Annotated in this window: 192 protein-coding genes, 1 pseudogene and 2 riboswitches (1 of these 195 cut by a window edge); of the genes and pseudogenes, 70 read left to right on the plus strand and 123 right to left on the minus strand. The window is 68.2% G+C overall.

Annotation, left to right across the window (positions count from 1 at the left end):
• Positions 1-159: 159 nt before the first annotated feature.
• On the minus strand, positions 160-2,154 hold the full coding sequence (locus FHY09_RS12565) for a TonB-dependent receptor domain-containing protein (protein WP_166927235.1): 1,995 nt from the start codon (positions 2,152-2,154) through the stop codon (positions 160-162).
• 222 nt (positions 2,155-2,376) lie between these two features.
• Positions 2,377-2,607: riboswitch (cobalamin riboswitch) on the plus strand.
• A gap of 213 nt (positions 2,608-2,820) precedes the next feature.
• Between FHY09_RS12565 and metE the strand changes: the two genes are divergently transcribed.
• Both metE and FHY09_RS12575 read left to right on the plus strand, forming a co-directional pair.
• Complete coding sequence (gene metE, locus FHY09_RS12570) at positions 2,821-5,118, plus strand: 5-methyltetrahydropteroyltriglutamate--homocysteine S-methyltransferase (protein WP_166927236.1); 2,298 nt, start codon at positions 2,821-2,823, stop codon at positions 5,116-5,118.
• Between the two features lie 85 nt (positions 5,119-5,203).
• Positions 5,204-5,830 (plus strand): nicotinamidase, encoded by a 627-nt coding sequence (locus FHY09_RS12575; RefSeq protein ID WP_166927237.1) that lies wholly within the window; start codon positions 5,204-5,206, stop codon positions 5,828-5,830.
• 25 nt (positions 5,831-5,855) lie between these two features.
• Here FHY09_RS12575 and purU read toward each other — a convergent pair whose 3' ends face one another.
• Together purU and FHY09_RS12585 are read right to left on the minus strand one after the other, a co-directional pair.
• Entirely contained in the window at positions 5,856-6,707 is an 852-nt protein-coding gene (gene purU, locus FHY09_RS12580; RefSeq protein ID WP_166927238.1) for a formyltetrahydrofolate deformylase, read from the minus strand.
• Between the two features lie 79 nt (positions 6,708-6,786).
• Entirely contained in the window at positions 6,787-7,053 is a 267-nt protein-coding gene (locus FHY09_RS12585; protein WP_166927239.1) for a DUF2798 domain-containing protein, read from the minus strand.
• A gap of 124 nt (positions 7,054-7,177) precedes the next feature.
• Between FHY09_RS12585 and FHY09_RS12590 the strand changes: the two genes are divergently transcribed.
• The gene (locus tag FHY09_RS12590) at positions 7,178-8,098 is read left to right on the plus strand and encodes a LysR family transcriptional regulator (RefSeq protein ID WP_166927240.1); all 921 of its coding nucleotides are present in this window, start codon (positions 7,178-7,180) and stop codon (positions 8,096-8,098) included.
• Positions 8,099-8,101: 3 nt separating this feature from the next.
• Here the strand turns inward: FHY09_RS12590 and FHY09_RS12595 are convergent, their stop codons facing one another.
• The 9 genes from FHY09_RS12595 to FHY09_RS12635 form a co-directional block, all read right to left on the minus strand.
• Positions 8,102-8,491 carry a helix-turn-helix domain-containing protein gene (locus FHY09_RS12595; protein ID WP_166927241.1) on the minus strand — a complete coding sequence of 130 codons (390 nt, stop codon included), beginning with the start codon at positions 8,489-8,491 and terminating at the stop codon, positions 8,102-8,104.
• A 394-nt stretch (positions 8,492-8,885) separates the two neighbouring features.
• Complete coding sequence (locus tag FHY09_RS12600) at positions 8,886-9,797, minus strand: hypothetical protein (protein WP_166927242.1); 912 nt, start codon at positions 9,795-9,797, stop codon at positions 8,886-8,888.
• Between the two features lie 132 nt (positions 9,798-9,929).
• The gene (locus FHY09_RS12605; RefSeq protein WP_166927243.1) at positions 9,930-11,036 is read right to left on the minus strand and encodes an NADH:flavin oxidoreductase/NADH oxidase; all 1,107 of its coding nucleotides are present in this window, start codon (positions 11,034-11,036) and stop codon (positions 9,930-9,932) included.
• A gap of 136 nt (positions 11,037-11,172) precedes the next feature.
• Complete coding sequence (locus tag FHY09_RS12610; protein ID WP_166927244.1) at positions 11,173-11,979, minus strand: NAD-dependent protein deacetylase; 807 nt, start codon at positions 11,977-11,979, stop codon at positions 11,173-11,175.
• Positions 11,980-12,022: 43 nt separating this feature from the next.
• Positions 12,023-12,448, minus strand: a complete 426-nt coding sequence (locus tag FHY09_RS12615) for an acyl-CoA thioesterase (RefSeq protein ID WP_166927245.1) — start codon at positions 12,446-12,448, stop codon at positions 12,023-12,025.
• 223 nt (positions 12,449-12,671) lie between these two features.
• Entirely contained in the window at positions 12,672-13,691 is a 1,020-nt protein-coding gene (locus FHY09_RS12620; RefSeq protein WP_166927246.1) for a ribonucleotide-diphosphate reductase subunit beta, read from the minus strand.
• Positions 13,692-13,779: 88 nt separating this feature from the next.
• Positions 13,780-16,182 carry a ribonucleoside-diphosphate reductase subunit alpha gene (locus FHY09_RS12625; RefSeq protein WP_166927247.1) on the minus strand — a complete coding sequence of 801 codons (2,403 nt, stop codon included), beginning with the start codon at positions 16,180-16,182 and terminating at the stop codon, positions 13,780-13,782.
• 613 nt (positions 16,183-16,795) lie between these two features.
• Positions 16,796-17,881, minus strand: coding sequence for a cell division protein ZapE (gene zapE, locus FHY09_RS12630; RefSeq protein WP_456362818.1), 1,086 nt, complete (start codon positions 17,879-17,881; stop codon positions 16,796-16,798).
• Positions 17,882-17,892: 11 nt separating this feature from the next.
• Entirely contained in the window at positions 17,893-18,564 is a 672-nt protein-coding gene (locus tag FHY09_RS12635) for an alpha/beta fold hydrolase (RefSeq protein ID WP_166927249.1), read from the minus strand.
• A 45-nt stretch (positions 18,565-18,609) separates the two neighbouring features.
• Here FHY09_RS12635 and FHY09_RS12640 point away from each other — a divergent pair, with 45 nt between their 5' ends.
• The gene (locus FHY09_RS12640) at positions 18,610-19,461 is read left to right on the plus strand and encodes an EamA/RhaT family transporter (protein WP_166927250.1); all 852 of its coding nucleotides are present in this window, start codon (positions 18,610-18,612) and stop codon (positions 19,459-19,461) included.
• A gap of 9 nt (positions 19,462-19,470) precedes the next feature.
• On the opposite strand, the gene FHY09_RS12645 is transcribed toward FHY09_RS12640, so the two are convergent.
• From FHY09_RS12645 to FHY09_RS12665, 5 genes are all read right to left on the minus strand, one after another.
• Positions 19,471-20,931, minus strand: coding sequence for an ExeM/NucH family extracellular endonuclease (locus FHY09_RS12645; protein WP_166927251.1), 1,461 nt, complete (start codon positions 20,929-20,931; stop codon positions 19,471-19,473).
• A 167-nt stretch (positions 20,932-21,098) separates the two neighbouring features.
• Complete coding sequence (locus FHY09_RS12650) at positions 21,099-21,701, minus strand: hypothetical protein (protein WP_166927252.1); 603 nt, start codon at positions 21,699-21,701, stop codon at positions 21,099-21,101.
• Complete coding sequence (locus FHY09_RS12655) at positions 21,698-23,425, minus strand: zinc-dependent metalloprotease family protein (RefSeq protein ID WP_166927253.1); 1,728 nt, start codon at positions 23,423-23,425, stop codon at positions 21,698-21,700. Before FHY09_RS12655 ends, FHY09_RS12650 begins: the two co-directional genes overlap by 4 nt.
• A 127-nt stretch (positions 23,426-23,552) precedes the next feature.
• A complete protein-coding gene (locus tag FHY09_RS12660; protein WP_166927254.1) occupies positions 23,553-24,071 on the minus strand; it encodes a c-type cytochrome in 519 nt (172 codons plus the stop codon).
• Positions 24,072-24,219: 148 nt separating this feature from the next.
• Positions 24,220-24,840: a TetR/AcrR family transcriptional regulator gene (locus FHY09_RS12665; RefSeq protein WP_166927255.1), complete on the minus strand. Its 621-nt coding sequence runs from the start codon at positions 24,838-24,840 to the stop codon at positions 24,220-24,222.
• 140 nt (positions 24,841-24,980) lie between these two features.
• Between FHY09_RS12665 and FHY09_RS12670 the strand changes: the two genes are divergently transcribed.
• Genes FHY09_RS12670 through FHY09_RS12680 form a run of 3 tightly spaced genes read left to right on the plus strand, consistent with a single transcriptional unit; the run spans position 24,981 to position 29,788 of the window.
• Positions 24,981-26,144: an isovaleryl-CoA dehydrogenase gene (locus FHY09_RS12670; RefSeq protein WP_166927256.1), complete on the plus strand. Its 1,164-nt coding sequence runs from the start codon at positions 24,981-24,983 to the stop codon at positions 26,142-26,144.
• Positions 26,145-26,153: 9 nt separating this feature from the next.
• A complete protein-coding gene (locus tag FHY09_RS12675; RefSeq protein ID WP_166927257.1) occupies positions 26,154-27,764 on the plus strand; it encodes a carboxyl transferase domain-containing protein in 1,611 nt (536 codons plus the stop codon).
• An 8-nt stretch (positions 27,765-27,772) separates the two neighbouring features.
• Positions 27,773-29,788, plus strand: coding sequence for an acetyl-CoA carboxylase biotin carboxylase subunit (locus tag FHY09_RS12680; RefSeq protein ID WP_166927258.1), 2,016 nt, complete (start codon positions 27,773-27,775; stop codon positions 29,786-29,788).
• Positions 29,789-29,843: 55 nt separating this feature from the next.
• On the opposite strand, the gene FHY09_RS12685 is transcribed toward FHY09_RS12680, so the two are convergent.
• Positions 29,844-31,016, minus strand: a complete 1,173-nt coding sequence (locus FHY09_RS12685) for a putative peptide maturation dehydrogenase (protein ID WP_166927259.1) — start codon at positions 31,014-31,016, stop codon at positions 29,844-29,846.
• Positions 31,017-31,197: 181 nt separating this feature from the next.
• Here FHY09_RS12685 and FHY09_RS12690 point away from each other — a divergent pair, with 181 nt between their 5' ends.
• Positions 31,198-31,488: an NHLP-related RiPP peptide gene (locus FHY09_RS12690; protein ID WP_166927260.1), complete on the plus strand. Its 291-nt coding sequence runs from the start codon at positions 31,198-31,200 to the stop codon at positions 31,486-31,488.
• 22 nt (positions 31,489-31,510) lie between these two features.
• Here FHY09_RS12690 and FHY09_RS12695 read toward each other — a convergent pair whose 3' ends face one another.
• The 4 genes from FHY09_RS12695 to aceB form a co-directional block, all read right to left on the minus strand.
• The gene (locus FHY09_RS12695; RefSeq protein ID WP_166927261.1) at positions 31,511-34,003 is read right to left on the minus strand and encodes a putative peptide modification system cyclase; all 2,493 of its coding nucleotides are present in this window, start codon (positions 34,001-34,003) and stop codon (positions 31,511-31,513) included.
• 12 nt (positions 34,004-34,015) lie between these two features.
• Positions 34,016-35,056: a GGDEF domain-containing protein gene (locus FHY09_RS12700; RefSeq protein ID WP_166927262.1), complete on the minus strand. Its 1,041-nt coding sequence runs from the start codon at positions 35,054-35,056 to the stop codon at positions 34,016-34,018.
• A 178-nt stretch (positions 35,057-35,234) separates the two neighbouring features.
• On the minus strand, positions 35,235-36,527 hold the full coding sequence (gene aceA / locus FHY09_RS12705; protein ID WP_166927263.1) for an isocitrate lyase: 1,293 nt from the start codon (positions 36,525-36,527) through the stop codon (positions 35,235-35,237).
• A gap of 53 nt (positions 36,528-36,580) precedes the next feature.
• Positions 36,581-38,209: a malate synthase A gene (gene aceB, locus FHY09_RS12710; protein WP_166927264.1), complete on the minus strand. Its 1,629-nt coding sequence runs from the start codon at positions 38,207-38,209 to the stop codon at positions 36,581-36,583.
• Between the two features lie 107 nt (positions 38,210-38,316).
• On the opposite strand from aceB, the gene FHY09_RS12715 reads away from it, so the two are divergent.
• Positions 38,317-39,282: a LysR family transcriptional regulator gene (locus FHY09_RS12715; protein WP_166927265.1), complete on the plus strand. Its 966-nt coding sequence runs from the start codon at positions 38,317-38,319 to the stop codon at positions 39,280-39,282.
• Between the two features lie 38 nt (positions 39,283-39,320).
• Positions 39,321-40,238 (plus strand): LysR substrate-binding domain-containing protein, encoded by a 918-nt coding sequence (locus tag FHY09_RS12720; protein ID WP_166927266.1) that lies wholly within the window; start codon positions 39,321-39,323, stop codon positions 40,236-40,238.
• Positions 40,239-40,241: 3 nt separating this feature from the next.
• On the opposite strand, the gene FHY09_RS12725 is transcribed toward FHY09_RS12720, so the two are convergent.
• The 6 genes from FHY09_RS12725 to arfB all read right to left on the minus strand — a co-directional run bounded on the left by FHY09_RS12725 (position 40,242) and on the right by arfB (position 45,770).
• Positions 40,242-40,382: a hypothetical protein gene (locus FHY09_RS12725; RefSeq protein WP_166927267.1), complete on the minus strand. Its 141-nt coding sequence runs from the start codon at positions 40,380-40,382 to the stop codon at positions 40,242-40,244.
• 54 nt (positions 40,383-40,436) lie between these two features.
• Positions 40,437-41,696, minus strand: a complete 1,260-nt coding sequence (locus tag FHY09_RS12730) for an MFS transporter (protein WP_456362809.1) — start codon at positions 41,694-41,696, stop codon at positions 40,437-40,439.
• 155 nt (positions 41,697-41,851) lie between these two features.
• Positions 41,852-42,298, minus strand: coding sequence for a type II 3-dehydroquinate dehydratase (locus FHY09_RS12735; protein ID WP_166927268.1), 447 nt, complete (start codon positions 42,296-42,298; stop codon positions 41,852-41,854).
• A gap of 149 nt (positions 42,299-42,447) precedes the next feature.
• The gene (gene dcp, locus FHY09_RS12740; protein ID WP_166927269.1) at positions 42,448-44,619 is read right to left on the minus strand and encodes a peptidyl-dipeptidase Dcp; all 2,172 of its coding nucleotides are present in this window, start codon (positions 44,617-44,619) and stop codon (positions 42,448-42,450) included.
• Positions 44,620-44,732: 113 nt separating this feature from the next.
• On the minus strand, positions 44,733-45,335 hold the full coding sequence (locus tag FHY09_RS12745; RefSeq protein ID WP_456362810.1) for a lysophospholipid acyltransferase family protein: 603 nt from the start codon (positions 45,333-45,335) through the stop codon (positions 44,733-44,735).
• A gap of 3 nt (positions 45,336-45,338) precedes the next feature.
• On the minus strand, positions 45,339-45,770 hold the full coding sequence (gene arfB / locus FHY09_RS12750) for an alternative ribosome rescue aminoacyl-tRNA hydrolase ArfB (protein WP_166927443.1): 432 nt from the start codon (positions 45,768-45,770) through the stop codon (positions 45,339-45,341).
• A gap of 100 nt (positions 45,771-45,870) precedes the next feature.
• Between arfB and FHY09_RS12755 the strand changes: the two genes are divergently transcribed.
• On the plus strand, positions 45,871-46,419 hold the full coding sequence (locus FHY09_RS12755) for a DUF2059 domain-containing protein (protein WP_456362811.1): 549 nt from the start codon (positions 45,871-45,873) through the stop codon (positions 46,417-46,419).
• 120 nt (positions 46,420-46,539) lie between these two features.
• Here the strand turns inward: FHY09_RS12755 and FHY09_RS12760 are convergent, their stop codons facing one another.
• From FHY09_RS12760 to oleC, 6 genes are all read right to left on the minus strand, one after another.
• Positions 46,540-47,283, minus strand: coding sequence for a pseudouridine synthase (locus FHY09_RS12760; protein ID WP_166927271.1), 744 nt, complete (start codon positions 47,281-47,283; stop codon positions 46,540-46,542).
• Positions 47,280-48,935 (minus strand): ubiquinone biosynthesis regulatory protein kinase UbiB, encoded by a 1,656-nt coding sequence (ubiB, locus tag FHY09_RS12765; protein WP_166927272.1) that lies wholly within the window; start codon positions 48,933-48,935, stop codon positions 47,280-47,282. The genes FHY09_RS12760 and ubiB overlap by 4 nt, the downstream gene beginning before the upstream one ends.
• Positions 48,932-49,567 (minus strand): SCP2 sterol-binding domain-containing protein, encoded by a 636-nt coding sequence (locus tag FHY09_RS12770; protein ID WP_166927273.1) that lies wholly within the window; start codon positions 49,565-49,567, stop codon positions 48,932-48,934. Before FHY09_RS12770 ends, ubiB begins: the two co-directional genes overlap by 4 nt.
• A 163-nt stretch (positions 49,568-49,730) precedes the next feature.
• A complete protein-coding gene (locus tag FHY09_RS12775; RefSeq protein WP_166927274.1) occupies positions 49,731-49,886 on the minus strand; it encodes a DUF1328 domain-containing protein in 156 nt (51 codons plus the stop codon).
• 61 nt (positions 49,887-49,947) lie between these two features.
• Positions 49,948-50,958 (minus strand): 2-alkyl-3-oxoalkanoate reductase, encoded by a 1,011-nt coding sequence (oleD, locus tag FHY09_RS12780; protein ID WP_166927275.1) that lies wholly within the window; start codon positions 50,956-50,958, stop codon positions 49,948-49,950.
• On the minus strand, positions 50,955-52,613 hold the full coding sequence (gene oleC, locus FHY09_RS12785) for an olefin beta-lactone synthetase (RefSeq protein ID WP_166927276.1): 1,659 nt from the start codon (positions 52,611-52,613) through the stop codon (positions 50,955-50,957). The genes oleD and oleC overlap by 4 nt, the downstream gene beginning before the upstream one ends.
• A 100-nt stretch (positions 52,614-52,713) precedes the next feature.
• Here oleC and FHY09_RS12790 point away from each other — a divergent pair, with 100 nt between their 5' ends.
• Entirely contained in the window at positions 52,714-53,067 is a 354-nt protein-coding gene (locus tag FHY09_RS12790; RefSeq protein WP_166927277.1) for a YkgJ family cysteine cluster protein, read from the plus strand.
• Positions 53,068-53,095: 28 nt separating this feature from the next.
• Here FHY09_RS12790 and FHY09_RS12795 read toward each other — a convergent pair whose 3' ends face one another.
• The 4 genes from FHY09_RS12795 to FHY09_RS12810 all read right to left on the minus strand — a co-directional run bounded on the left by FHY09_RS12795 (position 53,096) and on the right by FHY09_RS12810 (position 58,455).
• Positions 53,096-53,989 (minus strand): alpha/beta fold hydrolase, encoded by an 894-nt coding sequence (locus FHY09_RS12795; RefSeq protein WP_166927278.1) that lies wholly within the window; start codon positions 53,987-53,989, stop codon positions 53,096-53,098.
• 63 nt (positions 53,990-54,052) lie between these two features.
• The gene (locus FHY09_RS12800) at positions 54,053-55,069 is read right to left on the minus strand and encodes a 3-oxoacyl-ACP synthase III (RefSeq protein WP_166927279.1); all 1,017 of its coding nucleotides are present in this window, start codon (positions 55,067-55,069) and stop codon (positions 54,053-54,055) included.
• A 101-nt stretch (positions 55,070-55,170) separates the two neighbouring features.
• Positions 55,171-55,488 (minus strand): DUF4156 domain-containing protein, encoded by a 318-nt coding sequence (locus tag FHY09_RS12805; protein ID WP_166927280.1) that lies wholly within the window; start codon positions 55,486-55,488, stop codon positions 55,171-55,173.
• A 123-nt stretch (positions 55,489-55,611) separates the two neighbouring features.
• Positions 55,612-58,455: a M16 family metallopeptidase gene (locus tag FHY09_RS12810; RefSeq protein WP_166927281.1), complete on the minus strand. Its 2,844-nt coding sequence runs from the start codon at positions 58,453-58,455 to the stop codon at positions 55,612-55,614.
• A 390-nt stretch (positions 58,456-58,845) separates the two neighbouring features.
• Here FHY09_RS12810 and FHY09_RS12815 point away from each other — a divergent pair, with 390 nt between their 5' ends.
• Together FHY09_RS12815 and FHY09_RS12820 are read left to right on the plus strand one after the other, a co-directional pair.
• Entirely contained in the window at positions 58,846-59,307 is a 462-nt protein-coding gene (locus FHY09_RS12815; RefSeq protein ID WP_166927282.1) for an XAC0231 family protein, read from the plus strand.
• 130 nt (positions 59,308-59,437) lie between these two features.
• A complete protein-coding gene (locus tag FHY09_RS12820) occupies positions 59,438-59,917 on the plus strand; it encodes a tRNA (cytidine(34)-2'-O)-methyltransferase (protein WP_166927283.1) in 480 nt (159 codons plus the stop codon).
• 18 nt (positions 59,918-59,935) lie between these two features.
• On the opposite strand, the gene FHY09_RS12825 is transcribed toward FHY09_RS12820, so the two are convergent.
• Entirely contained in the window at positions 59,936-61,099 is a 1,164-nt protein-coding gene (locus FHY09_RS12825) for an acyl-CoA dehydrogenase family protein (protein WP_166927284.1), read from the minus strand.
• Between the two features lie 314 nt (positions 61,100-61,413).
• Here FHY09_RS12825 and FHY09_RS12830 point away from each other — a divergent pair, with 314 nt between their 5' ends.
• A complete protein-coding gene (locus FHY09_RS12830; RefSeq protein WP_166927285.1) occupies positions 61,414-63,090 on the plus strand; it encodes an electron transfer flavoprotein-ubiquinone oxidoreductase in 1,677 nt (558 codons plus the stop codon).
• Positions 63,091-63,100: 10 nt separating this feature from the next.
• Positions 63,101-63,508, plus strand: coding sequence for a c-type cytochrome (locus FHY09_RS12835; RefSeq protein WP_208407849.1), 408 nt, complete (start codon positions 63,101-63,103; stop codon positions 63,506-63,508).
• Positions 63,509-63,519: 11 nt separating this feature from the next.
• Here the strand turns inward: FHY09_RS12835 and FHY09_RS12840 are convergent, their stop codons facing one another.
• Positions 63,520-66,747 (minus strand): response regulator, encoded by a 3,228-nt coding sequence (locus FHY09_RS12840; RefSeq protein WP_166927286.1) that lies wholly within the window; start codon positions 66,745-66,747, stop codon positions 63,520-63,522.
• A gap of 77 nt (positions 66,748-66,824) precedes the next feature.
• Here FHY09_RS12840 and FHY09_RS12845 point away from each other — a divergent pair, with 77 nt between their 5' ends.
• On the plus strand, positions 66,825-67,463 hold the full coding sequence (locus tag FHY09_RS12845; RefSeq protein WP_166927287.1) for a response regulator transcription factor: 639 nt from the start codon (positions 66,825-66,827) through the stop codon (positions 67,461-67,463).
• Positions 67,464-67,505: 42 nt separating this feature from the next.
• Here the strand turns inward: FHY09_RS12845 and FHY09_RS12850 are convergent, their stop codons facing one another.
• Together FHY09_RS12850 and FHY09_RS12855 are read right to left on the minus strand one after the other, a co-directional pair.
• Positions 67,506-72,248 carry an ATP-dependent helicase gene (locus FHY09_RS12850; RefSeq protein WP_166927288.1) on the minus strand — a complete coding sequence of 1,581 codons (4,743 nt, stop codon included), beginning with the start codon at positions 72,246-72,248 and terminating at the stop codon, positions 67,506-67,508.
• Between the two features lie 59 nt (positions 72,249-72,307).
• Positions 72,308-72,769 carry a methyltransferase family protein gene (locus FHY09_RS12855; RefSeq protein WP_166927289.1) on the minus strand — a complete coding sequence of 154 codons (462 nt, stop codon included), beginning with the start codon at positions 72,767-72,769 and terminating at the stop codon, positions 72,308-72,310.
• Positions 72,770-72,856: 87 nt separating this feature from the next.
• On the opposite strand from FHY09_RS12855, the gene FHY09_RS12860 reads away from it, so the two are divergent.
• The 3 genes from FHY09_RS12860 to pnuC all read left to right on the plus strand — a co-directional run bounded on the left by FHY09_RS12860 (position 72,857) and on the right by pnuC (position 76,937).
• Positions 72,857-73,987 carry a phosphotransferase gene (locus FHY09_RS12860; RefSeq protein ID WP_166927290.1) on the plus strand — a complete coding sequence of 377 codons (1,131 nt, stop codon included), beginning with the start codon at positions 72,857-72,859 and terminating at the stop codon, positions 73,985-73,987.
• 39 nt (positions 73,988-74,026) lie between these two features.
• Positions 74,027-74,122, plus strand: a riboswitch (TPP riboswitch).
• Positions 74,123-74,193: 71 nt separating this feature from the next.
• Complete coding sequence (locus FHY09_RS12865; protein WP_166927291.1) at positions 74,194-76,365, plus strand: TonB-dependent siderophore receptor; 2,172 nt, start codon at positions 74,194-74,196, stop codon at positions 76,363-76,365.
• A complete protein-coding gene (pnuC, locus tag FHY09_RS12870) occupies positions 76,362-76,937 on the plus strand; it encodes a nicotinamide riboside transporter PnuC (protein ID WP_208407851.1) in 576 nt (191 codons plus the stop codon). Before FHY09_RS12865 ends, pnuC begins: the two co-directional genes overlap by 4 nt.
• A gap of 11 nt (positions 76,938-76,948) precedes the next feature.
• Here the strand turns inward: pnuC and FHY09_RS12875 are convergent, their stop codons facing one another.
• Positions 76,949-77,428 (minus strand): hypothetical protein, encoded by a 480-nt coding sequence (locus tag FHY09_RS12875; protein WP_166927292.1) that lies wholly within the window; start codon positions 77,426-77,428, stop codon positions 76,949-76,951.
• Between the two features lie 10 nt (positions 77,429-77,438).
• Entirely contained in the window at positions 77,439-77,921 is a 483-nt protein-coding gene (locus FHY09_RS12880; RefSeq protein ID WP_166927293.1) for a hypothetical protein, read from the minus strand.
• A gap of 250 nt (positions 77,922-78,171) precedes the next feature.
• Between FHY09_RS12880 and FHY09_RS12885 the strand changes: the two genes are divergently transcribed.
• Positions 78,172-79,368, plus strand: a complete 1,197-nt coding sequence (locus FHY09_RS12885) for a serine hydrolase domain-containing protein (RefSeq protein WP_166927294.1) — start codon at positions 78,172-78,174, stop codon at positions 79,366-79,368.
• 62 nt (positions 79,369-79,430) lie between these two features.
• On the opposite strand, the gene FHY09_RS12890 is transcribed toward FHY09_RS12885, so the two are convergent.
• Positions 79,431-79,853 (minus strand): nucleotide triphosphate diphosphatase NUDT15, encoded by a 423-nt coding sequence (locus FHY09_RS12890; RefSeq protein ID WP_166927295.1) that lies wholly within the window; start codon positions 79,851-79,853, stop codon positions 79,431-79,433.
• 231 nt (positions 79,854-80,084) lie between these two features.
• Between FHY09_RS12890 and FHY09_RS12895 the strand changes: the two genes are divergently transcribed.
• Positions 80,085-80,720: a response regulator transcription factor gene (locus FHY09_RS12895; RefSeq protein ID WP_166927296.1), complete on the plus strand. Its 636-nt coding sequence runs from the start codon at positions 80,085-80,087 to the stop codon at positions 80,718-80,720.
• 23 nt (positions 80,721-80,743) lie between these two features.
• Here the strand turns inward: FHY09_RS12895 and FHY09_RS12900 are convergent, their stop codons facing one another.
• The 4 genes from FHY09_RS12900 to FHY09_RS12915 form a co-directional block, all read right to left on the minus strand.
• Positions 80,744-81,412: a response regulator transcription factor gene (locus FHY09_RS12900; protein ID WP_208407854.1), complete on the minus strand. Its 669-nt coding sequence runs from the start codon at positions 81,410-81,412 to the stop codon at positions 80,744-80,746.
• Between the two features lie 131 nt (positions 81,413-81,543).
• Positions 81,544-83,967, minus strand: a complete 2,424-nt coding sequence (locus tag FHY09_RS12905; protein ID WP_166927297.1) for an ATP-binding protein — start codon at positions 83,965-83,967, stop codon at positions 81,544-81,546.
• Positions 83,968-84,105: 138 nt separating this feature from the next.
• The gene (locus FHY09_RS12910) at positions 84,106-84,360 is read right to left on the minus strand and encodes a hypothetical protein (protein ID WP_166927298.1); all 255 of its coding nucleotides are present in this window, start codon (positions 84,358-84,360) and stop codon (positions 84,106-84,108) included.
• A 110-nt stretch (positions 84,361-84,470) separates the two neighbouring features.
• On the minus strand, positions 84,471-84,878 hold the full coding sequence (locus FHY09_RS12915; RefSeq protein WP_166927234.1) for an autotransporter outer membrane beta-barrel domain-containing protein: 408 nt from the start codon (positions 84,876-84,878) through the stop codon (positions 84,471-84,473).
• Between the two features lie 251 nt (positions 84,879-85,129).
• On the opposite strand from FHY09_RS12915, the gene FHY09_RS12920 reads away from it, so the two are divergent.
• Entirely contained in the window at positions 85,130-85,894 is a 765-nt protein-coding gene (locus FHY09_RS12920; protein ID WP_166927447.1) for an EAL domain-containing protein, read from the plus strand.
• Positions 85,895-86,119: 225 nt separating this feature from the next.
• On the opposite strand, the pseudogene FHY09_RS12925 reads toward FHY09_RS12920, so the two are convergent.
• A pseudogene (locus tag FHY09_RS12925) lies at positions 86,120-86,517 on the minus strand (transposase); the annotation flags it as partial.
• Between the two features lie 293 nt (positions 86,518-86,810).
• On the opposite strand from FHY09_RS12925, the gene FHY09_RS12930 reads away from it, so the two are divergent.
• Positions 86,811-87,386 carry an OmpO family porin gene (locus FHY09_RS12930; RefSeq protein WP_166927299.1) on the plus strand — a complete coding sequence of 192 codons (576 nt, stop codon included), beginning with the start codon at positions 86,811-86,813 and terminating at the stop codon, positions 87,384-87,386.
• 335 nt (positions 87,387-87,721) lie between these two features.
• Here FHY09_RS12930 and FHY09_RS12935 read toward each other — a convergent pair whose 3' ends face one another.
• From FHY09_RS12935 to FHY09_RS12955, 5 genes are all read right to left on the minus strand, one after another.
• A complete protein-coding gene (locus FHY09_RS12935) occupies positions 87,722-88,747 on the minus strand; it encodes an NAD(P)H-dependent glycerol-3-phosphate dehydrogenase (protein WP_166927300.1) in 1,026 nt (341 codons plus the stop codon).
• A gap of 20 nt (positions 88,748-88,767) precedes the next feature.
• Entirely contained in the window at positions 88,768-89,286 is a 519-nt protein-coding gene (gene secB, locus FHY09_RS12940) for a protein-export chaperone SecB (RefSeq protein WP_166927301.1), read from the minus strand.
• A gap of 104 nt (positions 89,287-89,390) precedes the next feature.
• Complete coding sequence (locus FHY09_RS12945) at positions 89,391-89,828, minus strand: rhodanese-like domain-containing protein (RefSeq protein ID WP_166927448.1); 438 nt, start codon at positions 89,826-89,828, stop codon at positions 89,391-89,393.
• 103 nt (positions 89,829-89,931) lie between these two features.
• Positions 89,932-90,321: a hypothetical protein gene (locus FHY09_RS12950; protein ID WP_456362812.1), complete on the minus strand. Its 390-nt coding sequence runs from the start codon at positions 90,319-90,321 to the stop codon at positions 89,932-89,934.
• 145 nt (positions 90,322-90,466) lie between these two features.
• Positions 90,467-90,934, minus strand: coding sequence for a YiiD C-terminal domain-containing protein (locus tag FHY09_RS12955; RefSeq protein WP_166927302.1), 468 nt, complete (start codon positions 90,932-90,934; stop codon positions 90,467-90,469).
• Positions 90,935-90,972: 38 nt separating this feature from the next.
• On the opposite strand from FHY09_RS12955, the gene FHY09_RS12960 reads away from it, so the two are divergent.
• From FHY09_RS12960 to FHY09_RS12970, 3 genes are all read left to right on the plus strand, one after another.
• Positions 90,973-91,758, plus strand: a complete 786-nt coding sequence (locus FHY09_RS12960) for a uroporphyrinogen-III synthase (protein ID WP_166927303.1) — start codon at positions 90,973-90,975, stop codon at positions 91,756-91,758.
• Between the two features lie 118 nt (positions 91,759-91,876).
• The gene (locus FHY09_RS12965) at positions 91,877-92,902 is read left to right on the plus strand and encodes a uroporphyrinogen-III C-methyltransferase (protein WP_166927304.1); all 1,026 of its coding nucleotides are present in this window, start codon (positions 91,877-91,879) and stop codon (positions 92,900-92,902) included.
• Positions 92,902-94,236, plus strand: a complete 1,335-nt coding sequence (locus FHY09_RS12970) for a heme biosynthesis HemY N-terminal domain-containing protein (protein ID WP_166927305.1) — start codon at positions 92,902-92,904, stop codon at positions 94,234-94,236. The genes FHY09_RS12965 and FHY09_RS12970 overlap by 1 nt, the downstream gene beginning before the upstream one ends.
• Before the next feature lie 48 nt (positions 94,237-94,284).
• Here FHY09_RS12970 and FHY09_RS12975 read toward each other — a convergent pair whose 3' ends face one another.
• Complete coding sequence (locus FHY09_RS12975; RefSeq protein ID WP_208407868.1) at positions 94,285-95,580, minus strand: acetyl-CoA C-acetyltransferase; 1,296 nt, start codon at positions 95,578-95,580, stop codon at positions 94,285-94,287.
• 93 nt (positions 95,581-95,673) lie between these two features.
• Between FHY09_RS12975 and FHY09_RS12980 the strand changes: the two genes are divergently transcribed.
• Positions 95,674-96,561, plus strand: a complete 888-nt coding sequence (locus FHY09_RS12980; RefSeq protein ID WP_166927307.1) for a hypothetical protein — start codon at positions 95,674-95,676, stop codon at positions 96,559-96,561.
• 61 nt (positions 96,562-96,622) lie between these two features.
• On the opposite strand, the gene FHY09_RS12985 is transcribed toward FHY09_RS12980, so the two are convergent.
• The 14 genes from FHY09_RS12985 to glnA form a co-directional block, all read right to left on the minus strand.
• Positions 96,623-97,270: a superoxide dismutase family protein gene (locus FHY09_RS12985; protein WP_166927308.1), complete on the minus strand. Its 648-nt coding sequence runs from the start codon at positions 97,268-97,270 to the stop codon at positions 96,623-96,625.
• A gap of 46 nt (positions 97,271-97,316) precedes the next feature.
• On the minus strand, positions 97,317-97,883 hold the full coding sequence (locus FHY09_RS12990) for a superoxide dismutase family protein (protein ID WP_166927309.1): 567 nt from the start codon (positions 97,881-97,883) through the stop codon (positions 97,317-97,319).
• Positions 97,884-97,955: 72 nt separating this feature from the next.
• On the minus strand, positions 97,956-99,413 hold the full coding sequence (ntrC, locus tag FHY09_RS12995; RefSeq protein ID WP_166927310.1) for a nitrogen regulation protein NR(I): 1,458 nt from the start codon (positions 99,411-99,413) through the stop codon (positions 97,956-97,958).
• Positions 99,406-100,467: an ATP-binding protein gene (locus tag FHY09_RS13000; protein WP_166927311.1), complete on the minus strand. Its 1,062-nt coding sequence runs from the start codon at positions 100,465-100,467 to the stop codon at positions 99,406-99,408. Before FHY09_RS13000 ends, ntrC begins: the two co-directional genes overlap by 8 nt.
• 57 nt (positions 100,468-100,524) lie before the next feature.
• On the minus strand, positions 100,525-100,860 hold the full coding sequence (locus FHY09_RS13005; RefSeq protein WP_166927312.1) for a hypothetical protein: 336 nt from the start codon (positions 100,858-100,860) through the stop codon (positions 100,525-100,527).
• Positions 100,857-101,978 carry a metallophosphoesterase gene (locus FHY09_RS13010; RefSeq protein WP_456362813.1) on the minus strand — a complete coding sequence of 374 codons (1,122 nt, stop codon included), beginning with the start codon at positions 101,976-101,978 and terminating at the stop codon, positions 100,857-100,859. Before FHY09_RS13010 ends, FHY09_RS13005 begins: the two co-directional genes overlap by 4 nt.
• Positions 101,979-102,348: 370 nt before the next feature.
• Positions 102,349-102,480 (minus strand): hypothetical protein, encoded by a 132-nt coding sequence (locus FHY09_RS16440; RefSeq protein ID WP_456362814.1) that lies wholly within the window; start codon positions 102,478-102,480, stop codon positions 102,349-102,351.
• Between the two features lie 380 nt (positions 102,481-102,860).
• The gene (locus FHY09_RS13015) at positions 102,861-103,382 is read right to left on the minus strand and encodes a hypothetical protein (protein ID WP_166927314.1); all 522 of its coding nucleotides are present in this window, start codon (positions 103,380-103,382) and stop codon (positions 102,861-102,863) included.
• 183 nt (positions 103,383-103,565) lie between these two features.
• Entirely contained in the window at positions 103,566-105,656 is a 2,091-nt protein-coding gene (locus tag FHY09_RS13020) for an ATP-binding protein (protein WP_166927315.1), read from the minus strand.
• Entirely contained in the window at positions 105,640-107,136 is a 1,497-nt protein-coding gene (locus FHY09_RS13025) for an ATPase domain-containing protein (protein ID WP_166927316.1), read from the minus strand. Before FHY09_RS13025 ends, FHY09_RS13020 begins: the two co-directional genes overlap by 17 nt.
• Positions 107,137-107,272: 136 nt before the next feature.
• On the minus strand, positions 107,273-108,025 hold the full coding sequence (locus FHY09_RS13030) for an N-acetylmuramoyl-L-alanine amidase (RefSeq protein WP_166927317.1): 753 nt from the start codon (positions 108,023-108,025) through the stop codon (positions 107,273-107,275).
• A gap of 57 nt (positions 108,026-108,082) precedes the next feature.
• Positions 108,083-109,516, minus strand: a complete 1,434-nt coding sequence (locus FHY09_RS13035) for an ammonium transporter (RefSeq protein ID WP_166927318.1) — start codon at positions 109,514-109,516, stop codon at positions 108,083-108,085.
• 20 nt (positions 109,517-109,536) lie between these two features.
• On the minus strand, positions 109,537-109,875 hold the full coding sequence (locus FHY09_RS13040; protein ID WP_166927319.1) for a P-II family nitrogen regulator: 339 nt from the start codon (positions 109,873-109,875) through the stop codon (positions 109,537-109,539).
• A gap of 309 nt (positions 109,876-110,184) precedes the next feature.
• A complete protein-coding gene (gene glnA / locus FHY09_RS13045) occupies positions 110,185-111,594 on the minus strand; it encodes a type I glutamate--ammonia ligase (protein WP_166927320.1) in 1,410 nt (469 codons plus the stop codon).
• A 223-nt stretch (positions 111,595-111,817) separates the two neighbouring features.
• Between glnA and FHY09_RS13050 the strand changes: the two genes are divergently transcribed.
• On the plus strand, positions 111,818-112,612 hold the full coding sequence (locus FHY09_RS13050) for an undecaprenyl-diphosphate phosphatase (protein WP_166927321.1): 795 nt from the start codon (positions 111,818-111,820) through the stop codon (positions 112,610-112,612).
• A 73-nt stretch (positions 112,613-112,685) separates the two neighbouring features.
• Entirely contained in the window at positions 112,686-113,507 is an 822-nt protein-coding gene (locus FHY09_RS13055) for an META and DUF4377 domain-containing protein (RefSeq protein ID WP_166927322.1), read from the plus strand.
• A 30-nt stretch (positions 113,508-113,537) separates the two neighbouring features.
• Here the strand turns inward: FHY09_RS13055 and FHY09_RS13060 are convergent, their stop codons facing one another.
• From FHY09_RS13060 to FHY09_RS13100, 9 genes are all read right to left on the minus strand, one after another.
• Positions 113,538-114,149 (minus strand): YbhB/YbcL family Raf kinase inhibitor-like protein, encoded by a 612-nt coding sequence (locus tag FHY09_RS13060; RefSeq protein WP_166927323.1) that lies wholly within the window; start codon positions 114,147-114,149, stop codon positions 113,538-113,540.
• 10 nt (positions 114,150-114,159) lie between these two features.
• The gene (locus FHY09_RS13065) at positions 114,160-116,238 is read right to left on the minus strand and encodes a tetratricopeptide repeat protein (RefSeq protein ID WP_166927324.1); all 2,079 of its coding nucleotides are present in this window, start codon (positions 116,236-116,238) and stop codon (positions 114,160-114,162) included.
• Between the two features lie 57 nt (positions 116,239-116,295).
• Complete coding sequence (locus tag FHY09_RS13070; RefSeq protein WP_166927450.1) at positions 116,296-117,291, minus strand: alpha/beta fold hydrolase; 996 nt, start codon at positions 117,289-117,291, stop codon at positions 116,296-116,298.
• Between the two features lie 57 nt (positions 117,292-117,348).
• On the minus strand, positions 117,349-118,140 hold the full coding sequence (locus FHY09_RS13075; RefSeq protein WP_166927325.1) for a lysophospholipid acyltransferase family protein: 792 nt from the start codon (positions 118,138-118,140) through the stop codon (positions 117,349-117,351).
• A 136-nt stretch (positions 118,141-118,276) separates the two neighbouring features.
• On the minus strand, positions 118,277-118,711 hold the full coding sequence (locus FHY09_RS13080) for a hotdog fold thioesterase (RefSeq protein WP_166927326.1): 435 nt from the start codon (positions 118,709-118,711) through the stop codon (positions 118,277-118,279).
• Positions 118,712-118,730: 19 nt separating this feature from the next.
• On the minus strand, positions 118,731-120,791 hold the full coding sequence (locus FHY09_RS13085; RefSeq protein WP_166927327.1) for a phospholipase D family protein: 2,061 nt from the start codon (positions 120,789-120,791) through the stop codon (positions 118,731-118,733).
• Positions 120,788-121,285 (minus strand): YceI family protein, encoded by a 498-nt coding sequence (locus FHY09_RS13090; protein WP_166927451.1) that lies wholly within the window; start codon positions 121,283-121,285, stop codon positions 120,788-120,790. The genes FHY09_RS13085 and FHY09_RS13090 overlap by 4 nt, the downstream gene beginning before the upstream one ends.
• A 142-nt stretch (positions 121,286-121,427) precedes the next feature.
• Positions 121,428-121,904 carry a SixA phosphatase family protein gene (locus FHY09_RS13095; protein WP_166927328.1) on the minus strand — a complete coding sequence of 159 codons (477 nt, stop codon included), beginning with the start codon at positions 121,902-121,904 and terminating at the stop codon, positions 121,428-121,430.
• A gap of 34 nt (positions 121,905-121,938) precedes the next feature.
• Positions 121,939-122,571, minus strand: coding sequence for a ParA family protein (locus tag FHY09_RS13100; protein WP_166927329.1), 633 nt, complete (start codon positions 122,569-122,571; stop codon positions 121,939-121,941).
• A 128-nt stretch (positions 122,572-122,699) separates the two neighbouring features.
• Here FHY09_RS13100 and FHY09_RS13105 point away from each other — a divergent pair, with 128 nt between their 5' ends.
• Positions 122,700-124,184: an AAA family ATPase gene (locus FHY09_RS13105; RefSeq protein WP_166927330.1), complete on the plus strand. Its 1,485-nt coding sequence runs from the start codon at positions 122,700-122,702 to the stop codon at positions 124,182-124,184.
• Positions 124,185-124,643: 459 nt separating this feature from the next.
• On the opposite strand, the gene FHY09_RS13110 is transcribed toward FHY09_RS13105, so the two are convergent.
• A complete protein-coding gene (locus tag FHY09_RS13110; protein ID WP_166927331.1) occupies positions 124,644-125,555 on the minus strand; it encodes an AEC family transporter in 912 nt (303 codons plus the stop codon).
• 48 nt (positions 125,556-125,603) lie between these two features.
• Positions 125,604-126,239, minus strand: coding sequence for a tetratricopeptide repeat protein (locus FHY09_RS13115; protein ID WP_166927332.1), 636 nt, complete (start codon positions 126,237-126,239; stop codon positions 125,604-125,606).
• 163 nt (positions 126,240-126,402) lie between these two features.
• Between FHY09_RS13115 and FHY09_RS13120 the strand changes: the two genes are divergently transcribed.
• Entirely contained in the window at positions 126,403-130,092 is a 3,690-nt protein-coding gene (locus FHY09_RS13120; RefSeq protein ID WP_166927333.1) for an indolepyruvate ferredoxin oxidoreductase family protein, read from the plus strand.
• Positions 130,093-130,309: 217 nt separating this feature from the next.
• Here FHY09_RS13120 and FHY09_RS13125 read toward each other — a convergent pair whose 3' ends face one another.
• Entirely contained in the window at positions 130,310-130,927 is a 618-nt protein-coding gene (locus tag FHY09_RS13125; protein ID WP_166927334.1) for a DUF938 domain-containing protein, read from the minus strand.
• Positions 130,928-131,054: 127 nt separating this feature from the next.
• On the opposite strand from FHY09_RS13125, the gene FHY09_RS13130 reads away from it, so the two are divergent.
• From FHY09_RS13130 to FHY09_RS13170, 9 genes are read left to right on the plus strand one after another with little or no spacing between them, the layout of a single operon-like run.
• Positions 131,055-132,686 carry a TldD/PmbA family protein gene (locus FHY09_RS13130; protein WP_166927335.1) on the plus strand — a complete coding sequence of 544 codons (1,632 nt, stop codon included), beginning with the start codon at positions 131,055-131,057 and terminating at the stop codon, positions 132,684-132,686.
• A 33-nt stretch (positions 132,687-132,719) separates the two neighbouring features.
• Positions 132,720-134,354, plus strand: a complete 1,635-nt coding sequence (locus FHY09_RS13135; protein WP_166927336.1) for a TldD/PmbA family protein — start codon at positions 132,720-132,722, stop codon at positions 134,352-134,354.
• A gap of 21 nt (positions 134,355-134,375) precedes the next feature.
• Entirely contained in the window at positions 134,376-135,710 is a 1,335-nt protein-coding gene (locus FHY09_RS13140) for a TldD/PmbA family protein (protein ID WP_166927337.1), read from the plus strand.
• Positions 135,710-136,417, plus strand: coding sequence for a DUF4159 domain-containing protein (locus tag FHY09_RS13145; protein ID WP_166927338.1), 708 nt, complete (start codon positions 135,710-135,712; stop codon positions 136,415-136,417). The genes FHY09_RS13140 and FHY09_RS13145 overlap by 1 nt, the downstream gene beginning before the upstream one ends.
• A 16-nt stretch (positions 136,418-136,433) precedes the next feature.
• A complete protein-coding gene (locus FHY09_RS13150) occupies positions 136,434-137,417 on the plus strand; it encodes an AAA family ATPase (protein ID WP_166927339.1) in 984 nt (327 codons plus the stop codon).
• A 7-nt stretch (positions 137,418-137,424) separates the two neighbouring features.
• Positions 137,425-138,321, plus strand: coding sequence for a DUF58 domain-containing protein (locus FHY09_RS13155; protein ID WP_166927340.1), 897 nt, complete (start codon positions 137,425-137,427; stop codon positions 138,319-138,321).
• Positions 138,318-139,442: a BatA domain-containing protein gene (locus FHY09_RS13160; RefSeq protein ID WP_166927341.1), complete on the plus strand. Its 1,125-nt coding sequence runs from the start codon at positions 138,318-138,320 to the stop codon at positions 139,440-139,442. Before FHY09_RS13155 ends, FHY09_RS13160 begins: the two co-directional genes overlap by 4 nt.
• Positions 139,439-141,637: a hypothetical protein gene (locus FHY09_RS13165; RefSeq protein WP_166927342.1), complete on the plus strand. Its 2,199-nt coding sequence runs from the start codon at positions 139,439-139,441 to the stop codon at positions 141,635-141,637. Before FHY09_RS13160 ends, FHY09_RS13165 begins: the two co-directional genes overlap by 4 nt.
• Positions 141,634-143,451, plus strand: coding sequence for a hypothetical protein (locus FHY09_RS13170; RefSeq protein ID WP_166927343.1), 1,818 nt, complete (start codon positions 141,634-141,636; stop codon positions 143,449-143,451). The genes FHY09_RS13165 and FHY09_RS13170 overlap by 4 nt, the downstream gene beginning before the upstream one ends.
• 28 nt (positions 143,452-143,479) lie before the next feature.
• Here the strand turns inward: FHY09_RS13170 and FHY09_RS13175 are convergent, their stop codons facing one another.
• A complete protein-coding gene (locus tag FHY09_RS13175; RefSeq protein ID WP_166927452.1) occupies positions 143,480-143,851 on the minus strand; it encodes a hypothetical protein in 372 nt (123 codons plus the stop codon).
• A 203-nt stretch (positions 143,852-144,054) separates the two neighbouring features.
• Here FHY09_RS13175 and FHY09_RS13180 point away from each other — a divergent pair, with 203 nt between their 5' ends.
• The 3 genes from FHY09_RS13180 to FHY09_RS13190 all read left to right on the plus strand — a co-directional run bounded on the left by FHY09_RS13180 (position 144,055) and on the right by FHY09_RS13190 (position 148,024).
• Entirely contained in the window at positions 144,055-146,544 is a 2,490-nt protein-coding gene (locus FHY09_RS13180; RefSeq protein WP_166927344.1) for a DEAD/DEAH box helicase, read from the plus strand.
• The gene (locus FHY09_RS13185) at positions 146,541-147,599 is read left to right on the plus strand and encodes a ribonuclease H-like domain-containing protein (protein WP_166927345.1); all 1,059 of its coding nucleotides are present in this window, start codon (positions 146,541-146,543) and stop codon (positions 147,597-147,599) included. Before FHY09_RS13180 ends, FHY09_RS13185 begins: the two co-directional genes overlap by 4 nt.
• A gap of 101 nt (positions 147,600-147,700) precedes the next feature.
• The gene (locus FHY09_RS13190; protein ID WP_166927346.1) at positions 147,701-148,024 is read left to right on the plus strand and encodes an I78 family peptidase inhibitor; all 324 of its coding nucleotides are present in this window, start codon (positions 147,701-147,703) and stop codon (positions 148,022-148,024) included.
• A 48-nt stretch (positions 148,025-148,072) separates the two neighbouring features.
• Here FHY09_RS13190 and FHY09_RS13195 read toward each other — a convergent pair whose 3' ends face one another.
• The 4 genes from FHY09_RS13195 to FHY09_RS13210 all read right to left on the minus strand — a co-directional run bounded on the left by FHY09_RS13195 (position 148,073) and on the right by FHY09_RS13210 (position 152,990).
• Complete coding sequence (locus tag FHY09_RS13195; RefSeq protein ID WP_166927347.1) at positions 148,073-149,899, minus strand: M56 family metallopeptidase; 1,827 nt, start codon at positions 149,897-149,899, stop codon at positions 148,073-148,075.
• A 3-nt stretch (positions 149,900-149,902) separates the two neighbouring features.
• Positions 149,903-150,289, minus strand: coding sequence for a BlaI/MecI/CopY family transcriptional regulator (locus tag FHY09_RS13200; protein WP_166927348.1), 387 nt, complete (start codon positions 150,287-150,289; stop codon positions 149,903-149,905).
• Between the two features lie 88 nt (positions 150,290-150,377).
• Positions 150,378-151,739 carry a chloride channel protein gene (locus FHY09_RS13205; protein WP_456362815.1) on the minus strand — a complete coding sequence of 454 codons (1,362 nt, stop codon included), beginning with the start codon at positions 151,737-151,739 and terminating at the stop codon, positions 150,378-150,380.
• Between the two features lie 93 nt (positions 151,740-151,832).
• A complete protein-coding gene (locus tag FHY09_RS13210; protein WP_166927349.1) occupies positions 151,833-152,990 on the minus strand; it encodes an SDR family oxidoreductase in 1,158 nt (385 codons plus the stop codon).
• A gap of 210 nt (positions 152,991-153,200) precedes the next feature.
• Here FHY09_RS13210 and FHY09_RS13215 point away from each other — a divergent pair, with 210 nt between their 5' ends.
• The gene (locus FHY09_RS13215; RefSeq protein WP_166927350.1) at positions 153,201-153,557 is read left to right on the plus strand and encodes a hypothetical protein; all 357 of its coding nucleotides are present in this window, start codon (positions 153,201-153,203) and stop codon (positions 153,555-153,557) included.
• Here the strand turns inward: FHY09_RS13215 and FHY09_RS13220 are convergent.
• Positions 153,535-154,605 (minus strand): DNA topoisomerase IB, encoded by a 1,071-nt coding sequence (locus tag FHY09_RS13220; protein WP_166927351.1) that lies wholly within the window; start codon positions 154,603-154,605, stop codon positions 153,535-153,537. The two genes, FHY09_RS13215 and FHY09_RS13220, sit on opposite strands and share 23 nt — an antisense overlap.
• Before the next feature lie 118 nt (positions 154,606-154,723).
• On the opposite strand from FHY09_RS13220, the gene FHY09_RS13225 reads away from it, so the two are divergent.
• The 3 genes from FHY09_RS13225 to FHY09_RS13235 all read left to right on the plus strand — a co-directional run bounded on the left by FHY09_RS13225 (position 154,724) and on the right by FHY09_RS13235 (position 161,425).
• Positions 154,724-155,119 carry an I78 family peptidase inhibitor gene (locus FHY09_RS13225; protein ID WP_166927352.1) on the plus strand — a complete coding sequence of 132 codons (396 nt, stop codon included), beginning with the start codon at positions 154,724-154,726 and terminating at the stop codon, positions 155,117-155,119.
• Between the two features lie 340 nt (positions 155,120-155,459).
• Positions 155,460-159,914: a glutamate synthase large subunit gene (gltB, locus tag FHY09_RS13230; RefSeq protein ID WP_166927353.1), complete on the plus strand. Its 4,455-nt coding sequence runs from the start codon at positions 155,460-155,462 to the stop codon at positions 159,912-159,914.
• A gap of 65 nt (positions 159,915-159,979) precedes the next feature.
• On the plus strand, positions 159,980-161,425 hold the full coding sequence (locus FHY09_RS13235; protein WP_166927354.1) for an FAD-dependent oxidoreductase: 1,446 nt from the start codon (positions 159,980-159,982) through the stop codon (positions 161,423-161,425).
• A gap of 1 nt (position 161,426) precedes the next feature.
• Here FHY09_RS13235 and FHY09_RS13240 read toward each other — a convergent pair whose 3' ends face one another.
• Positions 161,427-164,243 (minus strand): ATP-binding protein, encoded by a 2,817-nt coding sequence (locus FHY09_RS13240; protein ID WP_166927355.1) that lies wholly within the window; start codon positions 164,241-164,243, stop codon positions 161,427-161,429.
• A 146-nt stretch (positions 164,244-164,389) separates the two neighbouring features.
• Here FHY09_RS13240 and FHY09_RS13245 point away from each other — a divergent pair, with 146 nt between their 5' ends.
• The gene (locus FHY09_RS13245; RefSeq protein ID WP_166927356.1) at positions 164,390-165,256 is read left to right on the plus strand and encodes a methylglyoxal synthase; all 867 of its coding nucleotides are present in this window, start codon (positions 164,390-164,392) and stop codon (positions 165,254-165,256) included.
• Between the two features lie 12 nt (positions 165,257-165,268).
• Here FHY09_RS13245 and FHY09_RS13250 read toward each other — a convergent pair whose 3' ends face one another.
• The 3 genes from FHY09_RS13250 to ttcA are packed head-to-tail and all read right to left on the minus strand — an operon-like array spanning position 165,269 to position 167,924.
• On the minus strand, positions 165,269-166,048 hold the full coding sequence (locus FHY09_RS13250) for a YgjP family zinc-dependent metalloprotease (protein ID WP_166927357.1): 780 nt from the start codon (positions 166,046-166,048) through the stop codon (positions 165,269-165,271).
• Between the two features lie 59 nt (positions 166,049-166,107).
• On the minus strand, positions 166,108-167,013 hold the full coding sequence (locus tag FHY09_RS13255) for a recombination-associated protein RdgC (protein WP_166927358.1): 906 nt from the start codon (positions 167,011-167,013) through the stop codon (positions 166,108-166,110).
• A complete protein-coding gene (gene ttcA, locus FHY09_RS13260; protein WP_166927359.1) occupies positions 166,995-167,924 on the minus strand; it encodes a tRNA 2-thiocytidine(32) synthetase TtcA in 930 nt (309 codons plus the stop codon). Before ttcA ends, FHY09_RS13255 begins: the two co-directional genes overlap by 19 nt.
• A gap of 68 nt (positions 167,925-167,992) precedes the next feature.
• Here ttcA and FHY09_RS13265 point away from each other — a divergent pair, with 68 nt between their 5' ends.
• Positions 167,993-168,211 carry a DUF465 domain-containing protein gene (locus FHY09_RS13265; RefSeq protein ID WP_166927360.1) on the plus strand — a complete coding sequence of 73 codons (219 nt, stop codon included), beginning with the start codon at positions 167,993-167,995 and terminating at the stop codon, positions 168,209-168,211.
• A gap of 75 nt (positions 168,212-168,286) precedes the next feature.
• Here FHY09_RS13265 and plsB read toward each other — a convergent pair whose 3' ends face one another.
• Entirely contained in the window at positions 168,287-170,923 is a 2,637-nt protein-coding gene (gene plsB, locus FHY09_RS13270) for a glycerol-3-phosphate 1-O-acyltransferase PlsB (RefSeq protein ID WP_166927361.1), read from the minus strand.
• Entirely contained in the window at positions 170,923-171,873 is a 951-nt protein-coding gene (locus FHY09_RS13275) for a hypothetical protein (RefSeq protein ID WP_166927362.1), read from the minus strand. The genes plsB and FHY09_RS13275 overlap by 1 nt, the downstream gene beginning before the upstream one ends.
• Before the next feature lie 273 nt (positions 171,874-172,146).
• Between FHY09_RS13275 and FHY09_RS13280 the strand changes: the two genes are divergently transcribed.
• Positions 172,147-172,986: a serine protease gene (locus FHY09_RS13280; protein WP_166927363.1), complete on the plus strand. Its 840-nt coding sequence runs from the start codon at positions 172,147-172,149 to the stop codon at positions 172,984-172,986.
• Positions 172,987-173,026: 40 nt separating this feature from the next.
• Here the strand turns inward: FHY09_RS13280 and pyrF are convergent, their stop codons facing one another.
• Together pyrF and FHY09_RS13290 are read right to left on the minus strand one after the other, a co-directional pair.
• Entirely contained in the window at positions 173,027-173,746 is a 720-nt protein-coding gene (pyrF, locus tag FHY09_RS13285; RefSeq protein WP_166927364.1) for an orotidine-5'-phosphate decarboxylase, read from the minus strand.
• Positions 173,743-174,648, minus strand: a complete 906-nt coding sequence (locus tag FHY09_RS13290) for a 5'-nucleotidase, lipoprotein e(P4) family (RefSeq protein WP_166927365.1) — start codon at positions 174,646-174,648, stop codon at positions 173,743-173,745. The genes pyrF and FHY09_RS13290 overlap by 4 nt, the downstream gene beginning before the upstream one ends.
• A gap of 103 nt (positions 174,649-174,751) precedes the next feature.
• On the opposite strand from FHY09_RS13290, the gene FHY09_RS13295 reads away from it, so the two are divergent.
• Complete coding sequence (locus FHY09_RS13295; protein ID WP_166927366.1) at positions 174,752-175,402, plus strand: DUF480 domain-containing protein; 651 nt, start codon at positions 174,752-174,754, stop codon at positions 175,400-175,402.
• 54 nt (positions 175,403-175,456) lie between these two features.
• On the opposite strand, the gene FHY09_RS13300 is transcribed toward FHY09_RS13295, so the two are convergent.
• A complete protein-coding gene (locus tag FHY09_RS13300) occupies positions 175,457-175,987 on the minus strand; it encodes a GNAT family N-acetyltransferase (RefSeq protein WP_166927367.1) in 531 nt (176 codons plus the stop codon).
• An 8-nt stretch (positions 175,988-175,995) separates the two neighbouring features.
• On the minus strand, positions 175,996-177,972 hold the full coding sequence (locus FHY09_RS13305) for a UvrD-helicase domain-containing protein (protein WP_166927368.1): 1,977 nt from the start codon (positions 177,970-177,972) through the stop codon (positions 175,996-175,998).
• A 129-nt stretch (positions 177,973-178,101) separates the two neighbouring features.
• Between FHY09_RS13305 and FHY09_RS13310 the strand changes: the two genes are divergently transcribed.
• Both FHY09_RS13310 and FHY09_RS13315 read left to right on the plus strand, forming a co-directional pair.
• Complete coding sequence (locus tag FHY09_RS13310; protein ID WP_166927369.1) at positions 178,102-178,824, plus strand: hypothetical protein; 723 nt, start codon at positions 178,102-178,104, stop codon at positions 178,822-178,824.
• A gap of 27 nt (positions 178,825-178,851) precedes the next feature.
• Positions 178,852-179,448 carry a thymidine kinase gene (locus tag FHY09_RS13315; protein WP_166927370.1) on the plus strand — a complete coding sequence of 199 codons (597 nt, stop codon included), beginning with the start codon at positions 178,852-178,854 and terminating at the stop codon, positions 179,446-179,448.
• Positions 179,449-179,499: 51 nt separating this feature from the next.
• Here FHY09_RS13315 and FHY09_RS13320 read toward each other — a convergent pair whose 3' ends face one another.
• From FHY09_RS13320 to FHY09_RS13330, 3 genes are all read right to left on the minus strand, one after another.
• On the minus strand, positions 179,500-181,110 hold the full coding sequence (locus FHY09_RS13320) for a glucan biosynthesis protein D (protein ID WP_166927371.1): 1,611 nt from the start codon (positions 181,108-181,110) through the stop codon (positions 179,500-179,502).
• Positions 181,111-181,235: 125 nt separating this feature from the next.
• The gene (gene mutM / locus FHY09_RS13325) at positions 181,236-182,048 is read right to left on the minus strand and encodes a bifunctional DNA-formamidopyrimidine glycosylase/DNA-(apurinic or apyrimidinic site) lyase (protein WP_166927372.1); all 813 of its coding nucleotides are present in this window, start codon (positions 182,046-182,048) and stop codon (positions 181,236-181,238) included.
• 55 nt (positions 182,049-182,103) lie between these two features.
• On the minus strand, positions 182,104-182,451 hold the full coding sequence (locus FHY09_RS13330) for a CREC-EF hand family protein (protein WP_166927373.1): 348 nt from the start codon (positions 182,449-182,451) through the stop codon (positions 182,104-182,106).
• Positions 182,452-182,589: 138 nt separating this feature from the next.
• Here FHY09_RS13330 and FHY09_RS13335 point away from each other — a divergent pair, with 138 nt between their 5' ends.
• Entirely contained in the window at positions 182,590-183,405 is an 816-nt protein-coding gene (locus FHY09_RS13335) for an ATP-binding cassette domain-containing protein (protein WP_208407860.1), read from the plus strand.
• Between the two features lie 51 nt (positions 183,406-183,456).
• On the opposite strand, the gene FHY09_RS13340 is transcribed toward FHY09_RS13335, so the two are convergent.
• Both FHY09_RS13340 and FHY09_RS13345 read right to left on the minus strand, forming a co-directional pair.
• Positions 183,457-184,659: a DUF4785 domain-containing protein gene (locus FHY09_RS13340; protein ID WP_166927374.1), complete on the minus strand. Its 1,203-nt coding sequence runs from the start codon at positions 184,657-184,659 to the stop codon at positions 183,457-183,459.
• 11 nt (positions 184,660-184,670) lie between these two features.
• On the minus strand, positions 184,671-185,549 hold the full coding sequence (locus FHY09_RS13345; RefSeq protein WP_166927375.1) for a DUF7379 domain-containing protein: 879 nt from the start codon (positions 185,547-185,549) through the stop codon (positions 184,671-184,673).
• 233 nt (positions 185,550-185,782) lie between these two features.
• Here FHY09_RS13345 and FHY09_RS13350 point away from each other — a divergent pair, with 233 nt between their 5' ends.
• Both FHY09_RS13350 and FHY09_RS13355 read left to right on the plus strand, forming a co-directional pair.
• On the plus strand, positions 185,783-186,628 hold the full coding sequence (locus FHY09_RS13350; protein ID WP_166927376.1) for an acid phosphatase: 846 nt from the start codon (positions 185,783-185,785) through the stop codon (positions 186,626-186,628).
• A gap of 119 nt (positions 186,629-186,747) precedes the next feature.
• Positions 186,748-187,521 carry a phosphatase PAP2 family protein gene (locus FHY09_RS13355; RefSeq protein WP_166927377.1) on the plus strand — a complete coding sequence of 258 codons (774 nt, stop codon included), beginning with the start codon at positions 186,748-186,750 and terminating at the stop codon, positions 187,519-187,521.
• A 49-nt stretch (positions 187,522-187,570) separates the two neighbouring features.
• Here FHY09_RS13355 and FHY09_RS13360 read toward each other — a convergent pair whose 3' ends face one another.
• Positions 187,571-189,838 (minus strand): TonB-dependent receptor domain-containing protein, encoded by a 2,268-nt coding sequence (locus FHY09_RS13360; protein ID WP_166927378.1) that lies wholly within the window; start codon positions 189,836-189,838, stop codon positions 187,571-187,573.
• Positions 189,839-189,979: 141 nt separating this feature from the next.
• Here FHY09_RS13360 and FHY09_RS13365 point away from each other — a divergent pair, with 141 nt between their 5' ends.
• Both FHY09_RS13365 and FHY09_RS13370 read left to right on the plus strand, forming a co-directional pair.
• On the plus strand, positions 189,980-190,999 hold the full coding sequence (locus FHY09_RS13365) for a TIGR00266 family protein (protein ID WP_166927379.1): 1,020 nt from the start codon (positions 189,980-189,982) through the stop codon (positions 190,997-190,999).
• Positions 191,000-191,085: 86 nt separating this feature from the next.
• Complete coding sequence (locus tag FHY09_RS13370; protein WP_166927380.1) at positions 191,086-192,084, plus strand: patatin-like phospholipase family protein; 999 nt, start codon at positions 191,086-191,088, stop codon at positions 192,082-192,084.
• A gap of 18 nt (positions 192,085-192,102) precedes the next feature.
• On the opposite strand, the gene FHY09_RS13375 is transcribed toward FHY09_RS13370, so the two are convergent.
• The 5 genes from FHY09_RS13375 to FHY09_RS13395 all read right to left on the minus strand — a co-directional run bounded on the left by FHY09_RS13375 (position 192,103) and on the right by FHY09_RS13395 (position 198,310).
• Positions 192,103-193,467 (minus strand): XVIPCD domain-containing protein, encoded by a 1,365-nt coding sequence (locus FHY09_RS13375; RefSeq protein WP_456362816.1) that lies wholly within the window; start codon positions 193,465-193,467, stop codon positions 192,103-192,105.
• On the minus strand, positions 193,464-194,345 hold the full coding sequence (locus tag FHY09_RS13380; protein ID WP_456362817.1) for a hypothetical protein: 882 nt from the start codon (positions 194,343-194,345) through the stop codon (positions 193,464-193,466). The genes FHY09_RS13375 and FHY09_RS13380 overlap by 4 nt, the downstream gene beginning before the upstream one ends.
• A 220-nt stretch (positions 194,346-194,565) precedes the next feature.
• Entirely contained in the window at positions 194,566-195,450 is an 885-nt protein-coding gene (locus FHY09_RS13385) for a hypothetical protein (RefSeq protein ID WP_166927381.1), read from the minus strand.
• Positions 195,451-195,712: 262 nt separating this feature from the next.
• A complete protein-coding gene (locus FHY09_RS13390) occupies positions 195,713-197,722 on the minus strand; it encodes an ATP-binding domain-containing protein (RefSeq protein ID WP_166927382.1) in 2,010 nt (669 codons plus the stop codon).
• 102 nt (positions 197,723-197,824) lie between these two features.
• Positions 197,825-198,310, minus strand: a complete 486-nt coding sequence (locus FHY09_RS13395) for an Lrp/AsnC family transcriptional regulator (protein WP_166927383.1) — start codon at positions 198,308-198,310, stop codon at positions 197,825-197,827.
• 123 nt (positions 198,311-198,433) lie between these two features.
• Between FHY09_RS13395 and phhA the strand changes: the two genes are divergently transcribed.
• The gene (gene phhA / locus FHY09_RS13400; protein WP_166927384.1) at positions 198,434-199,327 is read left to right on the plus strand and encodes a phenylalanine 4-monooxygenase; all 894 of its coding nucleotides are present in this window, start codon (positions 198,434-198,436) and stop codon (positions 199,325-199,327) included.
• Between the two features lie 109 nt (positions 199,328-199,436).
• Complete coding sequence (locus FHY09_RS13405; RefSeq protein WP_166927385.1) at positions 199,437-200,216, plus strand: DUF7946 domain-containing protein; 780 nt, start codon at positions 199,437-199,439, stop codon at positions 200,214-200,216.
• A gap of 36 nt (positions 200,217-200,252) precedes the next feature.
• Here FHY09_RS13405 and FHY09_RS13410 read toward each other — a convergent pair whose 3' ends face one another.
• The 9 genes from FHY09_RS13410 to FHY09_RS13450 all read right to left on the minus strand — a co-directional run bounded on the left by FHY09_RS13410 (position 200,253) and on the right by FHY09_RS13450 (position 209,759).
• A complete protein-coding gene (locus tag FHY09_RS13410; protein WP_166927386.1) occupies positions 200,253-201,368 on the minus strand; it encodes a GDSL-type esterase/lipase family protein in 1,116 nt (371 codons plus the stop codon).
• Between the two features lie 51 nt (positions 201,369-201,419).
• A complete protein-coding gene (kduD, locus tag FHY09_RS13415; RefSeq protein WP_166927387.1) occupies positions 201,420-202,175 on the minus strand; it encodes a 2-dehydro-3-deoxy-D-gluconate 5-dehydrogenase KduD in 756 nt (251 codons plus the stop codon).
• 117 nt (positions 202,176-202,292) lie between these two features.
• Positions 202,293-203,141 (minus strand): 5-dehydro-4-deoxy-D-glucuronate isomerase, encoded by an 849-nt coding sequence (gene kduI / locus FHY09_RS13420; RefSeq protein ID WP_166927388.1) that lies wholly within the window; start codon positions 203,139-203,141, stop codon positions 202,293-202,295.
• Between the two features lie 147 nt (positions 203,142-203,288).
• Positions 203,289-204,350: a LacI family DNA-binding transcriptional regulator gene (locus FHY09_RS13425; RefSeq protein WP_166927389.1), complete on the minus strand. Its 1,062-nt coding sequence runs from the start codon at positions 204,348-204,350 to the stop codon at positions 203,289-203,291.
• Positions 204,351-204,388: 38 nt separating this feature from the next.
• Entirely contained in the window at positions 204,389-205,975 is a 1,587-nt protein-coding gene (locus FHY09_RS13430; protein ID WP_166927390.1) for a family 43 glycosylhydrolase, read from the minus strand.
• Between the two features lie 91 nt (positions 205,976-206,066).
• Complete coding sequence (locus FHY09_RS13435) at positions 206,067-207,350, minus strand: TRAP transporter large permease (protein ID WP_166927391.1); 1,284 nt, start codon at positions 207,348-207,350, stop codon at positions 206,067-206,069.
• Positions 207,351-207,352: 2 nt separating this feature from the next.
• Positions 207,353-207,895 (minus strand): TRAP transporter small permease, encoded by a 543-nt coding sequence (locus FHY09_RS13440; protein ID WP_166927392.1) that lies wholly within the window; start codon positions 207,893-207,895, stop codon positions 207,353-207,355.
• A gap of 10 nt (positions 207,896-207,905) precedes the next feature.
• The gene (locus tag FHY09_RS13445; RefSeq protein ID WP_166927393.1) at positions 207,906-208,910 is read right to left on the minus strand and encodes a TRAP transporter substrate-binding protein; all 1,005 of its coding nucleotides are present in this window, start codon (positions 208,908-208,910) and stop codon (positions 207,906-207,908) included.
• Positions 208,911-208,946: 36 nt separating this feature from the next.
• Positions 208,947-209,759 (minus strand): FAA hydrolase family protein, encoded by an 813-nt coding sequence (locus FHY09_RS13450; protein WP_166927456.1) that lies wholly within the window; start codon positions 209,757-209,759, stop codon positions 208,947-208,949.
• Between the two features lie 178 nt (positions 209,760-209,937).
• Here FHY09_RS13450 and FHY09_RS13455 point away from each other — a divergent pair, with 178 nt between their 5' ends.
• The 4 genes from FHY09_RS13455 to FHY09_RS13470 all read left to right on the plus strand — a co-directional run bounded on the left by FHY09_RS13455 (position 209,938) and on the right by FHY09_RS13470 (position 214,186).
• The gene (locus FHY09_RS13455) at positions 209,938-210,936 is read left to right on the plus strand and encodes an alpha/beta hydrolase (protein ID WP_166927394.1); all 999 of its coding nucleotides are present in this window, start codon (positions 209,938-209,940) and stop codon (positions 210,934-210,936) included.
• Positions 210,933-212,561 (plus strand): carboxylesterase/lipase family protein, encoded by a 1,629-nt coding sequence (locus FHY09_RS13460; protein ID WP_166927395.1) that lies wholly within the window; start codon positions 210,933-210,935, stop codon positions 212,559-212,561. The genes FHY09_RS13455 and FHY09_RS13460 overlap by 4 nt, the downstream gene beginning before the upstream one ends.
• Before the next feature lie 29 nt (positions 212,562-212,590).
• Entirely contained in the window at positions 212,591-213,466 is an 876-nt protein-coding gene (locus FHY09_RS13465) for a rhamnogalacturonan acetylesterase (RefSeq protein WP_166927396.1), read from the plus strand.
• Between the two features lie 132 nt (positions 213,467-213,598).
• Positions 213,599-214,186 carry a cysteine dioxygenase gene (locus tag FHY09_RS13470; RefSeq protein WP_166927397.1) on the plus strand — a complete coding sequence of 196 codons (588 nt, stop codon included), beginning with the start codon at positions 213,599-213,601 and terminating at the stop codon, positions 214,184-214,186.
• A gap of 65 nt (positions 214,187-214,251) precedes the next feature.
• Here FHY09_RS13470 and FHY09_RS13475 read toward each other — a convergent pair whose 3' ends face one another.
• Both FHY09_RS13475 and FHY09_RS13480 read right to left on the minus strand, forming a co-directional pair.
• On the minus strand, positions 214,252-218,067 hold the full coding sequence (locus FHY09_RS13475; RefSeq protein ID WP_166927398.1) for a LamG domain-containing protein: 3,816 nt from the start codon (positions 218,065-218,067) through the stop codon (positions 214,252-214,254).
• Positions 218,068-218,548: 481 nt separating this feature from the next.
• Positions 218,549-221,323 (minus strand): TonB-dependent receptor, encoded by a 2,775-nt coding sequence (locus FHY09_RS13480; RefSeq protein WP_166927399.1) that lies wholly within the window; start codon positions 221,321-221,323, stop codon positions 218,549-218,551.
• Positions 221,324-221,609: 286 nt separating this feature from the next.
• Here FHY09_RS13480 and FHY09_RS13485 point away from each other — a divergent pair, with 286 nt between their 5' ends.
• From FHY09_RS13485 to FHY09_RS13500, 4 genes are all read left to right on the plus strand, one after another.
• On the plus strand, positions 221,610-222,629 hold the full coding sequence (locus FHY09_RS13485; protein ID WP_166927400.1) for a sugar kinase: 1,020 nt from the start codon (positions 221,610-221,612) through the stop codon (positions 222,627-222,629).
• Positions 222,616-223,254, plus strand: coding sequence for a bifunctional 4-hydroxy-2-oxoglutarate aldolase/2-dehydro-3-deoxy-phosphogluconate aldolase (gene eda, locus FHY09_RS13490; protein WP_166927401.1), 639 nt, complete (start codon positions 222,616-222,618; stop codon positions 223,252-223,254). Before FHY09_RS13485 ends, eda begins: the two co-directional genes overlap by 14 nt.
• A 28-nt stretch (positions 223,255-223,282) precedes the next feature.
• Complete coding sequence (locus FHY09_RS13495; RefSeq protein WP_166927402.1) at positions 223,283-223,678, plus strand: hypothetical protein; 396 nt, start codon at positions 223,283-223,285, stop codon at positions 223,676-223,678.
• A gap of 118 nt (positions 223,679-223,796) precedes the next feature.
• Complete coding sequence (locus tag FHY09_RS13500) at positions 223,797-226,619, plus strand: TonB-dependent receptor (RefSeq protein ID WP_166927403.1); 2,823 nt, start codon at positions 223,797-223,799, stop codon at positions 226,617-226,619.
• A gap of 50 nt (positions 226,620-226,669) precedes the next feature.
• Here FHY09_RS13500 and ku read toward each other — a convergent pair whose 3' ends face one another.
• A complete protein-coding gene (ku, locus tag FHY09_RS13505) occupies positions 226,670-227,638 on the minus strand; it encodes a non-homologous end joining protein Ku (protein ID WP_166927404.1) in 969 nt (322 codons plus the stop codon).
• Between the two features lie 80 nt (positions 227,639-227,718).
• Positions 227,719-228,114, minus strand: a complete 396-nt coding sequence (locus FHY09_RS13510; protein ID WP_166927405.1) for a hypothetical protein — start codon at positions 228,112-228,114, stop codon at positions 227,719-227,721.
• A 189-nt stretch (positions 228,115-228,303) separates the two neighbouring features.
• Here FHY09_RS13510 and FHY09_RS13515 point away from each other — a divergent pair, with 189 nt between their 5' ends.
• Positions 228,304-228,615 carry a hypothetical protein gene (locus FHY09_RS13515; RefSeq protein WP_166927406.1) on the plus strand — a complete coding sequence of 104 codons (312 nt, stop codon included), beginning with the start codon at positions 228,304-228,306 and terminating at the stop codon, positions 228,613-228,615.
• 61 nt (positions 228,616-228,676) lie between these two features.
• Here FHY09_RS13515 and FHY09_RS13520 read toward each other — a convergent pair whose 3' ends face one another.
• Positions 228,677-230,686: the 3' portion of a TonB-dependent receptor gene (locus FHY09_RS13520; RefSeq protein ID WP_166927407.1), read on the minus strand. 108 nt of this gene lie beyond the right edge of the window; the window shows 2,010 of its 2,118 coding nt (coding positions 109-2,118); the start codon falls outside the window, past its right edge — the gene reads right to left on this strand; its stop codon occupies positions 228,677-228,679.

The following is a 230,686-nucleotide window of genomic DNA, read 5'->3' on the forward strand; positions in this document are numbered from 1 at the left end:
GGTTGGGTGGGGGCGTTGAGCGCCATGGATGGCGCGAAGCGAGGCCCGCAGGAGCGGCTCTTGCCGTCCCCCACCCAACCCCACCGCCCGGCCCAGCCCAGCCCGACTACGCCAGCACACCGCCCCAGCGCCACCACGGAGGGGCCCAGCCGTTCGCCGTCAGAACCGCGCCGTCGCCCCCACGAAGAACGTCCGCGCCCCGCCATCGTAATTGTTGCCCTCCTCCAGCGTGGACACATCACCCACATTGCGGACGCCCGCGCGCAGGGTCAGGTGTTCGTTCACATCAAAGCCCGTCACCACATCCCACGTCGTGTAGGCCTTCGCGAACGTCGCCGTGCTGGTGGAAACCAGCTGCTCACCGACGTGCTGCGCGCTGAGATACAGCGACCAATCGTCGGTCACCTGCCAATCCAGCGACATGCTCGCCGTCAGCTCGGGCACCACCAGCAGGTTCGCCCCGGTCGTGCGGTTCTTCGATTCCAACATGCGCGTCGCGTTGAGCCGCCAGTGCAGCCGCTCGTGCAACGGCACCTCCACGCTCGCTTCCACGCCGCGCGTGCGCGCTTCCTGGATGTTCTGCGCGACCGTCCACCAGAAGCCGTTGACGAGACTGGAATCAAAGCCCGGGAGGTCACGCAGCGGCACCTGCTCGATCTTGTCATCGAAGTCGGTCAGGAAGTAAGTGGCCGAGAGCGACCAGCCATCGCGGTCGAAGCCCGCACCGATCTCGTAGTTTGTGCTGGTTTCCGGCGCCAGGTTGGGGTTGCCCGCCATGTAACAGCCCCGCGTGCCGTCGGCATTCACGAGCTGGGTGCTCCACCCCTCCACGGTCAGCGCCCGGCAGCCATTGCCGCCAGACTGCGTGGCCGCACCGGCCGTGCCCTGCTTCAGGTTGGGCGCACGGAACCCCTTGGACACACCGCCGCGCAGCGTCCAGTCCTGGCTGGGATGCCACACGCCGTACAGGCGTGGGCTGAGGTTGTCATCGTAGTTGTCCGTGTTGTCCCAACGCAGGCCGACAGTCAGAGTGAAACGCTCATGCAGCGCGATGTGGTCCTCGGCGAACAGGGCCCAGGCATCGGCCTGGTTTTCCGGACTGATCCGCCCGCTGCCCGTCCAGGTCACCGGCACGGTGCCGATGGTGTCGCGGTTCTCAAGTGATTCGCGCTTCCACTGCCCGCCCACGTTGAGGCTGTGCGGTACCCCCCAGTCGAAGCCGGTGCTGAAGGCGGTATCGAGGACGGTTTCCTCCGAGCGGTTGCCCACGGTGCTGCCCCGGTCCTCATAGGTGGTGCGCACCAGCGTGGACTTCGATGTACTCCCCGCTCCGTAACGACCGTCATGACTGAGCACGTAGCCGGTCTGCACGAGCTTGGACACGCCCCATGCGCTCACCGCGCCCGCGCCCCGGTTGCGCTGCTGCCCGCGTGAGGCTTCCAGGCCCAGGGTGTGGTCGTCGTCGAGCCGCCACTTGAGCAGCACGTTGCCGTTCTGCGCCTGATTGCCCGGGGTCTGCCGCGCGCCGGTGTCCGATTCGCGATCGGTCACGTTGGCGCCCACGCGCAGGCCCAGATCGGCCGTCAGCGGGCCACTGAACACCGCGCCCACCTGCGTGGTGTCACCGCGCGTGGCCGAATCGGGCACGCTCTGGTTGAGCGTGACCGAACCGCCCCACTCGCGCGCGATGCCCCGGGTGATGATGTTGATGACCCCGCCCATTGCATCGGAGCCGTACAGCGAGGACATCGGACCGCGCACCACCTCGATGCGTTCGATCATGTCCGGCGTCAGCCAGTTGAGATCCTGCGGCCCCAGGTCATCGCGGTAGTTGATGCCGGCCGAGCTGCCCTGCCGACGGCCATCGATGAGGATGAGCGTGTACTGCTCGGGCAGGCCGCGCAGGCGGATCTTCGATTGCGCCCCCGACAGCGCATAACCCCCGCTGACCCCGGGCAGCGTGCTGAGCAGCTGGGCGAGGCTGCTGACCGGCTTGCGCTCGATTTCCTCCCGGCTGATCACGCTGATGCTCGCCGGTGCATCCTTGATCCACTGCTGCGCACCGGTGGCGGTGACCACCACGGTGTCCATCTGCCGCGGGGCGGCCGTGTCGGCAATGGCATCGGCATGGGCCCCCGCGGCCAACGAGGTCATGACGGCGGCAGCCAGCGCGGCCACGCGGGAACGGGACGAAATCTGGGGGAAAACACAGGCGCGCATCGCGCAGAACTCCTTGTACACGAGTCCACTGGCGACGGCTGGGACGAATCAGAGGGGAGAAAACCCGCGCATCATAAACGTAATGATTCTCATTTGCTAACACTTGCAGCGCGACATGTTGCCGCAGCGTGCTTGACCGACCGCAGCAGAGCGCCTACGGTAGGCACCGCCGACGGTGTTCATCTCTTCATGCGAATGAAAGGATGGAATTAAACGGGAATCCGGTGACCGCGCACCCGCGTGCATTCCGGAGCTGCCCCGCAGCGGTGAATGGAAACGACCTCCGTCAACAGCACTGGGCTGCGGCCTGGGAAGCGACGGACAGTAGGCCGGGCCGCAATGCCCACGTCCAGCAGCCCGAATACCGGCCCCGGCCGGAGGACCTGCACGTCCTCCGATTCGACCTGGAATCTCCGCGGGGAGATCGCCGGGACCATGCTGTCCTGCTGGTGCAGGCGCCTGGTCGCGCGCCTGTCCGTGGCATTCCGGTTCGCCCGCGGGGGCGAAGGTCGCTGGCAGGGCGGACGTGCGCCGGTGATGGCGCGCGCTGTGCTGCGGTTCCTTCGTTCCTCATGCCGACCTGCAATGAGGAAACGCTTCATGACCATTGTCACCAACCTGGGATTCCCGCGCATCGGCGCAAAGCGCGAACTGAAGTGGGCACTGGAACGCTACTGGGCCGGGCAGGACGATGCGGCCAGCCTGCTCGCCACCGCCGCCGCCCTGCGCGCACGCCACTGGAAACTGCAGATCGCCGCCGGTGTCGAAGTTCCGCCCAGCAACGACTTCAGCCTGTACGACCACGTACTGGACACCGCCTGCCTGTTCGATGCCATCCCCGCGCGCTACCGCACGCTTGCCGAACGCGAGCCGCTGGCCGCGTACTTCGCCATGGCACGCGGACTGCAGCGCGATGGACTGGACCTGCACGCGCTGGAAATGACCAAGTGGTTCGATACGAACTACCACTACCTCGTGCCCGAACTGCACGCCGGCCAGCACTTCGCGCTGCGCGGCGACAAACCGGTCAACGAGTTCCTGGAAGCCCGGGCGCTGGGCATCACCACGCGGCCGGTGCTGCTCGGACCGGTGAGTTTCCTGCGCCTGTCCAAGACCACCGATGGCTCCTCGGCGCTGGACCTGCTGGATGCACTGCTGCCGGCCTACGCCGAGCTGCTCGCGCGCCTGGCGCAGGCCGGCGCGGACTGGGTGCAGATCGATGAGCCCGTGCTGGCGCTCGACCTCGATGACGCCACGCGCAACGCCTACGCGCACGCCTACGCCGTGCTGGCCCGCACGCTGCGTCCCAGCGTGCTGCTGACCACCGGCTTCGGTGCGCTGGAGGACAACCTCACCCTCGCCGCGAACCTTCCGGTCGATGGCCTGCACGTGGACCTGGTGCGTGCGCCCGAGCAGCTCGATGCGGTGCTGCAGGCGTTGCCGCCGGGCCGGGTGCTGTCTGCCGGGCTGGTGGACGGTCGCAACATCTGGCGCACGCACCTGGACAACGCACTCGTGCTTGCGCGCTACGCGCAGACCGACCGCGGCGCGGACCTGCTGTGGCTGGCGCCGTCCTGCTCGCTGCTGCACAGCCCAGTGGACCTTTCCCTGGAAAAGAAGCTCGATGCCGAACTGCGCAGCTGGCTGGCCTTCGCGCGGCAGAAGCTTGAGGAGCTGCGGGTGCTGGCCGACGCACTCGACGGTGTACCTGCCGCCGCGGACGCCTTGCAGCTCAACCGCGAGGCACTGGAAGCCCGCCGGCGTTCGCCGCGCGTGCATGCCCCGGCCGTGGCGCAGCGCCTGTCCGCCCTGACCGCCGGCGATGCGGTACGGGCCTCGGGGCATGCCGCGCGCCGCGCCGCGCAGCACGCCGCGCTGCAGCTTCCGCTGTTGCCGACCACCACGATCGGCTCGTTTCCACAGACGGCCGACGTCCGCGAAGCCCGTGCCCGTCATCGCGCCGGCAAGCTGGCCACGGACGCGTACGATGCCTTCCTCGCGCAGCAGATCGCACACTGCGTGCAGCTGCAGGAAACCCTCGGGCTGGATGTGCTGGTGCACGGCGAGTTCGAGCGCAATGACATGGTGGAGTATTTCGGCGAGCAGCTGGACGGCTTTGCGTTCACCGGCAACGGCTGGGTGCAGAGCTATGGCTCGCGCTGCGTGAAACCGCCGGTGATCTTCGGCGACGTGAGCCGCCCCGCGCCCATGACCGTGCGCTGGACCCGGCATGCGCAATCGCTCACGCGGCGGCCGATGAAAGGCATGCTCACCGGCCCGGTGACCGTGCTGCAGTGGTCGTTCGTGCGCGACGACCAGCCGCGCGCGCTGACCTGCCGGCAGATCGCGCTGGCCCTGCGCGATGAAGTGCAGGACCTGGAGGCGGCGGGCATCGGGGTGATCCAGGTGGACGAGCCGGCCATCCGCGAGGGTCTGCCGCTGCGGCGCGCACAGTGGCAGGCCTACCTGGACTGGGCCGTGGATGCCTTCCGCATCACCACCAGCGGCGTGCGCGATGCCACCCAGATCCATACCCACATGTGCTATTCGGAGTTCAACGACATCATTCAATCGGTGGCCGCGATGGACGCCGACGTCATCTCCATCGAGACCTCGCGCTCGCGCATGGAACTGCTGGAGGCGTTCGTGAAGTTCGAGTATCCCAACGAGATCGGGCCAGGGGTGTATGACATCCACGCACCGCGCGTACCGGACAAGGCCGAGATGGTGACACTGCTGCGCAAGGCCCTGCAGGTACTGCGCCCGGAACAGGTGTGGGTGAATCCGGACTGCGGCCTCAAGACCCGCGGCTGGGAGGAGACCCGCGCGGCGCTGGAGGTGCTGGTGGCCGCTGCGGCGCAGCTGCGCGCCGAACACCGCGACGCACAGGTGGCCTGACCGCTGCGGTGCAGGCCGGCCATGCCGGTGATTGAGCCGGCAGGGGCGTCCAGCTAGTCTGGACGCCCTTGCTGTGGAGGCTTCGATGACTGCCCTGCCCGCCCACGTGGCCCTGATCGTGGTGGACCTGCAACCGGACTTCATGCCCGGCGGCGCGCTGCCCTGTGCCGACGGCGATGCCCTCGTCGAACCGATCGCTGCCCTGCTTGCCGCACGCACCTACCGCACCGTGGTGGCGACCCAGGACTGGCACCCACCGCGGCACGTCTCCTTCGCCAGCGAACACCCGGGCAAGCTGCCCTTCGAACCGATCCTGCTGCACGGCCAACCGCAGACACTGTGGCCGGACCACTGCGTGCAGGGATCGAGCGGTGCCGCGCTGCATGCCGGCGTGGACTGGAACGCGGCGGATGTGATCCTGCGCAAGGGGACCCGGCCGGATGTGGACTCCTACAGCGCGTTCCGCGAGAACCACGGCCCGGGCGGCGTGCGGCCGGCGACCGGACTTGCGGGCTGGCTGCGCGAGCGCGGCATCGGCGAGTTGCATGTGTGCGGCCTGGCACGCGACTACTGCGTGCTGTGGACGGCGCAGGATGCGGCCCAGGCCGGCTTCGCGGTGGGCTTCCACTGGCACCTGACGCGGCCGGTCAGCGCAGGCAATGACGATGCCACGCGGCAGGCGCTGGCCACCGCAGGCATCGCGATCCTCTGAGGGCGCCGCCAGGTGCCGTGCAGCGCTACCGGAACACCACCGTGCGGTGTCCGTTGAGCAGGATGCGATGCTCCACGTGGCGACGCACCGCACGGGCCAGCACCTGCGATTCGGTATCGCTGCCCAGGCGCACCAGCTCGCGCGGGGTCATCGCATGGTCCACGCGGGCCACGTCCTGTTCGATGATCGGCCCTTCGTCCAGGTCCTCGGTCACGTAATGCGCGGTGGCGCCGATGATCTTGACCCCGCGCGCGTGGGCCTGGTGGTACGGCTGTGCACCCTTGAAGCTGGGCAGGAAGCTGTGGTGGATGTTGATCGCACGGCCCGCCAGCGCCCGGCAGAGCATGGGCGAGAGGATCTGCATGTAGCGCGCCAGCACCACCAGATCGACGCGTTCGCGGTCCACCAGATCGATGATCTGCTGCTCCTGCACCGCCCGCGTCTGCGGCTGTACCGGCAGATGATGGAACGCGACGCCGTAGGATGCCGCCAGCGGTGCGAAGTCGGCATGGTTGGAGGCCACCGCCGCGATATCCACCTTCAGCTGGCCGCTGTGCGCGCGGAACAGCAGATCGTTGAGGCAATGCCCCTGGCGGCTGACCAGCACCAGCAGGCGTGCCCGGCGGCGGCCATCATGCAGCTGCCAGTCCATGGCGAACGCATCGGCAAGTGCGGCCATGGCCGCGTGCACGGTCTCCAGCGCAAGGGCCGCATCGCGGTCGAAGTGCACGCGCAGGAAGAACCGGCCGCTTTCCTCGTCGCCGAACTGCTGGGCGTCGAGGATGTTGCAGCCGTGCTCGTACAGCAGTCCGGACACGCGGTACACGATCCCGGTGCGGTCGGGGCAGGACAGGGTGAGGATGGAATCGGGGCGCATCCGGCCGAGTGTAGTGGAGCCTGCCGCAGCGCGGTACCGGCCGTGTCATCTGAAACCGAGCACGCGCCTGATGCTGTCATCAGCCCGGCGGATGCACCGTCAGTGCGACCAGCCGCACCACCAGCGGACGCACGATCAGCACACAGCAGAAGGCCACCGGCATGGCCAGCAGATAGGCGTTCAGCACGCGCGGCAGATACCCTTCGCCCAGCCCGCCGTGGGAAGCGGTGATGACCAGGCACATCAGCATCGCCATGATGCCGGCCATGAAGAAGGCGAAGACATAGGGCGTGGCGCCGTGGCCGAACTTCCAACGGGCACGTGCAAGGGAGGCGGTGGGGGTCATCAGCGGGCACTCATGCAATGGACAGCGCCACAGCATGCCTGCAGCCCCTTGCCGACACAGCCGGCCAGCGCTTGGCGCAGACCGAAGCAGAACTTCATCGCAGGCCGTGGCACTCTGTGCGGCCATGAATCTCCTGCTGCTCATCCGTACCTTCATCCGCACCGCCGAAGCCGGCAGCATGGCCGCGGCCGCGCGCACGCTGGGCGTCAGCGCGACGGCGGTGGGGCAGAACATCAGCCGGCTGGAAGCGCATCTCGGGGTGCGTCTGTTCAACCGCAGCCCGCGCGCACTGTCGCTCAGCGAGGCCGGCGCGGCGTACCTGGCGCGGGTGCAGCGCATCGAAGCGGACCTGGCCCAGGCACAGGCTGCGGTCAACCCGGGGGACCGGGAACCGGAAGGGCTGCTGCGCATCGGCTGCAGCCGTGCCTTCGGGCGCCACGTGCTCGCGCCGCTGCTGCCTTCCCTGCAGCGTCGTTACCCGCAACTGGCGCTGGAACTACGTTTGTCCGACCACGCGGTGCGCCATGCGGAGGACGCGGTGGATGTCAGCCTGCGGATCGATGCGCAGCTGCTCGACGGGCTGGTCGCGCGGCCGCTGGCCCGCATTCCGTTCGTGTTCTGCGCCGCACCCTCCTACCTCGAACAGGCCGGCACGCCCCGTTCGCCGGAGGAGCTGGCAACCCATCGTGCGCTGCTGTTCCGCTTCCCCGCCGATGGCCGGCCACTGCGCTGGGGCGTGGTCGGCGAGGCGGGGCGTATCGAAGCACGCATGCAGCCGGGGATGATCTGCGATGACATCGATGCGCTGGCCGAACTTGCCGCTGCCGGGGGCGGCATCACCCGGCTGGCCGCGTTCGTGGCCGAACCGTACCTGCGCGATGGCCGGCTCCAGGCGATCCTTGCCGATGATCCGCGCTGGCGCCCGGAGCCGATGGACGTGTTCTTCTGCGTGAGTGACCGGCGTGACTTCACCGCCCGGATCCGCGCGCTGTTCGAGCACCTGCAGGCCGCGTTGCCTGCGGCATGGCGGCCACTGATGGCGTGAGGCTCAGTGCGCTGCTGCGCGGGCGTCCTCAGGGCGCTGTACGGTGACACGCAGGTGCATGCCCAGGGTCTGCGTGACGCGCATGATGGTCGCCAGCCGGGGCGGCCGCCGGCCCATCAGCTCACGACGCAGCATCCTGCAGGAAATGCCGCTGCGCTCGGAGAAGGCGCGCACGCCGTGTGCATGGACGACGGCACCCAGTGCTCTGGCAATGACCCGCGCGTCGCCCTCGCTTTCGATGATGCAGGCTTGCAGCAAGGCGGCCAGCGCGGCGGGATGGCGCACGCGCGGTGCCAGCTGGGCCAGCTCGCTCAAGGGGGAATGCGAAGGGCTGTCGCCGTATGTCGCCGGTGACAGCGAGGGGATGGGGTCCAGCGTAGCGTTGTCGGACATGGGGCCTCGCAGCGTGAGGACCACCTGCGCTGATGCGCGAGGTGGCGGACGGTGCGGGTAGCAGTACCGGCAAGTCTGGACCCAGTTCAACCGGCGGATCAGGGATCCCCACGCACCGTCCGCCATGGAAACGGCAGGACAACGCATTCTCTGCCGTGCCCGAGGGCACGAACAGAGAGGGTACCGACATTGATCAGGACTGCTATCCCGGCTGGGCCGACCGGCACCAGCGAAGCCATGGTGCGCAACGCGCTGCACCCGCGTCCATGAGAAAAACTGCGTGTTTGCAGTCGCGGACGGGAACGCGATGCCGGACACTGCGACCGTGGCGAAGGCGACATCCGCCGCACTGCCAAGCGGATCGGACGTGGCCCGTTTCGGCGCAACGCCTGTTTCAGCGAACCGGGTCCACTTCCGGGACTGCTCCGCCCTGCGTCCGGGCGTTTCTCCAGGCCTCCGCCAACGCCTGCCCCTCACCCTGCCACCCGACAACCGTGCTGACCCGCTGCGTGCCGTGCATGAGGTGGAAGACCGGCGTCTCGTAGGCATCCAGTGCGTCCCACCCCACGGCACTGGCCTGGAAGGCCATCGGCAGATCCGGATGCTGCGAATTCCACGCGCGGACTTCCGGCTCGCCACTCCATCGTGTCTCCCGCTGCACGACCAGCTGCAGACGGCCGCGAAGCTCGCCCCATGCCTCGTCGGTTGCCATGGCCTGCACGGCGCGCCGGGAGAACCCGCACAAGGGATGCACCATGGCGACGACGTGCCACCCGTCAGGCGGGCGCCACGGCACCCATTGCAGTCGGCCTTCGGCCACCGGGAGCAGAAGCCCCGGCGTCTGGAGCTGCAGATCCAGGATCCCGGGCAGCAGAGGGACATGCAGCGAACTGCGCTTGGCAACCTCGCGCGCCTGGTCGAAATCGCGCGTGGCGATCAACAGGTCCAACAGCGCCCGGTCAGCGCTAGTGTCAGCGGGAAAGGCGCGCTGCATGGCCGGGTGCAGGCAGCGCACGCGTGCCAGCCATTGCGCATCCATGACATAGCGGGCGATGTGGGCGGTGGCTGCGAAGTGTTGCTTCAGTTCAACCGGCGCGGGCACGTGGCAGTCATCCGGCAGCGCGTCCGCAGGCAGGCGTGCCTGATAGGCAGCGAGCAGGGCCGCGACCCGCTCCTGCGGGCGTGCGGATGCCCTCCCCCGCTCGATCTGTTCGACCTGCGCGCTCGATGGCAGGGTGACCGCCCCGGCGTGTACCGCCAGTGCGGCAATGGCGAGCAACGCGGCAGCCAGGCATCGACGGAACACGGCGTCACTCCGGTGGAAACGCACCTCAAGGTGCGGCTCCAACGTCGATCAGCCGATGCAGCGCGTCAAGGACAGAGGACCGGGATGCACCGAATCTGACAAGCCAGCTCCCGGCGCACCTGGCCGACGCGCTCAGCGCGTCTCGAACACGCCGCGTGCTTCGCGCGGTTCACAGCGCAGGTACTGCGGGGCGGGCACCACGCTGTCACCCAGCGCAGCGGCGGCGTGCCACGGCCAGCGCGGGTCGTACAGGATGCCGCGGGCGAGTGCGATGGCGTCGGCATGGTTGTGGCGCAGGATGGATTCGGCCTGGTCCGGCTCGGTGATCAGGCCCACGGCGATCACCGGCATGCGGGCCTGCACCTTGGCCTTGATCGCCGCGGCGAACGGCACCTGGTAGCCGGGCCCGATCTCGATCTTCTGGCGCTCGTCCAGCCCGCCGCTGGACACATGCAGGAAATCGCAGCCACGCGATTCCAGCACCAGCGCCAGCGTCTCGCTCTGGGCGATGTCCCAGCCGCCGGGCACCCAGTCACTGGCGGAGATGCGCACCCCCACCGCGACCGACGGCGACACCGCTGCACGCACCGCGTCGTACACCTCGATCAGCAGGCGCAGACGGTTCGGCAGGGCGCCACCGTAGCCATCGGTGCGCTGGTTGCTCAGCGGGGAGAGGAACTGGTGCAGCAGGTAACCGTGCGCTGCGTGGATCTCGATCAGCTGCAGGCCCAGTCGCTCGGCGCGGCGCGCGCTGTCTGCGAACGCCTGCACGATACCGGCGATCTCTGCGTCCTCCAGCGCATGCGGGGGCGGGTTAGCAGCATGGAACGGTTTGGCCGACGGGGCGACCGGCAACCAGCCATCGGCATGGTCGGCCGGCAACTGCTTGCCGCCCTCCCACGGACGCGCGGTGGAGGCCTTGCGCCCGGCGTGACCGAGCTGGATGCCGATGGGCATCGAGGACCAACGGCGAACGGAGTGCAGCACCGTGGCGAGCGCCGCTTCGGTGTCGTCGTCCCACAGGCCCAGGTCGGCGTGGCTGATGCGGCCGCGCGGCTCGACGGCGGTCGCCTCCAGGATCAGCAACCCCGCACCGGACTGCGCCAGCGTGCCCAGGTGGATGGTGTGCCAGTCGGTGGCACGGCCGTTCTCGGCGGAGTACTGGCACATCGGCGCGATCACGACGCGGTTGGGCAGGGTCAGGGGACCAAAGGTCACGGACGAAAACAGCTGGCTCACGGCGGGCAGGGTCTGTGGAAGAAACGAGACCGCTATTGCACCTCTGCTGGCCGCGCAGATCAACCGCTGTGTTCCGTGAAGCCGTGGGATGCAGAGTCCTGTGCCGGCACCGCCCGTCCCGCGCACGGCGCGGGATTCAGTCTTCCAGCCAGGGGCGCAAGGCCTCGGCACAGTCACGCTCGTCCTTGAACTGGAACAGGTCATCGGCACGCGTACGCCCCCGGTTCAATGCCGCCACGGGCAGTCCGGCCTTGGCGGCCGCCTGCACGAAACGGAATCCGGAATAAACCATCAACGAGGAGCCGACCACCAGCACCGCATCGGCGCGCTGCAGATGCGCATGCACGGTGTCCACGCGGTCGCGCGGCACGTTCTCGCCGAAGAACACCACGTCCGGTTTGAGCAGGCCGCCGCAGTGCTCGCAATCAGGCACCACGAAGGCCGAAAAGTCCGTTTCCAGGTCGGCATCACCGTCCGGTGCGATGCCCGCCTCGAGCGCGTCCCAGCCCGGGTTGGCGTGCAGCAGCCGCTGCTGCAGGCGTTCGCGCTCGCTGCGGCGCTCGCAGCCCATGCAGCGCACCGTGTCCAGGCGCCCATGCAGGTCGATCACGCGCGTGCTGCCGGCGCGCTGGTGCAGCACGTCCACGTTCTGGGTCAGCAGCACCTCGATCCTGCCACTGGCTTCCAGCGCGGCCAGGGCGTGGTGGGTGGCGTTGGGTACGGCATGGCCGAAGCGCGGCCAGCCGACGAGGCTGCGCGCCCAGTAGCGCTGGCGCGTGGAGGCTTCGCCCATGAACGCCTGGAAGGTCACCGGCGGCGTGCGTTTCCACTGGCCGTCGGCATCGCGGTAATCGGGAATTCCCGAAGCGGTACTGCAGCCTGCGCCGGTAAGGACGAACAGGCGGCGGGCGCGTGCGATGAAGTCGGTCAGTGGCTCGGTCATGGCTACTCAGATGAGGGCCCGCAGGCACCCCTGCAAGGGTGGGTCAGGCAGGCGTGGGGGTGCCGGGCAGCCGCGGCACGCTGGTGGGCTGGCCGTCCTCGCCCAGGGCGATCATCACGAAGTGGCCGCGCGTGCACAGCTTGCGCTCGCCGCTGTGCAGGTCTTCGGCGATCAATTCCACTTCCACCTTCATCGAGCTGCGGCCGACCTCGACGATCCGGCCGATGGTTTCAACCATCTCACCGACGCGGATCGGCAGTTTGAAATCGACCTGGTCGCTGCGCGCGGTCACCACCGTGCGGCGGGAATAGCGGGCAGCGGCGAGAAAGGCGGCCTTGTCCATCCAGGCCAGTGCCTGGCCACCGAACAGCGTGCCCATGTGGTTGGTGTGGTTTGGAAAGACGATCTCGGCCATGCGCACTTCGGTGAGCGGCAGGATCTCGGGCGTGATCTCGGGCGTGGGAAGCATGGGGGTGCCGTGGGCGGTGGGGAGTGAACGCGATTCTACGGCAGCGGGCGTGGCGGTCAGCGAAGGGCGGAGCGTTCTTTCCCGCCACTGCCACCACCAACGCCAACCCCGCCCCGGGAAACATCCTGCCCCACCCGCCCAACGCCAGGCGCCCCGCTGTGACCTGATGAAACAAGAACCCCGGCCGGAGCCGGGGTCTGTGCGACGCGCTGACCGCGAAGGATCAGAAGTTCATGTCGAAGGCCACTTCGCCCTTCACGCCCACCTGGTAGGCCGAAGAACGGCGCTCGAAGAAGTTGGTCAGCTCCTGCACGTCCTGCAGTTCCATGAAGGAAAGCGGATTGCGCACGTTGTACTTCTTCTCCATGCCCAGCCGATGGAAATGGTTGTCGGCGCAGTGCTGCAGGTACTGGCGCATGTCACGCGTGGAAATGCCCGCCACGCCACCGGACAGCACGTCCTCTGCGAACTGCACCTCGCACTCGATCGCCTCTTCCAGCATGGCATAGACCTGCTGCTTCATCTCATCGTCGAACAGGTCCGGCTCTTCATCGCGGATCACGTCCACGCACTCGAAGGCGAACTCCATGTGCGCGCTCTCATCACGGAACACCCAGTTGGTGCCCGAGGCCAAGCCGTTGAGCAGGCCGCGCGAACGGAAGTAGTACACATAGGCGAACGCAGCGAAGAAGAACAGGCCTTCAATGCATGCAGCGAAGCAGATCTGGTTGAGCAGGAACTGCCGGCGCTGATCACGCGTTTCGATCCGGCGCAGATCCTGGATGGAATCGATCCACTTGAAGCAGAAGTCGGCCTTCTTCTTGATCGAGTCGATGTTCTCCACCGCGTCGAACGCCTTGGCGCGCTCGTCCGGATCCGGCAGGTAGTTGTCGAGCAGGGTCAGGTAGAACTGCACGTGCAGCGCCTCTTCGTACAGCTGGCGCGAGAGGTACATGCGGGCTTCGGGCGCGTTCAAATGCTGGTAGAGGTTCAGCACCAGGTTGTTGGACACGATCGAATCGCCGGTGGCGAAGAACGCGACCAGGCGATGGATCAGATGGCGGTCGGCCGGCGACATCTTGCTGTGCAGGTCGCTGATGTCGATCTGGAAGTTGATCTCTTCCACGGTCCAGGTGTTCTTGATCGCGTTCCGGTACATCTCGTAGAACTGCGAATAGCGCATCGGACGCAGGGTCAGTTCAAAGCCCGGGTCGAGCAGCATCTGGTTCGGTTTATCGGCCATCGGTGTTTCCTTGGTTCTACGGTTGAAGCAGCCGGGCAGGGCCCGGCGCTACAGTGCGGCCATGCCGTCCAGGACGGCACGGTGCGTGTTACTGGCAGGCTTCGCAGCTTTCCGGGTTTTCCAGCGAGCAGGCGATCGCCTCGTCCGGGGTGAACACCTTGGCCGGTGCCGCCTGGTGCACGGTGGTCTTGGCGATCTTGGTCGCCGGACGCGAGCGCAGGTAGTAGGTGGTCTTGATGCCCTGCTTCCAGGCGTACATGTACATGGAGGACATCGCACCGATGCTCGGGCTTTCCATGAACAGGTTGAGCGAAGCGGACTGGTCGATGAACGCGCCACGATCGGCCGCCATGTCGATCAGCGAACGCATCGGCAGTTCCCAGGCGGTGCGATAGATGTGGCGCAGCGTTTCCGGGATCTGCACGATGCCCTGGATGGAACCGTCGGCCAGCTTGATCGCATCGCGCATTTCCGGCGTCCAGTGGCCCAGCTTCTTCAGCTCGTTCACCAGGTACCTGTTGATCTGCAGGAAATCGCCGGACAGCGTTTCACGCTTGAACAGGTTGGAGACCTGCGGCTCGACGCACTCGTAGCAGCCGGCGATCGAGGCGATGGTGGCGGTCGGCGCGATGGCGATCATCAGCGAGTTGCGCAGGCCATGTTCCTTGATCCGCTCACGCAGGGCATCCCAGCGCGCGGTGTCTTCGGGCACCACGTTCCAGGCGTCGAACTGCAGTTCGCCACTGGCCGCGCGGGTGTCGGCGAAAGACGGATGGCGACCGCGTTCCTGGGCCAGCTCCACCGAGGTTTCCAGCGCGTGGAAATAGATGGTCTCGGCGATCTTCTTCGACAGCGCGCGGGCTTCGGCACTGTCGAAGGCCAGGCGCTTGCGGAAGAACACATCCTGCAGGCCCATGCAGCCCAGGCCGACCGGACGCCAGCGCAGGTTGCCACGACGCGCCGACTCGATCGGGTAGAAGTTCAGGTCGATCACGCGGTCGAGCTGGCGGATCGCCAGGCGCACGGTGTCGGCCAGCTTCTCGTAGTCGAACTCGCCGTGGCTGTCGAAGTGGTTGCCCAGGTTAATCGAGCCCAGGTTGCACACCGCGGTCTCTTCGGCCGAGGTGACTTCCAGGATTTCGGTGCACAGGTTGGACAGATGGATCACGTTGCCCGGGCGCAGGGTCTGGTTGCTGGCGCGGTTGCACTTGTCCTTGAAGGTCATCCAGCCGTTGCCGGTCTCGGCCAGGGTGCGCATCATCCGCGAGTACAGCTTGCGCGCGGAGATGGTGCGGCTGGCCTTGCCCTGCGCTTCGGCCTGGGTGTAGGCCGCTTCGAAGGCCTCGCCGAACAGATCGGTGAACTCCGGCACCACGCGCGGATCGAACAGCGACCATTCCTGGTCGGCCTCGACGCGCTTCATGAACAGGTCCGGGATCCAGTTGGCCAGGTTGAGGTTGTGCGCACGGCGCGATTCGTCGCCGGTGTTGTCACGCAGTTCGAGGAAGTCCTCGATGTCGGCGTGCCAGCTTTCCAGGTACACGCAGGCCGCGCCCTTGCGCTTGCCGCCCTGGTTCACCGCTGCGACCGACGAATCCATGGTCTTCAGCCACGGCACGATGCCGTTGGAGTGACCGTTGGTGGACTTGATCAGCGAGCCGCGCGAACGCACCCGGGTGTAGCTCACGCCGATGCCGCCGCTGAACTTGGACAGCTGGGCGATGTCGCCGTACTTGGAATAGATCGATTCCAGCGAGTCCTGCGGGGAATCAAGCAGGAAGCACGAGGACAGCTGCTCGTGGGTGGTGCCGGAGTTGAACAGCGTCGGCGAGGACGGCAGGTAATCCAGGCTGCCCATGCGCTTGTACAGCGCCAGCGCCTCGGGCACGTCCTCGCTCAGTGCGCTGGCGATGCGCAGGAAGAACTGCTGCGGGGTCTCGATGACCTTGCGGCTGTGCGGGTGGCGCAGCAGGTAGCGGTCGTACAGCGTGCGCAGGCCGAAGTAATCGAAGTTCTGGTCCAGCATCGGTTCGATCGCATCGTTGAGCTTGCGCGCGTTGGTCTGCACGAAGTTCAGCAGGCGGTCGTTGATCAGGCCCACTTCGTGGCCACGGCCGACGGACTGGGAGAAGGCGTGGATCTCCTGGTTGGACACTTCCTTGGCGATGAAGTTGGCCAGCAGGCGGGCGGCCAGGCGGCCGTACTCGGGCTCTTCACCGATCAGCAGCGCCGCGGTGCGGATGGACAGTTCGTCCAGTTCCTGGGTGGTGGCGCCGTTGTACAGGCCCGAAATGGTCCGCGTGGCCACGCGCATCGGATCCACCGCGTGCAGGCCTTCGGCAGAACGCTGCACGGCGCGCACGATCTTGTTCAGGTCCACCAGTTCGGTCGAGCCGTTGCGCTTGGTCACGCTCATGGCGTTGGCGGTCGGCGGCGACGTCAGCAGGAACTCGCTTTCCTTGTCGATGGTGGCGCTGTTTTCGGTGGTCACGGCGATGGTCCTCTGGGCGTGAGATGGGATGCACGGCGCGCCTGGCAGGCACATGCCGGTGCGGATCCGTCAGGATGGGCTGGGGGTGTCGCACAGGACGCGACAGTGACGGGAAATCCGCTCACCGCACCCTGCACGAACCGTCACCCGACCGAGAATCACGCAGCCAGCGCCGCACAGTGTGCAGATGCGGCTGTCGGCAGTCGGAAGGGCGCCCGTGAATACCGTTGCAGGACGATGCCGGAGCCCCGTCAGCAGGGCCGGCCTTTCCCGTCCGGACCGGCGGCCCCTTGGGGTCGTCGGCACCGACGGCCACAAGATAGTGGGGGTAGGAGGGGTCGTCAACGCCAAATGTAGGGATTTGGCCCAATCCCTTGTGGCGCAACGATCACCGGTTTCTGGCGTTCGCGCCACCGCTGACACCCGTCGGAAACGGGTGCGCAGTCAAGGGACAGACGGCATTTTTTTTGCGACAGCGTCCGTCGATTTCTGCAACAACGTACCCTCACGCGCCCTCCACAAAGCTGGCTGCGCACGCGACGGGATGACCTGGGGATCAAGGCGCAATCGGGCCCTGTGAGCCTGGTGCGTGAGGATCCCCTGCAGCCGGCCTTCAGGCCTTGTGCGCGGTGCTGAGGTAGTCGGCGCTCTGCATTTCGATCAGGCGCGAGGCAGTGCGCTCGAAGGCGCCCTGCAGGCGCTCGCCGCTGTACAGCTCGACCGGCGAGGTCGCGGCGGTGCAGACCAGGTTGACGTGGCGGTCGTACAGTTCGTCGATGAGGTTCACGAAACGGCGCGCGGCGTCCTCGTTGTTGCGGTCGAACGCCGGAATGTCCCCCAGCAGCACGGTGTTGAACTCCTGCGCGATCTCGATGTAATCCGAGGGCCCGCGCGGCCCCTCGCACAGCGCCGGGAAATCGAACCACGCGATGCTCTTGCCTCGGCCACGCACCGGGATCTTGCGTCCTTCGATCTCGATGTTGCCCGGCTGCGCGGCTTCGCCGCCGCTCAGGTCAGCCCAGCGCGTGCCCAGCCAGGCATCGCTGTCGGCCTGCAGCGGCGCACGGTAGACCGGCGAACGGGTCAGTGCACGCATGCGGTAGTCCTCGGTACCCTCGGCATACAGTTCCACGCAGAAGCGCTGCAGCAGGCCGATGGCGGGCAGGAAACTGTCGCGCTGCAGGCCGTTGAGGTAGAGGTTTTCCACCGCTGTGTTGGAGGTGGTCACCAGCGTCACGCCCTCGGCGAACAACCGCTCCAGCAGCCGCGCCAGCAGCATCGCATCGCCGATGTCGGTGACGAAGAACTCGTCCAGCACCAGCACCCGCAGCTTGCTGCGCCATTCCTGCGCGATCTTCGCCAGCGGGTCGCTCTGCCCCTGGTGCGCGCGCAGGCGCTCGTGGATGCCGCGCATGAAGCGGTGGAAATGCGTGCGGTATTTCTGCTCCAGCGGCAGCCCGTCGTAGAACAGGTCCACCAGGAACGTCTTGCCGCGGCCCACGCCGCCCCAGAAGTACAGGCCCTTGACCACCTGCGGCTTGCTGAAGAACGAGGACAACCGGTCCAGCCAACCGTCATCGCCATCTTCCAGCAGCGCCACATGGATGCGGTCCAGCTCGGCCAGTGCCGCGTGCTGGGCCACGTCGTTCTGCCAGTCACCGCGCGCCACGCCCTCCGCATACCGCTGCGAAGGCTTCATCGCTGTTTCATTCATGCCGCCGGTTCCGCGCCGGGCAACCACCGTTTCACGCCATGGGTCACAGCGCCGCGCAGGTCGATCAGCTTGCGGTGGAAGAAGTGGCTGGTGTCGGGCATGCGCACCAGTTCGTGCGGCGCCTCGACACCGTCCAGCCAGTCGAACACCGCCTGCGGATCCACGATCTCGTCCTGCTCGCCCTGGATCACCAGCCAGTGCGCCGGCGGGGCGATGCCGCTGAAGTCCCAGCGACCGGCCGGCGGCGCGATGGAGATCAACGCCTGCGGCTGGATGTCAGCGGCCGCCTTGAGCGAAACGAAGGCGCCGAAGCTGAAGCCGGCAAGCCACAACCGGTCATCCGGGCGGTGCGCGCGGACCCAGGCGACCACCGCTTTGAGGTCGTCCTGCTCGCCCACGCCACTGTCGAACGCACCGGCCGATCCGCCGACGCTGCGGAAGTTGAACCGCACCGTGGTGATGCCCAGCTCGCGCAGGGCGGTGGCGGCCATGGTGACCACTTTGTTGTGCATCGTGCCGCCCTCGGTGGAGAGCGGATGGCAGACGATGGCGGTGACCGGCTGGGCGGGCACCTCCGGCTTGGGCAGATCGACCGCGACATCCAGCGGTCCGACAGGACCATCGATGGCCAGCGTGGCCGACTGCGAGGGGAAGGGTGGATTGCGCATGGCAACATGATAGCGTCCCCTGCCCTCCCTCTGCTCCCCGGCCCCATGTCCTATCTGGTTTTCGCGGTGATCTGCAGTGTCCTGGTCTCGGTGCTGCTCAAGCTGGCCCGGCGCCACGCCCTGGAGGTGGGGCAGATGGTCACCTGGAACTATCTGGTTGCCGCAAGCCTGTGTACGCTGCTGCTGAAGCCGCCGCTGGCCTCGCTGCAGCAGCCGCACGCGCCGTGGGCCGCGCTTCTCGCGCTGGCGGTGATCCTGCCCACGATCTTCCTGGTGCTGGGCCGCGCCATCGCCGTGGCCGGCATCGTGCGCAGCGATGTGGCGCAACGGCTGTCGCTGCTGCTTTCGCTGCTCGCCGCGTTCGCGCTGTTCGGCGAACAGGCCGGCCCGCTGCGTCTGGGGGGGCTGGGGCTCGGGCTGCTGGCCATCGTGGCCATCACCGCACGCAGTGGCCCACAGCCGCAGGTACGGGGCAGCTGGCGCTGGCTGCTGGGGGTGTGGGTGGGTTTTGCGCTGGTGGACGTGCTGCTCAAGCAGGTCGCGCTGTCCGGCACGCCGTCGATGGCCGCGCTGCTGGTGAGTTTCAGCATCGCCTTCGTGCTGATGCTGGCGCTGCAGGTCAGTCGCCATGCCTTGGGGAAGACGCGCCTGGACGCGCGCAACGTGGGCGCCGGTGCCCTGCTGGGACTGCTCAACTTCGGCAACATCTTCTTCTACGTGCGCGCCCACCAGCAGTTGTCCGGCAGCCCCGCCACCGTGTTCGCCGGCATGAACATCGGCGTGGTGGTGCTGGGCGCGCTGGTCGGCCTGCTGGTGTTCGGTGAGCGCATCAGTGCCTGGAACCGGGTCGGCCTCGGGCTGGCGATCATCGCCATCGGGATGATCGCCGCTGGATGAGGCGTCGCCTCAGCGTGCGAAACCCAGCAGCAGCGGATCATGGTCGCTGCTGCGCCAGGGGCCTTCCACGTTCGCCTTCTGGTAGCCGCTGGCATCCTGCTCATCGGCATTGGCATGCCATTCGGCAGCGCCCTGCAGCCGTGCCGCCATGCCGGCGTTGAGCAGCGCGTGGTCCAGCCTGCCGGTGTAACCGTTGTAGACGTAGCTGTAGGGGTGCTGCACCTTGGCGACCGCGAACGCATCCTGCCAGCCGGCGCCGTGCAGCGCGCGGATCGGGTCTTCCATCGCATAGGCGTTGAAATCGCCCAGCAGCACGGCGTCCGGCGTGCCGGTGCCGGTCGGATCGCCCTGCATCCACGCCTCGAGCTGGCGTGCCGAGGCGACGCGGGTGGCGTTCCAGCAGGACTGCCCATCGTTCTGGTCGGCATCGGCGCCGCTGGCGTCGCGGCACCCCTTGGACTTGAAGTGATTGGCCACCACCACGAACGGCCTGCCACCACCGGCCGGGGTGAACGCCTGCGCCAGCGGCACCCGGCTGTGCTCGGTGAACGTGCCGCCCTGCAGCGTGGCCGGCTCACCCAAGGGGCTTACACGGCTGCTGCGGTAGATGATGCCGACGCGGATGGGATTGTCGCCCGGACCGTTGCCGGCCTCCACGAACCGCCAGTCCCCCGCACTGCCCTGCACGCCATTGAGGGCGGCGACCAGGGTGGCGATGGCCGAGTCCGGCCCGTAGCCATCGTTTTCCAGCTCCATCAGCGCTGCCACGTCCGCCTGCAGCGGCATGATCGTGGCCAGCAGCTTCTTCAGCTGCGCCTGGTGTTCGCCCAGCGTACGTGCACCGCGCAGGGTCGGGAAGCCGCTGCCCCGGCCATCGCCGTTGAAGAAGTTCTCCAGGTTGAACGCTGCGATCTTCAGCGCGCCCGGCACCTGCGGCGCCTGCGGGCGCTGCAGCGGCGGGAGTTCCAGCGCCCGCCCCAGGTGCAGGGTCGGGCGGCCCTGTCCATCCACGTGGACACGACCTTCGACGTTCCGCAGCGACATGCCCGTGCGCAGTACTCCGCCGGCCGCCAGATAGGGCACGGTCTGCGGATCACGCGCCGCGCTGCCATCATCGAGCACCAGCCGTCGGCGCTGATTGTCGGCCAGCACCCGCGCCATGTCGGGGGTGCCCGGCGCGGCCACTTCGGTGGGCTGCCACAGCCGTCCCCCGAAGGCGACCGTCAACTGGCCTGCCCGCTCCAGCCCGTCGGTGCCCACCAGGGTCAGGGGCGCGGCGATGCGGACGTACCGTCCGTCCAGCACGCGCCAATTCTCCGGCGCCTGGGCGAGCGTGATCGTTGCCCCCGGTCCGGGCGTGGACAGGCGCGCGGTGTCGGCTGCCGGTGCGGACTGCGGCACGGCCTGGGCAAATGCAGTGGGAATGGCCAGGGCCAACGCCAGGGCAAGGGCAAGGGAACGACGGCGCATCGACGACAACTCCGGATCAGCAAGCGGGAACGCGGAAGCGGCCGGGGCCGGCGCCCGCGAAGGGTGGCGACACTCTACCCATAAACCGCCGGAGTCGGACGCTGCGCGGCATGAAATGCCGCCTTCGGCACGGCCGGCGTGGTCCGGGGACGGGACGCTGCACCGCCTCACGGGTGCTGCAGCCCGTCCTCGTCCAGGTGGGCCGGCGCATCGCCGGCGTTCTCCATCCAGCCGGCACCGTCCAGCGCTTCGAACACCTTCTGGCCCTGGACGGCATCGAAGCTGCCCGCCACGTAGCGGCCATCGGAGGACAGGCTCAGTCCGAAGGCGTGCTCGCGCCCGTCCATGTCCCACCAGCTCCCGGTCAGTCGGCGGACGTCCTCGATGCGCTGTTCGGCCTCGACCAGCGCCGGCCGCAGCGCGCCCGTTCCTGTGGCGTCGATCTCCAAGCGACTGCCGATCTGCAGCGCGTTCAGCGCAGCAATGTCGACGTGGATGAACTGACGACCGTCGTCCAGTTGCGCTTCGCGCAGCCACGGGAACGCAGCGGCCGTGGCCTTGCGGCTGCCTGCGGTGAACGGCACGGGCGGCCTGCCCGTCTCCCGTCGTGGTTCCGCTGGCGGCCTGCGGCCGGGAACGGACAGCGGGCTCGCGCCACCGCTGTCCTGCAGCGCGGGCGGGTCCGTGGGGCGGTTGCCAGTGGCGAGCCAGAGCAGCATCGCCACGGTCAGCACGCTGCCGCTCCACAGCGCGATCCGCCACGCCTTCACCGGTAGCCCGCCACGGCAGCGGAGAACGCATTCATGACGGCCACGCCATCCACTTCGCCTGCGTTGCGCATCGGCAGCCCCTCTGCGCTGAAACGCAGCGGCGTGCCGTAGTACGGCTGCGCGTTGCCGGCCATGATGTTCGCCACCGGGCCACTGCCGTGGCCGAGCCCGAGGTTGTGCCCCAGTTCGTGGCGCATGACGGTGATCCCGCAGTCCAGGCTGCCGGTGGCGACCATGTTGAAGGCCGAGGCGCGTACCCAGGCCAGGCCGCACCCTGATTCGGTGCCTTCGTAGTAGATGCCATCGGCCTTCACTTCATCGCGCCATTGCTGCGCCAGCGGCGCGTCCCGCAATGCGGAAACGGCGTGGTTGAGCGTCGTCCAGCTCGAGGGCGCGTCGTATTCCCGCAGCCCGACCACGCGATAGCGGAAGTCCGCGCCTGAGTTTTCCAGGGCTTCGTTGGTCAACGCCATGGCCTGGACCAGGCGTGCGCGCGCCGCGCTCGCCCCCAGACGGCCCGCCGATGCCTTCGAATACAACGACAGGATGTCGATGGTGCGGGTCTGGCGATGCCATTGGCCGTCCTCTCCTACCGCGAACGCGACCTGCTCGCCGGCATCGACCCGTTCGGAAAGGCCTCGCGCCACGACGGTGATGCTGCGGTCATCGGCGGCATCGAGCAGCACCCGGGCTCCGCCCTGGGCCGCTGGCAGCACCAGCTGCTGCGGGCCATCGCCACGGGAGGCAACCACATGTGTCACCGGGACATCGGCGCTTGCCAGCCGGCCTTCGGGCAGCGTGCCCAACGGCACGCGGCGCGTCGGGTATCGCGTCAGGTGCCATGCACGCGTGTCGGCGGTGTACATGAACTCGTATTCGTCGCCGCGGGCGAGCTCAGTGGGGGCGGGCCGGGCGAAGTGTTCGGCCGTGATCGTGGCCGGGAAGGTTGCCGTGCTGCGCAGGACGAACCGGTCACGGTCACCTGCCATTGCCGGAAGGGTCTGGGTGGCACGCCAGTGGCCATCGCGCAGGTCGACCCGGGTACGCGGCGAGGTGGGCTCCTGCAGCGCGACCGCGGCCGACTGGGTGCGTTCAGGCGCGTTGACCAGCAGCCACCGGCCGAGCGCCTTGATGAAGCGGAACACATAGGTGTCGCCGCCGCGCACCTGCAGCGTGCCCGGGTACACCACCTGGTCCGTGAGGACCTGCGCCGTCGCGGCAGCCATGCTCTGCACGGCGAGCAGCGCGCCCTCCGGCCCGTCTTCCGGCAGGCCGATACGCGGCGCATGGTGGCTGTCGTCCAGATACAGGTAAGCGAGCGTCTGCGCCTGTACCGGCAGGCGATATTCCGGTCCAGGAACCACCTCGATCCTGTTCGCCGGTATCCATCTCGCCAACGCGCTGTTCCAGGTGAACTGCAGGGTCGTGCCCCGGGTCAGCGCGATCTGCGCGATGCCGAACAGCGTGGCCTGCGCATCGACCTGGCTGGCATAGGACGCCGCACTGTGGATCTGGACCACATCACCCTGCCGCGGCGCGGTCGGCAGGCGGATATCGGCGACCCAATCGCCATCGGCGGTGTTGAACACAACGCGGTCGAAGCCGCTGGGAATCTGTCCACTGCCTCCATTGAGGCGCGGGCTGGTCACCCGTTCGGCGGCGTGCACGGAGACGGCACAGGACAGGCAGAACGTGGTGAGCAGTGCACAGCAGGTACGTGTCATGGGATCCATCATCGGGAGAACCTCCAACCAGACCGGGCGAAGGTCCAGCCTGGTCCTGCCCGGTTCCCATGACCATGATGATCATTGCAAACACACTGCGCGCCGAGACACGCGGCCGGGCGCGACCTTACTTGAGGTTTCCGATCATCCAGTCCACGGTGGCGTGGATCTGCGCTTCGGTCAGCGCCGGATTGCCCCCCTTGGGCGGCATGATGCCGCCGTCGGGGCCGGTGTAGCCCTCGATGGCGTGCTTGTAGAGGGTGTCCTTGCCCTGTGCGATGCGCGCATCCCAGTGCGCATGGTCCAGTGTCGGGGCCAGACCAACGCCGGTGGTGTGGCAGGCGGTACACAACTGTTCGTAGATCACCTTGCCATCGGTGGTGCCGCCGTAGGCGACCTGCGAGGCGGCCTTGGCCAGCGCGGCGGCCTGGGCGGCGGCCTGCGCCGCCACGCCCGTGCCACCGGCATACACCGCCCCCAGTGGCGCGATGCGCTGCTCGGTGCGCAGCGCGGCCGAGGGTGGGACGTCCGGCGGAATGCGCGTATGCAGCCAGGCCGCGAGGGCGATAAGCCCCAGGGTGACCACGGCCAGGCCGCCGATCACCATGGAAAAGCGTTTCAGGAACTCAAGGTCGTGATTACGCACTCTGGGTTACCCCTGGCTGATAGTCGATGGACCACGGCTGAGCGGTTGCACCTGCCCGGCGAGTATAGAACGCGCCCTGCCGACCACAAGCGCGCAGTGCAGCATGAGGAGCCATGCCACGCTGCCCCTGCACGTCCGTTGCTGGAATTCAGTGCGCGGGCGGGCGGGCGCCGGCGGCCTGCAGGCAGAAGGCGCTGATGGACGCGGCCAGTGCCTGCTGGTCGCGCTGGGCCTGCCGGCTCGGCGCGGTGGGACCGACCAGCGCTTCGGTGAACGCCCCTACGATGCAGGCGGCCGTCACCTCCGCGTCCTGCGGGGGAAACGCGCCGGAGGCGATCCCTGCTTCCACCAGCTGGCGGAAGATCGCACCGAAGCGTCGCCGACCGCGGATACGCTCGGCCTCCACCTCCGGATCCACCGGCTCGGCGATGAACGCGTAGGCCAGCCCAGGCCCGGCGAGGGCGCGGCGCACAAAGGTGGTGATGGCTGCCTCCAGCCGCTGTGGGACAGGGGCATCACCGGCTGCCAGCGCCTGGAGGATCTCCACCTCGCGCGTCACCGCCGCGCTCAGTACCTCCACGAACAGCTCCGCCTTCGAGGGGAAATGCCGGTAGATCAGTCCGGTGGACACGCCCGCCTGGGCGGCCACCGCGGTCACCGGGGCACTGCGGTAGCCCCCGGCGGCCACCAGTTCGCGGGTGGCCAGCAGGATGCGTTCGCGGGCGCCGGCCAGGCGTTCTTCCATCAACGGCGAGCGTTTGTAGGCCATGGAGTGATTCCAGGTTCAATAGTTGAATCATAGTTCACTTTTTGACCGAACCGGGCTAGGCTGGGGTCATCGCCTGCGCGGACGGACGTTCGCATCCCCCTCCGGCGCGTCCCTCATCCGTTGTCACTGGAGTCGCCCGCATGCACGTTCCGTCCCTCAATTTCGATCTCGGTGAAGACCTCGACATGCTGCGCGAAAGCGTCGCGCAGTTCGCCGCCGCCGAGATCGCCCCGCTGGCCGCCGAGTGCGACGAGACCAACCAGTTCCCGCTCGCGCTGTGGCGCCGGCTGGGCGAGCAGGGCCTGCTCGGCATGACGGTGGAAGAGCAGTACGGTGGCACCGGCATGGGCTACCTGGCGCATGTGCTGGCCATGGAGGAGATTTCGCGTGCCTCCGGTGGCATCGGGCTGTCCTACGGCGCGCACTCCAACCTGTGCGTGAACCAGCTGCGCAAGAACGGCAGCGAGGAACAGAAGCAGCGGTTCCTGCCCGGCCTGTGCAGCGGCGAGCTGATTGGTGCGCTGGCCATGAGCGAGCCCGGCGCCGGCTCGGACGTGGTGTCGATGAAGCTGCGCGCGGAAAAGCGCGGCGACCGCTATGTGCTCAACGGCAACAAGATGTGGATCACCAACGGGCCCGATGCGGACGTGCTGGTGGTGTATGCCAAGACCGATCCGGACGCCGGCGCCAAGGGCATCACCGCCTTCCTGGTGGAAAAGGGCATGAAGGGCTTTTCCACCGCGCAGAAGCTGGACAAGCTGGGCATGCGTTCTTCGCCCACCTGCGAGCTGGTGTTCCAGGACTGCGAGATTCCCGAGGAGAACGTGCTGGGCAGCGTCGGCAGCGGCGTACGCGTGCTGATGTCCGGCCTGGACTACGAACGCGTGGTGCTTTCCGGCGGGCCGCTGGGCCTGATGGCCGCGGCGATGGACGTGGTGATGCCGTACGTGCACGAGCGCCACCAGTTCGGTGAGCCGATCGGCAGCTTCCAGCTCATCCAGGCCAAGATCGCCGACATGTACGTGGGCCTGGGCGCCTGCCGTGCGTATGTGTATGCCGTGGCGCGCGCCTGTGACCAGGGCCGGACCACGCGCCAGGATGCGGCCGGTGCCATCCTGTATTCGGCCGAGAAGGCGACCTGGCTGACCGGCCAGGCGATCCAGATCCTCGGCGGCAACGGTTACATCAACGAGTACCCGACCGGGCGCCTGTGGCGCGATGCCAAGCTGTACGAAATCGGTGCCGGCACCTCGGAGATCCGCCGGATGCTGATCGGCCGCGAACTGTTCCAGCGCACGCTGTAAGGGCCTTCCATGAGCACACTGAGCACCCAGCTGCAGGCGAGCAGCGAGACCTTCCAGGCCAACCGCAGCGCCCTGCAGGCGGTGGTCGATGACCTGCACGCCACGCTTGCACGTGTCGCACTGGGCGGCAGCGAGGCCGCTCGCCAGAAGCACACCGCGCGCGGCAAGCTGCTGGTGCGTGACCGCATCGATGCACTGCTCGACCCGGGCAGTGCGTTCCTGGAAATCGCCCCGTTGGCCGCCCATGGCCTGTATGACGACGCCGTGCCCTGTGCCGGCGTGGTGGCGGGCATCGGGCGGGTGAGCGGCGTGGAGTGCGTGATCGTGGCCAACGATGCCACCGTCAAGGGCGGCACCTACTACCCCATGACGGTGAAAAAGCACCTGCGCGCGCAGGAGATCGCCGAGCAGAACCACCTGCCGTGCATCTACCTGGTGGATTCCGGCGGCGCATTCCTGCCGCTGCAGGACGAAGTGTTCCCGGACCGGGATCATTTCGGGCGCATTTTCTACAACCAGGCCAACCTGTCCGCGCAGGGCATTCCACAGATCGCCTGCGTGATGGGCAGCTGCACCGCCGGCGGCGCCTACGTGCCGGCCATGAGCGATGAAACCGTGATCGTGCGTGGGCAGGGCACCATCTTCCTCGGCGGTCCGCCGCTGGTGAAGGCGGCCACCGGTGAAGTGGTGAGCGCCGAAGACCTGGGCGGTGCCGATGTGCACACGCGGCTTTCCGGCGTGGCCGACCACATGGCGGACGATGATCTGCAGGCGCTGGCCCGCGTGCGTGCGATCATCGCCCGGCTCAACTGGCGCAAGCCCGTGCCGGCGATGGCCCTGCAGCCGCCGGAAGAACCGCTGTATCCGGCCGAAGAACTCTACGGCGTGATTCCCGCCGATACCCGCAAGCCCTTCGATGTGCGCGAGGTCATCGCGCGCCTGGTCGACGGCTCGCGCCTGGATGAATTCAAGCCGCGTTACGGCAGCACGCTGGTGACCGGCTTCGCCCACCTCCATGGCTATCCGGTGGGCATCATCGCCAACAACGGCATCCTGTTCTCCGAGTCCGCGCTGAAGGGCGCGCACTTCATCGAACTGTGCACCCAGCGCAACATCCCGCTGGTGTTCCTGCAGAACATCACCGGCTTCATGGTGGGCCGCAAGTATGAGCAGGGGGGCATCGCCAAGGACGGTGCCAAGCTGGTGATGGCGGTGGCCTGCGCGAAAGTACCCAAGTTCACCGTGGTGATCGGCGGCTCGTTCGGGGCGGGCAACTACGGCATGTGTGGCCGCGCCTACTCACCGAATTTCCTGTGGATGTGGCCCAACGCGCGGATCGGCGTGATGGGCGGGGAGCAGGCGGCCAGCGTGCTGGCCACGGTCCGGCGCGATGGCATCCAGGCCAAGGGCGAGGACTGGACGGCCGAGGACGAGGACGCCTTCAAGGCCCCCATCCGCGACCAGTTCGAGCGGCAGGGACATCCCTACTACGCCAGCGCACGGTTGTGGGATGACGGCATCATCGATCCGGCCGACACCCGTCGCGTGCTGGCCCTGGCGCTGTCGGCCAGCCTCAACGCCCCGGCCCGCGAGACACGCTTCGGCGTGTTCCGCATGTGACCTGCGCCATGACCGAGCCTGTATCCATGAAGCCTGCCGCACCGTTCACCAAAGTCCTGATCGCCAACCGGGGCGAGATCGCCTGCCGCGTCATCGCCACCTGCCGCCGCCTGGGCATCGCCACGGTGGCCGTGTATTCCGATGCGGACCGCACTGCCCGTCACGTGCGCCTGGCCGACGAGGCCATCCACATCGGGCCGGCCGCAGCGCGTGAAAGCTACCTGCGTGGCGACGCGTTGCTGGACGCGGCGCGCCGCACCGGGGCGCAGGCCATCCATCCCGGCTACGGATTCCTGTCCGAAAATGCCGGCTTCGCCGAGGCGTGCGCCGCCGCCGGCGTGGTCTTCATCGGGCCGCCGGCCAGCGCCATCCGCGCGATGGGAGACAAGAGCGCGGCCAAGGCGCTCATGCAGCAGGCAGGCGTGCCGCTCACGCCCGGTTACCACGGTGACGAGCAGGCGCCGGTGTTCCTGCACGCGCAGGCCGATGCCATCGGCTACCCGGTGCTGATCAAGGCCAGCGCCGGCGGCGGTGGCAAGGGCATGCGCAAGGTCGAGCGCAGCGAGGCGTTTCTCGACGCCCTGGCCAGCTGCCAGCGCGAGGCTGGCGCCGCCTTCGGCAACGATCATGTGCTGGTGGAGAAGTACGTCGAGCGCCCGCGGCATATCGAAATCCAGGTGTTCGGTGACAGCCACGGCAACGTGGTGCACCTGTTCGAGCGCGACTGTTCGGTGCAGCGGCGCCACCAGAAGGTGCTGGAAGAGGCGCCGGCGCCGGGCATGAGCGCCGATCGCCGTGCAGCGATGGGGGCCGCAGCGGTGGATGCCGCGCGTGCGGTGGGCTACGTCGGCGCGGGCACGGTCGAGTTCATCGCCGGCCCGGACGGCGATTTCTATTTCATGGAAATGAACACCCGGCTGCAGGTGGAACACCCGGTCACCGAATACATCACCGGCACCGACCTGGTGGAATGGCAGCTGCGCGTGGCGGCTGGACAGCCCCTGCCCCGCCGCCAGGACGAACTGGCGATCACCGGTCACGCCCTCGAAGCACGGCTGTACGCCGAGGATGCGGACCGTGGATTCCTGCCGTCCACCGGCACGCTGCGCCGCCTGCGCCTGCCGCAGCCATCGGCCCACGTGCGCGTGGATACGGGCGTCGAGGAGGGCGACAGCATCACGCCTTACTACGATCCCATGATCGCCAAGCTGATCGTGTGGGACGTGGACCGCGACACCGCGCTGCGCCGCATGCGCCAAGCATTGGCCGACTGCCAGGTGGTTGGCGTGACCACCAACGCCGCGTTCCTGCGCCGGTTGGTGCAGACCGGTTCGTTCGCACAGGCACGGCTGGATACCGCGCTGATCGAACGCGAGCAGGCGGCGCTGGCACCCGCCCCGGAGGTCGATGCATCGCTGTGGACGCTCGCGGCCATCGCGGCCTTTGAACATTCGGCGCCGGCACCGGGCTTCGCAGGCGATCCGCATTCGCCGTGGCAGCAGCAGGACGGCTGGCGCCTGGGCGCCGCGGCGCCCCGCGTGCTGGTGCTGCAGCAGGGGGAACACCGGCAGTGCCTGAAGGTGTGGCCACAGGCCGGTGGCTGGCGCGTGCAGTGCGATGGCGCTGCACCGGTGTCCGTGCCCGGCACGTTCGAGGGCAGCGCCCTGACGGCGCAGGTGGACGGCGAGCGCCGGACCGTGCACACGCTGCGCGATGATGCGCAGCTGTATCTGTTCGCACGCGATGGGCAGCATCGTTTCGCGCTGCAGGATCCGCTGGGCGGGTCGGCGGCTTCGGCGGTTGACGCCGGCAGCCTGCTCGCGCCCATGCCCGGCCGGATCATCGCCACGCTGGTGCCGGCCGGTACCCAGGTCAAGCGCGGTACACCGCTGGTGGTCCTGGAAGCGATGAAGATGGAACACACCCTGCAGGCGCCGGCCGATGGCACGGTGAAGGGCTACCGCGCGAAGGCGGGCGAGCAGGTCGGGGACGGAGCGGTGCTGGTGGATTTCGACGCCGGCTGAGGGATGCGCCGGCGGGCCGTGCCGCCCTGCGCGGTCCGGCCCGCGCCGCCTGCATTCAACCGGATGCGGTGCCCGCCGGCCACACCCGTCCAGCGGGATCCATCTCCGCCATGGCCTGCACGGCCGAGCGCCACCCGAACCCACAGACGGCCAGCACGCCGTTTTCGATGGGATCCAGTGACAGCAGGGATTCCAGTTGTGCTTCGTTGATCGCGGCGGTCACGAAGGCACCGAGCCCCAGGCCGGTCGCGGCGCTGTAGATCGCCTGTGAGATGTGCCCCGCATCGAGTGTCACCGCGCGGTAGGCTTTGGCGTGGTTTCTGTATTTCCAGAAGTTCCGCTCGAAATGGCAGACAAGCGCGATCTGCACATGCGCCGAGGCAAACCAGTCCTGCCCGGCGACCAGCGTCAGCATCCATGCGGGAAGGTCGGTCGGCTGGTGCGCGGTGCGCGCCAGCTCATGCGCGACCGGGTGGTAGTGGTACAGGCCCGGCGCCACGCCGTCGACATGGCGCACGATGACATACGCCTCGATGGGATGCAGGCTTCCGCCGGACGGCACGTTCTTCTTGAGGAACCGCGCGCCCGGTCCGGTTTCCACTACCGCGTGGGCCTTCAGGACCTGGTGCAGGATGTGGGCGAGTGAGCCCAGGGGCAGCGCGCGCGAGGCATCGTAGTTCCGGCAGGTCACCCGACGCGCCAGCACCGCGTCTTCCGGCCCGCCTGGCGCAACGGGCAGCGTGATCGCACCCGCCTGGCGGACGGGCGCCTCGGGCGGCGGCGGACCCAGCGCACGGACGAGGTCGGCGGCGGTGATCAGCTGCTTTTCGACCATCTCACCGGCACCGTCGACCTCTGCCCAGCGGGAGTGGCGGTGATGGATCGCAGACAGTGACCACCAGTGGCCCTGGCGCACCCGCTGGTCGGCATCGCGATACCGCGCCGGCTCGCCCGTGCGGGCGATGAGCAGCCCCTTCTCGATCAGTTCGACAACCAGCGCCCGGGCCTGCGGTGCGCCGGGCAGCGGCTGCCATGCCTCGCCGTTACATTGCAGCAGCAGCGCAGCGGCGTCGGCGCCGAGCACGATGGCGTCATCCAGATGCGCCGCGCGCGCGATCACCCGTGTCTCATGGGCCAGGCCCGTGCCCCCGGCCAGTACCCCTGCAAGGGAGAAGACGGGTGTCTCTTCGGGCAACAGGGCCAGGGCGTGGCAGCGCCGGAAATGCATGGCAGGCAGTCATCGTCGGCCGGTATGGCCACTGCACGCATTATGCCGGGCCCGCGCGCCCGGCCAAGCGCGCGCCGCAACGGCGCGATTCAAGGCGCTGCCGCGTGCGCCGCTAATGAACGTGTAGCTGTGGCAGCGCTGCTGCGGGGCTACGTGTCCTCCCCATCCCTGGATCCCGATGATGTCGAACGAAAAGAAACCCTTGTCGGCCACCGACGCTGCCAAGCTGTTGGACCTGCTCACCACCGACGCGGCCTTCCGCGCCGCCTTCCAGGCCGACCCGCCCAGGGCCCTGCTGCAGGTCAGCGCAGAGGCGGCCGCGGCGGCGCAGGACTGCGAGATGCCCGGTGAGCTCGCTTCGATCGAAGCGCTCAGCGCCGCACGCGCCCAGCTGACCCAGCACTTCACGGAGAACGCCACTTTCAGCGTGCCGCACTGCTTCATTTCCGGCGATCCCTCGCCCCGGCCGTAAGGCCATGCTGCACGTCCGCCGCTCACTCCGGGGCGGCGGCACAGCGTCGATCCGCCAGCGAGGCGCTGTCGCGGACATTCAGCGACTGCAGCACCGCAGAGCCGGAGAACTCGGCATAGGCCAGGCCCCGGTGGGCGTGCAACCAATCGGTCTGGCGCTGTGCGGCAATCCGGTCGCCCAGGTCCGCGTGCACCTTCGCAAGCACGCTGTGCACCTGGAAAAGCTCGGTCCCGTTGACCATCGCCTCGAGCTGGAGCCGTGCCGCTGCGGGATCGCCGGATAGTCGACGCTGGTTCGCCACCACCAGCGCGGTCATTTCCAGCGCCTTCTGATCGGCCAACCCCGTGGCCAGGGTTTCCATGCGCGGAATTACGCGGGATACCGCTTCATGCAGTCCCATCCGCTGGGCTGCGTATGCGGCGGCGGCAGCAAAGAACAGCCGTCCGCCCCGGTCGGCGGCACCGGCGTCGGTCGCGGAGGCAAGCAGGGACGACACGGTAGCCCGCACGTAGGCGGGATCCGGGCACTGCCCGGCCGCCGCATGCGCCGCCAGGTCCACCGCCGACAGAAGCTGGCAGACGAAGTCGCTTTGCCTGCAGTGACTGGCCGCCGCCGAGGCGGCGCGGACGGCCTCGTCATGGCGCCCTTCATCTACCGCCAGCGTGACACCTTCCAGCCATCCCGCCGGGCCGTCCGCAGGCAGCGAAGCCAGCGTACGGCGGGCAGCCGCCCTGTCCCCGGAGGCCGCCAGCGCGGCCGCCAGATGGCGGGTGGAGGGGTCCTTGCCCGTGGCGAGCGCCTTGCGCTGGGTTTCCACGGCGGCCAGGAGCTCGCCCCGTGCCAGCTGGATCCGCCCCAGCAGTTGGAGCGTGACGGGCCGGAGCGGATTCTGCGCGACGTCGGCCCGCAGCACCGCGCTCCGTGCTTCCTCATAGCGGCCAAGGGCGAAGGCGGCCAAGGCATGGTTCACGTTGGCACCGTGATGGTCCGGGTACAGCTCGGCAAGCGTCTGCCATGCACCCAGGGCGGCCGTTTCCGAATCGGAGAACATCTCCAGCCGCCACGCTTCCAGGTACAGCCGTTCGCGCGTCGTCAGCCTGTTCTTCAATCCCTCGACTTTCACCAGCACGGCACGCGCCTGGTCGCGTTGCCCACGGCTGACGAGCACACGCATGCGGGCCATCCAGGCCATGGCGAAACCGGGGTCGATGTCGGTTGCGATGGTGTAGAACTTCATCGACTCGTCGACCCTGCCCGCGCCGTAGGCCGATTGGCCTTTTGCATACGCGTTGAGTGCGTCCAGGTCGCCGGTGGCCACCTTTGGCAGCGGTTCCGATGCCTTCCTCACTTCCACCAGTGCTTCACCCAGGCGCTCGCGCAGGTCCGCGGCGACCTCGTCGGTGGAAGACAGGGCCGAACCGTAGCCTCGCCCGTCGGCGTGGACGGTATAGACCGATTGCCCGCCCAACGGATCCACCACCTCCACCGACACCCGGAGCAGGCCGTGCACTTCACGCACCGACGGCACGAGCACGGCACGCGCACCATCGCGGGCCGCGATCCGTATGGCCAGGGATCGGTCGATCACTGCGCTCTCGGGAAGCAGCATCCTGGTGAGGGTGTCGCGGGCCTTCAGGTCACTGAGCACATTGACGTGGCGGGACTGTTCCAGCGTGATGCGCAGTGCCTGCTCCAACCCTTCGTCCAGGAGCGGGTTGTCCGTCAGGTTCTGCGCATCGGCCAGCACCACCCAGTCCCGCTCCACGAAGGCGATCGCCGGCTGCGGCCGCAGCAGGAACCACAGGCCCACCATCAGCACGATCGCGACCATCGCTTCGGCGGCCACGGCCATGGGACGGCGCCAGAACGGCACATCGCGCATCGCCTTGGCGGTCTGCCGTGGCCGTCTCGCCGCCGGCATCGTGGCCGCCTGCACGCCAAGCACGCCCATGGATTGCGCCACGCCCTTGAAACGCCAGCGGCCGAAGGATCTCCATTTCAGGTTGTCGCCTACCGGTCCCAGGTCCGCAGCGGCGCGGCGCAGCATCGATTCGGCGGTCGAGGAGACCAGGATCTGGCCGGGCCGCGCCATCTGCATCAGGCGCGCGGCCATGGGCTTGGCCAGCCCTTCCACTTCCACCTGCTTGGACCCCAGCGCCACGGCCTCGGGGCTGTTGTTCCACAGGATCACTTCACCGACATGCAGCCCCGCGCGGGCGTGCAGGACGACGCCGTTCCCGGCCCCCAGCACCTGCAGCCCCTGCTGGTAGTCGAGCGCGAAGCCGAGGGCATCGATGGGCCGCTCGAACAGCAGGAACAGGCCATCGGACCGGTCGATCTGCTGGCCATGCCAGCGCTGCTGCAGGGCCAGCACGAGGCGGTCATGCTGCTGGAAGAGCGCCGCCGCCGCCGCATCGCCGATGCGCTCCACCAGCAGGGTGGAATCGCAGAGATCGGTGAACAACAGTGCCCGCAGCAGCGGTACGTGCGTGGACGACTCCCTGTCGACGGTCATGGCCGGTGGGGTCTACAAGGGATCGAGGGCATCGTGCGACCAGCGCAGGCGGGCACCGCCTTCGCGCTTGGCCTGGTACAGCGCGCGGTCGGCGCGCGCATACCATTCGCTCCAGTCGCCCTGTGGCTCGAGAAGGTGCGCGCCGATGCTGAGATGGCACACGTGCGGCGTGCCGTGGCTGCGCTCGAGCAGGCCGTTGACCGCGCTGAGCACGAACTCGCCGGCGTGCTGGACCATCTCCGGCGTGGCCCGGCGCAGCAGCAGGCAGAACTCATCACCGCCCAGGCGGCAGGCAAGGTCCTGCGCGCCGGCCATGGAACGCAGGATGTTGGCCACGCTCTGCAGCACGCGATCGCCGGCCTGGTGTCCATGGCGGTCATTGATCAGCTTGAAGGCATCGCAATCGATCAGGAGCAGGCCTTCGGGCAGCGTGCCTTCCTGGACGCGCGCCTCCTTGAGGTACAACGCCAGGCCGCGGCGGTTGTCCAGGCCGGTCAGTTCATCGGTGCGCACCAGCTCACGGGTATGGCTGAGCTGGTGGGTGGTGACGTAGAGGTTGTCGAGCGCCGTCTCCAGATCATGGTTGCGCCGGCGCAGCTGGCTGATGAGTACCTGTTCGTTGCTGACCACGCGCATGATCGTGCGGCGCAGGAAATAGGCCACCAGGCCCGGATCGCTTTCCACCAGTCGATGGAAGTCCGCGTGCTCGAGCTCCAGCACTTCGGTCGCGCGCGTGGCGCGGGCATCGGCGCTGCGCAGGTGGTCGCCGATCAGCAGGCCCAGCTCACCGAAGAACTCATGGGCGCCAAGCCGTTTCATCACCAGGTCTTCGCCGAAATCCAGTTCCACCTCGCCGCTGGCGATCACATACATGCTGTTGCCACGGTGACCGCGGTGGAACAGGTACTCGCCTTCGGCAAGCATCCGGCGGCGTGCGAAACCGGCGAACAGGGCGGCCTCGGCCTGGCCCAGCACAGCGTGCACGATCTCGGCCATCGCCGTTGAGGCAATGCTCCGCTCCTGCACTGTGGCGATTGCGCCCTCGCCGTTCATGTCCCCTGTCCTGTCTGGAAATCCCCTCTCCGCGCCCGCGAGCATAGCATCGGTTTGAAGCGTGCGCTGCGTCTCACTTTGGAGGGGCAGCTGAATGGGCAGATCGGCCTCGTCCGCTGCAAACGGCCTTGACGCGGGACCGGCGACGGGCGGTCAACGCCCATCGCCGCTGGCTCCATCAGGCCGCCTGGCCTGCGTTGAATTGCGCTTCTTCGGTGGATCCGGCGAGTGCGGTGGTCGACGACTCGCCGTTCTGGATCGCCTGGGTCACCGCATCGAAGTAACCGGTGCCTACTTCACGCTGGTGCTTGACCGCCGTGAAGCCGCGCTCGGCCGCCGCGAACTCCGCTTCCTGCAGCTCCACGAACGCGCTCATCTGCCGGCGTGCGTAACCGTGGGCGAGATCAAACATGCCGTAGTTCAGCGCATGGAAACCGGCCAGGGTGATGAACTGGAATTTGTAGCCGTAGCGGGCGATTTCCTTCTGGAATCCGGCGATCGTCGCATCGTCCAGGTTCTTCTTCCAGTTGAAGCTGGGCGAGCAGTTGTAGGCCAGCAGCTTGCCCGGGTACCGGGCATGGATGGCCTCGGCGAAGGCCTTGGCGAAGGCCAGGTCCGGCTTGCCGGTCTCGCACCACACCAGGTCGGCGTAGGGCGCATAGGCCAGGCCACGGCTGATGGCCTGGTCCAGCCCGTTGCGGGTCTTGTAGAAGCCCTCGACCGTGCGCTCGCCGGTGACGAAGGCCTGGTCGTTGCTGTCGATGTCACTGGTCAGCAGATCCGCCGCTTCGGCATCGGTGCGCGCCACCAGCAGGGTCGGCACGCCCAGCACATCGGCGGCCAAGCGCGCCGCGTTGAGTTTTTCGATGGCCTCGCGGGTGGGCACCAGCACTTTGCCGCCCATGTGCCCGCACTTCTTCACCGCCGCCAGCTGATCCTCGAAGTGCACGCCGGCGGCCCCGGCTTCGATCATCGCCTTCATCAGCTCAAATGCGTTCAGCACCCCGCCGAACCCGGCCTCGGCGTCGGCCACGATGGGTTGCAGGAAATCGATCGCGTCGTTGCCTTCGGCGTGGTGCAGCTGGTCTGCACGCAGCAGGGTGTTGTTGATGCGCTTGACCACCGCCGGTACCGAATCGGCCGGGTACAGGGACTGGTCGGGATACATCTGGCCGGCGAGGTTCGCGTCGGCCGCGACCTGCCAGCCGGACAGATAGATTGCGTTGAGGCCGGCCTTGACCTGCTGCATGGCCTGGTTGCCGGTAAGCGCGCCCAGGGCGTTGACGAACTCCTTCTCGTGCAGGTAATTCCAGAGCTTCTCCGCGCCCAGACGGGCCAGCGAGTGCTCCACGCGCACGGTGCCGCGCAGGCGCACGACGTGGGCGGCGCTGTAGTTGCGCTTGATGCCTTTCCAGCGTGGATCGGTGTCCCATTCGTGTTGGATCTGTTCGGCGGTGGGCAGCGTGCTCATGGCGTTCTCCAGGGAATGCAGGGTGGGCGATGGGGTGCAGGCAGGGCCCGGCGCTACAGGCGCGCGTAGGCAGGCAGGGTCAAAAACTCGGTCAGCTCCTGCGCGCGGCTCAGCTCAGCCAACACCGCGATGGCCTCGTCGATGCGCGCACCGCCGGGAAGTGCAGCGCGCTCGCCCAACCGCGCTGGAAGCTGCGCGAGCGTGGTCTCCAGCAGGTCCAGCTCGATGGCGGTGCCGTCGTCGAGCTGTTGCCCCGGGGTATGCAGCCACTGCCACAGCTGGCTGCGGCTGATCTCGGCGGTGGCCGCGTCCTCCATCAGGTGGTGGATCGGCACGCAGCCGTTGCCGTCCAGCCACGCGGCCAGGTAGCGCACGCAGACTTCGACATTGCCTTCGAAGCCGGCGCGGGTGATCGTGCCCGCCGGACGCGCGATCAGTTCATCGCGCCCCACGCGCACATCCTGGCGCAGCACGTGGTGCTGGTTCGCCCCGGGCATGTGCTCATCGAAGATCGCCATCGCCACCGGGATCAGCGCAGGGTGCGCCACCCAGGTGCCGTCGTGGCCGGCCGTCACTTCGCGCAGCTTGTCCGCACGCACCCGCGCCATGGCCTGCTCGTTGGCCGCCGCATCGGTGCTGATCGGAATCTGCGCGGCCATGCCGCCCATCGCGTGCGCGCCCCGCCGGTGGCAGGTCTTGATCAGCAGCTCCGAGTAGGCCTTCAGGAAGGGCTGGGTCATGGTCACCTGGCCGCGTTCGGGCAGCACCTTGTCGGCGTGCCGGCGGAAGGTTTTCAGGTACGAGAAAATGTAGTCCCAGCGGCCGCAGTTGAGCCCGACGACACGCTCGCGCAGCGCGTGCAGGATCTCGTCCATCTCGAACACCGCCGGCAGCGTTTCAATCAGCACGGTGACCTTGATCTGCCCCTGGGGCAGGCCGAGCATGCCTTCGATGTGCGACAGCGCGCTTTCCCATAGCGCGGCTTCCTCCATGCTCTGCAGTTTCGGCAGGTAGAGGTAGGGCCCGCGGTCGATGGCCTGCAGCGCGCGGGCATTGTGGAAGGCGAACACGGCCGCATCGAACAGGCCACCGGCCAGCGCCTGGCCATCCACGTACACGTGCTTCTCATCCAGGTGCCAACCGCGTGGACGCACGATCAGCACCGCCTGCTCCGGCTGCGGGCGCAGTGCGTAGTGCTTTTGCGGCCGCCCGTTGGCCGCCGTCACGGTGAAGGTCAGGTCGCCGCGCACGGCGTGGATCAGCGTGCGCTGGCCGGCCAGCAGGTTGTGCCAGGTCGGCGAGGTGGAATCCTCGAAATCGGCCATGAACACCTTGGCGCCCGAGTTCAGCGCGTTGATGACCATCTTGGGGTCCGTGGGCCCGGTGATCTCCACGCGCCGGTCCTGCAGCGCAGCCGGCAGCGGCGCGACCTTCCAGTCGCCGGTGCGGATCGCGGCGGTGTCGTCACGGAAGTCCGGCAGCTCACCCTGGTCGAACCGTACCTGCCGCTGCCGTCGTGCCTGCAGCCGGGCCTGGCGCTCCGGCTCGATGGCGCGGTGCAGGGACACCAGCAGGGCCAGCAGCGGTGCGGGCAGCAGGGTGGCCTGGTCGGCCACCTGCAGGGCCAGGGTGATCCCGGGCGTGGCTTTGGGGGGAGGCAGGACGGAGGCGGCGGCAGGCATCGGGGGGCTCCAGCAAGGGACAGAGCCCCACCCTCCTTCGACCCCATCCATTTCTCAAAGCAGATATTGCAATGCATTTCATAAGTTCTGCTTATACTCTTGACCTCATGACCACGCGCCCGCCTGCAAGTCCTCGTTTTTCCTACAAATCAGATCGGCTCAAGCCGCTCCGTGCGTTCTGCCAGACGGTACGTCTTGGCTCGATTTCGCGTGCCGCCGAGGCCCTGTTCGTCAGCCAGCCGGCGGTCAGCCAGCAGGTCCAGGCGCTGGAGCGCGAGCTGGGCGTGGTGCTGTTCGAGCGCAGCGGTCGGCGCCTGGTGCCCAGCCGGGAGGGCCAACTGTTGTTCGAGATGGCCCAGCCGCTGGTGGAAAGCCTGGATGGCCTGGAAGCCACCTTCCGCGACCGGGTGCAGGGGCTGGAGGCCGGTGAGCTCAACATCGCCGCCAACAGTTCCACCATCCTGTACCTGCTGCCGCGCATCGTGGAGCGGTTCCGCCAGCTGCATCCTGAGGTGCGCCTGACGCTGCACAACGCGATCAGCGCCGATGGCACCGACCTGCTGCGCAACGATGCGGCCGATCTGGCGGTCGGCTCGATGACCGACGTACCCGCCGACCTCACCTACGCGCCGGCCTACCGTTTCGAGCAGGTGCTCATCACCCCGCACGACCATCCGCTGGCGCGCGGCGAACTGAGCCTGGACGCCATCTCGCGGCAGCCCCTCATCCTGCCCCCGAAACGGCAGATCACCTACCGCCTGGTGGACCAGGTGTTCCAGCGCGCACGCCTGCCCTACACGGTGGCACTGGAGGTGGGCGGCTGGGAGGTGATCAAGCAGTACGTGGCAATGGGCATGGGCATCTCCATCGTGCCGTCGCTGTGCCTGAACGACGCCGACCGCGGCCGGCTGGCGGCACGCGCCATGCGGGCCTGGTTCCCCGAGCGCAGCTACGGGGTGATCGTGCGCCGGGGCAAGGCACTCTCCGCGCAGGCCCGCGCCTTCGTGGACATGATCCAGCCGGACCTGTTCTCGCCCCGCGATTACGACCAGAGCGGGCACTCCGAGCGCTAGGGTCCTGCTCGGCCGCCGCACGCGCTCATAATGCGGGCATGTCGCTCGAACTCCGCCACCTCCGCTATTTCCTCGCCGTGGCCGATACGCTGCATTTCGGCCAGGCCGCCGAGCGCCTCGGCATGTCCCAGCCGCCGCTCAGCCAGCAGATCCGCCAGCTCGAACAGCTCCTGGGTGCGCAGTTGTTCGTGCGCAGCCATCGCCGGGTGCAGCTCACCGAAGCGGGCGAGCGGCTGCAGCAGCGCGCGCGCTCGATCCTGCAGCAGATCGACGGTGCGGTGGAGGAAGTGCAGCGCGTCCAGCGCGGCGAAGTGGGCGAGCTGCATATCGGCCTGACCCGCGCCACGCCGCTGGTACCGCAGATTCCGCAGGCGATCTTCGGTTACCGCGAACGCTACCCGCAGGTGCGCCTGCAGCTGCGCGAGATGAACACCCTGCAGCAGATCGACGCCCTGCTGGAAAAGCGCCTGGACGTGGGCATCATCCGCCGCCGCACCCTGCCGCCGGAACTTGTCGCGCGCACGCTGTTCACCGATCCGCTGGCGCTGGTGCTGCACCGCGGCCACCCGGCACTGCGCGGGCAGGATCCGGGCACCGCGGTGCTGGCGCTGGAGCAGTTCGCGCACGAACCGTTCGTCGGCTTCCACCGCAGCGTGGGGGCCGGCATCCATGACCAGATGATCGCCCTGTGCGCGGCCGCCGGCTTCACCCCACGCATCGTGCAGGAGGCCGGTGAGGCGTCCACGCTGATCAGTCTGGCCGCCGCGGGGCTGGGCGCTGCGATCCTGCCGGCCTCGTGTGACCACATCCAGGTGGACGGCGCATGCTTCGTGACCCTGTCCGACCGGGGCGCACACTCGGAAGTCCAGCTGGCCTGGCGCGCGGAAGGGGTGACCCCGCTGATCCGCCACTTCACTGCCCTGCTGATCACAGGCTTCGGGCGATCGCCAGGCTGAGGCTCAGCGCTGCGGGCGATCAACGCGCCCGGCGTACCAGACCCGCTTGACCACCCAGGTCACGGCAGCCACGACTGCCAGCAGCGCGCCCAGAGCGATCACGCCGAACAGCAGCAACATCGTCGTAGAAAGCAGGCTTCCCATGAGGCATCGTCCTTGAAGCGGGGCAGGCCTGCGAGCCTACCATGCACCTTCCGCTCACGACTGGCGCTGCATCGCCGGGTGCCGCCACAGCCGCCCGGCGATGGCCGCACCGAGCAGGGTCAGCGCACCGGTGGCGAGGCACACGCCGGTCCAGTCCCAGGCGGTATAGGCCAATCCACCCAGCGCACCGAGTACGCTTGAGCCCAGGTAGTAGGCGAACAGGTACAGCGCGGAGGCTTCGGCGCGGCTGCTGCCGGCGCGGCTGCCCACCCAGCTGCTTGCCACCGAATGCCCGCCGAAGAACCCGAAGGTGACCAGCGCGATGCCGATCGCCATGGCGCCCAGCCACGGCAGGGCCAGCAGCACGATGCCGGCGGCGATCAACGCGTAGCAGACCGACAGCACGCGCCCGCGCCCGTGCCGCAGGGCCTGCTGTCCCATCCAGGCCGAGCTGAAGGTGCCCACCAGGTACACGCTGAAGATGAGACCGACGACGGTCTGGCTGAGGCGGTAGGGCGCGGCCAGCAGGTGATAGCCCAGGTAGTTGTAGAGGGTGACGAACACGCCCATGAGCAGGAAGGCGGTGGCGAACAGCCACGGCAGTCCGGGATCGGCGAACAGCTGCCGCCAGCGCGCCGGGAGTTCACGCAGGCCCCCGCGCCGGCTGCGGAAGTGCCGCGACGGCGGCAGCTGCATCCACAGCAGCAGCGTGCTGGCCACCGCGATCAGCGACACCACGCCGATGCCCCAGCGCCAGCCCCAATGGTCGGCGACGATGCCCGCGATCAGCCGCCCGCTCATGCCTCCCACGGCATTGCCGCCGATGTACAGCCCCATCGCCAGGCCCATCGCGCGGCTGTCCATTTCCTCCACCAGGTAGGTCATCGCCACCGCCGGCACACCGCTGAGGGTCACCCCGAGCAGCGCACGCAGCAGCAGCAGCGTGGTCCAGTCGCTCACCAGCGCGCTGGCCGCGGACAGCACGGTGGAGGCCAGCAGCGCCGTGATCATGACGTTGCGGCGACCCACCCGATCGGAGAGCAGCCCGGCCACCAGCATCATCACCGCCAGCAGGCCCGTGCTCAGCGAAAGGGCCAGCGCACTGTTGGCCGCCGATACGCCGAAGTGGCGGCTGAACTCCGGCAGCAGCGGCTGCACGGTGTAGAGCAGGCCGAAGGTGGAGAACCCGGCAAGAAACAGCGCGATGGCCGTACGCCGGAACGCGGGAGTGCCCTGTTCAATATGGGTGGGCGCGCCCATGGCGCGTGCCTGCCCGCCCGGTTCATTGTCCAGCGTGACGGTGGTGCCGTTCATCGAAACAGGACCGCGGTGCGCGCGGTCATCACTCAGTGGGGAGGCCTCCAGCGTAGGCGCGGCAGGCAAGTCGATCCATAACCTGACCGAACCGGATTGATATCTCCTGCGACTGGATGACCCCGGCATCCGCACGCCGGCCGCGCCTCACGTGCTCACGTGCCCACGTGCACGCGTGCGCCCTGCTCGGCCAGGCCGAGGTGATCGAGCGCGATATCCAGCGCCAGCACATAGCTCTGCGCCCCGTACCCGGACGCCACCCCCAGACGTTGGCCGACGCCTGCCGGCAGCCAGGGTTCCTGCACCACGCCTTCGGCGTGCACCTCCACATAGGCGTTGTGCAGGTGGGGCAGAAGGTCATGCAGGCGGGCACTGTGCGCGCAGGCCCCCGGGTCCAGCAGGGTCACCTCGCCGCGGGCATGGTCGGCCACGCGCAGTGCATCGAGAAGTTCCTGCTCCGAGCCGCAGGCCCGGATGGCCACGCTGGTGCCCGCATCGATCGCGCGATGGACAAGGGATTTCAGTACCGGCCCCGGCAGCGGCGAGGCGGTCCGGATCAGCGCGCCGGTGGCACCGGGGCCGCGGATGATGAAGATCGACATGAGGGTCAACGGAGGCAAGCGCCCTGCGGCGCGGTAGCGCTACGATGCGCGCGGTGCGCGTAAAGCCGCCATGCGCAACAGGGCGGGACGACGTAAAGACTGCGTCGTCCCGCCACGGTCTCCCCCCACCGGCCGGGGCCGGCCCGGCCTTACTTCAGGCCACGGAACTCCAGCAGCGGCTCCACCGAGGGGTCCTTGCCGCGGAAATCGCGGTAGAGCTGGCTCAGCTCCACGCTGTTGCCGCGCGAGAGCACCTTGTCGCGGAACTGCTGGCCATTGGCCGCGGTGAGCCCGCCGTTCTCGGTGAACCACTGGAACGCGTCGTGGTCCAGCACCTCGGCCCAGAAATAGGCGTAGTAACCGGCCGAGTACCCACCGCCCCAGATGTGGTCGAAGTAGGTGGTGCGGTAACGCGGCGGTACCTGCGGCAGGTCCACCTTGTACTTCTTCAGTGCGGCGGCCTCGAAGGCGTCCACGTCCTGCAGCGGGGCGTCAGCCTTCTGCGTGTGCCAGGCCAGGTCGAGCAGCGCGGCCGAAAGGTACTCGGTGGTCGCATAGCCCTGGTTGAAACTGCGTGCCTTGAGGATCTTGTCGACCAGTTCCTGCGGCATCGGTTCGCCGGTCTTGTAGTTCTTGGCGTAGTTGGCGAAGACCTTCGGATCCAGCGCCCAGTGCTCGTTGAACTGCGAAGGGAACTCGACGAAATCGCGGGAGGTGGCGGTGCCGGCGATCGAGGGATACTTCACGTTGGAGAACATGCCGTGCAGCGCGTGGCCGAACTCATGGAACAGCGTGGTCACATCATCAAAGCTCAGCAACGCGGGCTGGCCGGCGGCAGGCTTGGTGAAGTTGGCCACGTTGTACACCACCGGCTTGGCCCCGGTGAGTCCGTCCTGTTCGACGAACACGTCCATCCAGGCGCCGCCGGACTTGCTGTCACGCTTGAAGTAGTCGGTGTAGAACAGCGCCAGCGAGGTGCCGTCCTTGTCGAACACCTCGTACACCTTCATGTCCGCATGGTAGGTCGGGATGTCGGTGCGCTGCTTGAAGGTGATGCCGTACAGCTGCGTGGCGGCATAGAAGACGCCGTTCTGCAGCACGTTGTCGAGCTCGAAATAGGGCTTGATCTGCGCTTCGTCAAGATCGTACTTCGCCTTGCGCACCTGCTCGGCGTAGAAGTCCCAATCCGAAGCGGCCACCTTGAAACCGCCGGTCTTCGACGCTGCGCTCTGTGCGTCGATGACCTTCTGGATCTCGCCCGCTTCGGCGCGCGCCTTGGCGGTGGCCGCCGGCACCGTGTCGGTGAGCAGCTTGAGCGCGGCAGCCGGGGTCTTGGCCATCTGGTCGCCCAGGTTGTAGTCGGCGTAGGTCTCGAAACCGAGCAGCCTGGCCTTCTGCGCGCGCAGCTGCGCCAGGCGCTGCACGGTCTGCCGGGTATCGTTGGCATCGCCCCTCTCGGCACGCGTTTCCGATGCCTTCAGTACCGCTGCACGCTGCTCGCGGTCGCTCAACGAACCGAGCACCGGCTGCTGCGTGGTGTTCTGCAACGGCAGCAGGAACTTGCCATCGAGCTTGCGCGCCGTGGCGTCGGCCGCCGCAGTGGCGATGGCATCTTCGCTCAGCCCGGCCAGCTTCGCCTTGTCATCCACCACCACCGCACCGGCGGCGGTCGCCGCGACCAGGCGGGTGTGGAACTGCGTGGCCAGCGTGGTCTCCTCGACGTTGAGCTTGCGCAGGCTGGCCTTGTCGGCATCGTCGAGCTGTGCGCCGGCACGGACCAGGCCATCGTAGTAGTGTTCGACCAGGCGCTTCTGCACCGGGTCCAGCTGCAGTGTTTCGCGCTGGTCGTACAGCGTCTTGACCCGGGCGAACAGCTTCGGATCCAGATTGATCTCATCCTGGTGCGCGGCCAGCTTCGGGGCCACTTCTTCCTGGATGGCCTGGCGTGCTTCGTTGGTATCGGCCTGGACCAGGCCGAAGAAGATGCGCGAGACACGGCCCAGCGTTTCGCCACTGCGCTCCAGCGCCAGGATGGTGTTGTCGAAGGTCGGCGGTTCGGTGCTGCCGGTGATGCGCTGCACTTCTTCCAGGTGCTGGCGCATGCCCTCGTTGAAGGCGGGCAGGTAGTCGCTGTCCTTGATGCGGTCGAACGGCGGCGCCTGGAACGGCAGGCTGCTGGCGGTCAGCAACGGATTGGTGGATGCATCCGCCGGCTGCGGGGCCGGCGTCGGGGAGGCTTCGGACACGGGGGTGGACTCCTTGCCGGAACAGGCCGCCAGCGCAAGGCTGATGGCGGCGGCCAGAATGACGGTACGCGACATTGATCGGGCTCCTGGGGGGCAACCTGACGTGGTTGCCAGCCCGTCACCCTACTCCGCCTGCGGCGCCCCGGCATGTGCTGTTCGTGGCGCCTGCGCTGCCGCGCCTTGGCCGCTCAGACCGTGCCGCGGGTCTTGCCGACCCAGGGTCGGTACCATTCACGGATCGCCGCCATGTCAGCCGCGTCATTGCCGGTCGCCTGGAACAGGGGACCGAAGCCGATCGTCTTGTCCGGGTAATGGAAGTAGGCGGCCAGGATCGGCACATCCGCCATCCGCGCGATTTTCAGGAAGCCCGCCTTCCAGTGCGTGACCTTCTTGCGCGTGCCTTCCGGGGTGATCGCATACCACATGCGGTCGGAGCGGCGGATCACCGCGACGGCCTGCTCCACCGTACCCTGCGGCGAGCTGCGGTCCAAGGGGATCACGCCGAGCTTGCGCAGCAGCGGACCCAATGGCCACCAGAACAGCGAGGCCTTGCCCAGCACGCGCACGTCCAGGCCCAGCGCCAGCTTCACCGCCATGCCCCAGTACCCGTCCCAGTTGGAGGAATGCGGGGCGATGATCATCACCAGCTTGGGAACGTCGGGCAGCGTGCCCACCACTTTCCACCCGCGCAGGCGCAGTACGCTGCGCGCCAGCCAGCGCAGGAAGCCGTTCGGTCTGGTCTGCGGCATGTTCGGCGGCACCGCCGGCAGCAGTGATGAAGGTTGGTTCAAGGCTTACTCCCAGTTGCGGGTGGTGCGACCGCGCTTGACCTGCGCGCGGCCCTTCTTGGCGTCGAGTCGACGCAGCGTCGACCCGTAGGTGGGCTTGGTGGCTTTGCGCGGCTTGGGCACGCTCAGCCCGGCACGGATGAACTCGGCCAGGCGTTCGCGCGCATCCTCGCGGTTGCGGTCCTGGGTGCGGAAGCGCTGCGCGTCGATCACCAGCACGCCCTCACCGGTCACGCGGCGGTCGCGTCGCGCAAGCAGCCGTGCCCGCAACGGCTCGGGCAGCGACGGCGAGCCGGCGAGATCGAACCGCAGTTCCACCGCCGTGGAGACCTTGTTGACGTTCTGCCCGCCGGCGCCACTGGCGCGCACGAACCGCTCGACGAGCTCGTCGTCGGGGATCGTCAGCTGCGGCGAAACAGTCACTGGTCCATTGCCCATGGGCGCATTGTAGCCGCAGCAGGTGAGCATGCGGTTGCCAACAAGGGGGCTTCAACCGCGATCAGGGGGGCAACACGCCGCCTTCGCCCGTAACGGCGCTATGCTGCGTCAAACACCTACAGGACGTCCCCGCATGATCCGCTTCCCTGCCCGCCTTCGCCGCACCGCTCTGCTGCTCGTTCTTGCCGTGGCCAGCGCCCCGGCGTGGGCTGCACCGCCGACCGACGGCGACATCAACCGGCTGCTGTCCGCTTCGCGTGCGCAGGCGATGCTGGATTCCATGTTGCCGCAGATCGAGCAGATGCAGCGCCAGCAGTTCGAACAGGCCGCGCGCGATCGCCAGCTCACGCCACAGCAGCAGGAACAGCTCAAGCGGATCCAGGCGCGTACCCAGCAGACCCTGCGCCAGGCGCTGTCATGGCAGCAGCTGCGTCCGATGTACGTGGACCTGTACAAGCAGACCTTCAGCAAGGAAGACGTGCTGGCGATGGCCGAATTCTACGAGAGCTCGGCCGGGCAGAGCCTGCTGGACAAGACGCCGGCACTGATGCAGAACGTGATGGTGGCGATCCAGACACGCATGCAGCCGCTGTTCGCGGACCTGCAGAAGGACCTGGAGACGATCGTCAACGAGCCGGCCGCGAAGTAACGGCGACCGAGCGGCTGGCCCCGCGTGGTGGGCCCACTTACCTGGGCTGGCCGGGCGCTGGGAACCCGTGGGCGGCGGCAGAAGCGGTGTCCTGCTGGCCTCGCTTCGCGCCAAGGGGCGTCATGCAATGGTCCAGCCGAACAGGTCCAGGGCTTTCTGGAAGCCGGCATCCACCGGGGCGCGGACGTCCACGAGCGCACCCTGCGGATGCGGAAAGCGCAGGCGCTCGGCATGCAGCAGCATGCGGTGCACGCCCTGCATGCGGAAGGTGCGGTTGTGCCGGCCATCGCCGTGGCTGGTGTCGCCGATCATGTGGTGCGAGAGATGCTTGAGGTGGCGGCGGATCTGCCGGAAGCGCCCGGTCTGCGGCTGGCAACGCAGCAGGGCGTAGCGTGAGGTGGCGAAGTCCCCGCTGGGGACCTGCAGTTCGCCGCGTTCCAGGCACTGGAAATCAGTGACCGCAGGTTTCTTGACCGGCTTGCCCGGGCCACCGTCCAGATCATGTTCGACGCGCCAGGTGTCTTCCGCCGGCCAGCCACGGCAGACCGTCAGGTAGTCCTTGTCCACCTCGCCGGCCATCAACGCCTTGCCCAGCGTGCTTGCCGTTTCGCGGTCGAAGGCCAGCAGCAGGCAGCCGCTGGTGGCGCGGTCCAGGCGGTGGACGAGGAAGATCGGCCGACCCAGCTGATCGCGCAGCCGGTCGGCCAGGAAATCATCCTCGCCGCGCGCCAGCTTGCTGTCATGGACCATCAGCCCTGCCGGCTTGTTCACCACCGCCAGCCAGTCGTCCAGGTGCAGCAGCTGCAGGGGTTCGTGCACGACGGCGGTGGCGTCGTCCTCTACCTGCGCGGCAGCGGTGCTCATTTCCACCACGCACGCACCAGGGCGAACACGCCCACCGTGCCGGAAATCCAGGCCCACACCGGCGCATCACCGAAATACCAGCCAGGCGGCTGCAGCACGTACATCAGCGCGGCGATGGCCAGCAGGCCGACGCCGGTGATCGCGCCCACGGCATGGCGCTGCAGGCGCTGCACGCTGCCTTCCAGCGCGACCAGGTCACGCGAGCGCATCGACAGTTCGTGCCGGCCTTCCACCTGCTGGCTCAGCCATGCATGCACCAGGCGCGGCATGTCCGGGGCCTGGGTCATGATCTCCGGCACGCGCTTGCCGATCTCGCGCAGCACCCGGCGCGGGCTGTAGCGCTCGCGCAGGATCTTCGCCAGCACCGGGCGTGCCACGGCCCAGATGTCGATGTCCGGATCCAGCTGGCGGCCGACGCCTTCGATGTTGAGCAGGGTCTTCTGCAGCAGGATCAGCTGTGGCTGCAGCACCAGCTGGTAGCGCTGCGCCACGCGGAACAGCTTCATCAGCACTTCGGCCAGCGAGATCTGCGACAGCGGGCGGGTGAAGTACGGCTCGCACACCGAACGCACGGCCGCTTCCAGTTCGTCCACGCGCACGTGGTCGGGCATCCAGCGGGCCTGCACGTGCAGTTCGGCGATGCGGCGGTAATCGCGGTTGAAGATGGCCATGAAATTCTCGGCCAGGTAGTACTGATCTTCCTGCGAGAGCTGGCCCATGATGCCGAAGTCCAGCGCGATGAAACGCGGGTTGCTCCGGCGCAGCGGATCGGCGTCCACCCAGATGTTGCCGGCATGCGCATCGGCGTGGAAGAAGTTGTCCCGGAACACCTGCGTGTAGAACAGCCGCACGCCCTTGGCGGCCAGCGCCACACGGTCGATGCCTGCACGGTCCAGGGCCACGATGTCATCGGACGGAATGCCCCACACCCGCTCCAGCGTCAGCGCGCGCTCGGCGGTGTGGCTCCAGATCACTTCAGGCACGTAGAGGTCGTCGGAGTTCTCCCAGAACCGCCGCAGCACGCTGGCGTTGGCACCTTCGCGCTGCAAGTCGAGCTCGGCGGCCAGGGTGTTCTCGATCTCGGCCACCACCTCGCGCGGTCGGATCTTGTCGGCACGCGGGTGGGTGCGTTCGACCAGCGTGGCCAGCGAGTTCAGCAGTGCGATGTCGGCGACGATCTGCTTTTCGATGTCCGGCCGCAGCACCTTGACCACCACCTGCCGCCCGCCGACCAGCGTGGCCGCATGCACCTGGGCGATCGATGCCGAGGCCAGTGGTTCGGTCTCGAAGCTGGCGAACGCCTCGCTGACCGGCAGGCCCAGCGCGGACTCCACGATCAGGCGCGCCGCCTGCCCGTCGAAGGGTTTGACACGGTCCTGCAGCAGGGTCAGCTCGACCGCCACGTCCGGCGGCACCAGATCGCGCCGGGTCGAAAGGATCTGCCCGAACTTGACGAAGATCGGTCCCAGGTCCTGCAGCGCCAGCCGCAGCCGGGCGCCGCGGGACTGGGCCGCGATGGCCGCCGAGGCACGCGGGACGAACGGCTTGGCCAGGCGCAGCCAGCGCTCGGCCGGCGTGCCCTGCAGCAGGTCATCCAGGCGGTAACGGAGAATGATGCGACCGATGCGGGCGGCCCGCAGCAGCGCCTTCATGCGGCACCCCGCAGGCGCTGCACGCGGGCGACCAGGCGCTCGACATCATCGCGCAGCACGTCCACGTCATCGTGGAAGGCCTCCAGTTCGGCGCGCGACACCACGTCGCGGGACTCTTCGGTGATGAACTCGGCGGCACTGTGCGCCAGGTCACCGGCGCCACGGCGCGCGGTCTGCAGCGCCGCACGCAGCGCATGCGCGATCTGTACACCCAGCACCTCGCCGAAGACCCGCACGAACGGCAGCTGCCAGTCCGGATCGAATCCCTTGGCCAGCTGCTGCAGCCGGCGCGCCAGTTCGGCATCGCCTGCCACCCGCACGCGGCCTGCCGCCGCATCAGCCTGGCGCCGCGCGGCGGCGAGCATCGGGAGCTGCGCCAGTACACCGGCGAGCGTGCTGCGCACGGCCAGGTCGGCTTCGCGGTGGTCCACCGGCCCCACCTCCAGCTGCTGCCCGTGCACGCTGATGCGCATGGCCAAGGCCGGCGCCTCCAGCGTGAGGTCGATATGCCGGCCATCCAGCGCGGTCAGCGCCTGGCGCGTATCGGGATCGAGTGCGAGCGCGCGGTTGAGCGCGGTCTGCAGGGCACGGCCGGCAACCGGCTTGAGCGATTTGAGCAGGGAAAGAGCCATGCGCCGCATTCTACCGGCTACGGTGCGGTGATGACCGGCCATCGCGGCACCGACGCGGTGCCCGGCACGCTGTGGACAGTGCGCCGGGCAAAAAGAAAGCCGGGCAACACGTGCCCGGCTTTGCTGGTGCAGTCGTGCCGGACGGGCCGGCCACTGCGATGCGTCAGGCGCGCTTGCGGAACATCGAGATCACCGCCAGCACCAGGAACACCACGAACAGGATCCATGCGATGTTGGTGGCAGCACCGGCGATACCCGAGAAACCGAGCACGGCAGCGATGATGGCGATGACGAAAAAGATGATTGCATAGTGCAGCATGGCGATCCTCGCGGAAGTGGGGCCGGGTTGGCGTGGGGCCATACTCCCGCGTGGCCGGTGTTCAGGAAGTGATGGCCGGCTCGAGAACGGATGAATCCTTCAGCCGGGTGAGGCCCTCGTCAATGGAGATCTGCGGCACGTAGCCAAAATCGCGGCGTGCGGGCGCCATGCTGTACCAGTGCGGCGTGCACAGTTGTTCGGCGAGGAAACGGGTCAACGGGGGCTCGCCCGGAAGGCGCAGCAGCGGCCACAGGCGCTCGCTGACGGCGCCGATGCGATAGGCCATGGCGAAGCTGATGTGCCTGCGCACCGGCGGCGCACCGACGGCCGCCAGCAGCTTGTTGAGCAGCTCACGCATCGGCAGCGGCTCGCCGTTGGAGATGAAATAGGCCTTGCCCGCACACGCCGCGCCAGGTGACAGCGCCTCCAGCGCGAGAAAGTGCGCGAGCGCGGCGTTGTCGATGTAGGTGGTGTCGACGAGGTTGGTTCCATCCCCCACCAGGCGCAGGCGACCGGCGCGCGAACGTTGCGCCAGCCGCGGCACGAGCTGCTGGTCACCCGGTCCCCAGATCAGCCGGGGGCGCAGTGCGATGGTGGCCAGGGTGGCATCGTTGGCCGCCAGCACGCGCTGCTCGGCGATGGCCTTGGTCGCCGCGTAGGGCGCCTGGAAATCCTCGCCGTAGGGCACCTCGTCCGCGCCGAGGCCTTCCACCGGATGGGTGGCGCGGTGGGTCACGCTGGGCGTGGAGGTGTAGACCAGTTTCGAAACCCCATGCGCGCGGCACGCAGCGAGCACGTTGTCCGTACCCACCACGTTGGCCAGGTGGTAGCTCTCGTAGCTGCCCCAGGCACCGGCCTTGGCTGCGTTGTGCAGCACCGCGTCCATGCCGCTGACCGCATGCAGCACGGCCTGGGCGTCGGCGAGGTCGCCCTGGATCTGGCCCACGCCCATCGCCTGCAGCGCCGCGTAATGCCCACGGTTGAAGCTGAGCACCTGGTGCCCACGCTCCACCAGGCCGGCACACAGCGCCTGTCCGAGGAAGCCTCCGCCCCCGGTCACGAGGATCTTCATGCGTGTTTCTCCAGTTCCAGCGCCGCCCACGCCGCCAGCTTCTCGCGGCCGATCTTGGCATTGTGCCGGATGTCCACGGGAAAGCCGGGGTGCACCAGGACGTGCTCCAGCCCGGCAGCGGGCGCATGCTCGCGCGCATGCGCGCGCAGCGTATCCAGCAACGCCGGCACGCTGCCGTGGCCACGTGCCGGTTCGACGCACAGCACCGGCACCTGCCGGCCGGGCGTACCCACACCCACCAGGGCCGAGCGCGCAACGCCGGGCACGGTGTTGAACACCGGCTCGAGCTGCTCGGTGTAGAGCGGACCGTGCGCGGTTTCCACGCGCTGGGTCTTGCGCCCGCAGAACCACAGGCGGCCCTGCGCATCGAAATAACCCACATCGCCCATGCGGTGCACGGTGCGCGTGCTGCCATCGGCCAGGCGTTCGGTGATCTTGGCGGCCGCGGTGGCCTGCGGCCGGTTGAAATAGGTATCCGTGGCGGTGGGTCCGGCCACGGTGATCTCGCCGATCTGGCCTTGCTCGAGCTCGCGTGCCTGGGACCAGTCCGCCAGCGGGCCATCGTCGATGGCGATGATGCGCACCTCGTTGGGCACCACCACGGTGCCCACGCAGGTCCCGGCACCGGCCTCGGTCGCCGCGCGCGTCTGCTCCAGCATGCGCCCTTCGATCACCGCCACCGGCAGGCATTCGGTTGCCCCGTAGGGGGTCCAGAACTGTGCGTCCGCCGGCAGCAGGCGGCGGATCTTCGCCACCACGTCCGGCGGCACCGGCGCCCCGGCCGAGGTCACGCGCATCACCCCCGGCAACGGTTGGCCATGCTCGGCCAGCACGCGCATCAGCGCCGGCGAGCCGAACAGCTGGGTCACGCCGAAGCGCCGGATCGCATCCAGCAACCGCCGCGGATCGGCCTGCGCCGGCCGCGTCGGGTCCATGTCCGGGATCACCGAGGTCAGGCCCAGCGCGGGATCGAACAGCGCGAACGGCGGGAAGGTGGGCAGGTCCACGCCGCCGGGCTGCATGCCGAAGGCGGTGCCGAGCAGGTCGATCTGGCCGACGAAGTGGCGGTGGCGGTAGACCACGCCCTTGGGCACGCCGGTGGAGCCGCTGGTGAACAGGATCGCGGCCATGTCCTCACCCCCGGTGTCGGCGAGCATCGGCCCGGTACCCGCACCGGCACGCTCCAGCGCCGCCAGCGTGGTGCCGCCCCAGCCCAGCCGACGCCCGACGGTCACCTGCCGCGTGGCACTGCCTGCCCAGCGCAGCGCCAGACGGGCCACGTGGGCCAGCGGAATGCCGATGAATGCCTGCGGCTGCGCTTCATCCAGGCACTGTTTCAACGCGCGCTTGTCGATGCCCGGGTCCACCAGCACCGGCACGGCGCCGATCTTGAACAACGCGAACATCAGCAGGAAGAACTCCGGCGAGGGCCGGACCATCACCACGGTACGCACGCCGCGGCCGATGCCGTAGGCCGACAGGCCGGCGGCCATGCAATCGCTGCGGGCATCGAGCTGGCGGTAATCGAGGGTGACATCGTAGGCGGCCAGGCCGTTGCCGGGATGGCGGCGGCCGGGGCAGCGGATGGCGATCTGGTCGGGGCGTTCGCGGGCCAGTCCGGGCAGCCGCGCGGCGATATTGCAGGGTCCGTTCATGCGTTCATTGTCGCCGCTTACGGAATTTCTTGCGCGCCGGGCTGCTTCGTGGAAAATCCGCACCTTCGTTCCAGTTCAAGTCCGCCCGAGGCGGCATCCCATGCAACACCCCTGCATGACCTGCGGCGCCTGCTGCACCCAGTACCGCGTCGCCTTTCACTGGATGGAATCGGACGAATTCACCCCCGGTGGCGTACCGCACCCGCTCACCGAAGTCCTTGATCCGCACCGCCTGTGCATGCGCGGCACGCATTCGGCGCCGGTACGCTGCGTCGCGCTGGATGCGCAGATCGGCGTGTACTCCCGCTGCACCATCCACCCCAACCGGCCCAGTGTCTGCCGCGAGGTGGATGCCTCATGGGAGCATGGCCGGCACAGCCCGCAGTGCGAGAAGGCGCGCATCGCCTACGGCCTGGACCCGCTGACCCCGGCGGACTGGCCCGCCCGGGGCTAGCGGTCTGCCTGGAGAGCGCGACGTCCGGTCAACGGATCGGGTTCGCGTCCAGGAACGCGCGGATCTGCGGCACCAGCACCTCGTGCTTGTCTTCCAGCACATAGTGGCCGGCATCTTCGAACGCGTGCACCTGCGCGGCCGGCAGCGCCGCGCGGAACCCGGCCAGGAAGTGGTGGTCGAACACGAAGTCGCGCAGGCCCCAGCCGATGAACGCCGGTCGGTCGGCGAAGGACGGCAGCGCCTTGCCCGCGCGTTCCAGCAGCGGCCAGGCGGCATCGGCCGGGCTCAGCGGAATGTCCTGCATGAAGCGGATGGTGCTGATCCGGTTGTCCCAGCTGTCATAGGGGGCCACGTAGGCACGGCGCACCTCGGCGGGCATGGCGCGGGCCACGCCGAAGCGCGAGGCCCCGGCCGAGAACGCGTTGAAGCGCCGGATGATCCACTCGCCCACCTTCCAGTGGCGCCCCAGCGCGATCTGCCACGGCATCTTCTTCGCCGCCGGCATCGGGAAGGCCGCGGTGTTGAGCACCACCAGGCGCTTGACCTGCTGGTGGTGCGACAGCGCCCAGCCGAAGCCGATCATGCCGCCCCAGTCATGCACTGCCAGCGTGACCGGGCCGGTGATGCCCAGATGGTTGAGCAGCGCGTCCAGATCCTCCACGCGCGATTGCAGCGTATAGGCGTAGCGGTCATCGGCCGGCTTGTCCGACAGCCCCATGCCGATGTGATCCGGCACGATGCAGCGATAACGGTCCGACAGCCCGGCCACGAGCGTGCGCCAGTAATAGCTCCACGACGGATTGCCATGGACCATCAGCACCACCTCGCCGTCGCGCGGGCCTTCGTCGATGTAGTTCATCGACACGCCGGGGCGCACATCGAGACGGTGGGTGATGGACGGGTAGCCGGGGAGTTCGCGCATGCGGTGCACCTGTGAAAAAGGGTCGGCAAGACCGACCCTCTGGAGTTCATCTGACGAAGCGGCTTACCAGACCACTTCGGCCATGGAGCAGTTCAGTCCCGAGCCGATGCCCAGCAGCGCGATCCGGTCGCCCTTCTTGAGCTTGCCGAGCTGCTTGAGCTTGCTCAGCACGATCGGCACCGAGGCCGGCCCGATGTTGCCGTGCTCGCCGAAGATGGTCATCACCTTCTTCGGATCGATGCCGAAGTTCTTGATGAACGCTGCGGTGTGCGGCTGGCTCACCTGGTGGATCACGAACTGGTCCAGTTCTTCCACCGCCCAGCCCAGCGCCACCCTGGCGGCGGTGAAGGTCTTCTGCGCGAGCTTGATGCCCTCGATCAGCAGCTGCCGGGTGTCGGTGACCATGCGGTCCAGGTTGCCCAGGCACAGCTGGTTCCATTCGGTGGCCGAACGGGTGACGCCGCCCTTGTAGCGGGGCGCGTCGGGCACCAGCTCGGTACGCGCCATCACCATGGCCGCCGCACCCGAACCGGTGGTCAGCGCTGCCAGTTCGTTGCGGAAATCATCGGCGGTGACGTCGGGCGCGGTCATGCGCTCCAGGGTTTTCTCGTAGACCAGGTTGGCGGTCTCCCCGTCCACCACCAGGGCGTAGTCAAGCTCACCGCGTTCGATCATGCGCGCGGCGATGTCCATGCCGTTGATGAAGGCCAGGCACGCGTTGGCGACGTCGAAGGTCACGCACTCCTCGCCCACCCCCAGGTTGCCCGAGACGATGCTGGCGGTGGAGGGTTCGAGATAATCGCGGCTGACGGAGGTGTTGATCACCAGGCCGATGCGATCGGCGCCGATGCCCGCATCCTCCAGCGCCTTGCGGGCGGCCATCGTGGCCGCGTCCGAGGCGAGCGTGCCGGGCTCCCAGAGGCGACGCGCGTGGATGCCGGCGATATCGCCGAGCACGTCGGTGCGGATGCCCAGGCGATCCAGCGTCGGCTGCAGGCGTTGATTGATTTCCAGTGTCGTCAGCGTGTGGGGCGCGTCGACATGCGCCAGGCCGGCGATCGAGACATTCGTGAAGAGCATCGAAGTAGCGCCAAGGCTCAGGCAAAAAGGGGCATCATTCTATAACCCCGGCGCCTGCACCGCACCTTTATCGATTCAGCTGCCTGCACAGGGCGCGCAGGTCAGCGCGGCGGGCACTGGAAGGCGGCGAAGCGCTGGCTGCCATCGGCCGGCGGCGCGGCGGCCTGCAGCGCATTGGCATTGGCGCTGGGCGCTTCATTGCGGGCCAGTGTTTCCAGCTCTTCCTGCACGCGCAGCGGGTTGCGGTTGTAGAAGCCCACCTTGTTCTTGACCGTCACCACCACCTCGCCGCGGGACTGGCAACCGGCCGGCACCGGACCGGCGGCAAGCACGCGCACGGTCTTGCCCGCCGGTTCGATCGGCACCCAGGTGCAGGCGGTGGCGCTGAGGATCAGGGCGGACAGCAGGATCAGGCGCATGGGCGGGTACCGGAAGGGGATGGGAGGATTGTGCCTGAACAGGCTGAATCGGGGGTGGCTGGTTGGCTTGCCGCGCCGGGGCGATGGGCCCCCGGCGCGGCGCGGCCGCGCTGCGGGGTGCGATTACTTCACCGGATTACCGTCGGCGTCGATGACGGTGACCTCGCCCAGCTTCAACGCGCGCACGGCGGCCTCGGTCTGCTTCAGGTCACCCACCACCACCCAGGTCAGCGCGTCCGGGTTGATGCGGCCGGCGGCCTCCTGCACCTGTGCCGGGGTCATCGCCTCGATCTCGGCCTTGCGCTTGAACACGTAGTCGTCCGGCCGCTTGAACTGCACCAGCCCGCCGATGGTGGCCAGCACCGCGTCGGCCGTCTCGTAGGCGCCGGGCAGGCTGAGCGTCTGGATGTTGCGGATGCGGTTCACTTCGGCGTCGGTCGCCGGCTTGGCGCCGCTGGCGAACTCGGCGATCTCCTTGCGCATCTCCTCGATGGCCGGACCGGTCTTGTCGATCTGCACCGGCGCCATCGCCATCCACGGGCGCTGGCCCACGGTGCTGCTGGCGCTGCTGCGTGCGCCGTAGGACCAGTGCTTGTTCTCGCGCAGGTTCATGTTCAGGCGCGAGGTGAAGTCGCCGCCCAGTACGCCATTGGCGATGTCGAAGCGGGTCGAGCCCGCATCCACCGACGAGGGCACCACCTGCCCGGCGAACAGGTTCGCCTGCACCGCACCGGGCTGGTCGATCAGGTAGACACGCGGCGCCTGGGGCAGGGCCACGGGAGTCGCCGCCTTCACCGTCGGTGCCGGGCCGTCACTCGTCCAGTCGCCCAGGTGACGCTCGAGCAGCGGCAGGAGTTGCTTGAGCGTGGTATCGCCAACCACGATCAGCGTGCCCGCTTCCGGACGCAGCCAGTCGCGGTGGAAGTCCACCAGCTCCTCGCGGGTCAGCTGCGCGATGGCCGCTTCGTCGCCGCTGCCGGTGAAGGGAATCGCATACGGATGGCCCTTGCCGTACAGCAGTGGCGGCAGCACGCGCATCGCCGAGGCGCTCGGGTTGGCTTTCTCCTGGGCGATGCCGGCGATCCAGCTGGCCTTGACCCGGTCGATCTCGGCCTGGTCGAAGCGGGGCGCGCGCAGCAGGTCGGCGTACAGCGCCAGCGACGGGTCCAGGTTCTCCTTCAACGCGGAAAGGTCCACGCTGCTGAAGTCCAGCCCGGCGGACGCATCCAGGTTGGCCCCGAGGGCGTCGGCGGCATCGGAGAACGCCAGCGAACCGCGTTCGCCCGCGCCTTCGGTCATCAGGCTCATGGTGAAGTTGGCGGTGCCCGGCTTGCGGCCCTGGTCGGCGCTGAAACCGCCCGGGAACTGGTAGCTGAACTGCACCACCGGAATCTCGTGGCGCTCGGCCAGGATCACCCGCGTCCCGTTCTTCAGCGTGGCCCGCTGCAGCGCCGGGAACTTCAGCTCCGGGAAGCGCTGGGTCTGCGGCACGCCGGTGCTGCGGTCGACCTGCGCCGGCAACGTGCGGAACTTCGCATCCACGGCCGGCACCTCGAAGGGCTTCGGCGCAACCGAGGGCTCTTCTTCCAGCGCCACGCGCGCGCCGGGTTCGACCACCAGCGTATGGCTGCCCACGCCGAGCCAGCGGCTGCCGACACGGCGCAGGTCATCCGCACTGGCCTTCTCGATGGTCGCCAGTGACTGGCGGAAGCAGCCCGGGTCGCCGGTGTAGACCGCGCACTCGGCCAACGCATCGGCCTTGCCACCGAAGCCACCGATGCGCTCGATGCCGCGGATGAAACCGGCGCGGAAGGCCGTCTTGGCACGTGCGAGCTCTTCGGCGGTGGGGCCGTCCCTGAGCAGGCGTTCGATCTCTTCGTCGATGATCGCCTCCACCTTGGCCGGATCCTCGCCCTGCTTGACGGTGGCCATCACGATGAACTTGGAGCCGAGCTGCGAGCCGAGCGCACCGGCGGTCACGTTGTCCACCCGCTTCTCTTCATGTTCCAGGCGCTTGCCCAGGCGCGAGGACTTGGCGCCGCCCAGCACCTGCGCCAGCAACTGCAGCTGGTCGATGTCGGTAGTGCCGAGCTGGGCCACATTCCATGCCCGGTAGATGCGCGCCTGCGGCACCTTGTCGGTCATCACTTCGCGGGTGTCAGCATCGCGGTGGGCCACGTCCACGCGGGGCTGCGCCATCGACGGGCCGGCCGGGATGCTGCCGAAATAACGCGTGGCCTTTTCCTTGGCGGTGGCCACGTCGATGTCACCGGCCAGCACCAGCACCGCGTTGTTGGGGCCGTACCAGGTGCGGAACCAGGTTTTCACGTCATCCAGCGAGGCCGCGTTGAGGTCGTTCATAGAGCCGATGACGCTGTGGTGGTACGGGTGCCCGGCCGGGTACAGCGCGCGGTTGAGCTTGGTCCACACCTGGCCGTAGGGCTGGTTCTCGCCCTGGCGCTTCTCGTTCTGCACCACGCCGCGCTGCTCGTCCAGCGCCGCCTGGTCGATCGCACCGAGCAGGTGCCCCATGCGGTCCGATTCCATCCACAGCGCCATGTCCAGCGCGGTGGTGGGCACGTTCTCGAAATAATTGGTGCGGTCGGTGTTGGTGGTGCCGTTCTGGCCGGTGGCACCGACCTGCTTGAAGGGTTCGAAATACTCGCCGTCGTGGTTTTCGCTGCTCTGGAACATCAGGTGTTCGAACAGGTGGGCAAACCCGGTGCGCCCGGCCGGTTCGTCCTTGCTGCCCACGTGGTACCAGACGTTGACGGCGACGATGGGGGCCTTGCGATCGGTGTGCACGATCACGCGCAGGCCATTGGGCAGGGTGAACTGCTCGAACGGAATGTCCACGCTGGCCACCGCAGCCGGCTTGGCCAGCAGCGGCGCGGGCGCCAGTCCGCCGATAGCGACGGTAAGCGCTACAGCGAGCAGCGCAGTGCGCGGACGCAGGCGAGCGGTCATTCCGGATCCTTGGGTGAGTAGTTGAGGCAGCGATCCTAGCGCGCTGCCTTCACGCGCGCACCGGTCGACGGTCATGCCCCTGTCAGGAAGGCCCCGCCCGGGTCGCGGGTCACAGCAGCGGCACCCGATCGTCTCCTTCCTCGAGCCACCGGGGCTGCAGGTGGACAGATGTCCGGACAGCGGACACGGTGGAGCAGCGCAAGTAATTGAATCGACAACTAAAAAAACCTGGCACGGCGATTGCTCCAGTTCTGGTCGAGGCAACTTGCCCAAGGACTTTATGAACACAGGATTAATGGATTGCTCTACGCACCGATTGTTCTTGCACCATCTGATTAGGTGTACTACCTTACTACCACACCACTCATCGACCACACCAAGGAACCTGCCGTGAACACCAGCACCCTCGCTCTCGCCATCGCCCTGATCGCCGGTTCCGTCGTCGGGACCCCGGCCCAGGCGGCCGAAACCGTCACGACGCTGGCAGCCGTGCAGGTCCGCCCCGCTGCCGACCAGATCGCCCAGCAGCGCCTGGAGCAGACCAGCGGCATTGCCACCCTGGCCGCCGTCGAGGTCCGCCCGAGCGCCGAACAACGGGCCGAGCGTGAGGGTCCGGCCGTTGCCATGGCGATCACGACGCTCGCCGCCGTGCAGGTCCGCCCGAGCCTGGAGCAGCGCGTCGCGCTGATGGCCGAACAGCAGGCCGGGCAGTACGCCACCGTGCTTGCCGCTGCCGCCACCACCCTGGCGCAGGATGTGATCGTCAACCTGCCGGTCGTGCAGGTGCGGCCTTCGGCTTCGGAGCTGCAGGCACTGGCCGTCGACACCGCGATGGTCCTGGTCCGCCCGTGAGCGAAGGTCCGTCATGTCGCCGATGATTCCCGCCTGCGCACGCATGCCCTGCCACTGACACCGGGCCCGTTCCACGTTGCAGGGCCCGGCGTCCCACGCCAGAACGTTTGCGGCGCTTTACACTGCGCCGATGAGCCAGGTCCCCACGTTCCACGTCATTCTGTTCCAGCCTGAAATTCCCCCCAACACGGGCAATGTCATCCGTCTGTGTGCCAATACCGGGGCGCAGCTGCACCTGATCGAGCCCCTCGGCTTTGCATTGGAAGACAAGCAGCTCAAGCGCGCAGGGCTGGATTACCACGAATATTCGCGCGTGCAGGTCCACCCCGGGCTGCCCACCGCGCTGGAGCACATCGCGCCGCGCCGGCTGTTCGCCCTGAGCACCCGCGCCAGTGTCCGCCATGACAGTGTGCGGTATGAAGATGGCGACGCCTTCCTGTTCGGACCCGAAAGCCGGGGCCTGCCGCAGGATCTGCTGGACAACCTGCCCGAAGGCCATCGCCTGCGCCTGCCGATGCGCCCGGACAACCGCAGCCTCAACCTGTCCAACACGGTGGCGGTGATGGTGTACGAGGCGTGGCGCCAGCATGGATTCGCCGGCGGCGCATAGCCGGGTGCCGGGGCGGCGTCAGAACGCGTTGATGCCGGTGAGCTCGCGCCCCACCACCAGTTTGTGGATGGTCTCGGTGCCCTCGTAGGTGATCACCGATTCCAGGTTGAGCGCGTGCCGGATGGCGGCGTGATCGGTAGTGATGCCTGCCGCACCGAGCAGCTCACGGCAGTCGCGCGCGATGTCGATGGCCATCCGGCAGTTGTTCCATTTGGCCAGGCTGACCTGGGCGGGCTGCATCCGTCCGGCCTCCTTCAGCCGGCCCAGCTGCAGGGCCATCAGCTGGGCCAGGGTGAGGCGCCGCGCCATGTCCGCCAGCTTCACCTGGGCATCCTGCGTGGCGGCCAGCGGACGTCCGAACAGCAGGCGGCCCCCGCTGTACTCCAAAGCCTCCCGCAGGCAGGCCTGCGCGGCGCCGAGCGCGCCCCAGCTGATGCCGAACCGCGCCTGCGTCAGGCATCCCAACGGTCCCTTCAATCCCCGCACGCCCGGCAGCCGATTGGCCTCCGGCACCCGCACGTCATCGAGGAACAGGGCACCGGTGGAGGACGCACGCAGGCTCATCTTGCGCTCGATCGGCTGCACCGCGAATCCGGGCATGCCTTTTTCCACGATGAAACCCTGCACGCCGTCTCCGGTCTGCGCCCAGACGATCGCCAGATCCGCGATCGGTGCGTTGGTGATCCACAGCTTGCTGCCCGACAGCCGCCAGTCGTTGCCTTCGCGCCGCGCCTGCGTACGCATGCTGGACGGATCCGATCCGCCCTGCGCCTCGGTCAGGCCGAAGCAGCCGATCCGTTCGCCGCGCGCCATCGCCGGCAGCCAGCGCGCGCGCTGTTCCTCGCTGCCATAGGCATGAATGGGGTACATGCACAGCGAGCTCTGCACCGACACGAAGCTGCGCAGACCGGAATCGCCGCGCTCGAGTTCCTGGCAGATCAGTCCGTAAGCCACCGGCCCCAGCCCGCCGCCGCCGTAGGCCACCGGCAGCGTGGCACCGAGCAGCCCAAGCGCAGCGATCTCTTCGACGAGCTCGTGGGGAAAGCGCGCCTGATCGAAGGCCTCGCCGATGATCGGCAGGACGCGCTGGTCGGTGAAGCGCGCCACGCTGTCCTGCACCGCGCGCTCATCCTCGCCGAGCAGGCCACGGACATCGAAAAGATCGGTCGGGGAAAGGGTCATCCGGGGTCCACGCCGCAGGGAGGGAGCTGCATTCTCGGCCGCCCGCGTGCGTGCCGTCGAGCCACCGCTGCCCGTACAGCGCACGCGACGGTCCATGTGCCGCCCTCGCGCCGCAACGCGCTGCAGTGCAGCACGAACGGCGCGTATCGTCGGCCAAGCGCCGCCGCACGAGAGTGAACATCGCCGATCTAGGCGTAAACCGCGCATCCCGGTACCCTGAGGGATTCAAACAGCTGTTTCGCCGTGGTCCCACGTGCGATTCCCAGGCAACCGCCGCCTCTCCGGAGTCGGCCTACCCAAGAGTCAGGTGATCCATGAGCGCAGAAACGATGGAACTGCCCCCCCGCGAAGTGATGGAGTTCGATGTCGTCATTGTCGGCGGCGGTCCGGCGGGACTGGCCACGGCCATCCGGCTTCGCCAGCGCGCCATCGAGGCCGGTGCCGAGCTGTCGGTCTGCGTGCTCGAGAAAGGCTCGGAGGCCGGCGCGCACATCCTGTCCGGCGCCGTGGTGGACCCGCGCGCCCTGAGCGAGCTGTTCCCGGACTGGCGCGAACGCGGCGCCCCGCTGAAGCAGGAAGTCACCCGTGACGAGTTCCTGTTCCTCAGCGAGACCGGCGCGCGCAGCACGCCGCAGGCACTGCTGCCGGAGTGCTTCCACAACGCGGGCAACTACATCGTCAGCCTGGGTGAAGTCACCCGCTGGCTGGCCCAGCAGGCCGAGGCGCTGGAGGTGGCGATCTTCCCCGGCTTCCCTGCCGCCGAGGTGCTGTATGGCGAGGGCGGCGCGGTCGTCGGTGTGGCGACCGGGGACATGGGCATCAACCGCGATGGCACGCCCGGCCCGGCATTCGAGCGCGGCATGGCGTTGATGGCCAGGTACACGATCTTCGCCGAAGGCTCGCGCGGCCACCTGGGCCGCCAGCTGATCGCCCGTTTCAAGCTCGACGAGGGCAAGGATCCGCAGTCCTATGGCATCGGCCTCAAGGAACTGTGGCAGGTGGATCCGGCCGTGCACGAGCCAGGCCTGGTGGTGCACGCGGCCGGCTGGCCGCTGGATGGCGATACCTATGGCGGTGCGTTCCTGTACCACGCCGAGGGCGGCAAGGTCTCGGTGGGCTACGTGGTCGGCCTGGATTACAGGAACCCGTGGCTGAGCCCGTTCGAGGAGTTCCAGCGTTTCAAGACCCATCCCTCGATCAGGAAGTACCTCGAAGGCGGCAAGCGCATCGGCTATGGCGCCCGCGCCATCACCGCCGGCGGCCTGCTTTCGCTGCCCAAAACCGTGTTCCCCGGAGGTGCGCTGGTGGGGTGTGAAGCCGGTTACCTCAACGCCAGCCGGATCAAGGGCAGCCACGCGGCCATCAAGACCGGCATGATGGCCGCCGATGCCGCCTTCGATGCACTGGCGGCCGGCCGCCAGCACGATGAGCTCGGCGCGTACCCGGAGGCGTTCGAACGCAGCTGGCTGCATGCCGAGCTGCAGCAGGCCAAGAACTTCAAGCAGTGGTTCAAGAAGGGCCAGACCGTGGCCACGCTGATGACCGGTGTGGAGCAGTGGCTGCTGCCGAAGCTGGGGATCCGCAATCCGCCGTGGACGATCCACCGCACCGTGGCCGACCATGCGTGCCTTGAACCGGCGTCCAGGCACGCGCGCATCGCCTACCCCAAACCGGATGGCGTGCTGACCTTCGATCGCCTGAGTTCGGTATTCCTCAGCAGCACCAACCACGACGAGCATCAGCCCAGCCACCTCACGCTCAAGGACGCCAGCATCCCGGTGGCGGTGAACCTGGCCGAGTACGCGGGCCCGGAAGCGCGCTACTGCCCGGCGGCGGTGTATGAGTATGTGGGCGCGCCGGGCGAGGAGCGGCTGCAGATCAACGCGCAGAACTGCGTGCACTGCAAGACCTGTGACATCAAGGACCCCACGCAGAACATCGTCTGGGTCACGCCGCAGGGCGGCGGTGGGCCCAACTACGCCGGCATGTAAGGCGGCTGCGATGTCCGGTGTGCGCCGCCGTGGCAGGGGGGTGGGGCGGTGGGCCCTGCCCCTGCTGCTGCTGGCCGTGGTCGCCTGCCGTGGCCCGGCCGCGGCGGAGGACCCGGCGGCCCGCGAACGCGAGCGTGCCTTCGCGCTGTGCGCCGGCTGCCATACCGTGCATGCCGGTGGCATCCACCGCTACGGACCCAACCTGCACGGTGTGCTGGGGCGCCGGGCCGGCAGCGTGGCCGGCTACGGCTACTCCGACGGCATGCGCCACGCCGACATCGTCTGGAGCGAGCAGACGCTGGACCAGTTCCTGCGCGCGCCCACGGCCATGGTGCCGGGCACGCGCATGTACAACGCGTTTCCCGATCCGAAGCGGCGCCAGCTCATCATCGACTACCTGCGCGAGAACGCGCGCTGAGCCGCAGGCGATCACCCTGGCGCTGCGGACGGTCCTGGCAGCCATTTCAGCAGGCTGGTACGCAGGTCTGCCAGCGACAGCGGCTTGATCAGCACATCGTCCATGCCGGACTCGCGGCACTGCCGGATCTCTTCGGCCAGGATGCTGGCGGTCAGCGCCACGACCGGCGTGCGCGGTCCGCCGTTGCGGCCCTCGCGCTCGCGCAGCACGCGGGTGAACGCGTAGCCATCCATCACCGGCATGCGGCAATCGGTGATGACCAGATCGAACGTCTCGGCCGCCATCCGTTCCAGCGCCTCGCGCCCGTTGCCCGCAGCGGCGTGCTGCACGCCAAGCTGTTGCAGCCGCCAGACCATCATCGCCATGGCCGTGGGGTGATCTTCCACCACCAGCACGCGCGCACCGCGCTGCGATTCAGGCAAGGGCGCCACCTGCTGTGCGCCGGACAGCGTTGCGGCAAGGTCGGCCTCGCTGGCGACCGGCAGTTGCAGCAGGACATCCACTTCGGTGCCGCGGCCGGCCGCACTGCGGATCGCCAGCGTACCGCCCATCAGCTGCACCAACCGATGGCAGATGCCCAGGCCCAGGCCGGTGCGGCGCACGTCTTCGGCAAGCGCCGCACCGCCGGAGGCCAGGCCCTGCTGGATCGCCTCCAGCCGCGCGGCCTCGATGCCCGTGCCGGTATCGGTCACGCGCAGCCGGATCGACTGCAAGCCGGGCGTGTGGTCGTCCAGCACATCCAGCCGCAGGCCCACGCTGCCTTCGGCGGTGAAGTGCAGCGCATTCTCAACGAGGTTGTGCAGCACCTGCCGCAGGCGCAGCCCATCCACCTCGTGCGCGTTGGCCAGTGCAGGCGCCATGTGCAATGTGAGCGCCAGGCCGCGTGCCTCGGCGGCCGCCGCGAACTGCTGGACGATGCCTTCCAGCAGCGGGCGAAGCGGCAGCGGCAGCGGGTCCAGGTGCAGCGCCCCGGCGTCGATCTTGGCGTAGTCCAGGATGTCATCGAGCATCCGGTGCAGTGCCTGCGCGGCGTGCTCCGCTTCGCGCAGCAGCACCCGCTGCTCCTGCTGCAGGGGGGAATGGGCGAGCATCTCCAGCAGTCCCAGTACGCCGCTCATCGGCGTGCGGATCTCGTGGCTCATCATCGCCAGCAGCTGCGCCTTGGCCTGGGCGGCGTGTTCGGCGGCCGCGCGTGCATCCACCAGTGCGTCGGACTGCGCGCGCGCCTGTGACACATCCACCCAGTACCCACTCCAGGTGACCGTGCCATTGTCGGTGGCATAGGGCTGGGCCTGGCTGCGGATCCAGCGCGCGCCGCCAGGCGGCGCGGTGCGGAACTCGAAGGCCAGCGGCAGGAAATCACGCGCGGCCTGCTCGATCGCCGTGCGTACGGCCGTCCTGTCACGTGCGTCGATGCTGTCCAGCAGCGTGGCCGAGGACTGCGTGACGGCCTCGCGGTCGACGCCGAACAGGGGCTGCATGTCACCGGCGATATAGGGAAACTCGAGTTCACCGTCACGGCGTCGGCGCATCTGATAGACCACCGCCGGCAGGTTGCCGGTCACCTCGGCCAGGCGCTGCTCCAGCCGCAGTCGGCCAGCGATCTCACGGCGCAGGCGCCAGTAGCCCAGTGCGTGCACGAACAGCGCGGCAAGCAGCAGCAGCGCGATCGGAATGCCCCAGCGCGCGATGCTGCGCCAGCTCTGGCCGCTGTGGTATTCCACGTTGAGCCAGTCGTTGCGCAGGGCCTCGCGCTCACGTGCCGGCAGCTGCTGCAGCAGGCGATCGAAGCGGGTCACCAGTGGGGCGTACTGCTGTTTGGCGACCAGCGTCAGCGCATCGTCGAAGCCTGCCGGTGCAGCCACTTTCAGCTGCGCGGGGAACCGCTCGCGCAGGAGCCGGTCGATCGCGGCCAGGTTGCCGATATAGGCCTCGGCTTCGCCATTGAGCAGGCGCTGCAGCGCCTGCTCGGTGCTGCGGGCGACGATGATGCGGGCGCCCGGTGCGCGTTGCAGCACGCGGGCGCGCAGACGGTCCGGATCGGACAGCAGCACGCGCTTGCCGGTGAGGTCGTCCATGTCCAGCACGGTGCCACTGGCCGGCCCGGTCACCACCACATTGGGCACGCTGATGAACGGTTGGCTGAACACCCAGCCGCGGCCCAGCCAGGTGGAATCGGCAGGTACGCCGAGAGCGGCCTCCATGCGGCCGGCGCGCAGCTCGGCGCGCAGTCCGTACCAGTCATGGGTGGGCACCGGCTGCAGCGTGGCACCCACCGCGCGCAGCCGCTGCAGGTAATCACCGACCAGGCCTGAGGGCTGGCCATCGGCACCGATGAAAGACAGCGGTGCGGCATTGGGCGGATAGCCGATGCGCAGCGGCGTGGACAGCACGCGCCGTTCGGCGGCGTCCAGCACCCCGCGGGCGGGGCCGGACCAGACGGGCACGCGCAGCCACCGTGCCGACAGCGCGCTGCGCTGCTGCAACGGCAGGTCGGCCAGTGCGTCGTCGAGTGCTTCGCGCAGCAGCGCAGCGCGTAAGGGCACGCCGAAGTGCAGGGTTTCTTCGGCCATGCCGCTCGGCCGCAGCAGTTCGAGCCCGGTGAACCCCTTCTCCGCCAGCAGCGTATCTGCGACGTACGCGTTGCCCACGAACACGTCCGCCGTGCCGGCAGCCACCTGGCGCAATGCGGCGGTGGTATCGGCCGCGGTGGTGAGCTGGGCATCGGGGAAGCGTTGGCCGATCCGCGGCCCGGTCAGGAAGTCCGATTCGGTCACCACCCGCAGGCCGGCCAGGTCCGGGCGTTCGGAGGACCGCAGGTCGCCCACGCGGCCGACCAGTGCCAGCGGCGCGCTGGCGTAGGCCGCGGTAGGGACCAGGCAGCGCGGTGACCCGGCACCAGCGGCGATGTTCATCACCACGTCGATCTCGCCGCGGCAGGCCGCATCGAGCAGTTCGGTCCAACCGGGGTGGAAAACGTACTGCACGCGCACGCCGAGCGAGCGTGCCAGGTGTTCAAGCAGGTCAGGTCCGAGCCCGCGCACGTGCCCCTGCCGGACCGATTCGAACGGCGGCCATCCGCTGTCGTAGACCCCCACCCGCAGCACCGGATGCGTGTTGAGGTACGCTGCCACCGCCGAACCGGCTGGTACCGGTGCAGCCCACGTCCTGACAGGGATCAGGCCGCACAGCAGCCCGCACAGCGCGCCGAGGGTCCAGCCGATGATCGTGCGCACCACGTTCTCTCTCCCTAGAATGAGGCACCGTCAATGCCGGTTTCCAACCACCCATCGCTGCCCCGGGGCCATACTAGAGCATGACGCTTCGCATCATCATCGCTGACGATCATCCGGTGGTCCGCATCGGCGCGCGCTCGGTCATCGAGTCCAGTGGCACGGGCGAGGTGGTGGCCGAGGCCAGTTCCTCCCAGCAGCTGCTCGCGCAGCTGGCCAGTCATCCCTGCGATGTGCTGGTCACTGACTATTCCATGCCTGAAAGCACGGCGCCGGATGGCTTTGCGATGATCAGCATGATCCGCCGCCATTACCCGCAGCTGCCGATCCTCATGCTCAGCGTGTCCAGCAACCTGGCGATCCTGCGCATGGTGCGCGACGCCGGCGTGCTGGGCCTGGTGGACAAAAGCTCTTCCATGGATGAGCTGCCGGTGGCAATCCGCACGGTGCACCGGGGCCAGCTTTACGTCAGCCAGTCGCTGCGCGAGCGGGTCGAAGCGACAGGCTCGACCGCCATCACCGGCGACCAGGACAAGCCGCTCTCGCCGCGGGAACTGGAAGTGCTGCGGCTGCTCAGCAAGGGCATGACGGTCAAGGACATCGCAAGCATGCTCAACCGCAGCGCCAGCACCATCAGCCGGCAGAAGGGCGACGCCATGATGAAGCTTGCGCTGGAAACCGATGCCGAGCTTTACGACTACCTGCGGGCCGGACGGCTGTAGCGACGCCGCGGGCCCGTGCGGCCAAGGCTGGCGGCCCGCGGCTCATCCGTGCCAGTCCAGGCCCCTCGGTGCGCTGGAAAAGCCTGCCGCGCGCAATGCCCCGGTCAACGCACTGCGCCCGATGGGCACGTCGTTGACCCGTTCGAGCGTGAACGAAACACGCCGCCCGCGTCGCAGCGCGATGGCCAGCGCCTGCGTGGCCGCGTGCAGCACGGCGGCGCCCTCGGCGGCCTCGGTGTCCACGAACGCCAGGAGCTGGCGCCCCCCCTGCGGCAGGTAGAGCACCGCGCGCCCGTCCACGATGGCGACCAGGGCGCCGGCACGACGGGCCGGCCGCTGCGCCGCATGGCGTGCCGGCCACGGCACCACGGTGCCGAACGGACAGGCCGGATCGAGGACCGAAAGCGCCACCGCCTGCAGGACCGCGCCGGTCGCCGGGGTGTCGGCCAGCTCGCGCAGGCGGTCGATGGCGCCGCGTTCGGCGAACTGCGCCCCGCCCAGCCCTTCCACGAAACGCCCGCGCAGCACGCGCCCGGCATCTTCCATGCGCCTGAAGACCGGCAGCAGCGCGGGAAAGCCGCCCGGAACGGCCTCGTTCATCACCGCGCCACGGGTCACCACGGCATGCCGGTCAAGCAGTCCCTCGGTCAGCGCCAGCGCCCGCACGGTGTCGCTGGCCGGACGGCGCGGCAGCAACGACCAGCGGCCGGCCAGCGTGGCGATGTCCACCTGCGGCGCTGGCGGTGACGGCACCGGAGCGGCATCAGGCGACATCGGCGGTGGCGCCATGAAGCCGAAGCCGCGCCGCCGCCGCGTGCCGGCCACGCTGCGTGCCCGCGGCGGCGGCCGCACACCACTGAGCGCGCGCAGGGGAGCGCCGATATCGGTGGTCACGTGGCCGCCCCAGGCAAGGCCCCACAGGGCGCTGCCGAAATCCTCACCGCCCCCCAGAGGGGGGTGCACCCGGGCCGCCTGGGTGGCGAGCTGGCGTGCGAACCAGGCGCCTCCACCGTCGAGCACCCCGACAATGGCCTGCTGCAGCGGTGACAGTGCCTCCGCCGCAAGCGATGGCGGTGCGAGCGTGGCTTCAGCATCGGCCTGCAGGTGCAGCGAAACAAGGCCATCGTCTTCGCCCAGACGTCCATGACCGGCCCACATCACGGTGCCGGTGGCCAGCAGGCTGTCCAGCAGCGCGGGACTGTAGTCGCGCACCCGTGCCGGCAGGATCTGGCTTTCCCACACCGAAACCGGCAGCGCGACCCCGGCCAGCTGCTCCACCACCCGCAGCAGGCCATCCGTGCCTTCCAGTGCGCCCTGGTGCACGCGCTGCGCATCGCCCAGGGCGTGGCGTGCATCGGCCAGCAGGCCGTGGTGTTCCAGCAGCAGGGCGGTGTAAGCGGCGGCGGGCACGGGACGCGTCGCTTCGCGCGCCGCCTGCAGGGACCGCAGGCGCAACCGCCGGAAAACATCCTCACTGACCCATTCGTGCCGGGCCAACGGTGTGTGCTCGCCAGGCACCGGGGCCTGCGTGTCGTCCGCGGCACGCTGCGCGCCGAAATGGCCGCCCAGCAGCTTCCCCTCCGCGGCCAGCTGTGCCAGCGCGGCATCGGCCACGACAACCCCCAGGCCGAAGGCGGCGGCCACCTCCGCGGTGGTGAACGGTCCGCGGGTGCGCGCAAAACGCGCCAGCAGGTCGCCCAGCGGATCGGCCACGGGCGCGCGGAACACGGCGGGGATATCGCGTGGCAGGCGGACCCCCAGCGCATCACGCAAGCGCGCGCCATCCTCCACGGCCGCCCAGTGCGGCTGCGCGGCGAGGTCAAAGGCAATCACGCGCTGCACCTGTCGCAGTTCGGCCAGCAGCGACTCCACCGCAGGGCCATCGGGCTGCAGCCGTGCAGTGATGGCGTTGACCGTCAACGGGCCCAGTTCGCGCAGCAGGTCGGCGATGCCCTCCCGGCCTTTCGCCTGCCTCCCGGGCGCAGTGCGCTGCAGTTCGGCCTGCACCTGCGCCACCACGGCCGGATCAAGCAGTTCGCCCACGTCGACCTGCCCGAGCAGGTCACCCAGCAGCGCGCTGTCCAGGGCAAGCACGGATGCGCGGCGTTCGGCCAATGGCGTATCGCCGTCGTACATGAACTCGGCCACGTAGCCGAACAACAGGTTGGCGGCAAACGGCGAGGGCGTTTCAGTGGTCACTTCCACCAGGTCCACCGCGCCTGCGGTCAGGCGCTGCATGAGCGCATCGAGTGCCTCCAGGTCATAGACATCCTGCAGGCACTCACGCGCGGTCTCGATCAGGATGGGGAACTCCGGCCACGTGCGTGCCACCTGCAGCAGCTGGCCCGCACGCAGGCGCTGCTGCCAGAGCGGTGAGCGCCGACCCGGCGCGCGGCGCGGCAGCAGCAGCGCGCGCGAGGCACACTCGCGGAAACGCGCGGCGAACAGGGCCGAGCCCCCCACGGCCCCGGTGATGAGGCGGCGCAGCCGCTCAGGCTCGAACAGGAACAGCTCCGCACCGGGCACGCGACCGGTGGTCTCCGGAAGGCGCGCCACGATGCCATCATCGCTGGACACCACCGCCGGATCGATGCCCCAGCGTTCGCGCAGGCGCTCGGCCACCGCCAGCGCCCAAGGGTCGTGCACGCGACGCCCGTAAGGCGAGTGCAGCATGATGCGCCAGTCACCCAGCTCGTCACGGCAGCGTTCCACCACCAGGCGCGCATCGGTGGGCAGCACGCCGGTCGCTTCGCGCTGCTCGCCCACCAGCGTGAGCATGTTGGCGATGGCATTGGCATCCAGGCCAAGCGCCTGCAGATGCGTGTGCGGCGCATCGGGCGCGCCGTCCAGGCAGGCCTCCAGCGTGGCAAGGAACGCGCCGATGCCCGCCCCCAGCTCAGCGGGCCGGCCGGCCCCTTCGCCCCGCCAGAACGGAAGCCGCGCCGAACGCCCCGGCGCGGGCGTCACCACCACCTGGTCGTGGGTGATCTGGTCGATGCGCCACGAGGTTGCGCCGAGGGTGATCACATCGTTCACGCGCGACTCGTGGACCATTTCTTCGTCCAGTTCGCCCACCCGCCGCGAACCGGCACGCTCCTCGCCTTCGGGCAGCATCACACTGAACATGCCGCGGTCCGGGATGGTGCCGCCGCTGGTCACGGCCAGCTGTTTCGCACCGGGGCGCGCGCTCAGCTCGCCGGTCTGGCGGTTCCAGACCAGGCGCGGCCGGAAGCCGGCGAAATCATCGGAAGGGTAGCGTCCGGCCAGCATGTCCAGCGTGGCATCGAAGGCACTGCGGGGCAGCGTGCGGTAGGGGGCGGCGCGGCGCACGCAGGCATACCAGGCCTCCACCTGCAGCGGTTCCATGGCCACCGCCGCCACGGTCTGCTGGGCCAGCACGTCGAGTGGGTTGCGCGGCGGATCGAGCGCTTCGATGCGGCCGGCCAGCATGCCGTCCACCGCCACGGCGGCATCGATGAGATCGCGCCGCGTACGCGGGTAGATGCGCCCGGACGAAACGCCCCCCACCTGGTGCCCGGCACGTCCCACCCGCTGCAGCGCGCTGGCCACCGAGGGCGGTGCCGCCACCTGGATCACCCGGTCCACCAGGCCCATGTCGATGCCCAGCTCCAGGCTGGAGGTGGCCACCACGCAGCGCAGCGCACCGGATTTCAGCGCCTGCTCGATCTCCGCGCGCTGTTCCTTGGATACCGAACCGTGGTGCGAGCGTGCGATCAGCGCGGTCGGTGGCAGCACGCGGTTGACCGTGCTGCCGGTGAACGAACCCAGCGCAGTGGGCCGTTCATGGGGGCTGGGCGCTGCAGCCTCCAGACGCTCGGCATACAGTTCGTTGAGGCGGGCGGTGAGCTTTTCAGCCACGCCACGGGAGTTGGCGAACACGATCGTGGAGCGGCTCTGCAGCACTTCATCGAGGATGCTCGCTTCCACGTGCGGCCAGATGGAGTTGGCCCGGCTGCCGCCCTCGCGTCCGCCGGGCAGGCCACGTGCCGGCAGGTCGGCCATGTCCTCGACCGGCACCACGATGCGCAGGTCCAGCTGCCGCGTGGACGGTGGGTTGACGATCGTCACTGGCCGGTCACCGCCGAGGAACGCGGCCACCTGCTGCTCGGGCCGCACCGTGGCCGACAGCCCGATCCGCTGCGCCGGCACCTGCAGCAGGTCCTCCAGCCGCTCAAGGCTGAGCGCGAGGTGCGAACCGCGCTTGCCACCGGCGACCGCGTGGATCTCGTCGATGATCACCGTGTGCACATGGCGCAGGGTTTCCCGCGCCTTCGAGGTGAGCATCAGGAACAGTGATTCGGGCGTGGTGATCAGGATGTCCGGCGGGCGCCGCAGCAGCCGCGCGCGTTCGCTGGTCGCGGTATCGCCGGTGCGCAGCCCCACGCTGAGGGCCACCGCCGCATCGCCGCCCCGCGCACGCGCGGCGGTGATGCCCTCCAGAGGCACCTGCAGGTTGCGCTGCACGTCCGCGCCGAGTGCCTTGATCGGTGAGATGTACAACACGCCGGTGCGGTGGACCGGCCTGGCCTCCGGCGCGTGGCGGTGCTCCCGGTCGCGCTGTGCGAACAGCTGGTCGATGGCGTGCAGGAACGCGGCGAGGGTCTTGCCCGAGCCGGTCGGTGCGATCACCAGCGTATGCTCCCCGCGCGCGATCGCCGACCACGCCGCATCCTGGACGGCGGTGGATCCGGGGAAATGCGCCGCGAACCACGCCCGGGTAGCCGGGCTGAAGGCGGACAGGGCGTTGGGGGCGACGGTGGGCATGAACTACGATGATAGAGCGCCGGGTGCAGCGTTCCGTGAGACCCAGGCGCCATGGCGCCTCATAGCCATCGACGCACGCGCCTGCAGTAGGTGACATACGCCTGGCCGAACCGGCGCGTCAATGCGCGTTCTTCCGGCAGAATCTGGAATCTGGTGACCCACAGGCAATAGAACATCATGCCGATCAGCGCTGCGGGATCGCGTAGCCACAGCGTCCAGGCCAACAGCATGAGCATGTGCCCAAGGTACATCGGGTTCCGGGTGTGGGCATGTATGCCTGTAGTAACGAGAGCGGCAACCCTGTCCGGATGAAGCGGGTTGACCGTCGTCCCCGCCTTGCGGAATGCGAGCTTTGGGACAATGTTGAATGTCAACCCGATGCCAAAGATCATCATCGCCGCGGCGGCCGTACCAGCATCGGCCACGCGGAGAACCGGCACCCGCCCCACCGCCCACCACGCAAGCGCAGCCGCGATGAGCATGATCAGCGGGGGTGGAATGCGGGCTTCGAATGTGGGCATCAGCAACTCTCGTGTTTGCATGGGGGATAGTATGGCGCTCGCTTTACCCGTCAGCCCTCTCACTGTGTCTTCCTCCGTCCGCTTCCCATGACCGACAGTTCCCACCGCGTGCAGGGCCTCAGCAACGACGAAGTCGCTGCGGACTGGGCACCGATCAGCAGCGATGAACTGACGCGCCTGCGCAGCGACTATCCCCAGCTGGACGGTGACTGCCAGCTGCTCTGGCACAGTCCGCGGCCGATGTCCGCCGCGGCCCTGGTGCAGGCGCCCTCACAACGCGTGTTCGTCAAGCGTCACCATCCGCGCGTGCGCACGGCGCCGACCCTGCGCGAGGAGCACCGGTTCATCGCGCATCTCGCTGCCGCCGGACTGCCCGTCGTCTCGGTGCTGTCTACGCACGCCGGCGATACCGCACTGGCGACCGGCGATGGCACCTATGAACTGCACAGCGTGCCAGCCGGCGAGGACCGCTACCGGGATGCGTCGTCGTGGACGCCACCGACCACCCTGGCCGATGCCGCCGCGCTCGGCGCGATGCTGGCGCGCCTGCATGATGGCGCGGCGGACTATCAGGCACCCCAGCGCAGCACGCATGTCCTGGTGGCGCGCGATGACCTGATCCGTGCCGAGGATCCGTTGGCCGCGCTGGAGGCGCAGTTGCACGAGCGCCCTGGGCTCGCCAGTTACCTGGCACGCCGGCCATGGCAGGCGGAGCTGCGGCGCAGCGTGCTGCCGTGGCACGCCCGCGTGGTGGCGCGCGCCGCCGCCGAGCCCGTGCTGTGGGCCCACAACGATCTGCACGTGTCCAACCTGCTGTGGCGGCCCGGCCTGCCCGACGTCAGTGCCGTGCTGGACTTCGGCCTGGCCTCCCCCACCAGCGCGCTGTTCGACCTGGCCACGGCGATCGAACGCAATGCGGTGGCGTGGCTGGAACTGGACCAGGGACGGCCTGCGGCGCGCCCGGCCATGGCTCTGGCGCTGCTCGGGGGTTACCGCCGCGTGCGTCGGCTGGCGGCTGCACAGGTGCACCTGCTGGCTGATCTGCTGCCGGTGGTCCACCTGGATTTCGCCCTCTCCGAAGTCGAATACTTCCACGCGGTGACCGGCTCTGACGCGAACGCGGACGTGGCCTACCACACCTTCCTGCTCGGTCACGCCGACTGGTTCGGCGGTGGTGAAGGGCGCGCGCTGCTGGACGCGCTGCACGCGGCCGCCTGACCCCACGCTCGCATTGCGGGCCGCTTTGGTGTGAAATAGGCCCTGAAGCGGGGGTGCCTGGATCTGCCAGGCTGAGAGAGTCCCTTGGAACCTGATCCGGTTTGCACCGGCGTAGGGAGCTTTGAGTGCCACCCCACCCCCCTTCACGGCCGGGTGCGCGTGCGCGCCTTCGCTTCGTCTCCCTGTCCTGGCTGATGACGAACCGAATGAACCGCTGCCTTCGCCCCACGCTGTTGACCGTCGCGCTCTGCGCCGCGCTTCCCCTGCATGCCAATGCCGCTCCGGAGGCTGCGGGGCAACGGTCGCCGACCGAACTGGCGGCCGTGCGCGTGGAGGCCGAGCAGCAGGTTGCGCCGCCGCCGCAGGCCACCGCGTTCGGGCCGGGTGACTGGCACGACACGCCCGCCTCGGTGAACGTGCTCGACCGCGCGCTGCTCGACAGCCGCCAGGTGCGCACCCTCAGCGAGCTGGCCAGCAATGACGCCTCGCTCGGCGACAGCTATGCACCGGTCGGCTATTACCAGAACATCGCCATCCGCGGCTTCCCGCTGGATTACGGCACCGGCTACCGGTTCAACGGGCTGGCGGTCACCGGCGAGCAGCGCCTGGCTTTGGAGAACATCCAGCAGGTGGAAATCCTCAAGGGCGAGGCGGGCCTGGCCGCGGGCGTGCTGGCGCCAGGTGGTCTGGTCAACTACGTCGGCAAGCGCACGGCGGACGTCCGTACGCTCACGCTCGGCACGGATTCGGAAGGCTCGCGCTATGCCGCCCTGGATGTCGGCCACTGGCTGACGCCGCGGTTCGGCGTGCGATTCAACGCCGCCTGGGACGACAGCGCCTCCTACATCGATCATGCCGACGGACGCCGCAACTTCTACGCGCTCGCCACCGACTGGCTGATCAGCGACCGTGCGCGCCTGGACGTGGACATCAACTACCAGACCAGTGCACAGCGTTCGGCGTCGGGCTACCAGCTGCTGGGTGGCGTGGCGCTGCCGGGCGAAGTCGACCGATCGCGCATGCTGGGCTACCAGGCGTGGCAGCAGCCGGTGGGCATCGACAGCACCAACCTCACTGCAGTGCACACGTACGCGTTCAACGAGCGCTGGGAATCACGCGTTTCCGCCAGCCACAGCCGCTCGGTGATCGATGACAACGTGGCATTCGCCTACGGCTGTTTCTATGCCGCCCAATGTGCCGATGGCAGCGTGCCGGGCCAGTTCTTCGCACCCGATGGCGACTACGATATCTACGATTACCGCAGCCCGGACGACACGCGCATCAACCGCGAACTGCGCGCCGAACTGCGTGGCCGCTTCACCACAGGCCGCGTGCAGCATCAGCTGACCTTCGGCGTGGATGCCTTCGACCGCACCGTGGACAAGCGCCGCAACGTCAACGAGTACGTCGGCACGGCGAACATCGGTGATGCACGGGTGCCTGCCTTTGCGCCCTCGCCGCTGCTGCCGGGGCCTTCGGTCAAGCGCCTGGACAGCCGCCAGCGCGCCGCATTCGTGCTCGACCGCATCCAGTTGGGCGACGATTGGCAGTGGCTTGCCGGTGGACGCTTCGTGCATCTGGATGAGCGCGCCTACGACAAGCGCGGCACGCCGGAGCGCCAGAGCACGCTGTCGCGGTTCCTGCCGCAGACCGCGCTGGTGTGGCGCGCGACCGGCCAGCTCAACGTGTACGCCAGCTACGTGCGCGGCATCGCACTCGGTCAGGAGGCGCCGTTCTGGACCTCCAACGAAGGCGAGTTCCTGCCCTCGGTGCTGTCGCGACAGCTCGAGGTAGGCCTCAAGTACGCGCCCTCCGAGGCCCTCGCGCTGGGCGCGGCGGTGTTCCGGACCTCCCAGCCCTACCAGTTCGCCCAGCCCGATGACAGCGCCGTGGGCTTCACCTTCGTGCAGCGGGGGCAACAGACGCATACCGGCCTGGAGCTCACGGCCAACGGCAGCGTGGCCGACCGTCTTGAGGTCACCGCCAGTGCCAGCGTGCTGCAGGCGCGTGCACGTGATGCCGGCACCCCGCAGTACGAAGGCCACCAGCTGATCAACGTGCCGAAGGTCCGCGCGGCCGTGCACGTGGATTACAGCCTGCCTTCCGCCGACAACGTGGGCATCACCGGGGGATGGCGGTACGCCTCCTCCAACGTCGCCACGCCCGAGGGCGGCGTGCGTGCGCCGAGCTACAGCGTGTTCGATCTGGGCCTGCGCCTGAAGCAGCGCATCGGCGAGCACCCGCTGACGTGGCGGCTGTCGGTGGACAACGTGTTCGACCGGTTCTACTGGCGTGATACCGGCAGCAGCGCAGGCGATTACTACCTGTTCGCCGGTGCGCCGCGCCAGGCGCGGCTGTCGGTGACGATCGGGCTATGAACGCCACGCTGCTGGAATGGTCGGCCGCGCTGCTGAGCCTGGCGGGCGTGTGGCTGATGACCCGCCGCGTGCGCCTGGCCTGGCCGGTCGGACTGGTGTCGGTGGGCCTGTATGCGCTGGTGTTCGTGGAGGCCCGCCTCTACTCGGACACTCTGCTGCAGATCGCCTTCGGTGGCTTCCTGGTGTACGGCTGGATCAACTGGCGTGGGCATCTGGAGGACGATGGGCGCGTGGGCATCGTGGCGCTGCCGAGACCGCGCATGCTGCGCGACCTGGGCGTCGGGGTGGTGTTCGGCGCGGTCCTCGGCGCGCTGATGCACGCCCATACGCAGGCGGCGCTGCCCTGGCTGGATGCCCTGCTCGCCGCGCTGAGCCTGGTGGCGCAGTGGTGGCAGGCGCGGCGGCACGCGGCAGCGTGGTGGCTGTGGATCGCGGTGGACCTGGTCTACGTCGGGATGTACCTGGTGAAGTCGCTGCACGTCACCGCTGCGCTGTACCTGGTATTCACCGCCGTGGCAGTGATCGGGCTGCGCGCCTGGAACGCGAGCGCACGCCAGGCGGCCGTGGCCTGACCCCGGGTGCTTCAGTCGAGCGCCTGCAGCGTTGCGGCGTCGCCGCTGCCATCAACCCTTACCCGGCTGCCCACGCTCAGGCCCTGGACCTGTTGCCGCGGCTGGGTCAGCGACAGGACACGTCCTTTGTCCAGGCGCACCTTCACCATGTACCGGGTGGTGGGGCCGGTCCCCACGATGCGCTCGCCGATCGCCCCTCCGATCTCATCGCCCTTGTCGGCGGCCACGGCCGCGACGGCAAGCCCTGCATCGCTGTGGCCTCCCAGGGTCAGACCCGCACTTGCCGCGACACCGCCGAGCTTGCCGAGCCGCTCGCCCCACGTGCGCCCGCGCCGGGTCACATCGGAGGTGTCTTCGCCGCGGTTCTCGATCGGCTGTACTGCTTCGACGGTGCCCTCGCGCGAAGCCGCCTGCGCCGCTGGCGCAGCGGTGGCCGCGCCGATTGAAAGGGCAAGGAGAAGCCCTGCGGTACGGATCGGCGTTGCTTTCATGTCCTGTCCTTCAGTGCGGTGTCGAGGTGCTGCTGGGGCCCACGATGTCCTGGTCGCACTCCGTGCCCGAGTAGTCCCACTGACGGATCACGCCTTCGCTGTCAGCGATGTAGGTGATGTCGCAGCGGTGTTTGAGCGGATGGTGGATCTCGTCGTAGACGATCGGAGTGAAGTGGGGAATCTGCACATTGTTCTGCACGGTGACGCCCAGCAGATCCCCGCCGGACACACGGACCCGCTCGGTCCACGCCGGCGTGTTCGTACTCCAGGTGTAGCGGGTCTGCTGCGTCTGCTCGTCTTCCACGATCTGCACCCGGCCACCATCCACGCGGAGCTGGAGCAGAAGCTCGGACGCATCGCGCCCGAGCCAGGCATGCGCTTTCGCGCGCGCCTCGGCGCCCAGCTCCGAGGCCCCGGCCGCGGTGCAGGCAAGGCAGGGGAGCAGCACCGCGCAGCGCAGCAGTCCCATCAGTGTGGTGGCGCACGCACTCATTTTCAGGACTCCTTCGCGTCCGTGCAGGGAGGCATGGATGCACGTACGCGGTCTGCGGTGACGACGTCAGTGCATGCAAGGCGAGAAGCGTAGTTTGGCCACGCAGGCGTCGGCAAGGCTGGAGGCGACAGAATTCTGATAAACCGTCTACGTGCTCGGCGACATCCAGGCGGCCGGCCCATGACTTTCGCCACTGCAGCTTGACTACACATGTAGTCAAGCTGGACGGCCTTGTCCAGGAAGACCGCCGATGTACCGTTTGCCTGCCTTGCTCGTGTTTCTTTTCGCAGGACTGCTGGCGCCCCGCGCGGAGGCTGCCCCGCCCCCGGCCCAAGACGTCCTCGAGCGGATCGCCGGTCACGCCGCCGCGGCACATTCCGATGCGCTGCTCATCCAGCACGGTGGGACCACCCTGCTGAGCCACTCGACCCACGGTGCCTTCGAGCCCGTCCCCCTGATGTCGGCAACCAAGTCGGTGGTCGCACTGGCCATCGGCCTGTTGATCACAGAGGGCCGGCTCGCCTCTCTCGATGAGCCGGTCAGCACCCTCTATCCCGAATGGCGGCAGGGTCGCAAGCGTGACATCACGGTGCGCATGTTGATGGACCACACGTCCGGCCTGCAGAACATCGCCAATGCCGGCGCGGAACTGGAAGGCGCGCCCGATCTGGTCGCGCTCGCGCTCGCTGCGGAACTGGCGAGCGATCCCGGAACAACGTTTTCCTATAACAACAAGGCCACCAATCTGCTTGCAGGCATTGTCGAGCGTCTGGCCGGGCAGCCCATCGATACCTACGTCGCCGAACGGATCTTCGCGCCGCTTGGCATCACCGCTCATGCGTGGTTGAAGGACAGCGCCGGCACGCCGATGGGCATGGCGGGCCTTTCACTATCCGCACCCGACCTGGCCAGGCTCGGACGGCTGGTGCTGGACGGCGGCAGGGCGCCGGATGGCACCCAGCTGCTCGATCCGATGTTCGTCCAGGCGCTTACCGCACAGAGCAGCCGCTCACCCGACGTCGGCCTGCTCTGGTGGCGTATCCCGGCCTGGGAGCGCTTCGTGCTGGATGACCGGGCCGCCGCCGTGCTCGACAGCCACGGCGTGGCCCGTGATGTGCGCGAGGCGGTGCTGGCCGCGCAGGGCCAGCGTTTCGACAGTCGTCAGGCCCTGACCGCGTTCCTCGCCGAACGCCTTGGCACCGCCTGGCAGGAACGCTATGGGGCGGAGATCACCGGGCGCGGGATCCGGCTGGTTGACCTGTTCGAGCAGACACGCGGACCCATCCAGGCCTATGCCGCGAACGGGTTTCTCGGCCAGTTCCTGGTCATCGTGCCGGAGAAGGATCTGGTGGCCGTACGCCAGATCCATCGCCGTGAGGATCATGGGGCCCAGGACGACTATGCCGGGTTCACCGCCGACCTCATCGCACTGGCCGACGCACTCTGAGCGACCCCCGGCATCAAGCGCGGCCAGGCACCCCGGCGCAAGTCCCAGCGGTGCCTTCGGGTTCACGCCAGCGGCGAATAACCGGATGCCACCAGGTGCTGCAGCGGTGCGAACAACGGTTCGGGCAGCGCGTCCCACGCGCACCACGTCCAGGCCTCGCATTTGTCCGGCTCCATGACGTGGGCGCGTGCGGTGTCCGGCACGCGCGCGACGACGAAGCAGGTGACATAGTGCCGGCCGACGTCCGGCATGACCGTGCTGGTGTAAGGCGCCGGCGTCACCGCCAGCAGCGCCAGCCCGGTTTCTTCGGCGGTCTCCCGGCGCGCGCAGTCCTCCACGGTTTCACCGAACTCCAGATGCCCGCCGGGCGCAGCCCAGGTGCCCGCCCCATGCGACCCCCGCCGCTTGCCAAGCAGCACCTTGCCGTCGCGCACGATCAGCACGCCAACGCCTACGTGGACGGATTCAGCAACAGCGGATGACATGGTCTCGGGTCTGTTGGGGCACTCGACATACGTTAACAGGTCGAGGCGGCTCAGGACCCGCACACCTGCGCGGTCATTTCCAGCTGTGCACTGGACGACATTGCAACCCACGGCGTCCCTGCTCGACGTTGCACCGCAGGCGTGGCAGCGACGTGCGCACTTTCGAATTCTTTCGACTGGGCTGGACCTGACCCGGCAGTAAAGTTGTGCCGTTGGTGAACGGCGCAGAGAATGGCAATCAACTACCCCACACGCGTAGTCCTGCTCGACCGTCATGCACTGGTGAGAACCGGGCTGCGGCAGCATTTCGAACAGCTGCACGGTCTGACGGTGACTGCGGACTTCGCTGCGCCCGCCGATCTGTTCGAACACCTCTGCCAGCACGCCGTGCACGCGATTATCCTGGATTGTTTCCAGAAGGAACACGCCATGACGCCGGAGGCACTGCTCGCTGCGATCCGGGCGCGGTCCGCGTGCCGCATCGTGGTATTCAGCACCGAGACCAGCAGCTGTGCCAGCGCGCGGTGCATGCAGGCGGGCGCGGATGCATTCATCGATAAACGCGAGCAGGTGGCCACCCTGGTCAACGCACTGCGATCGGTAGTCGAGTTGGCGCCGGCCCGCTGCTTCTGCGGAGACAGCAGCTTCCTGATCAGTGGCCTGTACCAGTTGAGTCCGGCAGAGGCCGAGGTGCTGCGGCGGGTGGCGCAGGGCATGGGCACCGTGGAAATCTCCGAAGCACTGGGCAAGGCCCGCAGCACCGTCAGCGCACACAAGTGGAGCGCACTGCGCAAGCTCGGCGTGCGCAGCGAACTGGAGTTCCTGAAGCTGCTGCCACCCGGCTTCCAATGGCCCTGGATGAACTAACGCGGCGCTCGGCGACGATCGCCTCAGGACCTTTCGATGAGGCCCCGGACTTTGAAAAGTTCGGCGTCGGTGCGGATGCCCAGTTTCTGGTAAGCCGACTTTTTCTGCGTGCTGATGGTGCTCATCGCGCGCGAGAACTTGGCCGATATCTCACTGGTCGACATGCCTTCGAGCGTGCACCGCAGGACTTCCTGCTCACGGGGCGACAGGGTTTCCGCCACCTGCCCCGGAACAATCCCGCGTACCGGCGCGGTGCGGCTCAGTGCATCGAGTTGTTCACGCATGGTGTCGGACAGGTAGGTGTGGCCGCGCGCGATCTGTTCGATCGCCTCCACCAGATCGTCAGCGCCCTGCGTCTTGGAAAGGAAACCGTTCACGCCCGCCTGCAGCGCGAGTGCCACTGTGGCCGGATTGAAGTGCGAAGACAACACCAGCACCGCGGTGTCGGGATACCGCAGCTTGAGCGCCCGGAGCAGGTTCACACCATCCACATCCTGCGGGCCCAGTGCAAAGTCCACGATGGCCAGGTGGACCGGCTCCTCGGCCGCGCCCAAGGCCTGGATCAGCTCACGCGCGGTGGTGTAGGTGCCCACCACATCGATGTGAGGCACGTGCGCCAGGCGTCTTTCCACGCCTTCGATGACGATCGGATGATCATCCAGCAGCATGATCCGGTGGGGAGCGGTACGCATGAAGTCGGTGCCTCGGAGGCGAACGGCCGGCGAAATGGGCGAACGGGTGGTGCCACGCTCATCATACAGCCGATGCGCACGGTCACCTTGCGCGGCTGAGGCGTCTGCTGACCCGGCGCTCGCCGGGCCGTTCATGCGTCAGGTGGGCCGTCTGCCGAAGAGAGCGCCTCGACAGCGGACGCCAGCTCGCTCATGTCGAATTCGGTGGGCAGGCCACCCTCCGCCAGCGCCATCTCCAGTTCAAGTGCCAGTTCACCCAACGCCTCGTGCGAGCGCATGAACGCCGCACCCGCGAGTCGATGGGCGTGGTGCCCCGCCAGGGCCCTGTCGCGCGCCGCCACGGCTTGCTGCATGCCTGCCAGGTCCTCGCGCAACAGAGCCAGGTGATCGATCGTGGGCGGTGCCGTCGCGGCGACGGCCGGTTGGCTGGCAGATCGCGCGAACTGCACCGGCCACAGTGCCAGTGTGCTCCGCAGCTCTTCCAGGCGCAGTGGCTTGCGCAGGACCCCGTCCATCCCGCACTCCAGGCATTCGGCCAAGTGCTCGGCGCCGGTGGAGGCAGAGATCGCCACGATCGGCAGGTGCGGTCCCTGGCGCGGCCGTGCGCGGATCCGTCGCGTGGTCTCGTAGCCGTCCATGCCGGGCATGTGGCAGTCCATCAGTACCAGGTCGAAACTGCCATCCTCCAAGGCCTGAAGCGCTGCAGCGCCACTGTCCACCAGAGTGGGGCGCACACCGAGCTCAAGGAGTTGCTCGCGGATCAGCGCCTGATTGCCGGGATGATCCTCCACCACCAGCACGCTGCCGCCCACGTGTGGCGCATCGTTGTCCGCGCCTGGGCCCTCATCCGCGCGTGCCCGGGCTCTGGAAGCGGAGGCGATGGAGTGCTGCGAAGGCGCAACGAGGGTGACCGGCAGGGTCAGTGCCACCATCGTCCCGGTGCCTGGAACACTGTCCAGCCTGATCGAGCCTCCCATCATCTCGACCAGTTCACGGCAGATCGTGAGCCCCAGGCCCGTCCCGCCAAACTCGCGCGTGGTCGAATCATCAGCCTGCGAATACGCCTTGAACAGACGTGCCTGCTGTTCCAGCGCGATGCCCACGCCGGTATCGATGACGCGCAGGTGCAAGGTGGCGGCGCCCTGCTCATTGGTAGGTACCACCTTGACGTCAACGTTGATGGAACCGTGCCGGGTGAACTTGACCGCATTGCCGAGCAGGTTGTTGAGCACCTGGCGCACCCGGGTGGGGTCCAGCACCACCAGCAGGTCGTGCGGGTGGTCGATCTCCAGATCGATGGCGAGGCCTTTTTCTTCCGCACCGGGCCGTGCCAACGCCACGACGCTGCCGATGAGCTGATCGAGGTCGGTGGGCAGTTTCTCCAGGGTGAGTTTGCCGGCATCCAGCTTGGAGAGGTCCAGCACGTTGTCGAGCAGGTCGATCAGTGCTTCGGCGGCCACCGTGGCGCCTTCGGTGAAGCGCTTCTGGCGCTCATCGAGCGGCGTCCTGGAGAGCATTTCGATGGAGCCGAGCATGGCGTTGATGGGGGTGCGGATCTCATGGCTCATGGTGGCCAGGAACCGGGTCTTGGCGCGTTCGCTGCGGATCGCGCGGCGGCGCTCCGCCCACGTCCGCCAGGCGAAGAAAGACAGCAGCACCATGCCCAACGTCGCCAGGAACAGCTCCAGCGCCCGGTAGTGCATGATCGACCACAGCGTGGGCGAACCGTAATCGGCCTGGGTCAGGTAGGTCTCGTAGATCTCATCGCTTTCATGCGCGGAGATCGATGCCAGGCTTTTCTGCAGGATGGCGTACAGCACCGGTTCGCTCGCGCGCACGCCCATCTGGGCGCGATACGGGGGCAGATCCACCATGCTGGCCACGCCCAGGCGCTGCCCATATTTGCGCCGAAGCAGGGGCTGCAGGGTCGCCTCCGTGCCGATCGACGCATGGGCACGACCCTCCAGCACGCTCTGCAGGCTTTCCTCGGGGCTGTTCACCTGCACGGGAATCACGCCCGGACGCAGCGTGGTCAGGATCCGCTGCACGTCCACATCGCCGCGGATCGCCACGCGCTGGCCGTTCAGTGAGTCCTTGGCGAAGGTCGAATCGGCCTCGCCGCGGGTGACGAAGAGGAACGGGCTGGCGAAGTAGGCATCGGTGTAGCGGATGGCTGCATTCACGTCCGCACGCAGAACGCTGGGATGGGCATTGGGAAACAGGTCGACCTTGCCGGACTGGAAGAGGTCCTGCGATGCCTCCCAGCTCGACGTGGGAACGAGCTTGAACGTGATGCCGGTGCGTGCTGAAACGGTTTCCAGATAGGCGGCGATCAAGCCGCGATATTCTCCCTCGACGATATCTTCCAGCGGACTGATATGCGGTGCACCGGCGTAGTGAACCACGGGATGGGCGCGGATCCACGCCTGTTCTTCGGGCGTGAACTGCGGTGTCGACGCCGCTGCAGTGCGCAGGCCGACGAGCAGTGCGCAGACCACCAGCCCATGACACAGCAGCGACCGCCGGGAAAGCATGCGGTTGCGGAGGGTCGTCATGGGGCGGTGCTCCTGGGGAAGGCGAAACGCAGAGCCTACCCCAGTCCGCAGCCGGTGGCGCAGTCGTTGCCTGGCGTACCCGATGCCGGGCTCCGGCCGATGCGCGCGCCGGCCCAGGGGGTGCAGCCTGATCAACGTTCAGACGAGGCCTTGCGGAAATCGTCTGATGAACTCTTCGAACCTGAGCCGGCTGATCGCCTGGCGCGAGCCGCAGGCCGGACAAGTCAGCACGCCTGCACCGCAGATGTCGACCAGGCCATGATCCGCGTCAAGCGTGGAATCAGACGAGCAGGCCGCGCATTGGACGGTGACCTGGCGAAGCATGCGAATGGTGCCGTTCTCTGCGAACTCGGCGTTGATCGCACGCAGGAAAAACACACCTGTATTGGACATGGATCCACCTTCGCGGGATGAGGGAGGGGGGCGGACGGACACCGGGACGACCGTGGAAAAGGTGGGCATGCCTGCATCGCACGTCCACCGGATGGGTCACCCGCTGGTCTTCACGCCCATCTGCGCGCCGTGGCGGCAGTAGCGGCAGGCGGACCCACCGGGATCTCCCGCTCCGGGCGCAGGTACCAGTCGCCATCAGTGGCGTCGGTCACGCTGCCCTGGTGCAGGAAATACTCGTAGGATCCGCCCACGGCGCGGCCCAGTAGATTGAAGACACCGGCAGGTCGGCCGTCGGTGAGCGTCGTCGCGTCCACATGCCGCGCCACGCCTCCCAGTGGCGTCGCGTCGGACAGGTCAACGGCGATGGTGTAACCGTCAGTGAAAACGATGTCGGCCAGTAGCCCGGGAGTGGCTGCACCGGAAGGGGAGGTGCCGGTACCGGCCGGCACATGGCGCACCGTGCGAGTGGTGCTGATGGCCGGTGCCAATGCATCGCGATTGCGGACATGCCTGCTCATCGTGCTTGCCTCGGGGGAATATGAGGCAACACCCTATTTTGAGCGATGGCCGTGCTCCATCGAACTAGTTCTAAAACGCGCCGCAGCGGCGATTCGGTTGCCCGCGCATTCACGTGGCGGACCGATTCGTGCCCAGCTCAGGCCCCCGATGAACCCTCCACGTGGCCCTCACCGGCCCGCCGGCGCGTCTCCACTTCATCCTCAGAAGGCGTCGGCTATGCTCGCGCCCTGCCCGTAAAGAGTGTCAGCGCATGCCTTCTTCCGATCTGCGTGCCGGATGTGCCCAGTGCCGTGACGCGCAGCCGCTGCCGTTCGCCTTCAGCTATGCGTTCCAACCAATCGTCGATCTGCATGCGCGCGAGGTATTCGCACATGAGGCGCTTGTGCGCGGACCGGCGGGGGAGCCGGCCGGTTCGGTGTTGTCACGGGTCACGCCGGAAAACCGGTACTCGTTCGACCAGGCCTGCCGCGAGAAAGCCATCCAGATCGCCGCCACGCTCCCGATGCGGTCAAACCTGTCGATCAATTTCCTGCCGAACGCCATCTACCGGCCGGAAGTGTGCATCCGGTCGACCCTCCAGGCCGCCAGGCGTCATGACTTTCCGGTCGAGCGCATCATCTTCGAAACCGTGGAGGGCGAGCAGGTCAGTGATGGCAAGTGGCTCGCCGAAATCCTGCGCGAGTACAAGCGGATCGGCTTCAAGACGGCGATCGACGATTTCGGCGCCGGATTTGCCGGCCTCAACCTGCTGGCCGATTTCCAGCCGGACATCGTCAAGCTGGACATGGCCCTGGTCCGTGGTATCGACCAGAGCCAGTCTCGACGCGCGATCGTCGCTGGTGTCGTGGCGATGTGTCATCAACTCGGCATCGCGGTGATCGCCGAAGGCATCGAGACCGTCGAGGAGGCGCGCTGCCTTGCCGATCTGGGCATCCGCCTGATGCAGGGTTACTGGTTCGGCAGGCCGCAGTTCGAAGGCGTGGTGCGGGAGGCGGATATTCCCTGGGCGGCGTGAGCGGGTTGTCCTTAACGAGGGCCATTCAAGCCCAGTGCCTCGCTTCGGGTGTCCAACCAAGTCCCTGGTAAGGCGTCAAGCCATCACGTGAAACTCCACAAAAGAGGCCCGCAAAGGGCAGCAGGCAAAACAACGCTCGGAACTGGATAGCGCCAGGAATGACGGCTGGCAGCCTGGCCGATGCTGGAGACAAGCAACTCGATGGTTCGCAGGAGCACATCGAGCATCGCGATCGCTTGCCGGCTCTTTCAGCCTGGCGTAGTAGCCACTGCGATGGACGCCAAGCATCCGACACATTGCCGCGAGGCTGAACTCATCTGCGTGTTGCTTCATGAAGGCGTACTTTGCTCTTACCCCTTTGCAAAGTACACGGCGGCTTTTTCTAGGATGTCTCGCTCTTCAGTGACGCGGCGTAGCTCAGCCTTGAGGCGCCGAACTTCCGCCTGCTGGTCCTGCTCGACACGCTTGCCAACATCACCCTTGCCTTGCTGCCGCTTCCAGCCGTAAAGGCTGTGAATCGACACGCCGAGTCGCTCGGCAACTTCTGCGACCGGACGGCCGTACTCAACGATCTGCCGGGCCGCCTCGATCTTGGTGTCATCGGCGTACCGCTTCGTACTCATAACCACGTCCACCTAAGCCATGGTTTAGGGCTGGGAGGTGTCAACGGATCGCTGGGCGGCTCACCTTCGTCACCATGGTTTGTACAAAGCTGCACCAGCTGCGGTGTTCGCTCCAACACACCAGCCCACTCAGAGTTCCCTGAACAGCAACCATATTCATATACCGGTCAGTTCAATATTCAGCCCTGATTGGATGGCGAAACGGATAATTCACACCTGTCGAACGCACTTCCCGACCTCTCTCCCGGGTTGATGCGTTCGGCGAAACCAGAACAACAAAGGTGTGTGACCCGATGAACAAGATGTCTCTGCTGGCCTTCGGCCTCGCTGCCTCCCTGCCCTTTGCGGCGTCCGCAGCGGATGGCCTGTCCTACAACTACGTTGAGGGCGGTTACGTGAACACCGATGCCAAGGGCGGCGACGCGGATGGCTGGGGCGTCAAGGGCTCGGTGGCAGTGCATCCGAATTTCCACATCTTCGGCGACTACAGCGCGCAGGAAACCGACCGCACGAATGCGGACGTGGACCAGTGGCGCCTGGGCGTGGGCTACAACCACGCAGTGGCGCCGAGCACCGATCTGGTGGCCCGTGCGGCTTACCAGAAGTTCGATCCGAAGCGTGGCCTGGACTTCAACGGCTATTCCACCGAAGTCGGTGTGCGCACGGCCTTCACCCCGATGATCGAGGGCTATGCCTTCGCCGGGTATGAGGACTACAGCAAGAAGCATGGCATCAACCCCGACGGCGAGTTCTATGGTCGCGTCGGCGCCGTGGCCAAGTTCAATCCGAACTGGGGCCTGAGTGGCGAAGTGAAGCTGGCCAAGGCCGGGGACCGCGAGTGGTTCGTTGGTCCGCGCTTCACCTGGTAAGAACTGCGACAGCGTTAGGTTGGTGGTGGTGGTACGGACGTGTGACTCTCTCCCACACGTCCTCGAGCCCGGACTCAGGTCCGGGCTTTTTTTTGCCTGAAAAAAACGGCGGAACCGGAGTGCCGCCGTGCCCAGAAAGGCGAATCGAGAGAGAACCACGTCATGCTGTGCGGGACGACGGTCCCGGCTGGATCTGACGCCCAGCCATCGCATCGTGCTCGCGCATGCCTGCTGTTCCCATGCGGAAATGTGGAAAGTGAGCGCACATGAAAAACCCCGGTACGTGACCGGGGTTCGTCGTGAAGTGCCTGGCAATGCGATGTTCTGGCCGTGCGCTACTTGAACAGGGTGTCCGGGTATTCGGGCTTCTGTTCCCGCGCCAGCAGGGTCTGCAGTCCTTCGGCGGGCGTCTGCTCGCCGTGCAGTACCGCACGTACACCATCGGAAATCGGCAGATCGATGCCGTAACGGCGCGCCTGGCGCATGACTTCATCAGCGGTCTGCACCGACTCCACCACCTGGCCGATCTCGCGGATCGCATCCTGCAGGGTCTGCCCACGGCCCAGGGCAAGGCCCAGCCGCCGGTTGCGCGAGAGGTCACCGGTGCAGGTCAGCACCAGATCGCCCAGCCCGGCCAGACCCATCAGGGTTTCCGGCCTGGCACCGATGGCAGCGGCCAGCCGCAGCATTTCGTTGAGTCCACGGGTGATCAATCCGGCGCGTGCGTTGAGGCCCAGCTGCATGCCATCGGCAACACCGGTGGCCACGGCCAGCACGTTCTTCATCGCCCCGCCCAGTTCCGCGCCCAGCATGTCATCGCCCGTGTACGCGCGGAACGCCGGGCCATGCATGGCCTCGGCCACGGCCAGCGCGAACTCGGGCACGTCACCGTGCACCGTGATGGCGGTCGGCAGGCCCTGGGTGACTTCCTTGGCGAACGAAGGCCCGGTGACCACGGCCAGCGGTACGTCCTCACCGAGGATCTCGCGCGCCACCTCATGCAGGAAGCGCCCGGAACCGGGTTCGAAGCCCTTGGTGGCCCACGCCACGCCGGCACCGGCCGGACGCAGCGGTGCCAGCGCGGTGACCGTTTCGTTGAACGCATGCGACGGCGTGACCACCAGGATCCACTTTGCGCCATCAACCGCGGCGGCCATGTCGGTGGTCGCGCGCAGCGTTTCCGGCAGCGCGATGCCAGGCAGGTAGCGGGTGTTCTCGTGGCGCTGGTCGATGGCTTCCACCATCGCCGCATCACGGCCCCACAGCACGGTCGTCAGACCGTGCCGGGCGAGCAGGCTGGCCAGCGCGGTGCCCCAGGAACCGGCACCGAGAACGGCGACTTTATCGGCGGTTTCGCTCATGCGGGGGATTGGAACGCCGATCAGGCGTTACCCACCGGCTCGGAGTTGGCAAGCGACGAGGCGTCGCCCTGCTCCTGGCGCTGGCGCAGCGTTTCGGCGTACAGGCCTTCGAAGTTGATCGGCTGCAGGAAGAACGGCGGGAAGCCACCGGCCTGGATCAGGTCGCTGACCAGCGAGCGCACATACGGGAACAGGATGTTCGGGCACTGCGTGCCGAGCAGCACGTCGATGGACTGCGGGTCCAGGCCGACCAGGCCGAACACACCGGCCTGCTTCACTTCGGCCACGTACGCGGTGCGGTCTTCCGCCTTGCAGGTCAGGGTGACGGCCAGCACCACCTCGAAGGCGTTCTCGCCCAGGCGCTGGACCTGCTGGTTCAGGTTGAGCTGCAGTTCCGGCTGGACCTGGTCGTTGAAGATGGTCGGAGCATTGGGCGATTCGAAGGAAACGTCCTTGACGTAGATCTTCTCGACGGTGAACGCGGGGCCGTTGGCGGCGTCGACCGGCGCGGCTGCGCCGTTGGTGTTCTCTTCGGACATTTCCTGTTGCTCCTGATGATTGCTGTTCAGAATGATCGAATTGTTGCATCAACAGCGATGGGGGCGCGGTGCGCCGGGCACAAGCCCTGTCCCATCACTTCGGGTCAATGGCGACCCTTGACCAGTGGCAGTTCGGCCTGCTGCCATGCCGGCAGTCCGCCTTCGAGCACGGAAACCTGCTCGAACCCGGCCTTCTTCAGGCCCTTGGCCGCGCTTTCCGAAGCGGTTCCGGTACGGCATACCAGCACCACCGGACGCTGCTTGGCGGACGCCACGAGCTTGTGCCCGGGGCCGAACTGGCTCGGCTGCACGTTCTTGCTGCCCGCGATGTGGCCCTTCTCGAAATCGCTGCTGGAGGACAGGTCCACCACCACGGCGTCGCCCCCATTGATGAGCTGCACCAGCTCGCCCGGCTTGAGCGCTTTGTAGCCCCGGAACAGGCGGCGGATCTCGGTGATGATGATCGCCGCAGTCAGACCCACCAGGGCAATCGACAGCATCGGGTTTCGGCCGGCAAAGGCCACCAATTCTTCGTAATTCACTCGGCTCACGGGTCGTTCAAGCGGGCGCCGATTGTCGCACAAGGCGGAACGGCGGGGCGAACGCGGGGCCGGGACCTCGCCGAAGCCGTGGCTGGATCCGGGATTACTGGCCGCGCCAGAAGTCCGGCAGGCCCGCAGTCTGCCACCAGCGCTTGGCCTGCGGATCCCAGCGCCAGCGTTCCACCACGGTCACGGTGCGCTCGGCCTGCGTGTTGACGTTGATCACGCCCACTTCCACGCGGCGCTCCATGGTGCCGTCGGGCATGGCTGCGCTGGTGCGCTCGCGGTAGCCGGAAATCCGGACCTGGTCGTAGCGGCTCAGTTCGAACTCGGTCGGCGGATGGGCTTTCTGCTGCACCGGATCGAGGTATCCGAGCGCATCTTCCATCGTGCCCCAGCGGATGACCCCGGCGTAGGCGATCTGGGTCTGCTCCAGCAGCGTGCGCTGCTTGCGGCTGAGATCAGCGGCCTGCACGGTGGCGGCGGCCAGCACGCAGCCCAGCACCAGCCCGCGGGCGACGCCGCGAAAGCCTCGACTGATCCAGGGCAGGACCCCGCCTGGGCCGGCGTGGGACCGGTCTGCCTTGATACGGTTCGCGTTCAAACGGTCTGCTCCCCCAGAGCCTTGGCCTGCCATCCTACCCTCTGGCGAAGGCCACGAAACGCCCGGTGAGTTCGGCAGCCGGCTTGCCATCGCTGCCCGGCTGCGCGGCCACCACGCCGATGCGCGCCTTGCCTCGCTGCCTGAACGTGGCCAGGAAGGTTTCCCAGTCACTGTCCGGCGCGATTTCCGCCTGTGCATGCAGGTCGCCGTACACCGGCGCGCGGTAGCGCAGCTGGCTGTCGGCCACGTAGACGTCCGCCTCGAAGCCCGCCAGCCGCAGCCGCAGGGTGACCAGGGCCCAGCCGGAGAGGGTCATCGCCGAAGCCAGGCTGCCACCGAAGGCATTGCCCTTGTCGTTGACATTGACCGCCAGCGGCGCGGTCAGCTGCAGCTGGCCTTCGGCATAGCCTTCCAGGCGGAGCTGCATGGCGCGCACCGGCGGCATGCTGTCCAGTGTCTGTTGCAATACCTGCAGCGAAGAAGAAACGGAGTCAGCGGACATCGGCAACTGGACCTGCAGCGGCAACGCGGGCCCGCATAATGCAGGCAATGGATGAACATGCGAAACCGTGTGGATGGACCTTGGTGTCGCTGCGCCCGCAGGGCCAGCACGCCGGCCTGCGCGTGGCCGCCGCCGCGTTGGACGGCCGCCTGGTGGCCCTCTCGCCCTGGCGCCTGCGGCGCAGCACCGGCCCTGACAGCGTTTCAGCGCTGCGGCGCGCCCTTCAGGCACCGGCCGTGGTGTTCACCAGCCCGGCTGCCGTGACAGCGGCGGTCAGCCTCGGCCACCGCTTCGCAGCTGAACCGCTCCGTACCTGGCTGTGCGTTGGCGAGGGCACGCGGCGGGCGCTGCGGGCCGCGGGGGCGAGCCGGGTGGAGGCACCGGCGCGGATGGACAGCGAAGGCCTGCTCGCCCTGCCGGCACTGGCCGAGGTGGGCGGGCGCGAGATCGGCCTGGTCACCGCCCCGGGGGGCCGTGGCCTGCTCGCGGCCGCACTGCAGGCGCGCGGCGCGAAGGTGATCCGCGCGGACATCTATGCGCGCGTGCCGCTGCGGCTCGCACCGCGTGCCTTGGCCCGCCTGTCGCATTCCCCGTCGCCGTGGGTGCTGGCGCTGAGCAGTGGCGAGGCCCTGCAGCGGGTGTGGCTGCAGCTCTCGCCCGCGTGGCGCGCGCAGTGGCAGCAGCGCATGCGCGTCGTGGCGGCAAGCGAGCGGCTGCAGGCGCAGGCCCTTGCGCTTGGGCTGCCGAGGGTGGAGCGGGCGGCCGGTCCCACCGCTGCGCAGCTGCTGGCGGCGTGCCCGGCGGTGCTGCGAAACGCGGACTGACGCCCCGCAGGCCGCCCGCAGCACGTGTCGGCGTGGCTTGCCCGGGGATTCGCCAACCGTGATGCTGTGCGCTCGTTGCCCGCCCGATCCGGGCGGGTCAGCCGACCTGGACTGGACCATGACCGATACACCTCCGCCTTCCTCGAGCGTGCCGCCCCCGGGCACGCCGGCGCCGAGCGCGCCTGCTTCCGGCGCGCTGCGCCTGGCGCTGCCCCTGCTGGTCCTCGTGCTGCTGGCTGCCGCAGGCGGGTGGGGCTGGCACATGTGGCAACAGGCGCAGGCCCTGCAGCGCGTGCAGGCGCAGTCCGACCAGGTCCGCTTGGCCGGACTCGAACAGAGCCTGGAGGGACTGCGCCGCGACCAGCGTGCCAGCAGCCAGCGCCTGCAGGACGCCGCCGCCACCAACCGTGTGCTGCGCGATGAAATGCTGGGCCTGGGGCAACGCAGCGCCGTGCTGGAGGAGAACCTGGCGCGGCTGGCCGAAACCACGCAGCGGGACAGCTACGCCGTGCAGCGCGACGAGGCCGAGCTGCTGCTCGCCCAGGCCATGCAGCGCCTGGAGGCGGCCGACGACCTGGATGGGGCGCGGCGGCTCTACGCGCAGGCCGCAGTCCAGCTTGGGGAGCTGCCCGCCAGCGAAAACCTCAACCTGATGCAGACCCTCATGCAGGAGCGCGAGGCGCTGGACAAGGCCGGCACGGGGCCGCGGGCACAGGCGCGGCAGCGGCTGGCCGCATTCGCACAGGCGCTGCAGGCCCTGCCCACCACGGCCGAGGCCACCCCGGCCGCAGCCGGGGCCGCCCCGCCGTGGTGGCAGCGCGCGCTGGCGCCGTTCGTGGAAATGACCCCGACCCGCCTGCAGGGCCCCCTGACCGATGCCGAACGGGTGACCGGCCTGGATGCCCTGCAGCTGGAGATCTCACTGGCGCGGGCCGCGATCGAACGCGGCGACGCCCCGGCGCTCGGGCAGGCCGCAGAACGCATCACGCTGTGGTTGAACCGCCTGTGGCCGGATTCACCGGCCCTGCGCACCCAGCGTGCTGAACTGCGGCAATTGAGCTCGGCGCCGCTGCGGCTGACCGCACCGGAACTGGGCAGCACCCTGCAGCAACTTCGCACTTTGCATGATGGAGGAAGTCCCTGATGAAGCCGTTGACGTCCCTTGTGGTCCTGTTGCTGGCCGTCGCGCTGGGTGTGGTGGGGGCGCAGTGGCTGGGCGCGGACGACCTGCGCCAGTACGGCGAAGTGATCTTCCGCCATGGTGGCACCGACTACCGCAGCACCCTGCCGCAGGTGCTGCTGCTCTCGCTGGTGATCCTGCTGGTGCTGTGGCTGCTGTGGAGCCTGATCGCCGCACCGTTCCGGGCCTGGGGCCGCTATCGCCGCAGGCAGGGCCGCGCGCGCCTGGTCGAGGGCCTGCAGGCCTATGAACAGGGCCACTGGCAGCGTGCGGAGAAACTGTTGCTCGATGCGGCGCAGGACGAAGAGGTCACGGCGGTGGCGCTGGCCACTGCCGTGCGCAGCGCGCGCGCGCGCGGCGATGATGTGGCCGCCGAAGGTCATCTGCAGCGCCTGGCTGCGGTGGACGCGGGCAGTGCCGCGCTGCTGCGCGCAGAGCAGCATCTGACCGAAGCGCGACCGGTAGACGCCATCAACACCCTGGACGTCGCCGCGCTGCAGCCATTGCCCCCGCGTGGCCTGTGGCTGCGCGGCCAGGCGCTGGAGCAGGCAGGTCGTTCACACGAGGCGTACGGCCAGCTGGGCGCCCTGCGCCAGAGCAAGGTGCTGCCGGCCGACAGCGTGGCCGGGCTGGAAAAGCGCCTCGCCCTGATGGCGCTGAGCGAGGCACCGGATGTCAATGCGCTCGCCGCGCAGTGGGATGCCACGCCAAAGGCGCTGCGCAGTGATCCGGAGGTGGTGATGTTCTACACCCACCGCGCCGGTGAGCTGGGCTGGGAAGAGCCGGCGCTGCTGGCCCTGGAGCAGTCGCTCGACCAGGGCTGGGATGAATCGCTGGTACAGACCTACGGTACCTTCCCGACCTCCCGGCTGGCGACCCGCCAGGCCAACCTGGAGCGTTGGTACAAGCTCCACCCGACCTCGCCGGGCCTGCAGCTGGCCCTTGCGCGCGTGGCCATCGCCGAAGGGCGCCACGAGCAGGCGGACACGCTGCTGCACGGCGCCATTGCCAGCGGCGCCGGCGCGACGGCCTGGGAGGCCCTGGGCGAATCGATGCTGGTGCGTGGAGAGACCCACATGGCCGCACAGTGCTTTGCCAACGCCCTGCGCGAGCAGCGTGGCGAAACCAGCGTAGCGCTGGTGCGCCCGGAGCCGAGCATGGCGGCACCGCCACGTGCGACGGTGGAGGAGCAGGTGATCGCTGCGGATCCGCCGATCTACGATGCCCGCGACGTGCGCGGCGCACATGACGTACGCGATGTGCGCGATGCCGAGGATCCGCGCTTTCCGCGCCTCTGATCGGTCCTGCGACCAGCGCCGGGTTGGCCCCGGCGCTGGCGTCCTGTTTCAGCGCTCGACGATCGCCACCACGCCCATGCCACCGGCGGTGCAGATCGAGATCAGCGCACGGCCACCGCCGCGCTCTTCCAGCTGCCTGGCAGCGGTGGCGATCACGCGCGCGCCGGTGGCGGCGAACGGATGGCCCGTCGCCAGCGACGAACCCAGCGGGTTGATCTTGTCCGGATCGATGCGGCCCAGGGGCGCGTCCAGGCCCAGGCGCGAGCGGCAGTAGTCCTCGCTTTCCCAGGCGCGCAGCGTGCACAGCACCTGCGCGGCGAAGGCCTCGTGGATCTCGTAGATATCGAAATCCTGCAGGGTCAGGCCGTTGCGCCGGAGCATTTCCGGCACGGCGACGGTCGGGGCCATCAGCAGGCCTTCGCCATGGACGAAATCCACGGCTGAAACATGCGCATCGCGCAGGTAGGCCTGCGGCACGTGGCCATGCGCGCGCGCCCATTCCTCGCTTGCCAGCAGCACCGCAGCGGCACCGTCGGTGAGCGGGGTCGAATTGGCGGCGGTCAGCGTGCCGCGGCCGGAGCTGCGATCAAACGCCGGCTTCAACGTCGCCAGTTTCTCCAGCGATGTATCCGCACGCAGGATGTTGTCACGCTCCACGCCGCGGAACGGTGCGATGAGATCCTTGAAGAAACCGCGCTCATAGGCCGCGGCCAGCTTCTTGTGCGACGAGACGGCCCAGGCGTCCTGCGAGTCGCGCGAAATATTCCATTCCTTGGCCATGTCCTCGCAGTGCTCGCCCATGCTCTTGCCGGTACGCGGCTCGGCCACGCCGGGGAACTCGGGCTTGAGCTCGGACAGCTTGAAGCCACGCGTCAGCGCACGCAGCTTGTCGCCGGTGCTCCGGGCCCGGTTGGCCGCCAGCAGGCGTGCGCGCAGCTTCCTGCCGTAGACGATGGGCACGTCCGAGGTGGTATCCGAGCCGCCACCGATGCCGGACTCGATCTGGCCCAGCGAGATCTTGTTGGCCACGGTGATGATGCTGTCCAGCGACGTGCCGCAGGCCCGCTGCAGGGTGATGCCGGGCGTCAGCGACGACAGGCCCGAGGACAATGCGGCCTCCCGTCCCAGGTTCCAGTCGCTGGAATGCTTGATCACCGCGCCCATGGCCACCTCGCCGAGCTGCTGGCCATGCAGGCCGAAGCGCTCCACCAGGGCACCGAGCGTACGCACCGACATGCCGAGGTTGCCAACGTCCGAGTACGCGGTGTTCTGCCTGCAGAACGGAATTCGAACACCACCGAGGATGGCGACGGGACGGGCGTTGGGCATGGACATACCTGGCAGGGTGAGGGGTGTCTGCAACATGGCCTGCACGAGGCGGCAGGCATAATGGTCCCAAGTGTAGCTGCCGCCCTGTGATGGGCCAACCGTGAAACCATGAGCAAAACCGACCCCGGCATGAACGCCTACGGCGTCCTCGCCCTTGAGCTCGCCGATGGGCAAGCCCCCCTCCATGCGGCGCTCTCTGCCGAGCAGGCCGGTCAACTGGCCGAGCGCGTGGGCCGCGACCTGGCCAAGCTCGTGCCGCAGGCCAGTGATCTGGACCTGGTGTTCGCTGCCGCCCATTTCGACCCGGCTGAAGTGCTGCGTCCCGGCTGGCCGATCCATCGTCGCCTCGAAGAACTCCAGATGCGTGCACCCGGCCGCAGCCAGGGCCCTCGTTTGCTGGCCTTCGGCGCCGATGCCAATGGCGACGTGCCGTTGCCCTTCCAGGCCGACGCCGCCCTGACCGGTGGGGGGCTGCGCGTGGTGCCGTTCATGCTGACCGGCACCGACGCGGCCACGATCACCGCCGTGTCCGATGCACTGGAAGAGGTGCTGTTGGCCGAGGGCATGGCGCATGCCGATACCGCGTTGCTCGCCCAGAAGGCCTTCGGTGCGCGGGTGGAACATGCACGCTATTTCACGGTGAACGACCTCGCCGCGATGATGTCGATGCAGTACGACAACCAGGGCCTGGCGGTGCTGTGGCCACTGCTGGAAACGGCGATCCTGGCCCCGGACGAGGACGAATGGCTGGACGCTGCGCCCGAGCCGCTGCTGCGTTACACGCAGGGCGAGGCGCGCATGGCGCTGTTCGATCCGGCAGGCTGGTGCGCCCACTACGCACATGGCAAGGACGACTGCGAAGGCCTGCGCGGGATCTACGAGCAGTACCTGATGCGGCAGCGGCAGATGGCCGCGGTGCTGGAAGCCCATGGGGTCCCGGTGCTGTTCGTGCACTGCGAACCGGGGCAGGACGCGCGCGCGCTGCTGCAGCGCTGAATCTTACGTACCCACTGCAATGGCGCCGGGAATCGCCGGCGCCATCGCGGTGTGCTGCTGCTTACTGCGCCTTGATCACCGCGCAGGCCAGGCGCCCACCGGCATTGCCGGTCGGCTGGGTGGTGTAGTCATCCGGATCGGCGTGCACGATCAGGCCGCGGCCGATGATGTCCGAGCCATCGCCCTTGCCGATGTTCACGTTGCTGGACACCGGCGCGTCGATCATGGCCACGCCTTCGGCATTGGCCTTGATGTTGGCCATGTCGCCACCGTGGTGCGGATCCTGCGCCACGTTGCCATGGTTCTTCTGGTCCGGGTTGAAGTGGCCACCGGCACTGGTGGCATCCGGGGCGCTGCAGTCGCCGTTTTCATGGATGTGGAAGCCGTGTTCGCTGTTCGGCTTCAGCCCGCTCACCTGGCCGGTGACGTGCACGCGGCCATCGACCATCTTGAAGGTCACGCTGCCCTTGGCCTGGTTGCCCTGGGTCGGTGCGAGTTCCGCCATGGCGCCGCCCATGGCGGCGGTATTGCCCAGGTCGGTACCGGCAGCGGTACCTGCTGCTGCAGCGGAAGTGTCGGCCTGCGGCGTGGCGGGCGTGGTCGGCGTGGCCGCCGGGGCATTGGCCTCCATGCGGTCGGGCTGCTTGTCGCAGGCACTCAGGCCCAGCACGGCGACAGCGGCGAACAGCGAGGTATGGATCAGGCGCATCAGGGAAGTCTCCTTGGGAGATGAAGCACGGCCCGTTGGGGGTGCATCAACGCGTTACACGGATGATGCCGCAGGCGATGCGGGCGCCGGCATTGCCGGCGGGCTGGCTCCGATGATCGTCTGACTGGGCGTGCACGATGAGTGCACGGCCTGCGATGTCGGTGGGAGCCCCACCGCCGAGGGTCACCCCGCGCAGGTGCAGGTCGACATTGGCGCGCCCCTGCGCGTCGGCGCGCAGGTTCTCCATGTCGCCCAGATGGTGCGGGCCGGCGCCGGGGCGCCCGTGCGGCTGCTGGGTGGGATTGAAGTGGTTGCCGGCACTGCTGGCGTCCACGGCGCCACAGTCGCCGCGTTCGTGGACATGGAACGCCGGCTGCTGCAGCGATTGCAGGCCGCCGATCACGCCAGTGACATGCACGCCGCCCGGCTCCGGGACCAGCGCCAGGCGGCCACTGACCAGACTTGCCGAGGCCGGGCTCAGGTTGGCTTCGGCCATGGCCGCGGTGCTGACCGCAGCCACCGGCGGCGGCGGCGGCGCCTTGGGAGGCGCGCTGGAGCAGGCCGCCAGGGCCAGTGCCGCCGCAGCGGGCAGCAGGGGGTGGATGAGGCGCATCAGGATCTCCGGGACAGTCATCGCAAAGGTCTAGCGTGCCCGCATCGTGCCGGGATCGCTATCGCCTTCGCGTCAATGGCCGCGCCGACGCCCGGCGCCGAGCTTGCGGGTCAAGGTATTGCGGCCCAGCCCGAGCCGGGCGGCAGCCTCGGCGCGGCGCCCGTGGGTGATGTGCAGCGCGGCCTCGAGCAGCGCGTGGTCCACGCGCTCGCGGACCTGCGCATGCAGGCCTTCAGCGCCCTCGGCCAGCCGCTGCCGCGCCCACGCCGAGAGCAGCTTCTCCCACTGCCCCGGATCCCCCTGCGCGGGCGCGGTTGCCCGCGTGGCGCTGCGGTTGAGCGCCGTCTCCACGTCGGCCACGCCGATGGTATCGCTCGCCGCCAGCGCGCCCATGCGCCAGCAGACGTTCTCCAGCTCACGCACGTTGCCCGGCCAGTCATGCTCGGCCAGCGCCTGCAGGGCGGCCGCGGTCAGGCGCTTGGGCGGTGTTTCCAGTTTGTGGGCGACGGCGGCCAGGAACGTGGCGACCAGCTGCGCGATGTCCGCACGGCGCTCGCGCAGGGGCGGCAGCTGCAACCGCACCACGTCCAGCCGGTGCAGCAGATCGGCCCGGAAGCGCTCCTGCTGCACCAGGCGCTCCAGATCCTGGTGGGTGGCGGCGATCACGCGCACGTCCACGCGGATCAGTTCACGGCCGCCCACGCGGAAGAATTCGCCCTCGGCCAGCACGCGCAGCAGGCGGGTCTGCAGCGGCAGCGGCATGTCGCCGATCTCATCGAGGAACAGCGTACCGCCGTCGGCCTGTTCGAAGCGGCCGATGTGCCGCCGCTGCGCACCGGTGAACGCACCCGCCTCATGCCCGAACAGTTCGCTCTCCAGCAGTTCGGCCGGAATGGCCGCGGTGTTGAGGGCGACAAAGGGGCCCTTCGCGCGCGGTGATTCGCGATGCAGCGCGCTGGCCACCAGTTCCTTGCCGGTCCCGGTTTCCCCGGTGACCAGCACCGCCAGCGGCGCCTGCGCGAGCTTGCCGATGGCCCGGAACAAGGCGCGCATGGCCGGCGTGTCCCCCACCAGCTGCGGGGCCTGCGCCTGGCTGAGCGCATCCTGCGTCGGCGCAGGTTCCACCACGTCCGGTTCGCTGTCCGGCAGGACACGGCGCGCCAGCGCGACGGCGTCATCGAGATCGAAGGGTTTGGACAGGAACTCGTGCGCACCGCCGCGGAATGCGCCGGCCGTGCTGGTGACATCGGTATAGGCCGACATCACGATCACCGGCAGCTGCGGATGCGCGGCCTTGAGCTTGTCCAGCAGCACCAGCCCGTCGTCGCCGGGCATGCGCACATCGGTGAACAGCAGGGCGGGCACCGGCTGCACCTCCAATGCCTCCAGCGCGGGCGCGGCACCGTCGAAGCTCTCGACCTGGTAGCCCGCATCACGCAGCGCGGTGCTGAGCACGAAACGCACGGCGCGATCATCATCCACCACCCAGATGCGGTGGCCGCCGGCAGGCGGGACTGGGGTTTCAAGCATGCACAGCTCCCTCGACCGGCGGCGTGGAACTCCCACCGATCGGCAACAACAGCGTGAAAACGGTATGCCCCGGCCGCGAGCGGAAGGTCAGCGTGCCGCGGTGCTCGCGGGCCACCTGCTGGGCCAGCGCGAGGCCAAGCCCGGTGCCCTCGGCGCGGCCGCTCACCAGCGGCAGGAACAGATGCTCGGCCAGCTCCTCCGGTACGCCGCGGCCGTCATCGGCGATTTCCAGCCGCAGCGCCAGCGGGTGCAGCACCTCGGCGATGCGCACGCCATGCTCGACCCGTGTGCGCAGGGTGATGACGCCGGCGCCGGCCTGCATGGCGTTGCGCACGAGGTTCCAGATGGCCTGGCTGAGACGATCGGCGTCGCCGTTCAGTTCGGGAATGCTGGGGTCGTAATCGCGCTGCAGGCGCACTGCCCAGCCGGCTTCGTTCTCCGCCAGCCGCAGGACCTGCTCGAGCGCGGCGTGAATGTTCAGCGCCGCATGCGGAGCGGCCGGAGCGGGCGACAACAGCTGGTCGAGGAGACTGTTGAGCCGCTCGATCTCGGTACCGATCAGATCGACCAGTTCGCGTTCGTCGGCATCGCGCTGGGTCACGCGACGTGCCAGCAGCTGCGCGGCGCCCTTCAGACCCGCCAGCGGGTTGCGCAGTTCGTGGGCCAGCCCCTTCAGCGCAGCACTGAGCGCGCTTGGCAGCGCCTGGGTGGGATCGAGCCCCGGGAATTCGTCCACCGGATGCGCTTCGAGCAGCCAGCTGCCATCGTCCAGGCGGCTCATCCAGCCTTCGGCGAAGCGGGCCGCCTCCCCGGGCTGGGCAAGCGCGAGGCGGTGCAGGCGCAGGCTGTCACGCTCATCGCGTGCGAGGAAGTTCGCCAGCGCTTCGCCATGGGCTTCGAGGGCCACCAGGGGCTGGCCGATCAGCCTTCGTCCGCTGACACCCAGCCAACGCGCGAAGGCCGGATTGCAGCCGGTGATGCGTCCCTCGGCGTCTGCCCAGGCCACGGGCGTGCCGAGGTGATCGACGACGGGGGGCGGCAGGAAGGATGTCATTGCACCAATGTAGTGCAAAAGCGTCCTCGGCGGCGCCCCCCCGGTGGCCAGGCGCTGCTATGGCGTTGCGCAGCCACTGGTGAGCAGGTCCGCACCGCGGAGTTCCGCCCGGGGTGTGTGACCCTGCGATGCCGACCAGTAGTACACGACGTAGGTGTACTGCGTGATGTCCTTGATGCCGAACTGCTGGAAGTAGATCGTTTCCTTGGTGCTCTGCTGGTTGCCGCTGTTCGGGCCACGGATCCTGATGACGGTGCCGTCCTTCTCACTGCGTGCTTCCACGAAGCTGTTCTGATCCGGCGGGAAGGTGGCAGGCCGCTTCCATTGCAGGGTCAGATAGTTTTGGACGCCATTGATCTCCTTCACGCACAGACCGGTCGGTGGGTCATTCACCGATCCGCTGTTGAAACGCCCCTTGAAAGTGGCCAGGGCTCTCCGCCCTTCGTAGCGAACGCTGTCAACGTGTAGTCGTAATCCTTCATGGGCTCGAGCTGGGTGAGTCCACCACCGGGAATGCCCTCTCTCGCCGCGGATTCCCCGCTCAAGGAGACCTTCACCCACTCGACCTTCCTGTCCCTGCGTGTGTTTCCGAAGAAGAAGAACACCGCCAGTTCACCATTCGCATTTTTCTTGGCTTCCACGTCGGGTGCGAAGACCTTGGTGAGCGGTACTGTCTGCAGGGGCTGGGCGCTTGGGACATTTTCCCTGGCCTGGTAGACGGCGAGCTCATTCCTGCCAACGTCGAGGTCTGCCGTGAGAAACGTCTTCCAGAACGACGCACCCGTCTGGAAAACCGGGGTGTCACCGCTCACCGGACGGCTGTCAAGATTGTGGGTGTGTCCATGGAACACCGCCAGTACCCGATAGTCCTTGACCAGCTTGGCGAAGCGCTTCTGCGCCGCCTTCGCGGCGTCACTGGTACCAAGCGCGGAGGGCGGTCGGTGCTGATGGATGACCACGAACTTTCCCGCCTTTTTTGCTTTCTCAAGCTGGCCCTCGAGCCAGTCCAGTGAGGGCGTGATCTTGTAGATATAGGTTTGAAAGCCGGAACTGCTGGAGAAATCCACGGCGTAGTCGTAGTGGTTGTGGAGCTGGATGAAGGTGATCTCCCCGATGGTCTTGCTGTAGGCCAGACTCCCTTTGTGCACTCTGAAGAGGTCGTCGTCCGTGACCTTGAAATCGAACGAATCCAGCTCCCATTCTTTTGTGGCGGTCATCAGATGGGTGATCGAGTCGCGCGCGCATCCGTTGTTGAAGCACCCTGATCCATCGGGAAGGCGGATGTTGTTGGCATAATCGTGGTTGCCGAGTCCCCAGTACCGGCTCTTGATACGGGGATCGCGCAGGTCGGCGAGCATCGTCCTCCATTCGCCACCATGCCATATGCGGTGACATCGCCATTGAGAAATGCCGGCGTACCCGCCGGATGCAAGGCGAGCCAGGCCGCTATCGCGTTGCTCTGTGCGTCGAGCGTGGGCTTCGGATCCGGATTTTCTCCATCGCCATACCACTCGTACTGCGTATCGGAGTGGATGAGGAACGACTGGACGGAACTGGATTTGCGGCCAAGGTCCGCCGCACTGTCGCCTCGCTGCCGACAAGCAGCGCAGCGGCAGTGGATAACAGAAGCAACGGGCGGAGGACCGGTATGAAAAGGATCTGCACGTGGGCTGCTTGAAAGCCTGGCGGAATTGCCTGCTTTCATGCTGCTCGGACGCACTGATCCGCCCTATCGGGGGATGACGACGTCGTGCGTTGGTCAAAGCGCATAGTGCAGGTCGGATTCAACCTGTCGATGGCGTCGGGCAGCCGAAGCGGAGGCCGCAGCAAGAACGGCGCGGCACGTTCGATGCCGTGCCCGACCAGCACCCGCCCGACGTCTCAGCCGCCTCGCCTGAACAGCCGCGCTACGGCATCACCGAAATCGTTCAGCGAGAACGGCTTCCCGATCATCTGCATGCCTTCTTCGAGAAACTCGGACTGGTCCAGCGCCGCCTCGGCGTAGCCGGTCATGGAGAGATTTCCTCGCCGGTATCGGTCACCGAAATCACGGCATGACAACCACTGGCGATGCCCTCAGACCCGGCTCGCTGGACGCGCTCTCCACGACGTCCCAACGCGTGCGGATGGACAGGGGACTGCCACATGGCATGCCATTGCGCACGTTGATGGTGAGGTTGAAAAATCGCACTGGCCAACTGGTTGGAATCGGTGCGTACTCGCAGCACATCCTGCGCTAACGCTGAGTAAGCCGCATCAGGTCATCCAGCGATCGCACCAGCCGCAGCTCGGTGTTCTTCGCAGAGACATTAGAGCGACCGCGAAGCGGGTTGATAAGAAGTACGGCGATCGACGCTTTAGTTTGATCCTATGAGGCTGGGCGCCACTGCGAACTATTCACCTCTGGAAACAGAAACCCTTCGCCTTCCATTTTTCATGGAAAAATCAAACCTGTATGCTAGGCGGATAGCCAGGGGTCGTATTTTTGCTTGCTGCCCCTGACATTCATCTTCTGAAATATCGAACTCGCATATGGCCGCGCTGAAATATGTCCACTTCTGCAACGCATTTTGCACCTCGAGCATGAAGGGTTCGCCGTTATCATCGCTGACTCGATTACAACCCGGTGACTCCTCAATTCGCTCGACATCTTTCACGGATCCATCTTCGGTAACGATAAATCGGGCGCAGACAGTCAGGTTCTCCATGCTGGAGAGATCGACCTGAGGAAACGCTGGGCTGGGAGTGTTAATGGCTTCCGCCATGATAAACAGCTGATTCTTGTCAACCTCTAGAGTGGTGGCACTCTGCGGCAAAATCATCATGGCATCGACCGCTGTCGTGTGGGTTGCGCAGCCGCACACCATCGTGCATGTCAACGCATGGAGGGCAGTCCGGGTCAAAGAAGAGATCATTTAGCTGCTTTCTCCTGAGTGCGCAAAATCACCAAGCTTTTTAGCACGTACAAGATAGGACCTGGCTTCAACAATATTTACGCGGATCACCTTCGTTGACTTTGGGTAGTTGCGACCCTGCGTGCAGGGCCACAACGATCAGCTCATCTCGACGTGCGAGCCCACCGGACGAGCGGGTGCGTGTCAGCCAGCGCGTTGGAACAACCGCGCCACGGCGTCACCGAAATCATTCAGCGAGAACGGCTTGCCGATCATCTGCATTCCCTCGTCGAGAAACTCGGACTGGTCCAGCGCGGCCTCGGCGTAGCCGGTCATGAACAGCACTGGCAGCGCGGGCTGGGCCTGCCTGGCGATCTCGGCAAGCTGGCGGCCATTGATGCCGGGCAGGCCCACGTCGGTGACCAGTGCATCCACGCGCCACGCCGAGCGCAGTACCGCCAGCGCCGCGTCGCCCTGGTCGACCACCTGCACCGCGTAACCCAGTTCGGTCAGTACTTCGGTCACCAGCGTACGCACCTGTGCATCGTCCTCGACGACAAGCAGCTGCTGTCCGCTTCCGGTGCGCGCCACTGTTTCCTGGGTGTCTGTGACCTCCAGTCCCTGCGCATCGGCGACGGGCTCAGCCACTGATTCGGGAAGGTACAGGCTGACCGTGGTGCCGCGCCCCACTTCCGACTCGACGCGGACGTGGCCGTTGGACTGCTGCATGAAGCCGTAGATCATCGACATGCCCAGGCCAGTGCCCTGCCCGATCGGCTTGGTGGTGAAGAAGGGCTCGAATATCCGTTCGATCACATCCGGTGGGATTCCCTCGCCGGTATCGGTCACCGAAACCACGGCATAACAGCCACTGGCGATGCCCTCCGATCCGGCCACGCCGGACGCACTCTCCACGACTTCCCGATGCGTGCGGATGGACAGGTCACCGCCACGCGGCATGGCATCGCGCGCGTTGATGGTGAGGTTGAGGATCGCACTTTCCAACTGGTTGGAATCGGTGCGTACCCGCGGAACATCCTGCGCGAGCGCCAGCGTGAGCCGGATCTTCTCGCCCAGCGTACGCCGCATGAGGTCGTCCAGCGAAGCCACCAGTTTGTTCAGCGCCAGGCTCTGGGAATTGAGCGACTGCCTGCGTGAAAATGCGAGCAGTCGCTGGGTCAGCCCCGCCGCACGGTGGGCCGATGCGGACGCCACGTCCACCCAGCGCTCCAGGCCATCGACCCGCCCGGCGTCCACGCGCATCCGGATCAGGTCCAGTGCCGAGATGATGCCGGTGAGCATGTTGTTGAAATCGTGCGCGATGCCGCCGGTCAGCTGCCCTACCGATTCCATCTTGCGTGCCTGGTGCAATGCCGATTCGGTGGACGCACGGGCCAGCACCTGCGCCTGCAGTTCGGCAGTGCGTTCGGCGACTTTGTGCTCGAGCTCGGCCGCCTGTTCCTGCACTGCTTCCAGGGCGAGCGTCCGCTCGGTGACATCGGCCACGAAGATGTGGAACCCGTCCACGATGCCGGCCGCAGTGCGCCGCGGCAGGTAACGGATATCGCATTCGCGGCGTTCGCCGGTGTGGGTGGGCCAGTTGGTGCTGAAACTCACGGCTTCACCGGACAGCGCGCGTTCGGCAAACGCTCGCCGGTGTGCCCATGTTTCCGGGCCCAGCACCACGTCCAGCCGTTGCCCGGTGATCGCATCGATCGGCTTGCCAAGCCATTGCTCGTAGGCGCGGTTGACGAATGCATACCGGCACTGCGTGTCGACGAACGCGATCAGCACCGGAAGCGCGTCGGCCACCAGCCGCAGCTCGGCCTCACTGGCTGCCAGCGTTTCCTGGCTCTGGCGCAGGCGTTCGACCTGGTCACGGATGACGAACTGCTTGAGTCGTGAGCGCAGGGCCGAGGCCACCGTACTGAGCAGAGTCGACGCGCCCACCGGCCGCTCCACTTCGACCAGGTTGGGATAGCTGCACGGTACGGCGCGCGCACCGGCAAGACGCGAACGCGCGGCCCGAAGCAGGATCACCGGGATGTCCGACCAGGTCGGCTGTGCCTCCAGCGCAACGCCCAGCTGCTGTGCCTGCGGGCCCAGCAGCGCCTCCTCGGTGAGCACGATCGCGCCGACCCTCGAATCCAGCTGCTCGGCCGCCATGTCGGGCGTTGCGCAGGGAACCGGGTTGATCCGTTCGCTGCCGATGACCTCGGCGATGCTCTGCGCGTCGCGACCGAACGGTGCGATGATCAGGACAACGGTGCCATCGGCACTAGGGCGTGTCTGCATTGGTTTCCAGGAGGGGAGCGTGCGCGCCGACGTACTGCGGATTGCCGGTCAGGATGCCACTGAAATCCGTGAGCGGCTCGCTCAGGCGCAGCCCCTGGCTGTCCACCCGCAGCTCGCGGATCGAATCTTCGTGGGCGCCACTGCGGTTCTTGATCACCGAGATCGCCTTGCGGATGCGCCCGGCCGCTTCAAAGAACCGGAACATGATCACCGCATCGGCCATGTAGGAGACATTGAGATTGCCGGTGGACATCGATCCCACCAGCCCGTTCTGCGGGTTGATGAAGAAGGTCGCCACACCGCTCTGGTTGAGGTAGGACAGCAGCTCATGCATCTGCAGCATGAGCTGTTTTTCCTGCGGCATCGAGGCGAGGTAGCCGTTCAGGCTGTCTAGCACGATGAGCCCGCAGTCGCGCTCCTCCACGCATTCGCGGATGGCCATGGCGAACTCACCCGGCGACAGCGCCGCAGGATCCATCTGCGTAAGTTCCAGCAGGCCACTGGCAATGTGTTTCTCCAGATCCATGCCAATCGCCTTGGCACGCGTCAGCAGCGTCCCGGTGCGCTCGTCGAACTCGAACACACAGCAGCGCTCGCCACGCTTGCACGCGGTATCCACGTACTTCAGCGCCACGTTGGTCTTGCCGCTGCCGGGCGGCCCGGTGAGCAGCGTGCTGGTACCGCGCAGCGGTCCACCCCCCAGCAGCGCATCGATGCCGGGCACGCCGCTCGATACCGGATCGCCGGCAAAGGACACGTGGTGGTTCGAGGCGATGAGGCGCGGGAACACCCGGATCCCGCCCTTCAGCACTGCCAGGTCGTGATAACCGCCAATGAAGTCGACACCGCGCAGTTTCTGTACCTGCATGCGCCGACGCGCAGCGCCGAACTCGAGTGTAAGGCGCTCCAGCGAAATCACGCCATGGCACAGGCTGTGCAGGTGCACATCGCGCGTGCCGCTATTGCCGGTGAGGTCATCGACCAGGAACACAGTGATGTTGCGCGGCGCGAAATACTGCTTCAGTGCCAGCACCTGGCGGCGGTAGCGCAGCGAGTCCTGTGCGAGCAGACGCAGTTCGGACAGCGAATCAAAGACCAGCCGCGTGGGTTTGACGCGCTCCACTTCGGCCTGGATCAGCTTGATGGTGCCGTCCAGTTCCACTTCCCACGGGTGCAGCACGGACTGCTGCTGGTCTTCGCCCAGTACCGCCTGGGCCGAAGCGAGCTCGAACAGGTGCAGCGCGTCCAGCGACCAGCCATGGGAGCGGGCCACTTCGCCCAGCTCATCGGCCGTCTCCGACAGGGTGATGTACAGGCAGCTTTCACCCAGCGCGGCGCCATTCAACAGGAACTGCAGTGCGAGCGTGGTCTTGCCCGAGCCTGGCTGGCCTTCCAGCAGGTACAGCCGTGAACGTGGCAGTCCACCGCGAAGAACAGTGTCCAGCCCAGCGATACCGGTGGCGACGATTCCATGGGTCATAGGCTTCCCCTGCTCCTTTTTCCCTTCATCCTAGCGTTCACCCTTTGTCCCTCCAGTGAGGACTACTGCACCACCCGGACGTCTGTTCATGCAGATAAAGAGCCGGTGACGGTACGAACGGGGCCGGCCACCGGTTCTACGGCTGCGAGGCCTGCAGCAGCAGGGAATGGAGGATGCGCGCATCCTCCGGGTCCAGTTCGGCGGGCAGATCATCGCGGCCACGGAAGCGGCGATGGAAGGCACCGGCGGCCGCCGCGCGGTCATCCAGCGGATAGCCGAAGCGGGCCAGTGCCTGCCAGGCGTCGAAGCCCTCCGGCGGTGCCCCGTCCAGCGGCCGCGGCCACAGCCCGAAACCGGCCGCGGCCAGCTGCTGCCAAGGGAAAAACCGACTGGGGTCCTGCTTGCGCGTGGGCGCAAGATCGGCGTGTGCGATGAGCTGCGAGGGTGGGATGCGCAGGCGGGTGGTGAGGTCCTGCAGCAGCACGATCAGCGAGGCGATCTGGGCCGGGCTGAACGGCGAATCCCCGTCGTTGTCCAGTTCAATGCCGATCGAAGCGGAGTTCAGATCGGTAATGGTGCCCCAGCGTCCGGGACCTGCATGCCACGCACGGCGCCCGTCTGCGACCAGTTGATACCGCGTGCCGTCCGCGCCGATCAGGTAATGCGCGCTGACCTTGCCACCGCTGTTCGCGCTGCGCAGCGTATCCAGGCTCTGCTGCACAGAGTGCTGGTCGGTGTGGTGCAGGACGATGATCACCGGCTGGCGCGCGTTGTGGTTCGGCGATGGTACCCAGGTGGCGAGGGGGTTGTGGTCGTCCACGGGCGCCCCCGCGCAGGCGGCAAGCAGCGCGGTGGCAAGCAGGAGGATCAGGCGGCGGCGCAAGGTCATGCCGGCAGTGTAATGGCAGGTGCCGGCACGCGGCCGGCACCTGCCCGGATCGCGTGCTCAGGCCTCGTAGGCGGACTCACCATGCGAGGTGACGTCCAGGCCGGTACGTTCGGCCTCCTCGGTCACCCGCAGGCCGACCACGGCCTTCACCACCAGCAGGATCAGGGCGGTCACCACGGCGCACCAGACGATGGTGAACGCCACGCTGACGAACTGCACCCAGACCTGGTGGCCGATATCGAGGTCGGCCTTGGTGCCGCCCAGCGACTGCGCGCTGAACACACCGGTGAGCAGGGCGCCGACGATGCCGCCGATGCCGTGCACGCCGAACACATCGGCGGTGTCGTCCACCTTGAGCATACGCTTGAGGCCAGTGACGCCCCACACGCACAACGCGCCGGACACCACGCCGATCACCAGCGCGCCCATCGGACCGACAGTACCGCACGCCGGCGTGATGCCGACCAGGCCGGCGACCGCGCCGGAGGCCGCACCCAGCGCGGAGGGCTTGCCCTTGGTGATCGCTTCGACCAGGGTCCAGCCCAGCACGGCCGCTGCGGTGGCCAGCAGCGTGTTGAGGAACGCCAGGGAGGCCACGGTGTCGGCCGCTGCGGCCGAGCCGGCGTTGAAGCCGAACCAGCCCACCCACAACAGCATCGCGCCGATATAGGTGAACACCACGTTGTGCGGCTTCAGCGCGGTCTGCCCGTAGCCGATGCGCTTGCCCACGAAGTACGCGCCTACCAGGCCGGCGACACCGGCATTGATGTGCACCACGGTACCGCCGGCGAAATCGATCGCGCCCATTTCGCCGAGATAGCCGCCGCCCCACACGATGTGCGCCATCGGGATGTAGCTCAGCGTGAACCACAGCGCGGAGAACAGCAGCACCGCCTTGAACTTGATGCGCTCGGCAAACGCGCCGACGATCAGCGCCGTGGTGATGCCGGCGAAGGTGGACTGGAAGGCGACGAACAGATAGTCCGGCAGCCCGGCAATGGGCGTGTTGCCCACCGACTCCGGAGTGAAGCCCTTGAGGAAGGCCAGTTCGGTGAAAGAGCCGAAGAACGGGTTGCCCGCGCTGAACACCGCACTGTAGCCGTAGGCTACCCAGAGCATCAGCACCAGCGAGAACACCACCAGGATCTGGCTGAGCACCGACAGCACGTTCTTGGAGCGCACCAGGCCGCCGTAGAACAGGGCCAGGCCGGGCACCACCATTAGCAGCACCAGCAGCGTGGAGGTCATCATCCAGGCCACGTCGCCCTTGTCGTAGGCCGGCGCGGCGGCGGCCGCTGCTTCGGCAGCGGGTGCGGCCGCAGGTTCAACGGCCAGCGGCTCCACGGCCACCTCTTCGGTCGGCAACGGGCTCACCTGCGCCTGGGCATGGGCCTGCCCGGGCAATGCACCCACGGCGAGCGCGCTGAGCAGCATCATCAGGCACACGGTATGGAACCGGGCTTGCCACCCGGCGAACAGTCGAATCTTCATCTGGGAGATCTCCGGGTAGGTTACAGAGCGTCTGCGCCGATTTCGCCGGTGCGGATGCGGATGACCTGTTCGACAGGGGTCACGAAGATCTTGCCGTCGCCGATCTTGCCCGTGCCCGCCGCGCTCTGGATCGCCTCGATCACCGCTTCGGTGCGCTCGTCGGTCACCACGGTTTCGATCTTGATCTTGGGCAGGAAATCGACGACGTACTCGGCGCCGCGGTACAGCTCGGTATGGCCCTTCTGGCGGCCGAAGCCCTTCACTTCAGTCACGGTGATGCCCGACACGCCTGCATCGGAGAGGGCCTCGCGGACCTCGTCGAGCTTGAACGGCCGGATGATGGCGGAGATCAGTTTCATGCGCATATCCCGATGGTGGATGGGGCCACGGCGCACAGGCGGCGTGGCGTCAGGCAACCTGGGGCCATCGCCGTGATGGCCCTGGCTGTTGCACCGGGTACGGACGGGGCCAGGACGGCCGTGCCTCTCTCCTTGCACGGCCGACGCGGGAGGGAGGGCGGCCCCTGTCGCGTATCCGGTCTCTCTCTTGCCCCTGGGTGGAACACGCCGGGCAGCCCCTGCGGCCGGCGGCTTCCGGCTCCCCAGCCGGAAAAAGATGCGGCGATGGCAGGAGGAGGGAGGGAAGCCCCCCACCACCGCCGCACAGGCTCAGCTGGCGTAGTACAGCTGATATTCCAGCGGATGGGTGGCCGCGCGGAACTTGGTGACTTCCTGCATCTTCAACGCGATGTAGCCGTCGATGAAGTCATCGTCCATCACGCCGCCGGCCTTGAGGAACTCGCGGTCCTTGTCGAGCGCTTCCAGGGCCTGGTCGAGCGAGGAGCAGACCTGCGGGATCAGCTTCTCTTCTTCCGGCGGCAGGTCGTACAGGTCCTTGTCGCTCGGCGCGCCCGGGTCGATCTGGTTCTTGATGCCGTCCAGGCCGGCCATCATCAGCACGGTGAAGGTCAGGTAGCCGGACTGGATCGGGTCCGGGAAGCGCATTTCGATGCGGCGCGCCTTGGGGTTGGTGACGAACGGAATGCGGCACGAGGCCGACCGGTTGCGGGCCGAGTAGGCCAGCATGACCGGCGCCTCGAAGCCCGGCACCAGGCGCTTGTAGCTGTTGGTGCCCGCGTTGGCGAAGGCATTGATGGCACGCGCGTGCTTGAAGATGCCGCCGATGTACCACAGCGCCAGCTGGCTCAGGCCGCCGTAGCCATCACCGGAGAACAGGTTGGTGCCGCCCTTGGACAGCGACTGGTGCACATGCATGCCGCTGCCGTTGTCGCCCACCAGCGGCTTGGGCATGAAGGTCGCGGTCTTGCCATTGCGATGTGCCACGTTCTTGATCACGTGCTTCATGCGCAGCAGTTCGTCGGCCTTCTGCACCAGCGTGCTGAACTTGGTGCCGATCTCGCACTGGCCGGCCGTGGCCACTTCGTGATGCTGCACTTCCACTTCGATGCCGACCTGCGCCAGCGTCTTGCACATCTCCGCACGCAGGTCGTGCAGGGTGTCGGTCGGCGGCACGGGGAAGTAGCCGCCCTTGACGCCCGGGCGGTAGCCGCTGTTGGCGCCGTCATACTTGGCGCCGCTGTTCCACGCCGCTTCCTCGGAATCGATCTTGAAGAACGTGTTGCCCATGTCGTTGGCGAAGCGCACCGAATCGAAGATGAAGAACTCCGGCTCCGGGCCGAAGAACGCGGTTTCGGCGATGCCCGACGACTTCAGGTAGGCCTCGGCGCGCTTGGCGATGCCGCGCGGGCAGCGGCCGTAGGGCTGCATGGTGGCCGGATCGAGGATGTCGCAGGTGATGACCAGGGTCGGATCGGCATAGAACGGATCCACGTATGCACTGGACGGGTCCGGCAGCAGCACCATGTCCGACTCGTTGATGCCCTTCCAGCCTGCGATGGAGCTGCCGTCGAACATCTTGCCTTCTTCAAACAGCGACGGCTCGATGATGCTGACCGGGAAGGTCACGTGCTGTTCGATGCCGCGCATGTCGACGAAACGCAGATCGATGAACTCGATCTGGTTGTCCTTGACCAGCTTCTCAACGTTTTCCAGGGACATCGGGTGCAACCTCGGATGGATGAATGCCTGTTGGGTACTGAGCAATCTCCGTGCCAACTTTTCCAGCTTCACAAGTCCTTGATCCGCATGACCCTGCACCGCATCCGTGCGCGCGGCTGTGCACTGCTCTGGTGCATGCAGCGCACCATGCACCGCTTTGGTGCGATGGCCGATGGTCTATGCTCTTGCCCTTCCTTCCGCCGCCCGAAGCCCCGCCTGCCCCATGTCCGACCTGCTCTCCGCCCTGCTGCTGGGCATTCTTGAAGGCATCACCGAATTCCTGCCCATCTCCAGCACGGGGCATCTGCTGATCGCACAGCACTGGCTGGGCGCGCGCTCGGACTTTTTCAACATCATCATCCAGGCCGGCGCGATCCTCGCCATCACGCTGGTGTTCCGGCAGCGGCTGTGGGCGCTGGCCACCGGCCTGCACCAGCGCGAGAACCGCGATTACGTGCTGAAGCTGGGCGCGGCCTTCCTGGTCACCGCGATCGTGGGCCTGCCGGTGCGGCTGGCCGGTTGGGAGCTGCCGGAGACGGTCACGCCGGTGGCGTGGGCGCTGATCATCGGCGGTATCTGGATGCTGCTGGTGGAGGCCTATACCGCGCGCCTGCCCGACCGCGGCCAGATCACCTGGACCGTGGCCATCGGCGTGGGCATCGCGCAGGTCGTGGCCGGTGTGTTTCCGGGCACGTCGCGCTCGGCATCGGCGATCTTCCTGGCGATGCTGCTCGGCCTCAGCCGGCGCGCGGCCGCCACCGAGTTCGTGTTCCTGGTCGGCATCCCCACCATGTTCGCCGCCAGCGCCTACGCGTTCCTGGAGCTGGCCAAGGAGGGAAAGCTGGCCACGGAGAACTGGACCGATGTCGGCGTGGCCTTCGTTGCAGCGGTCATCACCGGCTTTGTCGTGGTGAAGTGGCTGCTCGGGTACATCAAGTCGCACCGGTTCACCGCGTTTGCGTTCTATCGCATCGCACTGGGCGCGGCGCTGTTGCTGTGGTTGCCGGCTGGCAACTGAACGCGCCCGCCGTGGCGCGACCCCATCGGTTGCACGAGCCCGTTCGTGTTCCGGTCATTCCAAGGAGAACTCCATGAAGCGCACGCTGATCCTGTCCCTCCCGCTGCTGCTGCTGGCTGCCTGCAGCAGTGAAAATCCCGCACCGGCCGGCAACGCGGACGACCTGGCACCGAGCGCTGCGGCAGCCGCTGCGGTGAAGACCGCCGCGCACCTGCAGGCCCAGCGCCTGCATGGCCAGCATTGGCGGTTGAAGGACGCCACGACCGCCGACGGCAAGCGCATCGATGCCCTGTTCGCGCAGGACGCCGCCCCGGTCACGCTGGACTTCAACGAGGGGCGTGTGGCGGTGTCCAACACCTGCAACGGCATGAGCGGTGGCTACAGCCTCAACGAAGGCACGTTGACCTTCGAGCCGCTGGCGGCCACGCGCAAGGCCTGCGCCGCACCGCTGATGGCCCGCGATGAAGCGGTCAGCAGCCGCCTGCAGGGCGAGGTCAAGGCCGATGTCGCCGACAACGGCGAACTGACCCTGCGCACGGCACAGGGCGACGTGCTGGTGTTCCAGCCCGAAGCGAGCGCGCAGACGCGCTACGGCGGGCCGGGCGAGACCGTGTTCCTGGAGGTGGGCCCGCAGACCCGTCCGTGCCCGCATCCGCTGATCAAGGACAACCAGTGCCTGCAGGTCCGCGAGGTCCACTTCGACGACCAGGGCCTGAAGCAGGGTGAGCCGGGTGAGTTCGAGAACTTCTACAGCGCCATCGAGGGCTATACCCATGAAGCCGGCGTGCGCAACGTGCTGCGCGTGAAGCGCTTCAAGGTGGAGAACCCGCCGGCCGACGGTTCCTCCCAGGCGTACGTGCTGGACATGGTCGTGGAGTCCGATACCCGGCAATGAGCGAAGGTGCCGGGCCAGGCCCGGCACCTTTCAGGCCAGATCAGGATTCAACGTGTAGGTGCCATGCAGCGTGGCTTCGGCCAGCACGTGGCCGTGCATCGCGCGGTGCACATCACCGGCGGTGAACGGCGTGGGCAGCGCGAGCGTGGCCACGTCCAGGGCGAACACGCGGAAGAAGTAGCGGTGCACGCGCTCGTCGTTGAACGGTGGATACGGGCCGTCATAGCCCAGGTAGTCGCCGGCCATGTCCGCGTTGCCTGCGAACCAGCCGGTGAAATCATTCAGGCCCTGGCGGCTGCCCGCCGGGCCGGACGGGGCGGCCTTGCCCTTGGCGACGAAGCCATCGCTGCAGCTGCCTTCGGCGATCTCCTGCACGTGCGCCGGCACGTCCACCATCACCCAGTGGACGAAATCGCAGCGTGGCTGGTCACGTGGAATGCGCATGTCGTGGCGGCCCACGGTCTCCGGCACGGTCGGCACGTCCGGGTCCACGCACAGCACCACGTAGGACTGCGTGCCCGGCGGGACATCGCGCCACGCCAGGTGCGGGTTGCGGTCGGGTGCGAAGCCGCTGGCATCGCCAGCGGCCTGTCCGCGGGGGATCGGTGCACCGTCGTGCACGTTGTGGCTGGTCAACTGCATGGAAGACGCCTCACTGTTCGGGATAACCAAGGCGCACGGCCACGGGGGTCAGCAGGTCGAAGGCCGCGCCCATCGCTTCGCGGTAGTGCAGCCAGTGGCCCGGCGGGAAGCGCGGCGTGCCCACGGCCTGCGCCGGTGGCATGCGTACGTTGAAGGCCTCCTGCAGCACATCGGCGACCGCCTGCGGGTCGTGGCCCACGGTATCCATGCGCACGATCATGTGCGGATACAGGCTTTCCTCGTGCAGGGTGGCAAGCTGCGCGAGCGTGCGGGCCAGCCACTGCGCCGCCTCGTTGAGCGAAGTCAGCGCCAGCGGCATCGCCGCACCGTAGGCCACCCAGTCCAGCAGCATGTCGCGCGGATCGCGGATGACGGCCAGCAGGCGCCCGTGCGGCAGCTGCGGGCGCAGCGCCCACAGCAGCGCGTTGTCCCACCACAGCAGCCAGTCGATCACCGCCCCGCCGTCCAGCCCACGCTGCGGCAGCGTGTCGCGCCAGCGCTGCACGAGCGACTCGGGTGTCAGCACGCCGGACGCCAGTTCCTGCAGCGTGTTGTAACTCTGCAGTGGATCGCTCGGCGGCGTGGGGCCGTAGCGGTCGCTGCGGAACACCGGGCTCGCCCCGGCCAGCGTGACCGCCACGCGTTCGACGCCCGATCCGGGCGCGCCCCACAGGAAGATGGGCGTGGCCGCCGTGTCCTGCCCTTCGATGGCTTCGCCCAGCGGCGGCCAGTTCGGCGGGGCCTTGGCCTGGGGCGGCAGGGGCAGACGGGCTGCGGCGTGGTCGGCATGCAGGTCAAGCCAGGTACGCAGCGCATCGCGCGGCTGCCCGGCGCTGTCCTGCACTTCGCCCAGCCAGGTGCGCAGGTCGGTCCGCACCTCTTCCCCGGCGCCTTCGACCAGGGCCTGCACGCGCGCGATCGCGGCGGCGGGATCGCGTGCGAGCAACGCCTGCACCAGCCGCCGTTCACCGCTGATGCGGCCCGGCTCCGCTTCGACGATGCGCAAGGCCATGGCCTCGGCGCCGTCGGCCTCGCCCCGCATGTCATGCAGGGTCAGGCGCGTCTCCATGGCCGGGATGTGGTCCGGCATGGCCGCGCGCCAGCGCTCGACCACCGCGACCGCACCCTCGCTGGCCACGCCTTCCACCGCCAGGCGCGCCATCCACAGGTCGTGCAGCTGGTCGTGGCCGGCCGCCAGGGCGGCATCGAGTTCGCTGCGCGCTTCCTCGTCGCGGCCCAGGCGCTGCCAGGCCATCAGCAACAGCTGCAGCAGCGGGCGGTCGGCGGCATGCTCGGCCAGCAAGGGCCGCAGGTGCTCCACCGCCTGCAATGGCTGCCCGGACTGCAGCGCGAGCTGCGCCGCAAGCCGGCGCAGGCCGAGCGAATCCAGCTCCGGGCGTGCCAGCGACTGCTCCAGCATCGACGCCGCCGCTTCCACGTTGCCCTGCCGCAGCGCCAACTGAACGATCAACCCGTGCAGCGAGGTCATGCCGGGGTTGAGTTCCAGCACCCGCCGGAAGGACTGTTCGGCGAAGGCCAGCATGTCCTTGCGCAGGTAGGCAAAACCGAGCGCATACAGCACGCGCGGGTCGTCCGGCAGTGCGCGCATGGCGGTGGACAGCTGGGCCAGTGCGTCATCCACCGCACCGCGGTGCAGGGCCACCATGCCGGTCACTGCCGCCACTTCCGGGTGCCCTTCCTGGACCCGCGCGGCCAGCCGCGCCAGCCGTTCGGCTTCGTCCAGCTCGTTGCGCGCCAATGCCAGGTGCGCCTGCATCAGGTAGGCCTCCAGCGCATTCGGGTTGAGCCCGGTGCTGCGCTCCAGCGCCGCGTTGGCGGCATCGAGCTGGCGCAGCGCGAGCAGCAGCCCGGCCTGCTGCTGGTGCAGGTCGGCATCGTCCGGGGCCAGCGCGAGCGCCCGCTGCAGGCTGTCCGTTGCGCCCTGCAGGTTGCCCTGCTGCTGCAGCGCCAGGGCGAGCCAGCGATGGGCCTGTGCCTGCTCGGGCGCTTCGGCGACCCACTGCGTGGCGAGCGCTACGGCCTGGTCGGTGTCACGGCCGCGCAGGGCCTGGAGGATCTGTTCGTGCATTGCGGTCCGGCTCACGGGCAAACCCGCATTGTAACGACCCTGACCGCGGGCGCCCGCTCAGGTTCCGCGGACCGCCTGCAGCAGGTGGCGGGCCACCCAGCGCTCGGAGAAACCGTCACCGCGCCAGTTCTCGATGAAGCCGCAGTGCCCTCCCCAGCGCGCGCTCTGCAGGCTGGAATGCGCAGGCAGCTGCCAGCTTGCGAAGGTGGTGAAGGGAATCACCGGATCGTCCTGCGCCATCAGGATGTCGGCGGGCACTTCGAGCGTGGCCAGGCGCTCGCCGCCGATGGCGTAGCCATCGAAATAAGCCTGCAGCGTGCCGAAATCGGTGTGGTGCTCCACCAGCCAGGCAGTGAGCGCGCGGATGTCCAGGGCCAGCACGCTGTCATCGACATCGCTCAGGTCCGGGAACAGCGCGCGCTTGCGGCGCAGCGACACCGCCCACTTGCGGCGGAAGTACCAGTCGTACATCGGCGGGCCGTTCTCGATGCTCTCCATCGTCAACGATGGGTCGAGCACGGGGCATACCGAGGCCACCCGCTGCAGCGGCACGCCCGCCGCCGGTGCATGCAGGGCCAACCGCAGCGCGAAGTTGCCGCCCAGCGAGTAGCCTGCCGCCACCAGCGGCAACGAGGGCCAGCGCCGCGCCACGTCGGCGGCGGCGGCCACCACTTCCTCGATCCGGTTGGAGTGGAAGATGCCCGGATTGAGGTGGTGCGTATTTCCGTGGTCGCGGAAGTTCAGCCGCACCACGTCGAAGCCTTCCTGCAGCAGGCGCGCAGCCGTCATGCGCATGTAGCTGGATTCGGCACTGCCCTCCCAGCCGTGCAGCAGCAGCGCCAGGCCACACGCCGGGCGTGCGTCGATGGTGCTGTGCCAGCCCTGCAGGCGCACCCCGTTGCCGCCGTCCAGCAGCACCTCGCGGGTACGCGCGCCGGTGGCGGCCAGCAACTGGCGGCCGCGGCGCAGCCGCAGCCGGCTGGAGCTGAGCATGGACTGCAGGTGCGCGTTGCGCAGCCAGCGCGGCGGCTGGTAGTCGTCGGCGTGGGGCATCCCGGGCGGGCTGCCGGTACCGGGCTGCAATGCGGGCGCGATCAGTGACACCCCCGCTCAGGGTCCTGTCATGGCCGCGACGATGCGCGCACGCGAGGTCTCGGCGATGCGCCGGCGACCCTCCAGGTCATGGCTGCCGATCGGCTCCAGGAAGTGCACTTCGGCACGGCGTACCGGCTCGCCGAGCAGCCGGATGAGGTTGGCACCGAAGCTCTCCTTCGGGCCGAAGGCCACCAGGGTCTGCGCATCACCCTGTGTGCCGTAGCGCAGCGCCACCGGCTGCACCGGCACGCCGGTTTCCACCGCGGCCTGGAAGATGCGGGCGTGGAAGGGGCCTACATCAAGGCCACCGCGCGTGCGCCCTTCGGGAAACACGCCCACCGCATGGCCCTGCTGCAGCCGCACGACCATGGCCTGCATGACCCCGCCCAGCGATTCAGTGCTGCCGCGCTGGTGGAAGATGGTCTGGCCGCGTGCGGCGAGCCAGCCCACCACGGGCCAGCCGGCGATCTCGCGCTTGGCCACAAAGCCCATCATGCGCTGGCTGTGGAGGATGGAGATGTCCACCCAGCTGACATGGTTGGCCACGAACAGCACGGCGCCCGGCAGCGGCTGGCCGGTACGGGCCAGGCGGAAGCCGAAAATCCACATCAGGCCACCCTGCCAGCGGTTGACCACCCACGCGCCCAGCGAGGTGCCGCCCACGCGCAGTTCCGACCACGGCGGCAGCATGCCGATCAGGGTCAGCGGCAGGAACACGAACAGGTGGACCAGCAGCAGTGGAACGCGGTACAGGTATCGGCACGCACGCGCCACGCCGCGACGTGAGGCCGGGGTGGGGGAATTCATCCGCGCACCATACCCGAGCGCCGCCATGGCTGCCAGCGTACAACGAGGCCGCAAGGCGCCCGCAGGCGCCTGCACGTGGAACACTGCGTCCGGCACCCGCTGCATGCGACGCCGCGCGGCCGCCAGCGACCCGGGATCAGCCGTGGCCAGCCGCCACCACGGCCAAGGTGAGCCGCGAGGTGCAGACCAGGCGCGATTGCTCGTCCTCGATGCGGATGTCCCACAGCTGGGTGCTGCGTCCGACGTGCAGCGCGCGCGCGGTGCCGGTGACCACGCCCTCGCGCTTGGCACGTACGTGGTTGGCGTTGATCTCCAGCCCCACGCAGACCTTCGTGGACGGATCCACGCACAGGTTGCCGGCGCTGCTGCCCAGGGTCTCGGCGAGCACCACCGAGGCCCCGCCGTGCAGGATGCCGTACGGCTGGTGCGTGCGTGCGTCCACCGGCATGGTGGCCTGCAGCCAGTCGTCGCCGAAAGCGGTGAACACGATCCCGAGGCGCGAGATCAAGGTGTCCGCGCTCAGCGCGTTGAGCGCCTCCAGCGACACAGGGGCATGGAACAGGGAAGGCATGGGGCAAGGCTCCGGGCAGTCAGAGGATCGGCACCAGACCGGCGCCGAAAGCGGTGAGCATGCGCACCAGCAGCCACTTCGGCCCGACGTTGACCTCCGGGAAATCACCGACGGCGGTGTAGCACGTCTCGAAGTCCGGGTGCTGGCGCGGCACGGGCTGCGGGCAGGCCGGGCCCGGCTGGAATTCGTAGTTGGTGGAGTACCGCCAGGGCCAGAAATCCAGGATCGGCAGTGCTTCGGACGCCTTGCCCACGCTGTAGTTCAGCCCCGAAAGCACCGGCGGCTTGGCGCGTGGCGCCACGGTCCAGGAGTTCTCCGGCCCCATGTCGCGCAGGATGCTGTCGGCCAGGCGCTGCGCGAAGACAGCATCCTCGATGATCACCGCGCCTTCGGTGTTGTAGTTTTCGCTGCGCGGATCGAAGTTGTGCGTGCCGACCACGCCGATGCGACGGTCCACCACCAGCGATTTGGCATGCAGCCCCATGCGTGCACCGGAGCGCGTCACCGGCAGCGGCCGGTTGACCGCCTTGCTGCCCAGGAACGAAGGCCGCGTCTCGGTACGCAGCAGGTCGCGCTCCACCTCGCTGCCGCTGCCGCCCGTACGTCCACGGCGGCGCTCACGCGCGTTCTCATAGGCACTGCCGTTGCGTGGCAGGCCGGTCCGCGGGCCCTGGCCTGGCGTGCTCTGCGCCTCGCCGCTGGAACCCGGCGGACGGGCATTGCTGCCGGCGGCGCTGCCCCCCAGCAGCCCGCCCTGGTGCTCGGCGGAGGATGCCGCCAGGGGATCGGGCATGAGGTTGCGCGGGTCCACCGGTGCATCGAGCGGGAACGGTTTGAACTCGAAGATGTTGAAGCCCAGCTCGCGCATGTTGCGCCGCTTGTACTTGTAGGAGAGCGCGTAGACGATCGGGTTGTCGGTGGCGGCCAGGCTGTTGCTGGACACCAGCACGCGGGGCGGGTTTTCACGCGCGCGCAGGGTGCGGAACAGCTCCCGCGCAGGCTTGGACAGCACCAGGTACGGTGTCTGCAGCAACACCTCCGTTTCGGCGTTGGCGATCAGCTGGTCCAGCTGCGGCTCGGTCAGGTGCTGGCCGAACTCAGGATGGCCGGCGCGCTCGCGCCGGTGCTTGCGTGGAAGATCGGCGACATAGCGCACCGAGGTCACCGGCAGCGCGGTATCGACGAAGGCGCGGGCGATGAACTCCGGATCGTCGGCCTCGCGGCTGACCCGTTCCACGCGCTCGGGGCGCCGGTAGTCGATCGGCGGCATGCTCGGCACGCCCGTATCCAGCAGGCTCCTGCCGATGTCATTGAGCCGCTCCACCGGCACGCTGCGCGGGGCGCGCCAGAAGGCATCGAAATTGGCCGCCATGCCGCGGGCCTCGGGTCCGGCCACCATGACATCGCGGTCGCGGAAGTTGTATTCCGCATCCCAGTCGAAGTAATCGTCCTGGTAGTTGCGCCCGCCGACCACGCCGATCGCATCGTCGATGACCAGCAGCTTGTTGTGCATGCGCTGGTTGAAGCGGCGGAAGCAGCACAGCACGCTGCCGGCATAGTCCAGGTAATTGAGCTGCACCTTGCCGAAGGTAGGGTTGTAGACCCGCAGTTCGAGGTTCTGGTGGGCCCCGGCCAGCGCGCCGAGAATCTGCACGTCGGTGATCGCCGAAAGCTGGTCGATCAGCACGCGCACCTTCACCCCGCGCCGCGCCGCGGCGAGCAGCTCCTCCAGGACCAGCCGGGCGCTGTCATCCTTGTCGAAGATATAGGTCTGCAGATCGATGCTGCGGGTGGCGCTGCGCAGCAGGTTCAGCCGTGCGACCAGCGATTCCTCCCCTTCGTCCAGCAGCGTGGCGTAGTGCTTCGGCCGTTCCTGGGTGGACTGGCTGAACGCCTTGCCGGCCAGAGCACGCAGCGGCGAATCGAGCGCACAGCGGTCAGCCTGGTCGCACTCGACCGTGGTCGAGCGTGCCTGCGCGGCAATGCCGGCCGCACGGTCACGCTCGCTGCTGGACAGCGACGCACAGCCACTGGCCAGCAACAGCGTTGCCAGCACGAGCCAGCGCAACAGGGGATTCACGGTTTCGGCGCCTCGCTCAGGCGGGCCCGCAGAACAAACGTCACTCGATCGCTCAGGGCCAGCTGCCAGTTGTCCATGCCGTAACGCCCCCGGAGGATGGTGCCACGGCTCACTACATCGCAATCATAGCCGGGTCTGTCGCAGGCTGCCCGCTCCACGCGCAGGACCTCCGGATGGCTCACCCCGCGCAGCATCAGCCGTCCCTGGATGTCGCCACCCTGGGCGACGGTCTCCGGATCATAGGGCAGCGAATCGAACTCCACGGCCGGGTGGCGTTGGGCATCGAAGAAGTCTTCCCCGCGCATCCAGCCGGTGTAACGGTCCTTGCCCGGGATCTCCACCGAGCGGGTGTACATCTTCAGGTGCACCTGGTGGCGGCCGTCGGACAGCACTTCGATGCGCCCCTCGAAATGCGGGAAGTTGCCCTCGATGCGCTGCCCGATGCGGGTGCGCACGTCGAAGCCGATCCGTGAGCGCCGCGCATCCAGGAACATCGGTCCGGTGGCCTGCACCGCCGGCAGGGTCACCGGCGCGTGGCGCTGCGTCGAGGCCCCCGAGGGTGCTGGCTGGGCCAGCAGGCCGGTCGGCAGCGCCAGGGCCGCCAGCAGCGTCGCAGCGCCTCGGGGCGTCATGGGATCAGGGCCACCAGAACGCGTTGAGAGTGGCCACACCGGGCTCGATCACCGCCTCCTGCGGGAAGCTCAGCACGGCCACGCCCGCCGGCGGCATGCCGCGGTACTCGCTGGTCTCGCCGGTGGTGAGCAGGGCAGCAAGGCGTTCCAGGCCCGGATTGTGACCGACGATCATCAGCCGCTCGATGTCTTTGCGATCGTCCACCAGGCCGATCAGGGTGCCGGGCGTGGCGTCGTACACCTTGTCTTCCAGGCGGTGCTCGAAGAAGCCGGTGACGCCGACGACCGCCTCCAGTGTCTCGCGGGTGCGGCGCGCCGGGGAGCACAGCACGCAGTCCGGTTGCAGGTTGTGGTCCTTCAGCCACTTGCCGGCCGCTTCGGCTTCGGCCAGCCCGACCGCGGACAGGGGCCGGTCCAGGTCGGCCTGGCCGGTGCTGGCGGGCTCGGCATGGGCATGGCGCAGCAGGATCAGTTCACGCATCGGAGTCTTCCTTTGTAGGAGAGGTACGTACGGCTCATGCCTTGTCCAGCCATGCCAGCAGTGCGTCCCAATCGGCCTGGTGTTCACGCACCTGGGCCGAGCGATAATCGAACAGGCTGCGTCCAAGCCCTGTCATGACCACGTAGCTCTGGCTGTCACGCAGCTGGGTGACGACCGGGTACGGCCACTGCGAGAGCATCTGGATGGCCTGCTGGGAGGTCTGCGTCCAGGGCTTGGTGCGGTTGAGCACCAGCCCGACGGGCAGGCTGCGGTCGTGCACGCGGGCAACCTTGGCGAGGCTGTTGAGGAAGCCCACGATGGCTTCGATGTCCAGCGCGGACGGCAGCACCGGCACGACCACCGCATCGGCGGCCTGGAGGAAATGCGGGATGTCATCGGCCAGCGCGCCGGCCGGTGCGTCGATGATGACGGTATCGGTCCCGTCAGGGACTTTCTGGGACCACTGCTTCTTCCGGTACACATCGAGCGGCAGCACCGCGCTCTCCAGCTCCGAGCGCCGCTGCGCCCAGCGGGTGCTCGAGCCCTGCGGGTCGGCGTCGGCGATGACCGTATGCCGCCCCTGCAGCGCCGCGTGGGCCGCCAGGTGGGTGGCGATGGTGGTCTTGCCCACCCCGCCCTTGGAACCTGCCACCAGGATCGTCTTCATGCAGGCATTGCCTCCAGGGGAAAAACGTAGCCCGAGCGTACACCGCACCCGGTGACGGTGATAGTCGCCGGGCTGAACCGGCCGGTCCGCGCTTTGCTATCGTGACGCTCCCGAAGGACCGAACCGGCATGAGCGAACTGCAGGACCTGAGCGCACTGATCCGCGCCAACACCCCTTTGATCATCATCGAGACCCAGGACGAGGGTCGCGTGGTGGAGCTGTTCCGGCAGACGCTGCTGCAGGTGTGGCGCGCACTCTACCGATGGTCGATCACCGAGGGCCTGCGGCGCATCGACCTGGAGCGCGAAGACGAGCCGGTCGGCCCGCCCGACGCCAGCGCGGCGCTGCAGATGATCCAGCAGGCTGACCAGCGCGGCGTCTACCTGCTGCTGGATTTCCACCCCTACCTCGGCTACGCCAGCCACCAGCGCGCCCTGCGCGACCTGATCCAGCGCCGCCACAGCCAGCCGCACGTGCTGGTGCTGATCGGTGCGAAGGTCACCCTGCCCGATGAACTGGAAGCGCTCGCCACCCGCTTCAATCCCCGCCTGCCCGATGCCAACGCCCTGCTGAAGATGCTGCGCGAAGAGGCTGATGGCTACGCGCGCGAGCATGGGGGACGGCGGGTGGAGGTGGACAGCGAAGCGGTGAAGAAGATCCTGCGCAATCTGCAGGGACTGAGCCTGGTGGATGCGCGCCGCATCGCCCGCCAGCTGATCTACGCCGATGGCGCGCTTGGCGATGACGACCTGCCGCAGCTGGCGAAGCTGAAGTTCGAGCTGCTCAACCGCAGCGGCCACCTGTTCTACGAGTACGACACCGCGCGCTTCGGCGATGTGGCCGGTGCGAACCGCCTCAAGCGCTGGATCAACCAGCGACGCGTTGCGTTCATCGGTGGCACGGCGCCACCGGGGCTGGATCCGCCGCGCGGCATGCTGCTGCTCGGCGTGCAGGGCTGCGGAAAATCGATGCTGGCCAAGGCCACGGCCGCAGGCTTCGGCGTGCCGCTGCTGCGCCTGGACGTGGGCGCGCTGTACAACAAATACCACGGCGAAACCGAGGCCAACCTGCGCCAGGCACTGGCATCGGCCGAGCAGCTGGCGCCGTGCGTGCTGTGGATCGACGAACTGGAGAAAGGCCTGGCGACCGGCGGCGAGGATGGCGGCGTGTCGCGGCGCGTGCTGGGCACGCTGCTGACCTGGATGGCCGAACGGCGCGCGCCGGTGTTCATCGTGGCCACGGCCAACCAGGTGCAGGAGCTGCCGGCGGAACTGCTGCGCAAGGGCCGCTTCGACGAGATCTTCTTCGTGGACCTGCCGCGACCGGACGTGCGGGTGGAACTGTTGCGGCTGCACCTGCAGCGCCGCCAGTTGAATCCGGACGATTTCGCGCTGCCGGCGCTGGCGGCGGCCTCGGAGGGGTTTTCCGGTGCGGAGATCGAGCAGGCGATCGTTGCTGGCCTCTACGCCGCCCATGCCGAGCAGCGGGCGCTGGATACAGACGTGCTGATGGGAGAGATCCGCGGCAGCCGTCCGTTGTCGGTGCTGATGGCCGAGCAGGTGCAGGCGCTGCGGGCGTGGGCGGCGCCGCGGACGGTGAACGCGGACGATTGAAGCGACGGTGAGCGGCTGGGCCCCTCGTGGTGGGCATGTGTCGGTAGGTTTTCGGGTTCAGGTCGGGCGGTGGGGCCGGGCGGGGGACGGCAAAAGCCGCTCCTGCGGGCCTTGTTTCGCGCCGTCCCTGGCGCTCAAAACCCCCGCCCCACCCCACCGCCCGACCTCCGACAGTGCCCGTGCCGCCCACCACGTGAAAAAGAGTGGAAAAAGCAAAAGCAAAGCAGGAGCGCCGCAGTCTGTCCTGGGTGGGGCGGGTCGGATTGCCGGGGGCGTGGCGCGCCATGGAGGGCGCGCCGCGAGGCACGCAGGACGCGGCTTTTGCCGTCCCCCGGCAATCCGACCCGCCCCGCCAGCGCACAGACCCGCTGTTGCTGTTGCTGTTGCTGTTGCTGTTGCTGTTGCTGTTGCTGTTGCTTTGCCGTCGCCTCTGCGGGTGCAGGGCCGCAGGCCCTGCCGTCACACCCTCCCCAACAGCCAGGCCCACGCGGGCAGCGTTGCCAGCGACAGCACGATCCCATACCCCACCAGCGCCGCAGCCAGCCTCGGCGCCAGCCGGTGCGCGATCGCCAGCGCCGCTGCCGTGATCATCGTCGGCATCGCCGACTCAAGCACATTCACCTGCAGCATCACCCCGTCCAGCCCGAGCAGCCAGGACAGCGGCAGCGCCAGTGCCGGCATCACCAGCAGCTTCAGCACCAGCCCCACGCCGAGCGGAACGCGCTCCTCGGGCGCCAGGCGCAGCTGGATCGACAGACCCACCGCCAGCATCACCAGGGGCAGCATCGCATCGGCCAGCTGCTGCAGCGCCCTGCCGATCCATGCCGGCGGCTGCGCAGGCATCAGCAGCAACGCGAACAACAGCGCCCACAGCGGCGGGAAGCAGGCGATGCGCAGCAGCACCTGCACCGCGCCCGGCCTGCTGTCACCGCTGTAGCGTGCGATCACCACAAGGCCAAACGTGGATAGCAGCAGGAAGGTCCCGAACTGGTCGTAGACCACCGCATAGGGCAACGCCGCATCGCCCAGCAAGGCGCGCACCATCGGGTAACCGATGAAGCTGGAGTTCGCCAGCGCCACCCCGATCAGCAGGACCGCATGGACATCGCGCGCGAAGCCGAACACCCGCCGCGCCAGCCCCACCAGCGCCCAGGTCGCGAGCATCAGCAGCCACGGCGTGGCCATCAATCCGGCCAGGCTGGCATCGAGCTGCAGGCGCGGTACGTAGGTCAGCACGGCGGCGGGCAGGCACACATACAGCACCACACTGTTGAGCACCTGCGCGCTGTCGGCCGGCAGCAGCCGCAGACGTGCGAACAGCATGCCCAGCCCCAGCATCGCCAGGATCAGCGCGAACGCATCAACGGCCATGGCGACGTCCGCTGCCGCGGTACCCGATGGCCGGGCACCGCCGGTCCCTCACGGCCAGGCAGGCGGCTGGCTGGCCCAGGCCTGCTGGACCTCGGCCAGCAGCGCGCGCTCGTCCTCGCGCCAGGTGGGCAGCAGCCGCGCGAACTGCGCACTGTCGCTCCACTGGCCCGGCTCGGTGCGCACGGCGGCGGCGTACCACTTCACCGCCTGCTCGCGCTGTCCCTGTTTCCACAGCGCCAGTGCGAAGGTTGGCGGCACCCAGGTCGCGTCGCCGCGCAGTGACGAGGCGCTGGCCACCCACTGCTCCAGCGCGGCATCCACCTGTCCCTGGCGGTAGAGGTCCCACGCATAGTTCCAGCGCACGCTGCGGCCCGCCGGCGTGGTGACCGGTGCGGCCTGCAGTGCCTCGGCGTAGAGGGTCTGGCCAAGTTCGGGCCGCCCCTGCGCGATCGCCACCCCGGCCAGCTGCACGGTGGCCTCCAGCGCCTTGCGTCCGCGTTCGCGCTGGCGCGCGAGCTGGTTCACCAGGTCCTCGCCCTTCGCCTCCACCACCACCATCGGTGCGGCGGCCGGATCGACATCGAAATAGAACTCCTGCGGTGCCGGAAGGGCCGGTGCGGCCCACGCGGCAGCCGCCCCTGCGGCCAGCACGAGGCCGACCAGGAACTGTCCTGCAGATTTCATCGTTTTTCCCCAAGGCTGTAACAACAACCTCCCACGCCCGATCCTAACCGCACTGCGGCCACGGATGCGAGTGCCGGGGCGTGGCCGACGCCGCTGCTACAATCCGCCCCCTTCGTACCGCGCGCGTCGCGGCCGACGCCAGCCGATCCCGAACAGGCCAGCCATGACCTCTACCGCGCAGCTCACCTCTCCTGCCTCCGCCGATCTGCTGGACCGCGACTACACGCTGGACCACCGCTACACCCGGACATCGGGGCGCATCTACCTGAGCGGTGTGCAGGCGCTGGTGCGGCTGCCGCTGATGCAGCGGCTGCGCGACGCGGCCGAAGGCCTGGACACCGGTGGCTTCATCAGTGGCTACCGCGGCAGCCCGCTCGGCGGGTTCGACCTGGAGCTGTGGCGCGCGCGCCAGCACCTGGAGGCGGCCAAGGTGAAGTTCGTCCCGGGCCTCAACGAGGATCTCGGCGCGACCATGGTGTGGGGCACGCAGCAGACCAACCTGTTCCCCGGCGCGAACGTGCAGGGCGTGTTCGGCATGTGGTACGGCAAGGGCCCGGGCGTGGACCGCTGCGGCGACGTGTTCAAGCACGCCAATGCCGCCGGCACCTCGCGCCATGGTGGCGTGCTGGCGCTGGCCGCTGATGACCATGCGTGTCGCAGTTCCACGCTGCCCCACGGCAGCGAGGACGAGTTCGTCAGCGCGATGATGCCGGTGCTCAATCCGGCCGGCGTGCAGGACATCCTCGACATGGGACTGCTGGGCTGGGCGATGAGCCGGTACACCGGCCGCTGGGTGGGCTTCAAGACCATCGCCGAAACCGTGGAGTCTTCGGCCTCGGTGGAGGTGGACCCGTTCGCGCGCCGCATCGTGCTGCCGGAGGATTTCGAGCTGCCCGCGGGCGGTCTCAACATCCGCTGGCCGGATCCGCCGCTGGACCAGGAGATGCGCCTGCACCGCTACGCGGTCGGCGCCGCGCAGGCCTTCGCGCGCGCCAACGGCATCGACCGCGTGGTGATGGATTCGCCGCGCGCCCGGCTGGGGATCGTCACCACCGGCAAGAGCTACCTGGACGTGCTGCAGGCGCTGGAATACCTCGGGCTGGATGAAGCCGCCTGCGCGGACATCGGCATCCGCGTGTACAAGGTCGGCATGAGCTGGCCACTGGAACCGGAAGGCATCGCGCGTTTCGCGCAGGGGCTGGAAGACATCATCGTGGTGGAGGAGAAGCGCGCCTTCATCGAGCGGCAGATGAAAGAGCAGTTCTTCAACTGGCCGGCCGGCTGGGGTTCGCGACCGTCCATCGTCGGCAAGTATGATGAAAGCGGCGAGTGGATCCTGCCGTCCACCGGCGAGCTGACCCCGGCCACCATCGCCGGGGTGATCGGTCGCCGCATCCAGAAGTTCTTCAACAACGATTCGATCGAACAGCGCCTGCGGTGGATGCAGGAAAAGGAAGCCGAGCTGGCCCTGCCGCGCGCTGCGTTCCCGCGCGTGCCGCACTACTGCTCCGGCTGTCCGCACAACACCTCCACCACCGTGCCGGAGGGTTCGCGTGCCCTGGGGGGAATCGGTTGCCATTACATGGTGACCTGGATGGACCGCAGCACCGAGACCTTCACCCACATGGGCGGCGAAGGCGTGACGTGGGCTGGCCAGGCGGCCTTCACCGACACCCCGCACGTGTTCCAGAACCTCGGTGACGGCACCTATTTCCACAGTGGCTCGCTGGCGATCCGGCAGTCGGTGGCGGCCAAGGTCAACATCACCTACAAGATCCTCTACAACGATGTGGTGGCCATGACCGGCGGCCAGCCGGTGGATGGGCCGCTGAGCGTGCCGGACATCGCGCGGCAGATGCGTGCCGAAGGCATCCACACCATCGTGGTGGTCTCGGACAACATCGCGCAGTGGACGCGCCAGCGCGAGCACTTCCCCAGCGATGTGGCCTTCCACGACCGCAGCGAACTGGATGCGGTACAGAAGCAGCTGCGCGAGGTGAAGGGCGTGTCCATCCTCATCTACGAGCAGACCTGTGCCACGGAAAAGCGCCGCCGTCGCAAGCGCGGCAAGCTGGCGGATCCGGCCAAGCGCGTGGTGATCAACTCGCTGGTGTGCGAAGGCTGCGGCGACTGCGGCAAAAAGAGTTTCTGCGTGTCGGTGCTGCCGAAGGAGACCGAATTCGGGCGCAAGCGTGATATCGACCAGTCCAACTGCAACAAGGACTATTCGTGCACCACCGGTTTCTGTCCGAGCTTCGTCACCGTCCACGGGGGTACGCCGCGCAAGGGCCGCAGGCGCGAGGGCGCATCGCTGCTGGAGAACCTGCCGGACCCGCCGGCACGCACCACGCTGGCGCAGCCCTGGAACATCCTGATCACCGGTGTCGGCGGTACCGGCGTGGTGACCATCGGCGCGCTGCTGGGCATGGCCGGGCACCTGGAAGGCAAGGGGGCTTCGGTGCTGGACCAGACCGGCCTGGCACAGAAGGGCGGCGCGGTCACCACGCATATCCGCATCGCGCGGACCCCGGCGGACATCCATGCCGTGCGCATCGCCGCCGGTGAGGCCGACCTCGTGCTGGGCTGCGACATGGTGGTGGTCAACGATTACTGGGCGCTTTCCAAGGTGCGGGCCGGCCGTTCGCAGGTGGTGCTCAACACCTATGAGGCGATGCCCGGCAGCTTCACCACGCGCCCGGACCTTACGTTCCCCGCGGCAGAGATCATCGCCGGCGTCCGCCTGGCGCTGGGCGGCGACGAGCCACTGCTGCTGGATGCCACGCAGCTGGCCACCGCCCTGCTGGGCGATGCCATCGCTTCGAACCTCTTCATCCTGGGCTTTGCGTGGCAGCAGGGCCTGGTGCCGCTCTCGTTCGACGCCTTGATGCGGGCCATCGAACTCAATGGCGCGGCCGTGGCGATGAACCAGCAGGCGTTCGCGTGGGGCCGCCTGGCGGCCGTGGACCCGCACGCGGTACAGCAGGCCGCCGGACTGGTGCACAACCGCCACACCGACAGCGAGACCACGGCCGGACCGCTGCACGCCCTCCCGCCGGGCGAGTGGGAAGGCAATGAGTGGGGTGCCACGGCGGCACCGCGCAATACCGGCAACGAGCGCGAACTGCGCGGGTTGCCGGGCCACGGCGAGGGCGATGTCGCCTTCCTGCCGCTGGACGACGCGCGCCTGTCGCGCTCGCTGGATGAGATGATCGCCCGGCGCGTGGCCTTCCTCGTGGATTACCAGGATGCGGCGTACGCCGAGCGTTACCGTGCGTTGGTCGAGCGCGTGCGGACCGCCGAAGCGGACAGGATCGGCGGTTCCACCGCATTGACCGAGACCGTGGCGCGTTACCTGTTCAAGCTGATGGCCTACAAGGACGAGTACGAAGTTGCACGGCTGTACACCAGTGGCGACTTCCAGCGCCGCCTGCAGCAGCAGTTCGAGGGTGATTTCCACCTGCGTTTCCACCTGGCGCCGCCGTTGTTTGCGAAGAAGGATGCGCACGGCCGGCTGATCAAGAAGGAATACGGGCCGTGGATGCTGAAGGCCTTCGGTGTGCTGGCGCGATTGAAATTCCTGCGTGGCGGCCGCCTGGATGTCTTTGGTCGTACCGGGGAGCGGCGCATGGAGCGCACGCTGATCACCGAGTACTGCGCCACGGTGGACCTGCTGCTGCAGGGCCTGCAGGACGACCGGCTGGCGCTGGCGGTGGAAATCGCCAGCATCCCCGAACACATCCGCGGCTACGGCCACATCAAGGAAGCGCACGTCGAACAGGCCAAGGCCCGCGAAGCGGCCTTGCTGGCACAGTGGCGCAACCCGAAGGCACTGCACATCGTGCAGGTGGCCTGACGTCCATCGCTGTCAGTGGGACGAAACGGCCTGTGCCTGCGGCATCGCCGAGGGCGCGGCGCCTTGGATCGCGGCGCTGCCGGCCCAGGTCGGGCCCCCGATCGACAAGGCCAGCAGCCGCCTGCCAAGTGCCTGCCCGAGCGCTGTCTCGCAGCCGATCTTCGAAGGTCTGCATGCTGCAGCCACGCGCTTGGCCGGCATGCGCGCCGACGCCTGATCACCCCAGCCGCCACACCAGCAACCGGTTGTTGGCCGGCATCGGCAGATCGTCCAGCAACTGGAAACCGGACTGCGCGGCCAGTGCCTGCACCGCCTCCACCTCACGGATGCCGCTGCGCGGATCGCGCGCCTTCAACCACGCATCGAACTGCGCGTTGCTTTCGCTGGTGAAGGCCCCACCATAATTGAAGGGCCCGTACACCGCCAGCAGGGCGCCGGCGTCCAGCAGTGGCGGCAGGCCGGCGAACAGGGCCTGCACGTGCGCCCAGCCCATGATGTGCAGCGTGTTGGCACTGAACACCGCATCAAACGGCGCGTGGCCCGGTGGCACCTCCAGCGGCACGCGTGGCGGCAGCTCGGCCTGCAGCGCCAAGGCCGGCGCAAGGTTGGCCAGTGCGGCCTCCTGCCGCCACGCCTCGATGCCCGCCAGGTGATCCGGATGATCGCTCGGCTGCCACTGCAGCCGGGGCCAGCGCTGCGCGAAGAACACCGCGTGCTGGCCGGTGCCGCTGCCGATCTCCAGCACCTTGCGGCGGTCGGCCATCCACGGGTCCAGCGCGATGGCGATCGGTTCGCGGTTGCGTTCACAGGCGATGGAGAAGGGTCGTGCGGTCATGGAGGGCAGTGGAAACAGGCGCGGACTCCATTGTGCCTGCGCGGTGACCATGACTGCAGTCACTTGTGCATGTCGGCCGGGGTGGCGAAAGTCGGGTGTCAACTCGATGCACGTGGGGGTGGTTGCAGTGCGACGTCGTGATTTCCTGGCCTTCACCGGCGCTGGCCTGGCCGGTCTGATGCTGCCGAACACACGGCTCATCGCCGCCGAACAGCTGCTCGCGCCGGGTGACCCGGCACAGGCCAAACGGCTGGCCGACGCCGCCCTGCAGGCCGCGCGTGCCGGCGGTGCCACTTACTGCGACGTGCGCATCGGACGCTATCTCAACCAGGGCATCATCACCCGCGAACGCACCGTCGAGAACGTGACCAACAGCGAGTCGGCCGGCGTCGGCGTCCGGGTGATCGTGGACGGCGCCTGGGGCTTTGCGGCCACCCACCAGCGCACCCCGGAGCAGGTGGTCGCGGCCGTCTCGCAGGCGCTGGCGATCGCCCGCGCCAACGCGCGCGTGCAGACCCGCCGCGTGCAGCTGGCGCCGACGCCGGGCGTGGGAGAGGTCAGCTGGCGCACACCGGTCAGGACGAATGCGATGGCGGTACCGGTGCAGGACAAGGTGGCCCTGCTGCTGGACATCAACGCAGCCGCGCTGGAGGCCGGGGCGGATTACTTCAATTCCACGCTGTTCCTGGTCAACGAACAGAAGTACTTCGCCTCCAGCGATGGTTCGTGGATCGACCAGGACATCCACCGGATCTGGCTGCCGTTCACCGCAACCGCCGTGGACAAGGCCAGTGGCAAGTTCCGCACCCGCAACAGCCTCGCCGCGCCGATGGGCCTGGGTTACGAGTTCCTGGACGGCGAGCCCGGCGGCCGCTTCGAGCTCCCCGGCGGCGTGGTGGGGTACGGCCAGTCCTACGATGCGCGCGAAGATGCCCGCGCCGCTGCGCGCCAGGCCCGCGAAAAGCTCTCCGCGCCGTCGGTGAAGGCCGGCAAGTACGACATCGTGCTCGACCCGTCCAACCTGTTCCTGACCATCCACGAAAATGTCGGCCACCCGCTGGAGCTGGACCGCGTGCTGGGCTATGAGGCCAACTACGCCGGCACCAGCTTCGCCACCCTGGACAAGCGCGATGCGGGTTTCCGCTGGGGCAGCGGGATCGTCAATTTCTTCGCCGACAAGACCCAGCCGGGCAGTCTCGGGGCCGTCGGCTATGACGATGAAGGCGTGCGCACGCAGCGCTGGGACCTCGTCCGCGACGGCATCCTGGTCGATTACCAGGCCACCCGCGATGAGGCCCATATCCTCGGCCGCGAGGCCTCGCACGGCTGCAGCTACGCCGATTCCTGGTCCAGCGTGCAGTTCCAGCGCATGGCCAACGTTTCGCTGGCGCCTGGCAAAACGCCGCTGAGTGTTGCCGACATGGTCAAGGATGTGGAGAACGGCCTGTACTTCCATGGCCGCGGTTCGTATTCCATCGACCAGCAGCGCTACAACGCGCAGTTCGGTGCCCAGCTCTGCTACCAGATCAAGGACGGACGCATCACCGGCATGGTCGAGGATGCGGCGTACCAGATCCGCACGCCGGAGTTCTGGAATGCCTGCGCGGCGATCTGCGATGAACGTGACTTCCGCCTCGGCGGATCCTTCTTCGACGGCAAGGGCCAGCCTTCGCAGGTGTCTGCGGTATCGCACGGCTCGTCCACCACCCGCTTCAACGGCGTCAGCATCATCAACACCGCGCGCAGCCTCGGCGCATGAGTCCTGTCCAACATCCACACGTGGAGAGCAGCCTTGCAAAGACGTGACTTCCTTGCCCTGTCCGGGCTTACCGCGGGCGGCCTGCTGGTGCCCTCCTTCTTCGGCAGGGCGATCGCCGCCGAGCAGCTGCAGAGCGTGCTGGATCCTGCGCTGAAGAAGCGCCTGGCCGATGTCGCCCTGCAGGCCGCGCGCAGTGCCGGTGCCACCTACTGCGATGTGCGCATCGGCCGTTACCTGCGGCAGTTCGTGATCACCCGCGAAGACAAGGTGCAGAACGTGGTCAACACCGAGTCCACCGGTGTGGGCATCCGCGTGCTGGTCAACGGCGCCTGGGGCTTTGCGGCGACCAACCAGCTCGGACCGGCTGATGTGGCCAAGGCGGCGCAGCAGGCGGCCGTGATCGCGCGCGCCAATGCCGGCATCCAGACTGCGCCGGTGCAGCTGGCGGCCACGCCCGGCGTGGGCGAGGTCAGCTGGCGCACGCCGGTGCGCCGCAACGCGATGGAGGTGCCGCTGAAGGACAAGGTGGACCTGCTGCTGGACGTCAACGCCGCGGCGATCAACGCCGGTGCCAGCTTCGTCAATTCGATGATGTTCCTGGTCAACGAGCAGAAATATTTCGCCTCCACCGACGGCTCCTACATCGACCAGGACGTGCACCGCATCTGGGTGCCGATGACCGTCACCGCGATCGACAAGGACACCGGCAAGTTCCGTACCCGCGAGGGCCTGTCCGCCCCGATGGGCATGGGCTACGAGTACCTCGATGGCAGCGCGGCAGGCAAGGTGGTGACGCCCAACGGCGTGGTGAACTATTCCACCGCCTACGACATGAAGGAAGATGCGATTGCCGCGGCCAGGCAGGCGCGCGAGAAGCTCAAGGCGCCTTCGGTCAAGCCGGGCAAGTACGATCTGGTACTCGATCCCTCGCACACCTGGCTCACCATCCACGAGGCCATCGGCCATCCGCTGGAACTGGACCGCGTGCTCGGCTACGAAGCCAACTATGCCGGCACCAGCTTCGCCACGCTGGAAAAGCGCGAGCAGCGCTTCCAGTACGGCAGCGGACTGGTGAACGTGTTCGCCGACAAGACCCAGGAAGGCAGCCTGGGCGCCGTCGCCTACGACGACGAGGGCGTCAAGACCAAGCGGTGGGACCTGATCAGCGAAGGCAGGCTGGTGGACTACCAGACCATCCGCGACCAGGCGCATATCCTCGGCAAGACCGCCTCCGATGGCTGCTGCTATGCCGATTCCTGGTCCAGCGTGCAGTTCCAGCGCATGGCCAATGTCTCCATGGCTCCGGGCAAGACGCCGCTGAGCGTGGCCGACATGATCAAGGACGTGGAGAACGGCATCTACATCATCGGCGACGGCTCGTTCTCGATCGACCAGCAGCGCTACAACGCGCAGTTCGGTGGCCAGTTGTTCTACGAGATCAAGAACGGCCAGATCACCCGCATGCTGGAGGACGTGGCGTACCAGATCCGTACGCCGGAGTTCTGGAACGCGTGCAGCGCCATCGCCGATGAACGCGATTACCGCCTCGGTGGTTCGTTCTTCGATGGCAAGGGCCAGCCGGGGCAGGTCTCGGCGGTCTCGCACGGTTCGTCCACCGCCCGTTTCAATGGCATCAACGTCATCAACACCGCACGCAGCCTCGGCTGACCGGTCTGGAGCCCGATACCCATGAGCATCTTCACCGAACAGCAGGCCAAGGCCATCCTCGACAAGGTCATCGCCCTGTCAAAGGCCGACGAGTGCACCGCCACCCTGGCCGGCTCCATCGACGGCAACATCCGTTTCGCGCTCAACAACATCTCCACCAGCGGCGTGGTCAGCGATGCCTCGCTGGCCGTGCAGGTGGCCTTCGGCAAGCGCGTCGGCACGGCCTCCATCAATGAGTTCGACGACGCCGCCCTGGAACGCGTGGTGCGTCGTGCCGAAGACCTGGCGCGCCTGGCGCCGGAGAACCCGGAGTTCATCCCGGCCATCGGCAAGCAGGCGTACCGCCCCACGCCGACCTTCAGCGAATCCACCGGCGCCATCGATCCGGCATTCCGTGCCAAGGTGGCCGCCGATTCGATCCTGCCGTGCCGCCAGGCCGGGGTGATCGCGGCCGGGTTCCTGGAGGATGGCCACGGCTTCGTCGCCACGGCCAACAGCAACGGCAACTTCGGTTACCAGCGCACCAGCAACTTCAACTACACCTGCACCGTGCGCACCGAAGATGGCCGCGGTTCGGGCTGGGTGGGCCGCAACCTGAAGGATGCGGCGGACTTCAAGGCCGACCAGGACATCCGCATCGCCATGCGCAAGGCCACCGAATCGGCCGAGGCCAAGGCCCTGGAGCCGGGCAAGTACACGGTGATCCTGGAGCCGGCCGCAGCCGCCGGGTTGATCAGCTTCATGATGCGCTTCTTCGATGCGCGCTCGGCCGATGAAGGCCGCAGCTTCCTGTCCAAGAAAGGCGGCGGCAACAAGCTCGGCGAGCAGGTCTACGATCCGCGCGTGAACCTGTACGCCGATCCCTGGCATCCGGAAGCACCGGTACTGCCGTGGGACGACGAAGGCATGCCGCGCAGCAAGGTCGCACTGATCGAGAACGGCAAGGTCGCCGACCTCAATTATTCGCGGTTCTGGGCGCAGAAGCAGGGCAAGACGGCCAACGCGCGGCCGGGCAACCTGCTGATGAGCGGCGGCGACAAGAGCACCGCCGATCTGGTGCGCGGCACGCAGCGCGGCATCCTGGTCACCCGTACCTGGTACATCCGCATGGTGGATCCGCAGACCGTGCTGCTGACCGGCCTGACCCGCGATGGCACCTTCTACATCGAGAACGGCCAGATCAAACACCCGGTAAAGAACTTCCGCTTCAACGAATCGCCGGTGATCATGCTCAACAACATCGATGAGCTGGGCAAGCCGGTGCGCGTGGCCGGTGACGAGTCGAGCTTTGTGATGATGATCCCGCCGATGCGCCTGCGCGATTTCACCTTCACCTCGCTGTCCGACGCCGTCTGATGGATCGCCGGGCCTGCCTGCGCTGGCTGGCGGCGGCCGCTTCGGCGGCGGCCTGGCCAGCGTGGTCGCAGGCAGGCCCGCGCAGTTCCCGCTACGACTTCTGGTTCACCCGCCTGCAGTACGACTCCGGTGACTGGGACGTGGATGCGCGCATGCCATCGAACCTGATCACCTCGCTGATCGACTACACCGCCCTGCGCGTGGACCCGAAGGAACGCGTGGTCGCGCTGGCCGATCCGCGCATGCTGGAGGCGCCCTTCTGCTACCTCGCCGGGCACACGCTGGTGGAGTTCAATGCGGCCGAGCGCCAGAACTTCGTGCGTTACGTGCGCAACGGCGGCTTCGTGTTCGTGGATGACTGCAACCATGACATCGACGGCCTGTTCGCCACCTCGTTCGAAGCACAGATGCGCCGCCTGTTCGGGGCCGATGCCCTGAGGAAGCTGCCCAACAGCCATGCGCTGTACCGCAGTTTCTTCCGCTTCCCCGACGGCCCGCCCGCGACCAGCTTCGAGCTCAACGGCTGGGGCGACGACCTGGTGCACGATTACCTCAAGGGCATCGAGGTCGATGGCCGCCTGGGCGTGCTCTACAGCAACAAGGATTATGGCTGCGAGTGGGACTACGACTGGCGCAACAAGCGTTTCCTGGCCGAAGACAACACGCGCTTCGGCGTCAACATCGTGATGTACGCGTTGAACAACTGAAAGGACCTGCACCGGCATGACCGCCTCCGACCTGGACACCCTGTTGCCGCGCCTGGACGATCTGCGCCGTGCCCTTGCACACGCCGTGGTCGGCCAGGACACGGTCGTGGAACAGCTTCTCATCGGCCTGCTGGCCGGCGGGCATTGCCTGCTCGAAGGGGCGCCCGGGCTGGGCAAGACCCTGCTGGTTCGCTCGCTGGGGCAGGCACTGGAACTGCAGTTCCGGCGCGTGCAGTTCACCCCGGACCTGATGCCCAGCGACATCCTCGGCACCGAACTGCTGGAAGAAGACCACGGTACCGGCCATCGCCATTTCCGCTTCCAGAAAGGGCCGGTGTTCACCAACCTGCTGCTGGCCGACGAGCTCAACCGCACACCGCCCAAGACCCAGGCCGCGCTGCTGGAAGCGATGCAGGAACGCACGGTCAGCTACGCCGGCACGACCTACACGTTGCCGGCACCGTTCTTCGTGCTGGCCACGCAGAATCCGATCGAACAGGCCGGTACCTACCCCTTGCCCGAAGCGCAGCTGGATCGCTTCCTGCTGCACGTGCTGGTCGATTACCCCAACGAGGAAGAAGAGCGGCAGATCCTGGAACAGACCACCGGTAGGGCCACTGGAAGCGTGCCCAAGGTGATGGATGCCGACGCGGTGATCGCGCTGCAGGCCGCAGTGCGCCAGGTGCACATGGGCCCGGACGTGCTTGCCTGGATCACCCGTCTGGTCCGCGCCAGCCGTCCCGGCGAGGGCGCACCGGCGGCGATCAACCAATGGGTCAGATGGGGTGCCGGGCCGCGCGCCGGGCAGTCGCTGGTGCTGGCCTCGAAGGCGCGCGCGCTGCTGCAGGGCCGCTTCGCCGCCACGCGCGAGGACGTGCAGGCCCTGGCGGCGCCGGTGATGCGTCACCGCCTGCTGCTGTCTTTCGCCGCCGAAGCCGAGCAGAAGCGCGCCGACGACGTGGTCGCTGCGCTGCTGCAGGCCGTGCCGTTCCCGGGCTGATCTCCGCATGGTCGATGCCACGTCGCTGACCCTCGCGCCCGAACTGCGCGCGCGCCTGCGCACGCTGCGCCTGGTGCCGCGCATGGCCAGCGGACACAGCGGCATCGGCCAGCATGCAAGCCGCAGCCGCGGCGCGGGGCTGGAGTTCGCGCAGTACCGCGCCTACGAGCCCGGCGACGAACTGCGGCAGATCGACTGGAAACTCTACGCCCGTTCTGACCGCTTCTTCGTGCGCGAATCCGAACGCGAAAGCCCGGTGACGGTCTGGCTGCTGCTCGATGCCACCGCATCGGCCGGGCAGGCGGACCGTGCCGCGCCCTCGCGCACTCGCCTCGACCACATGGCCCAAGTGGCCGCCTGCACGGTGCAACTGGCGTTGCAGCAGGGCGACCGTTTCGGCCTGCTGGCGATCAACGGCGATGGATTGCAGCTGGTCGCGCCCGGACACGGTGCGCGCCAGCGTGATCGCGTGCACCTGCAACTGCACGCCCTGCAGGCCCGCGGCGTCTGGCCGGCGGCCGCACGGCTGAGCCCGTTATGGGAGCGGGTACAGCCCGGCGACCTGCTGCTGGCCATCGGCGATGGCTTCGATGAGGCCTGTATCGCGCTGCTTGAGCAGCTCGCCCGCGCGCGCCGCGACGTGGTGCTGCTGCAGGTGCTGACCGCCGACGAGCGCGATTTTCCGTTCGATGCCGGGCACAGGTTCCGCGATCCGGAGACCGGGGACGAACTGCTCGGCGATGGCGCTGCGATCCGCGACGACTACCTGCACCGCTTCGCCGCAGCCCGCTCGGCGCTGCACGCGCGGCTGCAGGCCGCTGGCATCGCCACGGCGACCGCGTGGCTGGACCAGTCGCCGGATCTCGCCCTGCAGGCGCTGTACGGTCGCGGTGCCCGGCCATGAACCTGCTGTTCCCACTGGGCCTGCTGGCGCTGTTGTCCGCCCTGCTGCCCCTGCTGATCCATCTCGCGCGCCGGCACCCCCATACGCCGCTGGATTTCGCTGCGCTGCGCTGGTTGCGGGCCCGGGTGCGGCCGCGCCAGCGCATCCGTTTCGATGACTGGCCGCTGCTGCTGGTACGCCTGCTGCTGCTGGCCGCGCTTGCAGTGCTGCTGGCCCGCCCGGCGCTGACCGGTCCGGTGCCCGCCGGCCGCACCTGGTCCGTGGTGGCGCCCGGCCTGGATGCGCAGGCGCTGCGGGGCAAGGACCGCACCGCGCAGTGGCATTGGCTGGCACCGGCGTTCCCGGACATCGATCAGCCTGCACCCGTGCAGACCGCCACGCTGCCCAGTCTGCTGCGCGAACTGGATGTGCGCCTGCCCGCAGGAACGGCGCTGGTGGTGCATGTGCCCGACCCGTTGACGGACCTGGACGGCCAGCGCCTGCAGCTGACACGCCCGGTGCGCTGGGTGCCCCATGTGGGGGCCGTGAGCGCTGCCGGGCCCGCTGCCACGCCGCCGCCGGTGCTGCGCCTGCACGATGGCGCACCGCCAGCGGTGCAGCGATGGGTCACCGCCGTGCAGCGCGCGTGGCACGGGCAGGCATTGCCGCCGCCGCTGGCGGACGGTGCGCTGCCGGCTGCGGGGCAGATCGGCGTATGGAGCGGCACGGAACCGCTGCCGGGCAACTGGCAGGGCTGGCTGCAACAGGGGGGCGAGGTGCTGGTCGAAACGCCCGCGCCGGCCACCGCGCCGGTCCTGCTGCGCGATGAAGCCGATGCGCCGCTGCTGCGCCAGCAGCGCGTTGGCCGCGGCCGTCTGCTGCATCTGGCCGGCGGCCTCGATGTGGCCAACAACCCCGCCCTGCAGCGGGCGGATCTGCCGCGGCAGCTGCAGCTCGCCCTGCAGGGCGAGCCCCGGGCGCGGCGTGGGGACGCACGCGATCAGCTGCCGACCAGGGCATCGCGGGCGGCCGCCGGGACGGAACCGCGCGAACTGGCAGCGTGGCTGGCGGCCCTGGTCGTGCTGTTGTTCGCCGTGGAACGCTGGTTGGCCAGTGCACCGTCGCGCAGGCGCCTCGCATGAGGCCGCTGCAGCAGGCCTGGCGCCGGGCGCGCCGCCGTCGCGCGATGATCGATCTGCTGCTCGGGCTGCCCTGGGCGTTTGCTGCCGCGATGATCGCACTGCGGGTGTGGGGTTTCGATGCGGCCTGCGTGGCCGGCACTGTGTGCGCGCTGCTCTGCGCCACCGTGGCCACAGCCCGTGCGCGGCGTCTGGACACGCGCTGGCTGCAGCGGCGCCTGGATGCCAGCGGCGCCAGCCAGGACAGCGCCGACCTGCTGTTTGCCGCGCCTTCGGCGCTCAATCCCCTGCAGCAGCGCCAACGCGCCCGTGTCCTGGACCACCTGCAGCGGGCGATGCCGGACCTGCGCCCGCGCTGGCCGCGTGCGGCGCTGCTGGGCAGTGGCATCGCAGCGCTGCTGATCGCCACACTGGCACTGGGCTGGCCGACGCACCGTGGCACCACTGCGGCGCCTGCGACCCCCGTCCATCCCCCACAGGGCGATGGATCTTCGCTGCAGCTGCAGTCCACGCGCCTGCGTGTGCAGGCGCCGGCGTACACCGGGCAATCCGCGCGTATACAGAACAGCCTGGACGCCAAGGTGGCCGCCGACAGCGCGCTCGCCTGGTCACTGCGCTTTGATCGCACGCCGCGCAAGGCGTGGCTGCAGTTCCACGACGGCCGCCGCCTGCCGCTGGGCGAGCAGGACGGCCTGTGGCAGGCACAGGACATCGCCCGCACGGCCGTGCTGTACCGCGTGGTGACCGAACCGGCGCTGGCCCACACGCGCCTGTACCGCCTCGACGTGGTGCCGGACCGCGCCCCCAGCGTGCGGGTGATCGAGCCGGCCGACAGCCTGGTACTGGCCACGCCGGGGCAGCGGCGCTGGGCACTGCGTTTCGAGGCCAGCGATGACCATGGCGTCGCCGCGCAGGCAACACTTGTCGTCACGGTGACACAGGGCAGCGGCGAGAACATCACGTTCGTGCGGCGTAATGTTTCCCTCAGCGGAAGTGGCAGCGCCACCGCGCGCCGTTTCGCGCATGTGCTGGACCTGTCCGCGCTGGGCGCGCAACCGGGCAACGATGTCATCGCCCAGCTGGAAGTCCGTGACAACCATGCACCGACGGCGCAGACCGGGCGCAGCAACAGTGTCATCCTGCGCCTGCCCAGTGCCGAGGCTGTGCTGGGCGCCGAACTGGAAGGCCGCATCAAGAAGACGATGCCGGCCTATTTCCGCAGCCAGCGGCAGATCATCATCGATGCCGAAGCGCTGATCGCGCAGCAGCGCCAGCTCGATGCGGACACCTTCGTCAAGCGCAGCGATGCGATCGGTGTGGACCAGCGCCTGCTCAGGCTGCGTTACGGGCAGTTCCTCGGCGAGGAGAGCGAGGGCGCCCCCAAACCACCGCCGACCGATGATCTGCCTACCAGCGACGTGCCGGACAACGAGGCGACGCAGGCCCACGACTCCGCCCATGCGCACGACCACGACCACGACCACGACCAGGGACAGGCGCCGGCACCGCCCACAGGGGCGCACGACGACCACGACCATGGTGCCGCCGACGGCAGCGGCAACGCGCCGGTGTTCGGCCGTGCCGACAACGTGCTCGCCGAGTACGGCCACACCCACGATCACGCTGAAGCCGCCACCCTGCTCGATCCGCAGACGCGCGCCACGCTGAAGGCCGCCCTCGACCAGATGTGGTCCTCCGAAGGTGAGCTGCGGCAGGGACGCCCCCTGCAGGCACTGCCCTATGCGAACAAGGCACTGGCGCTGATCAAGCAGGTGCAGCAGGCCGAGCGCATCTACCTGGCGCGGGTGGGCCCGGAACTGCCGCCCATCGATGAAGGGCGGCGCCTGGGGGGGGACCGCAGCGGCCTGGCCAGCCGCGTGCTGCCCCTGGCGGCAAACAGCGCACCGGACCCGGCCATCGTCGACGCCTGGCAACGCCTGGATGACCGTGGCGGCGAGGCCGACCTCGACGCGCTGGCCGCCTGGCAGCAGCGCCACGCCGCGCACCTGCCCGATGCGCTGGACCTGGCAGCGGCCATCGAGCAGCTGCGCCTGACACCCGGATGCATCGACTGCCGGCAGCGCCTGCGCGCGCAGCTGTGGCGCGCCCTGCAGCGCCCGGTACCGCAGCCCATGCGCCGCCCGGCGCCCGATGCCGCCGGCCAACGTTATCTGGATGCGCTGGAGACATCCCCATGAGCCTGGCAGACCACGCACCCGCCGTCGCGGCCGCGCTGCTGCTGGGCGTGTTGATCGCCAGCGTGCGGCAGCTGCGTGCCCCGCGCCGGCGCCCCACGCTCCTTGCCGCGATCCTCGTGTTGCAGCTGCTCGCCGCCGCCCTGCTGTACGCCGTGCTGCAGCCGCCGCTGCGCCAGGTGCCCGGCACGGACCGCGTCATTCTTCTCGCCGACGCCTCGGCCGCCGGTGCGCTGCCAGCCAGCCAGGCCCCTCCCCTGCTGCTCCCCGAGGCCGGGGACGTGGCCGGCGGCGTTCGGGTGCCCGATCTGGCCACTGCGCTGCGGCAGCATCCAGGCGCCCACCTCACTCTCGTCGGCGCGGGTCTGCCGGCCCGCGACCGCGACACACCGTTGCCGGCCCAGGTGCACTGGCAGCCGGCGCCAACCGCCACCGGGTGGGTCGCGTTGCAGCCTCCCGCAGTGGCTGCACCCGGTGCACGTTTCCAGGTCCTCGCACGGGCGCACGGCAGCGCCGGCGGCCAGGCGGAACTGCTGGATCCGGCCGCGGTGGTGGTCGACCGCCGCGCGCTGGCGGCCGATGGCCGCGTGGTGCTCAGCGCGGTCGCGCGCGGCGAAGGGCGCAGCGTGTTCCAGTTGCGCCTGCTCGGTGCCGATGGCCACGTGATCGATACGGTGCCGGTGCCCCAGCAGACCGAGGCAACCGGCCCGCTGCGGCTGCGCGGGCGGGCCGGCGCGCCCGGCGCGGAGCTGAAATACCTGCGTCGCTGGGCGGCCGACAGCGGACTGCAGGTCCAGATGCAGATGGACACCGGCGCAGGCATGAGCGTGGGCGATGGCAGCGTCGCGCTGGACGCAGCCTCTCTGGCGCGCACCGACCTGCTGGTGCTCGATGAGCGCAGCCTCGCCAGGCTGGGGGCGGGTGCGCTCACGACCGTACGCACGGCCGTGCGGGAGGGTCTGGGCGTTCTGGTGCGCCTCAGTGGTGCGCCGTCCGCGACGGCGCGCCATCACCTGCGCGAGATGGGGCTGACGCTGCAGGGTGATGGCAGCAGCCAGACCGTGCTGATGCCGGGCGATGGCGAGACGGCCATGCTCCACGCCCGCCGTGGGCCGGCAGCCACCTTGGTGTTGTCCACCGGCGATGGCCTTGAGGCGGACCGCGCATCGCACGTGGCCCCCCTGCCCACGCTGGAGCGGCTGGACCTGCAGCCGGCCAGTGCGGCGGCGTTGCTGCAGGATCGCAACGGCAGGGCTCTCGGCGGCTGGCGCGCGCTGGGCAAGGGGCGCGTGGGCGTGCTGCCGCTCACCGACAGCTGGCGCTGGGTACTGGCCGGTCGCGATGACCGTCACGGCGAGCTCTGGAGCCAGGTGGTGTCCGCACTGGCACGGCCACGCGACGCGGCCGATCCTCTGTGGTCGCCGCAGCCCCTGGCGTGGGCGGGCGAACGTACGGCGCTGTGCGGCGCTCCGGCAACGTTGCAGGCAACGCAGCGCGATGGCACCACGACCGCATTGCCGGTAGACCCGGCAAGTGGTGTGGCGCGCTGTGCGGGCTGGTGGCCGCGCGAAGCAGGATGGCACCGCCTGCAGCACGGTGAGCAGGTGGTGTGGCGCTATGTGTTTGATCCTGCCGCGGCCGCTCCCCTGCATCGGCAAGGGATGATCGATGCCACCTGGCGGCGCCTGGGCGCGCAGGCCGGCACCGGCACGCTCCCAACGCAGCAGGTGCCCGGCTCACGCTGGCCATGGTGGTGGGCGTTCCTGGCATGCGCCGGCCTGCTGTGGTGGCTGGAACGGCGCCCGCTCCGCCCATAGTGCGGCGACCTCTGGCCGCGTTGCGCCTTCAGCGCTGCTGCTCGGCGCGCCGCCACTCATCCTCGTTCAGCGCAGGCGGCGGCCGGGCGATGGCCGGCTGGATCTGGTCCCGCCCGCCGGTGAGCGTGTGCAGCCCCTGCGCGGCCTTCATCAACCCGTAGTTGATACCCATCATCACGTAGCCGCCGCTCATCCCCACCTGCTCGGGACTCGGCGGCTCGCTCCAGGATCGACTGAACCGGTTCGGCGCGACCTGCACCGGATTGCGGAAGCGGTACAGGTCCACCGCTTCGCCATCTTCAGGCCGCAGTGCGCGTACCTCGCCCAGCGTGGTCACGTCGGCCTGCGGCGGCGAGGGCGGCGAGGCTTCCTGCGCCTGCGCATCCATCGCCAGCAGCATCGCGCACAACAAGGCGACACGCCCCGCACGTCGTTTCACTGTCGCCTCTCCTGGCGTTCCCGGGTCCGTACACGCTACGGGATGAAGCCTTCAGATTTCGTTGCCCGCACGCGCCGCCGTACCGGCGCCACGCCGGTGCCAACGCGTCTCAGATCCTGCGACACTGCTGTGTTCCCCTTCATGCTTTGCGGATCGCTCACCCGATGGCTTACGAACTCGCCAAGCGCACCGCCGACGCCGAACACCAGCTCGCCACCCGCGATGGCCTGCCGGCGCGCGACGGTGCACTGCTCAGCAACCGGCTGCAGCGCCGCTACCACGACCGCATCACCGGCAGCTTCGCCATCCCGGCGCGGGAGGGTCGTTACGTGCCGATCCCCGATGCCGTGCCGCCGGCCCTGGTCGCTGCGCTGAAGGCACGTGGCATCGAGCAGCTGTACAGCCACCAGGCCCAGGCCTGGGATGCCGCGCAGCGCGGCGAACACGTCGCCATCGTCACCCCGACCGCCAGCGGAAAATCGCTGTGCTACACCCTGCCGGTGGTCAGTGCAGCCATGCAGGGCAACGCCAAGGCGCTGTACCTGTTCCCGACCAAGGCGCTGGCGCAGGACCAGGTCGCCGAGCTGCTGGAGCTCAACCGCGCCGGCGATCTGGGCATCAAGGCCTTTACCTTCGACGGCGATACGCCCGGTGATGCGCGCCAGGCGATCCGCCTGCACGGCAACATCGTGGTGTCCAACCCGGACATGCTGCACCAGGCCATCCTGCCGCACCACACCAAGTGGGCGCAGTTCTTCGAGAACCTGCGCTATGTGGTCATCGATGAAGTACACACCTACCGCGGGGTATTCGGCAGCCACGTCACCAATGTGCTGCGCCGCCTGAAACGCATCTGTGCGTTCTACGGCGTGGAGCCGCAGTTCATCCTGTGCTCGGCGACCATCGGCAATCCGCAGGCGCACGCCGAGGCGCTGATCGAAGCACCGGTCACCGCGATCAGCGAATCCGGCGCGCCGAGCGGGCCCAAGCAGGTGCTGCTGTGGAACCCGCCGGTGGTCAATCCGGATCTCGGGCTGCGCGCCTCGGCACGCTCGCAGAGCAACCGCATCGCGCGCATCGCGATCAAGTCCGGGCTCAAGACCCTGGTGTTCGCGCAGAGCCGGCTGATGGTGGAAGTGCTGACCAAATACCTGAAGGACATCTTCGACCACGATCCGCGCAAGCCCCCACGCATCCGTGCGTACCGCGGCGGTTACCTGCCCACCGAGCGCCGCGAGACCGAGCGCGCGATGCGGGCGGGCGAGATCGACGGCATCATCAGCACCTCCGCGCTGGAGCTCGGCGTGGACATCGGCAGCCTCGACGTGGTGATCCTCAACGGGTATCCGGGCAGCGTGGCGGCCACCTGGCAGCGCTTTGGCCGCGCCGGCCGCCGCCAGCAACCGGCGCTCGGGGTGATGGTGGCCAGCTCGCAGCCCTTGGACCAGTACGTGGTACGGCACCCGGACTTCTTCGCCGAGGCATCGCCCGAACACGCGCGCACCGCGCCCGACCAGCCGCTGATCCTGTTCGACCACATCCGCTGCGCAGCGTTCGAGCTGCCGTTCCTGGTCGGCGACGGGTTCGGCCCGATCGACCCGGAGGTGTTCCTCGAAGCACTCGCGGAAACCGAAGTGGTCCACCGCGAAGGCGAACGCTGGGAGTGGATCGCCGACAGCTATCCCGCCAATGCGGTGAGCCTGCGCTCGGTCGCCGATGGCAACTTCGTGGTCGTCGATCGCAGCGATGGCAAGCAGCGCATCATCGCCGAAGTGGATTATTCCGCTGCGGCGCTGACCTTGTACGAGGGCGCCATCCACATGGTGCAGTCCACGCCCTACCAGGTGGAAACGCTGGACTGGGAGGGCCGCAAGGCCTACGTCACGCGCACCCACGTGGACTACTACACCGACAGCATCGACTTCACCAAGCTCAAGGTGCTGGACCGCTTCGACGGCAACGTGGCCGGCCGCGGTGATTCGCACCACGGCGAAGTGCACGTGGTCCGCCGCGTCGCGGGTTACAAGAAGATCCGCTATTACACCCACGAGAACATCGGCTACGGACCGGTCAACCTGCCCGACCAGGAACTGCACACCACCGCCGTCTGGTGGCAGCTGCCGCAGGCCCTGCTGCTGCGCGCCTTCGCAAGCCGGCAGGATGCGCTGGACGGTTTCCTCGGGGCGGCGTACGCGCTGCACATCGTGGCGACCGTGGCAGTGATGGCCGATGCGCGCGACCTGCAGAAAGCGGTCGGCAACGGCGATGGTGCGTGGTTTGCGATCGCCGACCAGAGTGGCCGCGGCCAACTGCGTGGCGAGGAAGGCGAGGCCGGCGCGGTGGAGCTGCTGCAGCAGTTCGTGCCGACCGTTTACCTGTACGACAATTTCCCCGGCGGCGTGGGCCTGAGCGAGCCGCTGTGGCAGCGCCAGCAGGAGCTGGTGCAGCGCGCGCGCGAGCTGGTGCAACGCTGCGACTGCAAGGCCGGGTGCCCGGCCTGCGTGGGCCCGGTGCTGGCCGCGCAGGAGGCGGATGACACGACACCACGCGCACTGGCAGCGCGCGTGCTGGACCTGTTCGATGCGGCGGCCTGCGCGCAGGTCGCCGATGCGCACGTGAGCCTGCGCGAAGCGGTGGAGCTGCTGGCCCCGTGAGCGTGAGCCTGGACAAACTGCGGCTGCTGCGCCGGCAGGCGGGCGACGCCGGGGTGAGCCCCGCGCCCGTGGCGACTGCGGCCATGGCGTCTGCCACCCCGGCGGAGGTTTCCACCACGCCCGTGCTGCCGCCCGCCGCGAACGATGCGAAACAGCCCGCGCCGGCACGGTCGGTATTCGCCTGGGTGGAGCAGGAGATCCGCCACAAGGCCAGCGGCACGACGACCTTGCCACGTCCGGCGGCTGATACGGCGGGCCTGCGTCGCCTGCTGGGCGTGCGCGGGCGCGGGGGCGAGCGGGGTGTCGCCACGGCGCGAACGCGTGCGCTTGACCGTGCGCTGCCCGGCACGGAAATCGAGCCCGGCCTGCACCTGATCCAATCGTTCCTGCCGCAGGTGATTCCGGACGCGCCCCTGTCGCTGGCGTTCGCCAAGCGCGAACAGGCGCACGTCGTCCCCCGCGACCTGCTGTTCTTCGATACCGAAACCACGGGCCTGGCCGGTGGCACCGGCACGCGCGCGTTCATGATCGGTGCGGCGGACTGGCACGAGGATGCGCAGCGTGGACCGGGGCTGCGCATCCGCCAGCTGATGATCTCCACCATGGCGGCGGAGGCCGCCATGCTGCGCCACTTCACCGGCTGGCTGGCGCCGACCACGGTGTTTTCCAGCTACAACGGCCGCAGCTACGACGCGCCGCTGCTGAAGACACGTTACCGGCTGGCGCGGCAGGTCGAGCCGATCACCGCGCTGGACCACATCGACCTGCTGTACCCGACCCGCCGCCGCTACCGCGGCGTGTGGGAAAACTGCCGGCTGGCCACCATCGAGCGGCAGCTGTTGAAGATCGTGCGCGAGGACGACCTGCCCGGCTCAGAGGCGCCGGCGGCATGGCTGCGGTACCTGCGCGGCGGCGACGCGGTGAACCTGCGCCGCGTGGCCGCGCATAACCACCAGGACGTGGTGACCCTGGCCCAGCTGTTCCTCACGCTGGTCGAGCAGCAGGCGCAGGCCGAGGTCCCGCCGCCGGTCAACTGCCTGCCGCTACGGGGCTGAGCCTGCACCGCGCAGGGCCGGCATGCGGTCAGCTTGACCGTGCGTTGACGCGCCCTGGCGCCAGATGGGGGGGTCCCATCCATCCATCCGGGAGGTCCACCATGCGTTCGAACCGTTGGTTGTTGCTTGGCTGCCTGTTGCCGCTTGCCGCGTGCAGCAGCACGCCACCGAGTGTCGATACCTCGCCCACCCATCCCAAGCCCGAAGTTGCCGGCGTGGGCAGCCATTGCCGGCCCGATACGCTGGCCGCGCTGACCGGCCGCATGGCGGCACAGGAAGTGGTGGACAAGGCAGTACGCGATGCCGGGGCACGCACGGCGCGCGTGGTGAAGCCGGGCATGGCAGTGACCATGGATTACCGCGAAGACCGGGTCACCCTCCGCGTGGATGAGTCCAACAAGATCGAGAGCGCCAGCTGCGGCTGACGTGGCCGCGCGGCAGAGCGGGCATCGGCCCGCTCTGCCGGCTGCACTTCACAGGCGTTGCGCCCGCCCGTCTTTCAGGGCCTGCGCGATCACCCGTTCGGCTTCGCGCGTGGCCCGCACGTTGATCTCCGCCTGACGCTGCCCCAGCGCCGCCTGCTTCGCACCCAATGCGGCCTGCTGCTGGGCAAGCGCGGCGATGGCGTTTTCCTGCCCGGCCTCGCCACGCGCACCGTGGGAGGCGCGCGCCGCCTCGGCTGCGGCATCGGCGTTGATGTCGGCCGCAGCGAGTGCAGCCCGGGCCTGTTCGGCCGCGCGCCGGCCCAGCGCACGCGCCGCCTCGCCCGTGCGGCGGCCCAGTTCGCCCTGCTGGCGTCCCAGCACCGCCTGCTGCTCGCCGACGCGGGCCGCTTCGGCATAGGCTGCCTGCATCTGCTGCAGTAACGCAGGATCGCGTATGACATAGCGCTGCGTCCCCTGCCGGAACCAGAAACCGGAGGGGTCCGATCCCAGGTCCTGGCGGGCCTGCTCCACATCTTGCAGTGCGCCGTCGGCATAGCTGCGCTCTCCGTCCACCAGCACGTATGCCCGGGGCGGACGCTCGCCCAGATCCAGGCGACCGTGGGTGACGATGGCGCGCGAGGTCGCCCCTCCGCTCCGGCTCAGGGTGGTCTGGCTCAGGCTGTGACGGCTGCCCTGCGATGGCGCTGCAGGGGGCGCGGGCGGCGCAGGAGGGGCGGCCGCGGGTGCCACCGGGGGCGGCGGGGCCTTGGGTGCAAGGGCCGGTGCGGGCACCGCAGGTACCGCAGGTAACGCAGCCGCCACGCTCGCCACCGGTGGGCGGGGCGGCGCCGGCGGCTGCGGGGCCGCCACCAGTCTCAGCGGCAGCACGCCCACGGCCAGCACGGCCAGTGTGAGCGTGGTGGCCAGCGCCTTCGGGCAGGCATGGTGCTGCTGGAGCGAGCGCAGGCGCCGCTTCAGGCTGCTGGCACTCGGTGCCGCGCTGGCCACCCCGAGGTGCGGTCGCTGTACAACGCCCAGCTGCAGCAGCAGGCGGCCGTAGTCCTGGCGTCGCTCGCCGCGACCTTCGACCACCGCGCTGTCCACGGCCTCTTCGCGGGCCTGGGCATATTCGTTGACAGCCACGCGCAGCAGAGGGTGGAAGAAAAACAGATGCTGCGCCAGCGCCGGCAGCAGGCCCCACTGCAGGTCACGCCGCTGCAGGTGCTGCAGCTCATGCGTCAGCGCCATGTCCAGCGCATCACCCTGCAGCGCATGGCGTTCTGCCGGCAGCAGCAGCACCGGGCGCATCGGCCCCACGACCTGCGGTGCATCGATACGCGCGCTCATCAGCACGCGCGGGGCGCGCCGCAGGCCGTGGGCATCGGCCGCCATCTGCAGGGCGGCGACGAGGGCGTGGTCCGCGCAGGGCGTGGCCGAAGCCAGCAGCGCACGAGTACGTCGCCAGTCCTGGTATGTGCGCCATGCCATGGTCGCCACGCCGGCGCCCCAGAGCGCGGCGAGCAGCAGCATCCACGTCGCCGCTGCGGGCATGCCGCTGGCCGCCGCAGGCGCGGCGATGGCATCGGTCAGCGGCATCACCAGGGTCGGAGCGTGTGTCTGCACCGCGCTTGCGGTCATCGCTTCGGGTACCTGCGTGGCCGCAGCGGCGGTGGCCGGCAGCACCGCCAGCTGCAGCGGCTGCGCCCACAGCAGTCCGGCGAGCGCCTGCAGTGAGACCAGCCACCACAGGCGGCAGCGCGCGGCTGCGCCCAGCGTGGGAATGAAACGGCACAGCCCCCACACCAGGGCCACCAGCAGCGCCGTCTGGACACTGGTCCAGGCCAGCCGCTCCATCAGGTTCATCAGCATGTCCATGGCTCACCCCTCCTGACGGCGCGACTGCAGCTGCTCGACCAGCGCTTCGAGCTCGGCCAGCTCATCATCGCTGACCGCTTCGCGCTGCGAGAGATAGGCCACGAACGGTGACACCGAACCCTGCAGCGTGCGGTCGACGAACTGCGCGATCGCCCCTTGCACCACGCTGTCCTGCGCAGCCGTGGACTGGTACCGGTAAACCCCGTCCTGCTGCTGCCGGCGCAGGTAGTTCTTGCCCCGCAGGCGCTCCATCATCGTCAACACCGTCGAGCGCGCAAGGCCGCGTGCCTCGCCGAAGCCGGCCGCCACCTCGCCGACGCTGGGCGAGCCGTTTTCATCGATGTACTGCAGCAGGGCCAGTTCCTGGTCCCCGATGGTCTTGCGGCGCATGACGGCCTCCTGGTTGACTACACGTGTCGGCACCATGCGCCTGGCGACAGATGTAGTCAAGCCCCGGACGTCATGCGCCGACGGGCGGTCACCGGCTGGCGGACGGTCCGTGGGGCGGGCGCTCCGGCGCCCCCGCCGCGCCATGCACCGATGCAGCCGGCAACAGCGCCTCCGCCAGCCCCCGGTAGATCGGCACGCGGCACACCAGCCCGGACACCCCGCGTGCGATCAGCACCGTCGCCAGGATCGGCAGCAGCAGATCGCCACTGTCGGTCAGCTCCAGCGAAATCACCGCCGAGGTCAACGGCGCCTGGGTCACGCCGGTGAGATAGGCGCACATGCCCAGCAGCACGAACGCACGCGGATCCACGCCGGGCATCAGGCCGGCAAGGTTGTGGCCCAGTCCCGCGCCGACCGCCAGGGCCGGTGAAAACAGTCCGCCGGGAATGCCGGCCACGTAGGAAGCCAGGTTCGCCAGCAGCTTCATCAGGCCGAACTCATGGCCGACCAGTGCCTGTCCCTGCACCAGGCTGCGCGCCTGCTCGTAGCCGGTGCCGAAGGCTCCCTCGCCGAACGCCATCGCCAGGGCAACCACGACCAGTCCGCAGGCGGCCGCCAGCAGCACGGGGTGACGCGAGCGCAGCCGCCCCAGCCAGCGTGGACGGCCGGAGACGGTCATCAGCACCGCACGGGCGAACAGCCCACCCAGCAGTCCGGCGACCACGCCGCACAGCAGGATCGCCAGCCAGCCCTGCCCCAGCGGAAGGCGTGCGCTGACATGGCCGAAATAGGTGTAACTGCCGAGCAGCCCGAGCGAGACCACGCCGCCCACGATGACGGCGGTCAGGAGCGTGCCGGAGAAGCGGTGCTCGAAGCGCCCGCTGAGTTCTTCGATGGCGAAGACGATGCCGGCCAGCGGTGTGTTGAAGGCTGCGGCGATCCCGGCCGCGCCACCGGCCAAGAGGAAATGCGAAAGCTCGCGCGGATCGGTGAACCCGAACCGTCGTCCGAACAGATACATCAGGCTCGCGCCGACATGCACGGTCGGTCCTTCGCGACCCACCGAAGCACCGCCGAGCAGTGACAGTGAGGTCAGCAGCAGCTTGCCGACGGAGACGACGGGCGACAGGTTGGTCTTCCGGAATGCCTCGTCGGGCCTGTCCAGCGCCGCGATGACCTGAGGAATGCCACTCCCGCGCGTGGGCCGCAGCACCCCGGCTGTGGCCCATGCGAGCAGGGCGAAGATGCCCGGCGTCAGCAGCAGCGCCCACCACGGCGAGTGCTGGGTGATGCGCTGGAACAGGTGGAACGCCGCGTCGCTGGCCTTGGCGAACAGGATCGCCACCAGCGCGACGGCCACCGCACCCGACCACAGCGCGGCACGGCGGCGCCAGGCCTCGCTCCGTACCTGGGCTGCCAGGTGGGCGCGGATTCGATGAAGGTCGACCATGGCCCAGTATGGCCCGCCCGGAGCCAAGGCAGAAGCCGCCCACGTGGCGGGCGGCCTTGCCTGTTCTGGCGTCCCGGCGAGGCCGGCGGACCGTCAGCCCTTCGGGCCGCCCATCACCGGCAGCACCACACCGCTGATATAGCTGGCGCAGCTCGGGGCGGCGAGGAACACGTACGCAGGCGATAGTTCTTCCGGCTGCGCGGCACGGCCCATGTCACTGGCCTGCCCGAACTCCGCCACGTCCGGGGCCTCCTTGTCGGCCGGATTAAGCGGTGTCCACACCGGTCCCGGCGCCACGCAGTTCACCCGGATGCCGCGCGGCAGCAGCTGGCTGGCCAAGGCCTTGGTGAAGGCATGGATGGCACCCTTGGTGGCCGAATAGTCGATCAGCGATTTGCTGCCGAACAGGCCGGTCTCCGAACCGGAATTGACGATGCTCGCGCCCTCGCCCATGTACGGCAACACCGCGCGTGCCATCTGGATGTACCCGCCGATGTTCGTCTGCAGGGTCTCCTGCAGGTGCGCATCGTCCAGGTCCTCCAGCCGGTGGCAGTGCAGCTGGAAGGCCGCGTTGTTGACCAGGATGTCGATCCCTCCGAAGGCCTTGGCCACCTGCTTCACTGCACGGTTGCAGAACTTCGGGTCGCGCACATCGCCGGCGATCACCAGGCAGCGTGCGCCCTCCTGTTCCACGTGCTGCCGGGTGAGCTCGGCATCGTCGTGCTCGTCCAGGTGCAGCACCGCCACGTCCGCGCCTTCGCGGGCGTACAGCACGGCCACCGCGCGGCCGATGCCGGAGTCGCCACCGGTGATGATCGCGCGCATGCCCTTGAGCTTGCCGCTGCCTGCGTAATCCGGTGCAAGGAAGCGCGGTGCAAGGTCGAGTTCGTGTTCATTGCCCGGCTTGCCGATGTGCTGGGCCGGCATCTTTTCCGGCTGCTTCCGCGTTCCGGCCTGGGTCGCGCCCTTGCTGGCCGCCTTCCTGGCGACCTTCTTCGCACGCGCGTCCTGGGCCTTTTCCTGATCCTGCAGACGCCGCTGGCGTGCGGCCACCCGCGCACCCCGTTCGTCGGTCGCCGCCGTCCTGCGCGTGGCGGTCTTGACCACGCGCTGGCGCCCGGCGACCTCCGGCACGAGGGGATCGCTGGCGGTGGAGCGTGCGCCCTTGCGTACCTTCGGGGCGGCCTTCTGGCGAGCGGGGACGGTCTTGCCGGTCGGGGTCTTGCGGACGGTCTTCTTGGCGGTGGCCATTGGATCTCCTTTCAGCGGGTTCTCCACGACGTGTCCTGCTTCAGGCGGGCGGCCCCGCGTTGTCGAAACGGCACGTCAAGGACGTTCCAGCAGTGTGGCCAGAACGCGCGCCCGCTGCAGTGAATGCAGCGTGCCCATCGCGTGCAGGCGTTCATCCGGGCACCACGCACTGCACGTCACGCTGTAGCCTCCCTCTCTGGAGCTGCAGCCATGATCCGTCACCTCCGCGCGCCCCTCGCCGCCGCTGCGATCACCCTCTCACTGGCGGCCTGCCAGAGCACGCCGGTTGCCCAGGTGCAGCCGATCGACGGCGTGATCTCGGGTCAGTGCCACCTGGACAAGGTGCGTGGCGCGGTCGGGCTGGCCGCCACCGATATGACCATCGAGCGTGCACGCGTGGACAGTGACAGCCTGCAGGTGCAGGTGCTGCGTGGCACGCGCGAACGCAGCGGCCCGACGGCCAGCGGCACCGCCGACCCGGCGGCGGGCGCGGCACACCAGGGCGGTGACCGCCTCACCATCGAGACCGGCCACACCAACAACATCACCGCGATCTACTGCGGCTGACCGCACGGTTGACCCGGCGCGCGCGGCGCAGGTATTTCAGCGTGGCCTGCTCCCATTGGCGCTCGCCACGCAGCCCCGCGAGCGCGGCCAGTTCGCCGCGCTCCCAGCCCTCGAACACGCACGGATCGATGTAGGCCTTGCGGCACACTGCCGGCGTATTGCCAAGCAGTGAGGCCACCTTGCACACCACCGTGCGCTGCGCCGCCGCAAGCGCAGTCTTGCTGGCAGGCTCGGGCAGCTCGGTGGCGGCGAACACGCGCAGCGCTTCGACGGTGCCGCCCCAGGTGCGGAAATCCTTGGCAGTGAACGCCTCGCCCATGACCTCGCGCAGGTAATCATTCACCTCGCCGGAATCCACCGGCTGCAGCGTGCCGTCATCATCGCGGTACTGGAACAGCGATTGCCCGGGCAGCTGCTGGATCGAGCGGACCTGCCTGGCCAAGGCCTTGTCGCCGATCTCGATCTCATGCTGCTGGCCGGATTTGCCACGGAAACGCATCTGCACGCGGCCGCCGGCCACCAGCGCCAGGTGACGATTGCGCAGCGTGGTCAGCCCGAAAGACTTGTTCTCTTTCGCATAGGTTTCGTTGCCCACGCGCACCAGGGTTTCGGCCAGCAGCGCGACCACGATGGCGAGCACTTTCTCGCGCGGAAAGCCGCTGCGGCGCAGGTCCGCGCGCAGCCGCCGGCGCAGCTTGGGCAGGGTCTCGCCGAAGGCGATGATGCGGTCGAACTTGCCCTCACCGCGGATCTTCGCCCAGTCCGGATGGTAGCGGTACTGCTTGCGGCCGCGCGCATCGCGTCCGGTCGCCTGCAGGTGTCCGTTGGGCCAGCTGCAGATCCACACATCGGTGTAGGCCGGCGGTACGGCCAGCGAACGGATGCGCGCCAGGACCTCGGCGTCGCGCACCGCGTGCCCGTCCGCGTCGCGATAGGCAAAGCCCTTCCCTGCCTTGCGCCGGTGCAGGCCCGGCTGCGTATCGTCCACGTAACGCAGGCCCGCGGCGCGGGCGGCGGCTTTTTCTGGGGTTACGGCAGCTGTCGTCATGCGGCGAGTGTGGCGGGGCGTGTGCTGACGCGGCGTCAATAACGCAAGACGAACACGTCAGCGCAGGTCTCCGGCTATCCTTCCCCGCTCTGGTCCACCCTCTGATTCTGGAGCCCGTATGCCGTCCCTGCAGTTGCCGCGCCTGTTCCGTTCCGCCCTGTTCGCGTTGCCCGCCGCCCTGGTGCTGGCGGCCTGCTCCGCCCCCCCGATGGATGAGCAGGATGCCGCCACCGCCCAGGCCCAGCAGGCGGCCCAGCAGGCGGCCGCCCCCACCGATGCCACCGGCAAGGCCACCGAAGCGCCGCCGGTGGGCAGCTGTGATGCCACCCAGGTGCAGAGCCTGATCGGCCAGCCGAGCAGCGATGCTGTCGCACGCCAGGCCCAGCAGGATGCCGGCGCCCGCGAAGTCCGCACACTGGGACCGCAGGACATGACCACGATGGAGTTCGTCGGCGAGCGCCTGAACATCGAAGTGGATGCCAAGGGTGTGATCACCGGCGTTCGCTGCGGCTGACTTTTCCCTGCGTGGGCAGCCACTTGCCGGGCCCTTGGTTGCGCGTGCAACCGTGTGTTGCGGCATTGCACCATGTGTGATCTAGTCGAAGCATCCGGTGGCTTCCCACGCGCTCCCGCACAGGCGCACCCTGTCACCGGAATGAGCGCAGGGGCGCTGGCAGGCGCCAGGAGAGGCACCGCGATCGCGCAACACGCGTGATCGCCGGATCGTCCTCGGCGGCGACCGCCACGTTCCACCGCGATGCGCATGCCGCTGGCATGCGACCTCATTCCGGCTGTCATGGCGCATGGTGTGGGGCGGGTGGTGGCGTCGCCGCCCACCCGACGATGAGGCAGACATGGCCCCCCGCAACCGCCACGGGCTCTACGACCCACGAGATGAACGCGATGCCTGTGGCTTCGGCATGGTCGCCCAGCTCGACGACCAGCCCTCGCGCCTGCTCGTGGATACCGCCATCGCCGCGCTTTCGCGCATGACCCATCGCGGCGGCGTCGCCGCCGATGGCGTGACGGGAGATGGCTGCGGCCTGCTGCTGCGGCGCCCCCGTGTGTTCCTCAAAGCCCTCGCCAGCGAGGCCGGCATCACGGTGGGCGAGCGCTTCGCCGCCGGGGTGGTGTTCCTGCCACACGATACCGAAGCGGCCGCGCATTGCCGTGCCACGCTTGAAGCGGCGCTGACCGCCGCCGGTGCGAAGCCCTGCGGTTGGCGCGTGGTACCCACCGACCCAGGCGTCTGCGGCCAGCTGGCGCGCGACACCCTGCCGCACATCGAACAGGTGTTCGTCGAGGCGGGCGCCGACCAGGACGATGCCGCGTTCACGCTGTCGCTGTTCCTGGCCCGCCGGCGCAGCGAGCAGGCGCTGCGCGAGCACGACGACTACTACGTCACCACCCTCAGCCCGACGGCCATCAGTTACAAGGGCATGGTGCTGCCGGACAAGCTCCCGCGCTTCTACCCGGACCTGCAGCGCAGCGACCTGGCGTCCAGCGCCATCGTCTTCCACCAGCGCTTCTCCACCAACACATTGCCGCGCTGGCCGCTGGCGCATCCGTTCCGCCTGCTCGCCCACAACGGTGAGATCAACACCATCGAGGGCAACCGGCGCTGGGCGCAGGCGCGCAGCAAGGTGTGGAAGACACCGCGCTTTGACATCGCCGAATTCAATCCGGTGATCTCCATGCATGGCTCGGACTCGCAGAGCCTGGACAACATGCTGGAGCTGATGGTGAGCGGCGGCATGGAACTGATCCAGGCGCTGCGCATCCTGGTGCCACCGGCCACGCAGTCGCTGGAATTCAAGGATCCCGATCTCGCCGCGTTCTACGAATTCCATGGCCTCAACAGCGAGCCCTGGGATGGCCCGGCCGGCATCGTGGCCTGCGATGAGCGCTATGCCGTGTGCACGCTCGACCGCAACGGACTGCGCCCGGCACGCTGGATGCTGACCAGCGACCGCCATTTCCTGGTGGCCTCCGAGGCGGGCGTGTGGGAAGTGCCGACCGAGCGCGTGGTGCGCAAGGGCAAGCTGGGCCCGGGCGAGATGATGGCCATCGACCTCAAGCGCGGCGACCTGCTCGATTCGGAGGCCGTGGACCGCATCAACCGCGGACGCGCACCGTACAAGCAGTGGCTGCAGCAGGGGGTGACCTACCTGCAGACCGAACTGATCGATCCTTCCCTGGTGGAAGAGCCCTTCGACGCGCGCACGCTGCGCAGCTACCACAAGCTCTACCAGCTCAGCATCGAGGAAGTGGAGCAGGTACTGCGTCCGCTGGCGGAGACCGAGCAGGAAGCCACCGGGTCGATGGGCGATGACACGCCCATGGCCGTACTGAGCCAGCGCAGCAGGCCGCTGTACGATTATTTCCGCCAGGCGTTCGCGCAGGTCACCAACCCGCCCATCGACCCGCTGCGCGAAGACTGCGCGATGTCCCTGTCCACGCAGCTGGGCAAGGAAACCAACATCTTCCACGCCGGTGCAGAGACGGTCAGCCACATCATCCTGAACTCGCCGGTGCTGAGCCAGCGCAAACTGCGGCAGCTGCTGCGGATGGCGCAGTACGCCGAAGCCAACCGGCTCATCGACCTCTCCTACAGCGAGGACGAAGGACTGCGTGCCGGCATCGAGCGGATCTGTGCCGAGGCCGAACAGGCCGCGCGCGATGGCATGGTGATGCTGCTGCTGTCCGACCGTTACCCGGTGGCGGACCGGCCGATGGTGCACGCCCTGATGGCCACCAGTGCGGTCCATCACCACCTGTGCAACGCCGGCCTGCGCTGCGACGTGAACCTGATCATCGAAACCGGCACCGCGCGCGACCCACACCACATGGCGTGCCTGCTCGGCTTCGGTGCCACCGCGGTGTATCCATACCTGGCCTACCAGACCCTGTTCGATCTGGGCCGGCGCGGCATCCTCAAGCTCAGCAAGGGCGGGGAACAGTCACAGATCGGCCGCCGTTACCGCAAGGGCGTGTACAAGGGCCTGTCGAAGATCATCTCCAAGATGGGTATCTGCACCGTGGCCAGTTACCGCGGGGCGCAGCTGTTCGAGATCGTCGGGCTGGAGCCGGACGTGGTCGCGCTGTGCTTCCCGCAGACCCCCTCGCGCGTGGGTGGCGTCAGCTTCGCGCGGCTTGATGCAGAGGCACGCGAGCTCACCGTGCAGGCCTGGGATGACCAGGTGGAACCGGACGTCGGCGGGCTGCTGAAGTACGTGCACGGTGGCGAATATCACATGTACAACCCGGACGTGGTCATGACCCTGCAGCGCGCGGCGCGTTCGGGCGATGCCGCGCACTGGCGGCAGTACTGCGATGCGGTGCATGCACGCCCGCCCTCGGCGCTGCGCGACCTGCTGGCCCTGGTGCCGGCGGCCACGCCGACACCGCTGGATGAGGTCGCCCCCGCCAGTGAGCTGTTCCCGCGTTTCGATACCGCAGCCATCAGCCTGGGCGCGTTGTCACCGGAAGCGCATGAAGCGCTGGCCATCGCGATGAACCGCCTCGGTGGGCGCAGCAACTCCGGTGAAGGCGGCGAAGATCCCGCGCGCTACGGTACCGACAAGCGCAGCAAGATCAAGCAGGTGGCCTCCGGACGCTTCGGCGTCACCGCCGAGTACCTGGTCAACGCCGAAGTGCTGCAGATCAAGGTCGCCCAGGGCGCCAAACCCGGCGAAGGCGGCCAGCTGCCCGGCCACAAGGTCAACGAGCTGATCGCACGGCTGCGCTATGCCAAGCCGGGCATCGGCCTGATCTCGCCGCCGCCGCACCACGATATCTATTCCATCGAAGACCTGGCGCAGCTCATCTACGACCTCAAGCAGGTCAATCCCACCGCGCTGGTCTCGGTGAAGCTGGTCAGCCATGCAGGCGTGGGCACGATCGCGGCGGGCGTGGTCAAGGCCGGCGCGGACCTGATCACCATTTCCGGCCATGACGGTGGTACCGGTGCCTCGCCGGTGAGTTCCATCCGCTATGCCGGCGTGCCATGGGAACTGGGCGTGGCCGAGGCCCACCAGGCGCTGGTCGGCAACGACCTGCGCACGCGCACCCTCCTGCAGACCGATGGCGGCCTGAAGACCGGGCTGGACGTGGTCAAGGCGGCCATCCTCGGCGCGGACAGCTTCGGCTTCGGCACCGGGCCGATGATCGTGCTGGGCTGCAAGTACCTGCGCATCTGCCACCTCAACAACTGTGCCACCGGCGTGGCCACGCAGGACGAGCGCCTGCGCGAAAACTACTTCACGGGCCAGCCCGAGCGCGTGGAGAATTTCTTCAGGCTGTTGGCCGAAGAAGTACGTGGCTGGCTGTCCTACCTGGGCGTGCGTTCGCTGCAGGAGATCATCGGCCGCACCGAACTGCTGCGGCAGATCGACACCGCCCCGCGCGAAGGCGTACGCGTGGATCTGTCGCGGCTGCTGGCCGATGCCAGCTACGAAGGCAGCCACTGCGCCGCCCAGCGCCTGTACGAATCACCGGACAGCCTGGCCACGCAGATGGATGGCCTGCTGGCCGATGCCATCGCCAACAAGCGCGGTGCCGAGCACCGGTTCCTGATCCACAACACCGACCGCAGCATCGGCACGCGCCTGGCCGGCAGCATCGCGCGCGCGCATGGCAACCAGGGCATGGCGGGGGCGCCGCTGGAGCTGCGTTTCCGTGGCACCGCCGGGCAGAGCTTCGGTGCCTTCAACGTCGGTGGCCTGCACCTGGAAGTGGAAGGCGAAGCCAACGATTACGTGGGCAAGGGCATGGCCGGCGGCCGCCTGGTGGTGCGCCCACCGCGCGGCGCGCGCTTCGAGGCGCGCAGCACGGCGATCATCGGCAATACCTGCCTGTACGGCGCCACCGGCGGCGAACTGTTCGCGGCAGGGCGCGCCGGCGAACGCTTCGCGGTGCGCAACTCCGGCGCGTTGGCGGTCATCGAAGGCGCCGGCGACCACTGCTGCGAGTACATGACCGACGGCGTAGTGCTGGTGCTGGGCAAGGTCGGCCTGAACTTCGGTGCTGGATTCACCGGTGGCCTGGCCTATGTGCTCGACGTGGACCGCGATTTCGTCGACCGCTACAACCATGAGCTGATCGACATCCACCGCGTGTCCGCCGAAGGGTTCGAGAACTACCGCCAGCACCTGCACCGCCTGATCGGCCGCCATCGCGAGCTGACCGGCAGCATCTGGGCGCAGCAGATCCTGGACGAGTTCCGCGATTACATCGGCAAGTTCTGGCTGGTCAAACCCAAGGCCGCCAGCATCGAATCGCTGACCGAAACGCTCCGCCGCGCCGCCTGACCGCGCGACCTCCGCCGTAGTGCCGGGCCCTGCCCGGCGACCTGCCAGACGAACAAGAGCCCGCCATGAGCCGCACGCACGCGTTCCAGTTCCTCGATCTCCCCCGCACGATGCCGCAGCGCATCCCGGTCGAACTGCGCACGTCCGGCGACTGGGGCGAGCTGTATGGAAAGTTCGGCAAGGAAGACGCGCACTACCAGGCCGGCCGCTGCCTGGACTGCGGCAACCCGTACTGCAGCTGGAAGTGCCCGGTGCACAACGCGATTCCGCAGTGGCTGCAACTGGTGCAGGAGAACCGCATCGAAGAAGCGGCCACGCTGTGCCACAGCACCAACCCGCTGCCGGAAGTATGTGGCCGCGTGTGCCCGCAGGACCGTCTGTGCGAAGGCAGCTGCACGCTGGAGGAGTTCGGCGCGGTGACCATCGGTGCGGTGGAGAAGTACATCGTCGATACCGCCCTGGCACAGGGCTGGCGGCCCGACCTGAGCGCGGTGGTGCCGACCGGCCATAGCGTGGCGGTCATCGGCGCCGGACCGGCGGGTCTTGCCTGCGCAGATCGCCTGGCGCGTGCCGGCATCACCGCGGTGGTCTACGACCGCTACGAGCAGATCGGTGGGCTGCTGCAGTTCGGCATTCCCAGCTTCAAGCTCGACAAGGACGTGATCCGTCGTCGTCGCGAGGTGCTCGAAGGCATGGGCGTGCAGTTCCGCCTGGGCGTCGAGATCGGCCGCGACGTCACCCTCGATGCGTTGCTGCAGCAGCACCAGGCCGTGTTCCTGGGCACCGGCGCGTATCGCTACACTGACGGCGGACTGCCGGGCCAGGATCTCAAAGGCGTGCTGCCGGCGCTGCCGTTCCTGGTGCAGAACGCGCGCATCGTCAGCGGCGACGATCCGCATGGCCGTCCGATCGCCGGCTGGGAAGACCAGATCGCCCTGCCCGACCTCAACGGCAAGCGCGTGGTCGTGCTTGGCGGCGGGGATACCGGCATGGACTGCGTGCGCAGTGCGGTCCGCCTCGGGGCTGCGCGGGTGACCTGCGCCTACCGTCGCGATGAAGCCAACATGCCCGGTTCGGCCCGTGAAGTGGCCAACGCGCGCGAGGAAGGCGTGCGCTTCCTGTTCAACCGCCAGCCGCTGTCGATCGAAGCCGGCGCCGATGACGAAGCCATCGGCGTGACCGTGGTGGAAACCCGGCTGGCCGAGCCGGATGCCAACGGGCGCCAGGCCGCCGTGCCGGTCGAGGGCAGCGAGTCGCTGCTGGAAGCGGACGTGGTGATCATCGCGTTCGGTTTCTCGCCTACTGCGCCGACGTGGCTGTCCGCGCACGGCGTCCAGGCGCAGGGCAATGGCCGCCTGCAGGTGGGCGGACAGGGGCGACTGCCTTACCAGACCACGCATCCACGCCTGTTCGCTGGCGGCGACGCCGTGCGCGGGGCGGACCTGGTGGTCACGGCGGTGGCCGAAGGCCGCGATGCCGCCGCGAGCATCGTGCGCCTGCTCGCGCACTGAGTCAGTCGGCGTCCAGCACGCGCAACTGCCGCAGGTACGCCTGCAGCGCGGGCAGCACCTCCCGCGCCGCCTCGGCCGGATCATGCGCGTGCTCGCCGAGATCGCGCACGCGCTGGGCGAGCGCGGTCATCCCCACGCTGCCGACGCCTCCGGCGATGCGGTGCAGCCCGCGCGCCAGTGCCGTCCCGTCGCCGTCTTCAAGCGCCTGCTCCAGCGAGCCCACATCCTGCTCCAGGCTGACCCGCAGCGATGCCAGCACCTCGCGCGCAACCGCTTCTGACCCGAACTGACGGCTCGTGCGCTGCAGGTGGGTTTCTTCGCCTGCAGGTTCCAGCGTGGCCGCGGTGGACGCCTGTTCCTGGTCGGGCACCAGGTCCGGACACAGGCGTTGGATCGTGGCGGCGAGGCACACGCGCTGCAGCGGCTTGCCCAGCACGGCATCAAACCCCGATGCGGTCAGCGCCGCCGGGTCGGCACTCATCCCGACCACGACCGTGCGCCCCGTTGGCGGGCGCGACGCCTGCTCCGTGCGGATCAACCCCAGCAGCTCTGCGCCGCCCAGTACCGGCATCTGCGCGTCGGTGATCACCAGCCGGTGGTGGGTGCGGGACCACAGCTGGAAGGCATGCGCTCCATCGACCGCCATTTCGGCCACCAGCCCCAGCTCGCGCAGCCGCCACTGCAGCAGCAGACGATGGGTCGGATGATCATCGGCGACCAGGACCTGGGCGGACGCGCGCGGGGGTTCGATGGCTGGCGGCGCGGCGGGGGCGTCGGCGGGCGCGGGGCCGCACGGCAGCATCAGCCGCACCACCGCAGTGGTTCCGCGGGCCGGCACGCTGCGCAGCTCCAGGGTGCCGCCCATCGCCTCGGCCAGCCGCCGGCTGATGCCCAGGCCCAGGCCGGTGCCGCCAAAGCGCCGGCTGATGCTGACGTCGGCCTGCTCGAAGGCGTCGAATACGGACTGCAGACGCTCCGGCGCGATGCCCACGCCCGTGTCGCTCACCGCAAGCTCGATCAGTTGCGCCGCGATGTCGGTGGCGATCACCTGCGCGTGGAGCTGCACGCCGCCGCGCGCAGTGAACTTGATCGCGTTGCCCAGCAGGTTGAACAGGATCTGCCGCAGCCGGGTGCTGTCGGCCTGCACCCAGGGGGCCAGGGCGGGGTCGCACTGCAGGGTCAGCCGCAGTGCCTTGGCCGCTGCCAGCGGCGCCATGGCGTGCTGCACGCTCTGCAGCAGTTCGCGCAGATCCACCGGTGCGGGCCGCAGCGACAGCGCACTGGCAGTCGCCGGGGCGCCGGCCAGGACGTCTTCGAGGATCCGCGCCAGCACGGTCATGGCCTCCTCCAGGGCCTCGCGGGCCTCGCGTTGCGGGCCCTCCAGCGCAGCGGCCGGAATCTGCAGCACCTGATCGATCAGCGCCTGCATGGGGCCGCGCATGCCGTCGCCGAGCCGGTGCAGCAGACGTTCGCGCGCGAGCATGTCGCGCTGGGCCAGCGCGTGCGCCTGCGCGGTTTCCTGCGCGCGCGCCTCGGCGTCGGTCACATCGATCCAGTACCCGCTCCAGATTCCGCCCGGGCGCGCCGGGTCCGCTGGCCAGGCCTGCATGGCCACGTGGCGCAGGCCGCGCACGCCGTGCGCCTGCAGCCGCAACTGCAGGACCCGCCCGCTGCGCGAGGCAGTGACCAGCGCGCGCAGCACCCGCCAGCGCCGGGCGGGCGTGATGGCGGCCCACACCAGCGCCGGGTCACCGCGCAGCGTGGCCGGTGTGGCGCTGAACAGCTGCGGCGTGTCCCCGGCCAGGAACAGGAAGGCGAACGGGCCGCCAGGCCGCGCACGCGACGGCGCGCGGCGCGCCGACAGCTTCGGCCACACGGCCTGGAACACCACCGCCGGCAGGTTCGCGGTGACTTCGTCGACACGCTTCTGCAGTTGGAGTCGGCGCCGGACTTCCCCGCGCAGGCGCCGATACCCGTGCAGGTAGAGCCCGGCGATGGCGAACACCACCGCACCGGCCCACAGCCCCGGTGCCGTATCACCCCACGCGGGGGCCTGCGCCGGTGTCCGCCAACGGTCGACGATGGCATCGCGCTGGACCTCGCCCAGGGCCGACTGCCGGCGCGTGAACACCTCCAGCCAGGCCTCGCAGCCGGGTGCCACGGCGAACACAGCCGCATCGCGGGTGTCCAGCACGCTGGCGACCACGAGCGGATCCTTGCGCCAGCGACGGCGCGCGGCCTCCAGCAGCAGCGCGTTGCCCACCACCAGTTCGACATTGCCGCGTTCCAGCAGCCGCAGCGCCGCTGTTGGGCTGCCCACCTCGTGGGCCTGGGGGGTGATGCGGTCCAGCGGCGGCGGCGGCGGATCGAGGACAGCGATGACGCGTCCGCGCAGGTCGTCCGGGCCCAGCAACAGGCGTCCCTGGCGACGGCTGACGGCAACATCGGGCGCCTCCAGCAGCGGTGCCGACACCTTCCACCCGGTCGGCACCGCACGCGTGGACACACCGATCGCTGCATCGAGCTCACCCTGCTGCAGCCGTTGCCGCAGCATGGGCGTGGGCATCGGCCGCAGGTCGATGGCATCGCGCGGCAGCAGGGCCAGGTAATCGGTGACGATGCCGCGCAGGCGGAACGTGCTGGTCCATGACAGCGGCGGGCGATCGTCCGCCACGCCGATGCGCAGCCGCGCACTCCCCGGGGCAGGCGCACAGACCGACGATGTTGCCGGAGACGGGGTGGGCGCGGCGTGCGCCGGGTGAGGCAGCGTCGGCAGTAGGGTGCTCGCCAGCCACGCGCTGCGAAGAAGTGCGTTCATCAGCACGCGGGATGGAACCTCGGACAGCAGGACCCGCCGACGCTACCAGCTGCCGGCTCCGGCGCTGCCAGGAATGCGGCAATACCGCCCGATCGCGGCGCCAATGACGCCTTACACTGCGCGTCTGTCACTCCAGGATGCCTTGAATGCGACTCGGCCTTGCTGCCAACCGGCTCCACCATCAGGATTCGCACGCCGCCCTGTTCCAGTTCCTGGAGGCCTGCGCCAGCGGACTGTCCGAACTGGGCGTGTCGCTGCACGCCGTGGGACGGACCTTCGACGCGATCACCCAGCATGCGGCCCCCGCTGCAATGCCCTCGCTGCAGCGCTATCCCTCCGGGCGCGAAGGCGGCCTGATGAAGCTGGTCGCCGAAGTGGTCGGCATGGGACCGGCGCGCACGCTGGACGGCGCGATCTATCTGATCGATCCGGTCGATCCCTCCTCGATCTTTCCCGAAGCCATCGCCCTCAAACGGCAGTGCGTGATCCATGGCAAACCCTTCATCTCCACAGTGGCCAGCGCACGCGACTGGGTCGAGATGGAACGCATCCACGCCGGATTGCCCGCCGATCCAGGTGCCGATGACCTGCATGCCTTCGAGCGCCACACGCTGGCACTGATCGCGCACGATGCGATGAAGCCGGCAATGCTCGCCTTCGCCGACGAGCACTTCGCGCAGCTCTCGCGCTTCGCCGAGCGCGTGGCCACCGGCACCACCGGGCAGCGGCTCAACGAACTGGCGTGGAGCAAAGGCTGGCCGGCCGACCAGCCGTGGGCGAGGCGCTATGAGAGCGGCCCGATGGGCGGGGATGCGCAGATCGCCGATCGCGTGCTGGAAGGCCGTTGCCAGCGCGCGATCTTCTTCGAAGACCCGCATGTCGCGCGCCAGCATGAGGCCGATATCCAGCTGCTGGAGCGGGCGGTGACGACGGTGACCGGGCAGGCAGTGTGCATTACCGCGCCACGGATCGCCGCACGCTGGGCCAGCGCCGCGGCGCAACGCGCGCGGTGAGCCGACGCCTGCTCAGAGCAGCTGACGCAGCATCGCCTTGAGCCGCCGTCCTTCGGCATGGAAGTACTCGCGCTCTTGCCGCCATGCGGGAAAGCGGGCCGCCACTTCGTGCCAGAACGCGGCGGAATGATTGGGCTGCAGGAGGTGGCAGAGCTCATGCACGAGGACGTATTCGAACGCCGATGGACGCCCGAGCACCAGCGCAAGGTCCAGCGCCATGCTGCCATCGGGCGCCAGCGAGCCCCACTGCGAGGACATCACCTTCAGCCTCACGCGGCTTGGCGCGCGTGGCAGGCCCGGAAGATAGCGCGGCAGCCATCGCCCGACGTCCGCACGCATCTGTGCTTCGTAGAACTCGCGCAGCATGCGCCGCAGCGTGGCCTCCGAGGCACGCGCCGGCCACTGCACCACCGCCGCGTCCGCCTCCACCTCCAGGCGCGCATAGCGGCCCGGCTGCCAGCGCAGCGGCAGCAGGGTACCGCGCAGGGGCAGCAGGCCCGGCGTACCGGGCACCAGCGGCGCCGGCATGTCGTTGGACTGGAACTGCTGCAGCTGCTGCTGCAGCCACGTCCGGTGCTGCTGCAGGAACTGCTCGCCGATCGACAGGCTGGCGCGCAGCGGCAGGGTCAGGCGCGCACCGCGCTCGTCCACGCTCAGCTTGATGCGGCGTGCGCGTGGATCGCGCACGCGCAGCACGTCGATCTCACGGCCGTCCTCCAGCTGCAGCCGCACGGTATCGCGCTGCAGGGTCGTCTCCGGGGTGGCAAGCAGGCGGCGTAGCAACGGACTCATGAGGCCAGCATAGCGCCCTGCGCCACCGCCGGTGGGCGGTGACGGTCAGGGCTGCCTGTTCAGTCGGCCTTGCTGAGCTTGAACGCGTCTTCCATCAGCAGGAACAGGCGGCGGATTTCAGCACTCTGCAGCGCGAAGCGCGCATCCAGTTCGGCGCGGCGGCCGTCATCGTCGGAATGTTCGAGCTGGTCCAGCGCGCCATCGAGGAACTTCAGCTTGCGCACGATCAGGTCATCGCCGATCACGAAGGACAGGTTGTCCTCGAATACCAGGGCCAGCTTGGTCACCTGCTTGCCGGCATCCAGGTGCTTGTCGATCTCGTCGCAGCGCAGTTCCTGGTGCTGGCACTTGACCACCGCGCCGCCCTCCACCGGGTCCTTCATCTCGCACTCTTCGCCCAGGCTCAGCCCGGTCGGCAGCGGCTCGCCGGCGATCCAGCCGGTCAGGATCGAACGCGGCGCCACTTCGGCGTTCAGTGGCATGGCCGGGAAGCTGCCGAGCAGGCCGCGGATGTCGGACATGAAGTTCTCGCCGGTCTTGCGGCTGGAACTGTCCACCACCACGTAACCGTGCTGCAGGTCGACGTAGGCATCGCTGCGCGAGTTCTTCACGAAGGCGCGCGGCAGCAGTTCGTGCAGCAGATCGTCCTTCATGCGCTTGCGCTCGCGACCGCCCGGACGGCGGCCTTCCTTCTCCTCGATCTCCTCCAGCTTGCGCTCCAGCAGATCGTTGACCACCGCACCCGGCAGGATCTTGTCCTCGCCGCCCACGGTCAGCCACAGGTACTCGCCGATGCGATGCGAGAACTGTTCCTTCTCTTCGCGGCCGAACGGCGAGATGAAGCCACGCGAGCTCATTTCCAGCTGGCCCACCGGCTTGAGCAGCGCGTGCGGCAGCAGGGTGTCCACTTCGGAGAAATCGGTGCTGGTGGGGAAGCGGAAGAACGTCAGGTTGCGAAAGAACATGGAGATCCGTTGGCAGAGGGGAGGGGCGAGCGCCCAGCGTGATCGCTGCGCGTCTCAGCAGGTGCGTCCGGGCTGGCGGGATCGCCGCGGCCGAGCGCCATGAAATCGAACAGGGTGGTATCAGCCAGCTGCGCCGGACGGACATCGCCGAGGGCGCGCGCGATCTGGTCGACGCGTCCGGGATGTTCGGCATCCCACTGCTGCAGCATGAGGCCGATCTGGCGCCGCTGCAGGTTGTCCTGGCTGCCGCACAAGGTACAGGGAATGATCGGGAACCGGCGTGCCTGCGCGTACGCGGCGATGTCCGCCTCGCGAACGTAGGCCAGCGGCCGGATCACCACGTGGCGGCCATCATCGCTGCGCAGCTTGGGCGCCATGGCGGCGAGCCGGGCATGGTGGAACAGGTTCATGAACAGCGTGGTGACCAGGTCGTCGCGGTGGTGTCCCAGCGCGATCTTGGTGAAGCCCTGCCGGGTGGCGTGGTCATACAGCGCACCGCGGCGCAGGCGCGAGCACAGCGAACACATCGTGCCGCCTTCGGGCACCACGCGGCGCACGACCGAGTAGGTGTCCTGTTCGATGATCTGGTACGGCACGCCGCGCTCGGCCAGGTACGCCGGGAGCACGTCGGCCGGGAAGCCGGGCTGCTTCTGGTCCAGGTTCACCGCCACCAGCTCGAACGGCACCGGTGACTTCTTCTGCAGCTGCAGCAGAAGCTCGAGCAGGGTGTGGCTGTCCTTGCCGCCGGAGAGGCACACCATGACCTTGTCGCCGGCCTCGATCATGCCGAAGTCGGCGATGGCCTGGCCGACCTGCCGGCGCAGGCGGCGGCCGAGGGCCTGGCCATCACGCGCCGGCGCGGGCGGAAGCGCTCGCGACACAGGATCAGGCAGGGGCAGGACAACGCTCATCCGGCCATTCTACCGGCTGCCGCGCCGCGCTTCGCGTCGGGCTCTCCCCGCCGTGGGCCGGCGTGTGTATGCTCGGATCCGTGGATACGACCTGGACCCTTGCCGAGATCGCCGAGCGCCTGACGCGGCTGCGTGCCGAACACCGGCAGCTGGATGAGCAGATCCTGCACATGGCGGCCAATGGTGACGACGAGCTGGAGGCCAAGCGCCTGAAGCGGCGCAAGCTGCAGTTGAAGGACTGCATCGCGCAGCTGGAGACCCTGCAGATTCCGGACGAGCCGGCGTAGGCGGCAGCGAACGGCCGGGCCCCGCTGCGCTCCGCCGCCGCACAGCGGGCTGCACAAAAGACAACAGCGGGAGCTTCAGTCCTGCGGGGCGGGCTCTTCGGGGCGGGCGGCTTCGGGGCTGACGCGTTCGATGGTATGGCGCAGCTCACGGCCGAGGATGAACTTGGCGTCCTTGGCCCAGCTGTCCAGCCGCGTGTCGAACAGCAGCCTGCTGTTTTCGTCCGGCCAGACCAGGCGCATTTCGCGCAGCTTCTGGATGAAGCCGCGGAACAGCGTCTTGTCGAAGAACTCCGGCGCGGCCGGTGCATAGAGCAGGCTCAGACGCTGCGCGGCCTGCTGGCACAGGCTCTCCAGCTCGGCCGCGCCCAGTGTTCCCGGCCCGTTCTTCACCAGCACCGAAATGGCGATGTAATAGCGCTCGAACGCCTGCTGCAGCGAGTGGCCGATGGCCCGCAGGCGGAACACCTCATCGGTCTGTCCGGTGTTGCGCGCAAGCATGCCGCCGTCGTCTTCGTTGACCTGCTGGATCAGGCCTTCGCGGATGAACAGATCGATGGTCTGCTCGATGCGCTGCGCGAACTGGTCTTCGCTCCAGGGCAGGAACAGCTCGGCTTCCAGGAACGGATAGACGCTGCGACCCAGCCGGACCAGGCCGGCCCGGCTCATGCGCCGGTTGTTCTGGAAGCAGCAGGCCACCCACGAGGACGCGGTGAACAGGTGCAGCACGTTGTTGCGGAAGTAGCTCAGCAGCACGGCCGTGTCGCCACTCACGCTCAGCACGTCGCCCAGCGGGTGCTTGACCCGCGTCAGCACGTTGATCTCTTCACCGTGGGCGATGATCCGCTCCGGGCTGTGCGGGGTCACGGTGACGCGGTCCGAGTACGGCATTTCCTGCAGCAGCGTCTTGCACAGCTCGATCTGCGCGATCAGGTCGGCCTCGCCCATCGCATGCTTGGGCGTGGACAGCAGCGCCAGCGCCAGAAGGTTGATCGGGTTGACGTCGGCGGCGGCGTTGATGCGTGTCTGGATGCGATCGGCCAGCGTGTCCACCGTACTGGACAGCCATGACGGCTTCTCGTCCTCGGACACCGCGGTGCCGTCCCATTCGGGCGCCTTTTCGGCCAGCACGTCGGTCAGCGCGATCGGCTCACCGAAGTTCACCACCACCTGGCCGAAGTTCTGCTTGAGCACTTTGGGAATGCCCCACAGCAGCTGCCAGATCGATTCCTTTTCCTTGGGCCGGCCGGACAGTTCGTCCAGGTAGCTGCCGCCTTCCATCAGCTTCTCGTAACCGATGTAGATCGGCTGGAACAGCACGGGCTTGCGCGGCTGGCGCAGGTACGCGCGCAACGTCATGGAGATCATGCCGCCCTTGGGCTGCAGCAGGCGACCGGTCCGCGAGCGCCCGCCCTCCACGAAGTATTCGATCGAGTAGCCGCCGGCCACCAGCTGCGCCACGTACTCGCTGAGCACCGCCGAGTACAGCGCGTTGCCGCGGATGGAGCGGCGGATGAAGAACGCCCCGCCCTTGCGCAGCAGCGTGCCCACCACCGGCAGGTTGAGGTTGATGCCGGCCACGATGTGCGGCGGCACGATGCCGCGGTCGTACAGCAGGTAGCTCAGCAACAGGTAATCCATATGGCTGCGGTGGCTGGGCACGTACACCACTTCGTGCCCGGGCGCGGCGGCCTTGAACTTGTCCAGGTGGTGCACCAGCACGCCGGCATAGATGCGGTTCCACACATGGCTGAGCATGAAGCTGGCCGAGCGTACCGCCGGGCTGGAATAATCCGCGGCGATTTCCCAGGCGTAGGCATGCGCCTTGCGCCAGGCATCGGCCGGCTTGCTGTTGTCGCGCCGTGCCTGCGCGGCGATGGCTTCGCGCACGGTCTCGGCGGCCAGCACCTGGTCCACCAGCAGACGGCGCGTGGAGAGATCGGGACCGATGATGGATTCACGGATGCGGCGGAAGTGCGTGCGCAGCACGCGCTGCAGCTTGCGCACCGTGCGTTCCGGTTCCAGCCCTTCGTCCACGGTGGCGCGCAGCGAGATCGGCGGCGCGAAGCGCACGATGGTGCTGCGCCCGTTCAGCAGCATCGCCAGCAGGCGGCGGAAGCGTCCCACCAGCGCCCAGTTCTCCGAGAACAGCACGGCGAACCAGCCGCTCTGCTTGTCCGGCGCCCGCCCCACGAAGATCGAGACCGGCACCAGGTGCACATCCAGTTCGCCGCGCGCGCGGTGCGCCTGCAGCACCTTGGCCAGCGAATCGGAATGGGTCTTGGCACCGCGCTGTTCGGGGATGATGGAGTTGCTGGAACTGCGCCGGGAAAGCGCCACGTAGGCACGTCGGCGACCGGTGGGATCGCCCGGCAGCGGCACCAGCGGCGAGGGCAGGCCGGCCTGGCGGCAGGCCTTGTCCAGGATCAGCGCGTTGGACAGTCCATAGTCTTCCAGCACGTAGATGACCGGGCGGCCATCGTTGTACTGGCCGGGATCAGCCGGTTCGATATCCAGGGCCAGCCACGGCTCCACCACGCCACCCAGCAGGCGCGCCCACAGCGGGCGGCGCGGCGCCGGACGCGCGTAGGCAGGCGGCGGCGTCGGAACGCTGCCGGTCGGTGCGGGGGAGGCCTGCGCCAGTGCATCGGCGGGCGGCGTCGGGGTGTCTTCGCCGGGGAACGGCAGCGGGTTCTGTTTCGACATCGGGGCCATTATGGCCCAGCCGGAGGCTGCCGTTCGTCATTGGCCGCCTCCGGAGGCATGGTGACGGCCGGCACGGTCGGCCGGGCGGCGTCGAGGCGGCGCAGCAACGCGTCGGTATCGGCAAGAGTGCGCGTCAGGTACCACTGCCCGTCGCGGCGCGTGAGCGGCACCTGCACGGTGATGGTGCGTCCCGCGAGCGGATACTGAAGGCGCACCAGCGCGTTGTCGCCCTCGCGGGACAGCACCTCACCGGTGATGCCACGCAACGAGGCATCCACGTCAAGGCCATAGGTGGCGAGCACGGCCGCCACGGTGCCCAAAAACGGCGACAGCCGCTCCAGGCTGCCCTCCATGCCTGCCGCCTGGAGGTCGCCGTCGTCAGTGATGCCCGTCGCGGCCGCCGCCCGGGTGAGGGCGGCGACGGTGGCGCGGGCCCGTGCGCGATCGCTGATGGGCGCCTGTGCCCCCCACTCGGCCAACGTTTTCACCACATCGATGTAATGCGCCTGCTGGCTGCCCGTCATGCCCTGCTGGTGCTGCAGGTACTGCACGCCGAACAATCCCAGCGATTGGGCGGCCTGGCGCACAGCGGTGGTCTGGCCGGCCAGCTGACGCTCGAAGCTGCGTTGCAGCGATGCGGCGGCATCCGGCGCAGTGAGTGACTGCAGCATGGGCAGCAGCTGGTCGTGCAGCGGCAGCTCGGTCAACGGCCAGCGGCTGCCGCCCTCGTGCCAGGCCTGCTGCAGGCGGGCGTACTGCGCCGGTGGCACGGCCAGCCGCGCGTAGGCCAGCAGATCGTCATCAGCGACAGCACGTGCCATCGCCTGCACGGCGGCCACCGGTTCGGGCGCGCCGTCCGCGGGCGCACGCGGCTGCTCCCGGCAGGCAGCCACCGACAGCAGCAGCAGCGTGCAGAGGGACCAGGCGGTACGGCGGTGGCGTGTGTTCGGATCAGACATGGCGGAACTCGGACTCCCCAGACCGTGACGCATCATGACCGGTTCATGCTTGCAGCAGCAAGACAGTGCGAGACGCCATTGGCGCACTTCGCAGGCAACACTTTGATTCCAAAGATGAGGACGGCGATCAGATCAACGGGCCCCGGTCCGAAAGCGCCTCAAACGGCTGTAGGCGAAAGGGAGGCCAATACCGAAATGAGGTCTGCGTGGCAGATTCGCGGCTCCGGGCAGGCTGACATGGCGGCACACCCCCCTGAACCTGGAGGTTCGACGATGAAAATCAACCGGTCCACTCCCCGCGCCCCGCGTTTCCCGCAGGCCCGTGGCCTGCTCGCGGTGGCCCTGATCATGGCCTTCGGTGCCACCGCCCAGACCGCCACCGCCGCCCCCCCCGACCTGATCACCCCCAGCATCGTCGGTGGCGCGGATGTGCCCGCCGACCAGTACCCCTTCCTCATCAGTCTGCAGATCAAGGGGTTCGGCCACTGGTGCGGTGGCACGCTCATCAGTGCGGACACGGTCATCACCGCAGCGCACTGCGTTGACCGCTCCCCATCGGTCTATTCGGTGCTGGCTGGGCAGACCACCCTGAGCGCGTCCGATGGCACCCGCCATGATGTGAAGAGCATCCATGTCCATCCCCGTTACAACCGTGACAACAAGGCGGACGTGGCGATCCTCAAGCTGTCCACCCCGGTCGAAGGCATCACCCCGGTCACGCTGGGCGGGCTCGAAGGCGCCAGCTATGAGCAGGCCGGCCGGCTGCTGACGGTGGCCGGATGGGGCCGCCTCACCGAGGGCGGCAGGGGACCGGACGTCATGCAACACGTCGCCGTGCCCTTCATTCCCCATGCCGAATGCCAGCGCCAGTACCAGGGCCGCAAGGTCATCGATGCGAATGTCGAACTGTGCGCCAGCAGACCCGGCCAGGATTCCTGCCAGGGCGACTCCGGTGGCCCGCTCTTCCTGCGGTCGGCGGACGCCCGCTGGGTGCAGCTTGGCGTGGTGAGCTGGGGCATCGGCTGTGCACGGGCCGGCTCACCCGGCGTCTACACGCGCCTTGCCGGTCCTGAGGTCAATGACTTCATCAAGCAGGTGACGGGGATGAAGTAAGCAGGAGGGGCCACCCCCGGGGTGGCCCTTTCCTCCGGGCTCAGCTTCGCGCCCGGGAGATGGCCTGCTGGATGGCGCGGGCCGCAGCGGCCGGATCGGTGGCCAGGCGGATTGGACGGCCCACCACGATGGCATCGGCACCATCGGCAAACGCCTGCGCCACGCCGACGGTGCGTTTCTGGTCGTCACCGGACGGGCCGTCAGGGCGGATGCCCGGACACACGATGGAGAAGCCGGCATCGGTGGCGGTACGGATCGATGCGGCCTCCTGGCCGGAGGCGATCACCCCGTCGATCCCGGCCTGGTGGGCCGCGCGCGCGCGCTCCACCACCACCTCCACCGGGGCCCGGTCGATCCCCATCTGTGCCAGGTCCTCACGCCCCATCGAGGTCAGCACGGTCACCGCAAGCAGGCGCATGTCCGGTCCGGCAACGGCGGCGCAGGCCTCCATCATCGCCGGGTGCCAGCCATGGAGAGTGCAGTAGCTGACCGGCCACTGCGACAGGCGCTTGATCACGGCCGCTGCGGTGGCCGGGATGTCGAAGAACTTCAGGTCCACGAACACGCGCTTGTCGCGGTGGGCCAGGGCGTCCAGCACGTCGAAGTATTCGCCCGACGCCAGCAGCTCCATGCCGATCTTGTAGAACGACACGCTGTCGCCGAGCCGGTCCACCCACTGCAGCGCCGCTTCGCGGTCCGGCACGTCAAGGGCGAAGATCAGGCGCTCGTCGTCGCGCAACGGCAGCGGCGCGCGGCTCACGGCGCGTAGTCCAGCGCAGCCCGCTTGGCCTCGTGGCGCGCCTGCCGGGACTGCGAGAAATCATTGTTGAACTGTGCCGGCTCCCAGCCGCCATAGGTGGGGTTGGGGAGCATCCACCAGCGCTCGCCGAACCAGTCGTGGTACTGCTCGAGCAGTCCGGCGCGGCCGTCCGGGGTGTTGGCGGTGACTTCCACGAAATCACCCAGCTGGTCACCGAACTGCATCAGCACACGGTATTTTTCACCGGCCAACCGGCGCCGGCAGTTCTTCTCGCTGCCGGCCTGCTCGCACCCGGGCACCACGGTGCCCAGGCCAAGGAACACGCTGTCATCGGCCACCGGCAGGCCCACTGCACGCAGGTTGGCCAGCGTGGCGTCCTTGAGGTGCACGGCACGGTTGGAGATGTAGACCAGGGTGACGCCCTTTTCGTTGGCAGCCTTGGCGAAATCGACAACGCCCGGCACGGGCCTGGCCTTTTTCTCGGCCACCCACTGGTCCCAGCTGAGCTCGTCATACTCCTTGCCATCACGCACCAGGCGGGCCTGGTACGGCGAGTTGTCGAGCACGGTTTCGTCCAGGTCCAGCACCACGGCAGGCTTGAGGCCCTTGGCTGCGTTGCCGCGCTCCTCGGGCACCAGCGCGTCCCAGTTCGGCTGCTTCAGCGCCTCGTCCAGCTTGTCGGCGGCAGCGCGGTAGGTCTGCTCGGCGCTGGCCTTGTATTCCTCGGCCCGCTGCACCCACAGCACCGCGTTGAGGTTGTCGTTGGCACTGCCATCCAGCGCCGGTGCGGCGGCAGGGGTGGCTGGCGCGGCAGCGGCGGGACTTGGCTCGCGCTTGCACGCGGACAGGCCGATCACCGCAGTGGCGAGCAGGCCCAGGAAGAGGGAGACAGGACGGCGCATCATCGGTACCGGCAACAGATATCGAGCCATTTTAACGTCAAACATGACAGTGGCAGCGGCTATCCTTGCCAGCTGTCCGCTCAAGCTTCCTGGAGACCGTGCCATGACCGATGCCCCCGCCCCTGACCGCCCGCTGCTGGATGCCACGCAGGCGCGGATCCTGGGTTGCCTGGTGGAAAAGGAAGCCACCACGCCGGACGTGTACCCGCTGACGGTGAACGCGGCGCAGTCGGCGGCCAACCAGAAGACCGCGCGCGAGCCCCTGATGAACATCAGCGCCGGTGACGTCCAGCACGCACTGCGCCAGCTGGAGACGATGGGCCTGGCGCGCCAGCATTTCTCCTCGCGGGCCGACCGCTACGAACACCGCCTGCAGTCCGCACTGGACCTCACCCGCCAGCAGACCGTGCTGCTCGCGCTGCTGCTGCTGCGTGGCGCGCAGACGCTCGGTGAACTGCTCTCGCGCAGCGAGCGCCTGCACCGCTTCGCCGATGCTGAACAGGCCCGCCATGCCATGGAGCGCCTGCAGCAGCGGGGGCTGGTCATGACGTTGCCGCGTGCCGGTGGACAGCGCGAGGACCGCTACGTCCACCTGCTGTGCGGCGATGTGGACGGCGCCGCGCTGGCCGCCACGTTCGCCGCTGGCGCCGCCGCCGCGGGCCCTCGCCCCGACGCCGGCCTGGCCGCGCGCGTGGAACAGCTGGAGGCCGCCGTGGCCGACCTGCAGGCCCGGCTGGACGCGCTGCAGGGGTAGGCCGGCGCGTACAGGAGCCTGCGCGTCCATTGCCGGGGATAGGCCGGCGCCGGCTCAGGGTGCTATGTACGGCGCACGTGGGGTGGCGAACAACGTCAGCCACTCCTCGCTGCCGGGCATCTGCACCAGCCCGCGCTGTTCCATTCCCAGCCGCCGCAGCACGGCGGCCGAGGCCAGGTTGTCCGGGTTGATCAGCCCGTACAGGTGCTCGATGTCGAGGACGTGGCGTGCATGGGCGAACACCGCCTGTGCCGCTTCGGTGGCGTAACCCTGCCCGGCATGTTCGGCCAGCACCGCATAGCCGATGTCCGGACCCGGCAGGCCATCACGGCGCACCAGGCCTGCGTTGCCGATCCATGCGCCATCGGCGCGCCGCTCGATGGCATACATGCCGTAGCCGTTCAACGCATAGCTGTGCAGTACGCGCAGCGCGATGTACTCGCGGGCCTGGGCCCGGTCATGCACGTTGCGCTGGCCGATGAAACGCAGGAAGCCGGGATCGTTGAGCAGGGCCAGCATGTGGCCCGCATCGCGGTCCGGCTCCAGCGCGCGCAGGCGCAGCCGTCGGCTTTCGATCCGCGGCATCATCGCGTTCAGTCGAACAGCGCCTGGATCGCTGCGAGCCCCGCGCTGGCACGCTCCTTCTTGCGGGCTGCATCGGCCACCGGATCAGCGCCGTCGCGCTGGATCTCCTCGGCCGGCAGCTCGTCGAAAAACCGGCTCGGCTTCAGCCGCACGTGTTCACCGAACTTGCGCGTGAGCTTGCTGTAGCTCAGCCACAGCTGGATCTTGGCGCGGGTGATGCCCACGTACAGCAGCCGCCGCTCTTCCTGCAGGTTGCCCTCGTCCAGGCTGATCTGGTGCGGCAACACGCCGTCCTCGCAGCCCACGATGAACACATAGGGAAACTCCAGGCCCTTGCACGCGTGCATCGTCATCATGCGCACCTGGTTGCCGCCCTCGTCCTTGTCACTGCGGGAGAGCAATGCCAGCTGGCCGGCGAGATCAGCCGCGGTGGCACCACGCGGACCGCCTTCGAACCATTGCGCCAACTCCTCGATGTTGCCGGCACGGCGCTGGTAACCGGCCTCCTCCTTGGCCTGCTGGCGCAGCTCGCTGAGCAGCCCGGATTCCTTTGCGACCTTGCGGATCATGTCCCCGGAGGAAATCTCGCGGGTCTGGGCGCGCAGGTCGCGCAGGATGTCGGTGAAGCGCGCCAGGCTGTTGGCCGCGCGTGGCGGCAGCTGCTGCAGGGCCCCGATGGCTTCGGCAGCCTGCGCCATCGGCATGTCCTTGGCCGAAGCGAGTTCGGCCAGCTTCGCCAGCGTGCCGGCCCCCACATCGCGCTTGGGCGCCTGCACCGCACGCATGAACGCCGTATCGTCGTCCGGATTCACCAGCAGCCGCAGCCAGGCCAGGGTGTCCTTCACTTCCTGGCGCTCCAGGAACATCGTGCCGCCGGTGAGGTGGTATGGAATGCGCAGCAGCTGCAGCGCCTTCTCCAGCGGACGCGACTGGAAATTGCCGCGGAACAGGATGCAGAAATCGCTCCAGGGCACCTGCCGTGACTGCGCCACGAAGGCGATCTCGGCGGCGACCTTCTCCGCTTCGTGCTCGCTGTTGCGGCACTCCCACACGCGGATGCGCTCGCCATCGGCCTGGTCGCTCCACAGCCGCTTCAGATGGTCGTGCGGGTTGTTGGCGATCAGCGCATTGGCCGCCCGCAGCACCCGGTTGGAACACCGGTAGTTCTGTTCCAGCTTGATGATTTCCAGCGCCGGGTAATCGCGGCCCATCTGCTGCAGGTTTTCCGGGTTCGCACCGCGCCATGCATAGATCGACTGGTCGTCATCGCCCACGCACGTGAAATTGCCCTTCTCGCCGGCCAGCTGCTTGAGCAGGCGGTACTGCGCGTCGTTGGTGTCCTGGCATTCGTCCACCAGCAGGTAGCCGATGCGCTCACGCCAGGCCAGGGCGATCTCCGGATTCTCCTCCAGCACCTGCACGGGCAGCCGGATGAGGTCATCGAAATCCACCGCGTTGAACGCCGTCAGCCGCAGCTGGTAGCGCTCGTAGATGCCGGCCGCTTCCTTCTCGCGGTTGCTGCGTGCTTCACGCATCGCCTGCTCCGGTGACAGGCCCGCATTCTTGGCGCGCGAGATGAGGTTCTTCATGTCCTCGATATCGTCCGGCCGCGCCCCGTGCATGAGGTCCTTGACCTGTGCGGCGGCGTCGTCGGCGTCGAAGATGGAAAAGCCCCGCTTGAGGCCGACCGCCGCGTGCTCGATCTGCAGGAACTTGAGCCCGAGCGCATGGAAGGTGCAGATCGTGACCTCCGCCGCGTCCGCTTCGCGCAGGCGCTTGGCCACGCGCTCGCGCATCTCCTTGGCCGATTTGTTGGTGAAGGTGATCGCGGCGATGCGTCGGGCCGGATAGCGGCCGCAGCTGATCAGGTGCGCGATCTTCTCCACGATCACGCGCGTCTTGCCGCTGCCGGCGCCGGCGAGCACCAGCAAGGGGCCCTCGATATGGAGGACCGCCGCACTCTGGGGGGGGTTGAGACCGTACATGAGGCACCGATTGTAGCGGTCCTTCGGTGCGCAGGCCCATGCCGCTCGCGCCCCCTGACCTCCGGCAGGTGGCAGCCGCCCGCACAAGGCGCACAGTAGCGGCCCGGATGGAACACAGGAGGTGGTGCCATGAACCTGAACACGATGCCCGTACGTGGCCTGTTGATCGCAACGCTGCTGGTGGGTGGCACGGCCGCCACCCCGGCCGCCGAACCTGCGGCGCCCTCGCCGCTGTCACTGCAGGAGCACGCCGTGGTGAGCTCGGCGGCCTACCTGAAGGGCCACCCTGACCTGCGCTACCGGCAACTGGGCATGGCGGCGGCCGAGCAGCGGAAGTTCGTCGATGCACGGCGCTATTACACCCTCGCCGCACGCCATGCGGACAAGCTCTCGCAGGCATTGATGGCCGAACTGCTGTGGAACGGCCAGGGGGGGCCGGCTGACCGCGCGCTCGGTTATGCCTGGATGGACCTGGCAGCCGAGCGGGGTACCGAGTGGCTGCTGCTGCGTCGCGAGGCCTACTGGGCCGCCCTGGACGAGGCCGAGCGCAAGCGTGCGGTGGACGAAGGCCAGGCCCTGTACGCCGAGTTCGCCGATCCGGTGGCCAAGCCGCGGCAGGAGAAGGAGATGCGCCGCAACATGGGCGAGATGACCGGCAGCCGCACCGGCGCACTGGGCTCGACGGTCATGCAGGTGCGCTTCAACGGCCAGCTGGTGCGCGTGCTGCCGGAGGTGTACTACGCCCCGCGCCTGTGGCAGCCGGATGCGTACTGGAACTGGCAGGCGCAGCAGCTGCAGGAAGCCAGCGCGGCGGTGAATGTCGGTACACCCCGGACCCTGCCGAGCAGATGATCCGGCGGGAACGCTAGAATCTGCCGCATGGCGAAGCTCTATTTCTATTATTCGGCAATGAACGCCGGCAAGACCACCACGCTGCTGCAGAGCGCGCACAATTACCGCGAACGCGGCATGCGGGTGGCCATCCTGACCCCCCGCCTGGACAACCGCGCCGGGGCCGGCGTGGTCGCTTCGCGTATCGGGCTGCAGGCCGAAGGCATCGCCTTCGACCGCAGCACTGACCTGCAGCGGCTGATCGAAGCCGACCTCGCCGCGCACGGTCCGCTGGGTTGCGTACTGGTGGATGAAGCACAGTTCCTGGATCGGGCGCAGGTCTGGCAGCTGACCGAAGTGGTCGACCAGCTGCGCATCCCGGTGCTGTGCTATGGCCTGCGCACCGACTTCCGCGGCGAACTGTTCGAAGGCAGCCAGTACCTGCTGGCCTGGGCCGACGAGATGCAGGAGATCAAGACCATCTGCCACAGCGGCAAGAAAGCCACGATGACCGTGCGCGTGGATGCGCAGGGCCGCGCCGTACAGGACGGTCCGCAGGTGGAAATCGGCGGCAACGAACGTTACGTTTCGGTCAGCCGTGCGGAGTTCAAGCGCGTGACCCGCGGTGAAACCCGCATCGAATGATCACCGCGCGCGGGCCGGTGCGCATTTCCCCGCACCGGCTCCCCGCCCGCCTCAGTACAGCGTGCGTTCCGGCGCACCGGCCGGCGGCGGGCTGTACTGGTACAACCAGGTTTCGGTCAGCGTACGGCCGCCACTGCGCAGGAACAGCCGGATATCGATCTGCTGCGTGCTGCCTTCCGGCGGCACCAGATCGAACATCGCGCGATAACCGTCGATCTCCCGCAGGGGGCGCGCGGATACGATCTCCACCCGGCCCTGCGAAGCCTGCACCACGGCTTCCACTTCGCCCTTGTCGATCAGCGCAGCCAGCTCGCCCCCCTTAAAATCGACCGCAAAGCGCCACGAGAAATAGTCGCGCTTCTTGCCGATCACCCCGCCCAGACCGGTCCAGCTGGACACGCAGTGGGCCAGTGGCGGACGCGCCGGCGGCTCGGCACCCCAGTACAACCGGTAACCCACCAGCAGTTCCTGGCCCGGCTGGGGTTTCTCTTTCGGATTCCAGAACGCCACGATGTTGTCGAACGTCTCGTCCACGGTTGGAATCTCGACCAGCTGCACCGAACCCTCGCCCCAGTCACCCTTGGGTTCCACCCACAGGCACGGGCGCTTCTCGTAGAACACGCCGTCATCCTGGTAATGGTCGAAGTTGCGGTCACGCTGCAGCAGGCCGAAGCCACGCGGATTGCGGTCCACGAACATGTTGAAGCGCAGGTTGCGCGGGTTGCACAGCGGGCGCCAGATCCATTCACCGCTGCCGGTCCACATCGACAAGCCGTCGGTATCGTGGATTTCCGGACGCCAGTCCCACGCCATGCGGCGATCGTTCTCACCGACCTGGTACATGCTGGTGCACGGCGCCAGGCCCAGCCGCGCGATGGCCTTGCGCGGGTACAGCGCGCTGTCGATGTCCATCAACAGCACATCGCCATTGGTGATGGCGAAGCGGTACGCGCCGGCCACGCTGGGCGAATCCAGCAGGGCGTACACCACCACGGTGTCGGAGCCCTCATCGGGCTGCTCGAGGTAATAGGCGATGAAGTCCGGGAATTCTTCCGGCGTGCCGGTACCGGTGTCGATCGCCAGGCCGCGGGCGGACTGCCCGTACTGGCCCTCCTTGCCCACGGCACGGAAATAACTGGCGCCGAGGAAGGCGGCGAAATCGCGGTTGGTGTCCTGGCGGGTGTTGAGCCGGAAGCCGGCAAAGCCGAGGTCGGCCGGCAGCTGGCCGTCCTTGATGCCGCTCTTTCCGTAATCAAACGCAGCCCCATCATAAGCCAGCTCCTGCGCCTTGCCGTCCACCACGTCGAACATCCGCACCGGTGAATGGAAGTACAGGCCCAGGTGGAAGAACTTGGCCTGGAAACGGCCCGGCTTGTCGGCCCACAGCGCATGGTCCTGGCGGTAGCCGATGGACTGGTACTGGTCCCAGCTCAAGGCCTCGACCGGGCCCGGCAGCGTGCGTCGATGGGTCACGTAGGGCGCCTGTGACAGCGCGCGCGCCTGCCCCTTGAGGATCGCGAAATCGAAGGCTTCCGGCTGGCCGAGGCGCTGCAGGCCGACCTGCCGGCCCTGTCCGCCCCTGGCGGCATGCGCGGGAAGGCCCGGCAGGCCGAAGGCCGCCAGGGCGAGAGAGGCGTTACGGATGAAATCGCGTCGTTGCATGCAGGCCGCCAGCACGTGGGAAGGGCGACATTATGGGAACACAAACGTTAATTGGGCGGCACTTCCCGATCCCCCCGTTCAGGCCATGGCCGACCGGTCGATCGCAGGCACCGGCCGGGGTGGCCTCAACGCTGGCAGCGGCTGCACCACACACTGGCGCGCTGGCCGATCACCGCATGCTTCAACGGACGCCCACAGTTCCGGCACGGCAGGCCGTCGCGGCCATACACGAACAGCTCCTGCTCGAAATAGCCCGGCGCGCCATCCGGGCTGATGAAATCGCGCAGTGTCGTGCCGCCGCGCGTGATCGCGTGATCGAGGATGGTCTTCACCGCCGCGGCCAGGCGCCGGTAGCGCTCGCGGGAGACCTCGCCCGCCTCGCGCAGGGGGCTGATGCCCGCCCGGAACAGGCTCTCGGCGGCATAGATGTTGCCTACGCCGACCACCACGGCCTGGTCCATCAGGAAGGTTTTCACCGGGGCGCGCCGGCCACGGCTGCGGGCGAACAGATAGTCGCCGTCGAAGGCATCGTCCAGCGGCTCCGGGCCGAGTCCGCGCAGCAGCGGATGGGTCTGCCCGTCCGGCTGCCAGAGCAGGCTGCCAAAGCGACGCGGATCGTTGAAACGCAGCAGCCGCCCGTTGTCCAGGCTGATATCCACGTGATCGTGCGCACGCAGCGGGGTATCGCCTTCGAGCACGCGCAGGCTGCCGGACATGCCCAGGTGCAGCACGGCACTGCCTGCGGCCGTGTCCAGCAGCAGGTACTTGGCCCGGCGGCGCACGTCGAGGATCTGCTGGCCAGGCAGCTGCAGGGCGATGTCCTCGGGGATCGGCCAGCGCAGGTCCGCGCGGCGCAGGATCACGCCATGGATCGCGCGCCCCAGCAGGTGCGGCGCCAGGCCGCGACGGGTGGTTTCAACTTCAGGCAGTTCGGGCATGGCGTGATTCTACGCCGCTGCGCGCGGTGGACCGGTCAACACACCGCGCCCTGGTTCAGCGCGGCGGCGCAGCCAGTTCGCGCGCGTCGAGCACGCCATCGCCGTTGGCATCCTGTCGGTGGAAGCGCTGCTGCAGCACCTGCCGGTGACGATCGCGGGTGATGGGGTTCCCCTTGCCGCCCGGCAGTTCACCGGCCTGCAGCACACCGTCGCCATTGCGGTCCATGCCGTCGAAGGCGTACAGCATCCAGGCCACGTATTCCGCTTCACTGACCGTGCCGTTGCCATCGCTGTCCATGCGCTGCAGGTAACCCCGCGTGTCGGTGACCTGGGCCAGGGCAAGGCCAGGCAGCAGCAGGGCCAGCAGACCGGCTGCGGTGCAGCGGCGACGGGGGGAACGCATGGGGGACATGGCAGGGCCGGCGGGCGAAGGCAGGAGCAGACATCATGGCCGTTCGCACTGCAAACTGCATGGGTCTGCCGGCCCGCCTGCCGGCGCTGCCGGATGAGGCCCACGTTGCCACCGTTGTCTGATGCCCCCATGCGCCTGCCCGAGGTCGAGCCGCCCGCGCTGATCGAACTGGATCGCGCCACTGTGATGCGCGGTCAGGTGAAGGTGCTGCACGGCCTGAGCCTGCGTATCGCGCAGGGCCAGCATACGGCGTTGCTCGGCCCCAATGGCTGCGGCAAGTCCACCCTGATCAAACTGATCACGCGCGAGCTGTATCCGCTGGCGCTCGGCAATGGCGATGCCGCCATCCGGGTACTGGGCCAGACCCGCTGGCAGGTGGACCGGCTGCGCTCGCAGCTGGGCATCGTCAGCGGCGACCTCGGCAGCACCCTGGCCGACATGCCGGGACTGACCGTCGAGCAGGCGGTGCTTTCCGGTTTCTTTGCCAGCTACGTGGTGCCGGCGTTCCGCGAGGTGACCGCGGCCATGCACGAGCAGGTCCGCCAGACCCTGCAACTGACCGGCGCCTCGGCGCTGCGCGAGCGCGCCTACGCCGAGCTCTCGGCGGGCGAAAGCCGGCGCGTGCTGATCGCCCGTGCCCTGGTCAACCGTCCGCGCGCGTTGCTGCTGGACGAGCCCTCCACCGGGCTGGACGTGGTGGCCCGCCAGCAGTTGCTCGGCACGATGCGCGCCTTGGCGCGCGAAGGCATCACCCTGGTGCTGGTCACCCATCACATCGAGGAAGTCATCCCGGAGATCGAGCGCGTGCTGCTGCTGCGCGCGGGCCGGGTGCTCGCCGATGGGCACCGTGACGCGCTGCTGCGCGATGGGCCGCTGTCGGAAACCTTCGGCGGGCCGGTGCGCGTGGTGGAGCATGCCGGTCACCTGACGGCGCATGCGGGCTGAGGGCGGTAGCCGCCAAAGGCACGGTGCCGAGGCACCGTACCCTCGGGCGGGTCAGAACCGCAGCGCGATCGCACGCGACTCGATCGGGGCCATCCGGCTCTGGTCCTGCAGCTGCAGATCGCGCAGCTCATAGGGCGCCCCGTAGCCGTCTGGCAACGCAGCCTGGTCGAACGGCAGGACCAGGTGGCCCGGCCCGGGGCCATCGAACCACGCCGCCGCATGCGCCTGCGCCACGGGCCGCAGCTGGCCATCGGCCGCGCTGGCGTACAGGGTGCCACGCGCCTCGTAGCGGCCGGCGGCAGCGACCTGCAGCGGCAGGCTGACCCGCCGGCTTCGCGTGTCCGGCGTGGCCTGGCCGGCGAAGCGCGCCGTCGGCTGCGCCACGGCGAACGCCACCTTGGCATCGCGCAGCACGCCATCGGCCTGGGCGAACACCTGCAGCTCCCAAAGGCCCTGGGCGGTGCCCACATCATCCGGAACACGCACCTGCGCCTGCAGACTGCCATCGCGGGCGCGCGTCAGGCGTTGCGGCCAGCTGCGGCCGTCGGGAGCGACCAGCAGTGCTTCCCCGCCGAGGCCGCCACGGCGCGCCCCTGCCTGTAGAGAACCGGCGCCGTCCTCGACCAGCCGGGCCTGCAGCTGCACGCTGCCGCCCGCCAGCACCCGCGCCTGGCTGGCCTGCACGTCCAGCCGCAACGGGCTGTTGGGCTCCAGCACCTGCACCACGTAGCGGCCCTGCGCCTGCGCACTCTGCAGCTGGTAGACACCGGCGCTGCCGGCCGCGCCGGTCCGCAGCATGCGGCTGCCCTCGCTGGCCGGCATGCCCGTGTCCTGCAGCTGGCGCGCATCGACGCTGCGGGCCATGCGGCTGTGCCCGGCCGGATCGCGCACCCGCAGCGCGCTGGCAGGCAGGGCGCGTGCGCCCGGCGCGGGGCTGAGCTGGATCACCGCATCCGGCGCGGTCAGGGGCAGGGCGAGGCCACGCTGCAACTGCGCACCGTCGACCTGCTGCCAGTAGCTTCTGCTCACGGCGGTATAGGCGCCCGGGGCCTGCAGGGCCTGCGCCGGGTCCAGCGCCCAGGCGAAGGCCAGCGGTGTGCGCTCGCTTTCATCGGCAGGCAACGGCGCGGCGACCAGTGCGGTGGGTACCTGGTCACCGGCTGCGGCAGCACGCATCGGCCGGGCAGCGTCTGCGGGTGCCGCAGACAGGATCGCCAGCACGGTGGCGCCCAGCACAGTGGAATGGATCGTCATGGTCGTCGTCCTCACGGGGTCAGATCGTTGCGCAGGAGGGTCCCGAGGCCGAAGCATTCGCGGCGGCTCTGGTTGTGGCTCAACGGCTCGGCGCCGCGGGTGCGCGCCGTGTCGGTGAACCATGTGGTGCCGGCTGCCTTCTGGCTGCTGCACTCCAGGAACCCGTCCGAGCATGACGACAACCAGTTCCGGGTGAACTCCAGGCCGACGTTTTCTGCATAACCCCCGCAGTAGCTGTCTGCGTCCCACACTGCCGATTGAACATCGCTGCCGACCACGGCGCGGAATGGCTTTGGCAGCGCCGGCCGCCCCGCGGTGCCGTACAGGTTCTGCGCATTGTACGTGGCCATGTGGCCGACCTGCTGCTGGCGCACGCCGTCGCTGCTGAAGCCCAGCAACCAGCCCAGCGAGGTTTCGAAGGTGTTGCCGTTGATCACCGCGTCGGCCAGCGGCGTACCTGCCGAGGAAGGCGCCAGCGCGGTCACCCTGCGCACGGCGCGGATGATCGCTGGATATCGGCTGTCGTAGGTCGGATTGGACAGGATCCAGCGCATCACATTGCCGCCGTTGGAATGGCTGATGACGTCCAGCCGGGTGATGCCGTGGCTGTCGATGAAGCGGCCCAGCTGCTCGGCCAGGCAGCCGGCGGCTGCCGGCTTCCACATGTATTGGGTGAAGTCGCAGTTGATGACCACAACATTGCGGCTGTCCGGCAGGCCTTGGCTGACGGTGTCGATGATCGCCGGCTGCCAGTAGTCGCGGGTCGCGTTGGTCTGGGCGCCCGTGCCATGTACGAAGGCCACGCCGACCACATCCGCCGCCCCTGCGGCCGGTATCCCCAGCCCGAGCAGAAGGGCCAGCAGGGTACGTCCTGTTGCAATGCTGCGCATCGCGTCTCTCCCGTGTCAGTGGATCCCCCCGATCCGGCTGTGACCTGATGCTCGTCGCGAATGCCTGTGAAAGTCCGTGCGCTACGGCCGGGTTCGCACGATTGGCCGCACGGTCCGACACCTTGCCTTTCCCGCCCGATGACCCTGCACGATCTGGCTGCAGGGCCGCTGGATGCTGCGGCGTCGGGGCAGGACTGCGATCATGTCCGCCGAATCCTGTTCCGAGTTCGTCCATGGTGCCCCTCCCCTGCCTCGCCCGCCCGCTGCCCGCACTGGCACTGGTGCTCGCTCTCGCTCTGGCCGGTTGCGCAGCCACCGGTGACAGACCCACGGCCGTTGAGGCCAGCGTCACCACCCGCGCCGTGGGTTACCTGGCCGCCGACGCGGTACCGGCCAGCCTGCAGCTGGTGCCCGCGCCGCCCGCCGCCGGCTCGGCCGCCTTCGCACTGGACGAGCAGGTCAGCCGACAGGCGCGTGCGCTGCGGGAAACACCGCGTTTCCTGCAGGCCACGGCGGATGCCGAGCTGGCATTCCCGGCCGGTGCGAACCAGTTTTCCTGCGCGATCGATCTGGACGTGGATGCCGAACACACCCCAGCGCTCTACCGCCTGCTCGAGCGCAGCCGCATCGACGCCAGCGCGGCCACCCGGGCGGCCAAGCACAGGTATCAGCGGCCGCGTCCGTTCACGGTCAATGGCGAACCGACCTGCACACCGGCCGACGAAACCGCGCTGCGCGGCAACGGGTCCTATCCTTCGGGCCATACCGCGATCGGCTGGGCGTGGGCGCTGATCCTCTCGGAAATCGTGCCCGAGCGTGCAGACGCCATCCAGGTGCGCGGCCGCAACTACGGCGAGAGCCGGCTGGTGTGCAACGTGCACTGGCAGAGCGACATCCTCGAAGGACGCTTCATGGGTGCGGCGGCCGTGGCGCGGTTGCACGGCAACGCCGCGTTCCAGCAGGACCTGCAGGCCGCGCGCCGCGAGATCGCCCTGGCCCACCGCGCAGGACGCCACGCGAGTCGCGACTGCGCGGCTGAAGAGGCCGTACTGAAGGTGCGTCCGGCCAGCGCGCTGTAACCGGCGTCCGTTGCGAAGGGGTGCTGCGCGATCATTCCTGAGGGTCACTGACGGCAACCTCCTGTTCCACGCCCGGGCCATCGGCGCCAGAGTGGCTCCCCCAACCCGGAGCCCTGCCCATGTCGCTGCGTCCGTCCCTCTGCGTCCTCCTCATCCTCGGCGCCGCCGCGGCCCTGCCGGCATCCGCCGCACCCGGAGGCTATATCGCACCGGCCGATACCCTCGACGCCGTTGCCCTTCTGCCCTCGCCTCCGGCCGCCACCTCGGCCGCCATGGCCCTGGATCTGGAGGTCAGCGCGCAGGCCCTGGACGCATCATCGGCGGCGCGCCGTGCACAGGCCACTGTCGATGCCGACATGGCGTTGCCCGCAGGCCCATCGCTGTTCACCTGCGCGGTCGGCGTGCAGATCACTGAAGCGGGCACGCCCGCGCTCTATCGCCTGCTCCGCCTCACGCGCAAGGACGCCAAGGCGGCCGTGGCCGCGGCCAAGGAACACCATGCACGGCCGCGGCCTTCGGCAACCAACGGCAGGCCGAACTGCAGCGGCACGCCGGACCTTCCCGAATCCTATCCCTCCGGACACGCCACGGTCGGTGCCGTGTGGGCGCAGGTGCTGGGTGAACTGTTTCCCGAGCGGGTGGTGGCGATCGAGCAGCGTGGCCGTTCACTGGGCGACAGCCGTCTGATCTGCAACAAGCATTGGCACAGCGACGTCGTCCAGGCACGTACAGTGGCGGCCGCGGTCACCGCGCAGCTGCATGCCGCACCCGCTTTCCAGCGCGACCTGGCCCTGGCGCGGGAGGAAATCGCACGGACGGGGAAGGACACCGGCAGCCGCGACTGCGCGGCTGAAGAGGCGGTGCTGAGGGAGCGCCCGGCCAGCGCGCTGTAAGGCGGCCGCAGGCAGCGCCGGGCAGTGCCCGGCGCTGCGGACGCACCGCTTAGAACTTCGCGGTGAACTCCAGGCCGAACGTGCGCGGCTCGTTGAGGAAGCCGGTCAGGTTGTTGAAGTCGATCGCACCGACGACCCGGGTCTGATCGGTCAGGTTGCGACCGTACACGGCGACGTCGTACTGGCCGTAATCCCAGTTGTAGCCCAGGCGCAGGCCACCTTCCAGCGAGCTGCGGCTGCGGAACTCCGGTGACTCGTACAGGAAGAAGTTGACCGCGCTCTTGTAGGCCCAGTCGGTATACACGTAGAACTCGCTCGAGTCGTTCACCGGGAAGCCGGCGCGCAGGGTCAGGTTGTGGATCCACCTGGGCGCCTGCGGCAGCGGATTGCCGTTGACCAGTGCGAAGGTGCCGCCGCCGATCACCGTGGTCGGATCGGTGATGGTGCAACCGCCGCCGCACACCGCCACCGCCAGGTCGCGGTCCTTGATCTCGGTGTCGTTGTAGCTGCTGCCCAGGGTCATCAGCACGGTGTCGGTCAGGTAAGCCTCCAGGTCCAGCTCGAAGCCCTGGCCGAGGGTCTTGTCGGCATTGAGCAGCGTGGCCGTGTTGTTGGTACCGCCGACGGCGATCAGCTGCTGGCCGTCCACGTCGTAGCGGAACACGTTGAAACCCAGGCGCGCGCGGCGATCGAACAGATCGGCCTTGATGCCGGCTTCGTAGGAGATCACTTTCTCCGAATCGGCCTGGGTGACACCGCCGAAGGCCAGCCGGCCCTGGATGGACGGCGCGCGGAAGCCCTTGGCCACGCGCGCATAGGCGTTGACGTTGTCGGTGAGCTGGTAGACACCGCTCAGATCCCAGCTGACGTCATCCACATCGGTGTCGGCCAGGTACGGGCCGCTGACCGGCGTGCCACCCGGTACCGCCTGCAGCACGCTGGCGGTGAAGTCCTTCTTGTCCTGCGTGTAGCGCACGCCGCCGCGCAGCTTGAAGCGCTCGGTCACGTCGAAATCGCCGGAGGCGAAGGCGGCCCATGCCTTGTTGCGCTGGCTCTGCACGGCATGGCCGGTCTGCGGGTTGCCGGGGGTCAGCGAGTCGTAGTTGAAGCTGTCGATGGTGACGTCTTCATCGAAGTAGAACACGCCCGCCTGCCAGTCGAAGCGGCCCCACTCATTGGATTCCACACGGAATTCCTGCGTCCACTGGCGGTGGTGCGGCAGGCCGTCGGCCGACTCGGACGGGAACGGGATCAGGCCCGGGCCGGAGTTGCCGGCGCCGAGGAAAGCGGCGCCGTAGCCACCGTCCACGTCACCGTGGTTGAGCGACTCGGCGGTCTCATACCCGGTGATCGAGTGCAGCGTCACCGGGCCCAGGTTCCACTGCAGGCGCGCGCTGCCGCCCCAGGTTTCCAGCTCGGAGAAGTTCAGGCCGTCGGTGGCGACCTTGTCACGGTCGAAATTCTCCACCAGCGCGTTGCTGCCCGGCTGCAGGATGTTGGCGCGGAACAGGCGTGCGGTGCCGTTGAGCTTGCGCTTGTGCAGGTTGAACAGGCCTTCGAAGGCGTCGCCCTCATACAGGAACTGCACGCGACCGGCGGCTTCGTCGTAGCCCTCGAAGCCGTCGCTCGGTGCATTGGCCACCGTGTTGTCCACGTAGTTGTCGCGGCGCTGGTAGAGGGCGGAAACGCGCGCCGACCAGCGATCGGTCAATGGACCGCCGTAGGCGCCCTGGGTGTTCCACGTGTTGTAGCTGCCGTAGGAGACCTTGACGTAGCCATCGGCATCCTGCGAGGGACGCGCCGAATCGAACTTCACCACGCCGGCCGGCGTGTTGCGGCCGAACAGCGTGCCCTGCGGACCGCGCAGCACTTCCACGCCGGCCAGGTCGAACAACGGGAAGCCCTTGAGCAGCGGGCTTTCCTGCACCACGTCGTCATACACCAGTGACACCGGCTGCGAGGCATTGAGATCGAAATCGGTATTGCCCAGGCCGCGGATGTAGAAGCGCGGGAAGGCACGTCCGTAGGACGATTCGATATTCAAACTGGGCACGCGCGCGGCCAGGAAACGGATGTCATCGCCGGCCGAACCGAGCACGTCCAGCTTTTCACCCTGGATCGCGGTGATGGCCACCGGCACGTCCTTGGCGTTTTCGACACGGCGCTGGGCCGTGACCTGCAGCGCATCCAGAGCAACCGGATCCTTGCCGGCCGGTGCCTGCTGGGCGGCGGCCGAAAGCGGCAGCAGAGTGGAAAGAGCGAGAACGAGCGGACGCACGACCGGTCGGCGGTCGTGGACGGAACGGTTCGGGGACATGGCGGTAGGCTGTGTTGGGAAGGGTGGTGGAACGGCGCTACCTGATAATTGTTGCAATACAACACGCGCGTCGCAAATGCCGACCGTTCATGGCCGGTCCCGCTAGACTCGCCCCACCCGCCTTTTCGTGGACCCGCAGCGATGACCCAGTGGTACTTCCATGTTCCCGGCCAGACCGACCGCGTCGGGCCGCTCGATGATCTCGCTGCCCAGCGCTACGCGCAGGCCACTCCGCAGGCGAAGACCTGGTGCGAGGGCATGAGCGGCTGGATGGCCATTTCCGACGTGCCCGAGCTGCGGGCCGATGCCGCGGTGCCCGGTTCCGTGGCACCGCCGCCGTTCCCGCCCCGGGACGCACGCACCCGGCGCGCTGACGACATCGATTTCCGCATCGTGGGCCATGAGATGCAGTTCGTCGAGATCGAGCTGGACCCGGGCGAGAGTGCGGTGGCCGAAGCGGGCGCGCTGATGTTCAAGGATGCCGCCGTGCAGATGGACACGGTCTTCGGCGATGGGTCGCACAGCGGCCCCGGCGGTGGATTCATGGACAAACTGATGACTGCCGGGCGCCGCGTGCTCACCGGTGAAAGCCTGTTCGCCACGCTCTACACCCATACCGGCCAGGGCAAGGCCAAGGTGGCCTTCGCCGCGCCCTACCCCGGCACCGTGCTGCCGATGCGGCTGGACGAGCATGGTGGCCGGCTGATCTGCCAGAAGGACAGCTTCCTGGCCGGCGCACGCGGGGTGCGCATCGGCGTGCAGCTGCAGCGCCGGATCATGACCGGGCTGTTCGGCGGCGAGGGCTTCATCATGCAGAAACTCGAGGGCGATGGCTGGGTGTTCATCCATGCCGGTGGCTGCGTGGTCGAGCGTGAACTGGCGGCCGGTGAGCGCGTGGACGTGGATACCGGCTGCGTGGTGGCCTACCACGCGGGGGTGACCATGGACGTGCGCCGGGTGGCCGGCATCAAGAGCATGCTGTTCGGCGGCGAAGGCGTTTTCCTGGCCACGCTGACCGGTCCGGGCAAGGTCTGGCTGCAGTCGCTGCCGTTCTCGCGCCTGGCCGGACGCATGTGGATGGCCGCACCGCAGGCCGGCGGCAAGCGCCGCGGCGAAGGCGGCGGGCTGGCCGGCATGCTGGGCGGCGACAAGGGCTTCTGAGCGCCGGTACCGCCGCGCGCGATGATTGCCGGCGTTACGGCAGGGTCCGCTATGCTGGCGCACTTTCCCGCTGCGTCCCCTTGCCGATGACCGTTTCCCGCACCCGCCTGCTGCTGTCCGTTGCCCTGCTCGGCCTGCTGGCCGGTTGCGGGGGCGACCCCGTGCGCCCCGCTCCGCCGCCTGTCACGACCGTGGTGCCGGCGGCCAAGCCGCTGAAGATCGGCGTGGCGCTGGGCGGCGGCGCCGCCAAGGGCTTTGCGCATATCGGGGTGATCAAGATGCTCGAGGCCAACGGCTTCGAGCCGGTGGTGGTGGCCGGCACCAGTGCGGGCAGCGTGGTCGGCGCGCTGTATGCCAGCGGCATGGATGCCTTCCAGATGCAGACCAGGGCCGTCGCTCTGGACGAGGCCAGCATCCGCGATGTGCGCCTGTTCTCCGGCGGGCTGGTACAGGGCCAGAAGCTGCAGGACTACGTCAACCAGCAGGTCGGCAACCGCCCCGCCGAGCGCCTGCGCAAGCCGTTCGCGGCCGTGGCCACCAACCTGGAAACGGGCGAGCGCGCGGTCTTCGTGCGCGGCAACGTGGGCCAGGCGGTGCGCGCATCCAGCAGCATTCCCGGCGTGTTCGAACCGGTGAAGATCGGCAGCCACAATTTTGTCGACGGCGGCGTGGTCAGCCCGGTGCCGGTGGATGCCGCGAGGCAGCTGGGCGCCGAGTTCGTGATCGCCGTGGACATCTCCAGCAAGGCCTCGGGCAAGACCCCGGTCGGCATGCTCGGGATCGTCAACCAGTCGATCGCGATCATGGGACAGCGCCTGGGCGAGCAGGAGCTGGCGCGTGCCGACATCATCATCCGCCCGCGCGTGCTGGACATCGGCGCCGCCGATTTCAGCCAGCGCGGCACCGCGATCCTGGAAGGCGAGAAAGCGGCGATGGCTGCGATGCCGCAGATCCGCGCGAAGATCGAGCAGATCCAGCGTGCGCGGGCCGCTGCCCTGCTGCCGCCGGCCGCGCCGAAGCCCAAGTGCGAGGCCCCTTCGCGACTGGGCCGGATGCTGGGCCGCGATCCGAAGTGCGGGGGCTGACGCCCGCGGTGCGACCTGTCAGGCTGACATCGCCGGGCCGGGCTGACCGGCCTGCAGACTGATCTGGGCGTCCTGCACCGCAGGTTGACTTCCGCGGTGCTGTTCAACGGCAGCGACCTGCTGGAACGACTGCTCCAACGGTTGAGCGATCGCGTCACACGTGGGCATATGTGCGCGCTTGTGCAGGAAATCCGCCATCCCCCCCTCGACCACAAACACCCTCTCCCCGCTTTCCAGAGATGGGGTCCTGGTGTTCAACACCACGTGGTCCACGCGCTCAAGCCCGCTGCACACCGCCAGCGCGGTCAGACTGGAGGCCATGCAGGCGCTGTGCGTATCCCACGGCTTGCCCGCGGCCGAATCCAGTGCGCGTACACCCTCGGCACACTGCTGCCAGAGCGCATGGCGTGGGTGGCCGGGCACGGTGAAGTCGATGGAGGCGTGCAACTGCCCGGCAGGCACCATCCGGGGTTCGGCATCGGAGATCAGCCACGGGCTGCGGACGATGGGACGGTCGCGGTTGGGATCGTCCGGATGAAACTGCTGGCGGAGCGCCTCGCGCTGCTGCCGGACATCATGGGCGTCGTCCAGATGATGTAGCACGGCGGGATCGGTGACATCCCGGCGTCCCAGCGGAATACCCACGCCCGGAACCGGAACCGGCACGACGCCGGCCTGTACGGTCACCGGAGCAGAGACCTGCACCGTCCAACGGCCTTCGTCAGTCCGCTGGTACATGCTGCCGTTGTAGAGAATGGTGTCAGGATCGATGTTGGAGACCGGATTCATCCCGTGCGGCGCGCGCGCGAGCGCCATGTCCCGGACGTAACCCTCGGGATCATCGATGAGCTCGCGATACTTGCCGAGGATGAGCGCTGTGGTCTCTCCCATGCGATCAAGCCCGCGGCGGTTGTTGTCCAGGAGCATGGACCAGACCTGGTCGGCCTCCGCCTCACCGCCGTGTTTACGCGCGGCTTCGAGGAGTTTGTAGGGCGTCCAGGCGGAGGGATCGACCCTGATCTCTCTGAAAGCGAGGTCATGGCAATCCTTTATATCCTTGACAGGCAGGTTCAGAGCCAGATCAGGCCGGCCACTATCGAAGGCAGCCTGCCGGCGCAACACATCACGCCGCACAAGCTCCACTCCGAATCGCTGCCAATCGCTCTCTGACATGTTCAGGCCATCAACACGTGCTTGGCTAGCCGCGAAGCTATTTGCTGTGGCACCCGGTGCATTATCATTTCTAACAACACCCAAGGCGAGAAGGCCATAGCCGTCATTCCCTTCCTTCTGCGCCAGATAGTTGAAATAGAGCTCCCGGTTACCCGCTGTTGCGTATTGTTGAAGGATAAGCAAATCTGCTTTTTTCAGCTCCGCACTCACTTATGGGATCCTCCGTCCGCATTCGCCCCACTGCGCAAACTTCTCAAGAATATCGATCTTGCTCGGTCCTCGATGCGCTGCCAGTCGGTTAGGCCAACGCGCACATAATTGATGCTGACCTGAGTGTTGTGGTCCGGGATGGCGAAGGTATGATCACAATCAGGAAGTCCATACACATCATTTCTCACCATCTTCCCATCCCGATACTCCACACCTGTCCCGACGACGTTGCGAGAAGTGCACTTTATAACGGTTTCGACATCTCCATTTTTGCCGCGCTTTAGGAACCAGTCCCTGTTCCAATTGTCCTGCATACCAGGAGCCGATTCCGGGAGACCGTTTCGTCGGTGGTATTCTCGTATCCGGTCCATGTCGGCATAGTACGGAGTCAGCCCGTTAACAGGCTCGCCGAGCTGACGTCCTTCAAGAGAAGCCGCGGGGTTGTCAGGCAAATAGTTCGTATTCGTGTAGGTGTTGCGCATCGCCTGATGGATGTCGATGCGATCGATATAGTGATAGCTCACCGCTACCGTTCTTGTTGACACGTCCAGTTTGAGATTGCTCCGTTCACCCGGCAGGAACGCCTCAAGCGACGGGTATTCCAGCGCCAGCGCAAAGCTGCCGTCGAATTCGGTGCCCATCTGGTTGTCGAAATAGTTCTGAGGGAGCTCGAGCAGATACGGCCCTACACAGGCCTGCTTGATCGGCACAGGGACGGCGGTAGGGTCCTGAGGACCGGTGCTTCTCACCCTCACACACCCTTGCGCGTTGGTCTGTGTTTCGAGCACCGGATTGGGCGGCTCGCTTGCGCGGCAGGCTGAAAGTGCGAGCATCATGGATACCAGCACGCTGGCGCGCCTTCCTTCATGTTTCATCATGTCGCGCTTCCGTGATTTTTTCATGATTTTTTGAGTAGAGCGTGGTAAGTATCGCGTTCGCACTGCCCAGAATCTAGACGTCGTGCAGTGCGTTCAGCGGTTCTTTTCTTATGATTGCCTTGGCTTTGTAACGTCGCCCCTTGATGCTGGAACGGAGCTACTCAGGCATCGTAACTCTTGGGAGTTTCCAGTTACTGCCCAGCACGATCCACATGATCGTTCACTTCTGCCTCCGTCGGTTATCAGAGTGGACCTGTGCAGGCCCGCGAAGGCTTCGCTCGAAGAGCATCCGCGCACGCTCTTCAATGCGACGCCAGTCGGGAAGGCCAATCCGCGCATAGTGCAGACGTACCTTCGTGTCATGCTCTTCAAGCGTGAAGATGTGTTCACAGTAAGGGAGCTCATGCGCCTTGTTCTTAGCTATCTTTCCATTTCTGTACTCGACGCCCGTCTCTTTCACATTGCGCGAAGTGCATTTGATCACCGTTGTCACCTCACCAGTTTCGCTGCGCCGGAGAAACCAGTCCTTGTGCCAACGGTCCTGCATGACAGGCGCCGATTCTGCCCGGCCATGCTCGCGCTCGTAAGCACGTATTCTGGCCATATCGGCGTAGTAGGGGGTCAGGCCAAAGATCGGCTCACCCAACTCACGCCCCTCCAGAGAGGCTGCGGGATCGTGTGGTTCAGACACCATGTTGCTGTAGGAGTTTCTCATTGCCTGACGGATATCGATTCGGTCGATGTAATCATAAGTAACCGTGACCGTTCTGATTCCCACATCGACAGAGATATTGCTCCGCTCTCCCGGCTTGAAAGGCTTCAATGAGGGATATTCCAGCGCCAGCGCGAAGCTGCCATCGAACTCCGTCCCCATCTGGTTATAGAAATAGTTCTGCGGCAGTTCCAGCAGGTAAGGCCCGACACACGCTTGCTTGATTGGTACCGGGATGGCCGCAGGGTCTTGAGGACCGGTGCTTCTCACTCGGACGCAGCCCTGTTCGTTGGCCTGCGTTTCCACCAGGGGAACGGGCGGCTCGCCGGCGCTGCAGGCGGTCATCGCCCAGGCCATCAGCACAGTCAGTGCCTGGCGTGACAGGGCGAGCATGCGTCGGGTGGCCCGGCAGGATCGTGGCGATGACATGAGGGCAACCCGCTCCTAGCTGTAGGCAATGCGGCACACCCCTCGCGGAGCGTCGGGGCGCCACTGTGGATCTTCGCACCGCCCGCGTACCTGGCACAGGCATGCTGCCCTGCATTGGGCAAGGAAGCCTTCAACCGGGCCGCTGTGCCTGGCGTCACCGCTCAAGCCCTGCCGACGTCGGCCCCCTCATTCGACGCCAGTTGCGTCAGCCCTGCTGCGGCCCCGTTCAGCGGGCCGGCGGATGCCCCATCGCTCGCATGCGCTTCGCCCGATCGTCGCGGCGCGCCTGCGCATGACGCTGCGCGCTGTCCTGCAGCTGCGCCATCGCATCGCCCGGCACCCACAGCTGGTGCCGCGCGCGGGTCATGGCCAGGTACGCCGCACGCACCGGGTTGTAGGGCAGCCGCGCATCCTGGCCGGTGCTGAAGCAGCAGTCGGACATCGCCACCACATCGGCCTGCAGGTTCTTCGCGTGCTGGGCCAGGCACAGCATCACGGTGCAGGTCTCCAGCGGCACCAGCCGCGCGGACAGCCGCTCCAGCGCGGCGGCATCGAAGCCGTCGGAGAACATCACCGCGATCTCCGGCTGGCCGCGTTGCCCGCAGGCCGCCACGAACGCGTCCCAGCGCCGCGTAGGCCCGCCCTCGCGCACGCTGCGCCAGGCGTCGATCGGTCCCTGCGCATCCTTCTGCAGCACCCGCAACGAGGCCGGGTGCACATGCACCTGTGCACCGCGGGCGACCAACTGCGTGGCCTCGCGCAGCAGGCGCCATACGCTGCCATACAGGCGCATGCCGCCCACCGGCACCTGTGCCCACGCCGCGTACTGCCGCACACCGGTGGCACGGTCATGCGCCCCGCTGAAGCGCTCCGTCGCTCCGGCCGCCTCGTCCAGCGCCAGTGACTGGTTGACCAGTCCATCCACCTGGCTGCCCTGGCGCACGGACTGGTGCATCTCCAGCACCTTCGCCGAGGACCAGCGCGAGGCGCGGCCAACGAGCCGCTGGTGCGGATCACCCAGGCTCACCACGCCGGGTGCATGGCGCGACAGCAGCTGCTTCCAGGCCGGGCTGAGGTCATGCGCCTCATCCACCAGGACCATGCCCATCGCCACCGGGAGGTCGATGCCGCGCAGCCACAGCCATTTGCCGATGTGCCCCACGTTGAGGCTCAGGCAGCTGCCCTTCTGCACCACCGGATCGAACATGCAGCGCCAGACGTGTTCTGCCGCGGCGACATAGGGTGCGGCGTCGACCATCGCCCAGGGCAGCGAGCGCTGGAAGTGCCGGGGCTCCAATGACGGCGCGGCCGAGGCGCACCAGCGGTTGATGCCATCGAAGGCGGTCATCAGCACCTGCTCCGGCGTGCGCTGGCCGATGCCGCGCAGGCCGATGCGCGCCACGATGTCGCGCAGCGCGAGCGTGCTCTGCCGGTAGGTCGGGGCGAAGCCCGCCAGCTGCCCGGTGCGCGCCGCGTGCTGCACGATCGCGTTGGCGAACTCGATCTGGGTGAGCAGCCGGGTCGCCGCATCGGCCGGCACGCGCGGGCGGAAGGCTTCCACCTGGCCGCGCGAAGGCGCCACATAGGTATAGCGGCCGGGCCGCGCGTCCAGCAGGGCCAGCACGAGATGCCCCTTGCCGGTACCTGCGTAGCCTTCCAGATCGATCAGCTCATCCGGATTGGCCGCGATGGCGCGCAGCACGCGGGCCTGGTCGGAGGTGAACAGGCCACTGCGCTCGACCGCCCGCGCGTCGCTGCGGGGCGCCTGCACGGCCGCGCTCTCGTCTTCCAGCCCAACCGCGCTGCCCGCCTGTGCGGGAAACCGGATCACGTGCCCGGTCACGGTGGTCAGGCACGCGGACTGGAAGGGCTCGCCCGGGTACCGGGTGGGATCGGTGGCGACGAAGGCGTCCACGGCGTCGTCCGGGGCGAGCAGGACGCCGCGCACCGCCAGATCGGCCAGCCAGGCGTCGAGCTCGGCCTGCCCGGCCCCGCCGGTCCCGGCCAGCTGCACTGCGCTGGCCGCGTCGGCGGCGAACAGCGCGCACGCGTCGTGCAGCAGGCGTTCGAGCTGGGCCGGAGCATGCGCCTGCGTGCGGCAGAGCATGGCAGCCAGCAGCCCGGCCTGTTCAAGCGGCGTGGCCGGTGCCTGGCCGCGCGCAAGATGGCGTACCAGCGATGCACGGCGCAGGGGCAGGAAATGGGCGGGGGGAGACGGGCGGGCGATATCGGGCATTTCAGACGTCTTGACGGGCGCTGCAGCGTGCGCCGCTTGGAGCACGATGCTCGGCTACCGGCTGCGCCTCGTCAAACACGCCGGCGCACACCATTCACCGTATTACGGCTCCAGCTGCGAGAGCGGCAGCGCCCGGAACGGCTTCACCGTGCGCAGCACGAAGCTGGAGTTCACATCGGCCACGCCGGCGGCGTTGAGCAGCTTGTCCAACAGGAAGCGCGAGAAATGCTCCAGGTCACGCACGTAGATCTGCAGCAGGTAGTCCATGTCGCCGGTGAGGGCGTGGCAGGCGACCACTTCATCCCAGTCCACCACGCTGTCGGCGAAGCGTGCGATGGCCTCCTGGTCATGCTTCTCCAGCTGCACGCGCACGAACGCCTGCAGGCCCAGGCCGATCTGCCGGGGTGCCAGCCGCGCACCGTACCCGGCGATCACGCCCTCGCCCTCCAGGCGCTGCAACCGGCGCAGGCAGGCTGAGGGGGACAGGTTCACCCGGGTGGCAAGTTCGGCGTTGGTGGCACGGCCGTCGCGCTGTATTTCCGCAAGGAGCCGTAGATCCGTGCGGTCGAACTGGACGTCAGCTGCCATTGCTGCCTCGCACCACGGGATGGACGCAATGATATTGCGCCCTGACGCCATCTGCGCGCAACTTTGCAACCCTGTTGCGCGGGCCCTGCCCTAGCATCGGTGGACACCCTGAAGGAGCGCCCCATGGACCAGACCGCCCCCCGCCGCGTCGAGCACCAGCAGACCGACAAGGGCTACGTGCCGGTGTACACCACCGCCGTGGTGGAGCAGCCCTGGGACAGCTACAGCGCCGACGACCATGCCACCTGGCGCACCCTGTTCCAGCGCCAGCGCGAACTGCTGGTGGACCGTGCATGCCGTGAGTTCCTGGACGCCCAGGACGCCATGGGCATGAGCGCGCACGAGATTCCCCGCTTCGAGCAGCTCAACCAGGCCCTCCAGGCTGCCACCGGTTGGACGCTGGTCGGCGTGGAAGGCCTGCTGCCGGAGCTGGATTTCTTCGACCACCTGGCCAACCGCCGCTTCCCGGTCACGTGGTGGATCCGGCGTCCGGACCAGATCGATTACATCGCCGAGCCGGACATGTTCCATGACCTGTTCGGTCATGTGCCGCTGCTGATGAATCCCGTCTTCGCCGACTACATGCAGGCGTACGGCCGCGGTGGCGTGAAAGCGCATGCGCTGGGCCCGGAGGCGCTGCAGAACCTCACCCGGCTGTACTGGTACACGGTGGAGTTCGGACTGATCAATACGCCGGAAGGCCTGCGGATCTACGGTGCGGGCATCGTCTCGTCCAAGGGCGAATCGCTGTACGCACTGGAGTCGGCGGCACCGAACCGGATCGGTTTCGATCTGGAGCGGATCATGCGCACGCGCTACCGCATCGATACGTTCCAGAAAACCTACTTCGTCATCGAAAGCTTCGAGCAGCTGATGCAGGCCACCGCTCCGGATTTCACGCCGATCTATGCGGGCCTGACCGATCAGCCGCACCTGCCGGCAGGCCAGGTGCAGGCAGACGACCGTGTGTTCCAGGCCGGCACGGGCGAAGGGTGGGAAAGCGGCGGCGACGTGTGAGGCCGATGGACTTTCCAGTGAGCGGTTTTTGACAGCGTGGAATTGATGCCAGCTATCTAATCATCCAGCAATCCACTGCGTCGTACACGACGCACATGCAGGGAGCTGGATGTCCACGCTGAAGATCAAGTTCAAGTTCGAGAACGGCTCCGCCGATTCGCATGTCCTCAATGCATATGATGCCGCCCAGGCTTTGAATGGCATCGCGCGTGCGCTGAACATCACCCTGCACGCGTTTCTCAACGATGAAGTGAAGAAGCAGGGCGACGCCGCCAGCGGCGTCGAAGTGTTGCTCACCGCACCGAAGCCAGGAAGTTTCATCTACGAACTCGCGATGAATTTCGGCGAGCTGGTCGGGGCTGGGCTCACCTATGATTTCATCAAGCACGCGTTCAACGAAGCCATCGGCAACGACCTGGATGATACCCACAGCGTCGCACTTCAAAAGCGTATCGAACCGACCCTCGGTGAACTGCCTGCGGGGCTGGAGACCGCTCTGCTCGACGTGCACCGGCCCATCGCGCAGTCACCTGCGATGAAACTCACGGTGATGCGTCCACGCGGCGAGGTCCTTGCGGTGTTCGACAGCGAGAGCATCCGTCAGCTGCAGCCGGTCGTCGTTGATCTGGACGGTGCCACGTTCGGCCACGTCACCCGCTACAACACGCTGAGCAGGTGGGGGAAGCTGTACAGCCGGGAGGAGCGGCGCGTCGTATCGTTCCAGGTGGTGGATGAGCTGGACACCGCGCAACGTTCTTTGATCACCTGGTCGCTGCACCAGAACAACCTGGGCCAGCCCGGCGACATCGCACTGCAGGCGCGTGCGTTGAAGTCGCCCGGCTCACACCGCGTCAAACGCTATCTGGTCAGCCGGGTGGCGCGGGGCTGATCGCAGCTGTGCCAGGCCACTGCCTGGCATAGGGCATCACCGCGGGTACGCCAGCAGCACCACCAGGTCCTCCTCGCCGCGCTGCTGCAGCGCATGCAGGCTGCCGGGACGGGTCAGCAGCGCGTGGCCGGCGCGCACGTCGAACTGCTGCCCATCGAGCACATACGATCCTTCGCCGCTGACGATGTAGTAGATCTCGTCCTTGTGCTGCGGGTGCAGGCCGATGCCCGCGCCCTTGTGCAGCACGCGCTTGCGCAGCACGAAGGACAGTCCCTCGGTATCGGCGAAGAATGGATAGGCGGTCGTTGGCCCGGCACCGCCATGCGGACCGGGCTGGGTGCGCGCCAGCACCTTTTCATGCACGACCTGCGAGCCGTTGGCGCGGTCGCTGCCGGGCTGCGGCAGGGCTGCCGACGCAGGCGCCACGTCGCAGTCGATGTCACGCACGAGGGCCGGTTTCACTGCCGGCTGCAGCGCCACCCAGTCACGCACCAGCAGGCAGGCCACCGCCGTGGCACCGGCCGCGCTGAAGTGCGTGCCGTCGGCCTTGTTCTGCGCCGGGACGAACATGAAATAGGGCTTCGCCCCGGCCTCGCCCAGCCCACGGATCCAGTGCGTGGAGCGGGCGTTGAGGTCGATCAGCGCGACGTCCTCGCGCGTGGCCAGCTGTTTCATGGCCTGGGTGTACATGCCATGCGTGTCCAGCAGCGAACCGAAGTCGTACAACAGCCGCGCCACCGGCGTGACCAGCACCGGGGTGGCGCCCTTGTCACGCGCCAGCTGCACGTACCGCATCAGCAGCTGCGGGTAATCGTGCTGAGGATCGGTGTAACGGCTCGGGTCCTCGAACTTCGCATCGTTGTGGCCGAACTGGATCAGCAGCACGTCCCCGCGCTGCAGGTCGGCGGCGATCGCGTCCAGGCGGCCTTCGGCGATGAAGCTGCGCGTGCTGCGGCCCCCCTTGGCGTGGTTGCGGACCTCGAAGCGGGCCGGGTCGAGATAACTCTGCAGCGCCTGTCCCCAACCGGCCTGCGGTGCCCGCTCCGGCCCGTAGTCGGCCGCGGTGGAATCCCCGGCGATGAACACCTTCGCCGGTTCGGCGAAGGCGCAGGGCAGGGTCAGCACGAGAAACAGCGTGAGCAGTGTTCGCACGAGGGCCACCTTATCGGAGCGTCTTCGGGTTGCGCCGATGAGGCGCCGGGTTTACCGCGCCAGCCAGCCACCATCGACCGGCAGCACCGCACCGTTGACGTAGTCCGAGGCCGGAGAGGCAAGGAACACGGCCGCACCGGCCAGGTCGTCCGGCGTGCCCCAGCGTGCGGCCGGGATGCGGTCGAGGATCGACTTGTTGCGGGCCTCGTCGGCCCGCAGCGCGGCGGTGTTGTCGGTGGCCATGTAGCCCGGTGCGATGGCGTTGATGTTCACGCCCTTGCCGGCCCACTCGTTGGCGAGCAGGCGGGTGATGCCGGCGATGCCGCTCTTGCTGGCGGTGTAGGACGGTACGCGCACGCCGCCCTGGAAGGACAGCATCGAGGCGATGTTGATGATCTTGCCGTGGCCCTGGGCGATGAAATGCCGGCCTGCTGCCTGCGAGATGAAGAAGGCGGACTTGATGTTGACGTTCATCACGTCGTCCCAGTCCTGCTCGCTGAAATCGACCGCGTCGGCGCGGCGGATCAGGCCGGCGTTGTTGACCAGGATGTCCAGTCCGCCGAGGCCTTCGATGGTCTCGCGCACGATGCGCTCCACCGGCTCGATGCTGATCAGGTTGGCTTCGATGGCCAGGCAGCGGCGCCCCAGCGCGGTGATCTTCTCGACGGTCTCGGTGGGCGGAGCGATGCCGGCCACGGCGACGTCGGCGCCAGCGGCCGCCAGGGCGAGGGCGATACCCTGGCCCAGGCCGGTGTTGCCACCGGTGACCAGCGCGACCTTGCCTTCCAGACTGAACGGATTAGCCATTGCGGAGCATTCCTTGTGAGTGCGTTGCGGGTGCATGCCCCGGCTGCCGGCGCAGGGCGCCAGCCCGGGGGCGGAACGCCGCCGGCTGCGGGGCCGGCGGCAGGGGGTGCGGCTGCCTTACTTGAGCTGGCAGATGTCCAGCACGTGCATGTCGGTGTAATCCAGGTTCTCGCCGCCCATCGCCCAGATGAAGGCATAGTTGCTGGTGCCTGCGCCCATGTGGATGGACCACGGCGGCGAGACGACGGCTTCGTTGTTCTGGATCACGATGTGGCGCTGCGCGTCCGGCTCGCCCATGAAGTGGTAGACGCGGTCGTTCTGGCCCAGGTCGAAGTAGAAATACACCTCACTGCGGCGATCGTGCAGGTGCGGCGGCATGGTGTTCCACACGCTGCCCGGCTTGAGCACAGTCAGGCCCAGCAGCAGCTGCGAGGACTGGCACGTGGCCGGCACGATGTACTGGTAGATGGTGCGTTCGTTGCTGGTTTCCAGCGCGCCACGGTCCAGGGCCACGGCATCCTTGATGGACAGGGCCTTGGTTTCAAAACGGGCATGGGCCGGCGTGGAGGCCAGGTAGAACTGCGCCGGCGTGGCCGCATCGGCGGAAGCGAACACCACCTCTTCGCTGCCCATGGCGATGTACAGGCCGTCCTTCGGACCCAGCGTGAACACGGTGCCATCCACGGTCACGGTGCCAGTCCCGGCGCCAACGTTGATCACGCCCAGCTCGCGGCGTTCCAGGAACGGGTGGCCTGCGGCCGAGGCCGGTTCGGTCTGCCTGGGCAGCGACACCGGGCCGTTGACCGGCGCGGCACCGCCGAGCACGAAGCGCTCGTAATGGGTGTACTTCAGGGTCACCGTATCGGCGTTGAACAGGCCGTCGAGCAGGTACAGATCGCGCAGGTCGTCATTGCTGGCGCCCTTGATGGCATCGGGATGGGTGGCGTAATGGGTCTTGCAGTACATGGCTTCTCCAGAGCAGGGGGCGGGCCGACGGGTCGGCGCCAGCGCGGTTCCGGGCCATTCTAGCGATCATGGACACCGGTGTCATTTTGCGCTGCAAGGTAGGCCGGAGGATGGCCTCAGCAACGCGGGGGGACGTCGGCCGGCGGATCAGTCTTCCGGCGGCTGGCAGGAATCCCGCACGATCAGGTGCGGGCGTACGCTGGCGATGGGCATCACGGCCTGGCCTTCGGGCTGGATCAGCATCGCCGCAGCGGTGCGCCCGGTATCGCGCGTGTGGCGGCGAACCGAGGTCAGCGACGGCCACAGGCGCGAGGCCAGGGGGCTGTCGTCGTAGCCGACGATGGACAGCTGGCGGGGGATGTTGATGCCCGCGCGCAGGGCCACCTTGTAGATGCCGGCGGCCATCTCGTCGTTGCCGGTGAAGATCGCGGTGGGCCGCTGCTTGCCGAGCAGCAGTTTCTCCGCGGCGGCCACACCGGATTCGAAGGTGTAGCCGGCTTCCACGATGCGTTCCTTCGGCAGCTCGATCCCGCGCTTGGCCAGCGCTTCGATGAAGCCGGAGGTCCGCTCGTGCGCGGAGCGGTAGGCGCTCGGGCCGGTGACCAGCGCGATCTCGCGGTGCCCCAGCGACAGCAGGTAATCGGCGGCTTCGGCCGCGCCATCACGATCGTGGGTGACCACCATCTGCGACGTGTCGTCCAGCGGCAGCGAGGCGATGCGGGTGAAGCGGCAGCCCACCTCGGCCAGGGCATCGGCCAGCGCCTGGTCCTCGGAAGCACGCGGCACCAGGATCACCCCGTGCAGTTTCTGCTGCTGCACGAAGCGCAGCACCCCGTCGATGTAACCCGGGCTGCGGCTGTCGCAGGGGTGCACCACCAGTTCGAAACTCGAACCGCGCAGCGCATCCAGCGCGCCGTACTGCATGTCCACGATGTACTGCGCGGTGGGGTTGTCGTACACCATCCCGATCAGGAACGAGCGCCGGAACGCCAGCCCGCGCGCCAGCGGATCCGGCGCGTAGCCGACCTCGCGCATCAGGGCCTCGACCTTCTCGCGGGTGTCCTTGCGCACCAGCGGGGAGTTGTTGATGATCCGCGAGACGGTCTTCTTGGAGACGCCGGAAAGCCGCGCGATGTCATTGATCGTCGCGGCCTTGCCCTTGGCCATCAGGGGTGGCCTGGTGCCATCGTTGTTGTTGCGCACTGACATGTCTTGCACCCGAAAAGTCCGAGGGTCCTGCCACACGCTCAGTCGAGCGCGCGGTACCGGAAGTTGCGGAAAGTCACCGCGCCGTCGCCGGCTGCGTAGAGGGCCGGTTTCAGGGCCAGGAACTTGCCTGCCACATTGTGATGGTAACCGGACACCTCCATCTGCACCGGGTACTTTTCCCAGGTGGTGCCGTCGGTGCTGGAATGGATCGTCACGATGTGCCGGTTGTTGGTCACCCGCAGCCACAGCCGGCCGCCGGTCGCGCTGGGGGTCAGGCGGGTCGGGCGCTCCTCGCCGTAGCGGTGCATGATGAACGTCTCGCCGTTGCTGCCCACGCCTGCATACAGACGGTCGCTGTAGAACAGCAGGGCACCGCCCACCGCGCCCGGGGCGACCTGCATCTCCACCTCGAACTGGTAGGCCTTGTCGCCGGCGATGGCGGTCAGCGGCGAGCTGTCGCGCGGCGTTTCGCCCTTGCCCTGCAACACCAGGCCCGTGGGCGTGAAGCCCAGGCGGGAATACTCCTGCGGAGTGGGATTGAAGAAAGACCATTGCGGGCCAAGGCGGGTGCCGCTGAAAGTGTCCGAAAGCGCCATGCCATGCGGTCCGATCGACGTGCCTGCCGGCTTGCGCAGCGGCTGGCCCAGGTCGCCGCCCCTGGCCACGTACCAGCCGTCGGCCGTCCACTCGATGGGCTCCAGCAGGGCCTGCCGGCCCAGGGTCCAGTATCCGTTCTCGTACCCGTGGTAGATCATCCACCACCGGTTGTCGGTGCCTTCCACCACCGTGGCATGTCCGCGCGACCACCACGGCTCGGCCGCTGACCGGGTGCGCATGATCGGATTGTTCGGATCGTTCACCCAGGGGCCGTGGATCGAACGCGAGCGGGCCACGATCACCATGTGGCCGGTCGGCGGGCCGGCGGTGCCGCCCACGGCGGTGGTCATGTAGTACCAGCCATCGCGGAAGTTGATCTTGGGACCTTCCTGCGCATAGGCCTCCACATCCCAGCTTTCCGGATACGCCCAGCCGTCGTACACGTGTTTCGGGGTGCCGGCCACGCTCAGGCCGTCGTCGGCCAGCTGCACATAATCGCCGCCGCTGAGGAACAGGTAACGCTTGCCGTCCTCGCCCACGGCGTGGCCGGGATCGATGTACTTCTCCAGCCCGATGTCGATCGGCTCGCTCCACGGCCCCTTGATGTCATCGGCCCAGACCACGAAGTTGCTGCGGGTCTGGCCGGTGCGGGCCGGGAAATAGATGTAGTAGCGGCCTTCGTGCTTGATGATGTCCGGGGCCCAGATCGCGCCGACATTCTTCGTGATCGCGTGGCCCAGCGGCTGCCAGTTGACCAGGTCGCGCGAGTGCCACAGCGGCAGACCCGGGTAGGCGTCGAACGAGGACAGGGTGAGGTAGTAGTCCTCGCCGTCCTTCAGCACCGACGGGTCCGGGCGATCGCCGGCGAACACCGGGTTGAGGAACATGCCGTTGCCGAGATCGGCCTGGCGCTGGTTCTCGATGCCGCGCTTCCAGGCACCACGGTCGCTGGGGCCGGCAGCGGCGGCACCGGCGGTGAGCAGCAGGCCGGCGGCCAGCAGGCATTTCAGGGTGGATCTCAACAGCATCGTTTTCCCTCCCAGGAACGAAACGGGGGTTCACGGCGGCGGCGCCGCCGGAACCTTCAGGGGCGCGGGCCAGGCCGGCGCCCCGGGCACATCACGCGCGCAGCACCTGCGGCAGCCACAGCGACAGGGCGGGGAAGAAGGTCACCACCAGCAGCACGCCCAGGGCGGCGAACCAGAACGGCCAGATGGTGCGCATGCTCTGCCCCACGGTGATCTTGCCGATGGCCGTACCGATGAACAGCACCGAGCCCACAGGCGGCGTCACCAGCCCCAGGCCACCGGTCAGCACCAGCACCAGGCCGAAGTGGATCGGATCGATGCCGTACGCCTTGGCGACGGGCAGGAAGATCGGCGTGCAGATCAGGATCATCGGTGCCAGGTCCATGAACGTGCCCAGCAGCAGCAGCATGACCACGATCATCAGCAGCACCATGAACTGGCTGTGGGCGAAGGACTGCAGGAAGTCCACCGCGGCGGTCGGGACCTGCAGGAACGCCAGCAGCCAGCCGAACACCGCCGCCGTGGCGATCACGAACAGGATCACACCGGTGCTGCGCGCGGCATGGATCACCGTGCCGAAGAACTCCCGCCACGGCAGCTGGCGGTACAGCACGGTGGTGACCAGCAGCGCGTAGACCACCGCGATGGCCGCACTTTCCACGGCAGTGAAGATGCCGGCACGGATACCCACGAAGATCAGCGCGACCAGACCCAGGCCGGGCAGGGCGGAGACGATGCGCAGGGCCACCGCGCGCCAGCCCGGGAAGGCTTCGACCCCGTAACCGCGCCGGCGCGCCACGATGTAGCCGGTGAGCATCAGGGTGACCGTCATCAGCAGCGCCGGCACGATGCCCGCCGCGAACAGATCGGCGATGGACAGGCCGCCGCCGGCGGCGGCGGAGAACAGGATGAGGTTGTGCGAAGGCGGCACGAGCAGCGCCACCAGCGCGGCGGTGATGCTCACGTTGACCGCGAAATCGCGGTCGTACCCGCGCTTGACCATCTGCGGGATCATCGTGCCGCCGACCGCGGACACATCGGCGATGGCCGAGCCGGACACACCGCCGAAGAACAGCGAGGACAGGATCGAGACCTGGCCCAGGCCACCGCGCATGCGTCCGACGAGCGAAGACGCCAGTGCGATGAGCCGTTCGGAGATGCCGCCGCGCATCATGATTTCACCGGCGAAGATGAACAGTGGAATGGCGATCAGCGAGGCCGAGCCGGTGCCGGCGGAGATCTGCTGCACCAGCACGATGCTGGGAATGTCCAGGTAGAGCAGGGTGGCCAGTGCGGCGGCGGCCAATGCGAAGGCGACGGGAACGCCCAGCAGGAGCAGGGCCGCGAACACGGCAAAGAGAATGGCGATGCCCATGTTCAGCGGTCTCCTTCAGCGTCTTCGAGTGCAACCGGCAGCGGGTGGTGCACCCGCCACGCGCGATTGAGGGCGAACAGCACCATCAGCGCACCGCCGATGGACAGCGGCAGGTAGTTGATGCTCTGCGGCAGCGGCGCACCGGCCGTCTTGATGTCCAGGCCGTCGAGCAGCAGGACCATCGCCCACAGCGCGATGAAGCCGCCCAGCACGGCGATCACCAGCTGGGTCATCGTGTCCACCGCGCGGCGCAGCCGCGAGCCCATGTAGCCGGCCAGCAGGAAGAAGCCGAAGTGCCGGTTGGTATGCACGCCGCAGGCTGCGCCCAGGCTCATCGCCGTGCTCAGCAGCAGCAGCGTGACCGGCTCGGTCCAGCTGGGCGAATCATTGATCACATAGCGGGCGAAGACCTGCCAGCCCTGCACCACCACCAGCCCCAGCAGGGCGGCGACGGCCACGTAGATGGTGTAGTCGGCCAGGCGGTCCAGCAGGCGCTGCCCCGCGCGCGGGGCGAGCGGGGCGGTGCCCGTCGTCGTATCGGTCATGGCAGGTTCCTCAGGCGAAATCGCGGATGCGGCGGACCAGCGCGGCCAGCTCGGGTTGCTGCAGGTAGGTCTGCAGCAGCGGCTCGGCGGCCGTGCGGAAGGCGGCCATGTCCACGGCGTTGGTCTTGATGCCGAAGTCGGCCACCGCCTTGCGCGCGGCGTCTTCGGAGGCATCCCACTGCTGGCGCATCACCTTCACCGAGGCGCGCGCCACGTCCAGCAACAGCTGGCGATCGTCCGGCTGCAGCTGGTCCAGGCTGGCTCGCGACATCAACAGCACGTCGGGCGCGTAGGAGTGGTCGCTCTGCGACCAGAAATGCGCGGCCTCGAAATGGCGGCTGGAATGGAAGCTGCGCATGTTGTTCTCGGCACCGTCGATCATGTGCGTTTCCATGCCGGAGAACGTATCGCCCAGCGACATCGGCGTCGGGTTGGCACCGAACAGCCGCATCAGCTGGATGAAGATGTCCGAGGACGCCACGCGCAGCTTCAGGCCCTTCAGGTCGCCCGGTTCCACGATGGGGTGCTTGGTGTTGTAGAAGCAGCGCGCGCCCGAATCGTAGATCGCCAGGCCGACCAGATCGCGGCTCTCGAAGCCACGCAGCACCGCCTCGGCCACCCCGCCATCCAGCGCCGCGCGCATGTGCGCCACGGAATTGAACACGTAGGGCAGGCAGAGCGCCTGGGTGCCCGGGAACGCATTGTTGAGCGCACCGGAGTAGACACGGGTGATGTCGATGGCCCCGAAGCGCGCCATGTCGATCGCTTCGGATTCGCGGCCCAGCTGGCCCGAGTGGTACTGGCGCAGGCGCAGGCGACCGTTGGTCTGGCGCTCGAGCGTATCGCCGATCCACTTCACCGCGGTCACGGTGGGATAGTCCGCCACGTGCACATCGGTGGCGGTCAACAGGTGGCCACCGGGCACCAGGGCCGTGCCGCCCTGGCCGCACCCGGCCAGCAGGGGCGCTGCCATCGCGCCAAGGCTGGTGGTGAGAAAGTTTCTACGTGTGATCATCTGCGCCCTCCCGCGCGTGGTCACGGACCCGCGGCGTCAGCCGGCGGGCACCGCCTTGCAGGCAATGTCACCGAAGCCGGCGAAACGCACCAGCGCGCTCTGGCCCACGGTGATGTCATGGATACCGGTCGCGTTGCCGGTGGCGATCAGATCGCCGCGCTTGAGCGGGCGGCCACGCTGGGCCGAACGCGAGAGCGCAAAGGCGATGGCCGTACGTAGGCCCCCGGGCAGGCGCGTGGCGCCGCCGGTGCCGACCACCTCGCCGTCGATCAGCGTCTCGGCGCGCAGCTGTGCATCGTCGCGCGTGGTCCATGCACTGATTTCCGGCCCCAGCAGCAGGCCATTGTTGTTGCCGAAATCGGACACCACGACCCGCGGGCCGAGCAGGTTGATCGTCGCCAGCGGGCTGCTCGCCACTTCCACGCCGATGTACAGGCGCGCCGGCAGCGCCTCGGCCTGTTCCGGCGTCCAGCGCAGCTGCTCGGCCGGTGCATCTTCCAGCAGCTCGATCACGAACTCGGCCTCCACCGCCGCGAAGCCGCCCTCGAAGACCGGGATGTCGATGACTGTTCCACCGGTGGCATTTTTGAGTTGCCGCTTGAAGATCGGACCCAGCAGGCGGTCATCGCCCGAGGCGTCACGGCGTTCCTCGGCGATGTAGCCGACCTTCCAGCCCACCACGGCGTCGTCCCATTGGCTGATCGCCAGATCCTGCACGGCGTAGGCGCTGACCAGGTCCGGGGGGATCTGGCCCGGGAAATCGGCCAGGGAGGCGCCCTGGCGGCGGGCGTCGGTGAAGGCGCGGGCGATGGCGGCGGCCTGCGCGGCCTGTTCGGGTGGCAGGTCCATGTTGCCGGGTTCGTTGCTCAAGGAGGCTCTCCCAATGGCGTTGTTGCGCTGCGCATCGACAGCGTTCGGATGACGTGTATATGGTAAACCGGTGTCATCTGGCAATGTGCAGTGCGTCAGAAGGCATCCGCCTCCCCCGCCCCGTGCCCCTGCCCACTGCCCCGGACGTCCGCGCCCCATGAGATTGCTGCCGTTGCTCGTGTTTTTCCTGGTGTGTCACGCCACCGCGATCGGTGCCGCCTCCGCTGCGGTGCAACGCGAGGTCGGCGGGGTGGCGTCGCCTACCCCGCCCCGGGACGAGCGGCTGTTGCTGTGGCCGGCGAGGGTGCCGGGTGAGCGGGGTGCGCCCGGCACGGCACGCGAGGTCGAGCGCAGCAGCGACCCCACACAGCCGGACCGCTATGTCGACCGGGTCGACGCGCCGTGGCTGGCGGTGTACTCGCCGCCACCGCAGCGCGCCAACGGGAAGGCGCTGCTGGTGATTCCCGGTGGCGGCTACCAGCGCGTGGTGATCGACAAGGAAGGCACTGAGCTCGTGCCCGAGTGGGTTGACCGTGCCGGCTACACGCTGTTCGTGCTGCGCTATCGGCTGCCCGAGCCCGGACGCGATCGGGAGGCCGCGCTCGCCGACGCCCAGCGCGCGATGCGGGTGATCCGTCATGCCGCCGCCCCCCGGGGCCTGGATGCGCAGCAGGTGGCCGTCATGGGGTTCTCCGCAGGAGGGCATGTGGCCGCACGGCTGGCCACCGGGTTCGACCACGCCGCCTACCCCCCCGGTGACGCCGTGGACCGGCTCAGCGCGCGGCCCTCGCAGGCGGTGCTGGTGTACCCGGTGATCGACATGGGCGCATCCGCGCATGCCGGGTCCCGGCAGCGCCTGCTCGGCCGGGACCCCACCGCGCAGGACATCGCGCGCTATTCCATGCAGCAGCAGGTGCGTGCGGACATGCCGCCGGTGATGCTGCTGCATGCCGCCGACGATGCCGTCGTGCACGCGGACAACAGCCTGCTGATGGCCCAGGCGCTGGACCGCGCCGGCGTGGACCATGAGCTGCATGTGTTCGGCCGTGGTGGCCACGGCTTCGGCATGCGTACCCGCGCGGACGCCACCGCCGCCCTGTGGCCGGCGCTGGTGCAGCGCTGGCTGCTGCCCACTCCCCACCAGGACACGCCATGACCGTCGATTCTGCCGACCTGCAACGCAGGCGTTTTCTCGCTGACAGCGCGCGCTGGGCACTGGCGGCCGCCAGCGTTTCGCTGCTGCCTCCTGCCCTGGCGGCTGCGTCGCCGGTGCATGCCGATGCGCAGGTGATCGCCCGCGTGCGCAGCGGTCGCGTGCGTGGCCAGCGCGAGCACGGCATCCATGTGTTCCGGGGCCTGCGCTACGGCGCCGACACCGGCGGCTACCGCTTCCAGCCGCCACGACCTGAAGCCCCCTGGCGCGGCATCGCCGATGCGTTGGACTATGGCAGCGCCGCGCCCCAGGGCGGACGTGATGGACCGGGCAGCGAGGATTGCCTGTTCCTCAACGTGTGGACGCCCGGCCTGGGTGACGGTGGCAAGCGCCCGATCCTGTTCTACATCCATGGCGGCGCCTACAACAACGGCTCCGGCACCGACCCGCTGTACGACGGCGGCGCACTGGCACGCCGCGGCGACGTGGTGGTGGTGACGGTCAATCACCGCCTGAACGTGTTCGGCTATCTGTATCTCGGCGCACTGGGTGATCCACGCTACGCGGCCTCGGGCAATGTCGGCCAGCTCGATCTGGTGCAGGCACTGCACTGGGTGCGCCAGCACGCGGCGGTGTTCGGCGGCGATGCCGGCAACATCACCGTGTTCGGACAGTCCGGTGGCGGCGCGAAGATCGCCACGCTGATGGCCATGCCGGCGGCGAAGGGGCTGTTCCACCGTGCCTGGACCATGAGCGGCCAGCAGGTCACCGCAGCCGGACCGCGTGCCGCCGCCCAGCGCACCGCGATCGCGATGGAGAAGGTGGGCGCCACCGACATCGATGGCCTGCTGCGGCTTTCGCCCGCCGGGCTGCTGGCGGCGACCAGCGCGCGTGATCCCTCGCGCGTGGAGGACACCGGCCTGTACGTGGGGCCGGTACTGGACGACAGCGTGCTGCCGGTGCATCCCTTCTGGCCGGAGGCGCCGCGCCAGTCCGCGCACATTCCGCTGGTCATCGGCAACACCCGCGACGAGACACGCGCCTTCCTCGGCAATGACCCGGCCAACTTCACGCTCACCTGGGAGACGCTGCCGGCCAAGCTGGAAAAGCAGCAGTACGTGGACCTGCGCCCGCAGCGGGTGATCGAAACCTATCGCCGCCTGTACCCGCACTACACGCCAAGCGACGTGTTCTTCGCGGCCACCACGGCTGGGCGCTCCTGGCGCGGGGCCGTGGAAGAACTGGAAGCGCGGGCACGCCAGCCGGCCGGCGCGGCGCCCACCTGGGCCTATCAGCTGGACTGGGGCTCTCCACTCGATGGAGGGAAGTTCGGCGCCTTCCACACGCTGGACATCCCGCTGGTGTTCGACACGCTCGCCCAGCCGGGCTCACGCACCGGCGATGGTGAGGCCGCGCGCACGGTCGCCGGCGCGATGAGCGCGGCGCTGATCGCCTTCGCCCGCCACGGTGATCCGAACCACGCCGGCATTCCCGCGTGGGAACCGTACAGCCTGCCTCGGCGCCAGACCCTGCTCTTCGATGCGCACAGCGCCCTGGCCGACGATCCGCGGGGCGGCGAACGTGCGCTGTACCAGCAGGCCCCCTTCATCCAGCGCGGCACCTTCTGAGCCGCGATTTCCGAATGGACATGACGCCCATGCTGCTGCGCACTGCCGCCCTGCTGCTCGCCTCGCACCTGTTTGTGGCCGGTTCGCCGGCCGCCGCCGCGGATGCGGAGCCTTTGATCGGCCAGCGCACGCCCGCCACGCCGATCCGGGCCAGCCGGATCCTGCTCGTCGGTGACTCCACCACCGCCGTGCAAGGGGGCTGGGGACCACGGTTGTGCGCCGACCACGTGACCTCGTTCGTCGCCTGCCTCAATCTCGCGCGCGGCGGTCGCAGCACCTACAGCTACCGGGCCGAGGGATCGTGGTCGCTGGTGCAGGCCGAGATGGCCGCGCCCGGCTATGTGGCGACCTGGGTGCTGATCCAGTTCGGCCACAATGACCAGCCCGGCAAACCGGGCCGTTCCACGGACCTGCGGACCGAGTTTCCGGAAAACCTGCGCCGCTATGTCCGCGAGGTACGGGCTGCAGGCGCGCGGCCGGTCCTGCTGACCCCGCTGACCCGCCGCCAGTTCGCCGACGGCCAGCTCATCGATGACCTCGCGCCGTGGGCCGAGGCGGTGCGTTCGGTCGCCCGCGAAATGCAGGTGCCGCTGGTCGATCTGCATGCGCGCAGCCGCGCGCTGGTGCAGGCCGCCGGCCCCGTGGGCGCGATGCGCCTGGCGCAGGCGCCGGCCAGCCAGACGCAGGTGCTGGCCGCGCTGGAAGGCACCACGATCGAGGCCGGCCCCGCGGCACCCGGCGTCACCGGCGCCGCCGCGAATGCACTGCTGGAGCCGATGGGACAGGCCAAGCGGGCTTTCGATTACACGCACCTGGGTGATGAGGGCGCCGCCACATTCGCCGCCGTGGTCACCGAAGAACTGGCCCGCGCCATACCGGAACTGCGGCCGCTGCTGTTGCCGTAACCGGCATGCGCGCCGCAGCCCCGGTCGATAGTGGTGAGTAAAAGCGCGTTTATCCCGTCACAAGATGACGCTCAACGCACCACTTCACCTCGCCGAACGCGATGTTAACGCCCGTTCCCTAGACTCGGGAACATGGAAGAAACCTATACACCGTTGGCTTTTCCCGGGCGGGATCGCCTGCTGCGGCGGATCGATGAAGCCGTCGCGCTCGGTGATCCGCCGTTGGTGACCCGCGCGGTCAAGGACGCACTCAGCGAGGCCATCGCCGATCCCGCGATCCAGTTGCCTGCCTGCGTGCGACGGCCCGTGCCGGGCCACTACGCCCGGCGTGAGATCCACCGCAGCGCAGCGCTTGGGTACAGCATCATCACCATGTGCTGGGCCCCGGGGCAGGGCACGCCCCTGCATGACCACGATGCGATGTGGTGCGTGGAAGGCGTCTGGCAGGGCGATCTGCAGGTCACCCCCTACACGCTGCTGGAACAGCAGGGCGAGCGCCATCGCTTCCGCGCCGAGCCTGTCCTGTACGGTCATTGCGGCAGCACGGGCAGCCTCATTCCACCGTTCGAGTACCACACGCTGTGCAACGCGAGCGAAGAGGACGTGGCGGTGTCGGTGCATGTCTACCAGGCTCCGATGGAGCGCAGCGCGGTCTTCGAACCGGTGGACGAGCAGGGGTGGTATGTGCGCCGGGTGAAGTGCCTGGGCATCGACGCCTGATCCCCCGCCTGCAGGTGAGGCTGGCCCTCCGCCCGCGCCGCCCCGAAGAGCGGCGCAGGCCGGGTTCAGGGCACGGCCACCGCGTTGTTCAGCAGGGTCACTTCCTCCCCGCCATCAGCCAGTGCCACGCGCACGCGCAGCCCGCTGCGTCCACCGGCCGGCAGCGGCAGCTGTACCTGCGTGGTCTTCGGCTGCAGATCCAGCGGCGCGGCCAGGGCGGGGACCTCGGTACGCGCCAGTTCACGGCCATGCGCGTCTTCGAGCACCGCCACGCCCACGCCCGTGCCGACATGGCCCAGGCTGTGCACGGTGAGATGCACCTGCCGGCCGTCCACGCGCACATCGCCCCGTCCCACGCCCAGGTCCGGGCGCGTTTCCACCGTCGAGCCTGCGCGGATGCGTTCGAACTCGAACACCTCCGTCCGGCCTGGCTGGAACTGCAGGGCCGTGGATGCACTGGTCTCCAGCATGACCTCGCGCTCCCGTGCCTTGCCATCGATCCGGCCATCGCCGTCGGCATCCACGCCGCTGCGTACGCGCCAGGTACCGCTGGCCACATTCCATCCGGTCATGTCGGCACCGATCACGCGCTTTGAAAGATTGTGGCTGGTCACGGTGAAGCGTTCGCGCGACGGTGCGTGGACCAGCAGTGCCACCTGCTCGGCGGCATCGTCGCGGTCGAAGCGCCAGCTCACGGTGTGGCCGGGCCAGCTCTGGTTGCGCTTGAGCGCGATGCCGCCCAGGCGTGCGCGCTGCAGGAACTCACTTGGCGCCTCCACCCGGTCCGACCACCAGTGGCCCTCGGTGTTCATGTACTCGCGCTGCGCCTTGGCCTGGATGCCGTCGGCATGCAGGGCTTCGATGTACGTCGTATCGCCGCTCGCCTGCCAGGCCATCAGGCTGGCAAAGCCGGTACGCCCGGCCTGCGCGTCCCCGGTCAGCTTCGGATACCACGCCTGCTGCCGTCCCAACACGTCCACGACGTTCTCGCCGAGGTTGGACAGGGCGCCTGGACCCCCGCGCTCGACGCGGTAATCCAGTGCCCTGAGGTACTTCGCATCACCGGTCCAGCGCCACGCCGCCCAGAAGGTATGCATGATGTCGCCGCTGCCGGAGCCGTTGTTGAGCTCGCCGCCACGGGTCTTGCCGGTCGCCCAGTTGATCTCGTTCGGCAGGGTGAAGCGGCCCTCGTCGTCGGTGGACGCGTGCGCCAGGTAGCCATCGGCCAGACCGGTCACCAGCCGTCGGCCGGTGGGATCGGCGTTGTACTGGCCGAGCAGGAAGGCCGGGTGCAGCACCGGGAACGAGTACGGCTTCTGCCACTGCCAGTTGGGCTCGCGGTAGACCTTGTTGCCGCCGAACCAGTTGCTGGAGAACAGCAGATGGCCCTGTGGATTGGTCAGGATGATCTTCTCGTCGAAGGCCTTCACCGTCTCCATCAGGCGCTCGAGCGTGAGCGGCTCGCCCCAGTTGAGGTACAGCATCGCGCTGTTGGTGTTGATGCCTTCTTCGTAGGCGTGCAGCTCATCGGTCTCGATCGTGCTCAGTCCGTTGCTGAACATGCCATTGCGGTACACCGCATCGGACAGCGCGGTCAGCGAGGCGTTGAGCTTGTCCGGCATGGCCCCCATCAGCGCCAGCCCCGGCCACTGCTGGGTGAGGTCGGAGTCATCGGAGATGCCGCCGCCGAAGTCACCGTACGGCACCTGCCGATGGTCGATCCACCAGTCGATGAAGCGGCGCACGTAGGCCAGGTCCTGCACCTGGTAGAACGCCCACGCCGGCACGCCCTTGGGCACCTCGGGCAGCGCGAACGGTGGCCGCCCCTGGCTGTTGTAGCTGATGTAGTTCCAGTACAGCCGGCCAAGTGCGTGGTCCGGATCCACCCGCAGCAGATCGCTCAGGTCCGCGTAGACGCGGGCGTACAGGCGCTGCCGCTTGGAGGTGGTGTGCTCTTCGACGAGGAAACCCCAGTTGTCGCGCACCTGGTTGAAGCGGTCGGCGATGTGTTCCTTCAACGCCTCCTCGCGCGGCTTGTAGACCATCCGGATCTCCGCACCGTCCAGCGCTGCGGCATCGAATCCCGGGGCGGCCGAGGCGATGCTCAGCCACAGGCTGTCCGGCGTCAGGATGCGGTCGCGCAGGTCCAGGAACACCGTGCGCTTCTGCCCGGGCTTCACCGAGACCGACACATCGATCATGTCGCGCGCCGGCCAGATCGGATCCTTGATGCGGATGTTGAGCGGAATCAGGCCACCGTGCGTGGCCGGCAGGTCCAGCGCCGGCAGGTCGATGGCCACCCCGTCCAGCCCGTCGTGCATGTTCTCCCAGCTGTGTGCCCAGCTGCGGATCAGTGGCTGGTCGGCCGGCGCATCGCCCACGCCGGAAGGCACCAGCACGTGCACGATGGGGCGTGGCTGCGCCGGCAGGGTGTCGGCACGGCGGCGGCGTGAGCCGGCCCCCTTGGGCAGGGCCATGACCGTGCTGCGTTCGGCGTCGGGGTAGCGCCCCTCGATGTAACGGCGCAGGTCGGCCAGGTTGGTGTAGTCCGGCAGCGCCGCGCTGTCGATGAAGTAGGTCTGCTTGACGCTGCCTTCCGGCTCCTGGCCGGCTTCCACGTGGTACGCCCAGATCTCCTGGATCGGCGTTTCCTGCTGCACGTTGCTGAAGCGCAGCACGCCGCCGCGCTGGGCGGGAATGTCGTCCACGCTGCGCACCACGCCCTGCGGGCGCTGCAGTACGACCTGGGTGGCCGTGTCCACCGTGTCGCCGTGCGCGAGCGTACCGAAGGCGGCGCCGCGGATCTCCATGCGGTTGACGGTCTCCGCGGCCGGCACGGTCAGATCAAGGTGCTGGCCGGCCTCCACGTAGGTGTTCCAGTCCGGCAGCTGGAAATAGTCGTCGCGCCCGGGCAGGCGCGAGCGGTTGTAGACGCCGGGCCAGGTGGTCTCGGCGATGCCATCGGTGGCCTTCCACATCCACTGCTTGAGGTCGCGGGTGTCGGCGAACTCGACCTTGCGGATGCGCGTGGCCGCCGCATCCAGCAGGGGCGGCGCCGAGGTGTCCCAGCCGAAGCGATGCCGCCAGGCCCGTTCGTCGGTGGCGTCGGGCATGGCCGTGGTCACCGCCTGGCCCTGCGCGAGCGCGGCCACGGCCGGTGCATCGAGCATGCGGTCGTAGACGCGGATGTGCTGGAAATCACTGCCGCGCAGGAAGTTGTAGCGGCTCTGTACCTGGTACGGCGCCATCACCCGGCCGGCCAGGCCGAGCTGGTCCAGGGCCGCATCGTAGTCGGCGCGCGTGTCCGCGCGGGCAACCTCCCGGCCGTCCACGAACAGGCGCACGCCGTGGTCTTCATCCCAGGCGAAGGCCAGGTGCAGCCACTGGTCCGGACGCGGGCGCTGCGGCAGCTTGAACGACACGCGGGTACGCGCGAGGTTGGCGTCGGTGACGAAGGCATCGAAGCCCTCGCCGTTCCAGTCGATGCGCAGCCATGCCATGTCCCAGCTGCTGTGGTCGGCGTAGCCCACGCGGAAGATCACGAACGGGGCTTCGCCCACGGCATAGCGCGCGCGCCAGTCGAAGGCGAGCGTGCCGCGCTGGGCCAGGATGTTGCCCGGCGCGTTCCAGGCCAGCACGCCATCGTCTTCCCACTGGATGGCCTTGCCGAGTGCCCCGTCATCGACAACCTTCACCTTGTCGCGGAAATTCGGCACCGCTTCACCGCCGGCCACTGCGGCGTCCAGGCCGCTGCGGGCATCGACATGGAACAGCAGCGCGGGCGGATCGGCCGCCAGCGCCGGCGCTGCGGACAGCGCCACCGCAAGGGCCAGCAGGCAGCGACGGGGCGGATGGGCGGTGACAGCGGAGCGGTGTGGCATGGGCCTTCCTTTCAACAACAGGTGACGGTACGGCGGTGAGGCAGCCGTGCGGCGGCCCCGCCACGGCAGCGCACGGATCCGGCCGGAGAGAGGGGCCGGGGTCCATGCGGTGCCGTCGGCAGGGTCGCGTGCACGGTCAGAACGTGGAGCGCAGGCCGGCGTCGCCCGGAGGCGAAGCGTCTTGAATCAAGGCCGCGTTGGCCGTCCGTCCCGGTGTACGCGCAGGCGGGCGGCGGGCGTGTGCAAGGTCCATGGTGGCATCCCCTCCCAGGGTGTCTGCGAACGTGCGTGGGCGGTAGCAGGCGGGCTCCGGAGCCTCCGGAACACCGCCTCGGCGCAACGTCTTGCTGACACCGCAGGTCACGGAAACGTAGCAAAGCGTCCACGGCACATCATCTTGCGCCGCAGCAGCGGGCCACGCGGGCGGGATCGTCGGCGTTGCACCTGGCGACGGCGGTCGGGCCGCCGTCGCGTCGGTCGATCAGAACTTGTAGCGGACGCCGAGCATGTACTGACGGCCACTCTCGGTGTACTGCAGCGGGAGCTGGCCGGTCGCCGGCGAGTACACCCACTCGTCGGAGGCTTCGTTGGTGAGGTTGATGCCTTCCAGCGTCAACTCGAGCTGGTCGCTCACGCGGTAGCGCAGCGAAGCATCAAGCACGGTGGTGCCGGTCATGCCGTGGTAGCCGTCCAGGTTGAAGCCGGTTTCCTGGCCCGGTGCCTGGGTCAGGTAGTCGCTGCGGTTGGTCGCCGAAACGCGGCCGGACCACACCTGTCCTTCGTAGAACAGCGTCGCGTTCCAAGCATTCTTCGAGGTGCCGGTCAGCTGGTTCTTCATCACCGCCGCCCCGGTGCCGTTGACGTACTGGATGCTGGTGTCCACCCAGGTGTAGTTCAGCTGCACGCCGAGGTTGGACCAGTTGCCCGGCAGGAAGGTGAAGGGTTGGGTGTAGTTGGCTTCCACGCCATACAGCTCCCCGCCCGGGGTGTTGAGCGGAATGCTGAAGGTGAAGTCATCGTTGACCGAGGCACCGGTGCCATCAAGCAGGCTGGCCGGCAGGCCGCTGCTGGAATACGGACGCACTTCGCGGGTGGTCTGCACGAACGACTCGATGTCCTTATAGAACAGACCGATGCCGGCCATGGCGCCTTCGTTGAAGTACCACTCGAAGCTCATGTCCACGTTGGTGGCGCGGAACGGATCCAGGTTCGGGTTGCCGCCGGCCACGGTACGCGCACCACCGGCTACGGCCACGGTCACGCCCGGGGTCAGGTTGCCCAGGCCGGGACGGCTCATCACCTTCGCCGCGCCGAGGCGGATCAGGAAGTCCGGGGTGATTTCGGCGACCAGGTTGAAGGAGGGCAGGGTGTCATCGTACTTGCGGGTGGTGGTGGCCAGCACCGGTGCGCCGGCCACGGTGGCGTAACCGGTGGAGCTCTGCTCGGTTTCCACATAACGCACGCCGAAGTTGCCCGACAGCGGAATGGAGCCGAGGTCGGTGGAGAACTCGCCCATCAGCCAGGCGCCGCGATCCTTCTCTTCCACGCTGCGGCTGTTGTTCAGGCGCGGGGCGACGGCGAAGGTGCCGGTGTTGCTGTAGATGCCGAGCAGCTCGGCCACCGCGTCCAGGTCGGGAATCACCCAGTTCGACGGCGAACCGGAGATGCCCTTCAGGCCGGCCTGCGTGGTCAGCTCACCCGGCAGGATGCGGGTGCCGTTGGGCAGCAGCGGAACGGCGCCTTCGCTGTTGCGGCGCAGTTCCACGGTGTCGAAGGTGTAGTCCTTGGCCAGCACGCCGCCTTTCAGGCGGAAGCCGGGGCTGATGTTCCAGTTGAAGTTCAGCTCGCCGGTGTCGAAGTCATTGTCCACCGACTGCGGGCGCAGGCGGATTTCAGCCAGCTCCCAGCCGTTGGGGTTGGTCGGGTCGATGCCGTAGTTGAGGATCGGCGCGTTGGCATTGCCACGGTAGTCGTAGCTGTACCCGTCCACATCGTACTTGTCCATGATGACCGTGGTCTGCACCGGGTTCTCATGGGCCGAGCGCGAAGTGCCCAGCTTGCCGTTGATCGAGAACGCATCGCCGAAGCGGTGATCGAAGTTCAGGCTGACCTGCTTGAACTCGGTGTTCCACTCGTCATGGCGGTTTTCCGAGCGGATGTCCACGTTGTCGAACTCGCCGTAGACCAGTGCGTTGTTGCGGATCTCACCGTTGCGCACCACCATCACCGGCTTGCCATCGCGGTCGGCACGGCGCGCGGCACCGGTGGCGGCGTCACGGTTGCGGCTGAAGGAAATGGCTTCGATGTAGGCTTCGTCGCGCGTTGCATCGATCTTCGAGTACAGCGCATCCAGCGAGATCTCGGTGCGGTCGGTCGGCTTCCACTGCAGCGAACCGGTCACGCCCAGGCGCTCCTGCTCGTGCTGCATCTGCACGTAGCGCGGGAAGCGCGGGTGGTACACATCGGCACTGCGGGCTGCGGCAAACGGCGAGCTCGCGGCGAAGCCGCCGTTGCTCGGGCCATTGGCCCAGCGCCCGGTGTTGGCGCCTTCCTCCAGCGCCTGGCGCTCGGAATAGGCCACCGAGAGCAGGGCGCCAAAGGTGCCGTCGGCGAAGGTGTTGGAGATCAGCGCGGCCATGCGCGGATCCGCCTTCTCGGCCATGGCGTTGAAGCCGGCCTGGCCGCTGGCGGCGAAGGTGAAGCCGTCGTAGTCGAACGGGCGCGCCGTGCGCAGGTCCACCGTAGCGCCGAGCGAGCCTTCCTCGACATCGGCCGAGGCGGTCTTGCGCACCAGCATCTGCGAGAACAGATCAGAGGCGAACACGTTGAAGTCGAAGCCGCGGCCGCGGTTGGTGCCGCCGCTCTGGTCGCCGGCACCGACGGTGGTCAGCGCCTCCATGCCGTTGATGCGCACGCGGGTGAAGTCCGGTCCCAGGCCGCGCACGGAGATGTTGCGGCCTTCGCCGGCTTCCCGGGTGATGACCACGCCGGGGATGCGCTGCAGCGATTCGGCCAGGTTCAGGTCGGGGAATTTGCCCACGTCCTCGGCCACGATGGCGTCCACCACGCCGGCTTCGCTGCGCTTGATGTCCAGCGCCTTCTCCACGCTGGCGCGGTAGCCGGTGACGGTGACGGTGTCCAGGTCGGTCGCGGCCTGGCCGGCGTCCTGCGCATGGGCGGTGGCGCCGAGCGCCAGACCGATCGACAGCGCGAGCATGGTAACCGGTGTCTTTCTGCGGTTAGTACGAGAATTCATTGCCTTTCCCTCTCCCAAAGGTCTGGTTACTGCTCGCGGTGACAAACGATGACACCGCTGGTCAGGGCGGACGTTAACAGCACCTTCAGGATCGGGCATCTTGCACCGCAACAGATCTGTCATGTCCCTCGAAGGCTTGTGGGACATGGCTTCCACCGACGTACAACGATGGACGGGCGTCGCTTCACGGCTAGAATGACACCGATAGTCAACGGTCGCGCGGGGTGCGCGCCCGTCACAATGAGCCTACCGCGCCTATGCCGTGGCGGGGCAATGAGGACATCTGATGAGTCGAGTGGTCTGTTTCGGAGAACTGCTGCTGCGCCTGGGCGCACCGGGAAATGAGCTGCTGCTGCAGACGCCGCGGTTGGACGTGCACGTGGGCGGTGCGGAAGCCAATGTCGGCGTGTCGCTGGCGCATTTCGGCCACACCGTCAGGATGGCCAGTACCGTAGCGGACAATCCGCTCGGCCTGCATGCGCTGTCCGAACTGCGCCGCCATGGCGTGGACACGCAGGGCGTGGTGCGGCGCGCGGACGCACGCATGGGCCTGTACTTCCTCACCACCGGTGCCGTGCAGCGCGCGAGCGAGGTCGTCTATGACCGCGCCGATTCGGCCTTCGCCCTCAGCACCGCTGCCGACTACGACTGGGACACCCTGCTGCGCGATACCGACTGGCTGCACCTTTCGGGGGTGAGCCCCGCACTCGGCGCCGATGTGGCGCAGGCCACGCTGGCCGCCGCCCGCGCAGCGCGCGAACGTGGCGTGCGGGTGTCGTTCGATGGCAACTTCCGCCCCAAGTTGTGGCAGCGCTGGGGCGGGGACGCCACCGCGATCCTGCGGGAGCTGTTTGCCCAGGCCGATATCGTGTTCGCCGACTACCGCGACATCGAAGTCGTGCTCGGCCTTTCGTTCCCCGAACAGGACGTCGTGGCCCGGGTCGAGCGCGCCGCGGCAGCCGCGTTCGATGCCTTCCCTGCGTTGCAGTGGATGGCCTGCACGCAGCGCCAGCCGCTGAGCGTGGACCACCATAGGCTGGGCGCGCTGCTGCTTGGACGCGATGGCCGCCGCGCGCAGGCGCCGGCCCGCGCATTGCCAGGCATCATCGACCGCATCGGCGGTGGCGATGCATTCGCCGCCGGTATCCTGCATGGCATCATGCAGGGCTGGGACGAGGACGCCATCGTGCGCTTCGGCCTGGCCGCCGGCGGACTGAAGCATTCCATTCCGGGCGATTTCAATCCTGTCAGCGAAGCTGACGTACTGGCCCTGGTGGGCGAGGAGCGTTTCGATGTCCGGCGCTGATCCCCGCGTTCGCGCGGTACTCAAGCTGGCACCGGTGATCCCGGTGTTCACTCCCGATGACGTGGACGATGCCGTGCAGGTGGCCCAGGCGCTGTTCCGCGGCGGCCTGCCGGTCATCGAAGTCACGCTGCGCACGCCGCGCGCGATGGACGCCATCAAGGCGATGGTGGAGGCCGTGCCCGATGCGGTGATCGGTGCGGGCACGGTGCTGGGCCAGGCGCAGATGAGCGCGCTGAAGGACGCCGGTGGACGCTTCGCCGTGTCACCCGGTGCAACCGCCCGCCTGTACGCCGCCGCGCGTGATCTGGACCTGCCGTTCCTGCCGGGCGTGGCCACCGCGTCCGAGCTCATGCAGGGCCTTGAACAAGGCCTGGATACGTTCAAGTTCTTCCCTGCCGTGCAGGCCGGTGGCGCGCCGCTGCTCTCGGCATGGGCCGGGCCGTTCGCCGATGTGCGTTTCTGCCCGACCGGCGGCATCAGCGTGCAGACCGCGCCGCAGTTCCTGCACCTGCCCAACGTGCTGTGCGTAGGGGGCTCCTGGCTGACCACACCGGCCCTGCTGCAGGCGCGTGACTGGTCTGCGATCGAAGCGCTGGCCCGCGACGCCGCCGTCCTGGCCGGCTGACCCGGCGCGCTGGGCCTACACTGCGCGGATGCTGCCACTGCTGAAAACCCCGTTGCGCTCCGCGCTGGCCCTGGCCGGTGCGCTGCTCGTGCTCGTGCTGGTCTCCTCGATGGCCGCCTGGCTGCCACCGCTGCTGGGCCTGCAGGGCACGCCCTCGGCACAGCTGGGCGGTGATCTGGGCTTCACCGTACTGGCCGGCACGGCGGCCATCGCGTTCGCCACGCGGTATGCGCCGTGCGGGCATCGCCTGCACGGCACCGCGCTCTGGCTGCTGGTGGCACTGGGCTGCGGCTGGGCGGCCTGGACCATGGGCAGTGACTTCCCACGCTGGTTCGTGCTCGGCCTGCTGGCGTCACTGCCGCTGCAGCTCGCGGTGGGACTGTGGCTCGGCACACGCCACGTGCGCGGCGCAACACAGGTTTAACAATCCGGTTCTAGTCTTCGTGCGGCCGACAATCGGCAACGCGGCGCAGGGGCCCGGTCTCCGTGGAAGCAGGAGCGGGCGCGGCGTAAGACTCCTCAGGGAACCAGGAATTCATTCGATGCGTCATATCTCCCGGGCGACGGTCCAGACCGTCTCTCCTGCGAAGCCTTTGTCCCGCGCGGTGCATGCCGCCCTCATCGGCGGGCTGGCCGCCCTGCCGCTGCAGGCGTATGCCGTGGACGCGGCGGCACCCGGCACCGTCACCGCGGCGCCCGGCAGCGGCACGCTGCAGCAGCTCGATACGGTCACCGTGAGCGGCAGCTACGCACGCAGCCTGGAGCGTGCCGTGGACCTCAAGCGCGCCAACATCGGCTTCTCCGATTCCATCGTCGCCACCGACGTGGCCGACTTCCCGGAGCAGAACCTCGCCGAAGCGCTGCAACGCATGCCGGGCGTGACCATCGAACGCAACAAGGGCCTGGGCAGCAAGGTCAGCGTGCGCGGCCTGCCGAGCGAGTTCACCCATGTGTCGATCAACAACCTCGCCACGGCATCGGGCAGTGGCGGGCGCGACGTGCAGTTCGATATCTTCGCCTCCGACGTGGTGCAGACGGTCACGGTGCAGAAATCGCCGACCGCCGCCGACGAGGAAGGCGGCATCGCCGGCTCGGTCTCCATCGAAACCGCGCGGCCGTTCGATTACACCGAGCCGAAGTTCAGCGCGTCGGCCGAAGCGGCGCACAATTCCCTCAACGGCAAGCTCGATCCGAAGATCTCCTTCCTTGCCAGCGATACCTGGGGCGACTGGGGCGGCCTGGTCTCCTTCTCCAAGGCCAAGCGCAGCAACCGCACCGATTCCAACTCGGGCATCAATTTCCGTCCGATGGGCCGCTTCCTCGAAGCCTCCGGCACCCGCGGTGCGCAGGCGGCGGCGGTGCTCGCGCGCGATGCCGGCCTCATCGTCGGCAACCGGATGGACAAGGACGAGACCAGCCGCATCATCTTCCAGGACAAGGTCGGCGACCGCATCTACCTCAACGAGCAGGACCAGTGGGGCACCACCGCCTCGCTGCAGTTCAAGCCCAGCGAGGCGTTCTCGCTGAGCTTCGATGCCATGGTCGGCGGCTATGACACGCACGAAGACGAATATGATGCAGCCGCCTACTCGGCCTCCAGCCGCAGCACGCTGGACACCATCCACGCCTACGATGCAGACACCTTGTCCCGTTACGGGATGGTGGTGCTGCGCGATGTCTCCTACACCGCCACCCAGCACGAGATCCTGGGCAAGGAGCGCTTCTCGGATACCGACTACCGGCAGTTCAGCAGCAAACTCGACTGGACATTCGGCGCGTGGACGCTCGATGCGCTGATCGGGTACTCCGGCGCACGCCGCAGCTCGGACTACGCCAACCTCAAGCACGTCGCCTACGCGCCCTCGCGCACGCGCTGGACCGCCAATGGCGGGGAGACGGTGCCGAGTGCCGCCTCGGGGGGCTTTGACATGTACAACGCGCCCGGCAGCTATCTGTTCGAAGCGTATGAAACCGAGGCCGAGCAGGTCAGCGATGACAAGTACGCCGCGCAGCTGGACCTTCGCCGCTCCCTGGACCTGGGGTTCTTCCCGGCGCTGAACGCCGTGCAGTTCGGCGGCCGCTACACCGACAAGTCCAAGCAACGCGAGTTCGGCAGCGCCAAGATCCAGGGGCCCGGGCCCGGCAGCGTGGCCTGGGTGAACCGGCGGACGCTGGCCGACAGCAACCCCGGCTGGATCACCGACATCGTGCCCGGCGGTGGCTACAGCGCCAACGCCATCAACTGGCAGCAGGTCTCCAACGCCTACGCACGCGCGACCTTCCGCTATCCCGGCTTCACGACACCGTTCAACCCGGGCGAGTTCTACGACGTCAGCGAGAAGACCACCGCGCTGTACGCGATGGCCGATTTCTATTTCGATCTGGGCCGCGTGCCGGTGTATGCCAACCTCGGCGTGCGTTCGATCGACACAAAGGTGGATTCGGCCGGCTTCCACCCGGTACAGAACGCGGATGGCAGCAGCGGATTCACCGCCACGCCGATCTCCAGCAACGGTGATTACAGCGACCTGCTGCCGAGCTTCAACATGACCGCCGAGCTGGCCGATGGGCTGGTCCTGCGCGCCGCCGCCTCCGAGACGCTGATGCGCCCTTCGCTGACCGACATCGCCTACCGGCGCTCGGTGAGCTGGAGCAGCTTCCGCTTCCAGGATGGCAACCCGGCCCTGAAGCCCACCACGGCCAGGCAGTGGGAAGTGGGCCTGGAACGCTACCTGGACAATGGCGGGCTGCTGGCGGCCTCGTACTTCTCCAAGACCATCGACGGCGTGGTACGGCAGGCACTGACCGGCATCGTGCCCAACGTGGAAAAACTCAACGCCAACGGCTCGCTGGACGGCTACTACGACTTCGAGGTGTACCAGCCGATCAATGCGGAGGGCTCCTACAAGGTGACCGGCGTGGAACTGGTGGCGCAGCTGCCGCTGACGGTGCTGCATCCGGCGCTTGAAGGCTGGGGCATCAATGCCAATTACACCCAGCTCGACAACACGCTTACCGGTGCGTCCGACCTGGACATTCCAACCCCACCCGAAGGCCTGGCGGAAAAGGCGTACAACTTCACGCTCTACTACGAAAATGACCGGTTCGACGCGCGGGTGTCCTACAACTTCAAGGACAAGTACGTGGAGTACATCCACCTCAACATGTACCCGGTCTACCGTGATGCGTACGGGCAGACCGATGCCTCGCTGGGATGGCGCTTGAATGACACCTGGAAACTCAGCCTGGAGGCGATCAACCTGTTCGACGAGGAAACCTCGGGGTACACGATCGACGAATCATTCCCGACCCAGTACGAGTTCTCCGGACGTCGCGTGAGCCTGGGCATCCGCGCGGACTTCTGACCGACGCCGGTGCGGCCGGGCTGCCCGGTGCAGCCCGGTCCTGACCGGTGTCAGCCGGCCTTGCGCTGGGCGGCGGTCTTCTTGGCGGTCTTTTTGGCCGCCTTCTTGGCCGCCTTCTTCGCCGGTGTTCTGCTGGCGGCGGCTTTGCTGGCGGCCTTCTTCGTGGCCGGCGCTTCGTTCTTCTTCTTCACCGGCGTAGACCCTTTCTTCGCCGGAGTGCGCTTGTTTGCTTCCAGGCTTTTCTGCAGCAACGACATGAAGTCCACGACATTGGTCGTGGCATCCTCGTGCACGGCGGGCTCGTCGTCCACGACGGCCTTGCCGCCCTTCTCCTTGATGCGCCGCGTCAGCACGCCCTGCAAACGTTCGCGGAACTCGTCGTGGTACTGCGAGGGGTCCCAGTCGGCCGCCATCGAATCGATCAGCTGCTCGGCCATGGCCGTCTCCTTGCTGGTGATGCGATAGTCGGCAAGACTGCCGCCGGGCAGCGTGTAATCGGCCGGGTCCACCAGTTCCTGGGGATAACGCAGGATCATCAATACCAGCGCATCCTCGTTCGGCATCACCGCGCACAGATACTCACGGGTGCGCACCACGACCTTGGCGATGCCTACCTTGCCGGTCGTGCGCAGTGTCTCGCGCAGCAGCACGTAGCCTTTCTCGGCCTTCTTGCCCGGCACGAGCAGATAGGGTTTCTCGAAGTAACGGGGATCGATCTGCCCGGCATCGACGAACGCATCCACCTCCACCGTCTCATGGCTCTCCGGTGCGGCCGACTTGATGTCGCCTTCCTCGAGTACGACATAGCTGCCTTTGTCATATTCGAAGGCTTTGACAATGTCTTTCCACGGCACTTCCTCGCCGGTGTCCGCGTTGACCCGCTCGAAGCGGATCGGCTTCTTGTCGCGCGAATCCAGCATGCGGAACTGAAGGTCCACGCGACGCTCGCCGGACATGAGCGAGACGGGGACGTTGAGCAGGCCGAACGACAGCGTGCCGGACCAGATGGGACGGGCCATGGCGCTTACCAGATGATCGCAGGACTGCCAGCTTCGGCGCGATGGCGTGAAACGGGTGTCGCCGTGGTGTCCACGCCGCGCTACTGCAGCAGCGGCCGTTGACCCGTGACCGGCATGTGGTCCAGCGCCATCCACGCATCTTCCACCACCCTTCGCGCCTGTGGCCAGTTCATCCGCGATCCGTCGCGCACCTGCTCCCAATGGGCGGCCAGTGCATGCTCGATGGCATCGTCGCCACTGCGCGGCCAATCGGCGGCGTGGGTGGTCAGCGCGAAGGCATAGGCCGGACACAGGTCTGCCCAGCGGCGCCGGGCGAGGCGACGGCGTGCCTGGTAGTCATCGAGCATGTAGTGCAGGTAATCCTGCGCCACGGCCTGGGGATCCGGGCGCCGCCGGGGCCGCGGCCCCGCATGCGCCGCCAGGGGATCCTGGTGCGCGTTGAACAAGGCAGGCATGGGACGCTGCATACGCTGCATGACCGGCTCCTTCAGGGCGGGCGGCCAGATGTAGTCGCCGCAGCGTTAGCCACCCGTGACAGATCCGTGGCGGGGACGGCGGGGCGCAAAGTGAGGCGGCCTTCGCATGCGCCCGTGACGCGGGGTTCGCGGCCGCTTTACCCCCGGCGCGCTGTAGTGGCCATGTCCTAACCTTCCAGAGGCACTGCCATGAACCACGACACCTCACGCGATCCCCTGCGCGATGCCGCCAAGCCGGCACCGGGCGAGCAGCGCGCCAAGCACGACAATGAGTCGGCCGAGTTCCGCGGCACCGGTGCCCCCTTCTTCGACGCCGGCTCGTCACTGGTCAACGAACAGGCCGAGCGCGAACGGCGTGAACGCACCGGCGAGGACCCTGAAGGCGCCGCGCACCGGGAGCGCAAGGAACGCGCGAACGAGAATCAGGATGAGGCGCTGGAAGAGACGTTCCCGGCCAGCGACCCCACCTCGCCATTCGTGCCGGCCAAGGCCCCGGACTGATCACCGCGTCCCCGGAACGCCGCAGCGGGTGCGGCGTCCGGTTGGCGATCGGCCGTTGCACTCATCGCCATGACCACTGCAGGCCGGCACTCACGCGGCGGTCCGGCCCGGGCTCGAAGAACCGGCCGTTGCCATCGTTGACGATGACCGACCCGATGTAGCGCTGGTCCAGCAGGTTGTCCACGCGGGCGAATGCGCGCAGTTCGCCGCCCCGCAGCGTCCACAAGTGGCCGGCTTCCAGGTTGAGCAGGGCATAGCCGGGCGCTCGTTCCGTGGCCAGGTCGTTGACCACGGTATCGGAGCTGGCGGTCGCCTCGGCCACCCAGGTCCACGCACCCGGTTGCCAGCTCACGCGGGCCATTGCCTGCTGCCGCGGTACGCCGGGCAGGCGGCTGCCTGCGGCCACCCGGGTGTCCGGGACGCTGCAGCCGCTGCCGGCGCAGGCCAGGTAGCTGCTGCGGACCTCCGCCTGCAGCCAGGTCCATGCCAGCTGCAGCTGTACGGTTTCGGCCAAGGGCTGCTGCCACGAGACCTCGGCCCCTTGGCGCCGGGTCTGCCCGAGGGTGCGGTAGGTACTGCGTCCGCCGGTATTGCTGGCCACGGCGAGCTCGTTGTCGGTATCGGCGCGGAACAGGGTGACGTCCAACCGGGTGCCCGAAGCGGTCTGCCACTTGCTGCCGATTTCTAAATTGCGGCTGCGAGCGGGGTCCAGGTCCAGTGCGAGCCCGGCGAGGCCATCGGCCCGGTAGCCCATTTCGTTGAACGTCGGTGTTTCGAAGCCGCGTCCCACCGAGGCATGCAACCGCCATTCAGGCGTCACCGCGAAGCTGACTCCGGCCACCGGGGTGGTGGCCTCGTAACGGCGCCGGCCGCTGTCGTCCGGATTGCGCCCCGTGATGTAGCGGTCCTCCGAGCGGAAGCGCACCGCGCTGTGGCGTGCGCCGGCGAGCACCGACCAACGCTCGCTCCACTGCCACCACGCCTGCACGAACTGGTCGACGTTTTCCACGGTATCGCGCTGGTTCCGGCGCAGGGCCCCGCGCACGCCTACGGTGTCGCCGATGAAGTTCTCATAGCCGGTCCGGTGCTGCCGCTGGCGATCGGCATTGGCGCCCACCACCAGGTCCAGCGTGCGCCCGGCCAGCTCACCCCGCCAGTTCCAGCGCGCGTCCAGGCCACCGTAGTCGCTGTCCAGATCGATCACCCCACCGGCATGCAGCGGGTTGGCCTGCGGCCCCGGCGGAATGGCCAGGAACTGCGTCACCGCGCGCTGTCCGGCGTAGCCCATCAACTGCAGGTCATGGGCACCGGCCGTGCGGCTCCAGCGCAGTCCCGCCTGGCTCTGCCGCGTGGATTTGCGCGTGTTGTACTGGTGGGCGACGGCCGTGGCCTGCCGCGGGTCCTCGGCGACCTGGGCACGGGTCAGGCCCAGGGGATCCTGGGCATCGGGCGAATCCAGGTGGTTGAGCAGCAGGTCAAGGCGGCCGCCCGCCAACGCCATGCCCAGGCGGGCATTGAGGGACTCCCGGCGCGCGCGGCTGTGGTCGCGCCAGCCATCGGTGACGAAGTGGTTGGCCGCCACGTTGTAGTCCACCGGCCCTTCCTTGCCGCGCAGCTGCGCGCCGATGCTGACGGTAGCGTCCGCGCCGGCGTTCATCCGCAGCCGCCAGGGATCGCCCTCGGCGCCCGGCGCGGTCCAGACCTGCACCACGCCGCCGGAGGAATTGCCATACAGCGTGGAGAACGGTCCGCGCAGCACATCGATGCGCTCGGCACCCAGCAGGCTGGCGTGCGACAGCTGGCCCTGGCCGTCCGGCATGGTGGCTGGCACGCCATCCACCAGCACGCGCACGCCGCGCACACCGAAGGTGGAACGCGCGCCGAAGCCGCGGATCGAGAGCTGGGTGTCCTGCGCCAGGTTCTGGCGATCACGTGCCAGCACCCCCGGCACGCCGCCCAGGGCCTCGGACAGCTGCGCGTTGGCACCGGCGCGGTCGTCGTCGATCCACACCGTATCCAGCGTGGCAGGCAGGGCGAAGGGATCGACCTGGTGGACGCGGGCGGCCTGTAC

The sequence above is a fragment of the Xanthomonas sp. 60 genome (genome assembly GCF_011761925.1).

Coding starts and splice junctions, on each gene's coding strand:
- FHY09_RS13305 (WP_166927368.1), bottom strand. CDS start 177,972: ATGTACGGTCTCAACCCCCCCCAGAGTGCGGCGGTCCTCCATATCGAG.
- FHY09_RS13335 (WP_208407860.1), top strand. CDS start 182,590: ATGCGCCTGCCCGAGGTCGAGCCGCCCGCGCTGATCGAACTGGATCGC.
- FHY09_RS12895 (WP_166927296.1), top strand. CDS start 80,085: ATGGCAATCAACTACCCCACACGCGTAGTCCTGCTCGACCGTCATGCA.
- FHY09_RS13385 (WP_166927381.1), bottom strand. CDS start 195,450: ATGCTCGCCCTGTCACGCCAGGCACTGACTGTGCTGATGGCCTGGGCG.
- FHY09_RS13390 (WP_166927382.1), bottom strand. CDS start 197,722: ATGCCCGATATCGCCCGCCCGTCTCCCCCCGCCCATTTCCTGCCCCTG.
- FHY09_RS12825 (WP_166927284.1), bottom strand. CDS start 61,099: ATGACCCTTTCCCCGACCGATCTTTTCGATGTCCGTGGCCTGCTCGGC.
- FHY09_RS13055 (WP_166927322.1), top strand. CDS start 112,686: ATGAAGCGCACGCTGATCCTGTCCCTCCCGCTGCTGCTGCTGGCTGCC.
- FHY09_RS13235 (WP_166927354.1), top strand. CDS start 159,980: ATGAGCCGCACGCACGCGTTCCAGTTCCTCGATCTCCCCCGCACGATG.
- FHY09_RS13080 (WP_166927326.1), bottom strand. CDS start 118,711: ATGCCTTCCCTGTTCCATGCCCCTGTGTCGCTGGAGGCGCTCAACGCG.
- FHY09_RS12900 (WP_208407854.1), bottom strand. CDS start 81,412: ATGCGTACCGCTCCCCACCGGATCATGCTGCTGGATGATCATCCGATC.
- FHY09_RS12970 (WP_166927305.1), top strand. CDS start 92,902: ATGAAGCCGTTGACGTCCCTTGTGGTCCTGTTGCTGGCCGTCGCGCTG.
- FHY09_RS13015 (WP_166927314.1), bottom strand. CDS start 103,382: ATGATCTCTTCTTTGACCCGGACTGCCCTCCATGCGTTGACATGCACG.
- FHY09_RS13365 (WP_166927379.1), top strand. CDS start 189,980: ATGACCCAGTGGTACTTCCATGTTCCCGGCCAGACCGACCGCGTCGGG.
- FHY09_RS13440 (WP_166927392.1), bottom strand. CDS start 207,895: ATGACCGATACGACGACGGGCACCGCCCCGCTCGCCCCGCGCGCGGGG.
- plsB (WP_166927361.1), bottom strand. CDS start 170,923: ATGGCCCCGATGTCGAAACAGAACCCGCTGCCGTTCCCCGGCGAAGAC.
- FHY09_RS12855 (WP_166927289.1), bottom strand. CDS start 72,769: ATGCCCACATTCGAAGCCCGCATTCCACCCCCGCTGATCATGCTCATC.
- FHY09_RS12980 (WP_166927307.1), top strand. CDS start 95,674: ATGAGCAAAACCGACCCCGGCATGAACGCCTACGGCGTCCTCGCCCTT.
- FHY09_RS13195 (WP_166927347.1), bottom strand. CDS start 149,899: ATGGACATGCTGATGAACCTGATGGAGCGGCTGGCCTGGACCAGTGTC.
- FHY09_RS12585 (WP_166927239.1), bottom strand. CDS start 7,053: ATGACCCCCACCGCCTCCCTTGCACGTGCCCGTTGGAAGTTCGGCCAC.
- FHY09_RS12835 (WP_208407849.1), top strand. CDS start 63,101: ATGTCCGGTGTGCGCCGCCGTGGCAGGGGGGTGGGGCGGTGGGCCCTG.
- FHY09_RS12800 (WP_166927279.1), bottom strand. CDS start 55,069: ATGCTCTTCACGAATGTCTCGATCGCCGGCCTGGCGCATGTCGACGCG.
- FHY09_RS13295 (WP_166927366.1), top strand. CDS start 174,752: ATGACCGATGCCCCCGCCCCTGACCGCCCGCTGCTGGATGCCACGCAG.
- FHY09_RS12830 (WP_166927285.1), top strand. CDS start 61,414: ATGAGCGCAGAAACGATGGAACTGCCCCCCCGCGAAGTGATGGAGTTC.
- FHY09_RS13450 (WP_166927456.1), bottom strand. CDS start 209,759: ATGGACCTGCCACCCGAACAGGCCGCGCAGGCCGCCGCCATCGCCCGC.
- FHY09_RS13430 (WP_166927390.1), bottom strand. CDS start 205,975: ATGCTGTTGAGATCCACCCTGAAATGCCTGCTGGCCGCCGGCCTGCTG.
- aceA (WP_166927263.1), bottom strand. CDS start 36,527: ATGAGCACGCTGCCCACCGCCGAACAGATCCAACACGAATGGGACACC.
- FHY09_RS13160 (WP_166927341.1), top strand. CDS start 138,318: ATGAACCTGCTGTTCCCACTGGGCCTGCTGGCGCTGTTGTCCGCCCTG.
- FHY09_RS12655 (WP_166927253.1), bottom strand. CDS start 23,425: ATGACACGTACCTGCTGTGCACTGCTCACCACGTTCTGCCTGTCCTGT.
- FHY09_RS12920 (WP_166927447.1), top strand. CDS start 85,130: ATGCCTTCTTCCGATCTGCGTGCCGGATGTGCCCAGTGCCGTGACGCG.
- FHY09_RS13475 (WP_166927398.1), bottom strand. CDS start 218,067: ATGCCACACCGCTCCGCTGTCACCGCCCATCCGCCCCGTCGCTGCCTG.
- FHY09_RS13090 (WP_166927451.1), bottom strand. CDS start 121,285: ATGTTCCTGGATGCGCGGCGCTCACGGATCGGCTTCGACGTGCGCACC.
- FHY09_RS13065 (WP_166927324.1), bottom strand. CDS start 116,238: ATGCACGAACAGATCCTCCAGGCCCTGCGCGGCCGTGACACCGACCAG.
- FHY09_RS13255 (WP_166927358.1), bottom strand. CDS start 167,013: ATGTTCTTTCGCAACCTGACGTTCTTCCGCTTCCCCACCAGCACCGAT.
- FHY09_RS12635 (WP_166927249.1), bottom strand. CDS start 18,564: ATGCGCAATCCACCCTTCCCCTCGCAGTCGGCCACGCTGGCCATCGAT.
- FHY09_RS13470 (WP_166927397.1), top strand. CDS start 213,599: ATGGAAGAAACCTATACACCGTTGGCTTTTCCCGGGCGGGATCGCCTG.
- FHY09_RS13220 (WP_166927351.1), bottom strand. CDS start 154,605: ATGACGACAGCTGCCGTAACCCCAGAAAAAGCCGCCGCCCGCGCCGCG.
- FHY09_RS13075 (WP_166927325.1), bottom strand. CDS start 118,140: ATGAATTCCCCCACCCCGGCCTCACGTCGCGGCGTGGCGCGTGCGTGC.
- FHY09_RS12610 (WP_166927244.1), bottom strand. CDS start 11,979: ATGACCGAGCCACTGACCGACTTCATCGCACGCGCCCGCCGCCTGTTC.
- FHY09_RS13395 (WP_166927383.1), bottom strand. CDS start 198,310: ATGGCAGCTGACGTCCAGTTCGACCGCACGGATCTACGGCTCCTTGCG.
- FHY09_RS13170 (WP_166927343.1), top strand. CDS start 141,634: ATGAGCCTGGCAGACCACGCACCCGCCGTCGCGGCCGCGCTGCTGCTG.
- FHY09_RS13300 (WP_166927367.1), bottom strand. CDS start 175,987: ATGCCGCGGATCGAAAGCCGACGGCTGCGCCTGCGCGCGCTGGAGCCG.
- gltB (WP_166927353.1), top strand. CDS start 155,460: ATGGCCCCCCGCAACCGCCACGGGCTCTACGACCCACGAGATGAACGC.
- FHY09_RS12700 (WP_166927262.1), bottom strand. CDS start 35,056: ATGAACGGCGAGGGCGCAATCGCCACAGTGCAGGAGCGGAGCATTGCC.
- FHY09_RS12760 (WP_166927271.1), bottom strand. CDS start 47,283: ATGAGCACCGCTGCCGCGCAGGTAGAGGACGACGCCACCGCCGTCGTG.
- FHY09_RS13350 (WP_166927376.1), top strand. CDS start 185,783: ATGGTGCCCCTCCCCTGCCTCGCCCGCCCGCTGCCCGCACTGGCACTG.
- FHY09_RS13510 (WP_166927405.1), bottom strand. CDS start 228,114: ATGCAGCGTATGCAGCGTCCCATGCCTGCCTTGTTCAACGCGCACCAG.
- FHY09_RS13455 (WP_166927394.1), top strand. CDS start 209,938: ATGAGATTGCTGCCGTTGCTCGTGTTTTTCCTGGTGTGTCACGCCACC.
- FHY09_RS12905 (WP_166927297.1), bottom strand. CDS start 83,967: ATGACGACCCTCCGCAACCGCATGCTTTCCCGGCGGTCGCTGCTGTGT.
- FHY09_RS13210 (WP_166927349.1), bottom strand. CDS start 152,990: ATGGCCACCGCCAAGAAGACCGTCCGCAAGACCCCGACCGGCAAGACC.
- eda (WP_166927401.1), top strand. CDS start 222,616: ATGTCCGGCGCTGATCCCCGCGTTCGCGCGGTACTCAAGCTGGCACCG.
- FHY09_RS13275 (WP_166927362.1), bottom strand. CDS start 171,873: ATGTCTGATCCGAACACACGCCACCGCCGTACCGCCTGGTCCCTCTGC.
- phhA (WP_166927384.1), top strand. CDS start 198,434: ATGGACCAGACCGCCCCCCGCCGCGTCGAGCACCAGCAGACCGACAAG.
- FHY09_RS13020 (WP_166927315.1), bottom strand. CDS start 105,656: ATGCAGACACGCCCTAGTGCCGATGGCACCGTTGTCCTGATCATCGCA.
- FHY09_RS12805 (WP_166927280.1), bottom strand. CDS start 55,488: ATGCGCCTGATCCTGCTGTCCGCCCTGATCCTCAGCGCCACCGCCTGC.
- FHY09_RS13095 (WP_166927328.1), bottom strand. CDS start 121,904: ATGCGTGAACTGATCCTGCTGCGCCATGCCCATGCCGAGCCCGCCAGC.
- FHY09_RS13205 (WP_456362815.1), bottom strand. CDS start 151,739: ATGGTCGACCTTCATCGAATCCGCGCCCACCTGGCAGCCCAGGTACGG.
- FHY09_RS13485 (WP_166927400.1), top strand. CDS start 221,610: ATGAGTCGAGTGGTCTGTTTCGGAGAACTGCTGCTGCGCCTGGGCGCA.
- dcp (WP_166927269.1), bottom strand. CDS start 44,619: ATGTCGCGTACCGTCATTCTGGCCGCCGCCATCAGCCTTGCGCTGGCG.
- FHY09_RS12595 (WP_166927241.1), bottom strand. CDS start 8,491: ATGTCCGACAACGCTACGCTGGACCCCATCCCCTCGCTGTCACCGGCG.
- FHY09_RS13180 (WP_166927344.1), top strand. CDS start 144,055: ATGGCTTACGAACTCGCCAAGCGCACCGCCGACGCCGAACACCAGCTC.
- FHY09_RS12565 (WP_166927235.1), bottom strand. CDS start 2,154: ATGACCTCGTTGGCCGCGGGGGCCCATGCCGATGCCATTGCCGACACG.
- aceB (WP_166927264.1), bottom strand. CDS start 38,209: ATGCCTGCCGCCGCCTCCGTCCTGCCTCCCCCCAAAGCCACGCCCGGG.
- FHY09_RS13310 (WP_166927369.1), top strand. CDS start 178,102: ATGAACCTGAACACGATGCCCGTACGTGGCCTGTTGATCGCAACGCTG.
- FHY09_RS12715 (WP_166927265.1), top strand. CDS start 38,317: ATGACCACGCGCCCGCCTGCAAGTCCTCGTTTTTCCTACAAATCAGAT.
- FHY09_RS12965 (WP_166927304.1), top strand. CDS start 91,877: ATGACCGATACACCTCCGCCTTCCTCGAGCGTGCCGCCCCCGGGCACG.
- FHY09_RS12730 (WP_456362809.1), bottom strand. CDS start 41,696: ATGAACGGCACCACCGTCACGCTGGACAATGAACCGGGCGGGCAGGCA.
- zapE (WP_456362818.1), bottom strand. CDS start 17,881: ATGAAGCCTTCGCAGCGGTATGCGGAGGGCGTGGCGCGCGGTGACTGG.
- FHY09_RS12645 (WP_166927251.1), bottom strand. CDS start 20,931: ATGCGCCGTCGTTCCCTTGCCCTTGCCCTGGCGTTGGCCCTGGCCATT.
- FHY09_RS13240 (WP_166927355.1), bottom strand. CDS start 164,243: ATGAACGCACTTCTTCGCAGCGCGTGGCTGGCGAGCACCCTACTGCCG.
- FHY09_RS12615 (WP_166927245.1), bottom strand. CDS start 12,448: ATGCTTCCCACGCCCGAGATCACGCCCGAGATCCTGCCGCTCACCGAA.
- FHY09_RS12955 (WP_166927302.1), bottom strand. CDS start 90,934: ATGTCCGCTGACTCCGTTTCTTCTTCGCTGCAGGTATTGCAACAGACA.
- FHY09_RS12990 (WP_166927309.1), bottom strand. CDS start 97,883: ATGCGCCTCATCCACCCCCTGCTGCCCGCTGCGGCGGCACTGGCCCTG.
- FHY09_RS13465 (WP_166927396.1), top strand. CDS start 212,591: ATGCTGCTGCGCACTGCCGCCCTGCTGCTCGCCTCGCACCTGTTTGTG.
- FHY09_RS13175 (WP_166927452.1), bottom strand. CDS start 143,851: ATGCTGCTGGCGATGGATGCGCAGGCGCAGGAAGCCTCGCCGCCCTCG.
- purU (WP_166927238.1), bottom strand. CDS start 6,707: ATGCGCCCCGATTCCATCCTCACCCTGTCCTGCCCCGACCGCACCGGG.
- FHY09_RS13155 (WP_166927340.1), top strand. CDS start 137,425: ATGGTCGATGCCACGTCGCTGACCCTCGCGCCCGAACTGCGCGCGCGC.
- FHY09_RS12890 (WP_166927295.1), bottom strand. CDS start 79,853: ATGTCATCCGCTGTTGCTGAATCCGTCCACGTAGGCGTTGGCGTGCTG.
- FHY09_RS12685 (WP_166927259.1), bottom strand. CDS start 31,016: ATGCATTTCCGGCGCTGCCACGCCCTGGCCCTGTTGCCCGAAGAGACA.
- FHY09_RS13070 (WP_166927450.1), bottom strand. CDS start 117,291: ATGCCCCACGCCGACGACTACCAGCCGCCGCGCTGGCTGCGCAACGCG.
- kduI (WP_166927388.1), bottom strand. CDS start 203,141: ATGTACTGCAAGACCCATTACGCCACCCATCCCGATGCCATCAAGGGC.
- FHY09_RS13140 (WP_166927337.1), top strand. CDS start 134,376: ATGAGCATCTTCACCGAACAGCAGGCCAAGGCCATCCTCGACAAGGTC.
- FHY09_RS12720 (WP_166927266.1), top strand. CDS start 39,321: ATGTCGCTCGAACTCCGCCACCTCCGCTATTTCCTCGCCGTGGCCGAT.
- FHY09_RS13225 (WP_166927352.1), top strand. CDS start 154,724: ATGCCGTCCCTGCAGTTGCCGCGCCTGTTCCGTTCCGCCCTGTTCGCG.
- FHY09_RS12735 (WP_166927268.1), bottom strand. CDS start 42,298: ATGTCGATCTTCATCATCCGCGGCCCCGGTGCCACCGGCGCGCTGATC.
- metE (WP_166927236.1), top strand. CDS start 2,821: ATGACCATTGTCACCAACCTGGGATTCCCGCGCATCGGCGCAAAGCGC.
- FHY09_RS13340 (WP_166927374.1), bottom strand. CDS start 184,659: ATGACGATCCATTCCACTGTGCTGGGCGCCACCGTGCTGGCGATCCTG.
- FHY09_RS13280 (WP_166927363.1), top strand. CDS start 172,147: ATGAAAATCAACCGGTCCACTCCCCGCGCCCCGCGTTTCCCGCAGGCC.
- FHY09_RS13380 (WP_456362817.1), bottom strand. CDS start 194,345: ATGATGAAACATGAAGGAAGGCGCGCCAGCGTGCTGGTATCCATGATG.
- FHY09_RS13060 (WP_166927323.1), bottom strand. CDS start 114,149: ATGCAGTTGACCAGCCACAACGTGCACGACGGTGCACCGATCCCCCGC.
- FHY09_RS13120 (WP_166927333.1), top strand. CDS start 126,403: ATGACCTCTACCGCGCAGCTCACCTCTCCTGCCTCCGCCGATCTGCTG.
- FHY09_RS12935 (WP_166927300.1), bottom strand. CDS start 88,747: ATGAGCGAAACCGCCGATAAAGTCGCCGTTCTCGGTGCCGGTTCCTGG.
- FHY09_RS13445 (WP_166927393.1), bottom strand. CDS start 208,910: ATGATCACACGTAGAAACTTTCTCACCACCAGCCTTGGCGCGATGGCA.
- FHY09_RS12885 (WP_166927294.1), top strand. CDS start 78,172: ATGTACCGTTTGCCTGCCTTGCTCGTGTTTCTTTTCGCAGGACTGCTG.
- secB (WP_166927301.1), bottom strand. CDS start 89,286: ATGTCCGAAGAGAACACCAACGGCGCAGCCGCGCCGGTCGACGCCGCC.
- FHY09_RS12985 (WP_166927308.1), bottom strand. CDS start 97,270: ATGCGCCTGATCCATACCTCGCTGTTCGCCGCTGTCGCCGTGCTGGGC.
- FHY09_RS12865 (WP_166927291.1), top strand. CDS start 74,194: ATGAACCGCTGCCTTCGCCCCACGCTGTTGACCGTCGCGCTCTGCGCC.
- FHY09_RS12755 (WP_456362811.1), top strand. CDS start 45,871: ATGCTGCGTCAAACACCTACAGGACGTCCCCGCATGATCCGCTTCCCT.
- FHY09_RS12850 (WP_166927288.1), bottom strand. CDS start 72,248: ATGCCCACCGTCGCCCCCAACGCCCTGTCCGCCTTCAGCCCGGCTACC.
- FHY09_RS13460 (WP_166927395.1), top strand. CDS start 210,933: ATGACCGTCGATTCTGCCGACCTGCAACGCAGGCGTTTTCTCGCTGAC.
- FHY09_RS12795 (WP_166927278.1), bottom strand. CDS start 53,989: ATGCGCGAACTCCCCGGCTACCCGTCCATCACCCACCGTCTCGATGTG.
- FHY09_RS13405 (WP_166927385.1), top strand. CDS start 199,437: ATGTCCACGCTGAAGATCAAGTTCAAGTTCGAGAACGGCTCCGCCGAT.
- FHY09_RS13025 (WP_166927316.1), bottom strand. CDS start 107,136: ATGACCCATGGAATCGTCGCCACCGGTATCGCTGGGCTGGACACTGTT.
- oleD (WP_166927275.1), bottom strand. CDS start 50,958: ATGAAGATCCTCGTGACCGGGGGCGGAGGCTTCCTCGGACAGGCGCTG.
- FHY09_RS13320 (WP_166927371.1), bottom strand. CDS start 181,110: ATGCAACGACGCGATTTCATCCGTAACGCCTCTCTCGCCCTGGCGGCC.
- FHY09_RS13370 (WP_166927380.1), top strand. CDS start 191,086: ATGACCGTTTCCCGCACCCGCCTGCTGCTGTCCGTTGCCCTGCTCGGC.
- FHY09_RS12620 (WP_166927246.1), bottom strand. CDS start 13,691: ATGGCCGATAAACCGAACCAGATGCTGCTCGACCCGGGCTTTGAACTG.
- FHY09_RS13215 (WP_166927350.1), top strand. CDS start 153,201: ATGATCCGTCACCTCCGCGCGCCCCTCGCCGCCGCTGCGATCACCCTC.
- FHY09_RS13330 (WP_166927373.1), bottom strand. CDS start 182,451: ATGCGTTCCCCCCGTCGCCGCTGCACCGCAGCCGGTCTGCTGGCCCTG.
- mutM (WP_166927372.1), bottom strand. CDS start 182,048: ATGCCCGAACTGCCTGAAGTTGAAACCACCCGTCGCGGCCTGGCGCCG.
- ubiB (WP_166927272.1), bottom strand. CDS start 48,935: ATGAAGGCGCTGCTGCGGGCCGCCCGCATCGGTCGCATCATTCTCCGT.
- FHY09_RS13480 (WP_166927399.1), bottom strand. CDS start 221,323: ATGAATTCTCGTACTAACCGCAGAAAGACACCGGTTACCATGCTCGCG.
- FHY09_RS13355 (WP_166927377.1), top strand. CDS start 186,748: ATGTCGCTGCGTCCGTCCCTCTGCGTCCTCCTCATCCTCGGCGCCGCC.
- FHY09_RS13500 (WP_166927403.1), top strand. CDS start 223,797: ATGCGTCATATCTCCCGGGCGACGGTCCAGACCGTCTCTCCTGCGAAG.
- FHY09_RS12915 (WP_166927234.1), bottom strand. CDS start 84,878: ATGAGCAGGCATGTCCGCAATCGCGATGCATTGGCACCGGCCATCAGC.
- FHY09_RS13035 (WP_166927318.1), bottom strand. CDS start 109,516: ATGAAGATTCGACTGTTCGCCGGGTGGCAAGCCCGGTTCCATACCGTG.
- FHY09_RS12910 (WP_166927298.1), bottom strand. CDS start 84,360: ATGTCCAATACAGGTGTGTTTTTCCTGCGTGCGATCAACGCCGAGTTC.
- FHY09_RS13495 (WP_166927402.1), top strand. CDS start 223,283: ATGCTGCCACTGCTGAAAACCCCGTTGCGCTCCGCGCTGGCCCTGGCC.
- FHY09_RS13050 (WP_166927321.1), top strand. CDS start 111,818: ATGTCCGACCTGCTCTCCGCCCTGCTGCTGGGCATTCTTGAAGGCATC.
- FHY09_RS12680 (WP_166927258.1), top strand. CDS start 27,773: ATGACCGAGCCTGTATCCATGAAGCCTGCCGCACCGTTCACCAAAGTC.
- FHY09_RS12695 (WP_166927261.1), bottom strand. CDS start 34,003: ATGACCGTCGACAGGGAGTCGTCCACGCACGTACCGCTGCTGCGGGCA.
- FHY09_RS13345 (WP_166927375.1), bottom strand. CDS start 185,549: ATGCGCAGCATTGCAACAGGACGTACCCTGCTGGCCCTTCTGCTCGGG.
- FHY09_RS13290 (WP_166927365.1), bottom strand. CDS start 174,648: ATGCGCCGTCCTGTCTCCCTCTTCCTGGGCCTGCTCGCCACTGCGGTG.
- FHY09_RS12930 (WP_166927299.1), top strand. CDS start 86,811: ATGAACAAGATGTCTCTGCTGGCCTTCGGCCTCGCTGCCTCCCTGCCC.
- FHY09_RS13110 (WP_166927331.1), bottom strand. CDS start 125,555: ATGGCCGTTGATGCGTTCGCGCTGATCCTGGCGATGCTGGGGCTGGGC.
- FHY09_RS12770 (WP_166927273.1), bottom strand. CDS start 49,567: ATGGCTCTTTCCCTGCTCAAATCGCTCAAGCCGGTTGCCGGCCGTGCC.
- FHY09_RS13115 (WP_166927332.1), bottom strand. CDS start 126,239: ATGAAATCTGCAGGACAGTTCCTGGTCGGCCTCGTGCTGGCCGCAGGG.
- FHY09_RS12860 (WP_166927290.1), top strand. CDS start 72,857: ATGACCGACAGTTCCCACCGCGTGCAGGGCCTCAGCAACGACGAAGTC.
- ku (WP_166927404.1), bottom strand. CDS start 227,638: ATGGCCCGTCCCATCTGGTCCGGCACGCTGTCGTTCGGCCTGCTCAAC.
- FHY09_RS12820 (WP_166927283.1), top strand. CDS start 59,438: ATGAGCCAGGTCCCCACGTTCCACGTCATTCTGTTCCAGCCTGAAATT.
- FHY09_RS12665 (WP_166927255.1), bottom strand. CDS start 24,840: ATGGCCTACAAACGCTCGCCGTTGATGGAAGAACGCCTGGCCGGCGCC.
- FHY09_RS13145 (WP_166927338.1), top strand. CDS start 135,710: ATGGATCGCCGGGCCTGCCTGCGCTGGCTGGCGGCGGCCGCTTCGGCG.
- FHY09_RS12670 (WP_166927256.1), top strand. CDS start 24,981: ATGCACGTTCCGTCCCTCAATTTCGATCTCGGTGAAGACCTCGACATG.
- FHY09_RS13360 (WP_166927378.1), bottom strand. CDS start 189,838: ATGTCCCCGAACCGTTCCGTCCACGACCGCCGACCGGTCGTGCGTCCG.
- FHY09_RS13265 (WP_166927360.1), top strand. CDS start 167,993: ATGCTCGGATCCGTGGATACGACCTGGACCCTTGCCGAGATCGCCGAG.
- ntrC (WP_166927310.1), bottom strand. CDS start 99,413: ATGCTTGAAACCCCAGTCCCGCCTGCCGGCGGCCACCGCATCTGGGTG.
- FHY09_RS12875 (WP_166927292.1), bottom strand. CDS start 77,428: ATGAAAGCAACGCCGATCCGTACCGCAGGGCTTCTCCTTGCCCTTTCA.
- FHY09_RS13425 (WP_166927389.1), bottom strand. CDS start 204,350: ATGTCAGTGCGCAACAACAACGATGGCACCAGGCCACCCCTGATGGCC.
- arfB (WP_166927443.1), bottom strand. CDS start 45,770: ATGGGCAATGGACCAGTGACTGTTTCGCCGCAGCTGACGATCCCCGAC.
- pnuC (WP_208407851.1), top strand. CDS start 76,362: ATGAACGCCACGCTGCTGGAATGGTCGGCCGCGCTGCTGAGCCTGGCG.
- FHY09_RS12810 (WP_166927281.1), bottom strand. CDS start 58,455: ATGACCGCTCGCCTGCGTCCGCGCACTGCGCTGCTCGCTGTAGCGCTT.
- FHY09_RS13315 (WP_166927370.1), top strand. CDS start 178,852: ATGGCGAAGCTCTATTTCTATTATTCGGCAATGAACGCCGGCAAGACC.
- FHY09_RS12775 (WP_166927274.1), bottom strand. CDS start 49,886: ATGCTGCACTATGCAATCATCTTTTTCGTCATCGCCATCATCGCTGCC.
- FHY09_RS12675 (WP_166927257.1), top strand. CDS start 26,154: ATGAGCACACTGAGCACCCAGCTGCAGGCGAGCAGCGAGACCTTCCAG.
- FHY09_RS12640 (WP_166927250.1), top strand. CDS start 18,610: ATGTCCTATCTGGTTTTCGCGGTGATCTGCAGTGTCCTGGTCTCGGTG.
- FHY09_RS12590 (WP_166927240.1), top strand. CDS start 7,178: ATGAATCTCCTGCTGCTCATCCGTACCTTCATCCGCACCGCCGAAGCC.
- FHY09_RS13105 (WP_166927330.1), top strand. CDS start 122,700: ATGAGCGAACTGCAGGACCTGAGCGCACTGATCCGCGCCAACACCCCT.
- kduD (WP_166927387.1), bottom strand. CDS start 202,175: ATGGCTAATCCGTTCAGTCTGGAAGGCAAGGTCGCGCTGGTCACCGGT.
- FHY09_RS13190 (WP_166927346.1), top strand. CDS start 147,701: ATGCGTTCGAACCGTTGGTTGTTGCTTGGCTGCCTGTTGCCGCTTGCC.
- FHY09_RS13200 (WP_166927348.1), bottom strand. CDS start 150,289: ATGCGCCGCAAGACCATCGGGGACCAGGAACTGGCCCTGCTGCAGTAC.
- FHY09_RS12880 (WP_166927293.1), bottom strand. CDS start 77,921: ATGAGTGCGTGCGCCACCACACTGATGGGACTGCTGCGCTGCGCGGTG.
- FHY09_RS13165 (WP_166927342.1), top strand. CDS start 139,439: ATGAGGCCGCTGCAGCAGGCCTGGCGCCGGGCGCGCCGCCGTCGCGCG.
- FHY09_RS12790 (WP_166927277.1), top strand. CDS start 52,714: ATGCAACACCCCTGCATGACCTGCGGCGCCTGCTGCACCCAGTACCGC.
- FHY09_RS13150 (WP_166927339.1), top strand. CDS start 136,434: ATGACCGCCTCCGACCTGGACACCCTGTTGCCGCGCCTGGACGATCTG.
- FHY09_RS13245 (WP_166927356.1), top strand. CDS start 164,390: ATGCGACTCGGCCTTGCTGCCAACCGGCTCCACCATCAGGATTCGCAC.
- FHY09_RS13040 (WP_166927319.1), bottom strand. CDS start 109,875: ATGAAACTGATCTCCGCCATCATCCGGCCGTTCAAGCTCGACGAGGTC.
- glnA (WP_166927320.1), bottom strand. CDS start 111,594: ATGTCCCTGGAAAACGTTGAGAAGCTGGTCAAGGACAACCAGATCGAG.
- FHY09_RS13435 (WP_166927391.1), bottom strand. CDS start 207,350: ATGGGCATCGCCATTCTCTTTGCCGTGTTCGCGGCCCTGCTCCTGCTG.
- FHY09_RS16440 (WP_456362814.1), bottom strand. CDS start 102,480: ATGACCGGCTACGCCGAGGCGGCGCTGGACCAGTCCGAGTTTCTCGAA.
- FHY09_RS13515 (WP_166927406.1), top strand. CDS start 228,304: ATGAACCACGACACCTCACGCGATCCCCTGCGCGATGCCGCCAAGCCG.
- FHY09_RS13100 (WP_166927329.1), bottom strand. CDS start 122,571: ATGAAGACGATCCTGGTGGCAGGTTCCAAGGGCGGGGTGGGCAAGACC.
- FHY09_RS12725 (WP_166927267.1), bottom strand. CDS start 40,382: ATGGGAAGCCTGCTTTCTACGACGATGTTGCTGCTGTTCGGCGTGATC.
- FHY09_RS13030 (WP_166927317.1), bottom strand. CDS start 108,025: ATGACCTTGCGCCGCCGCCTGATCCTCCTGCTTGCCACCGCGCTGCTT.
- FHY09_RS12690 (WP_166927260.1), top strand. CDS start 31,198: ATGTCGAACGAAAAGAAACCCTTGTCGGCCACCGACGCTGCCAAGCTG.
- FHY09_RS12845 (WP_166927287.1), top strand. CDS start 66,825: ATGACGCTTCGCATCATCATCGCTGACGATCATCCGGTGGTCCGCATC.
- FHY09_RS13000 (WP_166927311.1), bottom strand. CDS start 100,467: ATGACATCCTTCCTGCCGCCCCCCGTCGTCGATCACCTCGGCACGCCC.
- FHY09_RS13250 (WP_166927357.1), bottom strand. CDS start 166,048: ATGAGTCCGTTGCTACGCCGCCTGCTTGCCACCCCGGAGACGACCCTG.
- FHY09_RS12575 (WP_166927237.1), top strand. CDS start 5,204: ATGACTGCCCTGCCCGCCCACGTGGCCCTGATCGTGGTGGACCTGCAA.
- ttcA (WP_166927359.1), bottom strand. CDS start 167,924: ATGAGCGTTGTCCTGCCCCTGCCTGATCCTGTGTCGCGAGCGCTTCCG.
- FHY09_RS12960 (WP_166927303.1), top strand. CDS start 90,973: ATGCAGGCAATGGATGAACATGCGAAACCGTGTGGATGGACCTTGGTG.
- FHY09_RS13125 (WP_166927334.1), bottom strand. CDS start 130,927: ATGACCGCACGACCCTTCTCCATCGCCTGTGAACGCAACCGCGAACCG.
- oleC (WP_166927276.1), bottom strand. CDS start 52,613: ATGAACGGACCCTGCAATATCGCCGCGCGGCTGCCCGGACTGGCCCGC.